Origin of the sequence: Desulfomonile tiedjei (genome assembly GCA_016212925.1) — a bacterium.
Taxonomy (GTDB): Bacteria; Desulfobacterota; Desulfomonilia; order Desulfomonilales; family Desulfomonilaceae; genus JACRDF01.
In genome coordinates, this window is sequence record JACRDF010000003.1 from 1 (window position 1) to 230,686 (window position 230,686).

194 protein-coding genes are annotated in these 230,686 nt (G+C 54.1%); 99 read left to right on the forward strand and 95 right to left on the reverse strand.

Annotation, left to right across the window (positions count from 1 at the left end; genetic code table 11):
* Window positions 1-64 precede the first annotated feature (64 nt).
* Window positions 65-823: a hypothetical protein gene (locus HY913_00635; GenBank protein MBI4961757.1), complete on the reverse strand. Its 759-nt coding sequence runs from the start codon at window positions 821-823 to the stop codon at window positions 65-67.
* 12 nt (window positions 824-835) lie between these two features.
* Entirely contained in the window at window positions 836-1,669 is an 834-nt protein-coding gene (locus tag HY913_00640) for a hypothetical protein (GenBank protein ID MBI4961758.1), read from the reverse strand.
* An 875-nt stretch (window positions 1,670-2,544) separates the two neighbouring features.
* Here HY913_00640 and HY913_00645 point away from each other — a divergent pair.
* From HY913_00645 to pbpC, 23 genes are all read left to right on the forward strand, one after another.
* On the forward strand, window positions 2,545-3,195 hold the full coding sequence (locus tag HY913_00645) for a TetR/AcrR family transcriptional regulator (protein ID MBI4961759.1): 651 nt from the start codon (window positions 2,545-2,547) through the stop codon (window positions 3,193-3,195).
* A 23-nt stretch (window positions 3,196-3,218) separates the two neighbouring features.
* Window positions 3,219-4,673, forward strand: a complete 1,455-nt coding sequence (locus HY913_00650; protein MBI4961760.1) for a 4-hydroxybutyryl-CoA dehydratase — start codon at window positions 3,219-3,221, stop codon at window positions 4,671-4,673.
* 111 nt (window positions 4,674-4,784) lie between these two features.
* Window positions 4,785-6,179, forward strand: coding sequence for a sigma 54-interacting transcriptional regulator (locus HY913_00655; GenBank protein ID MBI4961761.1), 1,395 nt, complete (start codon window positions 4,785-4,787; stop codon window positions 6,177-6,179).
* A gap of 313 nt (window positions 6,180-6,492) precedes the next feature.
* Complete coding sequence (locus HY913_00660) at window positions 6,493-7,650, forward strand: acyl-CoA dehydrogenase family protein (GenBank protein MBI4961762.1); 1,158 nt, start codon at window positions 6,493-6,495, stop codon at window positions 7,648-7,650.
* Window positions 7,651-7,661: 11 nt separating this feature from the next.
* Window positions 7,662-8,543, forward strand: a complete 882-nt coding sequence (locus HY913_00665; GenBank protein ID MBI4961763.1) for a 3-hydroxyacyl-CoA dehydrogenase family protein — start codon at window positions 7,662-7,664, stop codon at window positions 8,541-8,543.
* Between the two features lie 630 nt (window positions 8,544-9,173).
* A complete protein-coding gene (locus HY913_00670) occupies window positions 9,174-9,965 on the forward strand; it encodes an ABC transporter ATP-binding protein (protein MBI4961764.1) in 792 nt (263 codons plus the stop codon).
* Window positions 9,958-10,662 carry an ABC transporter ATP-binding protein gene (locus HY913_00675; protein MBI4961765.1) on the forward strand — a complete coding sequence of 235 codons (705 nt, stop codon included), beginning with the start codon at window positions 9,958-9,960 and terminating at the stop codon, window positions 10,660-10,662. Before HY913_00670 ends, HY913_00675 begins: the two co-directional genes overlap by 8 nt.
* Window positions 10,663-10,720: 58 nt before the next feature.
* Window positions 10,721-11,926 carry an ABC transporter substrate-binding protein gene (locus HY913_00680; protein ID MBI4961766.1) on the forward strand — a complete coding sequence of 402 codons (1,206 nt, stop codon included), beginning with the start codon at window positions 10,721-10,723 and terminating at the stop codon, window positions 11,924-11,926.
* On the forward strand, window positions 11,923-12,795 hold the full coding sequence (locus tag HY913_00685; GenBank protein MBI4961767.1) for a branched-chain amino acid ABC transporter permease: 873 nt from the start codon (window positions 11,923-11,925) through the stop codon (window positions 12,793-12,795). The genes HY913_00680 and HY913_00685 overlap by 4 nt, the downstream gene beginning before the upstream one ends.
* On the forward strand, window positions 12,796-13,785 hold the full coding sequence (locus HY913_00690; GenBank protein MBI4961768.1) for a branched-chain amino acid ABC transporter permease: 990 nt from the start codon (window positions 12,796-12,798) through the stop codon (window positions 13,783-13,785).
* Window positions 13,782-15,353 carry an AMP-binding protein gene (locus HY913_00695; GenBank protein ID MBI4961769.1) on the forward strand — a complete coding sequence of 524 codons (1,572 nt, stop codon included), beginning with the start codon at window positions 13,782-13,784 and terminating at the stop codon, window positions 15,351-15,353. Before HY913_00690 ends, HY913_00695 begins: the two co-directional genes overlap by 4 nt.
* Before the next feature lie 11 nt (window positions 15,354-15,364).
* Window positions 15,365-16,618 (forward strand): acetyl-CoA C-acyltransferase, encoded by a 1,254-nt coding sequence (locus HY913_00700; protein ID MBI4961770.1) that lies wholly within the window; start codon window positions 15,365-15,367, stop codon window positions 16,616-16,618.
* Window positions 16,619-16,624: 6 nt separating this feature from the next.
* Entirely contained in the window at window positions 16,625-17,815 is a 1,191-nt protein-coding gene (locus HY913_00705) for a thiolase family protein (GenBank protein MBI4961771.1), read from the forward strand.
* Window positions 17,816-17,994: 179 nt separating this feature from the next.
* Entirely contained in the window at window positions 17,995-19,779 is a 1,785-nt protein-coding gene (locus tag HY913_00710) for an acyl-CoA dehydrogenase (protein ID MBI4961772.1), read from the forward strand.
* 223 nt (window positions 19,780-20,002) lie between these two features.
* Entirely contained in the window at window positions 20,003-21,283 is a 1,281-nt protein-coding gene (locus tag HY913_00715; protein ID MBI4961773.1) for an ABC transporter substrate-binding protein, read from the forward strand.
* Window positions 21,284-21,412: 129 nt separating this feature from the next.
* Entirely contained in the window at window positions 21,413-22,282 is an 870-nt protein-coding gene (locus HY913_00720) for a branched-chain amino acid ABC transporter permease (protein ID MBI4961774.1), read from the forward strand.
* A gap of 1 nt (window position 22,283) precedes the next feature.
* A complete protein-coding gene (locus tag HY913_00725; GenBank protein MBI4961775.1) occupies window positions 22,284-23,324 on the forward strand; it encodes a branched-chain amino acid ABC transporter permease in 1,041 nt (346 codons plus the stop codon).
* Window positions 23,325-23,369: 45 nt separating this feature from the next.
* Entirely contained in the window at window positions 23,370-25,076 is a 1,707-nt protein-coding gene (locus HY913_00730) for a long-chain fatty acid--CoA ligase (protein MBI4961776.1), read from the forward strand.
* A 1-nt stretch (window position 25,077) separates the two neighbouring features.
* On the forward strand, window positions 25,078-25,845 hold the full coding sequence (locus HY913_00735) for an ABC transporter ATP-binding protein (protein ID MBI4961777.1): 768 nt from the start codon (window positions 25,078-25,080) through the stop codon (window positions 25,843-25,845).
* A 46-nt stretch (window positions 25,846-25,891) separates the two neighbouring features.
* Window positions 25,892-26,596, forward strand: a complete 705-nt coding sequence (locus HY913_00740) for an ABC transporter ATP-binding protein (GenBank protein MBI4961778.1) — start codon at window positions 25,892-25,894, stop codon at window positions 26,594-26,596.
* Window positions 26,597-26,653: 57 nt separating this feature from the next.
* The gene (locus HY913_00745; protein ID MBI4961779.1) at window positions 26,654-27,835 is read left to right on the forward strand and encodes an ABC transporter substrate-binding protein; all 1,182 of its coding nucleotides are present in this window, start codon (window positions 26,654-26,656) and stop codon (window positions 27,833-27,835) included.
* Between the two features lie 317 nt (window positions 27,836-28,152).
* Window positions 28,153-28,443: a hypothetical protein gene (locus HY913_00750; GenBank protein MBI4961780.1), complete on the forward strand. Its 291-nt coding sequence runs from the start codon at window positions 28,153-28,155 to the stop codon at window positions 28,441-28,443.
* A gap of 216 nt (window positions 28,444-28,659) precedes the next feature.
* On the forward strand, window positions 28,660-30,993 hold the full coding sequence (gene pbpC / locus HY913_00755; GenBank protein MBI4961781.1) for a penicillin-binding protein 1C: 2,334 nt from the start codon (window positions 28,660-28,662) through the stop codon (window positions 30,991-30,993).
* A gap of 421 nt (window positions 30,994-31,414) precedes the next feature.
* On the opposite strand, the gene HY913_00760 is transcribed toward pbpC, so the two are convergent.
* Both HY913_00760 and HY913_00765 read right to left on the reverse strand, forming a co-directional pair.
* Complete coding sequence (locus HY913_00760) at window positions 31,415-31,690, reverse strand: hypothetical protein (GenBank protein MBI4961782.1); 276 nt, start codon at window positions 31,688-31,690, stop codon at window positions 31,415-31,417.
* Between the two features lie 31 nt (window positions 31,691-31,721).
* Window positions 31,722-32,048, reverse strand: a complete 327-nt coding sequence (locus tag HY913_00765) for a hypothetical protein (protein MBI4961783.1) — start codon at window positions 32,046-32,048, stop codon at window positions 31,722-31,724.
* 234 nt (window positions 32,049-32,282) lie between these two features.
* Here HY913_00765 and HY913_00770 point away from each other — a divergent pair, with 234 nt between their 5' ends.
* Entirely contained in the window at window positions 32,283-34,214 is a 1,932-nt protein-coding gene (locus HY913_00770; GenBank protein MBI4961784.1) for a PAS domain S-box protein, read from the forward strand.
* A gap of 286 nt (window positions 34,215-34,500) precedes the next feature.
* Here HY913_00770 and cydB read toward each other — a convergent pair whose 3' ends face one another.
* The 4 genes from cydB to HY913_00790 all read right to left on the reverse strand — a co-directional run bounded on the left by cydB (window position 34,501) and on the right by HY913_00790 (window position 37,969).
* Window positions 34,501-35,526 (reverse strand): cytochrome d ubiquinol oxidase subunit II, encoded by a 1,026-nt coding sequence (gene cydB / locus HY913_00775; protein ID MBI4961785.1) that lies wholly within the window; start codon window positions 35,524-35,526, stop codon window positions 34,501-34,503.
* A gap of 18 nt (window positions 35,527-35,544) precedes the next feature.
* A complete protein-coding gene (locus tag HY913_00780; protein MBI4961786.1) occupies window positions 35,545-36,864 on the reverse strand; it encodes a cytochrome ubiquinol oxidase subunit I in 1,320 nt (439 codons plus the stop codon).
* A gap of 138 nt (window positions 36,865-37,002) precedes the next feature.
* Window positions 37,003-37,500, reverse strand: coding sequence for a rubrerythrin family protein (locus tag HY913_00785; GenBank protein MBI4961787.1), 498 nt, complete (start codon window positions 37,498-37,500; stop codon window positions 37,003-37,005).
* Window positions 37,501-37,570: 70 nt separating this feature from the next.
* Entirely contained in the window at window positions 37,571-37,969 is a 399-nt protein-coding gene (locus HY913_00790) for a transcriptional repressor (protein MBI4961788.1), read from the reverse strand.
* Between the two features lie 808 nt (window positions 37,970-38,777).
* Between HY913_00790 and HY913_00795 the strand changes: the two genes are divergently transcribed.
* The 7 genes from HY913_00795 (at window position 38,778) to HY913_00825 (ending at window position 48,145) form a co-directional block, all read left to right on the forward strand.
* Window positions 38,778-40,364, forward strand: a complete 1,587-nt coding sequence (locus tag HY913_00795) for an efflux RND transporter periplasmic adaptor subunit (GenBank protein MBI4961789.1) — start codon at window positions 38,778-38,780, stop codon at window positions 40,362-40,364.
* Window positions 40,365-40,397: 33 nt separating this feature from the next.
* A complete protein-coding gene (locus tag HY913_00800) occupies window positions 40,398-41,108 on the forward strand; it encodes an ABC transporter ATP-binding protein (protein MBI4961790.1) in 711 nt (236 codons plus the stop codon).
* 11 nt (window positions 41,109-41,119) lie between these two features.
* A complete protein-coding gene (locus HY913_00805) occupies window positions 41,120-42,271 on the forward strand; it encodes an FtsX-like permease family protein (GenBank protein MBI4961791.1) in 1,152 nt (383 codons plus the stop codon).
* 22 nt (window positions 42,272-42,293) lie between these two features.
* Window positions 42,294-43,460 (forward strand): ABC transporter permease, encoded by a 1,167-nt coding sequence (locus HY913_00810; protein MBI4961792.1) that lies wholly within the window; start codon window positions 42,294-42,296, stop codon window positions 43,458-43,460.
* A gap of 45 nt (window positions 43,461-43,505) precedes the next feature.
* Entirely contained in the window at window positions 43,506-44,042 is a 537-nt protein-coding gene (locus HY913_00815; protein ID MBI4961793.1) for a hypothetical protein, read from the forward strand.
* A 548-nt stretch (window positions 44,043-44,590) separates the two neighbouring features.
* Window positions 44,591-47,449 (forward strand): response regulator, encoded by a 2,859-nt coding sequence (locus HY913_00820; protein ID MBI4961794.1) that lies wholly within the window; start codon window positions 44,591-44,593, stop codon window positions 47,447-47,449.
* 105 nt (window positions 47,450-47,554) lie between these two features.
* Window positions 47,555-48,145 (forward strand): response regulator transcription factor, encoded by a 591-nt coding sequence (locus tag HY913_00825; GenBank protein MBI4961795.1) that lies wholly within the window; start codon window positions 47,555-47,557, stop codon window positions 48,143-48,145.
* Between the two features lie 305 nt (window positions 48,146-48,450).
* On the opposite strand, the gene HY913_00830 is transcribed toward HY913_00825, so the two are convergent.
* Both HY913_00830 and HY913_00835 read right to left on the reverse strand, forming a co-directional pair.
* Window positions 48,451-48,711, reverse strand: coding sequence for a hypothetical protein (locus HY913_00830; GenBank protein ID MBI4961796.1), 261 nt, complete (start codon window positions 48,709-48,711; stop codon window positions 48,451-48,453).
* An 803-nt stretch (window positions 48,712-49,514) separates the two neighbouring features.
* Window positions 49,515-49,889, reverse strand: a complete 375-nt coding sequence (locus HY913_00835) for a response regulator (protein ID MBI4961797.1) — start codon at window positions 49,887-49,889, stop codon at window positions 49,515-49,517.
* A gap of 284 nt (window positions 49,890-50,173) precedes the next feature.
* Between HY913_00835 and HY913_00840 the strand changes: the two genes are divergently transcribed.
* Together HY913_00840 and HY913_00845 are read left to right on the forward strand one after the other, a co-directional pair.
* Window positions 50,174-50,701 carry a 4-vinyl reductase gene (locus HY913_00840; GenBank protein MBI4961798.1) on the forward strand — a complete coding sequence of 176 codons (528 nt, stop codon included), beginning with the start codon at window positions 50,174-50,176 and terminating at the stop codon, window positions 50,699-50,701.
* 9 nt (window positions 50,702-50,710) lie between these two features.
* Complete coding sequence (locus HY913_00845) at window positions 50,711-51,925, forward strand: GHKL domain-containing protein (protein ID MBI4961799.1); 1,215 nt, start codon at window positions 50,711-50,713, stop codon at window positions 51,923-51,925.
* A gap of 102 nt (window positions 51,926-52,027) precedes the next feature.
* On the opposite strand, the gene HY913_00850 is transcribed toward HY913_00845, so the two are convergent.
* Both HY913_00850 and HY913_00855 read right to left on the reverse strand, forming a co-directional pair.
* Complete coding sequence (locus HY913_00850; GenBank protein MBI4961800.1) at window positions 52,028-53,911, reverse strand: hypothetical protein; 1,884 nt, start codon at window positions 53,909-53,911, stop codon at window positions 52,028-52,030.
* Between the two features lie 128 nt (window positions 53,912-54,039).
* Window positions 54,040-54,954 carry a hypothetical protein gene (locus HY913_00855; protein MBI4961801.1) on the reverse strand — a complete coding sequence of 305 codons (915 nt, stop codon included), beginning with the start codon at window positions 54,952-54,954 and terminating at the stop codon, window positions 54,040-54,042.
* A gap of 515 nt (window positions 54,955-55,469) precedes the next feature.
* Here HY913_00855 and HY913_00860 point away from each other — a divergent pair.
* The 5 genes from HY913_00860 to HY913_00880 all read left to right on the forward strand — a co-directional run bounded on the left by HY913_00860 (window position 55,470) and on the right by HY913_00880 (window position 60,919).
* Window positions 55,470-55,835, forward strand: a complete 366-nt coding sequence (locus tag HY913_00860) for a VanZ family protein (GenBank protein ID MBI4961802.1) — start codon at window positions 55,470-55,472, stop codon at window positions 55,833-55,835.
* Window positions 55,836-55,932: 97 nt separating this feature from the next.
* Window positions 55,933-56,481, forward strand: a complete 549-nt coding sequence (locus HY913_00865) for a methyltransferase domain-containing protein (GenBank protein ID MBI4961803.1) — start codon at window positions 55,933-55,935, stop codon at window positions 56,479-56,481.
* Window positions 56,482-56,686: 205 nt separating this feature from the next.
* Window positions 56,687-56,920 (forward strand): ribbon-helix-helix protein, CopG family, encoded by a 234-nt coding sequence (locus HY913_00870; protein ID MBI4961804.1) that lies wholly within the window; start codon window positions 56,687-56,689, stop codon window positions 56,918-56,920.
* A gap of 256 nt (window positions 56,921-57,176) precedes the next feature.
* The gene (gene mutS, locus HY913_00875) at window positions 57,177-59,783 is read left to right on the forward strand and encodes a DNA mismatch repair protein MutS (protein ID MBI4961805.1); all 2,607 of its coding nucleotides are present in this window, start codon (window positions 57,177-57,179) and stop codon (window positions 59,781-59,783) included.
* A gap of 161 nt (window positions 59,784-59,944) precedes the next feature.
* Window positions 59,945-60,919, forward strand: a complete 975-nt coding sequence (locus HY913_00880; protein MBI4961806.1) for a hypothetical protein — start codon at window positions 59,945-59,947, stop codon at window positions 60,917-60,919.
* A gap of 20 nt (window positions 60,920-60,939) precedes the next feature.
* On the opposite strand, the gene HY913_00885 is transcribed toward HY913_00880, so the two are convergent.
* The 7 genes from HY913_00885 to ftsY all read right to left on the reverse strand — a co-directional run bounded on the left by HY913_00885 (window position 60,940) and on the right by ftsY (window position 67,489).
* Entirely contained in the window at window positions 60,940-61,485 is a 546-nt protein-coding gene (locus tag HY913_00885; protein ID MBI4961807.1) for a DsbA family protein, read from the reverse strand.
* Between the two features lie 71 nt (window positions 61,486-61,556).
* Window positions 61,557-61,766, reverse strand: a complete 210-nt coding sequence (locus HY913_00890) for a hypothetical protein (GenBank protein MBI4961808.1) — start codon at window positions 61,764-61,766, stop codon at window positions 61,557-61,559.
* Window positions 61,767-62,248: 482 nt separating this feature from the next.
* Complete coding sequence (locus HY913_00895) at window positions 62,249-63,103, reverse strand: AMIN domain-containing protein (GenBank protein MBI4961809.1); 855 nt, start codon at window positions 63,101-63,103, stop codon at window positions 62,249-62,251.
* Window positions 63,104-63,407: 304 nt separating this feature from the next.
* A complete protein-coding gene (locus HY913_00900; protein ID MBI4961810.1) occupies window positions 63,408-65,090 on the reverse strand; it encodes a long-chain fatty acid--CoA ligase in 1,683 nt (560 codons plus the stop codon).
* 364 nt (window positions 65,091-65,454) lie between these two features.
* The gene (rnhA, locus tag HY913_00905) at window positions 65,455-65,892 is read right to left on the reverse strand and encodes a ribonuclease HI (GenBank protein MBI4961811.1); all 438 of its coding nucleotides are present in this window, start codon (window positions 65,890-65,892) and stop codon (window positions 65,455-65,457) included.
* A gap of 20 nt (window positions 65,893-65,912) precedes the next feature.
* The gene (locus tag HY913_00910; GenBank protein ID MBI4961812.1) at window positions 65,913-66,308 is read right to left on the reverse strand and encodes a YjbQ family protein; all 396 of its coding nucleotides are present in this window, start codon (window positions 66,306-66,308) and stop codon (window positions 65,913-65,915) included.
* Window positions 66,309-66,358: 50 nt separating this feature from the next.
* Window positions 66,359-67,489 carry a signal recognition particle-docking protein FtsY gene (gene ftsY / locus HY913_00915; protein ID MBI4961813.1) on the reverse strand — a complete coding sequence of 377 codons (1,131 nt, stop codon included), beginning with the start codon at window positions 67,487-67,489 and terminating at the stop codon, window positions 66,359-66,361.
* A 496-nt stretch (window positions 67,490-67,985) separates the two neighbouring features.
* Here ftsY and HY913_00920 point away from each other — a divergent pair, with 496 nt between their 5' ends.
* The 5 genes from HY913_00920 to HY913_00940 all read left to right on the forward strand — a co-directional run bounded on the left by HY913_00920 (window position 67,986) and on the right by HY913_00940 (window position 75,254).
* Window positions 67,986-69,530 carry an N-acetylmuramoyl-L-alanine amidase gene (locus tag HY913_00920; GenBank protein ID MBI4961814.1) on the forward strand — a complete coding sequence of 515 codons (1,545 nt, stop codon included), beginning with the start codon at window positions 67,986-67,988 and terminating at the stop codon, window positions 69,528-69,530.
* Between the two features lie 119 nt (window positions 69,531-69,649).
* The gene (gene glnD, locus HY913_00925; protein ID MBI4961815.1) at window positions 69,650-72,319 is read left to right on the forward strand and encodes a [protein-PII] uridylyltransferase; all 2,670 of its coding nucleotides are present in this window, start codon (window positions 69,650-69,652) and stop codon (window positions 72,317-72,319) included.
* Between the two features lie 220 nt (window positions 72,320-72,539).
* Window positions 72,540-73,466 (forward strand): site-specific tyrosine recombinase XerD, encoded by a 927-nt coding sequence (gene xerD, locus HY913_00930; GenBank protein MBI4961816.1) that lies wholly within the window; start codon window positions 72,540-72,542, stop codon window positions 73,464-73,466.
* A 118-nt stretch (window positions 73,467-73,584) separates the two neighbouring features.
* Window positions 73,585-74,451 (forward strand): DUF488 domain-containing protein, encoded by an 867-nt coding sequence (locus HY913_00935; GenBank protein MBI4961817.1) that lies wholly within the window; start codon window positions 73,585-73,587, stop codon window positions 74,449-74,451.
* Window positions 74,451-75,254: a hypothetical protein gene (locus HY913_00940; GenBank protein MBI4961818.1), complete on the forward strand. Its 804-nt coding sequence runs from the start codon at window positions 74,451-74,453 to the stop codon at window positions 75,252-75,254. The genes HY913_00935 and HY913_00940 overlap by 1 nt, the downstream gene beginning before the upstream one ends.
* A 179-nt stretch (window positions 75,255-75,433) precedes the next feature.
* On the opposite strand, the gene HY913_00945 is transcribed toward HY913_00940, so the two are convergent.
* From HY913_00945 to HY913_00965, 5 genes are all read right to left on the reverse strand, one after another.
* Window positions 75,434-75,667, reverse strand: a complete 234-nt coding sequence (locus HY913_00945; GenBank protein MBI4961819.1) for a prevent-host-death family protein — start codon at window positions 75,665-75,667, stop codon at window positions 75,434-75,436.
* Window positions 75,668-75,820: 153 nt separating this feature from the next.
* On the reverse strand, window positions 75,821-76,069 hold the full coding sequence (locus tag HY913_00950; protein MBI4961820.1) for a hypothetical protein: 249 nt from the start codon (window positions 76,067-76,069) through the stop codon (window positions 75,821-75,823).
* A 154-nt stretch (window positions 76,070-76,223) separates the two neighbouring features.
* On the reverse strand, window positions 76,224-76,565 hold the full coding sequence (locus HY913_00955) for a 4Fe-4S binding protein (protein MBI4961821.1): 342 nt from the start codon (window positions 76,563-76,565) through the stop codon (window positions 76,224-76,226).
* An 11-nt stretch (window positions 76,566-76,576) separates the two neighbouring features.
* The gene (locus HY913_00960; GenBank protein ID MBI4961822.1) at window positions 76,577-77,638 is read right to left on the reverse strand and encodes an acetyl-CoA synthase subunit gamma; all 1,062 of its coding nucleotides are present in this window, start codon (window positions 77,636-77,638) and stop codon (window positions 76,577-76,579) included.
* Window positions 77,639-77,759: 121 nt separating this feature from the next.
* Window positions 77,760-78,251: a helix-turn-helix transcriptional regulator gene (locus tag HY913_00965; protein ID MBI4961823.1), complete on the reverse strand. Its 492-nt coding sequence runs from the start codon at window positions 78,249-78,251 to the stop codon at window positions 77,760-77,762.
* 180 nt (window positions 78,252-78,431) lie between these two features.
* On the opposite strand from HY913_00965, the gene HY913_00970 reads away from it, so the two are divergent.
* Window positions 78,432-78,758, forward strand: coding sequence for an SCP2 sterol-binding domain-containing protein (locus HY913_00970; protein ID MBI4961824.1), 327 nt, complete (start codon window positions 78,432-78,434; stop codon window positions 78,756-78,758).
* Here the strand turns inward: HY913_00970 and HY913_00975 are convergent.
* The 3 genes from HY913_00975 to HY913_00985 form a co-directional block, all read right to left on the reverse strand.
* Window positions 78,755-79,837 carry a beta-lactamase family protein gene (locus HY913_00975; protein ID MBI4961825.1) on the reverse strand — a complete coding sequence of 361 codons (1,083 nt, stop codon included), beginning with the start codon at window positions 79,835-79,837 and terminating at the stop codon, window positions 78,755-78,757. The genes HY913_00970 and HY913_00975 overlap by 4 nt on opposite strands.
* A gap of 192 nt (window positions 79,838-80,029) precedes the next feature.
* On the reverse strand, window positions 80,030-81,103 hold the full coding sequence (locus HY913_00980; GenBank protein ID MBI4961826.1) for a hypothetical protein: 1,074 nt from the start codon (window positions 81,101-81,103) through the stop codon (window positions 80,030-80,032).
* Between the two features lie 453 nt (window positions 81,104-81,556).
* On the reverse strand, window positions 81,557-82,732 hold the full coding sequence (locus HY913_00985; protein MBI4961827.1) for a guanylate cyclase: 1,176 nt from the start codon (window positions 82,730-82,732) through the stop codon (window positions 81,557-81,559).
* A 175-nt stretch (window positions 82,733-82,907) separates the two neighbouring features.
* Here HY913_00985 and HY913_00990 point away from each other — a divergent pair, with 175 nt between their 5' ends.
* The 11 genes from HY913_00990 to HY913_01040 all read left to right on the forward strand — a co-directional run bounded on the left by HY913_00990 (window position 82,908) and on the right by HY913_01040 (window position 94,554).
* A complete protein-coding gene (locus tag HY913_00990; GenBank protein ID MBI4961828.1) occupies window positions 82,908-84,419 on the forward strand; it encodes a sigma 54-interacting transcriptional regulator in 1,512 nt (503 codons plus the stop codon).
* Complete coding sequence (locus tag HY913_00995; protein MBI4961829.1) at window positions 84,416-84,814, forward strand: dinitrogenase iron-molybdenum cofactor biosynthesis protein; 399 nt, start codon at window positions 84,416-84,418, stop codon at window positions 84,812-84,814. Before HY913_00990 ends, HY913_00995 begins: the two co-directional genes overlap by 4 nt.
* A gap of 870 nt (window positions 84,815-85,684) precedes the next feature.
* Complete coding sequence (locus HY913_01000; protein MBI4961830.1) at window positions 85,685-86,113, forward strand: response regulator; 429 nt, start codon at window positions 85,685-85,687, stop codon at window positions 86,111-86,113.
* 239 nt (window positions 86,114-86,352) lie between these two features.
* Complete coding sequence (locus HY913_01005; GenBank protein ID MBI4961831.1) at window positions 86,353-86,907, forward strand: CBS domain-containing protein; 555 nt, start codon at window positions 86,353-86,355, stop codon at window positions 86,905-86,907.
* A gap of 33 nt (window positions 86,908-86,940) precedes the next feature.
* The gene (locus HY913_01010; GenBank protein ID MBI4961832.1) at window positions 86,941-88,416 is read left to right on the forward strand and encodes an SLC13/DASS family transporter; all 1,476 of its coding nucleotides are present in this window, start codon (window positions 86,941-86,943) and stop codon (window positions 88,414-88,416) included.
* A 40-nt stretch (window positions 88,417-88,456) separates the two neighbouring features.
* Window positions 88,457-90,196: an ArsB/NhaD family transporter gene (locus HY913_01015; protein ID MBI4961833.1), complete on the forward strand. Its 1,740-nt coding sequence runs from the start codon at window positions 88,457-88,459 to the stop codon at window positions 90,194-90,196.
* 78 nt (window positions 90,197-90,274) lie between these two features.
* On the forward strand, window positions 90,275-90,706 hold the full coding sequence (locus HY913_01020; GenBank protein MBI4961834.1) for a response regulator: 432 nt from the start codon (window positions 90,275-90,277) through the stop codon (window positions 90,704-90,706).
* Window positions 90,707-91,124: 418 nt separating this feature from the next.
* Window positions 91,125-91,625, forward strand: coding sequence for a CBS domain-containing protein (locus HY913_01025; protein ID MBI4961835.1), 501 nt, complete (start codon window positions 91,125-91,127; stop codon window positions 91,623-91,625).
* Between the two features lie 64 nt (window positions 91,626-91,689).
* On the forward strand, window positions 91,690-92,124 hold the full coding sequence (locus tag HY913_01030) for a response regulator (GenBank protein MBI4961836.1): 435 nt from the start codon (window positions 91,690-91,692) through the stop codon (window positions 92,122-92,124).
* A gap of 274 nt (window positions 92,125-92,398) precedes the next feature.
* The gene (locus HY913_01035; GenBank protein ID MBI4961837.1) at window positions 92,399-94,081 is read left to right on the forward strand and encodes a two-component sensor histidine kinase; all 1,683 of its coding nucleotides are present in this window, start codon (window positions 92,399-92,401) and stop codon (window positions 94,079-94,081) included.
* Between the two features lie 68 nt (window positions 94,082-94,149).
* Window positions 94,150-94,554: a response regulator gene (locus HY913_01040; GenBank protein ID MBI4961838.1), complete on the forward strand. Its 405-nt coding sequence runs from the start codon at window positions 94,150-94,152 to the stop codon at window positions 94,552-94,554.
* A gap of 65 nt (window positions 94,555-94,619) precedes the next feature.
* On the opposite strand, the gene HY913_01045 is transcribed toward HY913_01040, so the two are convergent.
* Window positions 94,620-96,092, reverse strand: coding sequence for a pentapeptide repeat-containing protein (locus HY913_01045; GenBank protein MBI4961839.1), 1,473 nt, complete (start codon window positions 96,090-96,092; stop codon window positions 94,620-94,622).
* 367 nt (window positions 96,093-96,459) lie between these two features.
* Between HY913_01045 and HY913_01050 the strand changes: the two genes are divergently transcribed.
* The gene (locus HY913_01050) at window positions 96,460-97,653 is read left to right on the forward strand and encodes an ABC transporter permease (GenBank protein MBI4961840.1); all 1,194 of its coding nucleotides are present in this window, start codon (window positions 96,460-96,462) and stop codon (window positions 97,651-97,653) included.
* Between the two features lie 184 nt (window positions 97,654-97,837).
* On the opposite strand, the gene HY913_01055 is transcribed toward HY913_01050, so the two are convergent.
* Window positions 97,838-98,944, reverse strand: a complete 1,107-nt coding sequence (locus HY913_01055; protein ID MBI4961841.1) for a glycosyltransferase — start codon at window positions 98,942-98,944, stop codon at window positions 97,838-97,840.
* The gene (locus HY913_01060) at window positions 98,941-99,429 is read right to left on the reverse strand and encodes a response regulator (protein MBI4961842.1); all 489 of its coding nucleotides are present in this window, start codon (window positions 99,427-99,429) and stop codon (window positions 98,941-98,943) included. The genes HY913_01055 and HY913_01060 overlap by 4 nt, the downstream gene beginning before the upstream one ends.
* Before the next feature lie 94 nt (window positions 99,430-99,523).
* Here HY913_01060 and HY913_01065 point away from each other — a divergent pair, with 94 nt between their 5' ends.
* Together HY913_01065 and HY913_01070 are read left to right on the forward strand one after the other, a co-directional pair.
* Window positions 99,524-100,042, forward strand: a complete 519-nt coding sequence (locus HY913_01065) for a response regulator (protein ID MBI4961843.1) — start codon at window positions 99,524-99,526, stop codon at window positions 100,040-100,042.
* A 42-nt stretch (window positions 100,043-100,084) separates the two neighbouring features.
* Complete coding sequence (locus HY913_01070; protein ID MBI4961844.1) at window positions 100,085-100,840, forward strand: HAMP domain-containing histidine kinase; 756 nt, start codon at window positions 100,085-100,087, stop codon at window positions 100,838-100,840.
* 161 nt (window positions 100,841-101,001) lie between these two features.
* Here HY913_01070 and HY913_01075 read toward each other — a convergent pair whose 3' ends face one another.
* The 6 genes from HY913_01075 to HY913_01100 all read right to left on the reverse strand — a co-directional run bounded on the left by HY913_01075 (window position 101,002) and on the right by HY913_01100 (window position 107,255).
* On the reverse strand, window positions 101,002-101,223 hold the full coding sequence (locus tag HY913_01075; GenBank protein MBI4961845.1) for a type II toxin-antitoxin system HicB family antitoxin: 222 nt from the start codon (window positions 101,221-101,223) through the stop codon (window positions 101,002-101,004).
* Window positions 101,224-101,320: 97 nt separating this feature from the next.
* Entirely contained in the window at window positions 101,321-102,073 is a 753-nt protein-coding gene (locus HY913_01080; protein MBI4961846.1) for a Bax inhibitor-1/YccA family protein, read from the reverse strand.
* A gap of 149 nt (window positions 102,074-102,222) precedes the next feature.
* Window positions 102,223-103,500 (reverse strand): PAS domain S-box protein, encoded by a 1,278-nt coding sequence (locus tag HY913_01085; GenBank protein ID MBI4961847.1) that lies wholly within the window; start codon window positions 103,498-103,500, stop codon window positions 102,223-102,225.
* Window positions 103,501-104,453: 953 nt separating this feature from the next.
* Window positions 104,454-105,701 (reverse strand): O-antigen ligase family protein, encoded by a 1,248-nt coding sequence (locus HY913_01090; protein MBI4961848.1) that lies wholly within the window; start codon window positions 105,699-105,701, stop codon window positions 104,454-104,456.
* A gap of 346 nt (window positions 105,702-106,047) precedes the next feature.
* Window positions 106,048-106,449 (reverse strand): hypothetical protein, encoded by a 402-nt coding sequence (locus HY913_01095; protein ID MBI4961849.1) that lies wholly within the window; start codon window positions 106,447-106,449, stop codon window positions 106,048-106,050.
* Window positions 106,450-106,766: 317 nt separating this feature from the next.
* A complete protein-coding gene (locus HY913_01100) occupies window positions 106,767-107,255 on the reverse strand; it encodes a DUF202 domain-containing protein (protein MBI4961850.1) in 489 nt (162 codons plus the stop codon).
* A gap of 268 nt (window positions 107,256-107,523) precedes the next feature.
* Here HY913_01100 and HY913_01105 point away from each other — a divergent pair, with 268 nt between their 5' ends.
* From HY913_01105 to HY913_01140, 8 genes are all read left to right on the forward strand, one after another.
* Window positions 107,524-108,576 (forward strand): inorganic phosphate transporter, encoded by a 1,053-nt coding sequence (locus tag HY913_01105; GenBank protein ID MBI4961851.1) that lies wholly within the window; start codon window positions 107,524-107,526, stop codon window positions 108,574-108,576.
* An 11-nt stretch (window positions 108,577-108,587) separates the two neighbouring features.
* Window positions 108,588-109,199: a DUF47 family protein gene (locus HY913_01110; protein MBI4961852.1), complete on the forward strand. Its 612-nt coding sequence runs from the start codon at window positions 108,588-108,590 to the stop codon at window positions 109,197-109,199.
* Between the two features lie 663 nt (window positions 109,200-109,862).
* Window positions 109,863-110,558, forward strand: coding sequence for a hypothetical protein (locus tag HY913_01115; protein MBI4961853.1), 696 nt, complete (start codon window positions 109,863-109,865; stop codon window positions 110,556-110,558).
* Between the two features lie 44 nt (window positions 110,559-110,602).
* Window positions 110,603-111,988: a (Fe-S)-binding protein gene (locus tag HY913_01120; protein ID MBI4961854.1), complete on the forward strand. Its 1,386-nt coding sequence runs from the start codon at window positions 110,603-110,605 to the stop codon at window positions 111,986-111,988.
* A 69-nt stretch (window positions 111,989-112,057) separates the two neighbouring features.
* On the forward strand, window positions 112,058-112,447 hold the full coding sequence (locus HY913_01125) for a response regulator (protein ID MBI4961855.1): 390 nt from the start codon (window positions 112,058-112,060) through the stop codon (window positions 112,445-112,447).
* Between the two features lie 74 nt (window positions 112,448-112,521).
* The gene (locus tag HY913_01130) at window positions 112,522-114,783 is read left to right on the forward strand and encodes a PAS domain-containing protein (GenBank protein ID MBI4961856.1); all 2,262 of its coding nucleotides are present in this window, start codon (window positions 112,522-112,524) and stop codon (window positions 114,781-114,783) included.
* A gap of 68 nt (window positions 114,784-114,851) precedes the next feature.
* The gene (locus HY913_01135) at window positions 114,852-115,382 is read left to right on the forward strand and encodes a universal stress protein (GenBank protein ID MBI4961857.1); all 531 of its coding nucleotides are present in this window, start codon (window positions 114,852-114,854) and stop codon (window positions 115,380-115,382) included.
* Between the two features lie 144 nt (window positions 115,383-115,526).
* Window positions 115,527-115,826 (forward strand): hypothetical protein, encoded by a 300-nt coding sequence (locus HY913_01140; protein ID MBI4961858.1) that lies wholly within the window; start codon window positions 115,527-115,529, stop codon window positions 115,824-115,826.
* A gap of 62 nt (window positions 115,827-115,888) precedes the next feature.
* Here HY913_01140 and HY913_01145 read toward each other — a convergent pair whose 3' ends face one another.
* Entirely contained in the window at window positions 115,889-117,805 is a 1,917-nt protein-coding gene (locus tag HY913_01145; protein MBI4961859.1) for a B12-binding domain-containing radical SAM protein, read from the reverse strand.
* A gap of 211 nt (window positions 117,806-118,016) precedes the next feature.
* Here HY913_01145 and HY913_01150 point away from each other — a divergent pair, with 211 nt between their 5' ends.
* The 4 genes from HY913_01150 (at window position 118,017) to HY913_01165 (ending at window position 123,944) form a co-directional block, all read left to right on the forward strand.
* The gene (locus tag HY913_01150; GenBank protein MBI4961860.1) at window positions 118,017-119,504 is read left to right on the forward strand and encodes a DUF2029 domain-containing protein; all 1,488 of its coding nucleotides are present in this window, start codon (window positions 118,017-118,019) and stop codon (window positions 119,502-119,504) included.
* Complete coding sequence (locus tag HY913_01155) at window positions 119,479-120,990, forward strand: GNAT family N-acetyltransferase (protein ID MBI4961861.1); 1,512 nt, start codon at window positions 119,479-119,481, stop codon at window positions 120,988-120,990. Before HY913_01150 ends, HY913_01155 begins: the two co-directional genes overlap by 26 nt.
* A gap of 294 nt (window positions 120,991-121,284) precedes the next feature.
* Complete coding sequence (gene rtcA / locus HY913_01160; protein MBI4961862.1) at window positions 121,285-122,328, forward strand: RNA 3'-phosphate cyclase; 1,044 nt, start codon at window positions 121,285-121,287, stop codon at window positions 122,326-122,328.
* Window positions 122,329-122,720: 392 nt separating this feature from the next.
* Window positions 122,721-123,944, forward strand: a complete 1,224-nt coding sequence (locus tag HY913_01165; protein ID MBI4961863.1) for an MFS transporter — start codon at window positions 122,721-122,723, stop codon at window positions 123,942-123,944.
* A gap of 326 nt (window positions 123,945-124,270) precedes the next feature.
* On the opposite strand, the gene HY913_01170 is transcribed toward HY913_01165, so the two are convergent.
* Window positions 124,271-126,115 carry a hypothetical protein gene (locus HY913_01170; protein ID MBI4961864.1) on the reverse strand — a complete coding sequence of 615 codons (1,845 nt, stop codon included), beginning with the start codon at window positions 126,113-126,115 and terminating at the stop codon, window positions 124,271-124,273.
* Window positions 126,116-126,514: 399 nt separating this feature from the next.
* On the opposite strand from HY913_01170, the gene HY913_01175 reads away from it, so the two are divergent.
* The 5 genes from HY913_01175 to HY913_01195 all read left to right on the forward strand — a co-directional run bounded on the left by HY913_01175 (window position 126,515) and on the right by HY913_01195 (window position 133,855).
* Window positions 126,515-127,276 (forward strand): MBL fold metallo-hydrolase, encoded by a 762-nt coding sequence (locus tag HY913_01175; protein ID MBI4961865.1) that lies wholly within the window; start codon window positions 126,515-126,517, stop codon window positions 127,274-127,276.
* Window positions 127,277-127,399: 123 nt separating this feature from the next.
* Window positions 127,400-130,342 carry a PBP1A family penicillin-binding protein gene (locus tag HY913_01180; GenBank protein ID MBI4961866.1) on the forward strand — a complete coding sequence of 981 codons (2,943 nt, stop codon included), beginning with the start codon at window positions 127,400-127,402 and terminating at the stop codon, window positions 130,340-130,342.
* A 91-nt stretch (window positions 130,343-130,433) separates the two neighbouring features.
* Window positions 130,434-131,456: a tRNA 2-thiouridine(34) synthase MnmA gene (gene mnmA, locus HY913_01185; GenBank protein MBI4961867.1), complete on the forward strand. Its 1,023-nt coding sequence runs from the start codon at window positions 130,434-130,436 to the stop codon at window positions 131,454-131,456.
* Window positions 131,457-131,784: 328 nt separating this feature from the next.
* Complete coding sequence (locus HY913_01190; protein ID MBI4961868.1) at window positions 131,785-132,669, forward strand: PAC2 family protein; 885 nt, start codon at window positions 131,785-131,787, stop codon at window positions 132,667-132,669.
* 181 nt (window positions 132,670-132,850) lie between these two features.
* A complete protein-coding gene (locus HY913_01195; protein ID MBI4961869.1) occupies window positions 132,851-133,855 on the forward strand; it encodes a hypothetical protein in 1,005 nt (334 codons plus the stop codon).
* Between the two features lie 13 nt (window positions 133,856-133,868).
* Here HY913_01195 and HY913_01200 read toward each other — a convergent pair whose 3' ends face one another.
* Both HY913_01200 and HY913_01205 read right to left on the reverse strand, forming a co-directional pair.
* On the reverse strand, window positions 133,869-134,582 hold the full coding sequence (locus tag HY913_01200; protein MBI4961870.1) for an ABC transporter ATP-binding protein: 714 nt from the start codon (window positions 134,580-134,582) through the stop codon (window positions 133,869-133,871).
* A 57-nt stretch (window positions 134,583-134,639) separates the two neighbouring features.
* On the reverse strand, window positions 134,640-135,860 hold the full coding sequence (locus HY913_01205) for an efflux RND transporter periplasmic adaptor subunit (protein ID MBI4961871.1): 1,221 nt from the start codon (window positions 135,858-135,860) through the stop codon (window positions 134,640-134,642).
* A 420-nt stretch (window positions 135,861-136,280) separates the two neighbouring features.
* Here HY913_01205 and HY913_01210 point away from each other — a divergent pair, with 420 nt between their 5' ends.
* Window positions 136,281-137,093 carry a 1-acyl-sn-glycerol-3-phosphate acyltransferase gene (locus HY913_01210; GenBank protein ID MBI4961872.1) on the forward strand — a complete coding sequence of 271 codons (813 nt, stop codon included), beginning with the start codon at window positions 136,281-136,283 and terminating at the stop codon, window positions 137,091-137,093.
* Window positions 137,094-137,425: 332 nt separating this feature from the next.
* Here HY913_01210 and HY913_01215 read toward each other — a convergent pair whose 3' ends face one another.
* The 5 genes from HY913_01215 to HY913_01235 form a co-directional block, all read right to left on the reverse strand.
* On the reverse strand, window positions 137,426-138,196 hold the full coding sequence (locus HY913_01215; GenBank protein MBI4961873.1) for a 3-oxoacid CoA-transferase: 771 nt from the start codon (window positions 138,194-138,196) through the stop codon (window positions 137,426-137,428).
* A 47-nt stretch (window positions 138,197-138,243) separates the two neighbouring features.
* Entirely contained in the window at window positions 138,244-139,230 is a 987-nt protein-coding gene (locus HY913_01220; GenBank protein ID MBI4961874.1) for a CoA transferase subunit A, read from the reverse strand.
* A gap of 76 nt (window positions 139,231-139,306) precedes the next feature.
* Window positions 139,307-139,855 carry a GNAT family N-acetyltransferase gene (locus HY913_01225; protein ID MBI4961875.1) on the reverse strand — a complete coding sequence of 183 codons (549 nt, stop codon included), beginning with the start codon at window positions 139,853-139,855 and terminating at the stop codon, window positions 139,307-139,309.
* Window positions 139,856-140,317: 462 nt separating this feature from the next.
* Window positions 140,318-140,536: a hypothetical protein gene (locus HY913_01230; GenBank protein MBI4961876.1), complete on the reverse strand. Its 219-nt coding sequence runs from the start codon at window positions 140,534-140,536 to the stop codon at window positions 140,318-140,320.
* 1,450 nt (window positions 140,537-141,986) lie between these two features.
* Complete coding sequence (locus HY913_01235; protein ID MBI4961877.1) at window positions 141,987-142,463, reverse strand: cache domain-containing protein; 477 nt, start codon at window positions 142,461-142,463, stop codon at window positions 141,987-141,989.
* A gap of 1,277 nt (window positions 142,464-143,740) precedes the next feature.
* On the opposite strand from HY913_01235, the gene HY913_01240 reads away from it, so the two are divergent.
* The 3 genes from HY913_01240 to HY913_01250 are packed head-to-tail and all read left to right on the forward strand — an operon-like array spanning window position 143,741 to window position 145,919.
* On the forward strand, window positions 143,741-144,391 hold the full coding sequence (locus tag HY913_01240; GenBank protein MBI4961878.1) for a TetR/AcrR family transcriptional regulator: 651 nt from the start codon (window positions 143,741-143,743) through the stop codon (window positions 144,389-144,391).
* Window positions 144,391-145,086: a futalosine hydrolase gene (gene mqnB, locus HY913_01245; GenBank protein ID MBI4961879.1), complete on the forward strand. Its 696-nt coding sequence runs from the start codon at window positions 144,391-144,393 to the stop codon at window positions 145,084-145,086. The genes HY913_01240 and mqnB overlap by 1 nt, the downstream gene beginning before the upstream one ends.
* On the forward strand, window positions 145,083-145,919 hold the full coding sequence (locus tag HY913_01250) for a 1,4-dihydroxy-6-naphthoate synthase (GenBank protein ID MBI4961880.1): 837 nt from the start codon (window positions 145,083-145,085) through the stop codon (window positions 145,917-145,919). The genes mqnB and HY913_01250 overlap by 4 nt, the downstream gene beginning before the upstream one ends.
* A 5-nt stretch (window positions 145,920-145,924) precedes the next feature.
* Here the strand turns inward: HY913_01250 and HY913_01255 are convergent, their stop codons facing one another.
* Genes HY913_01255 through mqnE form a run of 7 tightly spaced genes read right to left on the reverse strand, consistent with a single transcriptional unit; the run spans window position 145,925 to window position 153,165 of the window.
* A complete protein-coding gene (locus tag HY913_01255) occupies window positions 145,925-146,791 on the reverse strand; it encodes a UbiA family prenyltransferase (protein ID MBI4961881.1) in 867 nt (288 codons plus the stop codon).
* 30 nt (window positions 146,792-146,821) lie between these two features.
* Window positions 146,822-148,255, reverse strand: a complete 1,434-nt coding sequence (locus HY913_01260; GenBank protein MBI4961882.1) for a menaquinone biosynthesis decarboxylase — start codon at window positions 148,253-148,255, stop codon at window positions 146,822-146,824.
* The gene (locus HY913_01265; protein ID MBI4961883.1) at window positions 148,256-149,053 is read right to left on the reverse strand and encodes a fructose-bisphosphate aldolase; all 798 of its coding nucleotides are present in this window, start codon (window positions 149,051-149,053) and stop codon (window positions 148,256-148,258) included.
* Window positions 149,017-149,850, reverse strand: a complete 834-nt coding sequence (locus tag HY913_01270; protein ID MBI4961884.1) for a menaquinone biosynthesis protein — start codon at window positions 149,848-149,850, stop codon at window positions 149,017-149,019. Before HY913_01270 ends, HY913_01265 begins: the two co-directional genes overlap by 37 nt.
* Complete coding sequence (locus HY913_01275) at window positions 149,847-151,004, reverse strand: amidohydrolase family protein (protein MBI4961885.1); 1,158 nt, start codon at window positions 151,002-151,004, stop codon at window positions 149,847-149,849. The genes HY913_01270 and HY913_01275 overlap by 4 nt, the downstream gene beginning before the upstream one ends.
* Window positions 151,001-152,065, reverse strand: a complete 1,065-nt coding sequence (gene mqnC / locus HY913_01280; GenBank protein ID MBI4961886.1) for a dehypoxanthine futalosine cyclase — start codon at window positions 152,063-152,065, stop codon at window positions 151,001-151,003. Before mqnC ends, HY913_01275 begins: the two co-directional genes overlap by 4 nt.
* On the reverse strand, window positions 152,062-153,165 hold the full coding sequence (gene mqnE / locus HY913_01285; GenBank protein ID MBI4961887.1) for an aminofutalosine synthase MqnE: 1,104 nt from the start codon (window positions 153,163-153,165) through the stop codon (window positions 152,062-152,064). Before mqnE ends, mqnC begins: the two co-directional genes overlap by 4 nt.
* A 146-nt stretch (window positions 153,166-153,311) precedes the next feature.
* Between mqnE and HY913_01290 the strand changes: the two genes are divergently transcribed.
* The 3 genes from HY913_01290 to HY913_01300 all read left to right on the forward strand — a co-directional run bounded on the left by HY913_01290 (window position 153,312) and on the right by HY913_01300 (window position 155,435).
* On the forward strand, window positions 153,312-154,295 hold the full coding sequence (locus HY913_01290) for a 3-dehydroquinate synthase II (GenBank protein ID MBI4961888.1): 984 nt from the start codon (window positions 153,312-153,314) through the stop codon (window positions 154,293-154,295).
* Window positions 154,296-154,470: 175 nt separating this feature from the next.
* Window positions 154,471-155,187 (forward strand): hypothetical protein, encoded by a 717-nt coding sequence (locus HY913_01295; protein ID MBI4961889.1) that lies wholly within the window; start codon window positions 154,471-154,473, stop codon window positions 155,185-155,187.
* A gap of 29 nt (window positions 155,188-155,216) precedes the next feature.
* Window positions 155,217-155,435 carry a hypothetical protein gene (locus HY913_01300; protein MBI4961890.1) on the forward strand — a complete coding sequence of 73 codons (219 nt, stop codon included), beginning with the start codon at window positions 155,217-155,219 and terminating at the stop codon, window positions 155,433-155,435.
* 110 nt (window positions 155,436-155,545) lie between these two features.
* Here the strand turns inward: HY913_01300 and HY913_01305 are convergent, their stop codons facing one another.
* Window positions 155,546-155,869, reverse strand: coding sequence for an RNA-binding protein (locus HY913_01305; GenBank protein MBI4961891.1), 324 nt, complete (start codon window positions 155,867-155,869; stop codon window positions 155,546-155,548).
* A 543-nt stretch (window positions 155,870-156,412) separates the two neighbouring features.
* On the opposite strand from HY913_01305, the gene HY913_01310 reads away from it, so the two are divergent.
* Window positions 156,413-156,562, forward strand: coding sequence for a hypothetical protein (locus tag HY913_01310; protein ID MBI4961892.1), 150 nt, complete (start codon window positions 156,413-156,415; stop codon window positions 156,560-156,562).
* 357 nt (window positions 156,563-156,919) lie between these two features.
* Here the strand turns inward: HY913_01310 and HY913_01315 are convergent, their stop codons facing one another.
* From HY913_01315 to HY913_01335, 5 genes are all read right to left on the reverse strand, one after another.
* Window positions 156,920-157,363, reverse strand: a complete 444-nt coding sequence (locus HY913_01315; protein MBI4961893.1) for a 4Fe-4S binding protein — start codon at window positions 157,361-157,363, stop codon at window positions 156,920-156,922.
* A 102-nt stretch (window positions 157,364-157,465) separates the two neighbouring features.
* Window positions 157,466-158,203: a UPF0280 family protein gene (locus HY913_01320; GenBank protein ID MBI4961894.1), complete on the reverse strand. Its 738-nt coding sequence runs from the start codon at window positions 158,201-158,203 to the stop codon at window positions 157,466-157,468.
* Window positions 158,204-158,206: 3 nt separating this feature from the next.
* Window positions 158,207-159,397 (reverse strand): homocysteine biosynthesis protein, encoded by a 1,191-nt coding sequence (locus HY913_01325; protein MBI4961895.1) that lies wholly within the window; start codon window positions 159,395-159,397, stop codon window positions 158,207-158,209.
* Between the two features lie 174 nt (window positions 159,398-159,571).
* Window positions 159,572-160,996, reverse strand: coding sequence for a CapA family protein (locus tag HY913_01330; GenBank protein MBI4961896.1), 1,425 nt, complete (start codon window positions 160,994-160,996; stop codon window positions 159,572-159,574).
* Window positions 160,997-161,019: 23 nt separating this feature from the next.
* The gene (locus tag HY913_01335; protein ID MBI4961897.1) at window positions 161,020-163,854 is read right to left on the reverse strand and encodes a DUF3160 domain-containing protein; all 2,835 of its coding nucleotides are present in this window, start codon (window positions 163,852-163,854) and stop codon (window positions 161,020-161,022) included.
* A 216-nt stretch (window positions 163,855-164,070) separates the two neighbouring features.
* On the opposite strand from HY913_01335, the gene HY913_01340 reads away from it, so the two are divergent.
* Window positions 164,071-164,433 (forward strand): hypothetical protein, encoded by a 363-nt coding sequence (locus HY913_01340; protein ID MBI4961898.1) that lies wholly within the window; start codon window positions 164,071-164,073, stop codon window positions 164,431-164,433.
* A 15-nt stretch (window positions 164,434-164,448) separates the two neighbouring features.
* Here the strand turns inward: HY913_01340 and HY913_01345 are convergent, their stop codons facing one another.
* From HY913_01345 to HY913_01360, 4 genes are all read right to left on the reverse strand, one after another.
* Window positions 164,449-164,913, reverse strand: coding sequence for a hypothetical protein (locus HY913_01345; GenBank protein ID MBI4961899.1), 465 nt, complete (start codon window positions 164,911-164,913; stop codon window positions 164,449-164,451).
* A 304-nt stretch (window positions 164,914-165,217) separates the two neighbouring features.
* Window positions 165,218-166,219 (reverse strand): trypsin-like peptidase domain-containing protein, encoded by a 1,002-nt coding sequence (locus tag HY913_01350; protein MBI4961900.1) that lies wholly within the window; start codon window positions 166,217-166,219, stop codon window positions 165,218-165,220.
* Between the two features lie 69 nt (window positions 166,220-166,288).
* Window positions 166,289-169,522, reverse strand: a complete 3,234-nt coding sequence (locus tag HY913_01355; GenBank protein MBI4961901.1) for an AAA family ATPase — start codon at window positions 169,520-169,522, stop codon at window positions 166,289-166,291.
* Between the two features lie 25 nt (window positions 169,523-169,547).
* Entirely contained in the window at window positions 169,548-170,831 is a 1,284-nt protein-coding gene (locus tag HY913_01360; GenBank protein ID MBI4961902.1) for a DNA repair exonuclease, read from the reverse strand.
* A 234-nt stretch (window positions 170,832-171,065) separates the two neighbouring features.
* Between HY913_01360 and HY913_01365 the strand changes: the two genes are divergently transcribed.
* Window positions 171,066-172,160: a carotenoid 1,2-hydratase gene (locus HY913_01365; protein MBI4961903.1), complete on the forward strand. Its 1,095-nt coding sequence runs from the start codon at window positions 171,066-171,068 to the stop codon at window positions 172,158-172,160.
* A gap of 261 nt (window positions 172,161-172,421) precedes the next feature.
* Here HY913_01365 and HY913_01370 read toward each other — a convergent pair whose 3' ends face one another.
* On the reverse strand, window positions 172,422-173,183 hold the full coding sequence (locus HY913_01370; GenBank protein MBI4961904.1) for a dihydropteroate synthase: 762 nt from the start codon (window positions 173,181-173,183) through the stop codon (window positions 172,422-172,424).
* 1,471 nt (window positions 173,184-174,654) lie between these two features.
* Between HY913_01370 and HY913_01375 the strand changes: the two genes are divergently transcribed.
* From HY913_01375 to HY913_01395, 5 genes are all read left to right on the forward strand, one after another.
* Window positions 174,655-175,467, forward strand: a complete 813-nt coding sequence (locus HY913_01375; GenBank protein MBI4961905.1) for a hypothetical protein — start codon at window positions 174,655-174,657, stop codon at window positions 175,465-175,467.
* A gap of 18 nt (window positions 175,468-175,485) precedes the next feature.
* The gene (locus HY913_01380; GenBank protein MBI4961906.1) at window positions 175,486-175,941 is read left to right on the forward strand and encodes a hypothetical protein; all 456 of its coding nucleotides are present in this window, start codon (window positions 175,486-175,488) and stop codon (window positions 175,939-175,941) included.
* Window positions 175,942-176,326: 385 nt separating this feature from the next.
* Window positions 176,327-177,064: an MBL fold metallo-hydrolase gene (locus tag HY913_01385; GenBank protein ID MBI4961907.1), complete on the forward strand. Its 738-nt coding sequence runs from the start codon at window positions 176,327-176,329 to the stop codon at window positions 177,062-177,064.
* Window positions 177,065-177,107: 43 nt separating this feature from the next.
* The gene (locus HY913_01390; GenBank protein ID MBI4961908.1) at window positions 177,108-177,578 is read left to right on the forward strand and encodes a (2Fe-2S)-binding protein; all 471 of its coding nucleotides are present in this window, start codon (window positions 177,108-177,110) and stop codon (window positions 177,576-177,578) included.
* A gap of 4 nt (window positions 177,579-177,582) precedes the next feature.
* The gene (locus tag HY913_01395; GenBank protein ID MBI4961909.1) at window positions 177,583-179,733 is read left to right on the forward strand and encodes a xanthine dehydrogenase family protein molybdopterin-binding subunit; all 2,151 of its coding nucleotides are present in this window, start codon (window positions 177,583-177,585) and stop codon (window positions 179,731-179,733) included.
* A gap of 958 nt (window positions 179,734-180,691) precedes the next feature.
* Here HY913_01395 and HY913_01400 read toward each other — a convergent pair.
* From HY913_01400 to HY913_01430, 7 genes are all read right to left on the reverse strand, one after another.
* Window positions 180,692-181,543, reverse strand: a complete 852-nt coding sequence (locus HY913_01400) for a PstS family phosphate ABC transporter substrate-binding protein (GenBank protein MBI4961910.1) — start codon at window positions 181,541-181,543, stop codon at window positions 180,692-180,694.
* Between the two features lie 86 nt (window positions 181,544-181,629).
* Window positions 181,630-182,481, reverse strand: a complete 852-nt coding sequence (locus tag HY913_01405) for a PstS family phosphate ABC transporter substrate-binding protein (protein MBI4961911.1) — start codon at window positions 182,479-182,481, stop codon at window positions 181,630-181,632.
* A gap of 1,139 nt (window positions 182,482-183,620) precedes the next feature.
* Window positions 183,621-184,568, reverse strand: coding sequence for an ankyrin repeat domain-containing protein (locus tag HY913_01410; GenBank protein MBI4961912.1), 948 nt, complete (start codon window positions 184,566-184,568; stop codon window positions 183,621-183,623).
* 254 nt (window positions 184,569-184,822) lie between these two features.
* On the reverse strand, window positions 184,823-185,896 hold the full coding sequence (gene ispG, locus HY913_01415; GenBank protein MBI4961913.1) for a flavodoxin-dependent (E)-4-hydroxy-3-methylbut-2-enyl-diphosphate synthase: 1,074 nt from the start codon (window positions 185,894-185,896) through the stop codon (window positions 184,823-184,825).
* Between the two features lie 231 nt (window positions 185,897-186,127).
* A complete protein-coding gene (gene rfbB, locus HY913_01420) occupies window positions 186,128-187,141 on the reverse strand; it encodes a dTDP-glucose 4,6-dehydratase (GenBank protein MBI4961914.1) in 1,014 nt (337 codons plus the stop codon).
* A gap of 87 nt (window positions 187,142-187,228) precedes the next feature.
* Window positions 187,229-187,684 (reverse strand): dTDP-4-dehydrorhamnose 3,5-epimerase family protein, encoded by a 456-nt coding sequence (locus HY913_01425; protein ID MBI4961915.1) that lies wholly within the window; start codon window positions 187,682-187,684, stop codon window positions 187,229-187,231.
* A gap of 44 nt (window positions 187,685-187,728) precedes the next feature.
* Window positions 187,729-188,457: an NTP transferase domain-containing protein gene (locus HY913_01430; GenBank protein MBI4961916.1), complete on the reverse strand. Its 729-nt coding sequence runs from the start codon at window positions 188,455-188,457 to the stop codon at window positions 187,729-187,731.
* Between the two features lie 368 nt (window positions 188,458-188,825).
* On the opposite strand from HY913_01430, the gene HY913_01435 reads away from it, so the two are divergent.
* Complete coding sequence (locus tag HY913_01435) at window positions 188,826-190,694, forward strand: PAS domain S-box protein (GenBank protein ID MBI4961917.1); 1,869 nt, start codon at window positions 188,826-188,828, stop codon at window positions 190,692-190,694.
* 47 nt (window positions 190,695-190,741) lie between these two features.
* Here the strand turns inward: HY913_01435 and HY913_01440 are convergent, their stop codons facing one another.
* From HY913_01440 to HY913_01475, 8 genes are all read right to left on the reverse strand, one after another.
* Entirely contained in the window at window positions 190,742-191,773 is a 1,032-nt protein-coding gene (locus HY913_01440) for a D-alanyl-D-alanine carboxypeptidase (protein ID MBI4961918.1), read from the reverse strand.
* Between the two features lie 646 nt (window positions 191,774-192,419).
* On the reverse strand, window positions 192,420-193,547 hold the full coding sequence (locus HY913_01445; protein ID MBI4961919.1) for a hypothetical protein: 1,128 nt from the start codon (window positions 193,545-193,547) through the stop codon (window positions 192,420-192,422).
* An 82-nt stretch (window positions 193,548-193,629) separates the two neighbouring features.
* Window positions 193,630-195,462, reverse strand: coding sequence for a hypothetical protein (locus HY913_01450; protein MBI4961920.1), 1,833 nt, complete (start codon window positions 195,460-195,462; stop codon window positions 193,630-193,632).
* Window positions 195,463-195,710: 248 nt separating this feature from the next.
* Window positions 195,711-196,259, reverse strand: coding sequence for a hypothetical protein (locus tag HY913_01455; protein MBI4961921.1), 549 nt, complete (start codon window positions 196,257-196,259; stop codon window positions 195,711-195,713).
* A 46-nt stretch (window positions 196,260-196,305) separates the two neighbouring features.
* Window positions 196,306-196,872 (reverse strand): hypothetical protein, encoded by a 567-nt coding sequence (locus HY913_01460; GenBank protein MBI4961922.1) that lies wholly within the window; start codon window positions 196,870-196,872, stop codon window positions 196,306-196,308.
* Entirely contained in the window at window positions 196,872-197,327 is a 456-nt protein-coding gene (locus tag HY913_01465; GenBank protein ID MBI4961923.1) for an N-acetyltransferase, read from the reverse strand. Before HY913_01465 ends, HY913_01460 begins: the two co-directional genes overlap by 1 nt.
* Entirely contained in the window at window positions 197,324-199,003 is a 1,680-nt protein-coding gene (gene recN, locus HY913_01470) for a DNA repair protein RecN (protein MBI4961924.1), read from the reverse strand. The genes HY913_01465 and recN overlap by 4 nt, the downstream gene beginning before the upstream one ends.
* Before the next feature lie 199 nt (window positions 199,004-199,202).
* Window positions 199,203-200,036, reverse strand: a complete 834-nt coding sequence (locus HY913_01475) for an NAD(+)/NADH kinase (GenBank protein MBI4961925.1) — start codon at window positions 200,034-200,036, stop codon at window positions 199,203-199,205.
* Between the two features lie 540 nt (window positions 200,037-200,576).
* Here HY913_01475 and HY913_01480 point away from each other — a divergent pair.
* Together HY913_01480 and HY913_01485 are read left to right on the forward strand one after the other, a co-directional pair.
* Window positions 200,577-201,890, forward strand: coding sequence for a replication-associated recombination protein A (locus HY913_01480; protein ID MBI4961926.1), 1,314 nt, complete (start codon window positions 200,577-200,579; stop codon window positions 201,888-201,890).
* A 545-nt stretch (window positions 201,891-202,435) separates the two neighbouring features.
* A complete protein-coding gene (locus HY913_01485; GenBank protein ID MBI4961927.1) occupies window positions 202,436-202,738 on the forward strand; it encodes a hypothetical protein in 303 nt (100 codons plus the stop codon).
* Window positions 202,739-202,912: 174 nt separating this feature from the next.
* Here HY913_01485 and HY913_01490 read toward each other — a convergent pair whose 3' ends face one another.
* From HY913_01490 to HY913_01535, 10 genes are all read right to left on the reverse strand, one after another.
* A complete protein-coding gene (locus tag HY913_01490; protein ID MBI4961928.1) occupies window positions 202,913-204,361 on the reverse strand; it encodes an RtcB family protein in 1,449 nt (482 codons plus the stop codon).
* Window positions 204,362-204,468: 107 nt separating this feature from the next.
* A complete protein-coding gene (locus tag HY913_01495) occupies window positions 204,469-205,275 on the reverse strand; it encodes a phosphatase PAP2 family protein (protein ID MBI4961929.1) in 807 nt (268 codons plus the stop codon).
* The gene (locus HY913_01500) at window positions 205,259-205,705 is read right to left on the reverse strand and encodes an archease (GenBank protein ID MBI4961930.1); all 447 of its coding nucleotides are present in this window, start codon (window positions 205,703-205,705) and stop codon (window positions 205,259-205,261) included. The genes HY913_01495 and HY913_01500 overlap by 17 nt, the downstream gene beginning before the upstream one ends.
* A complete protein-coding gene (gene gyrA / locus HY913_01505; GenBank protein ID MBI4961931.1) occupies window positions 205,671-208,187 on the reverse strand; it encodes a DNA gyrase subunit A in 2,517 nt (838 codons plus the stop codon). The genes HY913_01500 and gyrA overlap by 35 nt, the downstream gene beginning before the upstream one ends.
* A 1,511-nt stretch (window positions 208,188-209,698) precedes the next feature.
* Window positions 209,699-211,417: an AMP-binding protein gene (locus tag HY913_01510; GenBank protein MBI4961932.1), complete on the reverse strand. Its 1,719-nt coding sequence runs from the start codon at window positions 211,415-211,417 to the stop codon at window positions 209,699-209,701.
* A gap of 26 nt (window positions 211,418-211,443) precedes the next feature.
* Window positions 211,444-212,484 carry a histone deacetylase gene (locus tag HY913_01515; GenBank protein ID MBI4961933.1) on the reverse strand — a complete coding sequence of 347 codons (1,041 nt, stop codon included), beginning with the start codon at window positions 212,482-212,484 and terminating at the stop codon, window positions 211,444-211,446.
* Between the two features lie 8 nt (window positions 212,485-212,492).
* Complete coding sequence (locus HY913_01520; protein MBI4961934.1) at window positions 212,493-212,981, reverse strand: GNAT family N-acetyltransferase; 489 nt, start codon at window positions 212,979-212,981, stop codon at window positions 212,493-212,495.
* A 141-nt stretch (window positions 212,982-213,122) separates the two neighbouring features.
* Window positions 213,123-213,815 carry an SPOR domain-containing protein gene (locus HY913_01525; GenBank protein MBI4961935.1) on the reverse strand — a complete coding sequence of 231 codons (693 nt, stop codon included), beginning with the start codon at window positions 213,813-213,815 and terminating at the stop codon, window positions 213,123-213,125.
* Window positions 213,816-213,909: 94 nt separating this feature from the next.
* Entirely contained in the window at window positions 213,910-215,580 is a 1,671-nt protein-coding gene (locus HY913_01530) for an arginine--tRNA ligase (GenBank protein ID MBI4961936.1), read from the reverse strand.
* Between the two features lie 124 nt (window positions 215,581-215,704).
* Window positions 215,705-215,866 carry a hypothetical protein gene (locus HY913_01535; protein ID MBI4961937.1) on the reverse strand — a complete coding sequence of 54 codons (162 nt, stop codon included), beginning with the start codon at window positions 215,864-215,866 and terminating at the stop codon, window positions 215,705-215,707.
* 642 nt (window positions 215,867-216,508) lie between these two features.
* On the opposite strand from HY913_01535, the gene HY913_01540 reads away from it, so the two are divergent.
* On the forward strand, window positions 216,509-217,321 hold the full coding sequence (locus HY913_01540; GenBank protein ID MBI4961938.1) for a hypothetical protein: 813 nt from the start codon (window positions 216,509-216,511) through the stop codon (window positions 217,319-217,321).
* 37 nt (window positions 217,322-217,358) lie between these two features.
* A complete protein-coding gene (locus tag HY913_01545) occupies window positions 217,359-217,529 on the forward strand; it encodes a type II toxin-antitoxin system HicB family antitoxin (protein MBI4961939.1) in 171 nt (56 codons plus the stop codon).
* A 36-nt stretch (window positions 217,530-217,565) separates the two neighbouring features.
* On the opposite strand, the gene HY913_01550 is transcribed toward HY913_01545, so the two are convergent.
* The 3 genes from HY913_01550 to HY913_01560 all read right to left on the reverse strand — a co-directional run bounded on the left by HY913_01550 (window position 217,566) and on the right by HY913_01560 (window position 219,439).
* Window positions 217,566-217,766, reverse strand: a complete 201-nt coding sequence (locus HY913_01550) for a type II toxin-antitoxin system HicB family antitoxin (protein ID MBI4961940.1) — start codon at window positions 217,764-217,766, stop codon at window positions 217,566-217,568.
* A gap of 288 nt (window positions 217,767-218,054) precedes the next feature.
* Entirely contained in the window at window positions 218,055-218,489 is a 435-nt protein-coding gene (locus HY913_01555) for a hypothetical protein (GenBank protein MBI4961941.1), read from the reverse strand.
* A gap of 203 nt (window positions 218,490-218,692) precedes the next feature.
* A complete protein-coding gene (locus tag HY913_01560) occupies window positions 218,693-219,439 on the reverse strand; it encodes an acyloxyacyl hydrolase (protein ID MBI4961942.1) in 747 nt (248 codons plus the stop codon).
* Window positions 219,440-219,655: 216 nt separating this feature from the next.
* Between HY913_01560 and HY913_01565 the strand changes: the two genes are divergently transcribed.
* The 3 genes from HY913_01565 to lnt all read left to right on the forward strand — a co-directional run bounded on the left by HY913_01565 (window position 219,656) and on the right by lnt (window position 223,791).
* Window positions 219,656-220,219, forward strand: coding sequence for a flavodoxin family protein (locus HY913_01565; protein MBI4961943.1), 564 nt, complete (start codon window positions 219,656-219,658; stop codon window positions 220,217-220,219).
* A 1,128-nt stretch (window positions 220,220-221,347) separates the two neighbouring features.
* On the forward strand, window positions 221,348-222,220 hold the full coding sequence (locus HY913_01570) for an HlyC/CorC family transporter (GenBank protein ID MBI4961944.1): 873 nt from the start codon (window positions 221,348-221,350) through the stop codon (window positions 222,218-222,220).
* Window positions 222,217-223,791: an apolipoprotein N-acyltransferase gene (lnt, locus tag HY913_01575; GenBank protein MBI4961945.1), complete on the forward strand. Its 1,575-nt coding sequence runs from the start codon at window positions 222,217-222,219 to the stop codon at window positions 223,789-223,791. The genes HY913_01570 and lnt overlap by 4 nt, the downstream gene beginning before the upstream one ends.
* A 446-nt stretch (window positions 223,792-224,237) precedes the next feature.
* On the opposite strand, the gene HY913_01580 is transcribed toward lnt, so the two are convergent.
* Both HY913_01580 and HY913_01585 read right to left on the reverse strand, forming a co-directional pair.
* A complete protein-coding gene (locus tag HY913_01580) occupies window positions 224,238-225,044 on the reverse strand; it encodes a cytidylate kinase family protein (GenBank protein ID MBI4961946.1) in 807 nt (268 codons plus the stop codon).
* Between the two features lie 9 nt (window positions 225,045-225,053).
* On the reverse strand, window positions 225,054-225,824 hold the full coding sequence (locus HY913_01585) for a TerC family protein (GenBank protein MBI4961947.1): 771 nt from the start codon (window positions 225,822-225,824) through the stop codon (window positions 225,054-225,056).
* A gap of 867 nt (window positions 225,825-226,691) precedes the next feature.
* Between HY913_01585 and cfa the strand changes: the two genes are divergently transcribed.
* A complete protein-coding gene (gene cfa / locus HY913_01590) occupies window positions 226,692-227,804 on the forward strand; it encodes a cyclopropane fatty acyl phospholipid synthase (protein ID MBI4961948.1) in 1,113 nt (370 codons plus the stop codon).
* A gap of 291 nt (window positions 227,805-228,095) precedes the next feature.
* Here the strand turns inward: cfa and HY913_01595 are convergent, their stop codons facing one another.
* A complete protein-coding gene (locus tag HY913_01595) occupies window positions 228,096-229,685 on the reverse strand; it encodes a hypothetical protein (protein ID MBI4961949.1) in 1,590 nt (529 codons plus the stop codon).
* 251 nt (window positions 229,686-229,936) lie between these two features.
* On the reverse strand, window positions 229,937-230,674 hold the full coding sequence (locus HY913_01600) for a tetratricopeptide repeat protein (GenBank protein MBI4961950.1): 738 nt from the start codon (window positions 230,672-230,674) through the stop codon (window positions 229,937-229,939).
* Between the last annotated feature and the right edge of the window lie 12 nt (window positions 230,675-230,686).

Genomic DNA, 230,686 nt, shown 5'->3' on the forward strand with positions numbered 1-230,686 from the left:
GAGAAATACCGGCAAAGGTGAAGAGCAGGCACTGACGGAGGCTGTACGCAACACGGCCGTACCCTCAGCAAGGAAACGATCCTTTCCTTGCAACAGGAGAGTTTTTTCCCTTGACAGAGGGCCTTTTAATGGGTGACCCCAATCCCACATTGACCGCGACGTAGCGGATAAGATACCAAGTTTCCGCTCGTACCTCCTTGGCGTTCGCCAATTTCAGCGCTGCCTCTAGGTGAGCTTTTCTTCTAGCATGCGTCCCCTGATAGACCATAGAAAAGAAAGCAATGCGTTCGTCGCAGTTTCCTGGTACAAGCTGGCCAAAACAATCGACAATAGTTCTATCGTACTCAGGCTTGATCAGATTGAATGTGTCGACAATTTGTTGGGCGCTGCTATACCCAAAAGCTGTCGCGGGGTTACCGATCAGGGCTCGGTCGGCGTCATCGTAATAGCCTTTAGATTTGGATTCGATATCTTCTTTACGCTCGTCCAACACGTCTGCGAGCTTTTTTTGGAGATCATTGGTAGATTTGCCCTTCCAACTGGAGTAAAGGGCTTGTTTCAATTGTTGCTCCCAGTGCTCTTCACGGCCCTTTGCGGTCGGAGACAAGTCGAGACCTGGCCTGTTGACTCCAAGAACCGTATTCAAAACATGGCTTAATGCCTTAGGTTGCCCGCGCTTATTTAGTGCAAAACCCCAACCGATTGTTGGAACCTTGGCAGTACACAGGTAGGCTGCAAACGCCTCTCCTTCCACTGCCTTCATGAAGGCTTTGAGACGGGTATCATACGTTCCTGCCGATAGTGGCACTACGTTAAGACTCATGATGTGTTCCCCTCATTTTGCTGACTTGTCGGATGAGCCCGATTTCTTGAATTGAAAAACACACACGGCGACGGCAGCCGCTATGTCGGTATTCACTTCATCCAGCTCTATCGTGGCATCTGAGTCGATGTTTTCGACAAATAAGCGATTATCGATCATTATGAGGTGCTGCCCTTCGTAAGATGGAATCCCCAACTTGACCGACATCGGTATCGTGAACTCATGTTTCGCTTGCGATACTATGTAGAGTTCCAGATTGGAATACCCGCCACCTCCTAGTCCTCCACGCGTCGGTTTGCATCGCCGTGCGTCATCTGGATTATTTGGAGAAATAACATTGGGACCATACTGTACAATCCAATATGGCTCAGCCGTGCCGTATTCCCCGTACCGAATGTGACCAACAAGTGACAACTTAGCCCGTCGAAAGACCCAAACTTTGTTTGGAATACCGGCACGAATGAATTTAAGGTCTCGCTGAATGATTTCTTCACTCGTGCCGGAGAGGAAGGCGCCAAAGGTAGCAATAGCAAGAAAGAGATCAGGATAACGATCGGGGTCGAGGTCTTCCCATTCCACTTCCCTGATCCTGTCCTTAAGATGAGGAGCTATTGGTCGCTCGCACGACATCGGCGTATTGCGCTTTGCGAAATAGCGAAGATTTTCTTCATAGAGCTCACAAATTTCTGGATCAGGCTCATATTTTTGACGGTCACCTTCCGGAAACGGCGCCTCGTCCCAGCGGTAATCATCAGCCGTGGTAAGCGCCGGGAAAAACATAAACACCAGAGCGCATATGCCTGCCACGACAATTGTCTTGGCGCTCTTCGTGAGAAAAAGGCTCATAACCATGCCCTCAATTCTATTGTTTACTTGCTGTGCGCACCTCATACCATGCTGCTACATCTCTCCGCGTGCTCCGCGGCCTCGGAGCCTGCCCCGGACTTTGATACAGGGTGGCTCTGCGGTGAACAGACTTTTCTCCCGCTCTGTTCCCTATCTTGGTTTGTTCTGAAAAGGTCCCTAACCCCATAACGACAACAACTCCTCCCGGAGGGATGCCAAGTTGAAAAGCAGTTGTGAAACAGCCCAGGTCGTGGATACTTTCGGAGACCAGTTATAGGCTCTTCCGCCCCCCGGTAAGATCGTGCGTGGACAAAAAATGAGTGCTGTAAGCGCAACTCATGGCGCTTTGGCACCATTATGGATAGCACTAAGGACTTGTCAACCAAGAAATTCACAGGAGGGAACGAAGCAAGTCGCTATTGAACAGGTGATAATCGCCGAAATTACTGCCTTACTTGAACAACGGTAGGCAGAAAGCCCCCATGGCGCCCTTGTCATACCGATTCGCCATAAGCAATGCAACATTGCCGAAACTTGTCATTGCGAGGGCGTCAAGCCCGAAGCAATCTCAGAGATGAGAGATTGCTTCGTCGCTTCGCTCCTCGCAATGACAGCTCACATCTCGTGTATTACGACAATAATAGCGAACCGGTATCAAATCTTGCCCGGCATTTTCTTTTTTACCAACAAACACGAGACCTGTCACCGCCGAGTCCGCGGAGACCGCCGGCTCGTATGACTTTAGGCACGCAACTGATCTTGAGCGAAAGAACTTGACGCAGGATCGTTCGGGCTTCTAATATGAATGAACGTTCATGAACAACATTCATGGCAACCCACAAAAAACCTGCTCCACGAAGAGAGCCAATTGTCCAATGACCAAACAGGACAGTGCCAAAGAAAATAACAGCGACAAAAAGAAGAGACTGTTGGCTCTGGCGCGTAATCTGTTTTGGCAAAAGGGCTATAATTCGGTCAGCATGAAGGACCTGGCTCGCGCATTTGGATGTCAACCGGCCAATCTCTACAATTACTTCGACACCAAAGAATCTATTCTCTTCGAAGTGCTCCGGGAAGAAATGGAGCAGATAATCCAACCTATTTCGCACCTTGAAGAACAGGAAGACGGTGATCCGGTCGAACAACTGAGCTTTATCATCGCCTGTCATCTCAAGGTTACTCTGAGTCATCGCAGGTCCGGGAAGACGCTGTTTGACGTGGCCTTGGACAGTTTGTCATCGGCTAACCGAGCGGTAATAGTGTCCATGCGCGACACATACGACCGCGTAATTAGAAGAGTAGTCAAGAGGGGACAGGAGAAGGGTGTTTTCCTGCCATGCGATGAGAAGTTGGTGGGTTTTATGGTTTCGTCCATGATTACTCGTACCCGGATATGGTTCCAGCCTGACAGGGGAGCCACAATGGACGAACTGGCTGACTTCATTTTTCGATTTGTCATGACGGGAATTCAGGCCACGAATGGAGCGGAAAAAGGCGCTCTGTGGCACTCCCCGAGAAACGTTTGACATGCCCCAACTGAGGAAGTGCAATGGCTCTTAAAACCGGTAGGCAGTACATCGAATCCGTAGAATCACTCGAGCTTGATGCCAACGTGCTGGGAGAAAAGACCGACAAGTTGGGCGAGCATGGGCTTGTAGGGCCTTCCAGGGAGGCCGTAGCTTTCACCTACGATGCGGCCCATGACAAGCAGAGCCGGGAACTGCTGCGGTCATATTCGCATTTGTGCCGGGAGGAAGTGAACCGATTCACGCACTTGCACACAAGCGTGGAGGACCTCGTTGCCAAAGTCAAAATGCAGCGCTACTGCGGGTCCATGACCGGCTGCTGCTTCCAGCGGTGCGTAGGGTTGGACGCGGCCAACGCGGTGTACAGCACGACTTTCGAGTGCGACCGCAAGCACGGCACCCGCTTTCATGACCGGTTTAGTAATTATTGGACGTGGGTACAGCAGGAAGACCTCGTGGTGGACGGCGCCATGACCGATCCCAAGGGCGACCGGAGCCGACGGCCAAAGGACCAAGTAGATCCGGACCTTTTCCTGAGGGTCAAAGAGCGACGGAGCGGCGGGGTGGTCATTAGTGGGGCCAAGCTGCATCAAACGGGAATGCTCAACTCACACGAGATTCTCGTCATGCCTACCATGAGCCTTCGCTCTGGTGAAGAGCCCTGGGCCATTTGTTGCGCTGTGCCCACCAACGCCCAGGGAGTGCGCTACATCTACGGCCGCCAGGCCAGCGACACCCGGAAGTTGGAACAACACAAGCTTGACGTTGGCAATCCCACCTTCGGCGGACAGGAAGTGATGACCGTTTTCGAGGACGTATTCGTCCCTGAAGATCGCGTATTCCTGGACGGCCAGGTGGATTTCGCTGGTACTCTCGTGGAGCGTTTCGCCTCATATCATCGCCAGAGCTACGGAGGCTGCAAGGTCGGCGTGGGAGATGTGCTCATTGGAGCCACGGCCTTAATCGCACGCATGAATGGCGTGGACAGTGCCGGCCACATCCGTGAAAAGCTTGTGGAGATGGTTCACCTGAACGAAACTCTTTACTCTTGTGGCCTGGCCTGCTCCACTCAGGGCCAAGCCACTCCAGCGGGCAATTTCCAGGTCGATCTGCTGCTCGCAAATGTTTGCAAGCTGAACGTCACCCGTTTCCCCTACGAGATAGCTCGTTTGGCAACCGACGTTGCCGGCGGTCTGCTCGGCACCATGCCGTCGGCCGCGGACTTTAACGATCCCGAGGTTGGACCGTATATCAAGAAGTACCTGGCGGCCAACCCCGAGTACCAGGTAGTGGACCGCATGAAGGTGCTGCGATTAATTGAGAACCTTACTGCCGGAGCCGGTGCGGTGGGTTACCTTATCGAGTCGATGCATGGGGCAGGCCCACCTGCCGCGCAGAGAATCATGATCGCTAGGCAGGCCGGGCTGGACGAAAAGGCGCGGCAAGTGATGAAGCTCCTATCCATACCGGAGCAATGAGTTAGGCTGCTGCTGTTCTCTTTGTAAGTGCCGAGAACAGCTTTGGACAAATTACCGTCTGTAGATCGGAAAACCTGCGATTACATCCGGCTGCCAAGACGGAGAGGTTACATGTCAGAGTTGCCACACCGAAACGCACCACCGGAACTCCTCGAAGCATTGTTGGATAATCCTCACGAATCCCAAATCCTTATCGATGCCCAGGGCATTGTCCGGTACATAAGCACCACGGATGAAGCCTTTTACCAAATATCCCGTAAAGAAGCCGTTGGTCGCCACATCCTGGAACTCAATCCAAACAGTGAGCTTCCGCGAGTTCTCAAAACAGGTAGGGCCGAGATTGGCCGATTGTTCCGATTGGGGGATAAGGAGCGCATCGTTGCACGCATACCTCTTCGAGATCAGAAGGGGAATGTTGTTGGCGCTGTCGGCAAACTCATGTTTTGGAACCCGGAGAAAGTCAAGGAATTGGTGCGGCAGGTGGAGGTGCTGCAGAGCCGCTTGGACTATTATGAAAAGGAGCTTCAGCAGGTCTATCGGAGTCGCTATTCCCTGGAGTGGGTGGTGGGTGAATCCGCTCCAATGCAAGAGGCCAAACAGATCGCTACTCAGGCTGCGGCTTCCGACCTGCCGGTTTTGATAACCGGAGAGACCGGGACCGGCAAAGAGATCTTTGCACATGCCATACACCAGGTTAGCGCTCGGCGTGACCGGCCGTTGGTACGTGTGAACTGCGCGGCAATCCCCAGCGAACTCTTTGAATCCGAGCTATTCGGCTATGAGGCCGGCGCGTTTACGGGAGCAAGCCCAAAAGGCAAACCGGGCAAGTTCGAACTGGCTGACAAGAGCACGATATTCCTCGATGAGGTGGGAGAGCTTCCTATGCCCTTGCAGGTCAAGCTCCTGCGGGTCCTTCAGGAGCGCGAGGTGGAACGCATAGGTGGCACCCGGTCTCTCAAGTTGGATTTCCGGGTTATTGCCGCGACCAACCGAGATCTCAAAGCTATGTTGGCTCGAGGCGAATTCCGGCAAGACCTTTACTACCGATTGAATATTTTTCTCCTCAAGACCCCGCCACTTCGACAGATTAAATCGGATATCCCACGGCTCGCCTACCATCTTCTTTCCCGCGTGCTCAACCAGGTCACACTTCCCCGTCGCATCGAACCGGAGGCAATGCGCAGGTTGGTAGCATACGATTGGCCGGGGAACGTGCGCGAGCTGAGAAATGTATTGGAGCGGGCGGCATCAGTGGCTCAGGAGGGGGTCATTTTGGAGGAACACCTGCCCATGGAAATACGCGATGATCAGGGGATGACCCTTATCGACGCGGCTCTTCCCACCTTGAAGGATGAAATAGCTCAGGCAGAATGCCGGGCCATTCGTCGCGCCCTGAGCATGACAGGGGGTAACCGCACCGAGGCCGCGCGCCAACTGGGCATACACCGGACGGGCTTGTATCAGAAGATGCGGCATTACGGTCTTGACGGCAAACCGAAGCGCTGACGGGTCAGGACGGTGAGGCCGGCATGTTGTATAAAAATATCTACACGTGTAGAATTATCTACACTTTTGTCCGAGGACAGTTTCCTGAACGATCTCACTAATATCGCTACTCAGGATCTTGTGGGTGTATATTCGTCTCTACAAACCGCCCCGAGAGACCCGGACTCGGCGAACTCAAGTATTTCCTAGAAATTTGGGGTGAAAAAGCACTGTTACCTTTGAAGCAGGTCTGTTGGCACGCTAGTTGCTCCACCTCGATGCTATCATTCTTATGAAGGTGGACAACTTTCCACCCCGTGCAAAGGTGAACTCAATGGACTTTGAGATACCGGAAAATCTGCGCATGATGGTAGACACGGTCCGGCGCTTCGTGAAGCAGGATTTAGAGCCGATTAGCAGGCAAGTAGAAGAAGAAGATCGCATCCCGGACGATGTGATCCAAACGATGCGTGAACTAGGCCTCTTCGGCTTGGCTATACCTGAAGAATACGACGGACTGGGACTGGGGTGCCTGGGCGAATGTTTGGTTTATGAGGAGTTGGGCAAAGTCAATGCCTGCTTTCGAACCCGCGTGGGCACCAACAATGGTATTGGCTCCCAGGGCATCATTTTGGACGGCACACCCGATCAGAAACAAAAATATCTGCCCAAGCTTGCGTCGGGGGAATGGATCGGATGCTTCGCGTTGACCGAACCTGAAGCCGGTTCCGATGCAGCCAACATAAAAACTACAGCGGAACTCGATGGTGACCACTGGGTGCTCAATGGTCGAAAACACTTTATAACGAACGGCAATATCGCTGATGTGGCCACTGTTTTCGCACTCACGGACCGAGCCAAGAGAGCTAAAGGCGGCATTACGGCATTCATTGTAGAAAAGACGTTCCCCGGTTTCTATGTAGGCACCATCGAGAGAAAGATGGGCATGAGAGGTTCGCATACGTGCGAACTCATTTTCGACAACTGTCAGGTTCCCAAAGAAAACGTCATTGGCGGAGAGGCAAAAATAGGCCAAGGTTTCAAGACCGCCATGAAGACCTTGGACAAGGGAAGGCTCACTATGGGGGCCTCGTCTCTGGGATCCGCTCAAAGACTTTTGGAACTGTCGATTGATTACGCGAAGCAGCGTGTACAATTCGGACAGCCCATTGCCAACTTTCAATCCATCCAAACGATGCTGGCCGATATGGCGACTGAGATATATGCAGCTCGCCAGATGGTTTACCACGCGGCCTGGCTTAGAGACAAGACCGGCGTGGCCGTGGTAAAGGAAGCAGCCATGGTCAAGCTTTTCGGCACTGAAATGGCCAACAGGGTTGCTGACATGGCTGTTCAGATTCACGGCGGCATGGGTTACATGAAGGATTACCCGGTGGAGCGCTTCTACCGCGACCTTAGGCTGACTCGTATCTATGAAGGAACGAGCGAGATCCAACGTCTTGTAATTGCCCGCGAACTTCTCAAGGATTAAAGGGGCCCTATATGGTCATCAGAAAAGTTTGTGTCATCGGTGCCGGCTTAATGGGTTCCGGAATTGCCCAGGTCTGTGCCAGCGCCGGACTGGAAGTGATTCTGTGTGACGTGTCCCGCGAAGCAGTGGAGCGGGCGCTCAAGAATATTGCCTGGTCAGCGGGAAAGTTTGTGGAAAAGCAGAAGATCGAGGGTCCGCTGGATGCCATAATGGCCCGCATTACCCCGAGTGATGACTTAGCAATGGCCGCGCAAGCGGACCTTTGCATTGAAGCGGTTTTTGAGAAGATCGATCTGAAGCAGGAAGTTTTTGGGAAACTGGCTGCCGTGGTGAAGCCGGAGACCATACTGGCCAGCAACACCAGCGCCATTCCCATCAGCAGCATCGCTGCCGGGGTCCCAAATCCGGAAAGAGTTTTGGGGATTCATTTCTTCAGCCCCGTTCCCATGATGGAGGCCGTGGAGGTGGTGAAAAGCCAATTCACCAGCGATGAAGTCTTCGCTCAAGGCAAATCCTTTGTTGAGTCAATCGGCAAAGAGCCGATCCTTGTTCACAAAGATGTGCCGGGTTTTCTCATCAACCGGATCAATTTTCCCGCGATTGTCGAGGCCATGCGACTGGTAGAGGCGGGAGTGGGAACAGTCGAGGATATTGACAAAGGACTGCGATTGGCTTCGGGACGAAGGATGGGGATTTTCGAGACCGGTGACATGGTGGGCCTGGATGTGACCTGTGGGGCTCTAACTGCGATCTATGAAGAAACCAAGGACCCCCGATGGTTCCCGCCGGCGATACTCCGGCGCAAGGTAATGGCGGGACAACTCGGCCGAAAGACCGGTAAAGGGTGGTACGAGTATAACGCCGACGGCTCTCGAAAAGGGCCGGCCAAGTAAAGTTGACGGCCCGACACGAATTTGCTTTCAAACGCATGACTTGTGGGGGAAACTTTTGCGTAAAGAGTTTCCCCCGGCAATGTGCCGGTTTGAACGCACATTCCCGTAAAAACGACCTACCCTCGAAAGACAGGAAGTTGCCACATGGTGTCACGAATATGCAAAGCTCGTCCGAGGCGCCAATTCTGCGGGAGCTTTTTCACTGGCGGTTGCCGTGATTTCCGGCTGGAAGCCGGTCGACCTACGGTCCTTGTCGCGGACGAGTAGCTAGGCAGGCCTTCCCTGGCAAGTTATCGGTGATGCCGACAAGTGCGGCCGGATCAGTGTGGCCATTGAGGAAGGGCTGGCTCTGGCGTACGTTGTGTGATACGACCTATGACAGTTGCCAACTCAATGTCCGATTCCAAAGGTTGATTTTAGATATTAGTAGCCATCGGCCTCCATACCGGTGGAATGTGCTCAAATGAATCAACCGCGCCGTAAGCCTGCTACGGCAGGGAGTCAGCGCCCCACCGATTCTTCGGAATTTGGCCGTGCGACAAGGTCAAGACCTTCGAGAACCAGCATAAAGACACTGCCAAGAGAGGCAAAGCCTGTTAGACAGGCATACCTAGACCGAGGACTGATTAGATGACAGGAATTCTAGAGGCCGTTTCCACCACAAGGGCTGCCACGAGCGACAGCGCTGTTCCCGTCATAGAGGTTCGCGGGCTTTCCAAAAACTTTGGCGGACTCCGAGCCCTGTCTTCGGTTTCATTCAAAGTGCGGGCGGGAGAAATCGCCGCTGTCATAGGGCCCAACGGGGCCGGTAAGACGACCCTTTTCGCGGTACTCAGCGGTTTCCTTCCACCGTCCGGCGGAGAGATCTGTTTTGAGGGAAATTCGGTTACAGGTCTCCGTCCGCGGCGACTCTGTCACGCAGGCATTGCCCGAACGTTCCAGGTGGTGAGGCCGTTCCACGAAATGACCGTGTTTGAGAACGTTAAAGCCGCCTCGGTATTCGGGGACAGTACGAAACGTTCGAACAGCGTCATCCAGCGGGAGGTTAACGACATTTTGAAGAATACCGGGCTCGCCGCGTTGGCGGATCTGTACCCTCCATCTCTAAGTTTGCCACACCGTAAGAGGCTGGAGGTGGCTCGAGCTATGGCTACACGGCCGAAGCTCCTGCTCCTCGATGAGGTTTTGGCAGGGCTGAATCCTATGGAAGTCAAGGAGTCCATGCCGTTAATAAAGTCACTAAACGTAGACCACAGGATCACGATCTTGATGATCGAGCACAACCTGCGGGCAATAATGGGGGTGTGCAGTAGAATTTTGGTGCTGAACTTCGGCCGACTGATATTTGACGGGCCCTCCGAGGATGCAGTCCGGGATGACGGGGTGATCCAAGCCTACCTTGGGAGGCCCAAGGATGCTTAAGGTAAAAGATCTCACTGTAAAGTACGGGGATGCCCAGGTCCTGTCCGGGATAAGCTTTGAAGCGGCCCGGGGCAAGATTACATGCGTACTCGGCCCCAACGGCGCGGGAAAGACTACGCTCCTGAGATCTATAACGGGCCTTGTGCCGGCAGTTTCAGGCCGAATCTTTTTCGAGGGAAACGAAATAAGAGGCAGGCTGACCCACGATCTTGTCCGAAAAGGCCTGATCATGGTCCCGGAAGGCAGAAGACTGTGGCCTTCGCTCACTGTTGCAGAAACCCTTCACATGGGCGCTTACTTGATCAACGATCCGGTAATGGTGGAAGACAGGATGTCATTTGTCTTCCAACTGTTTCCCCACCTGGACTCTCGAAAATCTCAGCTTTGTGGGACCCTTTCCGGAGGTGAACAGCAGATGGTGGCCATTGGTAGAGGGCTGATGGGGTCTCCGAAGCTCCTCTTGCTTGACGAGCCCTCGCTGGGGTTGGCACCGTTAATTGTGAACGAAGTGTTTGAAGCAATTGAAAAAATCGTCGAAACAGGCACGACCATTCTTCTCGTTGAACAGAACGTCCAGGTGGCGCTAACAGCGGCGGCACGCGGCTATGTGTTGGAAACAGGCGCTATCGTCCTGGAGGGCGACGCAGCGGCTCTCCGGGAAAACCCCCACGTCAAGGAGGCCTACCTCGGTTTATGAGAGCCGACTGGCAGTAAAGTGCGGCTTTCCCGAGAAAGAAAAAAAGGAGTGACCGGCGATGAACGTGAAAACAGCTACCGTCCTCTCTCTGTGTTCTTTCTGTTTGCTCATCTGGCTGGGCACAGCTCCGGCAGCGGAGCCCATCAAATTGGGAGCGCACGCTCCACAAACGGGAAGCCTGGCCAAACATGGGATCGAGCAGATCAAGGGCATCCGCGTTGGAGTCGAGCAATTCGAGAAGAAATCCGGCCTCAAAGTTGACCTCAAGGTTTACGATGACGAGAGCGACCCTCAGAAGGCAATCTCGGCAGTGGAAAAACTGGCCGGCGTGGATAAGGTCGATGCGATTACCGGAGGATACGGATCGAATTTAGTGGGACCGGCTTCAGAGGCGGCGGAACGATATGATACACCGTACCTTACGATCGGAGCGGTGGACTCGAAGCTCACAGCCAAGAAATTCAAGAATTTCTTTCGCGTGAATAATATGCCCGGGTATGCCGCGGCACAGTCCGGCGCGATTAAGGACCTCCTGGGCGCCAAGAAAGTCGGCATTCTGTACAACAGCCAGTCCGCCACCACGGAAATCGCGGAGTCGGTCAAAGAACAACTGATCGCGGCGGGGGTAGCTGTGCCGGTGTTCGAAAAATTTGAAAAGGGCACGACCAATTTCAAGCCTCTCCTCCTCAAGCTAAGAGACACCGGATGCGAGGTGCTTCTCGTAGAAGGCTACTTCCCCGACTACTTTGGCACCCTTAAGGACGCCAAGATACTGAAACTGCCGGTAAAGGCCTACATCGGCGCATGGGGCATAGGCACTCCGGAGTTTATCCGGGAGCTTGGTCCCATGAGCGAATACGTTTACGGCACATCAGTGTGGGAAATGGGCACGGCTCCACAGGAGGCCAAGGAAGAAGAGGCTGCCGCGGTGGCGGCGTACAAGGCCAAGTACAATGAGGAACCATCGTATATCGGCATGCTGGGTTATCTTTCGGCCAAATACATCCTGGAGGCCGTTCAAAAAGGCGGGGGGGAGTCCGGGGCCTACAGCCATGAGAAGACCAGGAATGCCCTGCGAGCTTTGGACGTAGTTAGTCCCATGGGTCGTGTGGCCTTTGATGACAAGGGTGATCCAAAGCATTTCGTGGCCATCCTTTTTCAGACCCAGAAAGGAAAACAGGTCGTGATTTATCCCAAAGACCGATCCACAGGCAAGGTGCAATATCCTGCCGTGCCGTGGAGTCCGCCGGGGGTGGCACGTTGATCTCTCTGGCTTCAATCGCCCAATCCGTGCTTTCCGGGCTGCTTGAAGGCGTCAACTACGCGCTCTATTGCCTTGGGCTTGCCTTCGTGTTCGGGATTATGCGGATCATCAATCTGGCCCACGGGGAATTCCTGGTGCTGGGCGGATACATAGGCTATTGGCTCCTGGTGCTATGGGGAGTAAATCCGCTGCTTGCGATGCCCGTCGCGGCCGCGGCCTCGGGAGCCGTAGCTTTCCTGAGCTACCGTATATTCCTGCAGAGGATTCGCACGACCTCAGAACTTAACACCCTGATCTTAACGTTTGGGCTCGGCATTTTTCTGGCCAACCTCTTCCTCGAGTTATGGACCGCTGACATCCGCCACCTCGGGGTGGATTGGCTGGAAGAGGCTCTGGTATTCCTGGGCGTGTACGTGAGTGTAGGTGAGATTTTCACTTCCGTCATCGCTCTGGTGGCCATCTTTGGCCTGCATTTTTTCCTGACTCGGAGCAAAACCGGCCTGGCCATCCGAGTCACGGCCATCGATCGCGATGCCGCGGCTTTGGCCGGAATAAATGTGGGACGAGTCGATTTGATTGCCTTCAGCATCGGAGGGCTCTTGGCCGGTTTGAGCGGACCTCTTCTGGGACTGCTCACGCACATTAGTCCTGGAGCGGGAGTGGCCGTGACAATAAAGGCTTTCATCTTGACCGTCTTGGCCGGAGTCGGCTCGGTGCTGGGACTTCTCGTGGCGGGAATCATTTTGGGGGTCGGCGAGGCCATGACCGTTACTTTTACGAATGCTTCTTATCGAGAACTCTTCGGTTTCGTCCTCTTTCTTGTAATTTTGCTGATCCGTCCGTCAGGTCTCTTTGGCAAGAGGTTGTAAGTGAGACGCTTAGGCAAGGGCATGTTAACGGAGAAACAGGCAGGCGCCTTGGTGATGGGAATCGTGCTGGTGATCCCTTTCGCCCTGTCTTTCAATCCTTACTACCTCAGCATCTTTATCCCCGCGGTTGTTTTGGGGGCCGTGGCCATAGCCTGGAACCTCTTGGCAGGAGTTTGCGGCCAGGTGTCGTTCGGGCACGCAGCCTTTTTCGGAATCGGCGCCTACGCCTCTGCAATTCTGGTGACCAAAGCCGGGTGGAACCCGTTTGCCGCCATGGTCGCGGCCGGGCTCTGCGGCTCGCTGAGTTCGCTGATTATCGGGCTCCCTGCCTTCCGGTTGCGAGGACCTTATTTCGCCTTGGCGATCCTAGGCTTCGCCGAGGTCATGAAATTGATTGCGCTGAATTCAACGTGGCTGACTGAAGGATCTCAGGGGATTTTCAATATCCCGCCGTTGCCGGCAATTCAGCTGTGGGGCTTGAACCTCGAATTCTTTGTTTCTCGCACCGCCAACTATTACGTGGCAGCGTTATTAATGTTTGCCATTTATCTGGCCGTGTATTTTCTGCGCCGATCCAACATTGGGTTGGCCATGGCGGCTGTTCATGGCGACGAAGAGACGGCAGCGGGGATTGGAGTGCCGGTGGTACGAACCAAAGCCATTGCCCTGGCTGTCTCCGCTTTGTGTACATCGGTGATGGGAGCTTTTTACGCTCATTACATCCGCTTTCTCGCACCGGATTCAGCATTTGACGGATACTGGTCCATCATGCCCATCGTCGGTTCGTTGTTCGGGGGTATGACTACACTAATAGGCCCCATGGCCGGGGCCTTGGTTATAACGGGTCTGGATGAGTTCGTATTCAAGAGACTGTTTGAAACCGGCCATAAGCTGTTTTTCGGCCTCCTGTTGGTCCTAGTGATTGTCTGGGCTCCGTCAGGTCTCTTTGGTAATCGCATTCGAAAGAGCACTCATGGAGCTAAAACATGAAATCACGACGACCTCCGGTCAACGTTCCTTCTGAGCCATTGACTTATGCCCTCCGGCAAGCGGCCCAGCGTTTTCCGGAAAAGGTGGCTGTGGTAGCTCCTGAATCGGGAGAGAGAGAATGGACCTTTGCCGAATTGGAAGACTTGTCTTCGGTTGTGGCCGGGTCGTTGGCCGCCCACGGTGTCGCCGTAGGTAACAGGGTGGCTCTCTGGACGAAAAACAGTGTGGAGTACATTCTCTCTTATTATGGAATTCTCAAGGCCGGCGCTGTTGTTTGTCCGGTGAGTACCCATTTCGGCGAACGCGAACTGACTCACCAGCTCCAGGTAACCGGGGCAAAGGCCCTTATCGCGGCAGAAGACCGTTTGGCCGCCACTGGTGGAGTGAAAGACCGCTTGTCTCTCCGGGTTGTTATTCCGGAAAAAAGTGGGGAAATCAGTTCCCCAGGATGGGTTTCCTTTCATTCCCTTTTGCAGGGAAAAGAGCGCCTCGATCGATCCATTGGAATTGACCCGAATGAGACCCTTGCAGTTCTGCCATTCTCCAGTGGCACTACAGGGCTGCCCAAGGGCGTAATGCTCAGCCACGCCAATCTCTTATCCAATCTTCACCAGGTAATACAGGCACACGAGGCGGGACCCGATGACATCATGCTCAACCAACTCCCGTTCTTCCACATCTACGGCATGACCGTCCTTTTTGGGGCAGCGATCCTGGCGTGCGCCAAGCAGGTTGTGGCCAGCCGCTTCAGGCCGGTAGACGAGTTCCTGTCACTATTCGAAAAATACCGCCCCACTTTGTTTTTTACCGTCCCGTTGATTCTTCAGGAGTTCTGTCATCACCCCAGGGTGCCGGGAATGGACTGGAGCGCACTCCGGTACGTTAACACCGGAGGCGCCCCTCTTGCCCCGGAGTTGCAGGAACGCTTCACGAGTATAACCGGGGTACCTGTCATTCAGGGTTACGGCCTCACGGAAACCTCTCCCACTACTCACACTGTTCCTTTGAACAAGCTTAAGGTCGGCACCATAGGAACTCCCCTGTCATTGACCGAGCACAAGATCGTGGACCCCATGACCGCCGAAGAAGTCCCTCAGGGAGAAACGGGTGAGCTGTGGGTCCGAGGCCCCCAAGTGATGAAAGGATACTATCGAGACCCCGAGGCCACTGCCCATGCGCTTGTGGATGGATGGTTGCGCACCGGAGACCTCGCCCGGGAGGACGAAGACGGGTACGTTTATATCGTAGACAGGCTCAAAGAACTGATCAAATGCAAAGGGTTTCAGGTGGCTCCTGCCGAAATAGAGCACGTGCTCCATGGCCATCCTGACATCCTGGATGCTGCGGTGATCGGGGAACCGCATCCGGAACTGGGTGAAGTCCCTGTGGCCTACGTTGTCATTCGCGAGGGGTCCGCACTTTCCCCTGAAATGATCATTGAATACGCAGCCACAGGAATGGCCAAGTACAAACGACTTGCGCGGGTGGTGCTTAGTGAGTCTATTCCGCGCAGCCCTTCGGGAAAAATTCTGCGACGCGTCTTGAAGCAGACGCATGTGGCGCCCTAACGGAGAAGTGGATGAAGGAAGTAGTCATCGCGGCCGGAGTAAGAACGCCTGTGGGCAAATATATGGGCTTGCTCAAAGACGTCCCGGCATACGATCTTGCGGCCCTTGTACTTGACGAAGCCGTCCGACGTGCCGGACTCGATCCGAGCATGGTGGATCAGGTGGTTTTGGGACAGGCCTATCAGAATGGCGAGTATGTGAACACCGCCCGTATGGCCCTACTGAAAGCCGGTTGGCCTGAACGGGTCCCTGGGGTGACCTTGGATGTCCGTTGCTGCACCGGTCTCGAAGTGGTCCGCTATGCTGCTGCTTTGATTTCATCAGGACAGGCCGACATCGTTGTGGCCGGCGGGGTTGAGAGCATGAGCAACGCCGAATTCTACCTCCCCGGCAGTGTCAAATGGGGCATCGGCGGAAGCAGGGGCATGCCGAAAGGCCACGGCGACCTCTCGATCTGGGGGCTTCCTCTGTACGATCGCATACAAAGAGCGAGAGTGATGTCTCAGCCGGAGGAACGATATGGCATCCTACCGGCAATGATGACCTGGGCGGAGACTGGAGCGCAAGAGCATTCCATAACACGAGAACAATGCGATCAGTGGTCTCTGGAAAGCCACCAGAAAGCCTGTGCGGCTATTGAGGCCCACAAGTTCGCGGAAGAGATGATCCCGGTAAAAATCCCCCAGCGCAAAGGGGACCCGCTAGTCGTGGATCGGGACGAAAATCCGCGTGCCGATACAACACTGGAGGCATTGGCTCGTCTCAAGCCGGTGCTTGGTGGGGTGTGCACTGCGGGCAATTCTTCCACCGAGAATGACGGCGCGGCTGCGGTCGTGGTGACGTCAGCCCCCAAGGCTCTGGAACTTGGCCTGAAACCTCTTGCCGTGTTCAAATCCAGCGCGTTGGTCGGGGACGATCCGCGAAGAACCTATCGGACAGTGCCTCGTGCGGCGGACAAAGCATTGCAAGCCGCGGGTCTCTCCTTGAAAGACATTGAGTTGATCGAGATACAGGAGGCTTTTGCCGCACAGGTCTTGGCTGACCTGGTAGAAATGGGCATTGGACCCGAGGATTACGCAAGAGTGAACGTCAACGGCTCGGGCATCTCCCTTGGACACCCGATAGCCTGCACGGGAACGCGGGTGCTGGTTACCTTGCTGCACGAAATGAAAAGACGCGGCGCGAGGTATGCGCTCGAATGCATCTGCGGCGGTGGTGGACTAGGCATTGCCGCTGTTCTGGAAAGAAATAGCTCTCAGGAGTGAGGAACATTGAGCACTGAATTAAGTGATGTGGTGGTTATCGACGCGGTCCGGACCGCATTCGGGCGAGCTGGAGAAAAAGGGATCTTCTGGAATACAAGGGCCGAGGACCTGTGCGTTCCGCTGGTGAAGGCCCTTTTGACTCGCAATCCTGCCGTCAAACCGGAGATGGTTGAAGACAGCATTTGGGGTGTCACCAACCAAGTCAAGGAGCAGGGAGGCACGCTCGGGAGAATGGTCCCGATGCTCGCCGACCTGGGCTGGGAAATCCCTGGGTGTTCCGTGGATCGTATGTGCGCAAGCGGTCTGACCGGAATCGGGTTCGGAGTGACATACATAGCGAGCGGCATGGCTGACTGCCTCATCTGCGGCGGTGTGGAGCACATGGGGCATTTGCCCATGGGATTCATGCGAGATCCGCACCCCAGGGCCGAGGAAGTGATGGGGGACGCGTCCGCATTCAATATGGGCATGACAGCGGAAAATATTCATGACAGGTTTCCTGAATTCACGAAAGAAATGGCCGACGTATATGCGCTCGCATGCCAGCAAAAAGCGGACAGAGCGATCAAAGCGGGCAAGATGAAGGACATGCTCGTCCCCATAGAGGTTGAACAGGAAGACGGCACCAGGAAATGGATTGATAAGGACCAACAACCAAGGCCCGAAACCACCATGGAGGGGCTGTCCACGCTGAAAACCCCATTCAGGGAAAACGGAAGGGTTACCGCGGGGAATGCGTCAGGACTAAATGACGGTGCGTCCGCGGTCCTTTTGATGTCCCGAGAAAAGGCCCGGGAATTGGGCCTTACGCCCAAAATGAAGTGGGTTTCAGCAGGAGTGGCTTCAGTTGACCCGAGGATTATGGGTACTGCGCCGGTCCCGGCCACGCAAAAGGCCCTGGCAAAGGCGGGGCTGACCGTGGAAGAACTGGATCTTATAGAGATGAACGAAGCCTTTGCGGTGCAGGCCCTCTATTGCCTTGACAGGTGGGGACTGGCATGGGATGACCCGCGAGTCAATCCATGGGGCGGGTCTCTCGCGTATGGACATCCGCTGGCCGCGTCCGGACCTCGTCTAGTGGCTTTTCTTGCAGGGCTTTTCAAAGAAAATCCCAATTCCCGATACGGATTGACCACCATGTGTGTGGGCAGAGGACAGGGCTATTCGATGATTTGGGAGAATCTAATCGCCGTCTAGTCATGTCCTGTCGAGGACGAGTCCGAAGGGCATCGAGGACGGCTGTGGATCCTTGGTGCAAATTCGTAAGCCGCAAAAAACCGATCAAAATCGGGGAGAAACGAGAAGTGTAATCACCGGATGGAATGCCGTGACAAACATCCGGACGCTGCTGCGGCCCAAGAAGGAGGCACTCATTTATGAGTCATTTTAGGCTAAATGAACGAGATATTTATTTCATACTGAAGGAACAACTGAATTACGCGAACCTGTGCAAATGTGACAGATACCGAGATCTCGATGTGGACACACTGGACATGCTCGTTGCCGAGGCGGCCAAGTTCGCCAACGGCGTCGTGGCGCCACTTCAGGAGGTGGGCGACAAACAAGGCGTGACCTATGCGGATGGCACGGTGAAATGTGCTGAAGGATTTCGCGAAACGTTTCATCTTTTTGGAGAAAATGGATGGATTGCGGCCACCAGCGATACGGAATACGGCGGGCAAGGCTTCCCCAGCATGATGGGCATTGTCGTCAACGATCTCATGTATGGTGCGTGCATCTCCTTTCACATGGCTCCAAGTCTGACTCATGGGGCCGCTCGCCTCATCGAGAGCTTCGGCGCCAAAGAGCTGAAGGAACGGTTCATTGCCAACATGTTCTCGGGCCGGTGGTCAGGTACCATGTGTCTCACTGAACCCCAGGCCGGCTCAAATTTGGCCGCTATTAGGACAAAGGCCATTCCGGAAGGGGATCATTTCAAGATCAAGGGGACGAAGATTTTTATCACGTGGGGAGACCACGACCTTACCGACAACGTTATCCATCTTGTTCTGGCCCGAATAGAGAACGCACCGCCAGGGGTGAAGGGTATCTCGCTATTTGTGGTCCCCAAGGTAAGAGTGCTCGACGACGGCTCCCCGGGAGAACCCAACGATGTGCTTTGTGCAGGCGTAGAACACAAGCTGGGACTACACGGGTCGCCCACCTGTGTTCTAAATTTCGGAGACAATGATAACTGCATAGGATACCTGTGTGGCGAAGAGAACAAAGGTCTCCCACACATGTTCCAGATGATGAATAGTGCCCGCATCAACATCGGAGTGGCCGGAATAGGCATAGCGAGCACCGCGTACCAAAATGCGCTGGCGTACACGAAAGAACGCATTCAAGGAGCCGACGTGGCCCGAAGGAAGTCCGGAGAAGTCCCCATCATAGACCATCCGGACGTGCGCCGCATGCTCCTCTGGATGAAGGCCACGGTGGACGGCATGCGATCAATGGCCTACACGGTGGGCTACTGGTTGGATCTGTCGGTCCATTCGGACGATGAAGAGGAGAAGCGCCGCTGTCAAGCGCTCGTGGAGTTCATGACGCCAATCGTTAAAGCGTATTGCTCGGATATGTGTTTCAGGGTCTGTGAGTCAGCCATCCAATGCCTCGGCGGGTACGGCTTCACCAGGGAGTACCCTTTTGAACAATACTTGAGAGACTCCAAGATACTGTCTCTTTACGAAGGGACAAACGGGATCCAATCAATGGATCTCATGGGGCGGAAGTTGATGATGAACGGGGGCGAACCTTTCAAGGTATTCATGGGGGAACTCCAGTCTTTCTGCACCGCGAATGCCGACCACGCCACCCTTGGCTCATGCGTCAAGTCCTTATCGAAAGTTGTGGCAGGCCTTAACGAGATGGCAAGCAAGATGCGCAAAACGATGGAGAGCGATCTGCCTCAATGGGCCGCGGCCACTTATCCTGCACTCATGTGTTTTGGAGAAGCCATCATGGTGTGGCGACTCCTCGACATGGCCGCGATAGCACAGAAGAAGATCGACGAAGGGGACACGAACGATTTCTATACGGGCAAAGTCATGCAGGCAACGTATTTTGCGGAAACCACAATACGTACGCTGCTGGCTCGCTTGCAGATAATCGGCACGCCGGCGCGGGAAGTTGTCGAGATGCCGGAAGACGCTTTCTGAAAGCCCCGCGGACAGGGAGTTACCGGAATGAAGAGTGATTATAAGACCATCAACGTAGATCTGAGAGACGGCGTAGCGGTTCTTGCAATGAACAAACCGCCGGTAAGCCGGCTACTCACGCACCGACAAGGCCTCGGATGAAACGGGGTCAGACGATCAATTCCTAACGGCAAAAGTGGAACGTCCAACCAACTGTATTTTCCCCGAGAAAGGAGAGCGTCACATGAAAAGGTCGAGTGTTTTTGGTGTTGTCTTATTGTTCCTCACGCTGGTATTATGTTCGGGTTTTCACGCCTGGGCAGCGGACCCTATCAAGATCGCGATCGTCGGACCAATGCAGTTTACCCAGGGAGAGGGGCACTGGAACGGGGCCACCATGGCTGCCGAAGAAATCAATAAGGCCGGCGGAATCTCTGTAAAAGGAACCAAACGCACCATTGAACTCATTAAGGTGGACTCTAATGAGTTCTTGAGTATTCCTGACGCCACCAATGCCATGGAACTGGCCATCAGCAAGCATAAAGCAGACTTTGTGATGGGCGGTTTTCGAACCGAGGCTGTGCTGGTGATGCAGGACATCGCCATGGACAATAAGAAGATCTTTTTGGGATGCGGCGCAGCCCATCCCGAACTCTGCGAACGGGTGACAAAGGATTATGACCGGTACAAATACTGGTTCCGAATTACCCCTATTAATTCCAAACACCTTGTTGCGGTGGACTTCATTCTTCTTGACATGGTGGCTAAAGCCATTACCAAGGAGTTGGACATCCCGAAGCTTAAAGTTGCCATTGTTGCCGAAAAAGCTGCCTGGGCAGACCCGATGGTGAAGATCGCAGAGGGCAAACTCCCCCAGATGGGCATGGAGGTTGTTGGCGTCTGGCGCCCTTCCCCCACTGCTACGGACACTACGGCGGAGCTTTCAGCGATTCAGCGTGCCGGCGCGCATATCATTTTCACCACCTTCTCGTCCTCAGTGGGCATTCCGCTTGCCAAGCAGGCAGGGGAGCTTAAGATCCCTGCGGCGGTCGCGGGAATTAACGTTGAATCTCAAAAGGACGGCTTCTGGAAAGCTACAGGCGGAAAAGGGGACTACGGTCTCACCGTGAACACTTATGCACGCGTAAAGATCACCGACAAGACAATCCCATTTTTCGACAAATATCTTGAGAGGTACAAAGAAGCTCCGAATTATAATGCCGGGACTTACGATGGCCTTTACCTTCTGAAGACTGCAGTAGAGAAGGCCGAGACCCTGGAAGCGGACAAGCTGGTGCCGGTGTTGGAGAAGACCGAGGTCACTGAGACTGCGGGAAAATTGGTATTCACCAAGGATCACGACGTCACGTGGGGACCGGGTTTCGTGACCGCGATAGGGACCCAATGGCAGGATGGGAAAAACTTGTGCGTATGGCCCAACGGATGGCAGGGAGTCAAGTACGAAGGTACTGTGGAATATAAGGTCCCGCCGGTGATGGTGGAACACTATAAGAAAAAGAAGTGAGGCCGCCTTGCCCCGAAGGTTCAGTTGGAAGGCCTGGGCTGCGGAATCGGCACAACGGCCTGAGTTTCAATTTTCATAATCAGATCCGTCTCAATGTGCTTTTTTTGAGTCGATCCGTGGAGTCTATTTATGATCCAGGAGATCATCATTAATGGGCTGATCAACGGCAGCATATATGCTCTGTTGGCCATAGGTTTTTCGCTGATCTTCGGGGTGGCGCGTCTTGTCAACATCGCGCACACCGCACTATACATGACCGCAGCATACTTCATCCTCATCGGTCTTGATTATTGGGGGATGTCGGCTCCCTTAGCCGCTTTGCTCGCAATCGTCATAACCACTATGTTGGGGCTCATTTGCTACCAGTTGGTCATCAAGCCAATTCGTGAGCACGAAGGCGCTGTGCTAATAGCCACAATCGCTTTGGCAATGGCTATCCAGGAGATCTTTTTGATCGGTTTTGGAGGCCATTACCTTGGCGTACCTCCCGCGGCAACAGGATACCTATTCCTGGCAGGGGTCAAAGTGGCAAAGCAGCACCTGCTGGCCCTGGGAGTGTCTGTGCTCGCCTTGGTGGGAACTTGGGCCCTTTTGCTAAAGACCAGGATTGGCCTTGGAATCAGATGTACCGCCCAGGACCGGGAGGTGGCCAATCTGATGGGCATAAACGTTAACAGGGAGATCATGATGGCGCTGGGTATTTCAGTGGCTATGGCCGCGGTAGCCGGCGTCATCGTAGCTCCGCTTCGCGTCATTGATCCGCACATGTGGATGGAACCGCTGATCATGATGCTGGCCATCGTGGTTCTCGGAGGGCTGGGCAGCATCAAAGGGAGTTTCATTGCGAGCTACATTCTTGGTTTTACCGAGGCATTGGTGGTCTTTGCCCTTCCCATGGGGGCGTTCCTCAAAGTCACGGTAGCCCTCTCCATCATGATTCTAGCTTTATTAATCCGCCCGGAAGGTTTATTCGGCGTGGTGTTTGAGGAAGAGAGATAGCATGGGAATCATCTGGTTTCATATTAGAAAAGCCTTCACTTTATTCAGGAGTGAGGTGTTGGTGCTTCCGAGTCGAGTGGCCGTCCTGGTGTTTGTGGTAGCGCTGCTTGTTCTGCCTGTTTTCACCCAGGATCCTTACCTGCTCCGGGTCCTGATTTTCACCAGCGTTTTCGCGATTTTCGCTGCCAGTTGGGACCTGCTGTCGGGCTTCACCGGCCAGATGAATTTCGGGCATGCGCTGTTTTTTGGAGTGGCTGCTTACACGAGCGGCCTCATAAATGTGCACTTCAAGGTGCCTTATTTTCTGAGCATTCCGGTAGGTGCCTTTGCCGGAGTTCTGACCGGTTTAATCGTGGGGATTCCGTGTCTCAGGCTGAGGGGCACTTATCTGGCCCTGACCACGCTGGCTTTTCCCATCATTCTCATGGGCTTGGTATTTTCTTTTCCGGATGTGACAGGGGGCGAGTTGGGGGTTATGGGGTTGGAGACCCTGGCCCGCTCGCGAATTCATGTTTACTACGCCTCCGTGATCTCGATGCTCGTGTTGACTTCCATCATGTGGAAGATCACCGATTCCAATACAGGGATATTATTTCATGCTATCCGTGAGGATGAGCTTGCGGTCAGAGCGGGCGGCATCAACACGACTCGCTATAAGCTTCTGGCCTTCTGCCTGAGCGGTTTTTTCGCAGGAATCGCCGGAGGGTTATATGCTCACATCATGCGGACCGTCGGCCCCTCCACCTTGGAAGTTTCGCTCTCTTTCCAGGTGATTATCTGGTCTATCTTCGGCGGTATCGCTTCCATTTATGGCCCTGTGGCCGGCGTATTCATCCTGTTTCCGCTGGCGGAAGTCCTGAGAGCATTTCCCAAGTACCGTATGTTGATATTCGCCATACTGGTTCTGCTGACCCTGATTTTCATGCCGCAAGGGCTCATTCCCTGGATTCGAGACAAGATCGAAAAAGAATGTCCGAGGTGCAAGGTGAGAAGCATTGCCACTCGCAAAACCTGCAGAATATGCGCCGCTTCTCTGGATTAATGGGACTCTGTCCTGACAAAGACTATTTGCGTGGAGTAGAAACTGATGGATGCAAAAGAAACCTACATGTCCAAACCCTGGCTTAACCATTACCCCAAAGGGGTGCCCGCTACGGTGGAGGTCCCGGAAAAATCCGTCCCGGTACTCTTTGACGATGCCTCGGAAACCTATTCCGGGAAAGACGCCCTCATATTCTACGGCAAGAAGATTACGTACGGAGAGTTGCGACAGCTTGTGGATAAGTTTGCCACCGCGCTGGCAGATTTGGGAGTTAAAAAAGGGGAAACCGTCGCTCTCCATCTTTTGAACTGTCCCCAGTACATAATCGCGTATTTCGCCGCTCTCAAACTGGGCGCGGTGGTAACGCCGATAAGTCCGGTGTACACAAGCCAGGAAGTCAGACATCAGCTGATGGACAGCGGTGCAAATACCGTTGTCTGTCAGGATATTTTGTACGAGAACATAGAAAAAAGCGGCGTGAGAATAAAGAATTTGATCCTGACTAACATAAGTGAATACCTGCCCTGGATGAAGAAGCTGCTCGGGAAGAGCGCAATCGGAAAGGCATACAAACACAAGCAGGTTCCGATTGCCAAGAATCAGGAAGGACTGTATGAGTTTCAGGATCTCATCAAGAAATACCCGGCCCAACCTCCCAAGATAGAAATCGATCCCGACAAGGACGTGGCTGCGCTCCCATATACGGGTGGCACAACCGGGCTTCCCAAAGCGGCAGTTTTGACCCACAGGAATATGGTGGCATTGCAGGCTCAGGCCCAGGCATTCTGGCAGGATGTGTTGACTGTCGGCGATGATGTGATCATAGCTTTTCTGCCTTTTTTTCACATTTATGGGCAAGTAGTTATCATGCTGTCTTCGCTCGTCAGAGGCGCGAGCCTTGTCTTGCTTACCACTCCCGATTTGGACGACATCCTTCAGTCAACTGAAATGTACAAGGCGTCGATCTTCTTCTCTGTGCCCACGATGTTCGAGTATCTCAAAGAATACGAGAAGACCGACCGAGTGGATTGGAAAAGAATTAAGATGATCGGATGCGGGGCTGATACCCTTCATGCATCTACTATGAAGGATTGGGAACGCAGGACTGGCAGCAAGATCACGGAAGGGTACGGCATGACCGAAACGACCGCGCTCAGCCATGGGAATCCTCTGCACAGAGTCAAAGCCGGCTCTTTTGGCGTACCCATTCCAAATGTTACTGCTGCGATCATCGATCATGACGGCCTTGACTTTATGCCCGTCGGTGAAGTCGGCGAACTCATCGTTAATGGGCCGAATATCATGCAAGGATATTGGAATCGGCCCGAAGAGACCGCAGATTCCTTAATAGAAATCGATGGCAAAAAGTGGCTCAGAACAGGCGACTTGGCAAGCATGGATGAAGAGGGGTACTTCCATTTCTTTGATAGAAAACGTGATTTGATCAAGCACAAAGGTTATGCGGTGTTTGCACGGCATGTGGAAGAAGTTTTGTACCATCATCCACAAATCAAGGCTGCAGGAGTCGTCGGGGTGCCGGACCCGAAAGTGGGGGCAATAATAAAAGCGTACGTCGTGTTGCAGTCAGAGGCCAGAGGCAAGGTTTCAGAGGAAGAGGTCATCGCCTACTGCAAGGAAAACCTGGCTCATTACAAGGTCCCCAAAATCATTGAATTTAGAGGTGAGCTGCCCAAGACGGACGTGGGCAAGGTATCTCGCCGAGAACTCCGAGAAGAAGCCGAGGAGAGCTGATATGGCCGAGTCCCTGCTCGAAATCAGAAAACTCAATAAGAACTTCGGTGGGCTTTTGGCAACCAACAGTGTCGACTTCGTCATGAACCGCGACGAGGTTGTTGGTCTCATCGGTCCTAACGGAGCGGGCAAGACCACCTTGCTGCGGTTAATCATGGGCATTCTTAGACCCGATTCGGGAAACATCCGTTACAAGGGCACGGATATCGGGGGTCGTAAGACATGGGACATTGTAAACATGGGGATTGCCTCTACGTTTCAGAACATGAGGCCGTTTAGACGATTACCGATCATTGCGAATGTGATGGTTTCGTGTTTGTGCCCGCGCGCCATGAAAAAGGGTGAATGGGTGAAGAGGATCGAATCCAAGGCGATGGATGCCCTGGAATTTGCAGGCATCTCTGACATGGCGCTTGAAAAGGCTTCCACACTCTCCCAGGGAGATCTGAAGCGCCTGGAAGTTGCACGGGCAATAGCTACCGAACCTGAACTGCTCCTCCTGGATGAACCGTTCGGCGGCCTCAGTCCGGCAGAAACGGACCTCATGGCAAAATCCATCAAGAGGCTTCACAAAGGGGGACGGTTCGGCCGGCTCCATAGTGAAGGCCCGGCGATGATCATTGTGGAACACAAACTGCAGCAACTCATGAAGATCGTGGACCGCATTGTGGTACTCAGTTTCGGCACCGTCATTGCCGATGGGAAGCCGGAAGAGGTTGTGCGGAACCGGGAAGTAATAGAAGCGTATTTCGGGGAAGGAGGCATTTGAGGTGCTCCTCACAATTACCAATCTGACTGTCATTTATGACAGAGCAATGATTATCAACGATCTCTCCATGAATGTGGCTCAGGGCGAACTCGTTAGCCTTGTCGGTCCCAATGGCGCCGGGAAAACCACTGTCCTCAGGGCCATGACCGGACTGGTGGCATGGGAAAAGGAGAGCCTTCGAGGCACCGTGGGAGGGGAAGTCACCCTGAAAGGTGAGGTGGCTTTCGATGGCGAGCGAATAGACACCCTTCCTGCACATGAGATTGTGAAGAAAGGTCTGATCCATTGCCCTGAAAGACGCAGACCGTTCAGGGAAATGACCGTGCTGGAGAATCTCATGGCCGGCGGCTATCTGGTGAAGGATAAGGCTGAGATTCGGAGCAATCTGGAAAAAGTCTATGAGTTATTTCCCATTCTTCATGGCCGCGCGGGTCAAGTCGCCGGTACCTTATCCGGCGGGGAACAGCAAATGCTGGCCATAGGCCGCGCTTTGATGTTTCATCCTAAGCTTCTGTGCATCGATGAACCTTCCACCGGACTGGCGCCCATTATGCGAGCAGAGGTCTTTAAGAAAATTGAAGAGATCTGCAAGCTGGGAATAACCGTGCTCTTGGTGGAACAGGAGGTGAGCACAGTCTTTAAGATGGCTTCCCGCAACTATGTGCTATCATCGGGAAAAATCATCGCCGAAGGATCTGGAGCCGACTTGCTCCAGGATGAAGTCATTCGTAAAACTTACCTGGGGCTTTAACAACCTCTATTGGCACGGATTCTGCCAAATCCTGCCGTCATCACATGGGGGGGTATCATGTACAAGACGCGAACTGTGATTCTTTTAATCCTTGCGACGCTTTTGTTGCTTCCTCCGGCCACAGTGGTATCCGCGGAGGAAGATTTAACAATCGCGTCGGTGCTGCCCTTGACCGGACCCTACGGCCCCGCGGGCGTACAGGGCGCAGCCGCGCAAAAGGATTGCGTGGCCATCATTAACGACGAGGGGGGAATCAACGGCAAGAAGCTCAAATATGTGATTGAGGACGGCCAGTACAAGATTGACGTGGCGATGGCCGCGTTTCGGAAGATCATGGCCAACGACAATCCCATGGTATTTTTCGGTGAAAGCACCGAACAGGCCAAAACGATCGCTCCGGAGATGAAGAACACCTACAAGATGCTCTTCGGCACCGCGGGCTCTTCCAGCGAGCTTGCCGACACGGCCATGAATCCTTATTCGTTCGTTACCGGTCCCACCTACGGTGACCAATTCGGAATACTTCTGAAGTATATTGCCAAAGAAAAGCCGGGAGCGAAGGTCGCTTTTTTCTACAGCGACACCGAATTCGGGAAGGACCCCATCAAGTTCGGCCGGCTTATGTGCGGCAGGCTGCGACTCAAGCTGGTGTCGGAAGGGGTGGTTCCGCCGGGCTCGAAGGATCTGTCCGCACAGATCGGCGATTTGAAAAAAACCGATCCCGATTATGTGATTTTCCAGGGATTCCTGTACGAACCAGTGCCTCAAGTGATTAAGGCTTGTAGGGACCTGGGCATGAAATGCAAATTCATGGGCACATTCTATGGGTCATCCAAGTGGATCCTGGACAAGCTCGGTCCCTTGGCCGAGGGTTACTACGGCATCAGCCCTTACATGTGGTGGTGGGACGATGACGTGCCCACGATCAAAAAGATCAAGGACTACACGGCGAAAAACTACCCGGACGTGAAGTTCAGGGACCTTAATTACACGCGCGGCTTTATGTCCGTACTCATCGCCGCCGAGTGTATGCGACGCGCGGACAAAGCCGGAGAGTTGAACCGTGAAGGCGTGGCAAAAGCCTTGCAGACCATCAAGAATTTCGATTCCGGAGGCCTTTCCGCACCTTGGACTGTCCGTAACAATAGGTTTCCCGTGGCTAAAGTGTGGTCCGCCAACCCGGAGAAAGGTATCTACGAACCCGCGTCCGAATGGATCAGACTCGACAAGTATGATTGATGGTCCCTGCGACCTTTTTGAAATGGCCGTCTATATTCTGCGTGGAATCCTATGTCCGGGAAACCTGCCCGGTCCGGCCGCTACTGTACCAAGGTAGCGGCCAGAGCCTGCCCTGGACCGCGATCCGGGGTCCCTGCCGGCCATTGTAAAGTCACTTCTTTGAAGGCTCAGCGGTATCACGAGTAATTGGGTTTGATTCCGAGGGTAAGGCCGCGGTATGCTCAACAAACCACGGATGTCCGTGGAGCGGAATTGATGCTGCCTACTGGTGGTACTGTCCACCTGAATTGGCGTGCCGAAAGAAAGGAGTCACAATAATGAGCCTGAAAAGAATGATGCTGGTTGTGGCGGTTTTGAATGCAATGTGCTTGGCCGCTGTCATCACGGCCACGGCGGCCGAAGGGGAGGGAGCGGATCGCATTGAACTGGAAGAACTCAAGGCCATGCTCGGGAGCCCCGATCTGGTGGTCGTGGACGTCCGCCGGGGCGAGGACTGGGAAAAGAGCGATATCAAGATCAAAGGCGCAATTCGAGAAGACCCCAAGCTGATCAGTGAGTGGTTTTCCAAGTATCCAAAGGACAAAACCCTTGTCTTCTACTGCGCTTGACCCAGCGAAGGCACGAGTGCCCGTGTGGCACAGGGATTCGCTAAGAAGGGTTACCCCGCGGTCTTCGCTCTCAAAGGTGGCTGGGTGGCGTGGGAAAAGGCCGGGTATCCCACTGAGAAGAAATAGGTTGGACCGGCTGCAAAACCGCGCAAGGTTTTGGGGCCATTTCTGCTCTTCGTTCCACAGACAGGCTCAATTCTGGTAATATATTGGGTCATGGAACCCCATAGAGACCGTACCTTTGCCCGCTGGCTCGCCGTCGTTGCGTGCGCAGGGATTGCTGCGGTGGCGGCGCTGGTGATTTACCAGACCCTTCCCGACTATCGAAATGCGGTCAAAGAGCAGCGGAACCGCTTCGGAACCGCGATCCTGGATCGCAACGGCTCCATTCTAAGACTGTTTCCCGATGGGAAAGGGCGGATGGGCCTGTGGTGTGACGGGAGTGCCTTTCCGGCCCATCTCAAGGCCGCGGTCATTGCGGCCGAAGATCAGCGCTTCCGTTACCACGCGGGTTTCGATCCCATCGCAATCGTTCGCGCTCTGTATATCAACCTTCAACACAGAAAGACGATTTCGGGTGCTTCCACCATAACCCAGCAGGTGGTACGGCTGATTCGGCCTCGCCCAAGAACATACAGCGCCAAGATCGTGGAGCTGCTGGCCAGTGTAAAGATGGAGTGGCAGCTCACCAAAGAACAAATCCTCGAATTGCACCTCAACCTGTCGCCCATGGGTGGAAACATTCGTGGGGCAGGGCTTGCGGCCCGGACCTATTTCGGCAAGGACGTGGAGAACATCACCGTGGCTGAAGCGGCTGTCCTTGCCGCACTGCCGCGATCGCCCTCCCGGCTGGACCCGCGGCGGCCCGCAGGTCGCAAGCTGGTCCTGGGTGACAAGGATCGCATTCTGAAACGCATGGCCGCACTGGGATGGATCAGTGATGATCAGATGAAAGTAAGTCTCGGGTCCACTGTGGTGTTCAAGAACCGACCGATCCCGATTCAAGCGCCCCACTTTGTGGATCTGGCGTTGGCCACCAGCGGAGAGACGGGCCCCACGGTCAAGACGACTCTCGACGCGACCTTACAGCAAGGCCTCGATCAGGTCCTCAAATCCCATCGGGACCGTCTCCGAAGGCTGGGAATCAATCAGGCGGCCGCACTCGTTGCCTCGTGTCGGAACTCGGAGGTGCTGGCTCTGGCGGGGTCGTTCGGGTACAGCGAGCGCGATCAGGGCTTCAACAACGGTGCGCTTGCTCAGCGCTCTGCCGGTTCCACGCTGAAGCCGTTCCTGTACGCTCTGGCGCTCGAAAAAGGCTACGGAAGCACCTCGGAGATCTCGGACACCGACCGTGTCTATCAGACCCCCCACGGCGACTACATGCCCATGAACGCGGATCGTCGGGAGTACGGGCCGGTGAATGTGCGGTCTGCGCTTGGCAACTCGCTCAACGTCTCCACGGTGAAGGTGGCTCGATGGGTAGGTCTCGAGGATTTCTATCGCCTGTTGGATCGCGTGGAAGTTGTCACGCCGAACTCCGCGCCGCCTGAGCACTACGGCCTGGGTTTGGCGGTGGGCAATGTGGAGGTCAGCCTGTACCGTCTGGTCCAGGCGTACCTGACTCTCGCTAATGGGGGTGAATTCCGGCCGTTGCGCGTGGCTCCCGGGCCCGCAGAGTCCACTTCGCGCGTGTTGTCTCGCGAAGTTTCTTACGTCATTACCCACATTCTCGCTGATCCGTCGGCTCGACTGCTGAGTTTCGGAAACCCTGGATACTTTGACTTCGGGTTCCCTGTCGCGGTGAAAACCGGCACCAGCAGCAACTATAGAGATGCGTGGATTATTGGTTACACCTCCCGGCACGTGATCGGCATATGGGCTGGGAACTTCGACGGCCGCCCAAGTCCGGGCAGGATGGGCGCGGGGGTTTGCGGCCCGATACTGTCGGACGTGGTCCGACTTCTGTACGCCACGAATCCTCCTGAGGTCTTCGCCAGGCCCGCGACCGTACGAGAGGAGACGGTCTGCTCCATGTCCGGAAGGCGAGCTTCCCCCCGATGCCGCTACGCAACCACGGATCTCGTAACCGGCAAGCACCAGCTTGCCATGTGCGACCTGCCGCATGAAGGCGAACACCATCTTCTAGGGGCCGGCTATGCCAAGTGGCTCCACCGCCGTGAGGCGCGGCATGGAGTGAGCCGATTTAGGCTCATGAAGCCCGAGGCCGCGATGCCGTCCAGTGATGGAGGGATCAGTGGCCGTGAAGGCTCCAGACGACCAAGTCCCGGATCTCATGCTTCCAGGATTGAAATCGTCAGCCCGCACAACCGGGACCGTTTCATCTTCTCGCGGCATCGTCCCACCCGGATCGTGTTCAGGGCCTTGCCTGAGAAAGTGGTCGAGCACGTGGTCTGGTATCTGAACGGGACGGAACTGGCCAGGACAGGCCCGCCGTACGAGTTCTTCTGGGACGCGAGCCGCGGCCGGCATGAACTTCTCGCTGTCACGCCGGACCGGACCGCCGCAAAAGCAACTTTCTTTGTGGAGTGATGCAGGGAAAAGGAAAATTGCGGGGAGGACCTCTCTTGAAGACTCAGTTATGCACTTGGCAAAGAAGAGACTGATAACCTTGTCATCATCTCGGACCTGCATCTCCTGTAGGGGCGCATGGCGTGCGCCCGCATTGGGGCGACCGCAGGTCGCCCCTACAGGAGCAGGATATGAGACCACAATTCCGGGGAAAACCTTTTTGTAAACAGATTATGCTCCGAGCTGAACATAATCAGGGAGAATACCATGAACGTGTCATTGCCAGAGCGCAGCCCGAAGCAATTTGCTCTATTGGTGGGACAGGCGTCCCGCCTGTCAGTTTTTGGCTGGGTGGCCCGGACGCCACTCCTTTGATCACTGCCAAAATGCGCGCGTGTTTTGTGGACACGGCATCCCTCCCTTTAATGCCGGCACCGGCCTTTCACTTCTCCAGCGGCAGGATCTTCACCATCTCGCCTGATGTCCTGCCGAACACATCGGGATCGTACATGAGCGAGACCCTCGATCCTCGCATCCAGAAGTCGCCTTCAGCCACAGCACGAGCCAAGTACGAGTATTGGAACGTCCCTGACCACGCGCGATCCTTGAAGACTCGGACGCCGTCGTCACGGAATTCAGAGAAGTCCGGTGAAAATCTCGGCCTTCCTGCACCTGTACCCTTTGCGGCTCCGGATCGTCCGTAACAAATGAATTTCATTGTTCGATTTTGGCGCGTATGGAGGGAGCCCTTATTGTGGCCCTCTTTCCTGTTCCTTGCGGGTGATCAGTCGCCCATAAACGAGCAAAGCGGCGGCGTTGATGAGGGATGCGGCTTCTTCAGGGCTGGTTCCTTCCATACCTATGCAGTGGTGTGGCTCCCCATCGGGGAAATATGAACGTATAAGCGCTCCCTTGCCGGTCACCTCGTCAATCTTTACGACGTAAGCTACGGATTTTTCCACCGGTATTTTGACCACGAATCCGTGAAGGCTTTGTGTTGCCGAGGGCTCAAGGCCTCTATCCTTTGACCATTCGAGCCTTCTTAAGATTTCGTTGAATAAGTCTTTAATCAGCATTGTTGTCTCACTTATGATTTATCTGCCGGGTCGGCTAGCCATTGTAGCTATATTCCGGACCACAGCAAAGAAATCTTTGGGGTTAGATGTCGGTAAGATTGCCCGGTGTTGGTGCAGGGGCTGACGGTGGCCCTTTTGACTTGGTTCCGGGGCTGACTTATTCTTAAAAAAATGGATTTACACGTGGTCCGAGGTCATCGCAACTCGGAATCGCCCCACGCCGGAGCCCCTCACATGGAAGCCCAAGAAGAGATGGAACCCAAACCTTGCACTCAAACAGCGGACCCACCGAAACGTTTTCTTAAGAATGAAATCTCCGCGTCTGAGAGCCACGGTCCGGACCAGTTGCGGCAGCATGAGGGGCCGCCTTTCCACAATCAACCCTCGGAAAGTCTTGGGGAAGGAAATCCCAGCCCGGAGCAGCCCAACAGAGGATTTGCATCGGGGATTGACCAGGCCGCCGAGGCCGAGAAGGCTTTGCTGGAAAGTCACGAACGACTTCTCTCGGTCGTGGAAACCGCTAACGATCCCATTATCGGTGCTGACAGCCTCGGTAACATCATCATGTGGAATTCGGCTGCTACCAGCACCTTTGGCTATTCAGCCGAAGAGGTCGTGCATCGACCTGTAACCGTCCTAATGCCCGAGCGGCTCCAGATATTGCATGAACACGCGATGCAAAGAGCGATTTCAGCAGGCAGCTTGTATTACCACAAACGAGTCCGTGAGGTGTTCGGTCGCAAGAAGGACGGCACGGAATTTCCGGTAGAGGTATCTATTTCAGCGTGGCGTACGCGGCAAGGGATGTTCTTCACGGCCATCGTCAGAGACATTACCGAACGCAAGCAGAAAGATGAAGAGTTGAGGAAGGCCTATGAAGACATGGAGTCACGTGTGGTTCAGCGGACTGCGGAGCTTGTTGAACTGAATGAAAGCCTGAAACAAGAAATTAATGAGCGGAAGCGGATAGAGGAAATGCTGCGGAATTCGGAGCAACTCTATCACACGCTCGTTGAAGAAGTTCCGGATGTGATTTTTGTTCTCTCCAATGAGGGAAGATTTACCTACCTTAACGCTCAGGCGGAGCGACTCCTGAAACGACCTCTCCCGGAGCTGCTCGAAACTCCTCTCGTCTCTCACGTGGTGCCTGAAGAGAGAGAAAAAATTGAGTCGATCCATCAACTGGACCGGGATTCCATATGGGATGAAGAGATAAGGCTACTGGACGCAGACGGAGAGGAGAAATTTGCTCGAATTCGCTGCAAGAAGCTGGAACGTACCGGGAAAGGCAGAATGCATTACGAAGGCGTGATGCGAGATATCACTCGGAGGCGAAGGTTGGAAGAACAGTTGAAGGAATCCCGGAAACAGTTGATGCAAAAGATCCGTATTATCGACGAGCTTTACGCGCATATTGTTGAATCGGGGAAAGCCAGAGCCATTGCCGAGCACACAGCCGAGGTGGCCCATGAACTGAGGCAGCCTCTAACCATTATAGGAGGCTTCGCGCGGCGAATAGCCAGGCAGTTTGATTCGGTCAACCTAACAAACGCCGCAGGGCAAGCGGAAGCCGTTCGAATCATAAGCTCCGAAATTCAAAGGCTCGAAAAGATACTCAACACCCTAATTGACTTTACGAGGCTGGAAAGTGTCGTCCAGCAAATGACAAATCCCAATGCCATCATTCAAAATGTCCTCAACCTATATGAGGAAGCCCTCGGTGAGAAGGGCCTTAAACTCGATGTTAACCTTCGCGACGGGATCGGAGAGATTCTTTTGGACCCTGACCGGTTCGAGCAAGTGGTACGCAATCTGGTTTCCAATGCCATGGAGGCTTCGCCATCCGGAGGAACCATACACGTAGAAACAGGGCTTTCTACTCCCAGCGACAAGGCCCTGGAGACGGCGGCTCTGGAATCGGCAAGCTATTTTGAAATGAAGATCCGGAATCACGGTCCGATGATCAAACAAGAGGACCTCCAGAGGCTGTTCAGTCCGTTCTTCACCACGAAGAGTTATGGCACTGGAATAGGGCTGACCGTGTCCAAAAAAATTGTTGAGGCACATAAAGGATCGATTTCCGTTCGCTCGGACGACCGCGGAACTACGTTTGTCGTCTGGCTTCCCCTGGATCGGCAGGAGCCTGCTGCACGGCAAACGGCATAGTGAACCGATCCTCTAAGTTAATGTCCGAATGACTAATGGGTGCCACTGCTGGCTTGCCCAGCAGTGTTTTCGCACTCCGGGTAGGATGTGGTGAGCGCAACGAACCGCATCGCTTACTTTAAGGACACGAATGATGCGGCTCCCTTGAGACAAAACCTCTCGCAACCCATATGCCGTCAAAAGGGCGAGGGTCCCGCGACGGATCTGCTTTATCTTGATCCATCGCGGGTCGCAGGGCGTGTTGACAATTCGGCACACTATTCCCGGAATCACAAGACATCTTCACTCAGTACGCCTCTTCGGCGGACAAATCCTCCTGCGTCACTTTGTCCTTGAACAAGTGGTAGCACCAGATCTGGTAGATGAGCACAATGGGCACAAAAGTTAATGCCACACCCAACATGATTTTCAGGGTAAGGGGGCTGGACGATGAATTGAAAATCGTGAGACTGTATGCCGGGTTCATGCTGGACGGAAAAAGATTGGGGTACAACCCGACCACACCGAATAACGTTGCCCCGACAATTGTTAGAGAGGATGCAAACCAGGCCTTCCACCACGCCCTTTTTGCGATGAATACGCGTGTGGCCAGCAGTGCTGCTACAGTTATTAAAGGTATCAGCAAGAGCACCGGGTAGGTCAAGTAATTCCCGTATAGATTTGTGGCAAACCAGGTGGCTCCGAGGAATATCACGGCCACAACCAGCAGGACCCACCAGATCCCTCCGGCTGCTTTTCCCGCTCGATCCTCCAGAGGCGCCTCAGCCTTGATCGCCAGCCACAACGAGCCGTGAACGAGGAATAGGAGCACGAACAGGATGCCCCCCAAAAGTCCGTACGGGTTGAGCAACGTGAGCAAATTGCCGTGGAAATCGCCTTCCGCGTCGATAGGTATGCCCCGGAAGATGTTAGCGAACGCTACACCCAACAAAAGGGCAGGTAAAAAGCTCCCGAGGAAGAGGCACACGTCCCACAGCTTCTGCCATGCGGGATTGTCTGACTTGCCCCTGAATTCCAGAGCTACCGCCCGCAGTATCAAGGCAAACAGCAGCAGCAACAGAGGAGTGTACAAGGCGCTGAACATTACGGCATAGGTGGTGGGAAACGCTGCAAAGGTGACTCCACCCGCGGTAATCAGCCATACCTCGTTTCCGTCCCACACAGGTCCCATGGCATTATAGGCTATTCGCTTTTCGGTATCATTGCTCGATATGAACGGTACAAGGGTCCCCAGCCCGAGATCGAAGCCGTCAAGCATGAAATAAACGGCCCACAGCACGCCCCATAGCAAAAACCAGATTGTCTCCAGCATGATTTCTTCCCCCCCTTCCTAAGCTTTGGTCGCGGAAATTGGTTCAGGACCCTTCCGAGCGTATTTAAAAACCAGATAGAAACAGGCTATACCCAACAGGGTATAGACAACAATAAAAGCCGCGAGCGATAGCCCCACTTGAGACCCGGCTATTTTGGAAGCCGCGTCGGTGGTTTTCATCATTCCATAAACTATCCAAGGCTGTCGCCCGATCTCAGTGACTGTCCAGCCGAGTTCGGCCGCCAGGTAAGGGAGGGGAATACAATAAATGAGTAGCCGAAGCAGCCCCGGGCTGCTCTCCGGCGTGTTTCTTTTGAACCAGGCAATAATGCTTACCAAAGCCAAGAAGAAACCGAGCGCAACCATCAGCCTGAAGGACCAGAAAGTAGCGGTTACGGGAGGTCTCTGATCTTTCGGCCACTCTTTGAGCCCTTTGTAAACTCCTTCCCGGTCGCCCAGAGCCACCCAGCTCAGCAGTTTCGGTATACCAAGGAATTCGACCTTGTTGCGCTCGTTTGCCTCATCCGGGATGACGAACAGATACATCGGCGCGCCCTTGGTCGTTTCCCAGACCGATTCGGCCGCTGCCGCCTTGGTGGGCTGGGCTTTCATCATTTCTCTTCCGTGGAAGTCACCGATGACGATTTCCGCAATGGCAAAGATGACGGCAAAAGTAGCCGCGATCCTGAAAGATCGCTTAAAAAGAGAGACTTCCTGATTTCTGAGCAAGTGGTAACCACTGATCCCCATGACAAAAAAACCGGCCAGGATATAGGCCCCGCTGATGACGTGCAGGAACATCCAGACAGCGTACGGCTGAGTCACGATAGCCCAGAAATCGTCCAGTTCTGCTCTTCCGTTGCGAATCACGTACCCTACGGGGTGCTGCATCCAGGAGTTGGCCACCAGAATCCAGTACGCTGAAATGTTCGAGGCTGCGGCGACGAGCCAGATGCAAGCCGCGTGGGCTTTCGGGGAAAGCTTCTTCCACCCGAATATCCATACTCCGATAAATGTTGATTCAAGGAAGAAAGCAAGTGTGGCTTCTATTGCCAGGAGAGAACCGAAGATATCCCCCACGTACTTGGAATACCTGGACCAGTTGGTCCCGAACTGGAATTCCAGCGTTATTCCCGTTACCACCCCCAGGGCAAAATTGATGACAAACAATTTGCCCCAGAACTTGGCCATTCTCTTGTACTCTTCGGTGCCTGTCCTGACATACTGGGTCTCCATTATTGCCACCAGAACGGAGAGACCCAATGTCAAAGGCACGAAGAGAAAATGGAAGTAAGTCGCTACCGCAAATTGCACCCGGGAAAGCCAGACAGCGTCCATATCAATTTACCCCCTTTTTGTGTCGTACCATGTGCCGAACTAAAACCCAACTTTGTATGGTCCGGCGGCATGCTCGTTGGCGATGAGGAGACACGCCGCCTTCTTACCTGATGGATCGCAAACCGGTACTAATCCCGGTCAATCAATTTTCCTGAACATCTCGCCTTTGACCCGGCAGACAGGGCATACGTCCGGAGCACTGCCTTCCGCTGTGAAGCCACAGGTAGGACACACATAATACGGATAGGTCTCCTGCGACGAGCTGAGGGTTTGCAGAAGCTTTTGGTAAAGCTGCGCATGCACCTTTTCAACTTCATTGGCGTAGTTGAAAGATCTCTCCGCCTCCTTGTTCCCTTCCGCCTTTGCCGCTTCAATCATCTCGGGGTACATCTGCTTGAACTCGAACGTTTCACCGGCAATGGCAGCCTCCAAATTCTGAGCGGTGGTGCCGATCCCTTTGAGTGCTCTCAGGTGATTATGCGCGTGAACGGTTTCAGCTTCTGCCGCTGCCCGGAACAGTCGAGCAACTTGAGGATATCCTTCTTTGTCCGCCTTGACCGCGAACGCGAGGTACTTGCGATTCGCCTGCGACTCTCCTGCAAAAGCACCCTTTAGAAATTCTTCCGCTTTTGGCATTTCTTCATTTCCTCCTGTCGAAATTGGCTGAATTAAATTGATGGGGATGGATTTCGCCCCACAAAAGGCATCAATTGTTGCCGTTACAATCGGGGCAAATTCCGGTGAACTCGACTCTGTGTGTCAATACTTTGTAACCGCTGAATTCCTTGGCCGTGTCTTCGATGCTTGCAACGGGCTCCATGTGGACATCGTCCACTCGGCCGCACGCATCGCACCTGATGTGGTAATGGTTGGCGGTGTTGGCATCGAAACGCCTCTGTGTGCCGGCAACGTCCAGTTTCCAAATCGAACCTTCATCCGACAAGATCTCAAGATTGCGATACACAGTCGCTATGCTGATCGTGGGAAGCTTGTGCCGCACCAGCCGATAGAGTTCCTCGGCGGTAGGGTGGCAGGTCAGCTTTCCCAATTCTTCTAGAATGACCCGGCGCTGCTCGGTCATTCTTCGCGGGGGGGTGGGTTTCATGCTGTGGCACGGTCTCCTTATCGCTAATGCGAATCAATAGCAACAGAATAAACGACCCTCTCCGCTAGTGTCAAGAATTTTTTTTGCTTCATGGGTTTTTTTTGAGGACGCACTGAAAATTCCAGGCGCGTTGGATTTGCTTCCTTGCTCAGCGCGGGATTTCGGTCCTGTCGACGACAGAGACTCCACAACTCGCCCGGAAGGTTAAGGGGTGCCCGGAGCAGCCCGGCGGTTCTTGACAATCTTAGTAAAGCTTGGTACAAAGAATTTGAGGATGGATTATGAAGAGGGCGAGTTCCTACACGCTGATTGTTCTTCTGTTTTGCGCTTGCACAGTTTTCACTCAAGCCGATGGCGTACTGAGGTCGCTGTCTTGTCCATGGTGGAAGACCGGTTCGCCGTATGCCGTGTGCGACCATGATCGAAATTGCCGCTGTGGCAGCTATGCAGTGGAGATCGCGGGATTCCCCGAAGATGCTTACCACGAATCCGATCAACGGTCCGAGAGTCCGGCCGAGGACGGATGCTGCGCAAACGGCTGCTGCAAATCTTTTCAACCAGTGACTTTCCTGGCCACTGGTGCTCTTTATTCAATCCGACCCGTCGATTTCCCGCCTGTTTTCGAGAAGATCCATTCCTTGCCCTGTTCCGACTATTCCAAGGCGCTTTTTCACCCCCCACAGGTATAAGCCGGCTATTTGGTGACCGGACCGTTCCTCGGTGAATCCCGTACCGAATTGCTTCGCTGTCGTACGCAATTTGCATAGGCGATTCCTATCGGAAACCGCGATGCCGCGGGATGCACCACATGATTGCAAAATCGATCGGGAAAGCAGCAGGTGAGGCTTTGGAAAAGAACCGGTTAGCGGACTTAAGAAGTCTGTCACGAAAAGCGCCAGAACCCGCCAGGGAGGCGAAAGTCCCCAGGCCGCGCTTCAACTGGAAGACTCGGGTTTTGGTCCCCTCTCTGATTTTTGGTGGATTTCTCGTCCTGTTCGGAATCACCCTGTCCCACGAGGTCCTTCCGACGCCACTGGTTCAGGCCGCGCCCGTGGTGGCGAAAAGCGTGCAAGGCGCCGTGACCGGCACAGTGACGGTTCAGGCGGCTGGTTGGCTGGAGGCGGACCCGTACAAATCATACGTCACGGCCCTCACCGACGGAATTGTGCGTGAGGTTCTGGTGCTGGAAGGGGAGCGTGTGCAACGGGATCAGGTCGTGGCAAGGCTGGTTGATGAAGACGCTCGCCTTGCCGTGGAACGGCTGGCAGCCCAAGTTCGGGAACGTGACGCCACCCTGGCGGCAGCGCGTGCCGATCTCTTAGCGGCACAGACCGAATGGGAGAATCCGGTGGAGCGCCATAAGGCCGTCCAGATGGGAACGGCCCAGCTGGCTGAAAGTAAAGCCACTTTGGAACAGCTCTCTGCGGAAATTGTCTTGGAAGAGGCTCAGTTGGTTCATGCCAAGAGCGACCATGACCGACGCGTGGGTCTGTATAGCTCGAATTCCATCTCAGACGCCGAAATGGTTCGCTTCCGCTCTCAGTTCCTGGCGCAGGAAGCCAAGCTTGGGGCCACTCGCATGAAGCATGCCGCGGTGAAGGAAACAGTAGCCAAATGCGAGGCTGATCTTAAGGCCGCTAAAGATCACATGGTCCTACGATCTGAAGAACGTCGCAAACTCGACCGGGCGCAAGCCGCGGTTGCACAGGAAGAAGCTCTGTTGGCACAGGCCGGGACTGCTCTTGCGGAGGCCGGACTGCGGCTGAAGCGCATGGAGATACGTTCGCCCATGGACGGTGTGGTCATGGGAAGACTCACCGAGCCGGGGTCCAAAGTCGTTATCATGTCCGACAATCCGGGATCGGCGCGAATATTAAGCCTCTACGATCCCGGTAAGCTTCAAGTTCGAGTGGACGTTCCATTGGCTGAGGCTGCAAAGATCGGCGTGGGCCAGGCTGCGGAGATCATGGCCGAGGTCCTGCCTGATCGCACCTTTTCCGGCGCAGTGACCCGGGTGTTGCACGAGGCCAATATTCAAAAGAACACCCTGGAAGTGAAAGTGGCGTTAACCGACCCCGATCCCCATCTGCGGCCTGAAATGCTGGCACGCGTGCGGTTTCTCGCGAAGACCGATTCGACGGATTCGGCAGAGAGGCAGCGGGTGTTCGCGCCGGAAGGGGCAGTCCGCAACCAAGGAGGGAGCGCGGCGGCTTGGGTGGTAGAGAAACTGGAAAACGGCCGGGGAGTCGTCGGTTCCAGGTCCGTAAAATTGGGACACACCCGGACCGCAGGGTGGATCGAGGTCCAGGAGGGCCTCAACCCTGGGGACTTAGTAATCACTCGGACGCCCGTTGAACTTGTTCACGGCAGCCGCATCAGGGTGCAAATGGATTAAGCCAATTTCAGGCCCAAATGAGAGGACTTATACATGGCCTATATTGAATGCCGAAAACTCACACGATCGTACAAAAAAGGGAACACCACCATAACGCCGTTGGAGGAACTCGACCTGGATATCGAGGAAGGGACGTTCGCTGCTTTGATGGGCCCGTCGGGCAGCGGCAAGACCACGCTGCTTAATCTTATCGCCGGAATTGACACCGCCACCTCAGGGTCGCTTGTCGTCGCAGGCGTCAGCCTCGCGGATCTGTCTCGGTCGCAGCTTGCCCATTGGCGGGCTGACATGATCGGTTACATCTTTCAGCTTTACAATCTCGTCCCTGTGCTTACCGCGTACGAGAATATCGAACTGCCACTACTTCTCCATGATCTCTCAGCCAAAGAGCGGTACATAAAGGTCTCTGCGGCCCTTGAACTTGTGGGTATCGCTGACCGGCACGACCATTTCCCAAATCAATTGAGCGGCGGGCAGGAGCAGCGCGTCGCCATCGCCAGAGCGATTGTTTCAGACCCCAAGATCATCGTTGCGGACGAACCCACGGGCGACCTGGATCGTGTGTCTGCCGCGGAAATCTTGTCCTTACTCCGCATGATCAACCGCGATCTCGGCCGTACCGTAGTGATGGTGACCCATGACCCTAAAACAACAGAGTATGCCCAGAGGACTCTTCATCTGGACAAGGGCAAGTTGTTGGAAAGGCCGGCCGGCGCGGACCGTGCTTCAGGGCTCCGGTCATGAGGAGGGCCATAATGTCGGCACTAAGGTTCGCTCCGCTGGTGGTCAAGTACGTGATGCGGTATCGAGGCAGAAGCCTACTGACGATTGGCGGGGTGGCAACGGCGATGTTCCTGTTTTATTCGGTTCAGGCCATGCATCATGGCGTCCGGGAGGCTACGGAGGCCAGTTCAAAAGACACGAAGCTGGTAGTGTACAGACAAGACCGATACTGCCCGTTTTCGAGCAACCTCCCACAGGATTACGAGGGCCGCATTGCTTCGATTGGAGGCGTCAAGAGCGTCCTCCCGGTTAAGATAGCCGTGAACAACTGCCGAACGGGATTGGACGTGGTGACATTCCGGGGTATTCCTCTAGGGGCTGTTGACAATGGGGCATTGGGTCATGTTCGCGTTTCCGAGGGCTCGATACAGAATTGGAAGCAGCGGAGCGACGCGGCTCTCATCGGCCGCAGGCTCGCCGCCAAGCGCGGCCTCAAAGTGGGAGACCGGGTCGATTTCGGCGGAATAACCGTCCATGTGGCAGGCATTATCGACTCCCCCGAGCCTCAGGAACAGAGCGTTGCGTACAGTCATCTCGAGTTTGTCCAGCGTGCTTCGGACAATAGAGTAGGGGTGGTGACTCAGTTCAACGTCGCAGTCGAAGACCCCACCCGAATGGATCAGGTGGCAAAGGCCATTGACGCTGAGTTCCGTACTGCGCAAGAGCCCACGTCCACGTGGTCGGAGAAGGCATTCGTCGCGCGCGCGGCAGCCGACATCGTGGAGATCGTGGGATTTGCTCGTTGGCTCGGTTGGGGATGTGTAATAGGGGTATTTGCATTGGTCTTCAATGCCATTGTGCTGTCTGTCCAGGATCGCATTCGCGATCATGCCGTCATGCAAACCGTGGGCTACCCCCAGCGGCTTATCGCGAAGTTGATTGTCGGCGAGAGTCTGATCTTGAGCCTTACCGGGGGCCTGCTGGGGCTTGCCGCGACTTTGGCTTTTACCTCATGGGGGAACTTGAGCCTGTCTGTCGAAGGCCTCAGCATACACGTCCAGACTGACGCGCTGTCCATCTTCAGCGGACTGATGTTGTCGGCTTTGACAGGAGTGTTGGCGGGGCTGGTTCCCGCCTGGCAAGCGTCGCATAGAGAAATATCGGCCTGCTTCAGGGCCGTGTAGTCCACGGAGGCGAAAAGCGTCCATGCGAATCCTTCCTTTTGATTACAGTGTGCGAAACCTCGGCAGGTCTCCCAAGCGCCTCGTCCTGACCATCCTGGCGGGTGCGCTGGTGGTTGGCCTGGTGCTGGTTGCTGCGGCATTTATCCGCGGAATGGAGCACTCTCTGGTGGTTGCCACTGATCGCTCGAATGTGATCCTTTTGGCCTCGGGCAGTGAAGAGAGCCTTGAACGCAGCCAGGTCCCGAACAGTACCGCAGGTCTTGTGGCCGGTGGGATCTCAGGCATAAAAAGCCGTCTGGGCGTTTCTTACGTTTCACCCGAAGTCCATGTTGCCCTGTTTGCCAGGCCTGATGAGAATGCCCAAGCCGAATGGCGTACCATGCTCCGCGGGGTTACCCAGGAAGCGCTTCTGGTGTATCCGCGAGTTCGCATCGTAGAGGGCCGAATGCCCGTGGCGGGCAACGATGAGATCATGGTCGGCGGTTTGGCCGCGGAAATGATGGGTGTGCCGCAAGAACGACTCACCGTCGGCAACAGCCTGTGGTTCACGAATCGCTCTTGGCGTATTGTTGGACGCTTCAGCGCTCGCGGGACCGTCATGGATGCCGAGGTTTGGGTCCCGCTTACCGATCTCCAAGTCGCCACTAAAAGGGACACCCTTTCGTGTGTCGTGGTGAGTCTCGGGGAAGCTGACTTCGGGGACATCGACCTGTTCACCAAGCAACGGCTGGATCTGGCATTGACGGCAATTCCGGAAGCCGAGTATTACGCATCGGTTATGAAGTTTTACCGCCCGGTGCAGGCCATGGTTTGGACTACCGCTTTATTGGTCGCTCTTGCAGGACTGCTGGGCGGATTGAATACTATGTACGCGGCCTTTGCCGCCCGCATACGAGAATTCGGAATGCTTCGGTCCTTGGGATACTCTCGCCCGGCCATTATGCTCAGCCTGGTTCAGGAGTCGCTGTTGACCTCCGCTGCCGGGACGCTCCTTGCGTCTTTGCTCGGGATGGTTGCGATCAACGGCCAGGCTGTGCGTTTTTCCATGGGAGTGTTCGAGTTGGTCGTTGACCACAGAGTACTTATTTTCGGCGTGTTTGCCGGACTGCTGATGGCGCTCGTCGGTGTCGTCCCGCCCGCGTGGAGATGCTTGCGCCTGGCAATACCGGAGGCTTTGAAAGCCGCATAACCTGAAAGGAAATGAAACATGAAATTAATGAGGAGAAAGACGGGAATGACCCGTTTGATTTCCGGAGCGATCTCGCTGGCGATAATGTTTTCGGCCCTTATGGCCACCTCATTGGCTGACAAGGCCGCGGCAGCCGGACCGGTTAAGGCTGGACTGCCTGCGGAACTGTTCATAGCCGCAGCTCCGCCGAACGCGATCGACGTCGGAGACGCGCGTAAATCTGCAGTGGAAGGCAAGCCGATTGTCGTCCGCGGCCAGGTGGGTGGTTTAGCGAAGCCCTTTGCCGACAAGTACGCCATGTTCGTGGTGTGCGACAAGCGGCTGGCTGTTTGTCCCAGCGGATGCGCGAACCCCACGGACTTCTGTTCGGTCCCTCGTGAGCAGTTGATGGCCAACCTTGCGACCATTCAGGTGGTTGACCAGAAGGGACTCCCGTTGAAGCTTCCCTTGCAGGGTCTAAATGGCCTCAGGCCGCTTAGTGAAGTAGTTATCCAGGGAACCGTCGCGAAAACCGACAACAACGTACTCATTGTGAATGCCCATAATATCTATGTGAACAACAAGATATCTTTGAATCCCTGACTTCCAAGCAGGGCCGGACCGCCCGGACGGCATTACGGTTGGAACTTGCTGCGGCAAACCTAATGTTGCATTTTTTCACGATCGGAGTCCGTTCTTCCCGGTGGCCCGGTTTTCAACCGGGTGAACAGCAGCAGGCAAGATGATGGTTGACTGGCAGGCCAGTCGCGAGGTATGCTCAAGCTTAGTCCACGAGCGGACTATCGGGATGCTCGACCATAATTGCTGAAAGTGTTTTTGCGTCATTCCAGCGAAGCCTATCCCAGTGAAAAAGAGGGAGCCGGAAACCAGGCGAAACCGAACCCCGGCGCTTGCGCGGCCTTCGGTATGCGCGTTGCCGGGATGACAGGAATGTGCCAATCGGAAAAATTTTGAAAGAAATGCTATGATGTGGTCGCCAAGCAAGGGTGTCGCAAAGTAGTGGTGAAAGGGGTTTGTGAGATCGCAGCCTCACGCTCCCATTCCCAAAAACACTAGGACCCACGACTTTCGACCCGACTCCCGTAAGGTATTGCTCGACCCCCGTGTTGGCCTTCTTTTGAGGTAGAATTTTGGCTCGGATAATAACCACACTGGTCTTTTTGACCTGTTCCTGGGCATTCACTTTTGCGTATGGAAGCCAGGGCTCCCTCGATCCTGATAGGACAGCGAACAACTTGGCGCCGAAGGTAATTCTGGCTATTTATGAAGACAAGAGCGGCTCAGAAACCATTGACAGCGTTCAGTCCAAGACCTTCCACCCCTCCAAGCAAACTTCGCTAAACTTCGGTTTCACTCGATCAGTTTATTGGATCAAGCTATCCGCAAGCAATCCTTCCCCAGAGGCCCAGACCCTGTATCTCAGGATTGCCAACCACTTTCTTGATTTCATAGATTTTTTTGTCGGGCTTGACCGAAGTCAAGGATTTGAACATTTTCGAGCCGGGGCCTGTGTGCCCTGGGACGAAAGGGTGCCCGGCAGGCGTGGTCCTGTCCTTAAGCTTCATTTTACTCCCGATGAAACAAGGACGATTTTCATCCGCGTCCAGTCGCAAACCCCTCTCAGGATCCCTGTTCTCCTTCTGGACCAAGAAGCCTACCATCGGTCCGAAATGGAAGACTTGTTTGTAGAGGGCATTTTCTGCGGCATTCTGGGCTTTCTCATCATTTACAACTTGTTCGCATGGTCGATATTAAAACAGAGCGCCTACCTTTATTATATTCTGCTTCTAGTTTGTATTTTCGTACATCAATTGGCCTGGGATGATCTGTTTCCCCATGTTCCAATTTTCTCCCGTCCCGAAACGACATTGCATCTCTTCGTGTCATTTTTGGCACCGATCTTTATTTTCAACGCCCTTTTTGCGGGCTCCTTTATGGACGCGAGGCGCAAGTACCCGATCAGCTACCGGATCTTCGACATTATAGTTGTCGGTTCAGTGGCCCTTGCCGTCATCTATAGCGTTAACTGGTACCTGGGCAATTACCTGGTATTCATATTCGTGCAAATTGTGGCGTGGTCTCTTGCCCTCACACTTGGATTTATGTGGTACAGAGGAGAAACCCATGCTCGGTATATGTTTCTGGCTCATGTACAGTTCCCCGTGGTAGCGGCTCTAGCCGTTGGCTTTTCCCTGGGCATCGTGCCCTTTAATCCCCTTAGCGCCCAGGTAATTAAAGTTGGATATCTATTCCAGGGAGTCTTCTTCTCGTTGGCGCTGGCTGACAAATTTGCCGTAATGCAGCGAAATTTCCAACATATCCTTGAAGGCACGGTCGCGGAACGTTCAGCGGAGTTGGTAACGGCGAACCAGGAGCTTCAAGGCGAGATTCGCGAGCGACAGCGCACCGAGGAAGCACTCAGGGAAGCCAAGGACGCGGCCGAATCGGCAACGCGAGCGAAGAGCGAGTTCTTAGCCAATATGAGCCACGAAATCAGGACCCCGCTTAACGCGGTACTGGGCATGATCGATTTGCTGTTGGATTCAGACCTGACCATGCCGCAGCGGGAACGAGCCAAGATCGCGAAATCCGCGGCGGAGACTTTGTTGATCTTGCTGAACGATGTCCTGGACTTGTCCAAGATCGAGGCCGGTAAATTGGAGTTGGAGCAGGTTGACTTCGAAGTCAGATCGCTATTATCGGCCACCAAAACAATATTGAGCGGCCGAGCATTGGACGGAGGGTTAGATCTCAGATGTTCGGTTGCTGATTCCGTCCCCGCGTGGGTCCGCGGAGATCCGAACAGACTGAGGCAGATATTGCTCAACCTGGGCAACAACGCGATCAAGTTCACCGACAAGGGCGAAATAATTATTCTAGTGGACCTAGAGGACCAAGTGAATAATGAAGTTGCACTGCATTTTGCGGTATCCGACACCGGAATAGGCATCTCTCCCGAAAAGTTGGAAGTGGTATTCGACCGTTTTTCGCAAGCGGATGCCTCCACCACCAGGAAATACGGAGGCACAGGGCTGGGATTGGCTATTTCCTATGAACTCTCGAAAGCTATGGGCGGCCGAATGTGGGTGGAGAGTGAGGATGGAAAAGGAAGCACGTTTCACTTCACGACTCGTTTCGAGCTGGGACGGCCGGTTACCGAAGCAGTTGAGTGCGCCCCGGACCGGATGGCTCAACCCGATCTAATCGGGATCAGAATCCTCCTGGCCGAAGACAATGTTCTCAATCAGGCCGTGGCCGTACAGGTCTTAACCAAGTTTGGATGTGAAGTTGTGATAGCGTCCAATGGGAGAGAGGCTGTACAGGCTTTTGACTCGCACCAATTTGACGTGATCCTCATGGACCTGCAAATGCCCGACATGGACGGATTTGAGGCAACAAGCATTATCAGGGCGAAACAGACCACCAGCAGAATTCCCATAATTGCCCAGACCGCGCATGCTTTCGCTGAAGACCGACAACGGTGCCTGGAAGCCGGGATGGACGAGCACATCTCTAAACCCATCAACATGCGGGAATTGCAGGAAGTCTTGGCCCGTTTCTGTGTTTCGGCCGGCCAGGGAGGGGTTCCCGGACATGAGGTCTGTGACAAAATCTACGATGTTGAGGCCCTTGATGCGAACAAGGAAGTCTTCGACCTGGAACCCCTTCGCGATCGTCTGGGCGGGGATGAGAATAGCGCCAGACAGATCGTCGCCCTTTTCCTATCGGAAACTCCCGAGTTGGTGGCCAAGTTGCGATCCGCCGCGCTGGCTGAAAACTGGAAGTTGATGGCCAAGCTCGCGCACAGTTTGAGAGGCTCTTCGGCCACCCTCGGCGCGGACGTTTTGGCTGATGTGGCTGGAAAAGTGGAGCGAGTCGCACAAAATCCCGACGACTCCACGCTTTCTACCCTTCTGTCTCAACTGGACGCGGCAGTTTGTGCGCTGGAAGCCTCGATTCAGCGGCTCAACCCTCAATCAGAGGGATAGAGGCGGCCAGTGAAACGCGGATACCTCAAAGCCAGGTGAGTCCGGGGACAAACGTGGCAGTGCGGAATTAAACATCAGCGCGGATTTTCGAGAGGTGCGCGGGTCATGAAGATCCTGATTGCAGAGGACGAGGCAGTCACCAGGGAAGTGCTGAAGAAGGTCCTCACAAATTGGGGACATGAGGTCGTCGAAGCCTCTGACGGATTAGAAGCCTGGGAAGCCTTGCAGTCCGATCCCGGACCTCGGCTCGCTCTTTTGGACTGGCTTATGCCGCAAATGGACGGCATCGATGTAGTCCGCAAGGTAAGGAGTGCCGTGTCGGAGCAGGATCGTTACATCTACATCATTCTCCTTACTCAGAAAGGCTCAAAGGACGATGTCGTTCAGGGGCTTGCAGCCGGCGCCGACGATTACATGGTCAAGCCCTTCGACCACAATGAACTTCAAGTGCGAATTCGGAGTGGGCAGAGAATTGTTGAGTTGCAGTCCGCATTGGCAGCGGTCAATCAGGATCTCCGGGAAGCCCTGGCTCGAGTGAAAGAACTTTCAGGGTTGTTGCCCATTTGCGCATCGTGCAAGAAGATCCGCGACGACCAGGGTTATTGGCGGCAAATCGAGGCTTACATCCGTGATCACTCGGAGGCCGAATTCTCTCACAGCCTCTGCCCGGAATGCGCCGAGAGACTTTACCCCTGAACTCTAGGCTAAACAATAAGACCGCCGTGGCTGGTAATAATTTACGGAATTGTTCTCTTGACAAACCCATCCACGGGGTGCGGCTCCCTACCCACAAAAAATATCTAAGTTCTTCTTACTTTTATGGAAGAAAAATCAACGTGAGATAAGTGTTCTATCCTCCGACACTTACCCAATAAGGCTCAGGTACGATGATTCCTCACGTCCACCATCTGGAAGGACTCTAGCTGCTATCTCTGCAAATCCAATTTCAGCGGGCCGGATTCGCCTTGGTTTTGGGGTCTTACCGTCGATAGATGTTGCCCCTAATGGATGTTGCTCCCAGGGGGATTCAAATTGATGGGCTTGGTTTTGGGGTCTTGCGCTCGTTCGCTCGCATTGCTCTTAGAACTCTTAACACTGCTCCGAGAGGAATCGTCAGTGTCGCTTGGAGAGGAGCCAACCATATTGTCCGCATTGCTCTTAGAGCCTTTAACCGTGGTTGTTGCCTGAGCCCCACCAATTGAGACTACTCCAAGGAACACTACCGATACCAGAATGATAAATCCTCGTTTTAATATGTTCATGATCTTTCCTCATTAATGCCATGTTAATGGATTTCAACGTTTTCGCCTTTCGGCCTGCTCTCTACTTTATATTGATGCAACGACGGAAGATAGGATTCGCGACCGCCGTTTCTTTGTGGGAAAGGTGCAATAGGGGGGGCAGCATGGGTTTGTCAAGAGAACAATTCCGAAATTCTTTAGTCCCGGTAGGGACGACCGATCGGTAAGATTCTTCAATAACTTCTTCGGCCGTCCCTCTGGGACTACGGACCTCTTTGACCGCTTTCCCGGCGATGAAGAAACTGTCTCAGAATTCATCGGTGCTCGGGAATCGTGCTACGCTGGGTGGCCCGGAGGCCACTGCCTCCGGGTTCCGAAGGAACAAGAGGGGCTGTTGCGAGGACACTACCCTGTCCAAAGACTGTCGGGGCTACTCGCAGGCTGAAAATCACCTCCTGTCGCTTCGCGACCCGGACGCGTGGCGTCCGGGCCACCCGGCAGAGACAATCGCCATCGTGGTAACACGATTGCGACCTGAGCACGAGTTTTGAGACAGTTTCTGAATCGCCGGGAAACTCTCGTCTCGTCCGTCTGGGACGAAAGAGATTAGAACCTAAAGTTAACGCCTATGGGGCTGTGCCCGCCGATGGCCGCCGGTAATAGGCTCGACCTCGATCATGTTATCGGACATTTCTGTTGGCAACTGTTACCGGTGTGTAGTGCAGGCGACCGGTTTAGTCAAAATCCGTGGCCCCCTTCGGGCAACTTGCACGATTGTTGTAGCCATCCCGAAAGCCCTCTACTGATTCGTACGTATTTTTACTTCATGCGGTTTCCAATACTTTTTGCACCGCATCCAGCAATTCCTGTCTACTGAAAGGCTTAGCCAGAGTAATATTAGCTCCGAGGCCCTTTGCAAACTGAAGGCACGTGTCACGGGGCAAAGCTTGTCCGCCTCCTGAAATTGCGATGATTTTGACATTGGGGAAATCTTGCCGCAGTTCCCTTATGGTCTCGATGCCTTCCTTTTCCGGCATTATGATGTCTGTGATGAGAAGCTCGGGGAGATGCTTCCTGTAAAGGCTCGTTCCCACATTCCCGTCAGGAGCCTCAAGGACTTGGTGCCCTGCCTGCTTTAAAATCCTTGAAACGAGATCACGAATGTCCTCTTCATCATCGATAACTAGAATTAAGGCCACTTCCACACCTGCCTTTGCACGTTTCCCCTTTTTTTGCCATTATACCAAGGTGTCGACAAACTAGAAACGGAATAGTCCGCGGGGCGCACCACGCCGAGGCGTGGAAGCGCAGTGAACCTTTGCGACAGCCCATAAGGAGTGATCGTTTTTTATCCAACAAGGGATCGAACATATCTCTTGATCATCAGAAACAAGGGGCAGATAATCCGGAAGGAAATTCGCTCGAACCTGCGAATTCTACAGCCGGGAAAGACAAGATTCCGGATACTTGGCGAGGTGAAAGGATGTTCAATGAGGAACGGACAGCCTATCGTTTCAGATGGGAGGACTTGGGAAACATCGAGGAGGGCAGACCCAATCTAGGTCCCGAAACCAGTGTGGCTGCCTACAGATTGATGCAGTACACCTTGAGGGATGTCCTAATTACCAGGTTCGATGTTCAAACGGCCAATGATCTTCTGAAAGAAGCGGGGAAATTGGCAGGCATGGAATTCTGCAAAAACGTGCTGACCACCGGGCTTGGTCCTGATGAGTTTCTCGCTGACTTACAACATAGACTTAAATCGTTTAATATTGGTATCTTGAGAGTAGAACAGGCCGACTTGGACAAAATGAGTTTTGTGCTGACGGTTTCCGAGGACTTGGATTGTTCGGGGCTGCCTGTGACGGACGAGACCATCTGTGATTATGACGAAGGGTTTATCGCCGGAATCCTAAAAGCGTATTCCGGGAAGGAATTCGATGTCACGGAAATTGATTGCTGGGCATCGGGTGGCAGAATCTGCCGGTTTGCCGTTAATTTGAAGGAATAGGGGCGCCTGGTGACGGAGGAGGAGCTTCGAATAATACGCGACCTGACTGAGCGCATTTCGAGCCTGCTCAAGGGCGAGGTGCCGGAAACGCTCCCTTTATCGGCGCCCGTGCACGCAGATGTCGACCTGCTCCGGCAAGCAACCAACAATCTGATCAAGACTTTCAGCGAGGCACACGGTTTTATAAGCGCTCTAGCCCACGGAGACCTTGACGTCGATCCTCCTGGCCGCAATTTCTTGTTTTCACCCTACAAGCAACTACACGCGAACTTGCGTCATCTGGTTTGGCAGACACAACAGGTGGCCAAGGGAGATCTTAGCCAGCAAGTTGATTTCCTCGGCGGATTTGCCCAAGCGTTCAACTCGATGATCCTGTCCCTAAGAGAAAAGCGCTTGCTGGAAGAGGCCTTGAAAAGGTCTCACGAGGCGCTTGAAATCAAGGTCCAAGAGCGGACAGCGGAACTCACTGCCACGAACGAGAAATTGAGGCAGGAAATCACTGAGCGTAAAAAAGCCGAGCGAGACGCGGAGAGCGCCCTGGCCGACCTGATACGGATCAATAATGAGCTGCGCCAATTTGCCTACGTGTCTTCCCACGACCTCAAAGAGCCGTTGCGAAATGTTGCAATTTCCGTTCAGAAGCTTCAAAAGCTTTTGAAAGTTGAAACCGGGTCCGACGAAGAGAGGTGGATAACTTGGGCCGTGGAGTCGGCGTCCAGGATGGCTTCCCTCATCGATGACATTTTGGCGTTTTCGAGGCTGGATTCCGGCCGGCCGTTTCATTTGGTCAAGTCTGAAAAGGCCTGTCAACAAGCGATTTCCAACCTGCGCTCAATTATAGAAGAAAGCGGCGCTACGGTGACCCACGATGGACTTCCCCGAGTGAGAGCCGACATGGAGCAATTGACTCAAGTGTTTCAAAACATAATTGGCAACGCCATAAAGTATCGACGAGATGAGCCACCTCGGATTCATGTGTCGGCCCAAATCAAGGATGAGGAATGCCTCTTCTGTGCCCGCGATAACGGAATAGGCATCAGACAGGAATACGTGGACAGGATCTTTCTCATTTTCAAGCAACTCCACCAGAAAGACGAATACCCGGGCACGGGCATCGGCCTTGCAATCGCTAAGAAGGTCGTCGAAGGTTATGGCGGACGCATGTGGGTTGAATCGGAATACGGGAAAGGATCTCAATTCTATTTCACTATCCCGACGCAGTAGGAACGACACAAAAGCTTCTTGGCTCATAGGGATCGAAGGAAAGACAGGTAGGACGGTGCAGTTCGGATGATCTTCGACTTGGCAGCCTTGTTCAGGCCCGGTTCATGGAGATTCTTGGAGGAGGGCGCCGTACACCCTTCCCCTTTGCGGTCCGCGGGTCCACTTGTTAATGACTCCGGCCGCTAATGTAGCCCTGGAGAGGCGGAGAGTAGAAATCAACCCGGTGGTCCAGGAATTATGAGCCATTCTGCGTGGATCCCCGGAGACTTCCCCCCATGCCACGATTCGGCTCGAATTTGACCGCAGAGCCTCCGCATCTTTCCACACCAATCCTGTGGGCGTCAGGCCGTCTTCGTGGGTGATTCCGTCAAGCAATGCCAGCTTCTCGCCTTCTCGCTTGAAAATCAGCAGGCTGTCGTGGGCCGCCGGGCTGTCCAATTTAATTCCCCTACTGACAAAGCCGCGAGACGATACCACTCCCTGCTGATATATCCTGTTAGGCCACGTCCAGGCGTACGGATAGAGATACCAAGCTCCGAGGGTCCGATCGTCGTACAGCATCTGAATCAACGCCTTCAAACCCATCCAACCCCGGAATACCGCTGCGCGTTTGTGACGGCTTTCAAGATTCAGGAACACGAAATTGGAATTCGGCTCCACTTCCGGCGCTTGACTGACGAGGCTTCTTGTCACCTTGTTTCGGATCTCCGCGGCCTCTTTCCAGTCTGTGCTCAGTCCGGAGTGAAAGACCGCCAGGAGTACGATGGCTACGACCCCCAGCGTTATGGCCGCCAATCGCACTGCCTTCCTTCTCCACACGGTGATCAATGCCGCCAATAGTATTGCCAGACCAAAACTGCTGGAGGAATAGATCCGGCTGGACCAATTAAAGTTGAACCATGCCGCTTCTCCGTGGGGCATAAACCCCCATTTGACGAGCACCGATTCCACCAATTTTGGCGACACGGAGCCGTATCCTGCAAGCTGATACGGCAACATGCCCAAGAAGACGATTGCAGTCCCCAGAAGCGCGACATAGAGGCCGGTCCGCTTCATTATGGCCTCGTCTTCCGACAGGGACAGGCTCTGAGAGTCGCGCCCTCTATAAACGGCCATTGCGGCCCAAATCGCGACCATTACTCCAAGCGCCCAAGACCAGCGTTCCGGTGAAAGGGAGGTAAAAGGGGCCACCAGATAAAAAGGGAGCAAGGCCACATAAGACCACAAGAGTTCCAGGGGGGGCAACACATGGCTGTGACTGACCGCGCCGCCACTCAGGACCATGAACCTGATCAACAAAACCAGCGCGAAGGTACTGGCTAGGCCTGTCCCAAGTCGAACGGCAAAACTTGAATCCGCGATCCTGTACGGGTTTCGGCAATGCACCGGCCAAACCAGGAGCGGAACGACAAGGATTAAGAGAGTAGAGGCCTCATACGTCAGAAATGCCAGAACGTAAATCAGTATCGGTAGTGCCAATCCCGTCCAGGACTCCGAGCGTCGAGCCCAACCTTGAAAGCCCATGCAAGAAGCCCAGAACAGCAGGAGACTTAATCTAGAATTGTCCGTGGTGACAACATAAGTCAGGCACGATACGGTAGGCATAAAAAACGCAAAAAGGACCGCAAGTACCACAAAAACACGTCGCTTCGGGAAAGCCCTGTCCAGGCATACGCCCATCAGGAGAGAAGCCCCGGCTAAAAGCAACTGGGAAAAGAGGTGAAACAGCGGTTTGTTGAACCCGAACAGTTCGTACAAGGTGATCCAGTAAACACCCTCCACAGGACGCAAAGATTCGCGAGCGTAGATCCACAGCGAACTCGGAAACCGGTTCCAAAAAGGCCAACTGAATATCCACCAGTCGTCCCCCTCGAATCCGATGTCGCCTGTAAGGACGGTGACCGCCAAGCAGTAAAGACTTAACCCCGCACCAACATACCAGAGAGGATGCGTCGTCTCTTCATTTTCAGGCACAGCGCAATTCAACGATAGGGCCTCACTGCAAATTGCCGAGTCAGTACACAAACCTTCTTTTACTCCATAACTCTCATTTCAGGCAAAACATTTTTGAGTACGGAGCCAGGAAACATGAAGCGCGATCCAGTTGGGGCGCCTCATTTTGCGCCATTTGCAGCGCACCCACATGACCCAAAATAGTAGCCTGCGATACGGTTTTCTTTCTCTACAACCTCGATGGTATCGGTAAGGCGTCCTCTCACGATGCATTTGAAGCAATATGTCGTCAGTGTCTCGCTTTCGCAGGTGCGCAGGGGCTCCCCGATACGTTCCCTTAGAAGGGCAAGCTTATCCGGTTCGTTGTTGCCGATCAGGTCCTTGACATCTTTGAGCAAAAGATCGCATTTCTGGATACTTCTCGCTGAGGGCGGCTCGACAGGCTTGTGCGCAGGCTCCGCTTTACTAATCTGGGAAGGTTCTCTGCCGGTTGTCACGTCTGTGGTTGCGGGCGGACCACTGGGTTGCGTCGGATGTTCCGCGACTGGTTCCCGGTCCTTCTCGGTGGGCTGTGGGCTCTCAGGACCGGGAATCGAGGACACGACTGTCTTGGGTGGGGTCACACTTGCTAAATTGGTTTTGGCCACGACATTGTTCGGATCGCGTTCAAGGACCGCTTTATAGTGTATTAACGCTTCTTCCTTCAAACCGGCCTTCTGCGCCGAGAGGGCAGCGTTCAAGAAATTAGAAACCGAGCCGTGTAACTCAGCTGCTTTGGCGAAGGATGCCGAAGCCTCCCGGTGGGCTTCCTGACTTGTGTACAGGTTACCCAAGGCCTCGAAGGCCTCGTGATTACGCGGGTCCACCTTCGTCAATTTGACATAGGCTTTTGCCGCCATGTCGGGCTGCTTCAACTTGACATAGATCTTGGCCCTTATTTCCAGATCCAGCGGGGAATCTACCACAAATATTGACACAGCCACCGCGACCGCAATCAAGAAAGACATACTGAACAGCAGTAAGAGGAACCTTTCCAACACCTCCTTCCATGCTATTTTTGTTTCGGGATCAGCCATCCGGCCCCTTACCGCAAGTTGAACTGTCACTTCATCCGGGCGCCTCCAAACCGTACTAGCGGCTTGGGAGGCCCTTAAGAGCGCAGTCACTGCTGTGATGAAAATCGCTGTCGGGAAATGCAGCCTTCGTATGCCCAGGAACTCTTTTCATGGGAGGAGGTCTACCGATTTATAGTAAGGTCGTCAAGATCTTTTGGCAAGAAGCCCGGAACGGAATCGTGAACCATTTTTTCTAGTTATCTTTTTGCGGGGCGTTCCGGGTCCGGTAACCAATTGTGAAACCGGGGCCAAGACCGGAAATCTGTGATGCCAAGTCGTGTGTTCACGCATCTGTATTTAACAAATTGATGTGCGTGGCGAGATCAGGGAACAACAAATTGATAGCCGGCCAATTACTAATTTGCCGCCTCTTGGCGGGGCGGAGGCTGGCGCGAGGAGGGGAAATGAAATGCCGAGGTGACGATCCGAGCATATTGACCTTGCCCCTGGTGCTGGGCTATTCCGGTTTGCTCGTAATGTTGTCGGCGTTGGTAAAGCATCAATCCGATGCTAACTGGCCCGTGGAAGCGGTCGGCCATTTTATTATTTTTGCCGGCCTTGGAGTCTCAGTCGGCCGTTATTTCAGCAAAGAATTCGCGGCGAGCCCCGTCCTCGGCCTTGCTTTAACGCTCCTATCATGCGCCTTCTTCGGCTTGTGCGACGAAGTGTACCAATCTCTTGTGCCGGGACGAACCGCTCAGCTGGGGGATCTCTTCGTCGATTGCTTGGGCGCGCTTGCCGGAGGCCTAGCTTATCTGATACTCCTGAGGAAAGTCTGTGGCACTGTGCGGGAAGAGACCACGCCTCTGCGGAGGATTTGGCCGTTTGGGAGGCAGATTTGATTCCCTCGGGAGGCACGCGATGCCTTCCTCCTGAGGTTCCTCGGAATCGATTGATTAGGGCTGAAGATTAATAACTCAGGGCCAGAGGAAGCATGGCATGGCAAAGCGTGTTTGTCCGTGGTGGGTCGGCTATTTATTGGTATGTCCAATTCGGCGCTGGCTCCAGGATCCGGAAAAGATCCTTTCCCCGTATATAAGTGAAGGTATGACGGTGCTCGATATAGGCCCTGGAATGGGCTTCTTCACGATTCCCGCAGCGCGTATGGTGGGCAAGAGCGGTAAAGTGATAGCTGTTGATGTTCAAGAGAAAATGCTAACAGCCCTGGCCAAACGTGCAGAAAAGGCCGGTGTAGCCTACCGCATCGTGACCAAGCTGTGTGAACCGGACAGCATCGGGATTTCCGAGCCGATTGACCTGTGTTTGGCAATCAACGTAGTCCATGAGGTCCCCGATGCCGGCGCTCTTTTTTCTCAGATTAGAGGCGTTTTGAAGCCCACCGGCAGATTGCTCCTCTGCGAGCCTTTTGGCCATGTGTCTGAAAAAGCGTTTCAAGACACGCTGGCCTTGGCTTCAGCCTCGGGCCTGAAACTCATTGGGGAACCCAAGATAAGCCGGAGTCGGTCAGCACTTCTAATGCCAGACTAGAGATGGTTTCAAAACCTGCGAGTTCCTGGAAGAGTTTCCGGGGAGGCCCTTTTTGCAAAAAGGGCCTCCCCGGACCCCTCCCCAAAAACTCCCATGATTTTGAACTATTGTCGCCGGCGGCGACAATGGCGCGGTGTGAGCAACCCCGATGTCGATTCCATCCTAAGATGTTGACGTCCAGGCGTTTAGGCGTTGAGATGTTAATATGAAAACATTATCAAAGAGAGCCACAATTTATTTGGACCCCGACCTTCACCGAGCGTTGCGGCATAAAGCCGTAGAAACAGATCGGACCATCTCCGAACTGGTCAACGAGGCCGTGAGATTGAGGCTTGCCGAAGACGCTGAAGACCTGGCGGCATTTGGAGAGCGGGCACAAGAGCCCAATCTACCCTTCGATGCGGTCCTGAAAGATCTCAAGCAGCGTGGCAAACTGTAGGCGGTTTTCATTAAGCATCACGCCTTCGAATCAAGTCATCCCTCCGCAAACTGCACCTCTGCCCCAACCATGACTTCGTCACTGAACCTGCGCTCCATTCTAGTATAGATTCGCCTTGCAACACTCAATGAGGCCTGAAGGGTTTTTCATCGGAACGGCCAATAGGTGTGGACACAAATCGGTCGAGTGGGTATCCTTTTCGTCAGCAACTTGCTTAGGATGTGAACGGCAATTGGAGCAGAAGACCCTTACCCCCATGATGCGGCAGTATCGGGAGCACAAAGAGCGCCATCCCGACGCGATATTGCTTTTCAGAATGGGTGATTTCTACGAAATGTTCTTTGACGACGCGACCAAGGCGTCAGGAATCCTGGAAATAGCCCTCACCACTCGAGACAAAAACAAAGAAGAAAGCGTCCCCATGTGCGGCTTTCCCCATCATGCCGCGTCCGCTTACATATCGCGGCTTTTGGCAGCAGGTGAGCGGGTGGCTGTATGCGATCAAATGGAGGACCCGCGGCAGGCAAAGGGTATTGTTCGCCGTGAGGTCACCCGAGTTCTCACACCCGGCCTTACCGAAGACCCTGAAACCATCAAGTCCAATGAGAACCATTTCACCGTAGCGCTCTTTCGGCAGCGCAACGAGGTGGCAATGGCCTCGTTCGACCTGTCAACCGGAGACCTCCTGGTCACCCAGACCGATCAGCCGTCCATTGCCGCGCAGGAACTGCGCCGCATCGACCCCAAGGAAGTACTGGTCCCGGAAAAGGAATCCGAGGAAGACCTTTTCCGGGGTATGCTCGACGGACCTCTGTACGTGCATCCTGTAGATGAATGGATGTCCGACCCGCGTGGATGCGCGGACGCCCTGCGAGATCAATACGGCGTTCGGAACCTGGAAGGGTTCGGGTTGACCGACGGCTCCAGCCTTGCAATTGCCGCGGGCATGATTATCAACTACGTAAGACAGAACCGATCCGACGCTCCCACACATATAAAGCCTCCCCGCGTCTATCAGCTCGGCAATTTCATGGTCCTCGACCATTCCACGCTCAGGAACCTGGAAATCTTCAAGAACCTCCGGGACGGAACAACAACCGGAACGCTATTAAAACTCCTGGACCGTACCGCCACGGCCATGGGCGCGCGCCTGATCCGGCAGTGGATCTCCTACCCGCTGCTGGATACGCAGGAGATTCGCCTGAGAAGTGAAACCGTGGAAGCCCTGGTCGAAAACACCATTCTCAGGACGGAGCTGCGGGATATCCTCAAAGGAATTGGCGACATAGAAAGGATAGCCGGGAAGATATCCCTCAAGAGCGCGACGCCCCGCGATCTGGTACAGCTCCGGGTTTCCTCGGAAAAAATTCCTGCCATCATCAAATTGCTCGACGGATTGGACACAGCTCTCGTCGAGAAGCTCAGACAAGCGGACGACCTCTCCTACGTCGCACATGCAATTGCTGCTGTTCTGGTGGATTCGCCTCCGCCAACGATCAGGGACGGTGGCGTCATCCGTGACGGTTACAATAAGGAACTCGATGAGCTTCGAAGCATAAGCTATCGCGGCAAGGAGTGGATTGCCGGAATTGAAGCCAGAGAACGGGAGCAGACGGGCATACCCAACCTGCGGGTAGGATACAATCGGGTTTTCGGATACTTCATTGAGGTCACCAAGAGCCACCAGACCAAGATTCCGGCTCATTACGTGCGAAAACAGACACTGGTGAACGCCGAACGCTACATTACGGATGACCTGAAGGAATACGAACTCAAGGTCCTCAACGCACAAGAAAAGATCTTGGAATTGGAAGAGCAGATATTCGATCTGCTCAGAACCAAACTTCTTGAGGTCATAAACCGCATTCAGGCCACCGCGGGCCACATAGCGGCTCTGGACACCCTGGTGGCACTGGCTGAAGTAGCTGCGGCAAGAGGTTACTGCCGCCCTGAAGTGCATGACGGTGACGAGATACTGATTGCAGAGGGCCGCCATCCTGTAGTGGAAACGTTTGATCAGAGAGAGACCTATGTGCCCAACGACGTGCAGCTCAATCGGGCCTCCGAGCAAATCCTTATTATAACTGGGCCGAACATGGCCGGTAAATCCACGTATATGCGCCAGACGGCCCTGGTGGTGCTGATGGCCCAGATGGGCAGCTTCGTCCCGGCCGGCCAAGCCTCAGTCGGCATAGTGGACCGCATTTTCACTCGTATTGGAGCTGCCGACTACCTGGCGTTCGGGCAATCTACATTCATGGTGGAGATGAACGAAACCGCGGAGATTTTGCATAACGCGACGCCGCGATCTCTCGTGTTACTCGACGAAGTGGGCCGTGGGACCAGTACATTCGATGGTCTGTCGATCGCGTGGGCGGTCACCGAGTATCTCCACGACAGGCCCGATGGAGGCCCCAGGACCCTCTTTGCCACGCACTATCACGAACTCGTGGACATCGCTTTGATAAAGCCAAGAGTTCGCAACTACAACATTGCCGTGCGCGAATGGGGAGATAAAGTAGTTTTCCTGCGAAAAATAGTCCCTGGAGGATGCAGCCGCTCCTACGGAATACAAGTTGCCCGACTGGCCGGGATTCCTGATACCGTAATTGGCCGGGCTAGAGAAATACTGTCAAACCTCGAAAAAGAGGAGATCGATCCGGGTGGACGTCCCAGATTGTCTCAGCGACGAAACACCAGGAAGAAAGTTGAGGAGCAAGCATTCCAAACAGACCTGTTCGGGTACCAGAGCGGCGAACTGGTCAAAGAGATGGAACAGGCGGACCTTAATATCCTCAGTCCCTTGGAGGCCCTGAATCTGCTCGCGGAATGGAAGAAGAAATATTGCGGAGGCAAAGACTGATTCCGCGAAATTATTGGGAAGTCAGGGACTGGTATAATCCATTATATTATATAATCACACCATTATATTGAAATTATATTTGATTTAACCATACAAATGTGGTATCCTCCATCGTGTGGGAGATCCCTCTGTCAGATCTCCGTTATCGAGGAGGACACTCCATGACCCGAAGGTTCTTACTGCTGTTCGTAGCCTGTGCGCTCATCGTCGCTGTGGCTCTGCCTGCTCAGGGCTACGTTGCCTACCATACACACGTGAGCTTCGTGGAAAGCCTGACGAAAGACATCCTCAAGCTCATGCCGCGTTCTATGGGTTCCTACATATTTCAGAATCGCTGGGATTACGAGCGTGGCATGACGTTCATGACCAGAGACATCAGGTCCAGCCCGGGGAAGATGAAGGACCTGGAAGAGATCCGTAGAGAGGCGTACGCACGATTGATGCGCGACATCCCGTACTGCGTGCAGGCCCTAAAGGGCGGTGATATTAAGCTCGACACGTCTTCTGCAAATTTATCCGGCCGACTGGGCATGATAGCGTATTCCATTATCCTGCTGAAAATGCCGGAGTTTCCTGATTTGGAGTACCTGGAGCGGTTCAGCATGCTCCTGGACGAGCTTATCGCGGACTCTCAGGTCGATGTTTTTGTTTATTACGACGGCTACGGGGACTTCAATTCTCTCGGGGAGCTGATGGAAAGGTTCAAGCCGTTCGATGTGCCGGCGTTCAGGCACGTCAAGAACGACCTTTACGCAGCGACCATGAAGGAAGACGTGTTCGCGATTTTCCGGGCGCCGAACAAGTTTAACCGTCAGATAGTGCTTACGGATCAAGATGTGAACGACATTTACAGCAATATCGTGAACGATATTGTCGACACTTACACTTATATCTGGAAGTGCTCCGGCATGGACTTGCAGCATCCTTCCTATTCGGCCCCTCCGGGAACCGTAATCGCCAGGCCCAGCAGGCGCAAAATTATATCGGGAGGGGTTCTTTCCAGGCCCCCGTTGCCCGCGCCTCCTGTGGCCGAGACCTTTGAAGAGCCGCTCCCGCTGGAAGAAACTGCACCGACTCCAGGCGAGGTTCCTTCACCCGAGGGTCCAGCTCCCGAGGCAGGGGCGCCGGGTAGATAACAGACTCAGGGGAGACACCCTTAGACAGGGGTTCTCCCCGCAATTCCCGCCTTCTTGAATTGCTCCCTGAAGAATTCCACAGATTGAGCGCCGACTATTTTCTGATGTCCGTTGACGATAAAGGTCGGCACTGCATTCACAGCGTACCGTTGAGCTTTCTGCCCTGCCTGCGCAAGCCTGGGGGCATAGCGTCTTTCTTTCAGGGCCGCCTGCAATTCGTCGCGATCGAGCCCATCCTCCTGCGCGATCTGAAAAAGCACTTCTAAGTCCCCGATATCACGCAATTCCGTAAAATACGCGTGGAATACTCTGTTGTGAAATGAGTGGTGATGCCCCAAGTCTTTGGCAAATTCTCCTGATTCCAGGGCGAGGCGAGAATTGGAGACATATGATCGTTCTGCGAAAAACAGATCGAATGAGGCTGCCGCTTGATTAAGTTTCTCGTACCGGTCCTTCAGATCGATGCCCGGAAACAACTTGGCGAGCGGCACCCCTTCGGCAGGGGTGCCGGGGCGCAATTCGAATCCCAGCCAGTAATCCTCGATCTCAAATTCCTTTTTTAGCACTTCGACAATCCCGTTGCCGATGTAGCAGTACGGTCAAACATAGTCGGAAAAAATCTCTACTCTGATTGGCATCAGGAATCAGCCTTTCGAAATTCGCTCTTGATAATGGCGAAGACCTCTTCATCGCTGAACGGCTCTTCGAGCGAGTCCAAGCATTTCTTAAGCTCTTCTTCGGTGAATTCGCCGGGATCTCTCAATGCATCCCTGGGGCAAATATACTCTTTCCCGCTACGGTCTTTTACTACCACGTAGCTCGACGGTTTTTTTTCAGGGTCCTTCATGCCTTGCTCCTTGTCCATCAGATTAGTGCATGGCGGATCGGTTGTGAAGGTTCACAAAAAAAGGCTGTCCTCAGTGGCCTTATCATGAATGAAATTCGACCATACGGTGTCGGCTAACCCCTCGCGAGCATAGCAGACCGGTTAATTATTATCCCATTTCTGCGGAACCTGAAAGAGAAGACACGCGAGCCTCGGGTCGCGCGGAAAAAAAAAGCAATCCTTGAGGAGGATTGCTAGAGGATATGGTTAGGTTTCGTTGTTGTTCGAATATTAGAGCAAGTCGCGTACCAACTGCTGTTATCATCTAATATTATTATGCAAAACTGTTAAATCCCTGCCGACGGTCAGGACCGATGCGGTCAATTGTTTCGCACATCCGTCACCTTCCTCAACGTCGCTGCGAAATTGTTTCCCAGTGCCGCGTTCAAGGGCTGTACGAAACGTGCGTGGGAAGCAATCAGAGCCGCGTCTGGGGAAGATGGTCACCACGGTCGGCTGGACAGTTTAACGGTCTGTTCCAGCTTAGGCGCTCTTTCTTGGACGGTGGCGGAAGGAGGCGGCGATTTTCTGGGGCCTATTCTGACCTGAGTCTCTTCCATCCAGAAGGGGGATCTTCTCGCCGAGATCTTGATCGGTTCGGAACGAGTACCGGGGTTTGTTGCGGAGATCTTTGCCGTGCTGAATCCCAGCTTCTCAAAGTCCACCCCGAGATCTATGCGGTAAATCATTCCCGGTCTCTCGCGGTTTGCCAGGGTGAGTATTATCAAACCATCCGACACCTCGGCGGATTTGATCGAGAGATCCGAACTGGATTTTATGGGGAGATTCGAAGTCGAGCTTACGAGAGGCTTCTCGATCCTCCGGCGAACCACGGCCGGTGTCGGTTCGGCGACCGGGACCTTATCGGGCGTGATGCGGCCCGAAGCCGCGGGCGTCGGTTCCCATTCCTGGAGAAAAACAAGAAGATAATTGCCAAGGCGACGGATTTTATGCACGGGAAGAGGGCTCGCTCCAAAATCCATGACCACGCGCGCGCCCGATTGATTCTTCACTGCCTTAACGGCCAACCCCGAAGCTTTTGAAACTGCATGGGCCGGAGGTGGCGTGGCAACGCTCGCGCCCTCGACATCAATTATCAGACGCGAAGGATTCGACGCTGTGGAGACAGTGTGAGGCCCGATTATGCCGTCAGATTTTATCGTAACTCTTTTCAAATCCGGGCTCACACTCACTTCAGTGATCTTGCCGGTGGGCATGGCATAAGAAGCCCCACTGACGATGGCGACCAGCGCGGCGCTCCATACCAGGCTTGCACAAATCCTTCGCTTCAAAGACATGGAAGATCTCCCAGACCGATTCGGATCGGGATCAGGACATAATTATTTAATGTGTCACATCTATTTTAGTAGATAATATCATAATATCATAATTGAAGTCAATACATAATAAATCCGGCGCAAACACGCGGGGGAAGATCAGAAAAGGGTTTCCGCACCTCCTCTCAGAAAAGAAGGGCGTGAAACCTTCGGAAAAGCGTTTTCCAAGAATCAAACCGGCCCCTGAAGGGGTCCAGTGATGAAGAAGGGCAATTGGGCTGTGGAGGTGATCCTGAGGCTTAACACTCCATTCAGCACATGCGCGCTATTTTCCGGCGCCGCCAGATCTTCTCACAAGGTGTCTTCGGCGCAGTTCTTTGCGGAGGATCTTTCCCACCGGGCTGCGAGGCAGTTCGTTGATGAACTCCACCTGTTTGGGGACCTGGTGGCTATCAAGTTTCGTTGTACAGTAGCTTATGATTTCCTCTGCACCGGCGGTCTGACCTGCCTTTAGCACGACAAAGGCCTTCACAATTTCACCCGCCATAGGGTCGGGAACGCCTAGTGCGCATCCTTCAAGAACCTTGGGGTGCGAAAACAGTACCTCGTCCACATCTCTCGGATACACAGTTGAACCCTCAGCGACGATAAGGTCCTTTTTTCTGTCCACGATCGTGAAATACCCCTCGGGGTCTACAGTTGCAATGTCGCCTGTCAAAAGCCATCCGTCGAGAAGAGTAGCTGAAGTCTGGTCAGGTAGCCCGACATACCCTCTCATCACCTGGGGACCCTTGATGCAAAGTTCCCCCGGTTGTCCCGGGGTGTCGATTTCTATCCTTGGATCGGTCAAGTCCACCAGCTTGGCTTCGGTATTGGGAATAGGCAGACCGATGGTTCCAACTTTAGTTTTTCCACCGAACGGGTTTACGTGTGACACGGGGGAGGACTCCGTGAGGCCGTAACCCTCGCAGATTTGAGCCCCTGTAAGAGTTTCGAAGGATCGTATTGTTTCAAGGGGCAGAGGGGCCCCACCGGAAAAACAGCCTTTCAGGGACTTGAGGTCGAACTTTCTAAGGGAAGGGTCGTTGATTACCGCGGCGTAAACTCCGGGTAGGGCAGGTATATAGGTAGCCTTACAGGTCTGGAGCGCTTCCAGAATGTTTTTCGGTTCAGGCAGCGGAACCAAAGCGTTACCATATCCGTAAAAAATACCGATATTCAGGGCGCAGGTCAGGCCGAAAACATGGAAGAACGGCAAGCAACCCACCACTATCTCTTGCCCATCTCTGAAGGTCGGAAACCAGGCCTTCAATTGTTGCACGTTCCTGGAGAGGTTAGCGTGGGTAAGTTCCACTCCCTTGGGTTTACCTGTGGTTGCGCTTGTGAAAAGGATAAACGCCGTGTCGTCCATCGCCGGCTGGTGCAAACGCGTTGAAGCTTCGCTGCTCTCGATGAGTTCCGTATACTCGAGCACTCCCGCATCGCCGGAGGTATTGAGATGCAAACCCTTCTTGACCAGTGGGAAAAGCGCCTTGGACAGAAAAGGGAGATAGTCCCGAATGTGGCAAGAAACGATTTTCCCTATCTGCGTGCGGCGTCTAACGTTTATCATCCGGGGAACCAACACGTCCAAGCAAATAAGTGCCTTGCTCCCCGCTGTGTTGAACTGGTACTGGAACTGCATGTCGTCCAGGCGCGGGTTGTGCATGACCACTTTGGCGCCCACGCTTAATACTCCGTAAATGCCGACCACGGTTTGGATCAGGTTGGGTAATACGATAGATACTGGGTCGCCCGGTTTTACACCCATGTGCCGGAGGGCCGCAGCGAACTTCGAGACGAGCCTGTCCAACTCTCGATAGTTTACAGCGGTTCCCTGGAAGAAGAGAGCCGGGTGGTCGGGATACTTGGAGACGGTCCGCTTAAAGGCTGCCGGAAGCGATATGTCGTCGAATTCAACCGCCGCGGGCACACCTCGATGGTAGCTTTTCTGCCATATCTTTTCCACGATACCCTCCTCGGAATCAATGAGCGTTTAGGAACGCTCATGAGAACGTGCCCCCAAGCAAGGAATCCGCTAGGAATCCCGCTTTTCGCGGCGTTTGTCTTTTCCCGCACGGGACGCGGAGCCTGCACAAATCTCCGGTTGGAAAGCAACTCGATGTGGCAGGTCGGCTCGCCCGCTTTGACGCGCCTCGTCAGCCACGTGTCCCTTTGGCCAAGAAAATTCGCCGGAATAAGGCTTCTATCAAGGTTCGAGATCGTACGGTTAAACTACACGGTTGTTGTCGTATGGATGCTTTGCCGAGAGTCTTTATTCTAACTCTGTTCGATCTCCGGCAAAAGATAAATGTGGCGCTCTCCCAAAGATGTTAGAGGAATTTTTGCATCGCTTCCTTGGCCAGGCTGTCCACCATTTCATTTTCTTCATGAAGGTTGTGTCCTCGCACCCACTGCCACTCCACTTCATGGCGAGATGCGGCCGTGTCGAGCCGTTGCCACAGGTCGACGTTTTTCACAGGTGAATTACTGGAGGTTCGCCAACCTTTTTTCTTCCAACCCTTGAGCCACTGGGTGATGCCTAGCATCAAGTACTGAGAATCAGTGGTGATCTTGACCTTGCAAGGACGCTTCAGGGCTTCCAGCGCCATGATCGCAGCGGTCATCTCCATGCGGTTATTTGTAGTTTGCCGTTCTCCCCCGCTGATGACTTTGGACACGGATTTGTTGCGCAAAATGGCTGCCCATCCTCCAGGGCCGGGATTGCCTTTGCACGCTCCGTCCGTAAAAACTTCAACTATGTCTCCCACGTTACTGTCTCCTGAGGATTTTAGCCCGGCACCACTTTTATGTGGATATTGCGCGTTCGAGGCCCATCAAATTCGCAAAAGAAGATCCCTTGCCAAGTGCCCAAAACCGGTGACCCTCCGGATATTATGAGGTGTACCGAACTTCCCATCATCGAAGTTTTTATGTGCGCGTCGGAATTGCCTTCCATGTGACGGTACGCGTCCTTATATGGCACCAGTTGCGAGAGCTTTTGCTGGATGTCTTCCACTACCGAAGGGTCCGCTGCTTCGTTGATGGTGATGGCTGCCGTCGTGTGAGCAACATAGACAACGGCTATGCCTTCGCTCACACCGCTCTTGGCAATGGCTTCCTTCACCCTGGAAGTGACGTCCATGAATTGGGTTCTGGACCCCGTTTTCACCTGCAAAGTTTCCATATTCTTACCCCTGTAGACTTGACTCCGCGTCCGGCATCAATACAGTTCCATCATTGGCTTTCGGAAACGTCAACGCCGGCAAAAAGCGCTTCGGTAAAGTCACGCGCGTTGAAATCCCTGAGGTCGTCCATCTTCTCCCCTATGCCGATGTACCGCACAGGCATTTTCAACTCATTTGAGATTCCTACCAAAACTCCGCCTTTTGAGGTCCCGTCGAGCTTGGTAAGCGCTATGCCGGTCACAGGTATTGCTTCGTTGAATGTCCGTGCCTGCAGGATGGCATTCTGACCCATGGACGCGTCAATCACCAGGAGAGTTTCGTGGGGGGCCTGTGGCAACTTCTTCATAATTGTCCGCCGCACCTTCTTCAGCTCTTCCATGAGGGGTATTCGAGTGTGAAGGCGACCCGCGGTATCTATCAGTACCATTTCCGCGTTTTCTTCTAAGGCCCTCTCCATGGCCTCGAACACCACCGACGAAGGATCGGCTTTATCCTTTCCTTTTATGACCGTAGAACCTACGCGCTGACCCCAGATCTCGAGCTGTTCCACCGCGGCGGCCCGGAAAGTGTCGCCTGCCACCATAAAAACCTTTCGTCCCGCGGCAGTGTGCCTGGCGGCAATTTTGGCTATGGTTGTGGTTTTTCCGGACCCGTTCACTCCCACCATCATGACGACAAAAGGCTCGGAACCGTAACCGACGCGCAAAGGGGCCTCCACTTCCGATAACATCTCAGTTATCAAGTGCTTCAGGTGGTTGACCACCATTTGGGGGTCGTTGAGTTCCCTGCGCTTGATTCTGTCTGTGACGCTATCCAACAGCTCGTAAGCGGTCTTTACCCCGATGTCGGCCCGAACGAGCACCTCCTCCAGCCCAGCTACCATTTGGTCGTCCAACTGCTTTTTGCCGCCAAACACCTGGCCCAGACTCTTTATGAAGCTTTCTCGGGTTTTCTTGAGCCCCGTTCTCAGTTGGACCCGACCCGCCACCCCTTCCGTCGGTTCGCCGAAATTGGCCGCCGCTGGAGGAGACGCGTCCGACGGAACCTCCGCAGTCAGAACATCCGGTCCCCGGGCCTCCGGCGTTTCGGACGGTTGTTGGGGGTTTTCCTCTTCGATCCGCTTGTCCCTCTTGAACATGCGGCTGAAGAATCCACTTTTCTTGCCCGCTTCGTCACTCATCTATTTGCACTTTCTTTTCCGGATTGGGCCGCCTGTAGTCAAGCGCGGGAACGAATCTATCAGGGGGAGCGGCGGGGGTCAAACGAAATTGGTTAAAGTAATTTCTAGAAAAACTATTGAATATACCGTTTTTATTGTGTTATGATCCTAACATAAAGTCAGGGAGGTGCCCCGTGCTCTGGAAATCTCGAAAATCAACCCTAATTATCCCGGCAGAACTTCACGAGAAACTTTCCCGTTCATGCCGGCCAATTGACCAGGTTCCCAGTGAGGTCCTACGCGTGAGGATAGTCTCGGAACACAGCCGGAAGGGGGCCAAGAACCAGTCAGATCCTCACCGAGATTTTTGCTCCGGAACATAGGGGCTGCGAATCCAAGGAGTCCTCCCGGCCGGCAAAATACGCACAGCGTTTGACGATTCTAGGGAAAGCCCTTCCAACGAAAGAATTTTATAACCACCCCTCTTAATCCCGGTCGCCATGAGAGTTTACCCTGGATGAAAAAAGCTCCCCTCAGAGTGGGCGTCATACAGGCCATGGTCCTTTGTCTCGGCCTTATGGCGGCCTCTTTTTCATATGCAGGTCAGCCTGTCCGACCCTCCTTCGCGAAAGCTTGCCAGACACTGGAGCAGCTTTCCAGCCAACCTCAAGCCACCCGGGACCAGTGGACCAAACTAGTCCATTCCTTTCTGGAAATCCATCGCACTGAAAAGGACCGGCGTGCGGCAAGGCAGAGCCTGTTCCTTGCAGGTCGGGCGTCGCTGAGTCTCTATCGCCGCGGAGGCAAAGCCGAGGATTTGGACCGGGCCATCCAGTACCTTTATGAATTCAGCAGGATCGTCCCGGACAAGCGCCACCGCATAGCCGGACTCAAAGAACTGAAGGAAGCCCACCTCCTGAAAAGAAGGCTCGGCAACATACATGGAAATAGGCCGGCTCCAGCCTCGGCAACAAAGAGGATCACCCGCAACAATCCACCACTACCTCCGCTCGGAAACCATCAGAATTCAGCAGGGGCCGGTCGAATCGAAACGCGGCCCTCGAAATGGACCACCGCGGCCAAAGGCTCTCCAGAGGTTTCCGAATACAAGTACACCGGTAATCCTTTCTGTCCCGCGGATGGCGCATGGCCGACAGCAAAGACGCAGCCAGGTGATATTGTTCCTGATGACCGTGTCTTTCGCCCGGAGGGACCTCACCGGCAGCCCGTAGCCAAAGAGAGTATTCCTTGTCCACCGAAGCCGTCATTGCCTCCGGCCCCCAGCGATTCGCCAGCGTATGCGAAGACCGCTTCACTTCAGCCTCGGCCTGCCGGCGACTTGATGCCCCCGCCGCGACCGATCGAAAACGCTGCAAAGGACTTCCTCGTCGTCATAGATCCGGGTCATGGCGGGAAAGATCCTGGAGCGGTAAGCAAGGACGGCGGGATAAAGGAAAAAAATGTAACGCTCGAAGTGGCCTATCTGGTGAAAAAAAGGCTCTTGTCCGATGTCCGGGGGATCAAAGTCGAGATGACCCGTACGGACGATAGGTTTCTCACGCTTCAAGAGCGCACCGCTCTGGCCAATTCCCTGAACGCGGATCTCTTCATTTCGCTTCACTGCAACGCGGACTCGCATTCCAGCTCCAGAGGGGTCGAAACCTTTTATTTGAGCAAGGCCAGCTCCCCGCGAGCCATGAGACTGGCAGCCAGAGAAAACGGCATCCCTCTTGCGGAAATGAGCGACCTTCAGGCCACTTTACTGGACCTGATGCTGGCCTCCAAGAAGAGTGAATCGGACAGATTGGCCAACACTGTACATCATGCTCTCGTGCAGGACCTGGCCAAGGCCGCCCCTAAGATTCGGAACCGGGGGGTGAAGCGAGCGCCGTTTTATGTTTTGCTAGGCGCAAAAATGCCTGCGATACTTGTGGAATGCGCCTTTATCAGCAACGGCCGGGACGAACAAAAACTGACAAGCGCGCAATACCTGGACGCTGTCGCGACGGGAATCGCCGCGGGCGCGGGCAAATACCTGCGTGAACTGGGAAGCAAGAGCTGATCGCGGCCGCCGCTTGGTTGACCGTACGGACTTTAGGAATTACTATCCGAGTTGGCTTGACGAAAGTCGACCGCCCGGATGCCGTATGAAACCTAATTAGTAGTTGGGAATGTAGTGCAATGAGATTCATATTCGCGGACCACGATCGGGCTGCTCAAATAGCCAGGATAAAAGAGGGCGTCGCGGAATACCGTAGCCAGGGTGAACTTGACCCCGCAAACTTCGAAATGCACCCTGTTTTCGACAATCTTCTCAGACAACTTGCCGAACATTTTTTGGGCTATTGGAAAGACCGGATAGCGCTTGTGGGGCTGGGCGGGTACGGCCGCAAGGAGATGAGCCCGTACTCGGATATAGACATCCTGTTCTTGAGGCCCGAAGACACTCCGGAAGGGGTGTACAGAGGAATTCGCAGCATACTCTATCTGCTGTGGGACGCCAGGGTGGAATTGGGCCATTCTGTGCGCACCGTGGAGGAGTGCAGGCTGGAGGCCGACAAAGACCTCGCCGTGCTGACCTCCTTAATGGACACCCGGCATGTATGGGGTAATGAAGAGATCTTTCGGGACCTCTTGATCCAGCGAGAACGACTGCTCCAGGAGACGGACCCTCTGGAATTCTATCTCAGGATAGAAGGGGAAATCCGCAAATCATCCGAAAAATTCGGGCACACGATTTATCTGTTGGAGCCTCATCTGAAAGAGGGCCCGGGCTCATTGCGTTACATTCAGCTCATAGCCTGGCTTGCAAAGATTCTTTTTGGCTGCTCCAGCTTGGAAGAATTACCCCTTGCAGAAATTTGCGGGGAACGTGCCGTGGCCGAAGCGATAGACGCAAGAAGTTTCCTCGCGGAAATTCGGGCAAGGCTGCATTTCATGGTCGGCCGAAGGGATGACAGGCTCACATTCGATGGCCAGCGAATCCTCGCCGAACAGATGGGGTTCAAGAACCACACGGAACGACAAGGCGTGGAAAGCTTTATGCGGGAATACTATCGCCACGCGTCCAACATGGATTTTTTTGGTCGTCGCGTCCTGGCGAGAGCCCGTCTGTTTTTGAGGCCGAAGATCGCATCTGAAGTAAAACGATTGAGACTGGACGAGCCCTTCTATATAGGGGCCGGTGGAATCAATCGCTACAGGTTGGCGGATTTCGGCAAAGACCCGCTGGAAATCCTACTCGCTTTTCGGCAGGTCGCTGAAACAGGGTGCGAGCTGGATATCCGCCTGGTGGACATGTTGCGCGTCCGACTGCGGTCCATGGATGAAAAGATAGTCACAGATCCGGAAGCCAATCGAATGTTCCTCGGGATTTTTCGGATGGCAGGGTCTGTTGCTCATGCCCTGAACGCCATGATGAAAATCGGATTTCTGGAGATTTTTGTCCCTGATTTTGCTTGGATACGCTTCCTGCCCCAGCACGATATATACCACGAATACACTGTCGATCTTCACACCATGGCGGTCCTGGAGAACATCGACTCTTTCGCCGCGCATGACGGCAGAAAAGAGGATGCGCTCCTTCGTACAATCTTTTCCAGACTTGACAAACCGGAGATCCTCTATCTTGCGGGTCTTTTCCACGATATAGCGAAGGGCAGAGGCCCGGGGCACGAAGTCCACGGTGAAGAAATAGCCCGGCCTCTTCTTGAACGTTTCGGGCTGCCTCCGGAGGACATTGACGAGGTCTGTTTCCTGATACGTAATCATTTGGCCATGACTCATCTCGCGTTCAAAAAAGACCTCCACGACGAAGCTCTGCTGAGTCGATTTTCAGAAAACATCATGCACCGGCGGCGGTTGGATCTACTCATGCTGCTGACTCACGCGGACCTGAGGGCTGTCGGACACACGGCCTCCAATTCGTGGCGAGACATGCTCCTCGAAGAACTCTATTACAGGACCCTCGACATAATAGAAGGCGAAGGGGCCGAAGGTGAGGACCTGGCCGAATGGGTCAGACAAATAAAGGCCGTGGTGAGGGACCTTGTTCCTGCCGAGATGCGTGGCCCCAAGCTGGATGAGTATTTGGAGATGGCCCCATCCCGTTACTTCCTGGATTTCTATCCTGGGGTCATCGCGGAACACTACGGTGACCTCAGATCTTATCTGGCGAGCCACGGGAAAGACGTGTTTGATTGGTCCGATCTGATCGCGCAAAAAACCGATCACCGTAAGCCCGGGTATAGTGCCGTCACCCTTATCGTCAAGGACAAGCGTGGTTTGTTTTTCAGGATCGCAGGCACGCTCTTTGCCAACCGGATCAACATCCTCAGCGCGTGGAGCCATTCCATCGGAGACATCGCGGTCGCCACTTTCCATGTGAACGATATCCCGGAAGGACCTCTCGACGATCCGGAACGCTGGGAACATTTCCGTCAGGACTTCGCGCTGGTTATTCGCGGGGACGCGGATGTGGATGAACTCGTGGCCGCGCGGAGAGCCATCCGCAGATCCTTTACCGCGGCGTCACGACCGCGCTTCCCTCTGAAAGTGGAAATAGACAACGCAGCTTCCGACAGGGCCACCATAGTTGAGGTGTACGCTCACGACAGGCCCGGGCTCCTTTACGACATTACCCGAGGCCTGTCCTCGCTCGGTCTCAACATCATCCTCACCAAGATTACGACCGAGATAGACCAGGCTGCGGATATTTTCTACGTCAAGGACGAGAGCGGTAACAAAATCATAGACTTCGAGCGCCTGGACCAGATCAAGGACAGCCTCTACGATCATCTGGCCGCGATGGAGGAAGAACACTTCGCTAGCCAAAAAGAAATGGCGGTGTAATAGGAAAAGTGGAAATGCGGGGAGAACCTTTTTGTAAAAAGGTTCCTCCCCGCACCCCTCTCCAAAAACTTTCATATCATGTCCGCTGGGCAGATTCCGCCAGTGGCGGAAGCTGCCCAGCGTGCAAGATATGCCGTTTCTTGAACGGGCACGAGAGAAGCTTCCTTACACAACAAGGCTTCCCGGCAATTCCAAAATCACGGACTGACCAGAGTTCGACATGCCTCATTCGCAGACCGAACAAAGCAAGCTTTCTGAGATAGACCTGGCCATCGCCGGGTTTCTCGATCATCTCATCGTCGATCGAGGGCTTGCCGCATTGACCGTGGAGTCCTACGGCTCCGACCTCAAGGGTTTTGCCCGGTTTCTAACCCGGAGACGCGTGGATCAGTTGAATCAAGTCAGCCGAGAGGACTTGCTCGTATTCCTGGCCTTGCTCGATCGGGCCGGACATGCTCCGAGAACCAGAGCACGAAAGATTTCGTGTATCAAGAGCTTCTTCCGCTTTCTTGCCGAGAGGGGCCAGGTGCGGGAAGACCCATCTGAGCAGGTCGATTCACCTCGGTTGCCTAAAAGCATTCCCAAGTACCTCGAACCCAACGAAGTGGAAGCTCTATTGTCCGCTGCTGATTCCTCAACCCTGGAAGGAAGAAGAGACAAGACTATGCTGGAGTTGCTTTATGCAACAGGGTTGAGGGTGTCCGAGCTTGTTGGATTGGAATTGTATTCCGTAGACCTGGAAATGGGATGCGTCACTGTCATGGGAAAGGGCTCGAAGGAAAGGGTCGTCCCTATGGGTATTCCGGCTGTCAAGGCGGTCATGCAGTATCTGGAAGAAGTGCGCCCCCTGATCATAGGCCGAGTGCGTTCCAATGCGCTGTTTGTGACCCGCCGCGGCCGAGGCATGACTCGGCAAGCCTTTTGGAAGATAATAAAAAAAGCGGCTCGTGCCTCCGCGATAGACAAAACCATCTCACCCCACACGCTGCGCCACTCCTTCGCGACTCACCTTGTGCAGAACAACGCCGACCTGAGGGCCGTCCAGATCATGTTGGGGCACTCCGACATTTCAACCACGGAAATCTACACTCACGTCGCACAGACCCGCCTCAAACAACTTCACGCAGCTTATCATCCGCGAGGGTGACCAAGCGCCCCTTACAGAGGCCAAATCCAAATTTGCACTCTCTTGGACCATCTGGTCTAATTTGTTGACGAATTATTTTGTGGAAGTATAATCGGCCAACGTTGGTGGAGGTGGTTTCGTGCTAAATCGGCAGCGAATTTTACTTTACATGTTGAAACAGGCAGGTGGATCACTCTCCAGAATAAAGCTTATGAAATGGGCCTTCCTGCTATCGCAGGAGACTTGTTCTCGCGGAGGACCGGCCTTCTATGCTTTCGTCCCATACAAGTACGGACCGTACTCCTTTCTTTTGCAGCAGGACATCCTGGCCCTGAAAAAGATAGGGCTGGTGGAAGAAATTGATTCCAGAGGATGGGGCCTGCCACCGTCTAATCAGGCCGCCATAGAATTGCCTCGGGAATGCCAGGACGTAGCCAGAATCATCATGAGATATAAGGGATTGACGACAAACGATTTGATCGATACGGTTTACTCCCGATATCCCTGGTTCACAACCAATTGTGAAAACGCCAGCAGACGCGCACGGGTGAAGCAGCATGCAGAGATAGCGGTCTATACGATTGGTTACCAAGGGCTGTCGATTGACGCCTTTCTCAACAAGTTATTGAAGTGTGGAGTAACCACACTTGCTGATGTTCGTAATAATCCTTCTTCGCGCAATTTTGGCTTTCACAAGAGTACTCTCTCACGTCTATGTGAGAGTTTGGGTATTAAATACCGTGGATTCCCGGACTTGGGCATCCCAGCATCAGATAGAATGGATCTGAAATCACCTGACGATTACGAAATGGTCTTCAGCCGTTATCGTTCGGGAGTATTAACGAAACGGTTGGAGTCGCTGGATTCGCTCGGAAGGCTCGTAAGTGAAAAACCTACAGCCTTGGTATGCATGGAATCGGATCCAACCCTATGTCACAGATCGCACCTGGCTATGCTCATCTCTGAAAGGACTAACATGCCTGTGATCCATTTTAGGAGCAACTAATGGATGACAAGTATGAAGAATCCAAAATTTTCGTTACCGTTATGACCTATCCACGTCCTTCTCAGAAATACGTCGAGGTCATTTGCACGGCGGGAATAACTGAAGCAGGCGAATGGGTTAGACTTTACCCCATTGATTATCGGTATCTCCCTCTTGGTCACCAATTTGCCAAATACCAATGGATCAAAGTTGGATTGTACCCCCACGGGGCCTCAAATGATATGAGAAAAGAGAGTCGTAAGCCGGACCTGAAATCAATCCGTATTGTAGGCCCTCGCGTCGGTACGGAGCACGGGTGGCGGGAAAGAAAGATGATACTCGGCAAGGTGCCAGTTCACTCGTTGAATGAACTCAGGCAATTGCATGATACTGAGCGAACATCTTTGGGAATCGTGCGTCCGTCTCGCGTCTTGGATCTCCAAATACAGCCCGAGGACGAAGAATGGGATGATAAGTGGCTGCAGATATTCAAACAAATCCCGCTTTTCGGGGAGCCCCCGAAACCCTTACGAAAAATTCCATTCAAGTTTGTGTACGTTTTTGAGTGCGAAGACAGCGTAACTCAGCATACTGCAAGTCTGATAGACTGGGAAATGGGCGCATTATGGTTGAAGGAGGCAGAAAGATTGGGGGACGATGAAGCCGCTGCGCTCAGTGTCAAACGTAAATTCTTTGATGAAATATGTGGCCCCGACAAGGACACTCATTTTTTCATGGGCACCCGCCATCCTTACAACAGTTGGATGGTATTGGGTGTCTTTTGGCCTCCTAAAGTGAATCAGACAAAACTTTTTGAGATTTGAGATAATTAAGACAGGCTGCGTTAGCAGGTGGGCCAAACTCAGTAAAAGGCGACCCGACCCATGGTACTACCATGTGTCAGCCGAAGGTCCAGAGCAAGAAAATCACGATGTAGTGCGTTCGGCAGGATGAGAATTCGGTATTCCATGGAATGCTAGGCGAGGTCTAATTGCTTCTTGAATTATTGCCAAGGGATAGTACCGCCTTCCCGCTTCGCTTCCGCAATCGCATCGAGTGCCTCGATCAAATCCGACCGGTCTTCCAGTTCCTCGAGCAATTCCAAATCTTCGAGGGGGACGACAGCCGCGATCTCCTGCCCGTCGCAAACAACCCTTACCCGTTCCTTGTTATTGGCCGCTAGGTCCACGGCTGCCTGAATATCATCCCGTGCACAAGTCTCAGAAGAATCGTTCATTGCCGCTGACCTCCTTGCAGGCTCTGAACAGAGTTTACCATGAAGTGGGCAGTCGCGATATCGTCTATATTTCGCTCTGTTCAAATGGGTTAATCAGACCGAGTCCTTCGATTTTGTCAAAGTCTTGGGTGTTGCGAGTAACAAGGGGAAGGCTCACTTGTCCCATTCCCTTTCCCATTCATCACGCATCTGCCGAATGTCGGCATCAATTTCTTCAACAGACTTCCCCGGCTTCACGCAGCCTTTGGTACGTTCGAGGATAGCTTTTCTGGCAGCGGAATGCTGAGTGTCCATTTCTTCTTCCAACACCGTTACAATCACTTTCATCCTCTTTGCGGGAGGCTGTTCTCGAACCCACCGCAACGTCCCTTCCTCGTAGACCGCCTCGTAACTCTTCAACATTGCGGACCTCCGTCGGGGCAAGTACTGCCGTCAATTCCCAAAATATAGGCCAGGATAGCAATTTGTCAAAACTAAAACAATGAGCAGCAGAACGGCCGGGGCGTTTGCATCGTCACGCGCACCGGCAATAAAGGTCTCTCGTAATTTCGCACTTTTAGCAGCAGCCGGAACCCTTGCTTCTCTCTGGTGTTACTCCGCAGCCGGGTTCATCGGGCTCGACCACGCAGCAGCAGGAAGAGCTGCTTCGGCCCAATGCAGCGTTGATTACAGCCGCGGCGCAACCTACTCCGGCCTTTACCGTGACCGCGCCCGCGGGGCAATTCCGCGCACACGCGCCGCATTCCATACAGGCATCCCGGTCTTCAATGCGAACCTTGCCGTTGTCCTTCACTAACACGGCGTGGGGACACACTTCCAGACACGTGCCGCAGCCTGTGCATTTCTCGGGATTGAGCCCCAAGGTGACGACATCTTTCAAGTAAACCAGGCGGTTCATACTAATGCTCCTTAAGCCAGAAAAAGAGTGCCGAGCCACAGACAGAGCCCTATAGCCGCGGCAGCTATCTCAAGAGGGACTGCCAGGCGCATTTCTCGCCGCACTCCGGAAAGAGACGTGTAGGTCGACGCGCCGGTAAAATTCATAGCCAGATATGCCGTCAAGGCTGTCGCAATGAGCAACCACGCGACCAGCTCAAGTCCGGTGGACCAATTGAGCCCTCCGGCGGCGTACGCTCCTGCGAGCAAAAGGTACACAACCGCTCCCAGAAGAGCCCCTTTTAGAGCGAAAGCCCTGCCAGGCAGCCAGGGTAGAAGTATCTGAGTCAAAATAGTCCCTGTGAACACCGCGCTGATCATGGCAGCCACAGCGAAAAGACCGTGATCCATCGCACTTGCCCAGAAGCTTCCGGAACCGAGGAGTCCCCCGAGCAAAAATACAACGGGTAAAATAATGGCCAGAGGCTTCAAAGCAGCAACCAGCTCAATTGGGATCAGCTCCACCCTTTCCCGAAGCGTGAACGTTTTTCGCCGCATCTCCGGGGTGGCCTTGAAACCCGCGTCCACAAAGGCCGGCAAGTCACGGGCCGTGATCGGACCGTATATGACCCGGAAGCCGGATCGTCTCTTCACTTCATGGGCTGCGACACCCGGGGCCGCAAGCTGCGGCAGGATAAGTCGCTTGTGGGACACTACTTCCGTCAGCTCGCTAGATGCTATCCGGCTCAAAAGCTCCTCTGTTCCGAATGTGCCTTTGCCCGCCGCACACCAAACATTGATACCGTCGGTGTCGAGCGCCAAGATCCACGCGTTTCGGTTTGGCACAGCGCTGCGCAAGGCGTCGAAACTCATCTTATAATTGGCCGTTACGAAAACCGGCGCCGCGTGGTCAGGGTTCCCGAGAGCATAAAGTCCGGGATCTACGGTGTAATTCATTCGTCCAACGCCCCAACGGGCCTTGAAGGTGCCGCAGTGATCCGAAGCCTCGAGGACTCCTGAAACCTGGGGCAATTCCCCCGCGGGCGTGGATATCGATCCTTTCACAAACGGTTGGTCGAGTCTGGGGCGGCTCACCTGAGCCTGCGATGCCGGACATCAGGTGGAACCGGAGCCATTGGCCGGCCTTGACTGCACAGGGCCGCAATCCACCATAGGTTGCTTTTCCTGCTTAAAATCCAAGGTGCTGTCGGGTTGGTTACTCATGTGCGATGTTCCCTTTCTGTTGAATGGACTCGTCTCCCACCTGTGACGATCCGTTCCCGGCATGGTCGAATGAAACAGGCAGCGAATCGCCCGGCCCCATTAAGGGTAGAGTTTGTTCGCGTCTGGTGTCTTCCATCAAGCACAGGCCACGGTCGAGGAGGATTTGGACGCAGGGGTCCACAAACTTGTAGAAGATGTTGCTCCCCTGGCGCCGCGCAGAGACTATGCGCCGATCCACCAGCCGCTGAAGCTGGTTGGACACTGCTTGAGCCTTCATGCCGAGCCGCTCCGCCAAATCGTTAACGCAAATTTCCTGGCAGCAAACCATTGTATGAAGCATCCTCAAACGCGTCCGGTTTGCGAGGACCTTGAACAGCCCTTCCAGTTCGGCCGCGAGTCGCTCGGACAGCAGGGAGCTTCCATCGTCTTGGCTTTTTGCGGGGCAGCAAACGTTTCGGACCTTAGCGATGAGATTTTCGGTCATAGTCAGGCTCTCCAGTAGATAGTAATTACAGCATATAGTGTAATGCTGTAATGTCAAGGATTTTTTGAGCACAACTCCCTGAAATACTCGGAGCCACAACAGGGTTGTCTTGCAACCACGTTTCCGGTAACATCATCCACGTATCGAGGGAGTTTTAGCGAAACAGGAAGGAGTCGTCACATGCCGCCAACGGTAGGAGAAATTGTGGAAGCCATGCCCGGACGATTTAACCCTGACGCTGCGGCTGGGCTGGACGCGGTCTTCCAATTCGACATCTCAGGAGATCAGGCTGGTCAATGGCACCTGCTAGTCAAGGATCAAAGCTGCCGGATTCTGGAGGGAAGCCACGCGAGCCCCAATGTGACTTTTTCCATGGCGAGCAGTGATTTTGTAGAGATGATGACCGGCAAGCTGTCAGGGCAGGCGGCGTTCTTTTCAGGTAAATTACGAGTTTCCGGCGATCTCATGATGGCTCAGAGGCTGGAAAGCCTATTTAAGAAAGGCTAGTCCCCGATCTCGCCCCTGATTGTGTCGTGTACCAGCGGCCGGAAGGCTTTGATTCGCTGGTCTGATTCGCCCATAAAAACCCTGTTGGTGAGAAGGACTACAATAAGTTCCTTTTCAGGGTCTATCCAGAGCGACGTGCCTGTGAATCCTGTGTGTCCCAGACTGTCAGGGGCAAAGAAGCGGCCACTCGACGAATCCTTTTCGGATGGGGTATCGAACCCCAGGGCTCTGGTGCATCCTTCCACGAATCCTGCGCGCGCGCAGAAAGAGCGAACAGATGCGGGATCGAAATGACTCTTCCTAGATTTCAAACCCGCGAGAATCTCCTCCGCAAGATGGCTAACACCTTTGGCAGTCCCGAATAGTCCCGCGTGGCCCGAGACTCCGCCCATGGCTCGGCAGTTCAGGTCGTGGACGAGCCCCGGCTGGTCCCCGCGGTGTGTCAGGGCTATCCTGTTTTGGTCCTGCTGAGGCTTGAACATCAGTTGATCACTGAGTTTCAGCGGCGCGTAGATTTCTTCTTCGGCAAACTGATTTATGCTGCGGCCGGTTTCACGTTCGATGATCGCGGCCAGCAGCATGAAGCCCAGATCTGAATACAGACAGCCCTTGCCCGGCTCATATTCAAGAGATTCAGCCATTATTCTTTCGTAGCACCGAATCGGTGGGCCGGGTACGTACGAAAACAGATAGTAGGGTCTCCACGCAGGAAGGCCGGAGCCGTGGGCCAGGAGTTGTCTCGGCGTAATCCCTCTTTTGTCCGGAGGGGGCTCAGGAAACCAATGGGACAGCGGCCGGTCCAGAATGCCGGGGTTGGTCGCACTTACCAGCATCCAGCAAGGGGTTGTGGTGAGAACTTTGGTGAGCGACGCCAGATCGAACAGAGTATCTCCCTGAACCGCTGCGGTCCCGGGGTCCCCGATTGTCCCGTACGATTTCCGGAACAAAATCCGGCCTTGTTGAACCACTCTCAGTGCTGCCGCGGTGAATAACCGCTCTGCGAGGGCTTGGTTCATCAGTTTGTCAGTGAGTTGGAATGCACTTGTTGGCACAGTCTCACCCCGCAGCTCTGAATTCATCCCGACTCCCATGATACAGAATGCCACAGCGAAGCATGAAAATGCCCGGTGTCGCCACGAGGCCGTCACAATTCTCGCACCACTCGCCCGTACCCGCAGGAACCTTTGGTAAATCCGCCGCGCCGCTTTTGCCGGGCATTCACTGATAGGACCGGCATTTTCATGAGAAAAGCACATCGGCAGCGGTCAATTTCATCTAATGGGTCCGGCTTTGGCTGGCTTCAGGGCTTCGTTGTGAAATACAAGTAAGGCCAGCGAGCCTGGACCCTGGTTGAAAATGTAATCGTGGGGGCCGGTAAGAACATGGTACCTATGCGCTATTCCGTTTGACATCAACAGCTTGTGCATCTTCTCTACCGACGGAGCCAGAGGATCTTTGTCACTGGTAACGAGCTGGATGGACCGTTTCTTCAACAGATCGGCCTTTGCCCGTACCAGGTCCCGATACACGTCCAGAAAAGGCCCGAACGCGCCCTGCACCGAACCGATGCTTGCGAAGACCTCAGGATACTTCAGCCCATAATACATGGACCTCGCGCCGCCCATAGACACGCCATCCACTCCAATTCTGTCCGGATCGACCCGGTAGCGTTTTTTCAACTCCGGAATCAGCTCATCCATTATGTACGCTTCGTATTCAGGGAACTCCAGCGCGCTTCCGAGGGCCAGAGGCGGCGAGTACGGGCAAGCCAGGATAAGGCCGTCATAGGGCCGCCGCTTCAGCCTCGCGTTAAACGACTTCAAATGCGCTTCTGAAACCAGGCCTCTGAAGTCTTTGGCATCCAGGTGATTATTCTGAAGGGCCCGTACCGCCTCGTCAGTCTTATAATAGTGCATCCACGCGAGAGCGCCCTGTTTAGGGGGTTTGACGCATTCCCCCGCGCCGCCGAAAGCTATAACAAGCGGGTACCTTTTATTGGGATGTTTTTCGTACCCTAGAGGAAGCGTCACGGCAACTACCGCATCAGGGAAGCTTGCCGATTTGATGGTCACAGAGTCCCCCTGGGTCTTGTACCCGGTCAGCTTTTCAACCGACACGCCACCAGCCGCAGGAGGTCGAGGCAGAGAAGTGATGCCGTCCTTTTCCGGTCCTGTCTTGTCGGATTGAATCTTCAGCCCCGCCCGGGTCAGCCCTTTTTCTTCATGATAAGGCCCCGCGGGCGGCGTTTCGCGGGAAACAGAGGGCGTCAAGACCGGTTTGGAAGAATCATCTCCGGAGCTGGAGCATCCAAACGCCACAGCCGCGACCAGAATTGCAGCGATCATGGTTATGTGCAGATGCCTTGCAGACAGAAGTACCTCCTGGCTTGAACCGAAACTTCCAGGCCCAGTTTATGAAACAATGCCGAAGAAGCAAAGGTCTTTTGCGAGAAGTACATCGAGGGGCCGAATTTTTTTCCGAATCGGGAAGGCCCATCCCGTCATTCCGCTGCGCGGGCAAACAACGAATAATCAGTTGAATCGGACACGGACCTGCCAAAGCCCAGATCCGTGGCACCCCTGGGCCGATATTGATGGGCTGTTGGGTGCCACTGACCTGGGCACCAGGTCAGTGCTGCTTGCGCTTCGAAGTCATCTTCACGGTTTGAAAGCGAGGCGGCATCGTTCCTGCGGAAGCAGGAATCCAGCCCTGCGTCTCGCCGGATTCCCTGGGTTCCCGCTTTCGCGGGAACGACGGAAGAGCAAGTTGGAAGGATCAAGAAGCCTTGGCTGTTGGGTTTAGTTCGCAGCAGGGACCAGGCTGAACACGTGAACCTTCTTGCTGATGTTCTTGAAGCTCATTGATCCTCGGTCGAAGACGGTCATTTTGTCCTGAACTCGGCTTGCCGTTTCAGGACCGAGCAGTATATCCCCTTCCGCTGCCGCGTTAGCGATGCGGGATGCCAGATTCGTTGCCGAGCCTGAAGCTGTAAAGGTTGTCCTCGTGCCGGAAGAACCTTTAAATCTGTTCATCCCCACAGACGCTTTTCCCGAATTGATCCCCATGTTCACCACAATCGGATAAAAAAGGCCTTCCAGCTCCCGATTAATGTCTTGAACGCGTCGCCGGATTTGCAGGGCCGCGCTTGCGGCATTTAACGCGTTGGTCTGTTCCTCTCCCTGAAAGATCGCCATCAGGCCATCTCCCGCGGTTTCGTTGACATCTCCGTCAAACGAGTAAATCACATCGAGAAAGCTGGAGAAGTATTTTTCGATGACAAAATTGACCTTGTCCTGGGTAAGCGATTCGCTAATGCGAGTGTAGTCCGCGACGTCCAAGAAGAGCACTGATACGTCTATTTCCCGTCGATTCAATGCAGGAGCGTCGGGGTTCTTTTCAACTATGCGCCGTACCGTCTCGGGCACGAAAGTCCTGATGTGCTGGAGGATGCGCTCCAGGGTCAGCTTCTCCTTGGCCATCTTGGAGTATTTTTTCGCGTTGATGATCGTGTTCGTGGCAAGGTCGGCCAGATCGGTGAGCATGACAATGTGCTTATCTTCAATAACATGCCCTTTCTCGGTGACCACGTTCAGCACCGCTAGAGGTTCAGTCCCGTCGTAGATGGGCATGGCGATTTCGCAAATTTCCTCCCCGGAGCCTCTGTGGACTACCGCACCGGGAACTTCCGGGTGAATTGCGCATTGAAAAGCCATTGGTTCACCCAGGGCCTGTTGGACTATGTCCTTGCCGCGTTTGCACATGTGGCAGTTGATATTCTCCTTTTCCATGGTGCAGTGCAGGGGGCGCGTGTAATTGGGGGCATCAGGGTCCACCAGTATAAGACAGGCTTCTTTGGCGTAAGGGACGGTGATTTTGGCTTCATCGCGGATAATCTCGAGAATGTCCCCTATGTGGAGGCACGAGGTGATCTTCTTGGCCACGCGAAATAGGTTCTCAAAGCGTTCTTTGTACATGACCGGTCCTCAAGCGACTGCTTGCGTAGATCGTCGGTTGATTTATCAGTACAGCCATTGCAGCCTTTTTTCAAGGCCAAGACCACGATCCCACGTTCTGTGACACCTCCAGATCTTAACCTCCTTCTATTACATAGTTCACTTCGCGGAAGAATGACTTGACCTAAGTCAAAACATGCGAATTTTGTTTGCTTCGCTGCGCAAATCCCTTGGATTGACCGGTGGACAAGGATATTGTAAGCTGTTGAAACCTGACGCAGAAAAGAGGAGAGGTCTTTTGTCCCCTTTCCGCGGCCTTCACATCAACGGGCTTTGCGAATCCTCAGTAGGTTTGCTCCGATTCCTGGATGAAATTCCGGTGGGCATCGTAGTTTTCAATCGAGATCGTAAAGTGCTGATCATCAATCGAGCGCTGGAAGCTCTGACGGGTTTCCTGCCCCAGGAGGCCTACGGTATACCGTGCCATTATCTCCTCCGGAGCAACGTGTGCCTTCAAGGGTGCCAGAACAACCCGGTGGGGAAAGGCTCCGAGCCTGTCTGCACCGAAGCCAACATAATTAATAAGAGTCGCCAGAAAATCCCCGTTCGTCTAACCATGGGACCCCTTCTCGATGTAAAAGGCAAGCTTGTGGGGTTTATCGAATCCGTGGAAGACATCCGGTCCCTGGAGGAGCCCACGGACGAATCGGGCAAATCCTTTCTATTTGAAAAAATGGTTGGCAGAAGCCATGAGATTCAGCGCATTTTTCGCGTGATTCCCGTGATCGCTCAGACCGACTCTTCTGTGTTGATTACCGGCCAAACCGGCACAGGCAAGGATTTTGTGGCTGAGGCGATACACTCTGCTTCGAGCCGAGCCAAAGGCCCTTTTATAAAGGTCAACTGCGGGGCTTTGCCCGAAACCCTCCTCGAATCAGAACTGTTCGGCCATCAGAAAGGGGCTTTCACGGGAGCGGTGGAAAACAAACCGGGCAGGTTCCGCCTGGCTCACAACGGGAGTCTGTACCTCACCGAAATAGGTGACCTGCCCCTGGGGCTTCAGGTAAAGCTGCTTTCTTTTCTCGATGACAAGGTGCTCCATCCCTTGGGAAGCACAAAGGGTATTCATGTGGATGTGAGGGTGATTGCCGCGACTCACCGCAACCTGGAGCAGATGGTCCGCGAAGGCAAATTCAGAGAAGATCTGCTGTTCAGACTCAATGTGGTCCGAATGCATTTACCGCCGCTGATGAAACGCGGGGATGACATAAGGATGTTAATGGATCACTTCGTTCAAACCTTCAGCCCGAGATTCAAGAAAAAAGTCACCGGGTTCAGTGACGAAGCCAAGGAAATCCTTCTCAAATATCCCTATCCCGGCAACGTGAGGGAATTGAGGAACATAGTCGAGTACGCGGTCAATATATGCGAAGGCCACAGCATACAACCCGTGCACCTGCCGGCTTACGTCGTGGAATACGATCCAGAAAAGATCGAAGATAGCGGTTTGCCGGAAATCGGTCCAGCTCCGTTGCAGTCCGGTTCGGCCGACCGCTTCTCAGGAGTAAGCTGGGGCGAGGCTGAGCGCAAGCTCATAATCGACGCCATGGTGAGGGCAAAGGGAAGGCGGGCTGAAGCGGCTAAAATCCTCGGTTGGGGAAGAAGTACGCTATGGCGCAAAATGAAGCGCCACGGGCTGATGCCATGAAAAAACCCCAGAGATCCCATCGCAGCGACCCGGCCGTGAACGTGACCAAGCTCCTTATTCCTTTGTTGGGGGATGATGTGGCCCCGCGGTTCGACTTGGCTCCGGAGGCCCTTATAGCTGTGATCCACTCGGAAAGCGGACTGATCGAAGACAGAACCATCATCCTGCCTGAAGCCTCGGCCGAATCGCTTTGCCATCTGATCCTGGCGGAAAAGGTCGACACGGTGGTCTGCTGCGGAATAGAGGACGAGTATTATCAGTACCTTATTTGGAAAAAGCTGAAGGTGATCGATTCCGTGATGGGTCCCTACGTCCGTGTCCTTGATAAAGCAATGAAGGGGACCTTGAGCAGCGGAGACAATTTGCTCGGTTCCAGGACGTCATCCAAGAAATGAGCAGGAAACTTGGGGGGCATCTATCGGGAAAAACTCTTTTGTGGACTCGAATGTTCCCGGCAAGGTCTCCGGCCCGATTCACCAAAATTTGGCGGGCATGGCCCGCCCTACGATCAGACGCGCATCCTCCTCGTAGGGCGGGCGGTGCCCGCCTTCTCTCACAGGTATAGATTGGAGACTCGTTCCCAGGTTCTTCCTGGGAATGCTTTCCCGCAGGCGCCGCTTCCAAAAGTCACACCTTGGACATGCACATGATTCAGCCGCCGTCACCGCACTATGGTAGCGGCCGGGCGTCCCTGCCGGCCATTCCTGATGTCACTTCTTTGAACGCGCATTGGTCTTAGTGAGCCCGACTCAGCATTGTCCCGACGGATCCCGGAAACCAGTCGGGGAAATCCTCCGATCACTAATTCTGAGACCGTTTCGAAAAGCCCGCCTAACCGATGGGAGTTCCCATCACATTGGAACGCGTTGGGAATTTGTACTCAAGGCCGCGGGATTTTTGGGACGGACAATCCACATACCGGTTGCATGCCAATTCGTTTCACTATGTTCCATGCCATGTATCATATTGTGTCATATTGACGCGCACGGTAACTGACCCATAATCTAATACCCAAATATGATTAAATAAAGTACGATTGGCACAGCGCTTGCTCTCCCATAAAAGCGTCCACAGTTCGAGTTCTTAACGGACAGGATCTCTGTCCGCTAATCGTAAAAGACATTCTTTAAGATTCGAGGGTGATTAACATTTGAAAAAGCGCGCTCCAGCGCGACCCTCCTCTCAGCAGGGCGAGTTTCACTCGGAATCTCAATGGCGCAGTTTGGCAGAGAGAAACGGCACAAGAGAATTGAGGAGTTTGGTACATGGTTACTAAAGTGCTTGTGGTGGATGATGAAGAGCAGTTTGTCGACGTTCTGGCCGAGCGTCTGCAAGGCAAAGGTTTCAAGGTGGACACCGCATTCAACGGCGATGACGCAATCGAATTCGTCAACAGCCATGACGTGGATGTGGTGATTCTGGATGTCATGATGCCCGGCCGCGACGGCATCGAGACCCTGCGTGAACTCAAGCGCATCAAGCCTCTTGCCGAAGTGATCATGCTTACCGGCCATGCCACCGTGGACACCGCGATTCAGGGCATGAAGCTGGCCGCATATGATTACCTCATGAAACCGACTGACACCGCTGAGCTGGTGGACAAGATAAACAAGGCGTATCAGCGGAAAAAAGAGCATGAAGACCGCATCCGGCAAGCGGAAGTGGATAGCCTGGTAAAGAGGCGGGGTTGGTAGACAATTTTGTCAAATCCCCCCAACCCCCCTTTAAAAAAGGGGGGTAATGGAAGGATTTGCCCTCCTGCCTAAGGAGGGGTGACAGCAGGATTCCCCCCTTTCTTGAAAGAGGGGTCAGGGAGGATTTGGATAGCCGCTCTTGCCTATGTGTAGATCATTCCTGAGCGGTCAAGCATCGGAACAAGTAACCTGGAGTTTTTCCATTCACTCCAGCAGAGGTACCACCTGGAGGTAGGTTCATGGAAGCCATTAAGGTGAAAGATTTAATGGTCCCGCTCGACCAATACGTCTGCGTGTCTGAAGACGCGACGCTTTTTGAAGCTGTTGTCGCGCTTGAAGAGGCCCAGGCAAAGGGATCGGTGAAAGGTTATCCTCACAGAGCGGTTCTCATTTGCGACAAAAACGACAAGGTAATCGGTAAGCTGAGTCACCTGGACGTTTTGAGAAGCCTGGAGCCTCGATACTCGGAGATGATCGATTTGAAAAAGGTTTCCGGGTTTGGTCTGAGCGCGGAGTTCATGAAGTCCATGATGGACAAGTACGAGCTGTGGAAAGCCCCCCTGGACGACCTGTGTAGAAAGGCCGCTCAGGTAAAGCTGTCGAGTTTGGTAGATGCTCCTTTGGAAGGGGAATTCGTGGACCAGGACGCGACCCTCAATCGAGCTGTCCATCAACTGATCATGGGACATCATCAATCCTTGCTGGTGACTTCGGGCGGTCGCATTGTCGGTGTCTTGAGGCTCACCGATGTGTTCAGAGAAGTCAGCGACAAGATTAAAGCTTGCAAGATTTAGCTTCTATACGATGATTCAAGGAGGACTCCTTCTATGACTGCTGATGCCGTCGCCTCATCCGAAGGGATAAAAATAGATTGGACAAGGCTAATAGCCTTGCTCACCGGTTTTGGCCTATTTCTGGTGATTTACTATTCACCACCCTGGCCCGACGCTGTTGATCCGCTGGGCAAGCACTTTGTCTTGTCCATCCAGGGCAAGGGTGCCGTCGCGGTTTTCGCGTTGGCTGGAATATGGTGGGTTTTCGAAGTGGTTCCGATCGGGGTTACCAGTCTGGTCATCGGCGTGACACAGGCGTTGTTCATGATTCGTCCGGCAAAGGAAGCCTTCAACGATTTCATGGACCCTGCGGTGTTGTTCATCTTTGCCTCTCTTGTGATCGGCCTGGTATTCAACAAGACGGGGCTCACGAGGCGCATGGCGTACAAGATGCTGGGTCTCGTGGGAGAAAAGACCACGACCATTTACCTCGGTGTCTTTGTTTTGATCGCACTTCTCACGCATATTATGGCACACACCGGAGTGGCCGCCACGGTATATCCGTTGCTCCTGGCCATCTACAGCTTGTACGGAGAGGGCGACAAACCTACAAAATTCGGGAAAGGCCTCTTCATAGGAATGGCCTATGTTTGCGGAGCAGGAAGCATCATCACTCTGCTCGGCGCGGCCCGTGGTATAGTAGCACTGGGGTTCTTCAAGGAGATGGCGGGCACCGAGGTGAGCTTTTTCCAGCTCACCTACTACATGGCTCCCCTCGGATGGACGATGGTTTTCCTCCTCTGGGTCTACATTTCCATCGTGTTCAAGCCCGAGAAATCCGTGATAGAAGGTTTGCGAGAGCGTGTGAGCGAACTGAGCAAGGATCTTGGCCCCATAACTAAAAATGAGATCATTTCACTGGTGATCGTCGGCGCTGCAATCGTCATCATGTCTTTGCAAGTAATGATTCCACCGCTGAGGGCTTTGGACAAGTCGGCGATCTTTCTCGTGTCCACGGTTCTGTTCTTTGTCCTGCGCATACTTGATATCGACGACTTGGAACTGATACCTTGGAACATTGTGCTTCTTTTTGCCGGAGCGATGAGCATCGGGTACTGTCTCTGGCAAACCGGAGCAGCCGAATGGCTGGCCATCAACTGGCTGGCCCTGTTTAAGACTGCCCACTGGTTGGTCTTTGTGCTGGGGGTGGCCTTCTTTGTGCTGGTCCTAACCAATTTCATCATGAACGTCGCAGCCATTGCTATTTCGCTGCCGGTTGCTCTGGTTATTGCCAAGTACCTGTCGGTCGCTCCTGACGTGGTAATGTTCGCATCGCTAGCCACCGCGGGCATGCCGTTCCTCTTGTTGGTTGGAGCGGCGCCCAATGCTATTGCTTACGATTCCAAGCAGTTCACCAGCGGCGAATTTGTCATGTACGGGATTCCTCCGAGTATCATTCTGATGGCAGCCCTGGCCTTGATGTGTTTTGTAGTCTGGCCGCTTATGGGGATGCCCGTGCTTGCCAAGTGACCGGTGAGGATATTCTGACCACATAAGAGGGGATTCTATGATGAAACGTTACGGTATAGCATTGGCCTGCGCATTGGTTGCAGTCCTGCTCGCGACGGGGGCCTGCTGGAGCCAAAAGCCGCAGCCTGAAAGTGCTGTCCTGATACTTCAGGGTAAGGTCCTTGATTCAGCGGGCATGCCGCTGTCAGATGCAACTGTGCTGCCTTATTTGAACGGAAAACCTTTCCTGCCGGGCGCTCATGGGGCTGAAACGCCGAAAGAATATTCGACCGGGCGAAACGGCTTGTTCATGATTGAGGTCCCGGCTCCTATCGAGAAGATCAAGGACGGGAAATGGTCTCTCAAGATTACAAGACCGAGCTTCAAACCAACCCAGATGATCGCTGTGAAAGCTCTGGACGAGGGGATTGACGAAAAAGGTGTTCATCGGTTTGTCTCCGGCACCACGGTATCTCTTGCCCGGTTCCAGGGAAGTGCTTTCTGGATAGCCCTGGTGGTTTTTTTGGCGGTGTACGCGCTCATAGCTTTCGAGATCGTACACCGGACCTTGGCTGCGTTTCTCGGAGCTGCGGTGCTGCTCGTGATCACGCATACCTTCGGACATTTCAACGAGGCTTTCACCATCATTACTTATGAACAAGCCCTCCATGCGGTGGACTGGAATGTGATCTTTCTCTTGATGGGGATGATGATCATAGTGGGTGTGTTGAAGGTCTCCGGAGTGTTCCAGTGGCTGGCGTACAAATCCTTTCAGGTGGCCAGGGGCCAAATATTTGTCCTTTCGTCAGCTCTGTGCATCGTCACTGCGGTTACGAGCGCTTTCCTGGACAACGTCACCACCATGCTGCTGTTAACACCGGTTACGCTGGAGATTGCCGTAGTCCTGGGTGTATCTCCGTTCGTTTTCCTTATCCCGGAGATTTTGGCCTCGAACTTCGGAGGCACTGCCACGCTGATCGGCGACCCGCCCAACATCATGATCGGCTCATTTGCAGGTATCACCTTCAATGAATTCGTCCTTAATCTGACTCCTGTGGTGGTAATCGTCATGGTGGCTCAGATCGTTTACAACAAGTTCCTGTACGGCAAAGCATATGAAAAGGCCAAGGTCGAAGACGTGCCGAAGATGATCGCTTTCCTGAAAGAAAAGTACAGGATCACTGACGCTAAAGTCTTGACCCTCGGCGGCGCGGTGTTGTTGGGAGTCATTCTCCTGTTTATCCTCCACGGCCTGTTCCACATGGAGGTCAGCGTAGCAGCGTTGTTTGGGGCTGCACTGATCATCCTGGTAACCAAGATGGATATTGTGGAACTCCTCGAAAAAGAGATTGAATGGCCCTCTCTGGTGTTTTTCATCATGCTCTTTATTGTTGTGGGCGGGGCTGAGCAGACCGGCATTCTTCAGATTATCGCGGATTGGATAAAGGAGGTCTGCCAAGGAAAGCTCTGGGTCGCTGTACTCCTGATCTTGTGGGTGTCGGGAATCACTTCCGCGATCGTGGACAACATTCCGTACACTGCTACCATGCTTCCCATAGTCCTCTTTCTAAATAAATCGATTCCCGGCGCGGAGAGCGGCGTATTGTGGTGGGCTCTGGCGCTCGGTGCTTGTTTCGGCGGCAATGGCACTATCATCGGAGCTTCGGCCAATGTGGTGACCACAGGTATAGCGGAAAAGGCAGGATACAAGGTAACTTTTTACGATTTCATGAAGCAGGCCGCTCCCATAACGATCGTCAGCTTGATCATTTCCTCGGTTTTCTTGTTGCTGCGGTACTAACCGCTGGGACTGGAAAGAGCGGTTATAGGGAAACACAGTAAAGTCTTTGGCGACTATAAATATAGAGGAGAATTCAGCATGCATGCGAAAGTGCTCTTGGTGGACGATGAGGCGCCTTTTGTCGAAGCCTTATCCAAGCGATTGTCCAAGAGGGAGCTGACGGTCGTGACGGCTTTCAGCGGTGCGGAGGCCCTGGAAAAGCTCGAACAAGATTCTCGTATCGACGTTGTCGTCCTCGATGTGAAAATGCCGGGCATGGACGGCATCGAGACACTCCAGGCAATCAAGGTCAAATATCCCTTGGTGGAAGTCGTGATGCTCACAGGCCATGCCACTGTCGAGTCCGCGATCGAGGGCATGAAAATGGGCGCACTGGATTATTTGATGAAGCCGTGTGACATGGAGATCCTTATGGCCAAAGTTGGAGAGGCCAAGAACAAGAAGAGCAAACAGGAAGAAAAGATCGCGGAAGCCCGAGCCTTGCAGATCGCTTTGCGCCGCGGGGACTAGAAATGGGTGATCGTAGAGGCAGCAGTGCAGGTCGCGTTGACAGACTCTGCCTCATCAAATCCCCCCTAACCCCCCTTTAGAAAAGGGGGGTTAGGGCATGGCCGATGAAATAACGAGTCTCTCCGAATTTATGAGCCCCGGAGGGGCTCAATGATAGTAGCCCGGCAATTCATTGCCGGGTGACCGATGAGCAATGATTCAGTTTTTCGTCCCCGAGGGGCGCCCGAAGGATTTATACTTGGGGCGCCCCTCGGGGACGAAAAAAGGCTCTCTTGGCCGTTCATTCCCGGCGATAAATCGCCGGGCTACTATCTTAATGTCCCTCCGGGACACCAGCTTATTTTAACGCCTGTGGGGGCAAGGCAATTTGGATCTCGTTGCTCGCCCCGTCTTCGAAAATGCGAAAAGAGGTGCTGATATGCCGCATTCAATGCCAGTTTCAAAACTTATGACCCGCCTTAATGAATGGCCTCAGTTGAAGCACGATACGGATGTAAGTACTGCCATAAAGATCCTCAGAATCGTGTCTGAGGACAAGAAGCTGGAACACGGTCATTCGACTCCGCTGGTCTTTGACGATAATTACAAGCTCCTGGGCTTTGTCCATTTGACCGATCTGTTGAAAAACATCAGGCACCTTTGCGACAAGGCGGATGAACCTTGTGAGCTTGGAAAGGCTACTACGCCACTGTCCAAGTTGGTGGTGCCCTTCGCAGATTCCGTGGGGCCGGAAGACAGTATTCTCAAGGCACTTGATATCATGATGGATTACAACGTTGCGCTGGTCCCGGTGATGAAGGGAGATAGGGTCGAGGGGCTGGTCAAGCTATCGGATATTTTCAACACCGTGGCAGCCCTGTTGTTCGACGAACAAGACCCTCAAGAGCGACATAGGCTTCTGCGGAACTTTCACATCTAGCTTTCTTTCGGGCGGGAGCTTCTGACCCTCTTGCGCTGATCGCGGCTTTAGAGGAGAATACGCCATGATAGAGACCAAAATCCTTTTGGTGGACGACGAGGAAGCTTTCGTGACAGCCTTGGGCAAAAGGCTGTCCGCAAGGGACATGACAGTGTTGTCGGCCTTTACGGGCGAGGCCGGCCTTGCCAAACTGGATGAGGCCCCCGATGTGGATGTGGTGCTCTTGGACGTTAAAATGCCCGGTATGGACGGCATTGCGGCCCTGAGAGAGATCAAGAAGGCTCACCCGATCACCGAAGTGATCATGCTCACGGGGCATGCCACGGTGGAATCAGCCATCGAGGGGATGAAACTTGGCGCGTTCGATTACTTGATGAAGCCTTGCGATCTGGACGAGCTTGTGGCAAAAGTCGAAGCGGCAGGCGCGAAAAAGCGCGCTCATCGAGCAAAGATCCTTGAGGCCGCGGGCCGGGAGCTTCGAGAGAGGCGGGGAGTGTGAGGTAATCCCGTTGCCAAAAACCCTGCTGCTTATCCTTTGGCATTAGTTAGCTGAGGTTTTTGCTTGGGTGCCACTGCTGGCTTGCCCAGCAGTGCGTTCTCAGGCGACACTGCTGGGCAAGCCAGCAGTGGCACCCGACACGGAAAATTAACGTAGGGTTGGCAGGTTGGCCGGGCTTTCTTTCCCATCTGGGTAGCTTCATGGCCTCCCTTTGGCGAGGCCTCTGTTGTTGCTTCGGTGAAGGAGTGAACCAAGGCGCTCAAGAGGCTCAAGAATGAACGATAAGGACGGTCAGACCGACAACTATTACAGATCGCTGACCTGGCGAATCGTATTGATAATAGTTGTGGTGTCCATAATACCGTTAGGTCTTATAACGGGCACCATTCGCTACTATTTCCAGGTGTCGTATCAAGAAAAGGTCCTGGATCACCTCAAGGTCCTAATAAAAAAGCACCGCCAAAATATAGATACCTTCTTGACCGAGAAGCTGGCTGAATTAAAAGTCCAGGCTGAGTCATATACGGTCGAGCAGCTAAGCGACGAAGCGTTTCTGAAGGAGCGGTTCAGAATTTTGCAGGATGCGTACGGCCGATCATTTGTGGACCTTGGAGTGGTAGACGAACGAGGAATACAAATTGCCTACGCAGGCCCGTACAAATTGAAGGAAGCCGACTATTCGCCGGCACAGTGGTTCAAGGAGGCGATTAAGGGGAGCACCTACATAAGTGACGTGTTCCCCGGTTTGCGTGGGTCGCCGCATTTCATCGTCGCGGTTCGACAGGAGAGAAACGGTGTCAAATGGATTTTGAGGGCCACCGTTGATTTCGACGCGTTCAATTCCCTTGTAGAGAGCATACGAATAGGCTCAACCGGATTCGCGTTTATCCTCAACAGAAAAGGCGAGTTCCAGACCAAACCTCGCTCCGAAATTGCCGGCTCCCGGGAAACGTACCTCAACTTCTTGGCGTCTCCCCACAAGGGGGATGAGGTGAGCGTTGTCGAGAAGGAGAGTGCTTCGGGAGAAGACGTCCTCTACGTGATGTCCAGCCTGAAAGACGGCGACTGGGTATTGGGATTCCAGCAAAGCGCCAGTGATGCCTATTCAGCCCTGTACTCGGCCCGAAGGGTCGCAACTATAATATTTTCCTTGGGTGTCATAGGTATAGTCGTATTCGCCGTTGTGCTCTCCAAACTGGTCGTCAAACGAATTTCCAGGGCTGATCTCGAAAAACAGATGATGAACGAACGCGTTATAGAAGCGGGAAAACTGGCGTCCTTGGGCGAACTGGCTGCGGGGATAGCGCACGAGATTAACAACCCCGTCGCGGTCATGGTAGAGGAAGCCGGCTGGATTCAGGACCTTCTTGAAGAGGACGATCTCAAGCAGACCAAGAACCTGGAAGAGTTCAAGCAATCTCTGGCCCAAATCAGAACCCAGGGCATCCGATGCAAGCAGATAACACATAAACTTCTGAGCTTTGCCCGGAAAACGGATCCCAGGCCGCAGGACGTTCAAGTGAACGATCTTGTGGAGGAAGTGGTCAGCCTCTGTCAGCAGCGAGCCCGATACGCGACGATCAAAATCGCCCTGGACCTCGATCCTGATCTTCCGCGAGTGAAGGTCTCACCCTCCGAGGTGCAGCAGGTACTGATGAATCTGATCAACAACAGTCTGGACGCCATCGACGGCAGGGGGGGAAGCGTCGAGGTCAAGACCAGATATAAAGACGATTATGTGATTATTGACGTGGCTGATAACGGGCCCGGCATCCCGGAGGCTTATTTGAGTAGAATCTTCGATCCTTTCTTTACTACCAAGCCCCCGGGGAAGGGAACGGGTTTGGGCTTGTCCATCTGTTACGGCCTCATCACCAAGATGGGTGGAAGGATCAGTGTAAACAGCGCCGTAGAAATTGGGACAACGTTTCATGTCCAGATCCCGCTCAAAAGCTGAACGGTCCGGAGTTCAGCAGCCTTAGGGTAAGAAGACCCGGTCAAAAAGAATCCGATTGAGGATACAAGATGATCGTGAATGAATCCACGAAGGGCGATCGCATAAAGCTTCTGCTGGTGGATGACGAGGTAGCATATGTGAACATCCTTTCAAAACGACTTGCTAAAAGGGATTTCGACGTAAAAACAGCCCTTAGCGGCATTCAGGCGATTCAAGCCCTTCGGGAACACGAGTTCGATGTGGCGGTTCTGGACCTGAAGATGGAGGACATGGACGGTATCGAGGTGCTCAAGATTTTTAAAAAGATGTCGCCTAATCTGTCCGTAATAATGCTGACCGGGCATGGATCGGAGCAAGCCGCGCGGGAAGGGGTCCAGTTCGGGGCTTTTGATTATTTGACCAAGCCGTGTGAGCTTGAGGAATTGATCGAAAAAATCAGACTGGCCGCGCGGGCAACCAAGACCCCCACGTGAATCTTCGCGAACAGTCCGCCCTCAAACAGGTTCTCAAGAGTAACACCCGATTGTCCGCCTGGGCTCTAAGCCGGCTTCTTTTTCAGTTTCACGCCCTTAACGTCGGTGAGTTTCGCGCCCCTCATACTTGTTCCACCGAGCTTGACGTGTGTGAAATCGGCTTTATCAATAAAAGCCCATGAAAAGTCCGCGCCGGTCAGGTCAGCACCAACCAGTGAACTGCCGGACATTTTGACCCCGGTCAGGTTGGCGCTGTTAAGGTTGGCATGGGACAAATCCGCACCGTCCAGGACCACGTTGTGAAGGCTCGCCCCTGAGAAGTTGGCACCTGTCGCCCTCACCCCTGTCATGTCCGCGTCCGCGAACGAAACGCCGGAGAAGTTGGCCTCGACCATTTCCGCGCCTGTCATCTTGGATTTTTGAAAATTGGCATCTGCAAAGTCGCCACCGCCCAGATTCGCTCCGGACAGATCAGCTTTGTCAATTACCGCCATGCGACCGTCAACGTTTTGCATCTTGGCTTCGGTCAAGATCGCTTCCGAAAGGTTGGTCTTATGTAGAATTGCGTTTTGCATTTCCGCTTTGGTCAAGGTAACCCCATTCATGGTCGCCTTTGAGAAAACGGTCTTGGGAAAACGGCCGAGCGAAAGGTTTGCGCCTGAAATATCCGCCTCCGTCACGTCCGCGGCGGTCAGATCGCAGCCGGTGAGATCGGCACGCATCAGCTTTGCTCCGTCGAGCTTGGCGTTCACGAGCCTGGTGTTGGCCAATTTTGCTCCTGTGAGGTTTGCGCTTGAAAGGTTTGCGCCGTCCAGTTTTGCCCCCGACAAATCACAGCCTTCGAGGTTCGCCTGCGTCAGATTTGCCCCTGAAAGATCAACTCCCACCAAGGTTGCCCCTGAAAGGTCGGCCCTTTCCAGGTTTGCCTCCGAAAGCTTGGACTGCGCCAGATTGGCTCTGGCCAGAATTGCCCACGACAGATCCGCCTTCTCAAGATGAAGGGCAATTAGCTGACCCCTTGAAATATCCGACGACGTGAGTCGGGCTCCCGAAAGTTTCGTCTTGGCAAAAGTCGCCCTGCTCAATTTGAGTCCGGCCAGATCCGCGCCGGACAGATCAGCCGCGGTGAAGTTGGCCGTATCCACGATGGCCTTGCTGAACCCGGCCCCTGACAGATCGGCTTCGCTGAAGTTGGCTTCCGTAAGGACAGCTCGACTCAGGTCTGCGCCTTTCAATTCTGTACGGTTGAGGGTGGCGCCATTCAGGCTTGAGCCTGTCAAATTGGATTGTGACAAGTCCGCGCCCGAAAAATCCGCGTCGCTAAGGTCAATTTCAGACAGGTCCGCACCGCTTAAATCGGCCCCGTACAACTTCACCTTGGTCGGTTTCTTAAGACCGATCTTGGCGACGACGATTCTGGAAATGGACGTGTCCAGACCGGTCCGTATCGCTGATTGCACAAGTTCCTTTAAGGATCCGGCCCTGCCCTGGAAAATGACCTCGCCTGTTTTTCTGTGTGTGATTTCAAATCGTGGCAAGTTACTGTCTCTCCTGGGGTTTGAGTGCGGAATTATACCACGGAGATCGCCCAATCGGTAGGATTTGTTGCTCGGTCCGAGCAACAAATCAGGAATGAGGGGCAAGACAAGCCTTTATTCCGCCACAAGTTTGTCAGTAGGGGCAGAGCCGCGTGTCTGCACGGTCTTTGGGCACATGCGCAGGCGCGCGGCGTACCAGGGCCGGCTTTTTTCGTGAACGCGAAACGGAATCAGACGCTTGTGAGATCTTACAACCGCCGGTGGTGTCAGAGTCGTCAGAAGTCACTCCTCTTGAAGGCTGAAGCAAAGAACGGTAGACTTGGCCCGTAAGATTTCAGTCCCATTTGGCTTTCCAGGGTCTTTTCGCATGCTTGCTTCCGACTTAATTGAAATTTCATTGCGGCAGCTATCCCGCAACAGACGGCGCTACAGGGGAGTGATCATAGGCATTGCCCTGGGCATAGCCGGATTGGTTACGGTGTTGACTATGGGGGATTCCGTCGAGACCGACCTCGGGAATAATCTTGAAATGCTGGGCAGCGCAACTGTTCTGAAAGCTACCTGGGACTACGATAGAAGCACCAGATGGCATCACGGGCAGTACTACCTCAAAGATGTTGATGACCTGTCAAAATTGCCCGGCGTGAGATCCGCTTCCCCCGTGGTTTGGATGTCAGGTCGGACCATCGGGCGTAACGAGAGGAAAATGATCGGGAGGGTTATGGGAGTGGAACCGAATTTCTTCCCTACCATCCATATCCCTGTTCCGACAGGTCGAACAATTACCCATGCGGACGTAGAGAACAGAACCAGCGTCTGTGTCGTGGGCCCCACCATAACCAAAACTCTATTCCCGAATGGAGAAGACCCGATCGGCAAGGAATTGTTGGTGGCAGGCCATGTTTTTAGGATAGTGGGAGAAATAGGAGGTGTAGAGGACAAAGGCTTCCTCGAGACTGTCTTGGTGCCTTTGTCGGTGGCCAGGGCAAGGTACCCGAATCTCTATGAGATAAAGGACATCTATGTGCGAGCGATAAACTGGGACGTTGTTCCGGGCCTTCAACGAGACCTGTTGGACCTGTTGAGGAAGAACCACTCGGGATACGTCGACGCCTTAGAAGTGAAGTACTTTCCTGAACGGGTGCAAACCATACAGAACGCCATTAAGCTCGTTAAGCTCTTTATTTATGCATCGCTTCTGGTGACGCTGCTCTTGGGGGGACTCGGTATCACTAACGTCATGTTGGGGGCCGTGAGAGAGAGAACCAAGGAAATTGGCCTGCGAAAGGCTGTGGGGGCTACCGAACCGATGATAATGAAACAGTTCATCATCGAGTCGGTCACTATCAGCGTGATGGGCGCAGGCCTCGGGATGTTGACGGGTTTTATTTCAGTGGAAGTCCTGAAGAGGGTCTTTGAAACGGTCCCCGCGTACAGCGTCTTTGTTGCCAGTCTCGTGGGTGGTGTGATCTTCGGGGTTCTCCTCGGCATTATTTCGGGATACCTGCCTGCGCGAAAGGCCAGCAGACTTGATGCCTCCGAAGCCATGAGATTTGAATAGTGATTCCGGCTAGATTTGTGCCAAGTCGCATACGATATGGTTGACCTGTTCCCGGCCCGTCACCGATTTGCCGAGACCTCCTCAAAGGCTTCAGCTATCGTAGGGCGGGCCGTGCCCGCCGGTACCAACCCTCACCGGACACACCAATCGGACATTTCTTTCGGAACCAATGTAGTATCAGCCCTCACGATTTTGCCGAGACCTCCTCAAAGGCCTCACTGAAGACTCGCTCAGTTTGACGCACCATGTTTTCCAGCGAGTGGTTTGCCAGAACCCTCTCTCTGGCCGCTCTCCCCATCGCATGCCTGCCTGGCTCATCGGTTAGAACCTTTACCAGGGCGGACGCAAGGTCCTCAGGGTCCCCCGGCCTTACCAGAAGTCCCGTTTTTCCGTCTTGGACCAGTTCCGGAATTCCGCCCACGCTCGTGGCAACCACTGGCAACTCCATGGCCATGGCCTCCAGTATAACGTTTGGGGAGGCCTCCATCGCGGAAGCGAGGACAAATACCCAGGAACGAGCCAGATGAGGTACGAGGTCCGGGGTCCCTGGTAACAATTCGACTCTGGAGTCCAGCGACAGAGCTTTAATGCGAGCCTGCACTTCCTGTTTGAGCGGCCCGTTCCCTATGATCCTGAACAGCGCATTGGGTATCTTGTCCGACACGATTCGGAAGCCTTCCAAGAGATTCAGGGGGTCCTTCTCCTTGACGAGCCTGCCGACGCACAAAACAGTTGGTTCAGCTGCCTTGAAGCTCTGCGTGCTTTGAAACAGCGCTGTGTCAACCGCATTGGGTATTACGGCAATGCGGTCCGGATCCACGGAAAAACGTCGGATCATCACCCCCTTGAGCGCCTCTGCATTGCATATGATGCGATTGGCCAAGCGCCACAGCCAACGTTCGTGCTGTTTGGGGAACAGGCTCCGATAGCCTGAAATGATGACAGGCACGCCCGCTATGCGGCCTAATATCCGCCCCCAGATGTTCGGAACAACAGTCAATGTGTACAGGCCGTCAGGACGCATGCGTATCAATCGCCAAGCAAGGTTGGAAATCGCCCGAGGGCCCACACGCGAGGATCGGGACAAATGGATGATTCTCACCCCGGTTTTTGCGGCAATGGGAACCATGTCTTCGCCTTGGCGCAAAACCCACAATTCCGGCGAGAAAACCTCTTTGTCCATGTATTTCAGTAAATGGATAGCGTAACGCTGGGTACCGCCGAATTCCAGATCCTGCAGTAACACCGCTATTCGTATGGGAACGCGTGGAACGCTTGCATCATTTTTCATACTAGTTTAGGCGATTTTTCGTCCAGGCTGTCCCACAGTGCCCTGTACTGTTGGCGCCAATCCGAAGGAAATCGCTCGTCCAGGAGAGGCTCCAGTCGAGTGAGCGTGTGGCGCCAGGGCGAATTGCCTTGGGAGATAATATCGAGGAGTTCGACCAGCAATGAATCAAGATTGGCCAAATCCTCCTTAGGAATGTAAGAGATTGCGCCGCGATCCATAGCTCTCAGAATGTAATCGGGGCTGAGAGCCGGAGCAGTCAACATTACGGCAGGGAACTTCCGCTGCACTGCTATATCGAGCAGGTGCAGGCCTCTCACTCCCATAACGTCCAGGATTACGACATCGTAATCCCTGGTTTGGAGCAACTTTTCGGCCTGGTTGAAACTGCCTGCGGTATCGACGCGGCATAGATAAAGAACTTCCACGATGGTTTCAAGCACATCGGGTTCGTCGTCCACCGCGAGAACTGCCTTACCCTCCAGCACCTTAAATCTCCTGGCCGTTGATTGGCCCAATCGCCCTAAACCAGCTTGACATGGACCTTCAGCATATACTATAAAGAAGATTGGAGATCAAGTTATGGCACGGAGCCTGTTGCAAGGCAAGACCATCCTCGCGGTTGACGATGAACCGGATGTGCTTGACATTCTCGCGGAAGAACTTGAGGACTGCGGCGCAGAATTCGAACGGTCAGCCACTTACGAGGATGCCATAGAAAAGATCTCGTCATTTACTTATGACCTGGTAGTGCTGGACATCATGGGGGTGCGAGGCTTCGAGCTGCTGGAATACGCCACAGCGAAAAAGACTCCCGTGGTCATGCTTACGGCACACGCGCTTAGTCCCCAGTCTTTGAAGAAGTCCATTGAACTCGGCGCCAGAGCCTACTTGCCCAAGGATCAACTTGGGCAGATAGCTCCCTTCCTGGAAGACGTGTTGACGCTGAGCTACCAGTCGGCATGGAAGTCGTTGTTCGAGCGGTTAGGCGGCTATTTCGGGAAAAGATTCGGACCAGAATGGCGAAAGTCGGAAAAAGAGTTTTGGGAGAAGTTCGAGAAAGATCTGGAGGTGCATGAATCTACCATCATTCAGTCCTGATCCCACCACTTTTTTCCGGCTGAGACATCCGGGGGTTATTCGGTGACCATCAAGAACATCCAGACAGCGCATCTTGTCCACGATCTCAAAAATCCGGTCAACATAATAGAGACCGGAGCCAAATCTCTGCTGGACAATCAGGATCGGTACGGAGACCTGACTCCGAGGCAAGAGAAGGTTATAAGGCGGGTTTTGAGAAACGCTCTCAAAATCAGGCACCTCGCCAACTCCATGCTCGAAGTGGACATGGCCGCGACGGGTGTAATGAGAGTCAGCGAGTGCACCTTGGCCGGAATACTCCGGCACGCCTTGGTCGAGGTCTTCGACCTGGTCGATCCCGATGTTGCGGACGATCTTGAAAAAGCCGCTGATTTGGACGCCTTCCGAAATGTCCTGGCGGAAAACGAAATCTTCCTTGAGGCCGAGGACTCACAACTGACCCGAACAATAAGGATCGATGAGACCAAAATGTGCCTCATCGTCACAAATCTTCTTTCCAATGCCTTCAAGTACCGGACGCGGAGGGTCTACCTCAAATGCGCCGCCGACGGGGATTCGATAAACGTTTCCGTGCGGGACGACGGCCCTGGAATCCCGGAATGTTACCACCAACAGATTTTTGACCAGTATTTCCAGTGCATCAAAGTGGAGGGCTTCCCGGTCCGCGGCCATGGGCTGGGGCTCGCAGGAGCACAGGCCCTGACCGAGGCCTTGGGCGGCAGGTTGTCCCTGTGCAAAAGTCCGGACGGAGCTGAGTTCCTGGTTCAGATCAAATGTTCCGCGCCGGGGACAGCCTGAAAGCGACCGAAGCCGGAATCGGTGCTTTCAGTTGATCTCGCGGTGCCGAGAGACAGATGAGGACTTCATTGCTGCTCTGTTAACGTAAATAGTATGATTGCCGCCTTCGCGTAATAATTCGCAACCATGCCTTTCAAGATGTCTGATGAGGTCGATTCTTTTCATGCAGTAAGTCGGAAGGTTTCTTTGATCACATCAGCGCCTCTGAGTTGTTCTTCACTCAGCTCGCGATTTGCCTCCAGTACCATGCGTACTGCTTCCTCCAGGTTGGCTCTCACTTCTTCCAGAGTCTCCCCTCGGGTGTTCGCGCCTGGAAGCTCTTGAACAAATCCAATATAGCCCTCGGGAACCTTCATAAAGACTGCCGTAAGCTGTGCTTGCATCACAAGACCTCCGAGGCAACTATAGTGCAGAAAGGAACTTATTGCACCTGCCAAACACCCTTGATCGGCCGGCAAGCGGGCAGAATTTCAGCCGGTTCTAGTTTCGGCCGCGCAGCTTCATCAGCAGTCGTAGTATTTCAATATAGAGCCATATCAAGGTCACCATCAAAGCGAAGGCAGCGTACCATTCCATGTACTTGGGCGCCCCTTGGCGAGCCCCTTGGTCAATGAGATCAAAATCCAGAACCAGGTTTAGCGCGGCCACTGTCACCACGAAAATGCTAAATCCTATTCCGATCCATCCGGCGTCGTGAATGAACGGTACTCGAACACCGAACAGGCTCAACAAAAAGGAGGCTAGATACACGAGAAAGATGCCGCCCGTTGCAGCGAAAACCCCAAGCTTGAAGTTCTCTGTGACTTTGATCAGGCCGGAGGTGTAGACCAACAGCATCGCCAGACAGGTCCCAAAGGTCAGCCCCACCGCCTGAATCACAATGCCCGGGTATTGAGATTCAGCCACCGATGAGATGCCCCCCAGGAACAGACCCTCCAGCAGCGCATAAATCGGCGCGGTCACCGGCGCCCATTGTTGTTTGAATACCGTAATGAGTGCCACCACAAGCCCGCCCAGGGCCCCCACTATCAACCACGGGGCAACGGTTGCGGGGTTGGGTTCCGGAGTTCGGAAATACAGATGCCAGGTCCACCCCGCGGTCAACAAAACGCAGAGCAGTAGAAGCCCCGCCCTATTCACCGCGCCCTGAGCGGTCATCGCCTCCTCGCCTGACGCATAATCCCTAACGCCGGCGAAGGTATCTTCAGTAAGAGTAGGATTCGCTGTCCTCATGTTTTTGGGCTCCCCCTTTTGATTTCGTACTACGATAGATAAGCACGCGGGTAGAACTAGTCAATCTATACAATATATAAAGGCAATGGATTCAGACTCAACGGGTCTGCTTGAAAGGGATACAGATCTTAAAGGGAGGGTTTCCGTCGTCAGGAGCCGCCATCATAGAGCCCAGGGTAGAGCTTGGCAGCACATTCCGGGCAAATACTGTGTGTAAAGTCCGCCTCGGAATGCTGCCGAACATAGACTTCCACTTGAGTCCAGTACCCCCGGTCGTCTCTGATCTTCTTGCAAGACGCGCAAATAGGGAGCAAACCGCTCAAAGTCTTTACTTTGGACAGGGCTTCCTGCAATTCAATTACCAGTTTGGCAAGCTCCGTTTCCGCACGCTTACGCTCAATAATCTGCATGCGCAATTGTTCATTCGTTTCGGTCAGCTCTGCCGTCCTTTCTTTCACGCGCTCTTCCAGTTTATCCCTGGCGGTCCTCAAGGCCTGTTCTGATTCCTTGCGCTGCGTGATGTCCTGTCTCATACCCCACAAACCAAATAAATGTCCTACTTTCACGTTGCCGACGAGGGTGTTCTCGAAATAGCGGGCGGACCCCGAGCAGTTTGGTTCCTCGGTTTCAAAACTGATGACCGGGAACCGCTTTGCTATCCACGAGCGGTAGTAATCTGAATGAGCCTCACCAAAAGGAAACAACTCACAAAGCGGCTTGCCCTTCATGCTGTCCACACCCGTGTGGCCGCACAGGCGAGCAAATTCGTGGTTTCCTCCCAGGAGCCTTGCTCGGGATATGGCGGACAACATGGCGCTTGGCGCACTATCTATTGCAAGAGGCTTCTCAATAGTAAATTCAGCGATTGCGATGGGAAATACTTGTACCAGCTGCTGGTATTTTTCATTAAGAATAAGCTGCCGCTTCTCGGCCGACAGGTCCTCTACGAGAGCGAGCACGGATCTGTAACCTTTCAGTCTGACCGATCGGAACAGAATTCGGCACCAGGACAGTCTGCTCTGGATCTTAAGCATTCCCTCATGAGAAGTGGTGACCCGGTCTTCAAAAATCCTTTTGAGATTGGACTCCATCTTCTCGCTTTCTCCAGGGCTTGGAAAGAGCGAGAAGAACTTCTTTCCAACGATCTTTGCACAGTCCTCAGCTATCTTGCCTGAGGCCTCGTTGACGAAAACGATGGATAGTGAAGAGTCAATCAGGAACGCGGGCATAGGTAAGGCTTCAAGCAATTTGCCGAAGGAAGCTTCTTTCACGCGACTGAAGTCAAAGCTCCCTGAGTCGGACAAATCCTTGCTGAAAAGACTGTCGAGTATAATGCTTTGAGTCGAAATTGGGGGCTGTCTGAGTAGCTCCGGTTCCACATGAAGGTCTGGACTCACGTTAGGCTTGGATTCGATGTGCTCTGCCATGCCCACTCTCCGCTAAATTACCCTGTTGAGACCTCTTCAGCCACAAATCACTTGCTGAAATCACACATTTACAGAGTCCGGATTCCCCCGTGTCACGTTTTATTATAGCTCACAGTGTCTGCTGGAACCAGAGTCCCGGAACTGTAGGGCTGAACAGAGGGGCATTAATTGTCGTGGTGAATTTGTAGCAGTTCTCGAAAGTAATGGCCGATTGACTCATGGGTGCCACTGCTGGCTTGTCCAGCAGTGCGACTCCATTCGGAAAAGACTTTTGAGAATCACTATGTTCAGCGCAATATACACTGAAGTGTCACACGGTCAAGAGAATTTTGATCCGGTCCAGTGGCGATCTAGAGCGCATAATTCACCTGGAAAGCGGGCGAAAATTTTGAATTTTGCAGATATTTGTACCAACGCGCGATCAAAGAAGAGACATCGGGTGAAGCCGACCCTGGCGGGTCTCCCAACGAATTTGCTTTGAGCCTCTGGACAAATGCGGGGGGGTTGTGGTAGGACAATTACGGCTGCTCATCCCCTTGAAATGATGAGCCGTTGAGGGAGGTGTTAAGGAAATGAAAAAGTTGATGCTTATCGTTGCATTGTTGGTTTCACTGGGTCTAGTCGGGGGCGTTTTCGCAGAGCCCGCGTCCGCTTTCTTCTTCAAAGCGGGGGGTCCCTTCGGTTTTTTTGGCGCCAAGTCGACATGCGCACCGGCGTATGCGGTACCCTGTGGCCCTTATTTTTGTGCTCCTTATTATTATGGTTGCGCCCCTTACGCTTGCAAGCCACGCAAAGCGAAAGGCAAGGGCAAAGCAATGGCCCCTGCCCAAAAACCGCCCAAACCAGAAAAAAAGATGAAGTAGGCGCAAATCGCGCCGAAAAGGACTTCAAACCGTTTCTTGAACTGACCATTTCAAGGGGATGAAATATAGCCGGCTCAGTTCGAATTACAGCTATTTGACGTTACCCGTCCGTGATGGGATCATCCCTAACAAGATATGAAAGAACCAACTGATTTGGGGATGCAGGAGTCCATCCAGAACTTGAAAATGAAGTAGTGCCGCCGTCACAGGTAACAAGATGGCAAGAGCCGGCAAAAAAGTCGTCTGTTGGCCAGTTCTCACCACACGCACGAGTCTCACGAACAAGATCAATACGCACCCGGCGTACAGTATTGCCAACGGGAAGCCCAACTCAGACATAAACGTGAGAAATATATTCTCCGACGTAACCACCTGTTGAACCGATTCGGTGAACTTTTCCTTTGTCACGTAAGGATACTTGATCTGGTAATCCTCGAGGAATTGCTCACGAGGCGCACGGAGGCCTATTCCCAGGAAGGGGTGTTTGGCTGCAATATGCAAAGAAAAAGGATAGTTCTCCGCCCTGTAATAGGCAGGTTCGTACTCCGGTCCTATCTTTGCCACCGGCAACTTATAAAAAAAACAAGCTAATATTACGACCAAGGGCACGAGAACAGCGGCAAAATACCTGAGGCGCAAGGCCCCAAACAGAACGGCCAACACGCCAAGAACCAGAGGTATCAGCATGGCCGATCTTAAGTCACTCAGGTAGAACACAAAGTAGGAAAGCAACAGCATGATCACCGCCGCCACCGCTACAGGTCCTTTCCGCCAGAAGATAAAGGTAAGAGGAGCGAAGGAAAGGAGCATCATCCTGTCGGCCAACGGATGGGGGTTCACGTCCAAGAAGTATTCAATTCGTCCTGAAACGACGTAGCCAATGATAGACAAAACGATTATCACTGCCAGCATCCCCAGGCCCAGCCACGCGAACAGTACTTGCCGAGCCTCGGAATCCAGCAAAATCCTGGCACACCAGAATCCACCCAGCCCTGAAGCCAAGACAACGAAGCCTCTTAGGGAAGAGGACCAAGGCGTCAAACTGAAAATGCCGCTGAGGGCCACCAGGATCAGCAGAGCTAGCGATATGAATAATTCTGGAGACTTGAGAAAGCGCGAACTCTTCTTGATCAGCAACCATGCCAGCACTCCACTGAGCGCACATAGCACCCCCGAAAATACGTTCGCCCTTTCCCCCGGGATCAGCACTACGTAGGGATGCAAGAAAGCCAGTTGGACGCAGGTCAGACAAAAGACCAGCCAAGCAATGCGCTCTGGAAAAGCTGTTGCCTCACTGTCTTGTTTCAACGCAGTCCCCAGGTTTAGATCTGACGGCACTTGTTTGAACTCTATTGGGCTGTCACCGGCCTGATGCCGATGCGCGGTCAACGGAGGGACATTTAACGAAGCCGGTCGAGGCAGGTCTCCGAAGCGAAGTCAGCCACTCCCGTGCATAGGGTGGAAGCGGAAGAGATCGGCCTGGGCCGGCAATGAACGAGCTTCCCAAGGGTTCCTCAAATGAAACCGCATTGGCACGACATGGCTCATTAGCGAAACGTCGTCCGATGATGGTATTACACGCGGGTGGTCATGTCCATCGCGGAATACAGGCTCGGATGACGCTGGGCCGTGCCCCCTTCATGTGTGTTGAGTAACCTTTAAAGCCGTGCGGGACAGAAACCTGTCAGTTGCCGATGCCTCCCGAGGCCTCATGCTTGCTGGACGGCTGAGTTTGCTGAGCGGTCCGCTTCTTGTACCGGGTGGCCTTGTGCTGGGGTTTGGAATTTAGATAAGAGGCTTTGTGGGGGGATCTGGTGTTAACGCTGACTGTTTTCTTCGAAGTGCCAGTCTTATGGGTTGATTTTACGCTGGATGTTTTCTTCTTTGAATTCAACTTGGCGGTTTTTAAGCTTTTTTTCTGGGTCGCCTTGAGAGCTTTTGCAAGGCCCGAATAGGGCTTCAGTTCAGCCTGTTTCTTGGTTTTTGCCGTGCTTTTAGAACTCGCACTGGCGGCCCACAGATTACCTGCCAAAAAAGCCATAGAACAAAATAGGACGATTATCCCCAATAATAAACGTCTTGTCATGAGTACATTCTCCCATATCTTAAGATTGTGATTATCTTATCGAATTAAGACCAATTTGTCAACATAATCCTGTGCCAAAAGCGGATTATTCCCTGACAGTGCGGGCGAGCAACACGCGTGACAATGCAAAAAGGTCGCAGGGCAAGCCTCCCAGCCATCCGGTCCCGAAATGCCAATGAAGACAGGCTGGAAGAGACAGCCTCAATACTCGGAAGGAAATCCAAATAGTGCCGCGATCACAGTTGACAGTGTTTAGTTGCCCTCACCCCAACCCTGTCCCGGAGGGAGAAGGAGCCGTCTGCCGCTTTTTCGACATCTCACGGCAGCGTTGAGGACAGCCCTTCACTTAATTCAAATAGTCTCGGCACAGACAAAGCAGTGGCCATAATTATTATTACGATCACCGAGATTATCACAAGCACGTCCGGCAATATGGAGAATACAGCTTCTCCGCTGTTAATGTGCCGTCTAACTCTGAGGAAACGAACGCCGGAGATTAGCATGGCAAAACCGGCCAGAAAGAACGAGACCAGACTGAGATAGATAGCCAGCCCCGATCCCGCCAAGTGAGCGGGTTGACCGGAAAGCTGGAGCAAATGTTTCAGGAAAATATCAAATCTTTCAATAACAAACCCGAAGGCCAGAAGGGATATGCTGGTTCTCGACCACGCGAGAAAGGTCCTCTCATTTGCCATATGGCTTCGTTGCCATGCTAGAAAAACCCTGTCGTCCGCTGTTATGTCCGGTGGCCTCGGACATTCGCTTCGATCGCTGATTCCCTGAACCGTTTCCTCGGCGGAGTCCATTTTGCCTCCATGCGGTTGGACTTGACTTTCCTTGGACGGGTTGGACTTATCTTCCGAGCCTTCTTCGTGTCAACCAAAAATGCACGGCCGTACGGGATTTCCGACAGGATGGGCCGATGTTATTGTTTCTTTTCCAAATTATAGGATTCACATTCTAAATTGTGGTATGGTCCTCGCTCAAGCCCCCCGGACGTTGGCCCCCGGGGACAGGGGGCCGTCCGGCTTTACAGGGAAGTGTTCCTATCTGTTCGTTTTTCAGGGGTGACCGTTGGAAAATCTGCTCCTGTGCATTTCTGTCGGGCTGACATTGTCTTTCGCGTTCATAAACGGGTTTCATGACGGAGGCAACGTCATCGCTACAGCGGTCTGCTCCAGGTCCATCAGTCCTCACAAGGCGCTTTTTCTAGCCAGCATATCGGAATTTGTAGGCCCCCTGGTTCTCGGGACGGCCGTGGCCCACACCATGGCCGCTAACATTTTTAACCTGGAGCTTCTTGAAAAGCTGCCCTCTGTTCATCTTTTCACCATGATAATCGCGGCCATTAGCGGAGCAACCATCTGGAATCTTCTCACCTGGTTTTTGAGTTTGCCTTCGAGTAGCTCGCACGCCCTCATCGGCGGGCTTATCGGCGCCGGGCTGGTGGCGATGGGACGTTTCGGCATAGCTGCGGAAAGCATCATCAAGGGCGTGTTGGCGCCACTTCTCGTCGCTCCGCTCATTGGGGGCCTGGTGGGTATTTTCGTCTTTTCGGCCATCAGGGCTTTGTTTGCAAAGGCGCACCGGGGGGTCAGGCACCTCTTCGAGACGCTGCAAAAGCCTTGTATAATTGTTTTGGCAGGCGGCCACGCGTCCAATGATGCGCAAAAAGCCATGGGGATAATTGCTTTGCTGTTGGCGGGCGGCAGTGGTGAGCTTCGCGGCGAGCTGCACATTCCGCTGTGGGTGGTAATCAGTTGCGCTGCGGCTTTGGCCCTGGGGCTATCGACCGGCGGCTGGCGAATGGTAAAGACTGTGGGATACAATATTTGCCGCATGGAACCGGTCCACTCTTTCGCGTCTCAATTCACGGCCATGTCGGTTATTGGGATGGCTTCGGTACTCGGCGGGCCGGTCAGCACCACTCAGGTCGTGGCATCGTCGGTCATGGGTGTCGGCGCGTCCCGGCGACTTGGGACCGTACGCTGGTCTGAAGCGCGTAACATAGCTTACGCGTGGTTTCTCACAGTGCCGGCTTCAGCCTTTGCAGGAGCCGTTATGCTCGTGCTTCTCAGTCGAATTGTCGAAGGGAAGTGGGGGCTCCTGCATCCATTGGCAGACTAGAGGTAGGTATCGTGGCGTTTTGGAAAATATTCGGGGCCAAGAGAAACGTGGACTTCTTTGACCTCCTGCTGGCTCAGGCGGAGAAGACCCTTAGCGGATGCCAAGCCCTGGTCAAATTCCTGGAAGGGGAAGGCATGCCGGAAGAGGTCCGCCGGTTGGAACAGGAAGCGGACGATATCCGGCGGATTCTCATTGACGAACTCAACCAGACTTTTATCACGCCGATTGACCGCGAGGACATCTTCGCCTTGTCGCGCGCCGTCGATGACGTGATTGACCATGCTCAAAATACGGTGAAAGAGATGGAAGTCTTTGAGGTGGAGAGCAACGAGTTCCTCTGCCAAATGGCCGAACTACTGCAAAAAGGAGCGGAACATCTGGTCGCGGCGATTCGCCACCTCAAACAAAATCCAAACGTCGCGGTTGAACATGCGGTAAGGGCAAAGCGCATTGAGAACGAAATGAACGACACGTTTCTTGCTGCTTTGAAGCAATTGTTTTCCGGGGGCAATCCCCGCCTGATGTTCATTCTTCGAGAGATATACAGGCATTTCAATCGGAGTGCGGACCGGGTGGACGAAGCCGCGAACATAATCACCAACATTGTAGTTAAGATAGTCTAACATTCTTGATGATGGATTTCCTACCCTCCAATGTGCTCGGTCTCTCACCATTGCCTCTTTACGATGTGTAAATAAACCTGACACACTTCTGGTTCAATTCCGCTGGCGCCACGAATGGGATGTGCTTGGAACAGGTTTTGATTTCAATTTCATACCTATTTACAGTGGAATCTTTATTGATGGCATTATTTTTGCTTCTCAACGACTGGGCACCGGCAGTTGGCTGCCTGGAGGGCGCGAAGATTTTCCGGACGCTCCAGGAATAAAAGATTGATTCCAACTCCCATGGCGGCGAGCGCCACAACGAATTATGAAAACGCCTGTAGCGCCGGCATCTAGCCGGTTGCCTTCGAAGCGTTTTCACAGGGAATGCGTCATCAAGCGGGCAACGTTCCGAGAACAGGAATGGTGAGACAGATGTCTCGTCGGTCGAAGGAGGACGGACAATCCCGCGTTCCGCACGGGACTGTGACCATTGAGGGATCCTCGGTATCGGAAATGGCATTTGGCAACCAATATGGACGTGGACGCAGACCCGCGCATCCATGAGGAATCCTGCCATAGCGCCGGATTTGATTGCCCCGATGTTTTGTCTTAGCCAAACCGCATCACATTGCCCGGAAAGGGCGAAAGATAACCGCGACGAAGGGAGAGGAAAGAGTTATGCCGAACGAAGTGAGCCACGCGCTGTTGATATTGGAGGAACCTGTTCAATACGTGTGCTTGGCCTTTATGGCCTTGATGTACACTATTAAGATCTATCAGCTGCTGAAAAAACCCTTTCCAGCAGAAAGGGCGGAGCTTAAAGGTGATCGGGTCGCAGGAGCACTGCATTCTCTTACCAACGTGCTTCGCCCCTGGGACATGGAGAGCACCGAGAAGAACCTTTACTTTTATACAGAGTTCTTGATTTTTCACATCGCAGTCGCCCTCACCATCGGGTCGACCTTTCTTATTCCTTTGGTGCCATTTCTCATGACTCCTACTGTCACCGCGGTCTTCATGGTTTTCATGGGGCTTGCCTTCCTGATTGGGCTTCGCCGCATCTACAGGCGGCTCACAGTGCCGGAGATCAAGATTATCAGCAGCCCTGACGACTACTTCGCCATCATCCTCATGACGGTGTTCTTTGGGGTGGGAGTTGTGACCATGTGGTTGTGGATTCAGGGCAAACCTGAGACGGGCTGGATGTGGCTCTTCTTCCTGATGACCACATTTTTCCTCATTTATGTGCCCTTCAGCAAGATATCCCATTACGTGCTCTATCCCTTCGGCCGGGTCAATTTCGGCATGGTTTTCGGCGGGCGGGGGATTTTGAACAAGGGCAACGTGAATGCCACATGGAACCCCAAAGTCTGAAGCCGGTAATCAGGATTACGACAATATACGATGGAGGAAGATAGATGGCTGAAATACAAGAGAAACAGGCTGACCAACTGAAACCCGAGGCCCCTGAAAAGCTCGGCTCGCCCGAAGAGAGAGAGTGGCCCTTGAAACCCGAATTCACGCCGGAAATGCTGGCCGAGATGGAGAAGCTACTTCCCGCCAAGCTCAATCGCGTGGTGGCCGCGTCTCTTGCCGGGTGCATTCATTGCGGCATGTGCAGCGACGCTTGCCACTACAGTGTTTCCATCCCTGAAGACAAGACCCTGGTACCCGCGTACAAGGCGGACAGGTTTCGCAAATGGTACAAAAGCCGATACGACTGGATGGGGCGGATTTTCCCTTCTTTTGTGGGAGCTAAACCTCTGACCAAAGACCTGGCTGAGGATATGTTCGATAAGCTCTTCGGCGGTTGTACCATGTGTCGGCGCTGTACCTATAATTGCCCCATGGGTGTTGATTATGGAATGATGGTGCGGGCTGCTCGTGGTATAATGCAGCAAGTTGGGCGCTGTCCCGCGAACCTGCAGGAAACGGTGGACACCCATTACAATCACGGCAACAACATGGCCGTGCCGCAGGATGAGTTCATCGAGACCATAGAATGGATCGAAGAAGAACTGCAGGATGAGGACGGATGCCAGAATTTCACCATTCCTGTAGACAAGAAGGGAGCGCAATATTTCCTTACGCTTAATCCGCGTGAGCCGAAATATTATCCGCTCACCATTCAGGCCAGCGCCAAAGTACTGAATGCCGCAGGCGTGGATTTCACGATTTCTTCCCGTTACTGGGATCTTACAAATTATGCTCTGTTCAACGGCAACGACGCGGACGCCAAGCTGTTCGCCATGTGGCAGGCCGAGGATGTCAAAAGACTCGGTTGTGAATACCTGCTTTCCGGCGAATGCGGTCACGGGTACCGCGCACTTCGATGGGAATTGCCCACCTGGGTCGGCGGCGTTCCGTTTAAGATCACGAGCATGATGGAACTGATGGCCCAGTTGATTCTCGAGGGCAAGATCAAATGTGACAAATCCGTGTGGGAGGGGAAACGTTTCACCTACCATGACTCCTGTAATATCGCCCGATCCGGGGGGGTGTTGGAAGAGCCCAGGATCGTCATCAGGGCAGCAGTGGACGATTTCGTGGAAATGGAACATAATAAGGAGAGGAGCTTCTGCTGTGGTGGTGGGGGAGGAGCCCTGGCCATGTCCGAGTTCTCTCCGCGGCGAATCGCGGCCGGCAAGATCAAGGCCGACGAGATACGCGCTACCGGCGCCAATGTGGTGCTGCAGTCCTGCCATAATTGCACGGACCAACTTAAGGAAATCATCGACCATTGGCACATCGGCGCAAAGGTGATGAACCTTGCGGAACTTCTCGCGCCGGCGCTTGTTCTTTAGGGGAGTCATAAGGGTCGAGGTACGCTATAGTGTAGTTGGACGGTCAACAACAGCACAAGGAGGTTTACGATGCCCAAGAAGATTCTGGTGATTGATGACGAACCTGATATGGTCACCTTCCTTTGCACTCTGCTGGAGGACAATGGATACGAGACCGCAACGGCGATGGACGGGGAGGAAGGGCTTGCCAAGGTGAAATCCGACAGGCCTGACCTGGTTTCCCTCGATCTGCTCATGCCCAACAAGACAGGGATCAAGATGTTCCGCGAGATGAGGAAGGATGACGATACCAAAGACATCCCCGTCGTAATGGTCACCGGATTCGGCAAGGACGACGTTCCGAGTATGGACTTCAAGGAATGGATACAGAAGCGCGCGATCAGACCTCCTGAAGCATACATAGAAAAACCGGTCAATAAGGACGTTCTCCTTGCAGCTATCAAGAAAGCCATAGGATAAGAGCGCTCCTTGAGAAGACCCCCGAGCCTTGGGGGAGTCAATCACTCCCCCAAGACCCGACAGCGAAGCCCGACATGTTCCATGCCGCTATACGACTTTTCAGAAACTTCATTGGTAGCCTGAGATTCAAACTCAGTTTCTACGTGGGACTCGTCCTGTTTCTCACAGTCGTGGCCTTTACTTATCACAACATTGCCACTCAAGAAGAAAGCCTGGTCAATGCCAGGATCAAGAGCGCCCTGAAGGATTCCGAGGTGATAAAGGCCGCGATCTGGAACGGGATGATGACCAAAGACCGGGAAGTCATCAGGGAGATCGTAAAGGCTATCGGCAGGCAGGAAGGCTTCAAGGAAATCAACATTTACGACCGAAACGGCGTGCTCCATTATACCAGCAGGAACGATGCGGATTCTTCGGTGGGTCAGCCTTCAAAGGGGAATGAAGCGGCGAATCTCTTGCGCGAGTTGGAGACCGACGCGCAGGTGAGATACCAATTTCTCGACGAGGGCAGGCTTCTAACCGTGGTGAACCCGCTGTCCAACACAATGAGCTGCTCCACTGCGTCGTGCCATGCGCATCCGGAATCCCATAAGGTGCTCGGCGCTTTGGAAGTCAAGCTGCCTCTGGGAGGACTCCGCGCCCAGATTCTGGAAAATGCGCACAACACAGTCGTATTCGGCTTTCTCCTGTTCGTTTTTATTTCATCCATCATCGGGCTAGGAGTGATATTCCTGGTCAGTCATCCATTGCGACGACTGCAGAACAAAGCCAAGAAAATGGCCCGAGGGGAATACGTCCCGGATGCAACACCGAGGGGCCGGGATTCTATAGCCGAGCTTTCCCGATCATTTGACGAAATGAGCCGGCAAATTAACGAGCGCACCAGACAAGTCGAACAAAGCCGCCGCATGTATAAGGAGCTTTTTGAGAAAGTTCCGTGTTACTTGACGGTGGTAAGCCGTGATTACCGCATTGTGCGGGCTAATCAGGCCTTTCATGATGAGTTCGGAGATCAGGTGGGCAAGAACTGCTTTACGGGCTACAAGGGTTTTGATTCCAAGTGCGAGAACTGCCTGGTGGAGAAGACCTACCAAGACGGCCTGTCACATAGGTCCGAAGAGATATGGAACCTGGCCGGCAATGGAAAGAAGAAAATCTATGTGATTGTCAATACGGTTCCCATCATGGATGACGAAGGCAAAGTCGCCGAGGTGCTTGAAATGTCCGTGGATGTCACACGGCTTGAGAGGCTCCAGATCGAACTCAAGAAGAAAGAAGAACAGTTCAAAAACCTCTTCGACAACGTGCCCTGTTATCTGACAGTGGTTGACCGTAATTTCAGAGTGGCATTCTACAATAAAATGTTTGCTCAAGATTTCGGCGATAGTTGGGGCAAACACTGCTACGAGACATACAAACGACGAGACTCAAAATGCGAGAACTGCCCGGTGGAAAGGACCTTTGCAGACGGGGAGAGCCACAGCTCGGAAGAACTCTGGAATCTCGATGGTAAAGACGTCCACATTATCCTCCAGACTTCGCCCATTACCGACGAAACCGGAGAAACAGTAGCGGTAATGGAGATGTGTACAAACGTCACAGAATTAAAGCTCCTTCAAAATGAACTTACCATCCTAGGCGAGACAATCGCAGGGATGTCCCACGCGGTGAAAAATATACTTTCAGGCCTCGAAGGAGGAGTGTACGTTGTAGATTCGGGCATAAGGACTGGTAAAGAGGAGCGAATCCGTGTAGGATGGGATATGGTGAAGAAGAACGTGGCCAAGGTCTCGGAACTGGTCAAGGACATACTGTACGCGTCCAAAGAACGAGAGCCCGAGTACAAGGAATGTGATCCGGCCCAGGTTCTTTCCGAGGTGTTCGACCTCTATGAAGGGCAAGCACTCGCCAAGGGAATCGAACTCGTGAAAGACTTTGAACCGGAAATGGGTCTCGCCAGACTTGACCCCAACGGATTACACACCGTGTTGTCCAACCTGATCTCTAACGCAATTTGCGCATGCTCCGTGAGCCCGGTACAGGACACCCATCACATTATACTAAGTGGAAGAGTCGAAGCCCCGTGGCTGCATTTGCAGATTACCGACGACGGCTGCGGAATGTCGGACGAAATCAAGGACAATCTTTTCAAAAAGTTTTATTCCACGAAAGGTTCCAAAGGCACCGGCCTGGGACTCGTGGTGACAAGGAAAATCATCGAAGAGCACGGCGGCAAGATGAGAGTGGCCTCCAGGGTGGGTGAGGGGACCACTTTCTCAGTTGAAATTCCGCTAATGCCGACGCACCCCCAAAATGCATTGAAGAAAGCGATGTAACCATGCCCCAAGACGCTGCACAAGTAATCAGGCTTTCGGACTATCAGAAACGAAAAGCAGGAGGTATCATGAATGGAATAGGGCTGTGTGCCATATTTTCTCGCCAGGGAGATTGGGCCTTTGACTACGCTTTGTCCCTGGCACGACATTATCAAACGAAATTGAACGTTTTTCATTTCCTGGAGTCACCGTATACCCTTCGACGAGATGTGGTTTTCGTGGATGCGGATAAAAAGGAGACAGCGAAGGTCACTCCGGATCTCATCGCCAAAAAAGATAAAGAGATGCGCGAAATGTTCGACGAGCGCCTGGGCGATTACGTTGAAGTGGGATTCCGCCTCTGCGAAGGCAATGATGAGTGGGAATTGAGAAAGTGCTTCAAAAAGGGCGATTATGAAGTCCTTGTCATTGGATACAAGGCCAAAGGAGCGGATTTCGGAGGGACAACCACCATTGAAGCCTTTGCCGACAAATTTAAGGGCCCTGTGGTTTTGGTCGGTCCCGACGCACCCGACACCTTCTTCGTTAACGACCATGCCGAACAGCGAATAAACGACCTCATGATCCCGGAAGGGAAATGGAAGCGTATCGGCACATAGATTCGTCCGTAGCACGCGGTTGACCGCGGGGTGGCTCCTCACCGAGGGGCCCTCCGCCCCATCACTGTGTCAGGCTCACGCGGCCGCTTCCACACCCAATTCTGAGGGCTCGACAAGAAGCTCGCACCGAAAGGAACCAAGACTGTGGATTTTTCAACAAGGGAAGAGTTTGAACTTCACGTTCACAAATGCTTCGGCAAAATTTTCGACAACCTGATGAAGGTGGACGCTCTGGTCAAAGAGGGAGCGGAAAAGGAAGAAGCGGAAGGACAATTCGGTGTAATGAATGAACTGAGGGATTACATCGAGGATGTAATTCTGCACTGCCATTTGGCCTGGCAGTACCATCGTCTCTCCAGGATGGTACCTGGGCCTGTGAGTACCTGGGACAAGGTCGAGAATGACGGAGGAGAATCGGTATCGGCTTCTGTAGAAAAAAGCTAACGACGAAGTCCCACAACATCTGTTGACTCAAATGCCCGCCTGAGACCAAACATCTTGGACCTTCATTGGACCCTCCAGATTTTATTGAGAATCCTTTCCGGCCAGCCCGCGGCCGGGTCGAGTTTCCGGAACCGGTAGTCCCATATCTGCTGCAAAAGAGGATCTCTGAACAGAACTTCCTCCGGGTGATCCTCATGCGCCCCCTGGAGGACATTCAGCAGCCCTTCAACATCGCCGGCCAGGTCCGCCATTGGAGGTGAGACCAACAAGGGCGCGTCGGAACGCATCAGCCGAGCGTCATCCAGGGTTTTCCAGTCCCACACAACCGACGCCATGGAGCCTAGCCCGTTGGAGATCGAAGAACGTCGGCGATGATCACCAGGGTCCGGCAAAACCACGGTGAAATTCAGAGATACCACTTCGTCTTCGCCGTACAGGGGCGCATAAGACCGATTCACGAAGAGGCCCGGGTCGGCCGAAACTTCGAGCGCTTTTCGGAAAAAAGGCAAGTCAGGCGGTTCCGAGAACTCCAGTACAAGATGTAGGCACGCATGAGGATTCGCAAGAGCGAAGTCCCTGAGGAACTGGAGCATGGCTTTTTCCGTGCCTGTCGTTCGAACACCTCTGAACCAGAGCACGAAAGGGTCCGTAGCCTTTGAAATAACCTCTGGCGCAACGCGTGGCCAATCAGGCTCATTCTGGAGATCAACTATCCATTTGCTCACGTACGTTGTCTGATCCGGCCTGGAAATTAAGCCCGTTCCCCGATCCACCAAGGAAGGCGGGGGAATGTAGTCCAGTTCCATATCGAAAGTCTTCTCGCATTCCAGAAGCGCGGTCCGAAGCCGATGTTCGGGAAAAGTAGGAGTGGAACGAACGTAGTACGGGGGCCGGTGATCATACCTGATCCCAAGGCTGGAAGCCCGTGACTTGAAATCAGTTCCGGGTAGCATTGACAGGACAAAAGGATGGACCACGGAATATGCCCCCGTTTGTTTGAGCCACTTCAAAGTGGCGGAAAAGCCTTCGGGAGTATCTTTGGGAAGTCCGAGTATGATTCCCGTCGTGACCTCGATTCCCGCTTCCTTCAACAGCGTTACACCCCGCGCGACCTTTGCCGGTTCCTGCCTGCGGCCCGCCTCTCGGAGAGCTTCAAGATTAGTGGTCTGGAGGCCTATCTCGGCTGAAACCAGTCCTGCGTCCTTCAACAATCCCACGTCATCAGCAGTCAGTGAGTCTGCGCGCAGCTCCGTGTGAAGGGCCAGGTCCTTTTGACGCCTTCGCCCGGCCATGGATCTTAGCAATGTCCTGAATCCTTTTCTTGCGTTGAAAGTGGGGTCCATCAGGTAGATTTCGCGAACCGCTGAATCGCGGGAGTAGGCAAAGTCCAGCACATTCTCCACTGCCGGCCGCGGATGAAAACGCGTTTGCTGAAAAGCCTTATGGTAGTAGCAATAACGGCATTGAAACGGACAACCCCTGACTGTCTCGAGAAAAAGCGTACCATCTCTGGACGGCAAGATCCGACCGTCCAGGTAGGGGTACGGGCAGGATGAGAGGTCCCACGCGGGGGCCGGCCCAAGGTTGGCGCACACTTCACCTTGGTCTTTGAAAAAGACGCCCGGGATATGTTCCAGGGATTTCCCTTTGAGAAGCGCGTCCATCACCGCCGCGATTCTGGATTCGCCTTCTCCGAAAACTCCGACATCCACAGCGGGATGTCGCAGCACCCAGAGGTTGTCAGGGGTAACTTCGGGCCCACCGGCCAGAATGGTGGTTCCGGGGAAGCGCCTCTTGATGTCCGAGGCCAGAAACAGGCTCCTTTCCACATTCCAGACGTAGAGAGTCATAGCGATAACAAAAGGACGCCTTCGAGCAATCTCAAGGGCCAGCCCTCGATCACCGAGCACATCCGAGATCTGGGGTGACAGGACCTCGAAGTCCAGGTTCTTGAGGCCTGAGCTTGCCAGCGTGGACATGAGAAAGCCTGCTGCAAGCGGTATATTCGTGGTTGCCGTAGAAAAGGAAAATCGGGGTGGTGGCAGTTGTACAAACAGAAGTGTCTTCATTTTGTTAATTTATAACAACGTGACCCGGATCTGAATAGTTCAGTGGCGTCATCGAAATCACTTTCGGATCTGTCCCACAATTGATAAGAATGTACCCTCCAACAGGGAAGCGGGTCGTTACATGGTCAGTCTCAGATGGCTAAGCTCAGGCTTCTTCAGACAAGCCTCCTACGCGTCCTTCACGGCATGGGTTATGACCGGCTTGGCTTTGCTGGGTCTTCATGCGGCACTGGCCTGGTTATCCGGTGAATTTGAATACACGCGGCCACTAGCGGAAAAGCCGGTCCTGACCCTGGTCGCTCTCCAGCTCGCGGCAGGCCTGGTATTTCTCCTTGCAATATTCCGAAACAAGTTCACGCATCCTGAAGGGAAGAGGATCTTCACATGGATGATCGGGGTAGGAATTGCCCTTCGGGCCTTAACCATCTTCTCCACTCCCATGCTGGAAACCGATTTCTATCGGTACATGTGGGACGGGGCCGTGTTGGCCAATGGCATGAACCCTTATCAGTACTCGCCGAATCAGGCGGAACAAGCTGCGGACTCGGTTCCGGCTCCACTTGCCACACTGGCCGGGGAGTCTGACGAGGTCGTTCGCAGGATCAATCACGCGGACTTACGCACGATTTATCCGCCTGTCGCCCAGATATTTTTTTCAGTGGCCTACTTTGTCAAACCTTGGAGCTTATTTGCGTGGCGCTTCGTGTTGGCATTTTTCGACGCAGCTAATCTGATTCTTGTGCTGCTGGTTCTCAGGGACCTGAAGCTGTCCTGCGGTCTGGCTGCCATCTATTGGTGGAATCCTCTGGTGATAAGAGAGGTCTTCAACGCCGCTCACATGGACGTGATGGCTCTCCCATTGGTCATGCTCGCGGTGATGTTGGGAGCGAGAAACAGATACAACGCGGCTGGGCTTATCCTCGCTGGGGCTGTGGGCATAAAGCTTTGGCCGGTCGTGCTCCTTCCCGTGGTTTTATCACCTTTGCGGAACAATCCTCGTCGATTGGTTCCTGCTGTCTGCCTGTTTGCCGCCACTTGCTCGCTACTGCTCTTGCCCGTCTATTTTTCCGGTCTTGACCAAGGCTCGGGCTTCATAGCGTACGGTCAAACGTGGGAGATGAATGACGCCCTCTTCATGCTCTTGCTGTGGACCACCGAATTGTTCGGGCGAGTCTTGGCCTGGGACGAGGCTGTGATACAGTTAGTTGCCCGAGTGATTGCGGCAGCAGCAATTGTTTCATGGGCCGCATGGCTCTCCATCGGTACGCCAAGGGACCAGAGTGACTTGTGGGAGCTATCGCTACTCGCAGTAGCCGGTGTTTTCCTGCTAAGCCCGACCCAATTCCCCTGGTACTATCTGTGGATGGCTCCCCTGGTGGCAATACGGCCACGGGTTTCCCTGCTGCTTTTGAGCGCCCTTCTATCACTGTATTACTTGCGGTTCCACTTTAAGGCCACGGACAGCGTCGCGGTTTTTGATTATTACATTGTATGGTTAGAGTATATCCCGGTATGGTTAATGCTGTTGAGGGAAGGGCTGAAACCCCGAATCGCATGCCCCCTGCCGGGCCAGGAGAAGAGCGGTGGAAACAAGATGCGAATATTCTGAACTATCAATCCCCAATGATCCATCCTTTGTTTCGATTGCCGCCGCTTATGTTCGCTCTGTGGCTAAAAAGCTCGGATTCGACGAGACCGATCAACAGAAGATAGATGCGGCAGTGACCGAAGCCGTGAAAAACGTGATCCAGCATGCCTTCGAACCCAATGAGCGTCAGGCTTTCGAGATCTCCTGCGAAAGGGTCCCTGTGGGCCTCAAAGTCATCGTCAAAGAAAAAGGACTGCCCTTCGATCCTAAGGGCATAATGGAACCTGGCACCGCAACCGGCTCGGCCAAAGATCGCGGGAGCGGTATTGCGCTCATGAAGGACTTGATGGATGAAGTCTCGTTGCGCTATCTGGGGCCTGACGGCAAGGAAACCCACTTGGTGAAGTTCCTCAAGGGAAAGAACATCACGGACTATTTCGAGGCGTGCGAACTCGAACGGTTCAAGCCCCCGGTAATCGGCAAACAGCGAAGCAAGAAAAGGATGGCTTTCAATTTGCGATTGATGGAGCCGTCAGATGCGGTAGAGGTCTCCCGGGCGGCTTACAAAGCCTATGGATACTCGTATTTCTATCCCCACATGTACTTTCCTGAAAGGATGGTCGAGTTAAATCGGAGCGGCCGGATAGTATCGGCGGTGGCCGTGACCGAAGCCGGCGACCTGGCGGGACATTGCGCGATTTTCTGCGCTCCTGACAGTCCTTCCATAGCGGAAATGGGCCAGGCGGTCGTCAAACCTGAATTTCGCGGACAGGGGTGCCTGCGTAAGCTCGCAGAGTTTCTCGTTGAGCAGGCGAAGCACAGGGGACTGACCGGGCTATACGTACGCGCGGTGACCAGTCATACCTTTTCGCAGCGGGTTTCTTACCGATTGGGATTCCGCAACTGCGGGATTATGCTGGCTTACGCGCCTTCAAACGTATCCTTCAAGCAGATTGATGAAAAACTTACCCAGCGTGAAACGTTCACGGTGGAATATCAGTACCTGCGGACCCCTCCTCGTCCCACCCTGTACGTCCCACAGCGCCACAGGGCCTTTGTGGAGAAACTGTACCGCAACCTGGGGGCGGTTCCCGAAATGCTTGAGCCCAACTCGCAACAACGAGGCGCTTTGAAAACAAACCACGTCCTGGTCGAAAAATCCACCCTGTACGAGCCCAGTGGTTTTGCCGCGCTGCAAGTGCAAGAATATGGGAAGGATGTCGTCTCGGAGGTGAGGTCCCGTCTGAGAGAGTTATGCAGGAGACAATTCGACGTAATCACGCTTCACCTGAATCTGGGCGATCCGCTCACCTACGATATGGCTTCGCAATTTGAGGAGTTGGGATTCTTCTTTTCGTCTATTCTCCCGGGAGAGTCGGACTCCGATGCCCTTGTCCTGCAATACCTGAACAACGTGCCGCTCGACTATGATAGGATAAAATTGTACTCGAGAACGGGCCGCTCGGTCCTAGCCTACGTTAAGAAGCACGACCCCAACCGACTGTGACGTGAGACGGGAAATGCCCGAGGGAATTATACCATTTCGCTATTATTTTCGTAACATACGTGGTGTGAGTTGTCATTGCGAGGAGTGAAACGACGAAGCAATCTCAGCAGTGAGAGATTGCTTCGGGCTTAACGCCCTCGCAATGACAACTTTCGGCAATGTTATATCTTTTTTGGCGAAGTGGTATTACACAATGGATCATTGCCGTAGTTCCGCAGACCTTTTCGGATGTGGCGACGCGGAGCTAAGACACGGACCCTTTACACAAAAAGGTTCGCACGTATATCGGACATCATGATCGAGATCGACGGTGCGACACATTCAGGAAGCGGCACTATACTTCGATATTCGATGGCATTGGCCACGCTGAGGCGGGAGCCCCTCCACATCGTTCGAATCCGGGCGAAGCGTCCCAAACCCGGATTGAGGGCTCAGCATCTCAGCGCGGCCCGTGCTTGTGCGTCAGTTTCCGCGGGAAGCCTGGAGGGCGCAGAAGTCGGCTCTCAAGAGATCGTTTATCGACCCGGAAATGTCCTGAAGGGCGGCGAGTTTCATTTCGATATAGGCACCGCCGGTTCCACAACGATGCTGGCGTTCACTTTGATCCCGCCGGCGCTATTTGCCGAAAGCCCTTCCCGCTTCATCATCACCGGAGGCCTGTTTCAGGACTTCGCGCCCAGCTTCTTCCACATGAAAAAAGTGCTGGTACCCATCCTGCGTGAAATGGGAGCTGACGTGCGCCTTGAGATGATCAGGCCCGGCTATGTTCCAAGGGGAGCCGGCAGGCTGAAACTCGAACTCACCCCTTTGGCCGGTCCGTTGGGAGCGTTCCGCAGGGTGGAGCAGGGCAGGGTAAAAGCTCTTCGCGGCATTTCTCTTGCCTCCCATCTCTCCGAACAACAGGTGTGCCGGCGGATGGCGGATCGGTGTGTCGAAAGGCTGAGAAAAAGGGCCTTTGCTCCCGAAATCGAACTCGTGGAAGATTCGACGGCTGCGCAAAAGGGAGCAGCTTTGCTCGTTTGGGCCGAGACCGACAGTGGTTGTCTAATCGGAGCGGATCAGGCCGGCGCACCAGGTCGCAGGTCCGAGGCCATCGGCGATTTTGTGGCAAGAACATTACTGGAAGATCTTGACTCAGGCGCTGTCACTGACCGACATGTTGCAGATCAGTTGATCCTTTTCGCCGCACTGGCCCGAGGCACAACCGAATACACCGTCCCATTTGTCACTGACCATGTTAAGGCCAACTTGTGGCTCGTACAGGAAATCCTGGGCGTGCAGACCCATCTCCGGGATAATCACGTTCGAGTAGAAGGAATCGGGTTCCGAAGTCACTGAGACGAGTTGAGCAGACATATGGGGCAGTCCCGTGAGGCGCGGGATTCCAGCCTGCTTATCCTATAGCGATGCTCGAAAGTAATGTCCGATTGACTGACGGGTGCCACTGCTGAAACTGTCTCAGAATCGAGGATTCTGCGATGGCACCGGTAGGGGCGGTTTGTGAACCGCCCGAAATCAGGGCGCTTCTCGAAGCGCCCCTACCCGGGAACTCCTCTGTTCCAGGGTTTTGAGACAGTTTCTAAATCGCCGGGCTACTATCATGTGTTCCTACGGAACCCTGAACTGCACCTGGTGCCACGGATATGCAAAGCTCATCCGTGGTTTTCAACTCGTTGGAATACAGGACGGGCAAGAGTCCTACTGCCCGCATGATATCCAGGAGAGACCGGATGACGCATACAAGAAGAGGCATTTTAGCCATAATCGGGGCCTCGATGGCCATCTTTTGGTCTGGCGGCTTCATCTTTGGATTTCCCGGCGTCATGGCTTCTTATTGGCAGGACCTTTTCCACGTGGGGAAGGGAGCCATAGGAAACATTCTGTTCTTTGTTCTAGCAGCCGTGGGAATCTTCATGTTCTTCGTCGGGCGATGGCAGGAGACGTACGGCACTCGAGCGATGATCACCATCGGCGCCATCTTGACCGGCCTGGATATGTTCCTGATCGCGCATGCTTCAAACCTTTTCTGGCTTTATTTGTGGGCTTTTATTATGGGGGCCGCTTCCTGTTTTGTTTACATTCCGGGCCTTACCATGGCTCAGCGTTGGTTCCCGGCCAGACGAGGCCTTGTGTCGGGCATCGTGAACCTAATGTTCGGCGTGGCTGCAGCCGTGATGGCGCCCCTGTTCGGGATTCTCCTGGCTTCTCTCGGCTATGTTTTGATGAACTATGTCATGGCAATAGTTGCTCTGGTGATCGGGGTTGTCGCCGCTCAGTTTACGGACGCGCCTCGAACGGCTTTGCCTCAGGAAGGAGCCGCGGCGTCTGGGTCGGCCGCTGCTCAGGGTTTGGGACGTTCTCTGACTGTCAGCGAAAGCCTCAGGACGAGCAGTTTCTGGTTTCTCTGGATTACCTGGGCATTGCAGGGGGCAGCCGGAATAGCCATGGTCACGTTGTCAACGGCATTCGGCCTGTCACGCGGGTTTAGTCTGGAATCTGCCGTGATTCTCCTGACAGCCTTCAGTGCGGCGAACGGGGCAAGCAGACTGGTCACCGGCTTCCTGTCGGACATTGTGGGGCGGAACTTTACCATGAGCGTCACTTTCCTCGCCGCGGCAGTGGCTTATTTTATTCTCCCGCACTCCCACAGCCTGGTTGTTATGGCGGCTCTGGCCGCGGTCATCGGATTTGCTTTCGGGACGCTTTTCGGCGTATCGGCACCGCTTGCCACCGACTGCTTCGGCTTGCAGCATTTCGGTGCGATTTTCGGGCTAGTATTCACGGCCTATGGATTTATCTCAGGGGCAATAGGCCCCTCCCTGGCGGGATATATATTGGACGCCACGAACGGCAACTTCTTTGCGGTTTTTGCCTACCTGGGGGTCTTCTGTCTGCTGTCCGGGGTCTTCATTCGGTTTGTCGTGCCTCCGCATGCCAGCCACCCAGGGACGTGAAGCAGGTATGCGGGGCACCCAGCCTGCCTGTCCTAATACCAGTTCGCTATTATTCTCGTAACATCGAGGATAGCAGCTGTCATTGCGAGGAGCGAAGCGACGAAGCAATCTCTCGCCACTGAGATTGCTTCGGGCTCGACGCCCTCGCAATGACAACTTTCGGCAATGTTATATTTTTTATGGCGAATCGGTATAAGAGTAAGTGTTGGCATGCTTTCCAGCCTGCCCCACAACCACAAGTCCCCCCATCATGGCAAGATTGCACAAAAAAACGGAGGGCCTGTAAGCCCTCCGTTGGTTTCGTCGATTGATCGTTTGATTAGGCTTTAGAACTCGGCCGTGAACTTCAGTTCCAAAGCAAATATGCCGTCTATGGTTCTGTTCGGGTTTATGCCCCAGAAGTTGCTGGCCCTTCCCACGTTCCAGTTCACCTGGGCACTCTTGTCGACGCACGCATAGTTCCACCACCTACCGGGTTTCCAGTAGGCGAAGGTGGTATTGAGCAGCAAGCCTTCCAGAAGCTTCCAGTCAACGCCCCAGTCGATCTCCCATCCCAAATTGGTGTCGGGGATATTAGGCGCTGAACTCCGGGAGTTAAGGTTCAGGACAACAGCACTGTTTGAGGCCTGCGCGCCCGCCAAGGTGCCGCCGATGTCAACGTTGGGCCTGATAAAGCCCCAGCCCCAGCCGCTCTTGGACGCGCGGTCGGCCCACATAAAGCTCGTGTAAAAGTTCAGGTTCGCTGCCACGGCATAGTCGACCCTTGCTGCGAAGATTGACGCGTCATCGGCATAGCCGTTGCCTGTGTCGGCATTTATAAACGCGCCGAGACCATAAGTGTAAACCATGAGGTAGCTATAAGGCCGGAACAGCCCTGTGTTTGAAAAATTGGTCGCCGCAGCACGATATACGGTGGTGGTATCTGTGCTGGTCGCAGGAGTGGTAATCAGACCTGTCCTGTCTATCTGAATGCCGTTCCGCCTGTCAGGGCCTGACAACCAGGCATAAAGGCCCGCAACTTTGGCAGGTCCGCAAAGGACACCAGATTCCATAACGAACCGCAGGGCTTCAACGTACTCATCCCTGGTTTGGGGCGCTGATCCAAGCCCGGCGGTGCCGGTCTGAAGGGCAGCCAAGGTCCTTACTTGAGGCACGCCCGCGTCGTTTCCCTGCCTGAATCTTGCCGTTATGTAGTCAAAAGCACCCTCTGCATTGAAGAAGAAACGCCCGTTGTTATACTTGATATACAGCGAGCCAAACTGATCGAGAAAATCTTGGCGGTATCGCGTGGCATTCCTGGACGTTACACCGCCCTGCGTGGCACCGGGAGCTGCAATGACACTTTCACCGCCACGATGTTGGTCTGAACCATAGTTGTAGCGAATACCGATGTCCACGGGCCCGCTTCTGTAAACGGCAGTTGCCGAGGCGTCGACAATTCTGCCGTTGTTCTTGTCAAAGTCGGTATTGAAAAATCCGGTGCCTGCCGATCGTCTTGCCGGGTGAAACCCCAACACCATCGTTAGGGGTCCGTAAGGAACAGACATCGAAAAGGATTCTGATGTGCGGTGTTCTATACCATTGTAGAAGAGGCCTGTGCCGAAAATGTTAGGTCTCTTGCCCAAAGTCAATATACCCCAGGGAGTCTGCGCGGTCATCCACAGAGTGTTCCAGTATCCAGGGGAGAAAGAGCGCTGAACGCCAGGAAACCTGTTGTTCAAATACTCGGACGCTACGAGGTCCCCGAGGCCGCGGTCGGTGGCGCCGAAAAACGGGGCTGCCGTCCCGAATGGGTTCCACTCGCCGATCCAGTAACTGCCCCTGACGCGAACAGCAGGATTGATCCTCAGTTCCATGTTGTTGATCATGTATTGGGTCTGCCATGCGGCGTCGGAGCCTGAAACCAAGTCAAAGGCCTGAATACCCAACCATGCATTGTATGGCGCAAACGTTCCGGCGGCTACCGCTATCGGTGCTGTTGCATTCGCTATCGCGGGCTGCGAAACGTCGTACCGGCCGAAAAAGCCGTTCTTACCGCCCTGCGACCTGATGTCATACTCCCAGGTCCAGGCGCCGGTCATCGTGAATTCCCATGCCGATGCCGGAGCCGCGAACATGCCAATGCTCAGGCTCAGCACGACTGCTAACAACCAAACCCTATTATGACGCATTTGGATTTCCTCCTTAACACGAAGGACGATCCCGCTTTCTACGCGAGATGTCGCCCCAATTCAAACGAACACAAATGCTCCCCCGCCTGAAAGTTCATGGCAGAAACTTCCCAGCGGTTTCGAGCAGTTAACTTTTGCAGACAAATATTGGGAATGATTCTACGTGTGCCATGCAGCGATGTCAAGCGAAAAGCGCCTTAGCGAAATCCTAACAAAGACGGTGAATGGCCATTGCAAGCGAAAGATTGCTCACCGCCGAGATCACAGAGGCCGCCGCGAGAACACGAAGGGTCCGGAGTGATGTTACAGTAACCGTCCTGCGGCGATCTCCGCGGTGAAAGATTACCATTTCGCGGTCGGCATCGGTATAATGTCAGTGGAAGCGAGGGAGGAAGCTTCATGGAAATCACGATACTGGGCAGCGGAACCGCGACACCGAGCCTGGAACGCAACGCTTCGGGCCTGTGCGTGCGAGGCTCCGGATCGTGGACGCTTGTGGACATGGGTCCTGGAACTGTGCGCCGAATGTGTGAGGCCGGCATAGATTCAAAGTGGATCGATGCGATTCTCATAACGCATTTTCATCCGGACCATGTCTCCGACCTGGTTCCTTTCCTGTTTGCCTCAAACTACGAGTACGGAGTGGTCCGCAGCGACCCCTTCCACTTGATAGGCCCGACGGGTCTGGAACAATTTTACCGAGCTTTGGTCGGAGTGTACGGGGATTGGATAGTTCCCAAGGGTGATCGGCTGGTTCTTCGGGAGATGGACGCGCGTGCACCTGGAAGTTTGGAGCTGGATGGATTTATAATACGTTCGAGCCCCGCTGTTCACTCCTTTCCCAGCCTCCACTACAGGATCGAAGCGGATGGCGTGTCTGTCACGGTTTCCGGTGACACGGATTTTTCGGAAGGTTTGATTGATTTGGCGCGGGGCACGGAAATCCTGATATGTGAGTGCTCCATGCCGGATGAATTGAAGCAACCGGGGCACTTGGTCCCGTCGGAGGCAGGGCTTATCGCGGAGCAGGCACCTGCCAAGAAGCTGGTCTTGACGCACTTCTATCCACCCTGTGACGACGTGGACGTGGTCAAACAGGCTGCCAGGGTCTATTCGGGTGAAATCGTGAAAGCCCGAGATCTTATGGTTCTTTCCCCTTGAATAAGAAAGCGACCCAAGATATGGTAACCATTCATAGAATCGTGGGGCAGGCTTTCCCGGCCGCCTGTCCGGAATCTCAGTGATGACAGGCTGAAGAGCCTGTTCCACAAGAAGTGATCCATTGTGAACAAAGCACTTCAAAAAATCGTCGGCAAAAGCCTTCTCACAATCTTTGTCCTGATCCCTCTTATCCTCCTCCTGGAAATTCCCATTTTCCTGGGTGGCGCTGTGCTGGGAACCTATTTGGTTTTTTCCAGACAACTCCCTCAAATTCCGGGATTAGAGACCTACCAGCCACGCACGGTTTCGACATTTTACTCGGACGACGGCACGGTGATCGGGATTTTCTACAAAGAGAGGCGCTTTGTGGTTGAGCTGTCTCAGATTCCGCCTCATGTTATCAAGGCATTTCTAGGAGCGGAGGATTCCAGATTTTACGAGCATTCCGGTGTAGACTGGCGGGGCTTTGGCCGGGCGGTGTTGGCCAATCTCAAAGCCGGCAGGATAGTGCAGGGCGGCAGCACCATAACGATGCAACAAACCCGTAACTACCTGTTAACCAGGGACAGGACCGCGTCCCGCAAGATCAAAGAAATCCTCCTGGCTTCTCGTATCGAAAAGTTGTGGGGCAAGGAAAAGATCCTCTACATCTACCTGAACGAGATCTATCTTGGTGAAGGCTCTTACGGGGTGGAGGCGGCTGCCAGAAGCTATTTCGACAAACCCGTGGAGCACTTGACGGTTGCTGAGGCCGCGCTCATTGCCGGTCTGGTGGCGAGCCCCGCACGTTTCAATCCCTTCAAGAGCGAGGAGCTTGCACGGCAAAGGCAGTTGACGGTGCTGGGACGAATGCTCCGTGCGGGCTTCATCACCGAAGAAGAATATGAAAAGGCCAAGCAGCAGAAATTGTTCATCAAGAAGGACGTGACGAAACCTTTTGACCTGGTGCCGGATTTTGCCGAAGAAGTCCGCCGTTACATCATTAAAAAGTACGGCGAGCAGAAGCTTTATCACGAAGGGCTCAAGGTCTTCACCACCTGCCGGATCGACTATCAGCGGCATGCCCAGGAGGCGGTGGAGAAGGGCCTCGCGGAGATAAAGGCGCGGCAGAAGCATTTCGCTATAGTCAACACCATACCCCCCGGTCAGATCGACGAACTGCTTCAGGGCCGGGTCAATCCGAATTTGGCTGAAGGCCGTGTATACCAGGGGATAGTGACAAAAGTTAACCGCAAGAAGGCCGAAACCGACCTGGATGTTGCTTTCACCAAGCGAATCAGGGGGCGAGTGAAGCTTGAGGGACCTGCACCCATATACAAAGTGGGCCACGTGCTGGCCCTCCGTTTCGAGAAATTTGTCGGTGAAACACCGATGTTCGTCCTGGATGACAATCCCCAGCTTCAAGGCGCCCTGGTGTGTATAGAAAACCGGACGGGATACGTGCGGGCTCTGATCGGCGGCGTTTCCGGAGAGCGTTTTCAGTTCAACCGCGCGGTTCAGGCGAGACGCCAGCCGGGCAGCGCTTTCAAGCCCTTGATCTATGCTGTGGCAATTGAAGAGAAGAGCTACAGCCCTGCCACAATAATCATAGACGAACCCACAAGATTTCCGGTCGATTTCGACAAAGAAGAACTGGACTGGCAGCCCAGGAACGCGGGAGGAGACTACCTGGGGCCTCTGAGTTTGCGCCGAGCGCTCGAACTGTCCCGCAACATCTGCACCGCGAAAATTCTATATGACGTGGATTTTGGCCCGGTAATCCGTATGGCAAAAGCGATGGGGATTCGGTCTCCGCTGGGCAGCAACCTCTCGCTTAGCCTCGGGACCTCGGAAGTGACCCCGATGGAGCTAACCTCGGCTTACACAGTTTTCCCCAATAGTGGTGTTCATGTCCAGCCCATCCTGGTCAAACGGATTGAGGATCGTTTTGGAAACGTCCTGGAAGACAATTCGGCCGTGCCATTATTGGACGCGTCGGAAATACCCCACCCGGTTCCGCGAGAGGAGATCAGGTCCGACCAAAACATAAATTTCGGGGCCACTGACACAGATTACGACGAGGAACAGGAAACCACGGATTCGGAGACCGAGTTTGCCGAAACCCCGCGGCCTGTAGCTCGGGACACCGGCGATGCGCCAAAAGCCGGTGGCCCGACGCGCAGCGCCTCGTCCCACAAGAGGGCAAGGGCGGCCATGTCTCCGCAGACGGCCTATATCATGACGGACCTGCTCCACGGAGGCGTAACCCACGGGACCGGTGCGCGCATGAGTAAGTACTTGAAGCGCAAAGACTTAGCCGGAAAGACGGGCACCACCAATAAGGCGGCTGATGCGTGGTTCATAGGGTTCAATCCTGATTTCACGACCGGTGTGTGGGTGGGCTTCGACGAATTGAGACCCCTTGGGCCCCGTGAGGAAGGCGCCCGCGCCGCATTGCCGATCTGGGGCTACTTCATGAAGGAGGTCCTGGACAAACGGCCTGAAAAGGAATTCCCGGTCCCTCCGGACATAACCTTCAAAGACATGCTGACCATTGACGGCAGTTCCAAGGAGGGGTTTGCTCCAAAAACGGTTCGGGAACCGGTATACACCCCTTTCATGAACCGAACCCTGGTCCTCTCTCCAACGGATGAGCCCGAAGTGCTGGCCACCTACACCAGGGGGGTGAGTTTGTTGCCGGCCCCCTATGATCAGGCCACACGAGCATATCAGGCCCCAGGGGCTCAATATCCGCCCGGGCAGCCTTCCGGAGTCGTTCCGCCGGGACCGGGTAGGGGCGTCCCCCTGAACCCCCTGGATGGAAGGAACCTTTTTCCTGAAGAAGCTCGGGGAGTACAGCCGCCCTATGCCGCGCCAGGGGCAAGCACGGCGCCCCCTTTGACTCCGGGCCAACGTCTTCCCTCTCCGCCACCACGGGAAATGCTTCCGCCGGTCACGTCTCCGTCCCCCCAAGCACAAGGACTTCCTCCGAGAGAAGTCGCTGTGCCGGATCAGGAAATGGAGCGGCCGAGATCTCGCACCAAATACGAGCCGCTTTTTTATCAGCAGCGGCACAGGAACCGCTGAAAACAGTTGGTATCCGAAGAAGTGATCCGGCCTAATTGCCAGGGACTTTGGATCCTAACTCTGCGATCGCGCATCGGTATCGGGAGTTGCTATGCGAGTGGCTGTGGCCATGAGTGGAGGCTTGGACAGTACCGCGTCCGCGCTAATCCTGAAGCGAGACGGGCACGACGTAATTGGATTTCACGCTCTGCTGCATTCCGGGTCCGACAAATCCTGGGAAATGGCCCAGGCCGCGGCTGAACAGATCGGGGTCCCGATTCACCAAGTCGATCTGTCTGAGGAGTTCCAGGCTCTTGTAATAAGATACTTTGTTGCTGAATATTCCGGAGGCCGGACGCCGTCGCCGTGCCCTATGTGCAATCGCTTCATCAAAATGACACTTCTGTTCGACCAGGCTCGTGCGTTCGGCTGCGAAAAAATGGCTACGGGCCACTATGCCAGAATCGGCCTCTCCCCGGAGGGGCCTGTTTTGCTCCGAGGTAAAGATAGAGCGAAAGACCAATCGTATTTTCTGTTCATGTTGACCCCTGAGATTCTCGGCAGCACGATCTTTCCGCTGGGAGGTTTCACCAAAACTCAGGTAAGAGACTTGTTGCGAAGTGAAGGCATTTCAGTTTGGGAATCCGACGAATCGCAGGAACTGTGCTTTATTGCCGAGGGGAACTACAGGGACTTTCTGAGCATTCACGGAACAAAGGATCGCCCTGGTCGAATAGTCGATCGTCTTGGAAATACATTAGGTACACACCGAGGTATAACGAATTATACCGTGGGCCAACGCCGAGGGCTGGGTATTTCTCGGCCAAAACCTCTCTATGTAATCCGAGTAGATCCTGAAACCAACACGGTGGTTGTCGGCACCAAGGAAGAGACCCTGAAGTCAGGCTTCACCATTAACAAAGTAAACCTACTGGCTGTTAAGGCACCCTTACCGGGAGATCGGCTCCACGTGAAGATCAGGTCCACGTCACCGTCCGTGCCCTGTGCAATAAAGGATTTCCAGGGCGATGCAATGGAGATAAGGTTTGACACACCGCAGTCGGGTGTTGCTCCGGGACAAGCCGCCGTGCTTTATTCGGGCGAGCAGGTCGTTGGAGGAGGCTGGATCGCGTGATACCAGGGAATAAATGTTGCAAGGAGGCCCTTTTCCGGCGCAATAGATTGTTTACGTAGCTCCGCGGGTTTTGTCAATGCTGTGGAAGCATGGTTCAGCGGATTTGCCTCAGGAAGGGGCTCACTATTTTCATTGCTGTAAGTGTCAAATAATTCGTGGACAAGAGTGAGACAAAAGGCATAATCCATTAAACAAAATACGTTCCCGCCGTAAGTTATCTCGGACCCTCGCCCATTCCACCTGCCTTGGGGCCTGGGTCCTGTTCCGTGCTTGATCTGACCGGTGGAGGTAGATTAGAATAGGTGTGCCTTGTGAGGGGCGAGCGAAAATGACGGAATCTGTGCCGCGGTCGTACATTGAATGGGACCATGTGCCCAACCTCCGAACACCCGTCCTGGTTGCGGGGTTCCACGGGTGGTCCGACGCCGGTGGTGTGTCTACGGACACCATTCAATACCTGGTCGAAGTCTTGCAGCCCGTTGAGATAGCCGCCCTCAGTAACGAGCCGTTTGTGAATTACACGCTGGATCGGCCTGTGGCTCAGATCGAAGACGGCATCATCCATGAGCTGGAACCGATGTCTTCTCAACTGTATTGTTGGAAGAATCCTTCGGGCAACCGCGATGTTGCCTTGCTTCTCGGGAAGGAGCCGCACCACGGATGGTTAACCTATTCGTCAGTGATTATTGATATAATCAGAAAGCTGAGTGTGCAACAGCTTTACACTGTCGGAGGGGTGCAGGATACTATTTCTCATTCAGCTCCCGCTGTCGTGACAGTCGTGGGCTCGTCCACTTCCGTTGTGGAGAGTGCACTTAAATCGGATGCTCAGGTACGAGCCGCTGATTACTATGGACCTATCAGCATTCATTCGTGCTTGGTAAAGGCATGCATGGACGCGGGTATTGACGCGCTCAGCCTGTGGGGCCATGTTCCTGCCTATCTGCAGAAAAATCCGCGGGTTGTCAACAAGCTGGTGTCCATTCTTAGTAAGGGCGTGGGCATGGAGTGTCCTGTGGACATTCTGGTGCAGAAGTCAATTGAACTTGACCGAAAAATAAATGAGGCCCTTGCTAAGGACCCGAACCTAAAGGACCTTGTGGAGCGAATCGAAGAAAGAGAAGATTTCAGGTCGCCTGCCTCTGCTGATGACAAAGTGATACGACTCAACGATTTTCTCAGGAGAGACCCCCACAAGGACCCTGGCCAATGACATACCGGAGACGCATTGCAATTGAGGCCGACACGTCGCGAAGGTCCCCGGGTAAGGCGTCGGTCCCGCGATGTCGTGGGACGAACTTGCTCCGGCGCGAGGCCCGACGGTGACGCGCCGTTTTCAATGCGTATCAATATGAGTAAACTGCCGCCGAGTATTTAGGGATCTGTTGCAACCCATGAACTCAAGCCAACTAGCAATCGAGATCATCCCGGATGTCACAATTGACGACAAGTATGCAGCGATAATTGCCCAAGCGTTGGCCAGAATAACCTCCTTTACCAACAACGCTCTTCGAGACAACCGCCTGCCTGAACTATTTATGCTCGACAAAACCAATATGACCATCGGCGCCGCTGCCAAGATCCTGGTGGCCAAAGGTCGCTTTCTTGCAGGTTTTCAATTTGAAACTCGCTCGGAGGAGTTGGATGATAATTTTCGTGTGTTTGTCCGAAAGCAACTGGAGGACGGCACGACTTTCAAATTCTACCTTACCCCCACTGTTCAGGAGATCATGCTCCAGTTGATCTCTTTGGAAGATCGTCGGACTGTAGCGATCTTTTCTATGCTTAACAGCTCCATGGAAGTGGGGTACCGCGTGCTCACGAAGCTCTACGCCAATCAACTGAGAAGGCTTGTGATACGCGCACCGATTTTTGTCAAAGACGGCATTTCGACGAAAATCGAAAAGATTGCCGTTTCAAAATCTCAGGACGATCCTGAATTGTGGAAAGTCCAATATGAACCGGCCACATCGCCTTCCGGCGGTCGAGCCGGCAACCGCCCCGGATCTCAGGACAACATTCTGCAGGTAATGATGGACGACAGCGTGTTTGCCGAATTGAATCAATACGTGGAAAACGTCATATCCCGGAGCGAGCGAATTAAGGCAAAACGGCAGCTAATAGAAGAAAACCCCGACATGCCCAGAGAAGAGATGTATGAACAGATGGTCCGCGAGGACCTGGATCAACTCGAAAACTGCTACGCACGGATTCATATTTACCTTAAAGCCTTCTATAAGAATAAGGACAGGAGAGTGGTCGGACAAAATCGCGTATTGAGACAGTTTTTTGGTAGCCAAATTGAAAAGATCACAGGCGAAACCTCACTTTTGGAGGATCTGCTGTCTCTTAATGAGGAAGAATATTTTACCAATATCTCGCGGCATAAAGAATTGTAGAGGCATCGCCTGATCACGGTTCATCCTTGAGCGAATCAGCGAGCACACCTTTGTCCAGGTAAAGGACCCGCTTGGATTTATGCGCTGCGCGAGGATCGTGAGTCACCATTATTATGGTCTTTTCAAACGACTCATTAAGGTCTCCCAGCAGATTCAACACATCGTTCGCGGAGTTCTTGTCCAGGTCGCCGGTAGGTTCGTCCGCGACCACAATGACAGGGTCGGTGACCAGCGCCCTGGCAATTGCCACCCTCTGTTGTTGGCCTCCGGAAAGTTGAGAGGGGTAATGATCCATCCTGTCGATCAGGCCGACCGCTTCCAGCGCGGCTATGGCATGTTCCCGTCGACTTCGATAGTCCAGAGAAGTGAGTAACAAGGGAAGCTGGACGTTTTCCAACGCGCTGAGCACCGGGATGAGATTGTAAAACTGAAATATGAATCCCACGTGAGTGGACCGCCAGCGGCTCATTTCGGATTCGCTGAGCTGTGTGATATCTACGCCCGCGATTTCCAGAACCCCCTCGTCAGCTGTGTCAATTCCGGCTATCAGGTTCAACAGAGTGGTTTTGCCGGACCCGGACGGTCCCATTAACGCGAGGAATTCTCCGTGGTCCACTTCCAAGAAGATGTGACTCAGCACCGAGATAGCCTGGTCGCCTCTGGTGTACGCCTTGCTGAGATCCCTTATCATTACAAGCGGTGGCGCTTCGGACCTGGTGCTTTTCATGTCAGATGACCGCTGACCCTGTAAGACGGGCGGTGCGCCTATTCTCGCGATGATGCGTCATTCCTTGGCCTTGACCCTGCTGCCATCCTTCAGCCGGTTATCAGGTTTGAGTATTATTGTATCGCCCTCTTTTAGCCCGGCCAGAACTTCCAGATCATCTCCCCATTGTCGTGCGGTTGTCACGGGAACACCGTGGGCCTTGCCGTCATTGATTCGATAAACAATCTCATTGTTTCCGATCTTGGCGATCGAGGATGCCGGAACCGTGAGGAGTGGTTTGTCCTCGCCGGTCTTTAGCGGGCGAGACAGGAATGCGACCTTGGCGCTCATCTCCGGCAATACTCTGGGATCGATACGGTCGAATTTTATCTTGGTCAGGACCGTAGCTTTGGTACGGTCCGCGGTGGGGACGATCATATGGACCCGGCCCGGAAACCGGTCGTTGGGAAGCGCGTCCAGCCGAATTTCCGTAGGACCGCCGGGTTTCACTTTTTCCAGGCTCGACTCGGAAACGTCCACCTCGACCATAAGAGAGCCCATATCGGCCATGGTAACCACCGCGGCCTTGGCGTTCACAGAGGCCCCGAAGGGCGCCACGACCTCTCCCACGTCAGCGTTCTTGGTGAGGATCACCCCGTCAAAGGGGGCTCGTATAAACGAATACTCCAGGTTTACCTCTGATGAGTTCACCGAGGCCTGTGCCCGATGCACCCCGAAATTGGCGGAAGCCTCCATAGCGACGGCTTTTTTGTACCGAGCCTCTGCCGCGTCAAGCGCCTGCTCGGAGACCGCTCCCGATCCCCGCAGAGATTTTTGTCGGTTGTAATTGAGCGTTGCATCGTGTAGTTCAGCCTCGGCGTTTTTGAGAGCGGCATTGGCAACCTTCAAGGCCGCGCGGGCTTCTTCAAGGTTGGCCATAAGGTCTTTGTTCTCCAGCATGCCAAGGACTTCATTTTCTTTGACCTGTTTTCCCTCTTCAACGTAGAGCACCTGTAACCGGCCGGTAGCCTTGGACGCAACAGCGGCCTTTCTCTGGGCAACCACGTAGCCGCTGGCGTTTAACACGGCCAGCGCTCTTGACGGCAGGGTGAACGCGACCTTGGCGGTTTGAACTTCAACAGACCCGATCCAGTTTCCCGACCAGGCCAGGAATCCTATCGCAAGCGCCGCAAGTGCGAACGGTATGGCCCACAAAATCCAGCGTCTGCCTGCCAAGCGCGTTGCCGGCCGTCGGCGGTCATGTTCTATTTTTAATTTTGATAGGTCTTGTGTTTCCATGGGTACCGTTCGAATCACAGTTCGAGTAAGGTAGTGGGAAATCGGTTCTAAGTCAATTCAGTGAATTCGACATCTCACCTCGCCGTTGCACAGGGCGAAAAGACTTAGCGATCTCCACTCTCCGGTGGGACGGGCATCTTGCCGGTCATTCCAATGGAAAGGCGATATACCAACACGGGACTTTCCCGCCCCTGGAGATTGCTTCGGGCTTGTGCCCTCGCAATGGTAGTTGTAGCAGTAATGCGGGACGCGACGGACCTGGGCGCCCGGTCGCGAGGTGTTCGCGTGTAAAGGCCTTCCTTCTTTGCGCGAGCATCCGTACAGCGACGCGTGCGCGCTTCCATATAAATTGGACCGTTAGGATTTCTCTGAGTTGCCGGTTCCATGATATATAAATGACAAGGACGTCTGCACGGGTCGATGCTCGATGGCTCGGGTAAGCCAAAGGAGTTGAAAGTGCTGCTCTCTTTACACAGAGTTCTCAGGATTGCTCTCACAGCATTGGGTCTGGTAGTCATCACCGGAGTTTTAGCGCCGCCGTTAATGCTCATCGGTCTGATAACATCTTCCGGAAGGCTCACGTATCGGATGATGCGCTGGTGGGCCTGGGGCGTATCCAAGTGTATGGGGATCACTTTTTCTTTAATTGGTGCGGAAAAGGTCGTTCCGGGCCAGTCCTATATTGTGACTCCCAATCATCAGAGTTACGCAGACGTATTGGCCCTGGTTTCCGTTTTGCCTGTTTCGTTCCGGTGGGTGATAAAAAAAGAACTCCTGAAGGTGCCTCTTTTTGGGGGCGCACTGGCCGCCACTGGAGCGATCTCGCTCGACAGGTCCAACCGCACTCAATCGGTACAAAGACTACGTGCCGGCGCCGAAAAGCTCAAAGGTGGGTGGTCGGTGCTGATATACCCCGAAGGAACCAGGACCCCTGACGGACACCTACAGTCATTCAAAAAGGGAGCCTTCATGATGGCTGTACAAACCGGCATGCCGATCCTACCGGTGACCAGCAATGGCGCGCATAAGGTCCTGCCTAGGAAGACTCTATGGTTCCGGCCCGGCCATATAACCGTCACGATCGGTGATTCGATAAATACCGAAGGCCTGACGGAAAACGATGTGCCTGAACTCATGGAAAAAACACGACAAGCCGTTGCTAAGAATTTGGACGTTGACTACGATCCTTTTGCTGCAAGCCGGGCCCCCGGAATTAGACAGGAGAACTGCTAGAACGCTAATCTGACCTGCCTGCAATGTGCGGCATGGCAGGTAGAGCAGCTTAAAGAAAGGGCGATCTGCCGGAGGCGATCGTCACGTTCGAGCCTATGAATTATAGCGGTTGCAACAAATTCTAGTCCTTTGCACGGCCCGCGTTCAAAGAAAACCCGTAGGGCCCGGAGCCTGCCCCGGACCGCGATCCGGGGTCCCTGTCACGCCAGGGGCGTGATTGACGTGTATACGAAAAATGTACCGGCACGGAGGCCGCGACGTACCAATTTCCAAGAAGCGCTTTTCGCAATCAGACGCTTTTCTGGACACTTGCTATACTTCATGGAGTTTTATCATCGCCCTATCACTAATCTCAATGGGTCCACCTCTCCACGGAGGATTTTGAGTTCCGCGTGTGAAGGCGGGGAGGTTGTCTGCACAAAATCCGGTATGATCAGATCAAAGCCGGTTTCTTCTTTCACCTTGTTTATTTCCACGCGGGGGTGCATTGATTCCAGCTTCATGATCTTGGATTCGTCGTCAAATCCCAGCACTGCCAGATCGGTGATTATCTTGTACGGGCCGGTATTTGGCGGCAGGCCCGCCGCTTCCCTCGCGCCCGGCCCCGTGAGGTAGCCCGGGCTGGTCAAGAAGCTTACTTTCTCCACAAAACGCGATTTTGTGTGTACCGTCATAATCAAAGTGCGCCAGCACATGGAAGCAAAGTCATTCGCTCCGCCACTTCCCGGAAACCGTACCTTTGGTTTGTGATAGTCGCCTATCACCGTAGAATTTATGTTGCCGTATTTGTCAATCTCAGCGCCGCCAAGGAATGCATAGTCGACCAGGCCTCTGGAACACGTGGTCATCATTTCGCACATGCCCGCAGCCATGATGCCACGGAAGAAGGTCCTGGAGTCACCGACGGAAATCGGCATCTGCGGCATGGTAGGCGCGACTCCGCCTGCCTCGAAGAGGATGACCAGGCTGGGGGAGTTCATCTTTTGGGCCAACATCGCGGCGGCACATGGGGCCCCTGTGCCCACTGCCACGGTCTTTCCGTCCTCCAGATACCTTGAAGCCGCGCAAATCATCATTTCCATCATATTGTATTGAAGAGCCATCTCCACATCCTCCTTGGCGGCCTTTCCGGCCCGCGATGCCGCGGCTGTCACAAACGATCGACCAGCCCTTCGAGATTTCTCAGGTCCTTCATCCGTGCTATGCCTCCGCAAAGCTCCAGATACTCCTCAAAATGAGTCACATTGAAAATGTGTTTGTCGAGGAATTTGGCAAACTCATCCGGGTCTTTTTCCACTTTTAGCCACAGCCCGAGATGCTGCTCGTCGGAGAAGTATTCATACGGCATGTTGCCCGGGTAGCTCCCGTACGGAACTTCGATCACTGCGTCGACAAGATAAAACGGGATTACCGTGCGTGTCGGATTCAGCCGGATGGCATGATTACCGACGAATCGTTCGGTTGTGACAACAAGGTGTTTGGCAGCCCGCGCCAGCTCCAGGTCGGCTATGGAAATCCCCCGGATATGACAGTTGCCGTATATATCCGCCTCGTGGACATGGATGATCGCTATATCAGGCCAGATCGCGGGCAGAGCCACTAATTTCTTTCCGGTGAAGGGGCATTCTATGACCTTTGCCGCAGACATCTTGAACGTGTCCGTTCCCATCATACAGCGTGCGATGCCGAAGGAAACGCCTTCGGCCGCGGCTCGCAAGCGCACGGCCAGAGCGTAATTGGTCCATTCCGTCACCTCGACTTCGCCGGATTCCATGACACGCCGAGCGTTGGGCGACAACCCGCGTGCTTCGAGGCCCACTATGTACGCCGCGTCAACGCGATTGATACACCGGCCTGCGCAAAGTATTTGAAAGTCATGGGTGGAGGTGTGCCCAAAGAAGCCTAGATTCTTGCGCTTCTGGCGAACGATCTCGTGCAATGCTGCGGTGGGAATCCTGTTGGCACCGAACCCCCCCACTGCGAGGAAGCAACCGTCCGGAACAAATTTATCCACCGCTTCCTTGACGGTCATTCTCTTGTCGGTCATGGCGCGAGATTTCTTTGAAAAGAACTCGCGTGCGTTGTCCGGATCAGGGTCCATAAAGAGCACATTGCTGCCTTGTTCGACAACTTGCATGGTACCACCTCCAAAAGTTCAGGCAAATCCGGCTGGGAACCCGGTGAAATAGATTTCGGCTGTCAGCGACAGCGATCTATAGCTTCATCTCAATCTCGTAAAGGTCTGCTTGGGGGTCTTTTCGCACTGAGAAGCCTAGTTTTCCCGCCATAGCCAGCATTGTCGTGTTCTCGGGAGAGATAATCCCCCATAGCTCCGTCATGCCCAGGTCCCTGGCTACTTGAACGGAGATTTCGACCAGTTTTGCGCCTACCCCTTTCCCTTGCCACGGATCGCAGACCACCACCGCAAGTTCCCCTTTAGTGGACTGTGGGTGCCTTAAAATGCCGCACAGCCCGAGCATCCGCTCTCGAGAATGCGACTGCTCCAATGCGACCATCGCTACATTCTGTCGGCAATCGATTTGCGTGAAGCAGGCTACCATCTCGGGCGGGACGCTCTTCCAGTTTCTAAGGAACCTGAAAAAGATGCTCTTCGGCGACAACGAATTGAACAATCCCACCAATAGATCGGCATCCGTGCTCCTGATCGGTCTGATATAAATAGGATTGCCGTCCTTGGTGAAGGCCTTCGCTTCGTATCGCCCTGAATCTGGCTCTGGTGGCGTGGGTAGCGGTGTCGCCATAATGTCAGCCGCCTTAAACATGCCTGAACAGCTCAAAACCGACAGAGTAAATGCGCACCGACAACCGTGTGCGCTCCTCTTTAAGACGGAATAGTGAGCAACGGCTATGCCAACCCTGAAATTTGTCCACTGGCCACGTAACTATCGGAATTGACAGGAAACTACTTGAACGGGTGAGGCAGTCGGCGGTTAGGGGATGGAAAACATGTCAGGGTTTTTTGCAACTTGTAAAGGCATCGGAGTGAAAAGGACGTATGACTCGCGAATCGGGCAGGTGCGACGTTCCCATGATGGGAATGTCGCGGCCCCATATGCGACGGAGGACTCCTTTGCACGGCCGCGCTTCGTAATGATCGCGGATGAGGGGGTTGGGGAATCTGTGAGCTTTGTCAAGGCCACTACGCGCAAAAGAACTCCAGGAACAAGGTTCGGCTGACAACCCCGTGACCCTAAGGCCCGGAATCATTCTTCCAGGGCTATCTCTTCCAAGGGCTCTCTGCCGTGTTTCCTAACAAAACTCTCGAAAGCAGTCTGGTAAGCTGTTTCCGGAGGAGTTGCGGTCCGTTTGGACGCGATCTCGTCTTCCAGGGCCTGCTTAGCCTTGGCCAAGCGAAGCTCATTTCCGTCTCTAGCCGCCTGATCGACCCATTCCAGGGCTCTCAGAATCTCGGATCTGTTCATCACAAGGCCTCCTCGTTGAAGTCGCTGGATCAGATCGAATTGACATCACGAATGTGGGCCGCCGAAGTCACGCACGGCCGTAACGGACTGCCAGGCCGGCGCACCAATTCTCCATCGACCACTTTCAACTATATTACGTTAGTCCATTTACCCTGACGGATCAAGGACGACAAACCTGAATTACTTTTCACAACAGAGCATAAGAGGTTTTCGCCCTAAAAATTGGTGGAACGCTTCCGGATCACCGAAAGAAAAATTGAGGGCCGCATCCTTGTGGATAAACAGGTACGCAGGGACCGGGATGCCTGCCTTTTCGCGGTTGCGGTTCCTTTCCGGGCTTCTCGGTGCTGGGAACGGGAGACGGCTCCAAAGTGCGAGGAGTTTCCGGCGGCCGTGGCACAGCAGGAAACGCTTCCTTGGGGGCCCCCGGAACGATCTCCCCGGGCCTTCCCGGAGCGGCTTTCCCAGGAACCGTCGGACTGGTCAGCTTCTCGGGAGTAATTGTGCGCTGCTCTTCCGGCCGTGCCGGACGCAGGGGAATGGCAGGTGGCAGGACAGATTCTCTCGGAACCGGCGTTCCCGCGGAAGGCGGGGGAACGGGTTTTCTCTGCGGCGGCGGCTTCTCTTCGGTTATCACAGGAGGAGAGGGGGCCTGAACGCGTGGCGGTCGCGCAGGCGGTCCTTCGGGCGGTCCGGGTAGAGTCGGAACAATCACGGCTGGTGGGAGGCGGCTCCCCGGATACTTTTTCACAGGCGTGGGCTTACAGGGAGGACGCCGCGGCGTAGTCGGCGGAAAGCACGTCAATCTCGGCTTCGGTGGCGGCGTACAGGTTGTTCCGTCCCAACCGAGACAAACGGCCAGAAGGCTGCACGGAGCCGTGACAATATCGAGGACAAAGTCCGCCAAACCCCCCGTGGCCTCCCGGACCACGGGTTGACATGCCCAACTGTATTGAAAAACCACGAGAACACATGTCAAACTGATAACAATTACTCGCTTCATAGCACACCCTCCTCGCTGGCGTAGGAGGCATCGCTCTCAGATTCGCTTAGCCGGCGATCACTCCACAATAGCATGTTCAGCCATCCGCCATGTTGTGCGGTCGAATCACGCTCAGGACGGCCGCGGAAAATTCAATGCGTAAGGGAAAGCAAACATCGTCCTTCATCGCATCGCAAACGGCGATCGCTTAAGCATGCCTTACGGCGGCTCTATTAGTCAAACAGAATCTCCTCTCGGACGTTACTGTTCAGCCTTGCCGGGGAGTCAACTCGAGCGAAACGTGTCATTGCGAGCGCAGCGAAGCAATCTCTGGCTTTAGGGGCTGAGATTGCTTCGTCGCTTCACTCCTCGCAATGACATGGAACCGACAATTCCCATGTATAAGTTAAGAGGTTGCGCCCGGAAGCCGTTTGGCGCAAGGGGCTTCTTTCCTCGACTTCCTGACCTTTATCGACCGGCAGGTTTTGTGTCCAAATAGTAACCAGCCCCCACGTACAGGTCCTCTCCAGGAACCTTCTTGATAAAGGACTTTTTCGGTGACGGATCTTTTGAGCCAGGTTTGGCCCACTGGTATTCAACCCATCCTGAGCCTTGCGCTTCGACAACTTCCTTGAAGCGCTGGAACAAAGGGGTTTCAGCAGCATCTTTGACAAAGTTCAGGTTGACCCCTCGCAACGAATGCTCATGCGGATGGCCCACCATGACATTGTCCATTCTCATAGCAAACACATACAAATCCCCTTTGACAAAAGGGCCTTGCCTGTCGTTGACGGCTTTCAGCGTCGCTTCTTTGCCGCGATCTTTGACCATGGCAACCGCGCGCTCGACCAGGTTTTGCACCTCCTCGGCATCATCCGCCTTGGTCGGTCCGGACGCCGCAAACATAAACAACAGAACTCCCACCAAAAAAAGAACGGCTTTCATAACCTCCTCCTCACGTTAAATCAACATTGTAAAGATAGCCCAAACCCAGGGAGTATGGGGGTGCTCGCATCGCCAAGTCAAGATTGCTCGGCACCCGCAATCCCGCGCAGGTGCTAGTGCAATGCTAATGCCACGTGGCTCAAAAAGGGAGATCGGGGCGCCATCTACTATGAATTGTAGCAGAATGTTTTCTTACATCGACACCGGTGAAAGCCATTTTCGGTTCGCGAAAAAGTACACTGGCGTAGGAAGGAATGTGGGACTTACATTTTGGTATGCATGACAGGGGCGGGCAAGTGAGCTTGGTTTGGAGCAAATCATCAGGGCCACTATGGTTGGCCCAAGACGCGCGACACCAAGAAACTGAGGGAAGCAAATGCCGTGGACAACAAATTCCTGGGCAGCGTAAGCTCTGAATGAATTTGTTGGGGGATGTTATTTGACGTAACCGTAGTTGCAAGGAAGAATGATCGTACGGCCTCCATCGTGTGATTATCGAAGCGGCCGCCCAGGCCTCGGATTTCGTCTGAAAGCGATTTTGCTATCGCGCATGGAAAACTTACGACAGGTCCTCTGGACCATCCCCAATAGGTGATTTGTGAACGCCACCCGGTTTCGCTCATAATATGCAAATATCGGTGAAGAGCCGCACTGATTTGGTTGGGTCGCGGTCCCCCGGCTGCCTTGAGTCTGAAGAAATCTTCCTCGGTAACTGTGACAGTTACCAACTCGCGCCTGTTGGACCGCGCGCTAGGCTGCTCTTGAACCGTGATCTTCATTTTGTCTATGTTACTGCTTCGAAGGTGAACATCAGGGGGAACGAAATTGCGACTCAGGGGAGTCGTGCGCATGAAATCACCACTTGTATCAGTCTACATAGGTAGGCATTTAAGAGTCAAGAAAAATCGCGCGATGGGCGGCTCTTGGAGCCGGTCAACATCATATGGAGGCTCAAATAGGCCGCCATATAATTTTTGGCGTGCCAACCACCATAAGGCCGCTGGGACACCCTCGTCTGCGTCCAGCGGTACGGATGGCTAAATAATGAAGGCCTGAATTAGTGTCTGTATAGGGTAAACAATTATGATTGTGATGAACATAACATGCGAAAATTTTTGTGACGCTCTAGGAAGAAATGAATCGGCGGATTTTAGGACACGAGGGTCGGTATCTTAAATGGTGCCGGTATGATCGCACATTCGTAGAGAAGACTCAGATCGGTTGACAGCCTACCGGGCAAAACGTAAGATTGAGTCTAACTCACCGAGGAGGGGTCATTGGGAGTCTCAGCGACGTTTCGAGGGCTCGACGGCCGTAAGCAACAGCGGATCCTTTCCGCTGCCTTAACTGAATTCGCGGAAGAAGGGTATTCAGGCGCTTCCGTGAACGCGATAGTTAAGAGAGTCGGTATCTCCAAGGGGTCTCTTTTCAATTATTTTTACGATAAACGAGGCCTGTTCCATTTCGTCTTCGAAAAGGCCTTGGAAGCGGTTAAGGACTATCTTAAGGAGGTCAGAGACGAGACCTCTTCTGATGACCTTTTCACCCGGCTTGAGAAATCACTCCTGGCCGGGGTGGCGTTCATTAAATCTCACCCCCGTGTATTCAAGATCTACCTGAGAGTCCTTTTCGAAAATGGCCTGCCCGATAGGAATTCCCTCATCAAATCCATCCGGCGATTATCCATTCAATACTTGATTGAGTTTGTAGAAACGGCCAAATCCAGAGGAGAAGTTCAAAGCGATGTTGATGCCAAGGAAGCCGCATTCGTGATAGAGGCCGTTTTGGAGCGCTTTCTCCAGGTATATGGCGTCCAGTCTCTGGATGCGGGCCTCGGGCTGTACAAGGCTTCGGACGATGAGGTCAAGCGCTGGGCCAAGAGGGTTGTCAGCCTGCTGAGAACGGGCCTCGCCGGCTCCGGTGCCTAATGGTTACGTGTATCGTCGCAGCCCTCGACTCGGAGTTGGACCAGGCAAAAAAGGAACTCAACGCTCGTTTAAGCAGAACGGCTTCCGGGTTTATCTACTACATCGGAGTTCTGCGCCAAAACCCGATATATCTTGCTCCGGTGGGAGCAGGCATCGTCTCGGCCGCAGTGACTTTGGGACATCTCTTGACCCACATGAAGCCTGATCAAGTGATCATGGCAGGGTCAGCCGGGGCCCTACCCGGCTCGGGCTTGGAGATCGGTGACGTCGCAGTGGCCTCGTCGGAAATTCTGGCTGAATTGGGGATCTGCTCGGGGGAAGGTGTGGGTGAGGCCGATTCACTGAACTTGCTGGGGTTCAGGCAGACCATAGAGTTGGACGAGCATCTGGGTTGCTCTATCGTGGAGAAGGCTGAAAAAACATTCAAGGTGTATCGAGGCGTTTTCTTGAGCGTCGCAGGAGTGTCGAATCAACCGTCTCACGCTTTGACGAGAGCCGGTCGTTTCGGCGCACTGGTGGAAAATATGGAAGGGTATGCTCTGGCTCTGGCAGGAATGAGGTTCGGAATAAAAGTTGCCGAGGTGCGAGGAGTAAGCAACATTGCCGGCATTCGCGACAAATCGGCCTGGAATCTGGACCTTGCCAACGAGCGGGCCCAATCGCTAGTCCTGAATTATTTGCGGAGGGAATATTGATTTCGCTCAAGATCGGTTATTCACCGTGCCCAAATGATACGTTCATCATGGCCGCTCTGGCGGAGAATCGCCTGGCCACTCCCTTGATGTTCGAGCCGGTGGTGGCTGACGTGGAAACCCTCAATCAGTGGGCTGTCGAAGAAAGGCTGGAAGTGACCAAACTGAGCTTCATGGCTCTAGGGCAGGTCAGGAATTCCTATGGCCTGCTATCCGCCGGTGGCGCTTTGGGTTGGGGATGCGGTCCTCTCCTAGTGGCCCGACCCGGCCGGACGGTTGCCGACTTGGGGCACGGAGTTGTGGCAGCCCCTGGGGCCATGACAACTGCTGCACTCCTATTGAGCCTATTCCACGGCAAGCAGCCAAATTTCAGACATATGGTCTTTTCAGATGTCATGCCTGCCGTGGCAAGTGGAGAGGCCGACTTCGGACTGGTTATTCACGAAGGCCGCTTCACATTGGGGTCCTATGGACTGGAGTCATTGGTGGATCTGGGCTCCTGGTGGGAACAGGAAACCGGCCGTCCCATTCCCCTCGGTGGAATTGCAGTTCGTCGCGACCTGGGTTATGAACTGGCGCAAATGGTGGATCAGGCCATTCGGGGATCTGTCCTGGATGCGTTGGGTTCCCCGGATCAAACCATGAGTTATGTTCAGTCACACTCCCAGGAGATGGACCGGGATGTGATGGCTCAGCACATTAAGCTTTATGTCAATTCTTTCAGTGTTGACCTCTCCGAGGAAGGCCGGGAAGCAGTGGCTTTGCTCTTCGCAAAGGCCGAGGAAGCCGGTCTCCTACCTCGTTCGGCCATGCCTTTGATGGCCTTCCCTGTTTGACAAAATCACACCAGTCCTGAAGAAACCGCCGCGATCAAACTCAGAGAAACCATCGAATTTACCTTAAAGAAGGCCAAATCCAGCCGGGTCAAGTCGTCCGGCCTGACTATTCGATGCTCCCAGAGCAGCAAGCCCGCGGTTATCAGGCTCAGAATGTAGAATGACCAATTCAGGTTGGCCAGCGCGCCCGCTGAGAGGAAAAACGCGAATGCAAGCAGATGTGCCGCCCCGGCCAAACGCAAGGCCGCGCGGGTCCCCAACTTTGCGGGCAAGGAATGAAGCCCGCTTGTCCGATCGAAATCCACGTCTTGGCACGCGTATATCATGTCGAACCCTGCTACCCAGAAAACCACACCCAGGGCAAAAACCACCGGAATCCAAGACCATTGAGGTGTTACAGCCAGCCAACCGGCAATGGGAGCTAAACCAAGGCATAGTCCCAGAAAGATGTGGCACAACCAGGTAAAGCGCTTGGTATAGGAGTATCCGATCAATATGGCCAAGACCAGGGGAGAGAAGAAAAGGCATACTTCGTTCAGGCCCCATGCGGCCAGAAAGAAGACCGCGCAGGCCACCACAACCAAACCCCAGGCCTGAGCGGGCCTAACAAGGCCTGAGGGGATTTCTCGTGCGGCGGTCCGGGGATTGGCCGCGTCCGAATGCCGGTCCACCACACGGTTGAAGGCCATGGCCGCGGCTCTGGCGCTCGCGAACGCGACGATGATAAGTGCCAGAACTTTGACCTCCGGGAGACCCCGCGCGGCTAGGATCGCGCCGGTCAGCGCCAAGGGGAAGCCGAACAACGTATGTTCGATCTTCACCAACGCCAGGAGTCTGCGGGTCGTTTCAACGAAACCGGCGGGAATGAGCATCGTGCAGCGCATATTCATTCAAATGTGCTCTTATAGCTTCAACTTGTCCCAGATCGCGTCGACTCTGGCGACGACCTCGCCATCCATCCGGATCAGTTCGGGCCAGTCGCGGCTATAGCCTTCCTCAGGCCATTTGCGGGTGCAGTCAAACCCCATTTTGGAACCCAGGTGCGGCAATGACGAAGCGTGGTCAAGAGCGTCCACCGGACCTTTTGCCAGACACAGGTCCCGGGCCGGATCGACGTTTGCGCCTAAATGAAACAGGACTTCGCCTGTGTCCTGAACATTGACCTCTCGGTCAAAGACCATGATGATCTTGGTGAACATCATTTGGCCTAGACCCCACAGGGCATGCATAACCTTATGAGCGTGGCCGGGATAGCGCTTGTCGATGGAAACGAAACAAAGATTGTGAAAAACACCTTCGATGGGCAGATTCATGTCCACGATCTCAGGCAGTTGGGTTCTGAGCAGAGGCAAGAACAGGCGCTCCGTAACTTTGCCCAGAAAAGCGTCCTCCATTGGGGGCCTTCCCACGATCGTGGCCGGATACATGGGCTTGCTCCGCCTGGTAATTGCCGTCAAGTGAAATACCGGATAATGATCCGCAGGCGAATAGAACCCTGTATGATCGCCGAAGGGTCCCTCCACCCGCGTCTCGCCCGGCAGGACATAGCCTTCGAGAACGAATTGCGACTCCGCAGGAACTTCCAGGTCGCATGTAATGCACTTGACTACTGGCACCCGCTTTTGTCTGAGGAACCCTGCCAGAAGGAGTTCATCCACGTCCTCCGGCATCGGGGCAATGGCCGCGTACGTGGTTATTGGATCCGGCCCCAGGGCCACGGCGACCGGCAGCTTGTCTTTGGCTCGGCGGAAATGCGTTGCCCCTCCTTTGTGTATATGCCAATGCATGCCGGCTGTCCGGTCGTCATATATCTGCATCCTATACATACCCACATTGCGCCTGCCGGTGTCGGGATCACGCGTTATCACCACGGGAAGAGTGATGAACGGTCCTCCATCTAGGGGCCAGCATGTCAATACCGGCAGCTCTCGCAGATTAGCCTCGGTGGTCTGGACAATCTCCTGGCACGCCGCGTCTTTGACCTGCTTGGGTAACGCGGAAGCCAATTCCTTCAGTTTGGGGAATAGCTTGATTTTTTCGACAAAGCTGCCCGGCGGCTTCATCTCGAGAAATTCTTTGAATCGCCCGCCTAAGCCATCCAGGCCCTCGGTATTGAATATCCACTTGATCCGTTCCAATGAGCCATACACATTGGTTAATACAGGAAAGTCATAGTTAGTGGGACGCTCGAAGAGAAGAGCCGGTCCGGCCTTTTTCACGACTCGATCGGTCACTTCCGTGATTTCCAGACACGGACTGACACTCTCTTTAATTCGAGCCAACTGGCCTCGGTCTTCGAGGAAGTTCACCAGATCTTGCAGACTGTCAAAAGGCATTTATGACCCCACACTCCTTGCCAAGGGCAGCGCCTTAGGGAAACCTGCGGAGGGGTGGACCAACCGCAATAGCCTTCTCAGGACAGCGGCCGGGTCAGAGTCCTGAAACACATTACGACCGGCAGCCACACCCGCGGCTCCTACGGCCAAAGCTGTTTCCACACGCCTCTCCAGGCTCTCCACGGAGGCATGGCGATCGCCGCCGGCGACGACCACTCCAACCGGGCATCCTGCCACAATTTCGGTGAAGGCTTCAACCGAACCCGGCCAGGGCAATTTCACCAGGTCGGCACCCAACTCTGCGCAGGCACGGGCGGCAACAGCCAGTCCCTTGGGATCGTTTTCCGCCAGCGTTCCTCCCCTCAGGTAAGCCATGACCAGCAACGGCATGCCCAGCGCCAGACAGCGATCAGCCACTTTGCCGAGATCGGCGAGCATTTCCGTTTCCTTTGGTCCGCTGAAGTTCACATGAACGGAGACGCCGTCAGCGCCGAGGGCCATCGCGTCGTCAACTCCGGTGACGAGCGCCTTGGCGCCCTGAGCGTAAAGGTTGGTGGCCGCGGACAGATGAATAATAAGCCCCATGCCCGAATCGGCGTCCCGCGGCAAATAGCGCACCAGGCCTTTGTGAATTATAACTGCATCAGGGCCTGCATGACAGATGCGCGCCAGCGCTGTCTTGGGGGATACCAGGCCTGGAATCGGCCCCACGGTTACTCCGTGATCGAGTGGCACAATCACGGTCCTCCCATCAAGGGGATTTACAATCCTCCTGAGACGCCAAGCCTTCCCGTCCATTGCCCTACCTCTCCAAAACGCCTGAGCGAACCGGGATCGTGGCCAAGCAATGCCAAGAAGTGCGTAAGTCCGCTCCAGAGTTCGTTATCAAGGTCAAAGACCAGTTTAGCAAAGTAACTTTCGATCTTTTGTGCATCCAAGCCGGTCACATTGGCGGCTTCGTCCATCACTTTCCGGTTCTCGGCCAGGCCTTGAGCACGCGAGGCGCGTAGAAGGTCGTAAAGCATCCTGGTTTCCCAGGGGTTTTCCTCGACGAATGCCCGTCGAACGCACCACAAACCGAAAACAAAACCTCTGCCCGTATAATCGCGCCATGCCCGCCCCAGGTCGTAGACAAAGCCGGCCGGATTGGACTGTGCGGTCTTGAGCGCGGGATCGCCAATGAGAAGCCGCGGAACGGTTCTTCCATTCTCGGTCACCAATTTCGCTTCCACCTTCCAGTGGTGCGACAACAGGATTTGTAGAAGCCGCACCGCTGTGGCAGACTCAGCTGTTACGGCTATGGATCGGCCTCCAAGTTGCTCCACCGGTACGTCGGACTGTAGTATGACGCTCCCCACATCGCCTCGGCATCCGATGCACAAATGGTCAAAGACCAGCCAGTCCGCGGCATGCTCCGCAGCGGCAACCGACGAGACCGGACTCGCGTCCAATTGTCCTTCTGCCAGCAGACGATTCAAGGTGGTTGGAGTTCCTCGCCTCAAGGTGACCAAGTCGCCGAAGCCCCCATTCACGAGCCCCCAGTCCACGGGGAGAGTGTTGATATACGCCATGCGCCCAAGTCTGATCGGATTCATAGCCATTCCACCCGGTCAGGTCTCCCCGCGACCAATTGAAGCGCAGCCTCTTGCCCGGAGCCGGCAGCAATGTCCACATAGATCAGGTAGGCCCTTTGCCCGGGCTCTACGGTCCCCATGTCAGGCTTGTCCAAGGCCTTCGCTGCATTGACCGTGGCGAAAGCCAGCAACCTGTCCGGGCTCAGACCAGGATATCTCTCGCTGACGAAAGCCATCTCGTCGAACAGACTCAACGACCACGCGCTTGCCGCCGAGTCCGTTCCCAGGGCCGGTGCTAGACCGGCTGCAAGCAAAGCCTGAATGTCCGGCAATTGGCCATGTAGCAGGAAATTAGACCTGGGGCACACACAAACGGCTGTCCGCGTATCGGCCAAAACGGCCATCTCCGCGTCATCGACTTGCAGCAGGTGGACCGCCAAGGTTCCCGGACCGAGCAGGCCGAGCCGGACAGCCCTATGCACAGGCCGCTCGCCTCCTATCCCCCAGTGCGCGAAATCTATCCCTCGTGAATCGAGAAGTTCAGCCCACGGCCCATTGCCGCATTCTAGGAACTCGGTCTCAGCGTCGGATTCGGCCAAATGGATTGAAAAAATACGGTTTTGCTCCAAGGTTGCCGACTTAAGAGACCTCAAAACATTCGGAGCCGTAGTGTGGAGACCGTGACCGGCAAACGAAAAGGTCAGCCCGTTTTCATCGCGGGGCAAAGCCCTCTGTTCGCAGGAATTGCCAAGGACCTCCTCGAAGACGATCCCTTCCAACCCATTGGCCCTCATTGCGGTTGCGCCCGGCTCCGCGGGCCCCACTTCCGCGACCAGCCCAGTGCCGGAATCTTTGATGCCCTGTGCAGCTCTTGCGGCTGCCGACGAAATCTCCTCCGCGGACAGCCCGGATCTGGCCGTTATCAATTCCTGCACCCAATTGACAAATCCTTTTCCGGTGTCCAGCCGCCCGTGGAGCGCGGACAAGCTCAAATGAGTGTGAGCATTTATCAAGGCAGGCATTATGACACCAGGCCCGTGGTCGATGATTTCCGCGCCGGCCCTGCTCTTGCCGATTTGTGCAATACCGCCGTCGACGACTTCAACCATGCCGTTCTCGATCCACACGCCAGGCTTCACTAAGATCCAGCCGGCCCTGTGAACCCTCTTTCTCATTGGGTCTCCTGCACTCGCTCGTGGACATTGTCCCGCTGCTCGGAAGCGAAGCCGGCTGTTTCGATGAGGCGAATCATCTCGGTTAGGCTTAAGCGGTGCCCCACTCCTGCGGCTGCAACAACGTTCTCTTCGATCATTGTAGATCCAAGGTCATCTGCGCCGAAAAACAGGGCCACTTGCCCGATCTTGGCTCCCTGCGTGACCCACGAAGCCTGCACATGCCGAAAGTTGTCCAAAACCAGTCTGGCAATCGCGAGCATGCGCAGATAGGCCGGTCCGCCGGTCCGCTTGACTTGAATAGTGTTTGCCCCGGGCTGGTAAGGCCACGTAATGAAGGACGTAAAGCCGCCGGTTTGATCTTGGAGGCGCCGCAATCTAAACAGGTGGATCAAGCGTTCATTCGCGGTCTCAATATGCCCGAACATCATGGTTGCGGTAGTCTTCAGACCCAGGCCATGAGCTACAGCCATGACATCGAGCCATTCTCTGCTGTTGGTTTTTCCGGGGGAGACCACGCGACGCACCCTGTCACTGAGGATCTCTCCGCCGCCTCCGGGCATGGAGTTCAGACCGGCTTTCACGAAGCGCTCCAGGACCCGAGCCGTCGTCAACCCGTTTCGTTGTGCCAGGAAATGAATTTCAGGGGGAGAATAACCGTGCAATTTTAGACCGAGTGAGCGGATGAGCCGGATTGCGGCTTCGTGCCACTCAAGGTCCAGGTCCGGGTTCAGGCCGCCCTGAAAGAGTATGTGCGTTCCTCCCAGCGCTTTGGTTTCTTCGACCTTGGCCGCCAACGCTGCCTGGTCAAGGATATAGGCTTGGTCATGGCCTTTTGCGCGCCAGAATGCACAGAACTGACAACCCGATGTGCAAACGTTGGTGTAATTGATGTTCCGGTCGATTGCGTACGTCACCACACGCCGAGGATTGTGGCGGAACCTGGCAAGTTCAGCCAGTTGCCCCAAAGTAAGAAGATCTGCCTGTTCGTACAGGGTCTTGGCTGCCTTGAATGACAGGCGCTGTCCTTGCTCCGCCGCGCAGATGGCCTGATCCGGATTCATGAAACCGCCACAGTCTGATGAAAAGAGTCTCTTTCGGCAGGGATGAACCCCGCGTCGACGATGAGTCCTTCCAGGTCTGCGCGTGTCAGGCCCGTAGAGGTGGTGGCTCCCGCCTCATGCGTAATGTTCTCGCTCACAACGGTTCCTTCCAAGTCGTCGGCGCCGAAATACAATGCTGTCTGCGCCATCTTGAGCCCGAGCATGACCCAATAAGCCTTAATGTGAGCGAAATTGTCGAGAATCAGCCTGGCAGCGGCAATGAGCTTAAGAATCTCCACCCCTGTGGGGCCGGGCAAATGGGCAAGCTCGGTGTTTTGCGAGTGAAAGGCAAGAGGAATGAAGGCCCTAAATCCTCCAGTGTCGTCCTGTTGGGCCCGCAGACGCAGGAGATGCTCGATCCGCTCAGTTGGGGTCTCGATATGTCCAAAGAGCATTGTTGCGTTAGTCCCGATCCCGAGTCTGTGAGCCGTCGCGTGAACGCCCAGCCACGTCTCCGCGGAGATTTTTGACGGGAAAAGAGCTTGCCTCACCCGCTCCGAAAACACCTCGGCTCCTCCTCCCGGCAGCGCGCTGAGACCCGCATCTTTCAACCTGGTCAGACAATCTTTCCATGACATTCCGGCCTTGCTCGCAATATGGTCGATCTCCACAGCAGTGAAAGCCTTGAGATGCGCGTGAGGCGCCGCGGATTTTACGGCTGCAAGCAGTTCGATATAGTACGAGAAATCCGGCTCCGGGTTAACGGCCCCTACGACGTGCACCTCTTTCAGTTCCGACGGGGACGACGCGGAAATCCTGGTCGCCGCTTCCTCGGGGCTCAACAGATATCCGTCGGGCGAGGCCGCGGCCCGGCGAAACGCACAAAATCTGCAGCCGTTGGAACAGATGTTGGTGTAGTTCAGATGATGGTTGATCACGTAGAAGGCTCGATCGCCGAATCTGGCTTGCCTCACTCCATAGGCGAGGGCCCCAAGCCCAAGCAGATCGGTTGTCTCCAGGCACGCGAGTCCGTCAGCCAGGTCAAGGCGCTCAGAGGCTGACAGTTTCCGAGCAACTTCGACAAGGGCCGGGTCAGCGATGCGGGGGTTGTTTTGGCGCATAACTCCATCAGTATATGACCGTTGGGTCATTGTATCCTGGCTCCAACACAGGGATATCTTACTTGACATAAATGACCACCTGGTCAATATTAAACGGCGAAAACACTGCTGGCAAGTCTTTTGTTGGAAAAGGAAAAGATCTTCAAATGGCAAAGCAGTTCTGGGTCAGATTGTCCCAATGGAATGAAGCCGCAGCGCAAGCAGCGCTAGAGGCTGATGCCGACGCGGTTTGGCCGCCTGAGGGATTTCATGTCGAGGCCCGAAAGATCGACGGCCTGCGGGTTGCCGGTAAACAAGGCGACCTTGATTTCGAGATCATCAGCTTGGGCTCTGCTGCTGATGTTGACCGGGCAGCGGAACTGGCCCGTTCGGGCCGGCTGGTGGTAGTGGATTGTCCTAATTGGCGGCTTATCCCCTGGGAGAACCTTGTGGGATCCGGCCAGGTTCTCGCCCTGGTAAAGACAAGGGTGGAAGCGGAGCAAGCTTTGACAGCCCTGGAATCAGGGCTTTCCGGAGTGGTGCTGGAGTCTGACGACCCACTGGAAATCGGGGCGGTGGGGGAGCTGATTCGCCGGATCGAATGGGACCTGGAGTTACTTCCTGCTCGGATCACGAGCGTGGAGCCGGTAGGGGTAGGCGAGCGCGCGTGCGTGGACGTAGCAGGCTTATTCACGCACGGTGAAGGTCTGTTGGTCGGCGACAAGGCAGCGGCTCTGTTCCTGGTCGCGGCAGAGACCGCGGAAAACCCTTTTGTGGCCAGCCGACCTTTCAGGGTTAATGCGGGCGGGCTCCATCATTACATTCTGTGCCCGGACGGAAAAACCGGTTATTTATCGGAATTACGTGGCGGGGTCTCTGTCCTGGCCGTAGACCCAACCGGCCGAGCCAGGACCGTGGTAGCCGGCCGAATAAAGATCGAGCGTCGGCCCCTGATACGAGTGGTAGCCGACCGCGCAGGTATTGAAGCCTCGGTCTTGCTTCAAAATGCCGAGACAGTGTGCCTGGTCCAGTCCAACGGTGAGCCGATCTCCGTGACCGCCCTGGAATCCGGCCATGAGGTGCTGGTCCATCCGGGGTCAACCGCTCGACATCTCGGCAAGGGAATCGAGGAATGGCTGCTGGAAAAGTAATTGGCTGCCTGTAGAATTCTTGCCTTAGCCGCCACCTGTTTCGTGCTATGCTGCCTCCGTCTGTCTTCGGACGAGTCGTCGCTGTCAGGGCCGTTCTTGGCCGGAAAGGCCCACTCAAGCTCAAAGACTCGAACCGCCGGCATAAGGCCCAATTACAATGGTTGTCGGAGGCAACGTGAAACAAGACGATAAATATTGCGCGATATCACAAGAGGTGTTCGATTTATTTCCCGGGTACGTACGAGGAGTTGTGGTAGCTCAGGGGCTCACCAACGGCGAATCCCCCGAAGAACTAGGATCATTGCTGCGTTCCGCGGAGGATTCCGTACGCCAGGCGCTGAATCTGGAAAAGCTGGCCGAACATCCTCGGATGGCATCCTGGCGGGAGGCTTATCGTGCGTTCGGCGCCAAGCCGAGCAAGTTCCGACCCTCAATTGAAGCCATGGTTCGGCGAGTCTTGAAAAATGACAAGATTCCGTCAATCAATGCACTGGTTGATATAGGAAACGTGGTTTCCTTGAACCATCTTGTCCCTGCCGGAGGCCATGCCATTGACGTCCTGACCCAGGATATGTCGCTCCGCGCGGCAACCGGTGATGAAGAATTTGTACCCCTGGACTCGGACCAGGCGGAAAACCCTTTGCCGGGGGAGATCATCTTTGTGGAAGGCAAGACCGTGCTGACTCGACGGTGGACGTGGCGCCAAGCCAAACATACTTTGGTGGTACCCTCGACCACGGCGATCGAGGTCAACGTCGACGGTCTGCCACCCGTTCCGATAGCCGAGGTCGAGGAAGCCTGCCAAGAGATCATGGAACTGATAAAAAGGTTTTGCGGCGGATCGGCCCGCTTTGGCATGCTCACAGCGGAAAGCCCTAAAATAAGGTTGTAAAGACATAACATGCGAGGCCGGTGACTGCCATGCCGGTAACGGTAGCAAAGGAAATCTTCCGAGCCATTACGCGCGTTCGGGATAACGGACGGTGCAACATGATGGACTGGCGGTGTGTGTATTCAGTGCTTTCGGAGTTGGGTGAAGACGAGGCGGCCGATTGGCTGGAGTCCAACGTGGGCGCATACATACGAGGACTCTCACAGGGCTTCGCAGTCAGTGAAGGCTACAAGGGCTTGCTTCACTGAAAAGGCCGGAGGGCCTGACAATAGCTAATTTTTGGTTTTCGGGAGGCGCAAGAACACCCTCCGGAGAGTGGTCTTGCGCCCTATATTTTACGGCTAGAGGCCGGGAGTGGCTACCAGCGAGATCTTCCTCTATCTCCTCTGTCTCCCCTGTCTCCTCCTCTGTCTCTGCGGCCCGCTCCACCAGTATTTCTTGGACGCGCTTCGTTAACCTTCAGGGTTCGGCCATTGAAATCTTTGGAATCCAGTTCCTCTATGGCGCGAAGTCCTTCCTCCCGGTTCGGCATTTGGACAAATCCGAATCCTCGCGAGCGGCCCGTGAATTGGTCGGTAATGATCTTGGCGGATTCCACCTCACCGTAGGTCTCAAATAGACTTTTTAATCCGCCCTCGTCGGCATTGAAAGAAAGATTCCCGACGTAAATACTGATACTCATTCTCTAGCTCCTTTGGATCAGGCGCCTCTACCATCTCGGGGACGCCTTTGAAGTGATGAACAAGGGCTCTTTGTGAACGGGGATAAACCGGCTGAAGCTTACAGGAGGGTAATCCACGACACGGGCGCCTATGTCCTGGCATCTTAATCCTTGTGTATAACGCCCGTCGTCCTTAAAAGAGGTCTACTGGAGAAACACAGGTTAAGCTTGCTACCACAGTATATGTCCGGCAAGGGGGCCGGTCAAGCGAATTTTGTGCTGTTTAGTGCCGCGGAAAGGCCGGGAATATAGCAGCATCCCATTTGACGTGAGGACGCGTAGAGAGAGCCGATATGCGAGCGAACGATCCGGCGAAAACGCGGGATGCCCTTACCGAACCTTCTCTCTCGTCTTCGCTGCAACCCGCCGCGGAGCGCGAAATTTCCTTCCCGGAAGAAGGTCGCCGTTCGAGCCGATGGTTTCGCATCACGACGAATAAGGTTGACAACCTGTCAAGCAGTCTGTAGTTGTCCTGACCATCAAGTTCATCCTGGTGATCAAGTGATGGAAACTTGGGAAAACCTCTCCACATGGTCGCTTGCACTTACTGTGGTAGTGGTTTTCCTTCTGGTAATTTGGGACCCCCTCCATCACAAATATCAAAGCTGGAAATTGAAGCGAGCGTTCAGGCTCAGAGACAAAGCAGATCGGTGACAACCTGCCCCCACACGATCATCCTTGGCATTAAGCATTATTGTTAGTCGTTACGAGAATTGGGCTACTGTCGGCAAGTCTTACCTTCAGGTATGTTTTTGAATTAGTTCATACCTTCGCGTACCCGAAGCGCGTCGGAACCTTTGCGATCCGATTCAAAGTGAGGGCTTCTACAGCCTTTTGTAGTAACATTTTGCCATCTTGGCATGTGCCTTGCTTCACACTAACCAGCAACGTTAGGGCCATCGTCAACTTTAATTTTCCTCTCGTAAACCGCCCCGGCTGAAAGAATGCCGGGGCACTCCCCCACCTTTCAGTTTCAGACCGTCTGACGTTGCGCTCACAGGGTCTGCAAAATCAGCCGGCGGTACGCCCTTCCGCAAATGGATCGAAAAGAGTTATGTCCTTCATGGCTCCAAATGGGCAAACCAAGCCGCACATGCCGCACGCGACGCATTTTTCGACGTCGAAGGCCACCTTCATTTCAGGCGGAAGAACCACCAAAGCGCCTGTAGGGCACAAGCCTGTGCACGCTCCGCAATGCACGCATAGTTCTTCTTCTCTCCACACCTTGTCTGAAAGACGCTCCACTACGACCTGTTGATCTTCGAGGAACTTGACGCCTTTTTCAATAAGGTCGGCGTCTCCGCGTAGTTCGAGAAGAATGCGACCTTCCCGTCGGGGCAGTATCTTTGCCTCGAGTATGTTGAACACAAGGTCAAAGTCCTTCGCAAGTCGGTAAATTACCGGCTTGTACATTATGTTTGACTTGAATATCAGTAGCACGTTTCTTGAAGCCATTATCACACCTCATCTTTCTGGTGTATTAAGTACGAATTCGTGTTTGATCGAGGACGTTGCCCGAAGGTTTTTCCAGGCAAAAGGTTTCCTTCGCCAATTCACCTACAGCGGCACCAACTCGATTTCTCCCAGGGCCGCCATTTTCTCTCCGATTATCGCCAGCGCTCCATCCACTCCGGGAACCTTCATCGCCCATTCAACCGCCCGTTGCAGATCGGACGGGCCTTGTATCCTATTTCCAAGCCCGCTTGCCACCGCATCGGCCAGGGAAACTTCCCTGGAGATTATGGTCGCACAGTCTGCTACGCCAAAGCTCATCGAAGGCCCGACAGTGCCGGAAGATGTGCATACGCCCAGCGGGATAGGTGTCGGTTCCAGCCTGAGTCCCACCCGATTGTTGAACGGGGAATTGCCCGCGAACAGCCCCACGACAACCGGCTGCGAAACCATCACAAATATGTCGCCTCCGTTCTCTACAATCACTTCAGGCGACCTTTGCAGAAGGCCTCTGCCGACAAAATCGGCCACCGCGCCGGCCACAGCGGCCATGGGCCCGGTGCCGGCCTTCTTGCCTGCCCTGATCATAAGCAGGGGCACGGCCGCGTCGCCCGGGTCTTCCTCGATAGGTTCGAGGTTCTTGAGGAATTCCGGCCTGCGAGCTATTGCAGCCTCAATCTGGCCTCGACAGCGCCGTATCAGATCCTCTGTTTCCTGTTTCAGCACCGAGTGCGCTTTGACGTAGAGGTCTGAGGTTTCCACCGCCGCGTGGAAAGTCTTGAACCGGCCGGCATCGCCGAAATCCCTGTAAGTGCGAGGCTCATATAGGGTTGGAGCCGCCATATCTCAGTCTTTAAATCCCTGGAAAGGCGCAGACGGAAGCGTCTCCTGAGGCTCCCCTAGCAGGAATAGTCCCGAACCAATCCACTCTTTGAGGGTCTTTGCGATTTCCAGCGCAGCCGAGTAGCTTGAAAGAGGCGCGGTGGGGATCTTCTTGCTGTCGAACGTTATCTCACCGCTCCTGAGCTGAGCGTAGGTAACGTAATCCATCGCCTGGCCGCCTCCTTCAGGATAGCTTGAGCCATAGTCCACCACCGGGACCATTATTTCGGCATCGGACACTGATGTGAATCTTGCCATTTCTTCGTTCAAGATGGGAATTGGAATGCCGATTCCCACGTTCAGCGAACAGCCGTACCCGGTTAGAGACGCGCCTCTAAGGAATTTTGACGACATGCCCTTGAGGTCTCCTCTCACCGAGATTGTGCCTGCTCCTCCCATAACCACGCCGTTTTCAGACCTCGGAACCGAGGGGTTGTGCTGGGTCCCGGCCCCAATGACGTAGCCGATGCCTCCGCCGAGGAAAATCCTCGTTCCGATGCCGATCGTCTTGTACAGCGGGTCATTGAGCAAAGGGCTGAGCTGACCGGAAGTGGAGAAATTCGCGTTCATGCACTCGGGCCTCAGGATACCCATGTAGGTGTATATGGTTTTCTTAGATAGATTAATGGCGCAATTATAATTCTGGTATGCATTCCTGGGGTCTAGGAGCACCGCGTCGGGGAAGTCGGACAGGGTCATGTCCCGCTCGAGAGTGCGGCGAGGATAGCAGTCCGTGCCGTAGGACTCGGCTTTTAGTCGCACGGTTCGGCCCGCGACCAGATCTTCGATCACGTGGCCACCGCCGTACCTGAAACGGCCCGGGAAGACCTTGTTCAGCGGGTCATCTTCCCGGGTTTGGGTCGCGCCGATGTAGCAGTCCACCGCCGCGATCCCGGCATAAGCCTCGACGCCGTTGAGCCACATTTTGCTGGCCCTGATCCTGGGCTTAGTGTGACCGAAATTGAGGAAAGCCCCTGACGAGCACATGATCCCGAATGTCCCCGTGGTAACAACGTCAACTTTCCGTGCCGCTTCAACCGGGCCGTTCTCCTTTGTTATTCCTATCATTTCTTCCGCGGTGACAACCACCGCCTTGCCTTGCTTAATCTTTTCATTAATTTCAGCGAAAGTTTTATTCACCTGGAACTGTGACATTGCAAAACCTCCCGGTACCTGCTTTGCTCAAAGGGATCATAAGGAAAAACCTTATCCTTTTTGAGTTAATTGGTCAAGAATCTTGCCCGATCCTGGAGCAGGTTAAATAGCTTGCACCAGAGTGACAGAATTGCTTTTCATTATCAATGTTCCTGAAAGATTCACGAAAGGGGCTCAATGAGCTTGGGGTGGCGGTCTTCTTTCATTGTTCCCAATTTCAAAGCACTTTCGGCATGTCTCGGTCGTCTCAGGATCGTCCACACCTGAAAAACCGAAGCCGTTCCAACGATAAGCCGCGACGCGTACCACCTTTGAGTCGGGCTTCAGATCAATGAATGAGTCTCCGCGGTGCAGGCCGCACAATATCCTCTCGTCATCAGGCAAAATCACAGCGTCCAGCAGAGGCCAAGCTAACGCTGAACCGCGCCATCGCGCAACGAGCCCTTGTGGGGTCACGCTGTACACATAGGGCCTGAGCCCTATTTCGCCGTCAATCGGTGAATAGTGCCATTCCAGGGTGAAAAGATATTCATTTTTTCCGTCCAGCCGGGCAGGGGTAATACTTGCAAGGCTATTTGAGCGGGTTTGCCACAGCTGCTTGCCATCCACGATTCCTTCCAAGCTTATCTCACCTTTTTCGCCGCCGCCACCAATTGCAGGGCGAAGCAGCACACCGGAAACATGAGTCGAAACCCGTAGCCGAATAGGTTGAAGGAGCTTGTGCTGTGCGCTATCCACGATCTGAGGAAAAAAAGAATTCTTAGCCGTTTGTGTAGCGATTCCGGTGCACCGGAGAATTCCTCCGTTTATTCTGCAGTCGGCGATCAGGCCTTCCTTAGTGGCCAGGTACTTCTGATCGAACAAATGATTACCCAGCGAAAAGAAGACCGGTTTTCCCGCTATCATTTCCGGAGGCTGCACTACGTGGGGATGATGCCCGATTATCAGATCCGCTCCTTGGGAAATTAGCCACTCGGCACCTTCGCGCTGATTCCTATTGGGCCAGTCCAGGAGTTCGCTCCCCCAGTGGACCGTTACCACTACAAGATTAGCCAAATTTTTCGCTAATCTTAATTTTTGCTGCAATTCAATGGAAGGAATGCTTTGATGGCCCCCATCCCGACCGGGAACCAGATTTACCGCGACTATGCCAATAGTTGCCCTATCAAAGTGGAAGAACCCGGGCGACGAATCATAACTCAGCGGGACCAGCCCAACTCCCTTCAGGGCCTCTATCGTGGCGGCTCGTCCGCTCTCTCCCAAATCGAGATTGTGGTTGTTTTCAATGGACAGTGCCTTGAAACCGCCTGATGCGAGCAACGACACGAAATGTTCCGGAATGCTGAAGCACGGAGGCGTTTTGGTTGAGGGCAGACAGTCCGCTGGTTCCCCTACCGCCCCTTCCAGATTGCCCACAACCAAGTCCGCCTGCCCAAAGACACCACTAAGATCAGTCCACGGCGAAGTCCCTCGCTGCTTGAGTTCCAGCTGCACATTTCGGGAAAGGAGAACATCTCCTGTGAAGAGAAGTCTGATTTCGCGCTGCTCAGCCGAGACACCATGTGACCACAACAGCCACGACAATAAGCTAACTAAGATTAGCGCGTACCGAGGGGCCATTATTAGTCTTTCCCTGGCTTTTCTTCTGCAAAGAAAGGCCTAAGCCACGCGGGCCTCGGCTGGGACTCCACCATGCTCCGCCACTCCTCATCATTGAGGAGGTTCGATGACTCAAATTCATAATATGAATAAACCGAGCCCTTTACAATCTGACGTCTGCCGAAATACGGAACCACGTGATCCCATTCCACCGGTTTTCCCACGGCAGCCATGAGGAACGGGGCAAATTTTCCGCCAGCCACGTCCGCAATCTTGGGAATGTCCTCAGGTGTCGAGAGAGCATAATCCTTGCTTCCCAGGCTCTTGAAAACAAGGAAGTGATGTTCCGCTACCTTCCCGACGTCCAAGATTTCCTGGCACTCCTCATAAGTCAGAGGCTCTCCACGGATTTCCTTTTCAGCCATGGACTGAAACCTTCGTGCCTTCCCGGCCGTTTGCTTGAATCTCCGTATTATGCCTTCTCGTAATGATTTTGAGCCGCCATCCTCTTGGTCCCCGCCCCGAGCAGTAATATCCTGAGCGTTTAGGATGTTTTGCGCGACGTGCCCGACGGCCGTGTCGAACAGCCCTGCTATGGCTGCAAAAGTTCGTGGGTCGGGTTCCACGTAACCTCTGGGAAATCGCATTACAATTGCTTCAAAACCGCCTTCGCCGCACTGTGCGTCAGTGCGCTCATTGACCAGTACTGTGGCATGACGCAGGGTGGCCCAGGAAGCCAGTCCGGTTTGCAACCGCTTGGCACGCCAAATACGCTCATCTTTTTCCCCATTAGGGGACTGCACGTCGTCGGCCCATTGGAGAGCCAGGGCGCTTATCCAGCGATCATACAGGTTCTCACTGTCCCGCATTGTCTTTGCGCTGGAAACGAAGTTCTTTCTGAGGTTCTCCAGAACACCTTTCAGGGGTGGGTATTTTCCGTATTCACTCTCCAACAGGGTATCAGCCAAGTGGCTTCCCAATGCCAAGGCCAAATCCAGCCCCGAAGGGGTCAAACGCTCCCCGGCTGGACCGGAGACCTGCTCGGCACGCGGCAAATGAGGATGAAAAACCGTCGAATACAATACTTCATTATCAAAGCCCCATGACAGCGGAAATATTGCAGGAACCGGATTGGAATGTCGAGTAGAAGCCGGTTGACCTGCCGCGCCTCCTTTCCAAACCAACGGTGAGCGGGATGGAGCAATAAAACCTTTGTAGCAGTTGATCCATGCAACTGCTTGGTTTTGCAGTTCCGGCGGAAGCGTTTCGAGTTCGCCCATGATTTTCGCGCGCTTGCCATCTACCGAATATACTGATGTCAGATAACGGAAAGCCTTGAAATAGCCCTTCATGGTGTCTGATGACGTGTAATGCCCTCGGGGCTTCAGCTCCGCATAATCGACTTCTACTCCGAGCGTTTCCGAGTGCTCTCGCTGTTTCGCTGCGCGGATTCTTGCTGTCTCAGGGTTTCTAGAGTCCTTGGAGCGCATGTCAGCCAGCGCCTTGAAAACCTGCTTCCATGGGGACTGTACAGTTGAATTGCCGTAAAATTGATCTGCGGCGGCAATGAATTTCCAGAATGCTGGTATGGCTTTCTCTCGCTCCTGAACAATCATGAGGCCTTCAAACGCGGCAGCAAACAGCTCCCAGAAAATGTCAGTGGTGACCAGATAGGGACGCGTTGACACAGTTTGCGTGAACTCACCGCAAGAGCCGTAGTTTTCGGAATGGTAGAGTTCGTAGAGTTGACTATCGTCCAACGCTCGGAACGAGCCGCCATGCTTTTCCAGCAAACTAAGATCCTGGTCGGATGGATGGAACAACCAGGCATTCACTACGTCAGCCAAGGGCACGGCGATTGGAACGTATGTCAGAGAATAGCCGTCACTGGATTTAGTCAATCCCACAATTCCGCGTCCATCCGGAACTGATGATGGTGTGGCTACAAACTGCATATCGACGGCCTGCCGATCCGCTTTCCCTGTAGAGACAACGACCAGGCCGATTCCGGGCAACGAAGGCTGCCAATGCAACAATCCCAAGCCGTTGGGCGTCGGAGTAACGCTCCCTCCCTTGAGCATCCCATCCATGAGAGGAGTGGTTGTTCCCCAACGGTTTGTGGCATATTCGGCCCAATAATAGTTGCGCGCTTCGTCCTCGCAGATCAACTTATGGCCGGCAGGATGAAAGGCCATAGGCAAGGCAGAAGCGGCCATCAGTTCGCTGGGGGTCTCTTCCTTCCCGGGATCTGTTACCGTATCGGCCGGGCCTATAACCTGGTAGGGCTTTTTTCCCTGTTCGGTTATCGAGACGATCCGATAGGTTTTTCCATCCTGATTCTTCATCCCCAGGAAAAGTCGGTAAGCTACAGGTTCCTGTTCTGATCCAACGGCAAACGGCCTTGGACCCATCACCAGCCGCCGGATTTCATTCGGTGACTCAAAGATACGGCGCGCGGTCCATCCGCTTGCAGTCTTGTCCAAGCGCACAATCTGATGGTGAGTCTTTTGAACTCCGGCCACGAAGAGGGCCTGCGCCTGGGGATGCCAGGCGACCGCGCGGAGCATAAAGCCCGCCGGAGCCTTCCAACCTTCCGATATCCCCTGGGTGCCGATCTGCCAGAACACAAGACCGTGGTCTCCGCCGGTTTTCTTCACAAGGACAGCTACCTCCGGACCGGCCGGCGAGACATCGTAGTCCACGACTTTTTCCACCCCTTCTAGGCGAATGGAACAGGCCTCCCCAGGCGACGGAGTTACCTGTAGCTCCGGGGGGTCAAATTTTTCTGCCATCACAGCGATTGGAAGTAGACACAGAACGGAAAAGCAAAACACTATTTCCTTAAGATACCTCACCATAGGGTTCCCCTCCACAGTTTGGTGCGTCTCCAGAATCCTACTTTTTCGCCGCCGGAGCAGCACTGCCGTCGCATTGTCCGTAAAACAGGCTTTCTTCCCTTTGTGAGCATGCCTTGTCAAACGGACCACAGTCAACCATAATCTTGGCCGTTGCCATGGTGCCGCGATACTCGACGCGAGTTACTTCAAAGAGAGGGTGCCCCGAAGGAGAGAGCCATGATCGGGCAAAGAATTCAATTTGATTCCCTGGCGGAAGCCGAGGCGGCCATAGACGGCCTGGGCGCCGGAAACAGCAAAATGATGGCCACAAGGGCGATCCATATAAACGTGGTTGTGAGAAAGGTCCCCGGTCCCGATGCCCGCTTCTTGAAAAGCGTATACAACGACATCGGAGCGGAAGCGGCTATCAGTCATCAAGCATACTTCGAAGAAAATGAGGCTATCACGGACATGATTGTCATGGGGACGGTTTACCAGCACCGTGAAGTGCGGCGGATTCTGACAGGTAACTCTCGGATTGAACCGCTGATCGATGTGATTTCCAAAGTAGTCGACAACACCCTAGAAACAGGTCCCTGAGCGCAACAAGCCGTATCAGTTGCCACCCTTGGCGGACCGGGTCTTCGCCTCACCGCCCTTTTTGAGCACCAAGCTGTTGTCTCGCACCTCAATGATTCGGTCCGAGTCCACCGCCGGCTCCATCGGCGACAATTTGACCCCATGCTGCGTTCCATACTGCTCCAGAACGCGGTCTTTGCCCAGAATCTCACGCATCTCCAGGCCGATCTCTATCAACATGCCGTCCGAGTTGAAGCGGTACGTGGCGTACCGGAACAAGTCGTCGTTACGAATTATTTCTCCGATTTCCGTTCCCAGATCGTCGTAAGAGAAGTGCCCAGAGCCTTTCTGAAGAATGTCCAAGACCTGGGCCTTTTTCATGCCGAGTTTGACATCCTTGAATCCATCCGGAATTGTAGCCCAGGCAGCGGTGCATAACGCGACAGCAATTAGAGAAGCGGGGACAAACCCCACCAAAAAGCGGATTAATCCGTTCTTCATTACATCCTCCTGTTTTCAGGTGTGATTCTATAATACTACTATATGCGTCATCTGAAAAGAGATTCTTGCAATCCGCGGTAAAACTTATAGCGATTGCCGGATTTTTTTGTCCGAGGTTCAGGAAGGCTATCCCGTCATTCCCAAATTGTCCGCCTTCCAGGCAGGCCGCCTCGCGTAAATCGGAATTTTTTTGCAAATAAGCAAAAATCATACACTGACCGGGCAACCCGGTCAGTGCGGATTTTGCTTCTGCCTGGTCCTCACTGTTTGAAAAGGAAATGGAACGGATTCCGAGTCCGCGGTATCAAATACCCCTGCCGCGCGACGCGCCTCGGGGGAATTCTCGATCAAAAAGTTCGTCGGGCGTTGGCGCCGGCCTCTGCTGCGGGGCCTTACCGGGAATGGCATTCTTGCGTTCCGTATATGTGGGCTGTTTGGTCATGGCCACATCAGCCACCTTCCTGATGATGTCGATAGGAATTGCGAAACCTATTCCCATATTCCCGCCGCTGCGAGAAAGAATCGCAGTGTTCATGCCGACAACTTCACCGTCGATGTTTACCAACGGTCCGCCCGAATTGCCGGGATTGATGGCCGCGTCGGTCTGGATGAAATCCTCATAGTCGAGAATCCCCATATCTGAACGGCCCTTGGCACTGACTATCCCGGCGGTGACGGTTTTCATCAATCCAAATGGGTTGCCAATGGCCAGCACCCAGTCACCCACGTCCAAGGTCCGCGTAGTGCCTAACTTTGCATATGGAAACGTCCCGCCGTCGATCTTCAAGACGGCCACGTCGGTCTTTGGATCGGCTGCGATTACGCGCGCTTTGTATTGCTTCTTAGCTTCGAGGGTCACAATGATTTCATCCGCGCCCCTTATCACATGTCTGCTGGTGAGTACGTACCCTCGGGGGTCGAAGATGAATCCAGATCCAATGCCCTGCTGCTTCTGACGCTCCATAGGGCCGGGCGCGCCGAAAAACTTTCGCAAAAAATCATCACCGAAGAATTCACGAAACGGATGGTTTTCGACGAAGGGTTCCAGTTGAGACATGTTGTTCCGAGAAGCGACCACTCTCACAGCCGATACATTGACCACAGCGGGTTTGACTTCTCTGGCGACGGAGCGGAATGCTTCCTGCAAATCCTTGGCTCCCCGCACCGCCGCGGGCTGGGCTAACGACTGCGATTGTTCCGAGATAGGCAAAAAGACTACCAACATTGCAACGAAGGCCAATTTGACCAGGTTTAGTCTCGCCCAGCCGAGACCGTTAGTTGAAAAGACGGCTTCCATCAACGCCATGATGCTCCTTTCGTCCTGTAAGGAAACGATGAACAGACAAAGGGATACTTCATCGTTCAGGTACTATATTTAGTCATTTTCACAAGACCTGGCCAGTCCCAGCTCACGAACCGCAATTTGCGGCGGGAATAGACCGGCCACATGGGGATGGCAAGTAAAGAACAGCAACTGCATCCCCGTTTCTGCGGAGAATTGAGCCAGGACTTGCGCAGTGCGGCTTGCCCGCTCGGGATCGAAATTCACCAGGATGTCATCCATCAGGATCGGCACTGCAAATCCGCCATTGCTGTGTGTTTCCAAATGGGCCAGTCTCAAAGACAAATAGACCTGTTCCAAAGTTCCACGACTCAACAAGTTTTCGTCAATGCGGCTCCCGTCGGCACGTTCCACCTGTATCACGCTGTCTTCATTCAGAGGCACCAATACTCTGCTCAGCGCGCCTCCCGTGATGGCCCTCAGCAATTCGGAAGTCTTCTCCAGGACCCGCGGCTGCCTTTCCGACTCATAAAACTTGAGGGTCTCGCTCAGCATGGAGAAGGCTATCTTAAGGTCGGTCCATTCCGTTGCCGCTGCATTCAAGCGCGCCACCCATTCTTCTTTTTTCGCCAACAACAGTTCGGACTCTTCTTCAGCCTCCAATGTTTCAATCTCCTTTTCCAGTCTTCCCTTGCGGCCGGCCAATTCCTGGGACGCTTGCCCTAATTCATTGAGTTCCGCGTGTAGTTGCGCCACCAGGATTCGATCGCCATCCCAGTCCCGAGTATCCAGCAGGCTTCGCATTTCGGCTTCTGCGTGGGATTTCAGGCCCGACAACAGGTTGTTGGTGAGCACACGTTGTTCTTGAGCCATCACCCTGTATTGGTCATGAAGTTCGGCTCGTTCACGAAACGCTTCCTCATCCGTAACGCTCGCGGCCTCCATGAGCGCTGCCACCCGGTCTTGGGATTCTTCCGCCTTCTTGCTTAAGACACCTAAACGGACTTCGTGCTCGCGTCTTTTTTCCGAAAGGGTCTGTTTTTCTGCAAGGATTTCTCTGGATTCCTTCTCGGCTCCGGCCCATGTTTCCACCTGGTCCATCGGTGAAACGTCGCTCGGCATGGGGCGGTTTAATTGAGACGCCAACAACTCGACCTGGCGGGCGAAGTTGTTCCATTCTTCTGTCATTTCAACCAGAATTGCTTGTTCTTGAGCTATCCTTTGTAAGTTGTTTTTTATGTCTCTAAGTCGTTGAATCAATTCTATTGCGGTTTCAGGTTCCAACGCCGGGTCGAATCCCTTACCGGAGAGGTCGTTGGTCCACCGGGCTTTCAAAGTCGCCATTGCTTGCTCCGCGGAGCGCAGAGATTCTTCGATGTCTTTTCTTCTGCTCTCTTCGATCTCAGCGTCCGCCAGGTTTAGCCGAATAGCGTCGTCGAGCGCTCGCCTCCGCCTGAACGGCTCCTCCGCGGCGGCAGACCGCTTTTCAGCCATCAGGATTTCCGCGAGGCCCGCGTCCGGGTCACCCAAAACCTGGCCTGCGATGTCCGCTGCTTCGCTTTTGAGGCTCTCTATTTCTTGAATAATGACGCGGCGCTGTTTTTCGATCCCGGCAATGTCACTCGTGTTTTGGGCCAACTTCTTGGCCAAAGTATCCTTCTCCCTTACGAGGACTGAGCGGCGGCGACGGTCTCCATGCACTTTCCATTTTATGATTACCGGAACTGCGGCCGTCAGGATCACTCCGAGTGGGATCAAAACGCTTGAAGCCTCCAACACGTGTCTTGAAGCAAGCAGCAACCCTATGCCCGAGCAAATCAATAAAGCGACCAACGCCCAGAACGGGAACGCGGGAACGATGGTGCCGGGTTGGGAATTCAACTCTTCCAGTCTTTCGTTCAGTTCCTCATTGTGGGCGATGGCTCTTTTCACGCTTTGAGATTTCTCCCCGAGTCTTTCCCGCAGGTCGGCAACGCGGGCGGAGATTTCTTTCCATTGGTGAAGCCTGCGCTGAGACTCCCGGGGAAGGTGGCCCCGGCAATTTGGCTCAAGCGCTTTAAGGTCTCTTTGCATTTGGTGCAGCTTTTCAGCCTCGCGACGGCGCCTTTCCAGAGCTTCAGCCATACGTGATTTCAGGCCAAGAATATTCTCCGAGCATTGGCGCCAGGAAGTCATGAAAGAACGAATAGACTGTTCCAATACAATTGATGTTTCGGTCGAGGAGGCGTTTTCTCGGGTCCATCCGACTCCGAGGTCAAGAATAGCCCTGTCCACCGCATCATTGGATCGCTTACACGCGGCCTGGGCCTTCTCTAATTCCCTCGGTAACCCGCCTAATCGCTGCGCTTCCCGTCCCAGAAAACGGATGGCGCTTTGATGCTCCGTCAAGATTGTATCCGGGTTCAGCGACTCATATCGGCCCTGAATGTGATCCAGGGTCTTCTGCTCTTCCAGTATCCCTTCTCGGGCCTCCCTCAGCCTTTCCAAGGCCTGTTCCAGCCTGAGGACCCCGTCCGCCGGAAAATTGCGCACCCCTTCCAGCCGCGCAATCTCATGGTCCAAGGAAAGCAGCTTTTTCCATTCCTCTTCGAAGCGGAGGTTTTCCTCCAATCCGTGCAGCAATGATTGCTTGGATTGAATCTGGGCCTTGCAGTGGACGAGTCCTTTGTTCACGGTATCGAGTTCTATTTTGAGCGCGTCATACCTCTTTGGCTTTTCGCCGAGTACTTTCAGGCGCTTGTCGATTTCCTTGATCCGTGATTGTATCCCTTCGAGCGAGCCCTCATCCCGACTGGATCGCCTTCCCAGCTCCTTGAGGCGCTCATCGACCTTTTTCATGACATCCAGAGGATTTATTTGAAACGATCCCAGGGCCGTGGCTACTATTTTTCCCCTGAGAGCGTCCTGGTCCAATTGCCTCATGCTGTCCAGGTCAAACGCGAAGAAGCTTTGGAACAGACGCCGTTCGGCTCCGTCGCGCAACACCGGCATTGACGCGACATCGACACGATTACCCTGCTCGTCAACAATTCCAAGTAGCCCTTCTCTTAAGCCGGATTTCTCTGTACGTTCCACGCGCAATCTGCCGTGGAGCGGGGTTCGAATGGTAACCCATCCACTTCGAGCGTTACCGGAACGCGACTCGTAGATGTTGTTCCTGGGGCTTTTCTTCCTGAAGCCGAAAAAGACGGAACGCACGAATTCCAGTATGGTGGTCTTTCCTGCTTCGTTGGGCCCTATCAAGACCGTGAGTTCCGGCCCGAGTCCTTTGACGCAACCGTTGCTAAAGGCCCCGAAGGAGTTGATAGAGATTTCTTCAATCCACATGGACGAGCGTCCTTTGGCGCTACCGCTATGAGATCTTGGATCGAATGAACATTTGAGCCACCTGCCGAGCCACACGATTCATGGTTCCGGCGAGAGTCTCGGGATCTGTCGCCAGGCGCGACGGATCAATCTGCTCTCCAACGTACCGGGAGGGGACTTTTCGTGAAAGGTCTGCGCAAATTTCTCCGGCCATTTTTTCAATCGCTGCCGCATCTGACTGAACTTTGCGGCACATTCGAATAAATTCCCCGAGAAACCCTTCCTCATTGTGCAGCGCCTCAATATCAAAAGAATCTGTAGTCCAGTCGCAAACTCCGTCGAGTACAACAGGAACCGGCAGATCAGCCAGTCTTTCCGCGAGCAATTCCTGCGCTTCTCGTGTGATCAGTTCCGAGACGCTTGTCGACGGGCTCCCCTGAAGACCTATCCTCAGCACCGCGGCCTCTAAACCCGGGTCGGTTCCCGTGGCCTGCGAGCACGCCTCTTCCGCGATGCCCAGAAAATCGTCAGCTCCGGTAACGTCGGAAACATCTATCTCGACCGTGTCCCATAGGACAGACCCAAGGGGAACGAACTCGGCTTGAGGCGCAGCGCGGCCCTTCACTGCGACAAGGTAGCCTCCCTTGCGGCCGGATTCGTTGATGTTTGATCCTTGGGCCGCGCCGGAATAGAGGATCAGGGGATCATCGCGGAGAATCCCTCCTGCATGGATGTGTCCGAGGCACCAAGCGTCCATACCGGAAACCACCAAGTCATCTACGGAACACGGCGCATAGTTTTTGTGCCCGCCAACACCGCCCACATTGGCATGTATAACCCCGATCGCTATTTCAATGCCGGGGTCTCTCCGGAAGGTGCGCACCAGATTGTCGCTGACTTCAGGCTTGGCGAAACTGGCCCCGAAGATCACCGCGCCCTGCGTGAACTCCGCGCGACCGATGCTTTTGCCCTGGACTTTCTCCTGAAAGATGTGGAGCCCCGCCAATGCGGTAAGTGTTTCGGGGAAGCCGGCCAGTGGGTCGTGATTGCCGAGAGCCATAAAAACGGGAATCCCGGCCGAATGGAGGCGCTCTATTCCATCTTTGAATGCGACCCGAGCGCGTATCGTAGGATACCATACGTCGAAAGTGTCCCCGCCCAATGTGACGAAATCAACTTCTCGATCTATCGCGGCCGCGACAAGTCTCTCCCAAGCCCGGTAACCCGCTGACACGAATAAACTCGCGAGTTCGGGGTCGGATTTCCGCAAACCTGAAAAGGGCCGCCCCAGATGAACATCCGCGGCATGTATGAATGTTAATTCTCCCATAAGCCGAAACGCCTCAACTCAAGACCAACGCTCCAATACCGAATAAAGACCGGTTGGTCTATATCAGGTTGTGCGGCCTGAGGGAACTGTTTGTCAGAAAACGGGTAACCATTCGGTTGCGGGTGGAGCAAAAAGGTCTGTCGCGGACTCCCGGCACGCGGTCACAGTTGGGCTTTCCGGGCAATCACTGATATATGTGGAGACAACGCGGTCACATTAAACAGAGGGACAAATTTGAAACAGATTCTTGCGGTCCTGTCATTGGTGATTTCACTGACTGCCCCGGTGATTTTGGCAGCCGAATCGTCGTTCAAGGACGCTGCCCCAGGGAGGGCCTTCGCGTTCCCGAAGGATCACGGTAAGCATCCGGAATTTCAAACCGAATGGTGGTACTTCACCGGCAACTTACGATCGGATAAGCAAGAATACGGATTTCAGTTGACCTTTTTCAGGCGCAGCTTAGTAAAGGAATCTGTCCGAAAGGGTTCTTCATGGTCTGTTCGCGATGTGTACCCTGCCCATTTCGCGCTCACTGATGTCAAGAATCGTCGTTTCTTTCAAACTGATCTCATCTCACGAGAAGGGCCGGGCCTGGCAGGCGCGTCAACGGAAGATTTGCATGTCCACGTCCGAAATTGGGAAGCCCGAAGGGACGGCGGGAAAATTCGCATCACGGCAAAGGAACGAGAATACGCACTCGATCTGGAACTTGTGCCGGAGAAACCCGTCACCTTGCATGGGAACGCGGGATACAGCCCCAAGGGAGGAGCCGAAAATCAGGCCTCGTACTATTATTCGCTGACCAGGCTCGAGGCCCGAGGCCATTTGATATTCCAAGGGATCAAGCACCATGTAACCGGATTGGCCTGGATGGACCATGAGTTCGGGTCCTCCATATTGCTCAAAGACCAGGTGGGATGGGACTGGTTCAGCCTCCAACTGGACGACGGAACGGACCTAATGGTCTTTCGCCTGCGGAGAAAAGACGGGACATTTGACCCGCCTTTCGGCTCATTCGTCAGAGCGGACCGCGGATCCTCCGACTTGGCTGACCGTGGCATCAGCATTGAAGCCAAATCCACGTGGACCAGTCCGCGTACCGGAGCGTCTTACCCCTCCGGATGGACAATCGAAGTTCCGTCGGAAAGGCTTAATCTTGACGTTTCCCCGCTCGTCGAAGATCAGGAGCTTGTAACGGGCCGGTCAACAGGAATAGCCTATTGGGAAGGGGCCGTGGAAGTACACGGGTCGAGGGATGGGAAACGGATTCGCGGCAAAGGGTACGTTGAACTTACAGGCTACGCGCACTCCATGGCCGGACGCCTTTAAGGGGAAGATTGTGGGGAGGCCGAACAAAAAGGGCCTCCCCACACCCCTCCCCAAAAACTCCCGTATCCTGTTTGCTGGGCGGCTCCCGCCGACGGCGGGAGCCGCCCAGCAAACCAGAAACAACGTTTTTTCAAGGATGCGTCGGGGGTCTGGAGTCCGATCGGATTACAGAGAAGAAATTGCCCCCCGTATCGCTCGAAAGGGCATTCATCTTATTCTTTGCGAGTTGATGGGGCTCGTTCTCATCCTCAATTCCATGTTTCAAAGCATCCTCCCTAGGGCTTCGAAAGCTTCAGAAAAATGCGGCTGCAAAACGTCCGCGAGCATCAAGTGGAGTCCCGCACCGGCCAACAAGGCCATACAGGTCTTTTCCAGAGCGAAAGGATAACGGTTCCTGTTCCCGCTGCGTAGATTCGAAAGGCCGACCATGGTGGGCGCCGGGTCCTGAAAGACCGCCCCACTCGACAGCAATCGAATAGCCTTCACGTCTTCGGATATTCTCGGAAATGCGTCTTCCCAACTCAGATTTGGGAGGATGGGGTCGAAAATCAGGTCGTCCAATCCGAGCCCGGCGGCAAGGGCTTTCTCCGCGAGTTCCACGGCCAGCGCGATCTTTTCCTCTAGCCCTGGAGGAGTGAAGGAGCGCTCGTCCATCAACAGCACGACCAGTTCTGCCCCGTTTTCCGCGGCCAGAGGTAGGATTTCTCCCAATTTTCGCTCCTCCAGAGATATCCCGGTGACTATCGGTTTTTCCTTGCACGCGGCAAGGCCCCTTTGAATAACCCTTGGATTTGGACTGTCCAGGATAAGGCGGGCAGAGGTCACCTCTTGAACCGCTTCCACAAGAAAAACCATCCTATCCTCATTCCGACGCGACAGATAACCCGGATTAATGTCTATCAGCTTGGCTCCGCCTAGCTCACATCGGCGGACCAATTCTTGAATGGGTTTGGGGTCGAGCCTGTTCATCGCGTCGGCTACAACAGGATTTAGACCATGAAGATTGTCTGCTGCCAGGAGCACGAGGAGTCCTTCCTTGAATGCAGATTACGGCCGCTTGTTTGCCATCCGCATCGACTCGATTCAGCGATTTCCGAATTGTGACAGATCGGGCCTGACGATGAAACGAAAAAACGCCTTGTCGCATGTTCATGCGCTTAGACGTGGAACCTCATTCAGGAAACTCCCCCTGCTGCTTCAGCGGTGAGACATCGCCTGCCTTGTTGGGTTGAGCGCCTCCAGACAGGTGAACGGTTACTCAAAGGCCTAACTCCCCAGTTACCGGCAGCAAGAGATTTTCATTGCGAGCGAGGCTACACAATCTCCGGTGGGACGGGCGTTCCGTCCATCGTCATTCCCGCGCAGGCGGGAATCCAGACTGGACCCCGGATCGGAGTCTGGGGTGACGACTGACCGGCAATCCCGCGTTTCGCGCGGGACGGTCCTACTGTCAATATTGCTTTCCAGCGTTCCACGGGATTTTCACTCCTCGCAGTTGCAGGACCCGAAGATGCCCACCTAACTGAGGAGTTGCCTCCGAGCCTGAAAATACTATTGACAGAGTGTCGGTAGCTAATGTAGGGAGGAAGATCGTGGAGGTGAGGGAAATGGAGATACTTTTCATAGTATCAGTAACTGCTGCGCTGCTATGGCTCGCTTTTGGCAATAAGAAGGATTGGACAGGGATGTAGATTTCGGATCCAAGATTTTGGGACAACCTGACCGGGAGGGCCTCGTTTGAACAGATTGTGAGGCCCTTCCGGTTGTTTTTTTGAATGGGCCCGCGGACGCGCAGGCCCCGGCCCGCAACCTACTGATTACCAGGGCGCGCTCAAAGAGCGATACCTGATCACGCCGGACTTGGCGAGGCCTCCCGGGGAAGCCGGGTCGTGCCGTTCGTAGCGAAGGCGCTCGGCCAGGTCCGGGAAGTATCCGGCTTCTCAGTGTCGCTGATATGAAAGCGCTTTAGTATCAGACCGTTCTGCACGACGTGTAAGCCCGGTTCGCCATTCCCGGACCGTGTCATGGGCAAAACCGCTTCAGAGGGGACATCCAAGGCAAGGTGGCTTCAAGAGTGGGCTTTTCGCGTCGTGATCCAACCGACTGGTCATATCCCGGCCCCGGCGGCTCGGCAGAGGTTATATCACCAAAGATATAGTTATATTAATACGATAATTATAGTTAATAATAATATGGATGATGTATTCATTGATGCTCGGCCATAAGAGCCAAATTTCCACTACCGACAACGGCACATTTGTATGTATGCTAAATTGTCTCGTCAAAATAAACAGTTAAAGTGTCATCGGCCAAGGAGTATCGAAATTTCATAAACTTATGGTTTAATAAAATAGTACAGATTATTGACATAATGGCTTATTTGTGATATAAATCACCTCGGCTGAAATAATCTCGGCCGGGCAACTCCCTGAACCCTTTCCTGAAGAATGGGTTGACAGTTGGCTCACCGTCCAATTCCCCAGGAGACTTGGCGATGAAAAAAACTCTGATCCTTTTCGGCATTCTGCTGATGGCCTTGGTGCCATGCGCGGCCATTGGGCAGGGTGTGCAACCCTTGTATCCCATGGCCCCGCCCCAGGTTGGTCCAGGCCCTGGAATGCCCGGGATGGCCCCTCCGGGACCCGGAATGCCCGGAATGACCGGCATGGCACCGTGGGCCCCTTTTCCGGGTGGCATAGGCCAGCCAAACCGGCAAGTATTCCCTGACGAAAGATGGGTCATTTCCCCTTGGGCCCGAGCCGGTTACCAGTGGAGGGAATTTCACGCGAATTTCCCTAACAATATCCAGACAATCAATTCCGCGCGTATTTTTGACAGCATGGACCTCGATCTGGTTGATAACAACTTCTGGGTTGGTTTTACCGGCGTGGAACTTCAGCCGATCCAGGACATCGTCCTATACGGACAAATCGGCGCCAACATCCCGACCAATGTAAGGATGAATATGTTTGCGTCGGGCAAAGGGACCGCTGCCGCCGTACCGTTTACCGTGATTGTTAATAACGATGGCCCGCTCCTAGCCGGACCGTTTTTTGCCGGTGAAAATCTGGACGCCAATCTCGTGCCCCCGTGGCAATGGACAGCCCAGAACTTCACGTGGTGGATCGCCGAAGCTGGAGCGGCATGGTGGGTGAACAGCTTGTACGCGTTGGAAGCAGGCTTCCGGACCGAGCATGTGGACTTTCATCTCAAGGACCCGAGAAACAATGCTCGACGTATCGATATCGAGCAGAACGATCCGATTCCTGTTTATCCTGGGACTGAGATCATCTGTACACGTATATGACCGGGAGGTGTCGGTCAGGTGACCGGCGACCCCTTGAGCAAAGTCTGGATCCCCTATTTCGGTATGCGTGGCAAAGGCAGATGCTGTGACATCCTCAACTACAAATGGCGCGTGGTAGGCAGTCCGTTCGGGTTCAACAAGTTCACTGACCCTATTCTGTTCCATTGCCAGAGCGCGACCCAGACGGAGATTCATGAATCCAGGTTCACGTTGGAAGCACAAGACGGCCGGTACATACAAGGTGATTTCGAGGCCCTATTCAACGTGAATCAGACCTTGGCCTTCAACGCGTGGGTGACAGGGAGTTGGATGAGGTTTACCGGCGAGGGAAAATCGGAGTTGAACGTCATCGGCTCCACGGTTATCAGCAACACTGGAACTCCTGCGCTTCAACCGGGCAATGAGATCATTAATCACGCAACATTGACCGATTCGTGGTACGGTGCCGGGTTGTCTGTTGACCTTCGCTTCTGAGTGAGCCACAATTTGTAGCCATTGCCAGGTGCCCCGGAGGCTTAAGCCTCCGGGCCCCTGGGGAACCCATTCCTTTCGACCTCTTCGCTGCCAGGCCGTTCAACAATTCTATGACTCTACAGCCTATTCCCGCACCAACATTGCCATCACCGAGGATTGTCTGATTTACGCTGTAAGTCCTCAAATAGTCCACTATCTGATTTGGAAGCCGTATAAGAAGCCTTCAAAGCCACCTATAGGGTCATTCCTAGGCCGCGGGATTTGTATAGACACACGGTTCTGCATTGCTGTAACCTTTTGTTTGAACCCATCGGCGAACCGAGGAAAACGCCCCGTTTGGCTTAGGAAGTCGTAGGTTCCAATATTCTTACCGCGGAGGTGTCCTATGGCTCTATCATTGGCTCTATTGGCCGCGCTGGTCTTGTGCCTCCCGTTCGGAGTGCTGGCTCAAGGTTCTCTTGAAACCGACACCATCAAGACATCACAGGGGGACCTGAAGATAACCTTCATTGGTCACGGCACGCTCATGTTCGGCTTTGGCGGCAAGGTTATCCACGTTGACCCGTGGGGAAAACTTGCCGACTACTCCAAGCTGCCCAAAGCAGACCTGATTCTCATCACCCACGAGCATCAGGACCATCTGGACCTGGACGCAATCAAAAAAATCAAGACGGACAAGACAGCGATAATCCTAACCAAGAATTGTGCGGGCAAAGCCAAGATCGGAGAGGTCATGGCCAACGGCGATGCGAAGACGGTGGGGGGCCTCAAGATTGAGGCGGTGCCGGCGTACAATCTTGTCCACATGCGAGAACCCGGCAAACCGTTTCATCCCAAAGGGGAGGGCAACGGATACGTGATCACCTTCGGGGACAAGAGGGTGTACGTGGCCGGGGATACGGAAAACACTCCGGAAATGAAGGGTCTCCAGCAGGTGGATATAGCCTTTCTGCCCATGAACTTGCCGTACACCATGACCCCTGAAATGGTGGCCGACGCGGCCAAAGCATTCAAACCGAAGGTCCTCTACCCTTATCATACGGGCGAAACGGACATTTCCAAGCTTACCGCGTTGATGAAAGGGGCTGAAGGGATCGAAGTACGTGTTCGGAAAATGAAATGAGGGTCCGCCACAGGTCCAAATCGTAAGCCCAAAGGGGGCTGAAATGATTGAAACGCTGGAGTTCAGGCTAAATGATAGGCAGACTCGGCTAACGATAGATACAGGGCGCCCGCTCCTGTGGGTACTGAGGTCTAATTTGGGCCTGACAGGAACGAAATACGGCTGCGGAATAGGCACGTGTGGAGCCTGCACCATTCTCTTGAATAAAGAAGCTGTTCGATCGTGCCAGGTCCCGGTGAACGACATCAAGGGCAAAGAGGTGCTGACGATAGAAGGCCTCGCCAAGAACGGCCGGCTTCATCCTCTTCAGAAAGCCTTCGTGGAACACGACGCCCTCCAATGCGGCTTTTGTACCCCCGGCATGATTCTCAATGCGTATAGCTTGATACTGAGGAAGCCGGCCCCGACAGAGGCCGACATCATCGGGAGCATGGATGACAACCTGTGCCGGTGCGGCGCACATCAGAGAATCATCCGAGCCATACAAACCGCGGCCAAGCAAATGAGGGAGTGAAGCCATGAAGCACGAGAAGCTGAGTGAAGATTATCCCGCGCCTGCCAGCTCACTCACCATTGATCGCCGCCAATTTCTCAAGGTTTTGGGCGGAGGGATCATCGTCTGTTTTACGCCGATCCTTCCGTTGCAAGCTCCGGAAGCGCTGTCCGCGGTAACACGCGGCTTGCCGGAGGACTTCAACGCGTTCTTGAGAATTAATGAAGATGGCAAAGTGTCCTGCTTCACCGGAAAAATCGAGATGGGACAGGGAATAATTACTTCCTTGGCCCAAATGCTCGCCGATGAGCTTGACGTGCCTTTGAACTCGGTGGACATGGTTATGGGTGACACGGACCGCTGCCCCTGGGACGCGGGGACCTATGGCTCGATGAGTACAAAGTATTTTGGTCCCCCTTTGCGAGCCGCGGCCGCGGAAGCCCGCGCGATCTTGATCCAGTTGGCTGCGGAGAGTCTCGGCGTTCCGCCGGATCGGCTGGAAACCAAGACAGGCGCCGTGTTGGACAAGCTAGCGCCCGCCAGGAAATTATCTTATGGGGAGTTGACCAAAGGCAGGCGAATTGAGAGGCGCCTGGGTGAAAAGCCCCGGCTAAAGGCGCTGGTGGATTTCACCGTTTCCGGCAAACCGGCGATACGAACCGACGCTCTGGATAAGGTTACCGGCAAGGCGAAGTTTGCCGGTGACATTTCTCTACCGGGAATGCTTCACGCCAGAATATTACGCGCCCCGGCCCATGGGGCCAAGTTGATGGCTGTGGATACCGCCGCGGCAACCAAAGTGGCGGGAGCCTTGATAGTTCAAGACGGGGACATGATTGCCGCGCTTCACGCTGCGCCTGACGAAGCGGAAAAGGCACTAAACCTGGTACAGGCGAAATTCGACCGACCGCACACGAACCTGAATGATTCGAACATCTTTGAACATCTCTTATCTGTGGCGCCTTCCGGAACCATTGTGGCCGAAACAGGCGATCTAGCGCACGGGAAAGGGCTGGCCTCCACGGTAGTTGAAGCTACCTATCGACAGGGCTACGTTGCTCACGCCCCGATCGAAACCCACACGGCTGTCGCCAGTATAGAGGGCGACAAAGTGACAGTCTGGGCGTCCACTCAACGGCCTTTCGCCGCACAGGAGGATGTAGCCCAGGCGATTGGTTTTCCTCTGCAAAATGTTCGTGTCATCACGCCATTAGTTGGCGGCGCTTTTGGCGGGAAGGAACGCAACAGGCACGCGGTGGAAGCCGCCCGGTTGGCCAAATTAACAGGCAAGCCGGTGCAAGTGGTCCGGAGCCGGGCCGAGGAGTTTTTCTACGACAGCTTTCAGCCAGCGGCCATTGTCAAGGTGGCCTCAGGCCTGGACGCATCCAACCGAATCGTTTTCTGGGATTACCACGTTTACTTTGCCGGTGGCGACAAGGCCCCGACGTTCTATGAGGTCCCACACAAACGAACCGCTGCTTACGGGGGTTGGCGTGAGACCCGGAGTTCACACCCGTTTGACACCGGGCCGTGGAGAGGACCAAACGGCAATACCAACACATTTGCCCGCGAGTCTCACATGGACGCGCTTGCGGCATCAGCGGGTGTGGACCCGCTTGCATTTCGGTTGACTCATTTGAATGACAAACGCATGCTTCGAGTATTGGAAACCGCGGCAGGAGCCTTCGGGTGGTCTCCTGCCGTGCCGCCGAGCGGCAAGGGCCAGGGCTTGGCTTGCGTAATTTACAAGGGAACATATGTAGCCGCAATGGCGCAAGTAGAGGTGGACAAAGGCAGCGGCCGTTGCGGGGTCAAGCGGGTTGTGCTTGCGCAGGACATGGGACAGGTCGTCAATCCTGAAGGGGCGAAGATGCAGATGGAAGGGTGTGCCATGATGGGGCTGGGTTACGCCTTGAGCGAGACAGTCCGTTTCCGAGATGGTGAAATTCTGGACCTTAGTTTTGACACGTATCACATACCCAGATTCTCATGGTTGCCTGAAATCGAGGCCATCCTGGTTGACAATCCGGATGTTCCACCGCAAGAGGGCGGCGAGCCTGCTATTACCTGCATGGGCGCTGTCGTTGCCAACGCAATCTTCGACGCGATCGGAGTGCGTTTTCACGAGCTTCCGATAACGGAGAAGCGCATTCAAGAAGCTCTGAAAGGGAGTTAGGGAACCGACGCGTCGGAATCAATTATAGCAAGTTTCAAGAATAATGTCCGATTGCGCAAAGCGGTTCCGGGAAAGTAGTAGGTGCCGGCCTCTGGAAACTGTCTCAAAACCCTGAAATGGACGGATTTCCGGGTAGGGGCGCTTCGAGAAGCGCCCTGATTTCTGGCGGTTCACGGACCGCGCCGTACCGACCGTGTGGTGAAATGATCAGGTTTGAGACAGTTTCTCCGTGCCGGCACATTTTGCCAATATAAATCAATTATACCTGTTCTCGAAATTAATCACGAATTTGCTAGCGGATGCCTCTGCCGGCTTCATCTTGACTCACCCCGTAATTTGCGGCGGCCAATAGGCCGCCCTACATTGGTAGTCCCAGGCTTGGTGTCATCTCCCGTAGGGCGGCCTATTGGCCGCCGTTGACCTAGGCGCCGCTGTGGCTTCATTCCGCGAAAACTTTTGAGAATCACTATAGTTTGGACCAGCAGGGACGCTGGTCCCTACTGGTTTTTTAGGAGCTCAGGTTGTACATACGGTCAAAAATTGTGGCAAGTGGTATACCATTCCTGCTGGCACGCATGGCGCGCAAAGCCAGGCCTGCGATCCGGCGGAACCGAGCGTGCCCGCCCAACGAGGGACGATCTCATTCGGGGAGAGCTTTGGGGAATGCCTGGAGTAGCCCATTCTGTCCAGCGATGCCTTCCGTGTTGGGTGCCACGGACCTGGACCTATCCAGGTCCGTGCTTCCTGCCGGTTTGTCGCCACAATAACCGAGAAGATTCCCATCTTTACCGTACCATCGGCTCGCTTTTCGATTTGGTGTTCGATGCGGGGGACAACCTTGCCGTTTTCCAAAAACGCCGGCACGGACCTGACGGAGCCCAGGTCCGTGGCGCCCGGGAGTCAATCCCTGGTAACTTGCGAGAACCGCCATAGCATGCAAATAGTTAGCACCGCGGCCCTAAAGTTTTTGCGCTCCCCAACCTTTCCCGACGATAAAGTCCACGAATGCTTTGACTTCGGGTTTGGCCTTTGTGTCGAGATAAAGGAAAAACGGCCGCTTGAGCGGGTAGCTACCGTCAGCAATGGCATCTCGAGACGGAAAAATCGCCGGTGAACCCGGGGTCTCTTTAAGTTTGAGGATCTTGAACTGGACCTGCTGTGATGCAGGGGACTCAAAAGCGTCTCGTATCCTCGTGAAGCCCACAGATCCTTTGGTCTCAGCAACTTTTCTTATCAAGGTTTCGAAACCGGAAACGATCTCCGCCTTTTTGGTGATAGGCGCCTTGCCCAAAAAGTCGTTTTCCAAAAAGTGAATTGTACCTTGATGGATTTCTCCCACGCTGAACACGGTAATCGGGGTGGCAGAGCCGTTGACCTGATCCCATCGGTTGAACTCTCCTTTTAGAATCTTCTGAACCTGCTCGATGGTAAGTTCGTTGATGGGGTTTTCCTGATCTACGATGATAGTCAGCCCGCCGTATCCGATGAGTCGCTCAACAAGCTCGATCCCGTGGTCGTTGGCTTCTCGTCTTTCCAGGTCCGTCGCCTTTCTGGCCGCCATGGCCACTTCGCCGGATTTGTCTATCAGCGCGGGCAAACCTATGGTTTTAGCCCCGCCGAGCACGACCACATTGACCTCCGGATGATCCTTCATATAAAGCTTGGCCAGTTGGTCCACTCTTCCTGCCACGCTATCGGAACCCCTGACTCGTATCAACGTTTTGTTATCCTGTGCCCATGAGTCAAGCGTGGAAGAGAGCGCCAGACCCAAGGCAAGCAACCCCAATCCTACAATCAGGCATCGTCTCATCTGAATGTTCCTCCTGTTTCGCGCCCCGTGCGCCAACACCGCCGCATTTTGCGCCGCCGACCGTACGTATTAGTGGCGCAGTGGTTCTAAAGTTTTTGCGAGCCCCAGCCTTTTCCGATGATGAAGTCCACGAACCCTTTGACTTCAGGTTTTGCATTTGCATCGAGATATAGGAAAAACGGCCGCTTAAGGGGGTAGCTGCCGTTAGCTACGGCTTCTCTGGTGAGAAGGATCGCCGGTGCATCCACATTCTGCTTAAGTTTGATGATCTTGAACTGGACCTGCTGTGAAACGGGAGATTCAAGAGCGTCTCGAATCCTTGTGAATCCTATGGATCCCTTGGTTTCGGCAACTCTTCTCATGACCGTGTCGAAGGTGGATACCACCTCAGCCTTTTTTGTGATAGACGCCTTGCCCAGAAGGTCGTTTTCCAGAAAGTGGACGGTTCCTTGATGCATTTCCCCCACGCTGAACACCGTAATCGGTTCAGGTAGCCCGCCGACTTGATCCCAACGATCGTAGTCTCCTTTCAGTATCTTCTGCACCTGCTCGATCGTAAGTTCGCCGACCGGGTTATCCTGATGCAGGACTATGGCAATTCCTCCATGTCCAATAAGCCGTTCAACAAGTTCAATCCCCTTGTCGCTGGCTTCTCGCCTTTCGGTGTCTGTCGCCTTTCTGGGGGCCATAGCCACCTCGCCGGACTTGTCCAGCAGCGAGGGCAGGCCTATGGTTTTAGCTCCGCCGAGCACGACCACATTGACATCCGGATGGTCTTTCATATAAACCCTGGCCAATTGATCCACCCTTCCTGCCACGCTGTCGGCTCCCCTGACCCTGATCATCGCTTTGCCATCTTGAGCGAGTGAATCGAGAGCACAAATAAGCACCACGCCCAGAGCCGCCAGAATCAATTCCACAACCGGGAATCGCCTCATTTCCAAGTTCCTCCTGTTTATATTTCACAACGCCATGTTTCGGCAGTTGGTCCAGTCTTGCATCCTATGGCCTTCGAATTTCATGCAGCCGCTTCCGGATCTAAATGAGTTTCTGACTATGCCGTCCACCGCCGAACCTATCGGTGGGCTTCAGGAGATGAACGGCTGCGGTAAAGCCCACCCGCTTTGCGTCGCCCCCAAATTAGGAATCGTTTATGCACCGTGTGTGCCAAAAGAGAAAACGGATCCCACCAGACTCTTTCAATCCTGATTTGGAGCAGTTGATTGTGTAGGGAGACTTCCCTGACTGCGATTCAGATCAGGGTCCATGTCAAGGGTCTTTACAGACTGTAAAGGCGCGGTTTGCTGCTCAAGAACCGCGCAAACAGGAATGTCTACCCTCCTGATGCAACAATCCTTGAGAAAATGATTTGACAGGGCCGCAGGGATTGGAGCCGAGGGTGGGAGAGAGAGCGGGGTGGCGTTCAGTTTCGATGTTCAAAAGTAATTTGCGATTGCCTACGGGAACCGGTAGGCCACCCGATTCGCTAAAATTAATTGGTTTCCCCCGCGAAGCGTGTCACCGCCGAAATTGCTCAGAATTCGGGAGCACTTTCAAATCGTGGCACGACTGATGGTGGCATGGGGTTCACCACCCTCACCCCAACCCTCTCCCCGCGGGAGAGGGACAGGGTGAGGGCCATTCGCGCTACGATTTCCGCTCAAATTTGAATTCTGAAACAGTTTCTGCTGGCTTGTCCAGCAGTGACACGATCAAACAGGCAATATTACCATGGGCCGGCAGAGAGAAAATGTCTCAAAACCCTGGAATGGACATATTTCCGGGTAGGGGCGCTTCGAGAAGCGCCCTGATTTAGGGCGGTTCACGAACCGCCCCTACCGCCCATGTGTCGAAATTGTCAGTTTTGAGACAGTTTCGAGACCCCGGCCCCTACCATGATATGGTAGCGTTCCCGCGGGACGCCCGCCATGCTTACTCGCATGAAAGAGCATTGGTGCCTGATTATTCGGCGGGCAAACAAAGAAATGCATGTTCTTCCCCTGACAGTGTTATTAGGTCCATGAGCGGCCCCGTAACACTTCCCCCAATTGCTCACTTTCATTTGTACCATCCCGGATCACTTTGCACCATGAGCCTTCAAGCACTGAACAATCTCATCAGAAGCACCGCTCAGAGCCGTTTCGCCACCCTCGTCCTTGATATTCAGGTCGGCCCCGTTATCGATGAGGAATTTCACCACTTCGAGATTTTCCAACAATGCAGCGATCATGAGTGCCGTTTCGCCGTGTTCGCCCTTGGCATTCACGTCGGCCCCGTTGGTGACGAGGAATTTCACGACTTCGAAGCTTTTCGCCTTGGCACCCGCATCCTCTTGGGTTTCGTGCTCGCCACGTCTGCCATGACACAGATTGAGTTGAGCTGTCCAATGCGCAGCGAGCAAAAGGGCCGTTTCGCCGCTTTTGGTCCTGGCATTCACGTCGAGACCCTTATCGACGAAGAGTTTTGCCACTTCTAGATTTCCAGAGTTGACAGCGTCCATGAGAACCGTTCGCCCTTTTTCGTCCTTGGCGTTCAAGTCGGCTCCCTTGTCAATGAGGAATTGCACGACTTCGGGATATCTCCACCAGATAGCGTCCATGAGGGCAGTTCGTCCTTTTTCGTCCTTGGCGTTAATGTCGCAGCCTTTATCAATGAGGAGTTTTATGATTTGGAGATTTTCCCAAGCGGGGTTTCCCCATTCGGCAGTTGCCATAAGGACTGTCTTGCCATAGTTGTTCTTGGCATTCACATCAGCTCCGTTATCGATGAGGAATTTCACGACTTCGAGGTTTTTCCCCCAAGCAGCGGCCATAAGGGCCGTTTTGCCGTTTGTGTGCTTGGCATTCACGTCCCCACCCTTTGCCAGCAAGGCCTTGACTTGCTCCAGAGAACCGTTCCAGGCTACCCGCAGGAGTTCTTTATTCACTGAGGGATCGGCCGCGATTCCGGATACAGGCAACAGAATGCAAGCCAAGATTGCGGCTGCCGTGAGCATCCTGGTCATCCGATTACGATTTGCTCTCATTGGTAATCCTCCTCGTCACAGGAATGCCGACGTGTCAGATCGCGTAGGGTGCTGGTGACCACGCCTGGGGCGTGGGAACCGCACCGGTCGCTGTTTGAGTCGCACAAGTTCTCACAGGGAATAATACCTCTAATCCCTCGAATGATGCGGTTCGCTTCACTCACCGCATCCTACGAAACCTGTGAGCGCGCCGCTGGAAGAGCCAGACCTTACCGGCCCCTCAATCATGCGTGGCAGATGGGCAAATGCTGCGGTCAAATCGAGCTATCGCCGGTCATTTTTCGAATCTCATCGAGGAATGCGGGGAGTAGATCTTGCTCGTCATATGTTCCGATGCTCTTTCCCTCCTTGAAGATTATCCCGCGACCTTTGCCCCCCGCGATGCCTATGTCCGCCTCACGGGCCTCGCCAGGGCCGTTGACCACGCAGCCCATCACCGCGACTTTCAACGGGGTCCGGATTCGATCCAAAGCCTTTTCCACTTTGCGGGCCAGCCCGATGAGGTCAATCTCGGTCCTGGAACACGTGGGACAGGACACAAGGTCAACACCTCGGTGCCGGAGCCCCAGCGATCTCAGGATAGCGAATGCCGCTCGGATTTCCTCTTCAGGCCGCGCGGTCAAAGACACACGAATGGTGTCGCCGATGCCTTCAGCCAATAAGAGACCGATTCCAAGAGCCGATTTCACCGCACCGGGCAGAAGAGTTCCCGCTTCCGTGATGCCCACGTGAAGGGGGTAATCAACGCGGTGTGCCAGAGTCCTGTAAGCCTCGACAGTTCGCATTACATCAGAGGCCTTGAGCGATATTTTTATCTGATGAAAGCTTTCTTTTTCCAGAAGGGCCACGTGGCCCAAAGCACTCTCGACCATGGCTGCCGGCGTTGCACCCGAATATTTCTGCAACAGCCTCTTTTCGAGTGAACCTGAATTTACGCCGATGCGAATGGGAACACCTCTCTCCGAGGCAGCCTTTGTCACTTCGCGAACCTTTTCAGAGGATCCGATGTTCCCCGGATTGAGCCTCAGGCCGTCAACCCCTTGCTTGATGGCTTCCAGTGCCAGCCGATGATCGAAGTGTATGTCAGCGACCAGAGGCAGCTTTATCCTTTTCTTGATGGAACCGAGAGCGAGAGCTGCCTGTTGGTCTGGAACCCCGACGCGAATGATTTCACATCCCACTCTTTCCAGCCGCCGGATCTGGCGAACAGTCGCGGCCACATCCCTCGTGTCCGTGCTGGTCATTGATTGAACGGAGACAGGGGCGCCGTCGCCTATCGGCACGTCACCGATATGTATTCTGCGTGTCTTTTGGCGCGGGATGTTCATGGGATTGTTGAAGCCGTTGCCAAGACATTTGGCCCAAGCATGGCCGGCTTACCGGCAAAGGATTTCGATGTTCGACTGCCTTGTTGTTGGTCGTCACAATGCGGCGGGCACGGCCCGCCCTACGATTGGCCGCAATCGTTCTCGTAGGGCGGGCCGTGCCCGCCAAGAGCGATGATTGTTCGTGGCACTGACGATCGAATTGCTGGTTTTTCGAGTGTCCGCGAACAGTCCTCAGCGGTTGCCGTACCAGGTTTCGTAATATGTCAGGTATTCGCCTGTTCGTATACGTCGCCACCAGGCTTCGTGTTCGATGTACCAACTGATGGTCTGGTTCATTCCGTCTTCAAAGGTGATGGACGGCTCCCAGTTCAGTTCTCGCTTCAGTTTGGACGCGTCCATGGCGTATCTGCGGTCATGGCCCGGCCTGTCCTTGACGAAACGGACCAGGGACTCCGGTTTGTCGAGCCTGGTACAAATGTACCGGACAATTTCGATGTTAGGGAATTCACTGTTTCCGCCAATGTTGTAAACCTCGCCCGCGCGGCCCTCGCGTAGGACCCGGTCCACCGCGCGGCAATGATCTACCACGTGAATCCAGTCCCGCACGTTCCTTCCGTCGCCATAAACCGGCAATTCCCGGTCCTGTACGGCATTTGTGATCATAAGCGGGATGAGCTTCTCCGGGAATTGGTAAGGCCCGTAATTATTGGAGCACCGAGTAATCACCGTGTCTATTCCATGAGTCTTGTGATACGCGCGGACCAAAAGATCTGCGGCAGCCTTGGATGCCGCGTACGGACTGTTTGGGGCCAGGTGATGTGTTTCAGTAAAGGGGCCGTCTGAGCTATCCAGCGATCCGTAGACCTCATCCGTGGAAATCTGCACGAAACGCCCCACCCCGTGTTCGCGACAAGCATCAAGCAAAACCTGGGTGCCGACCACGTTGGTGCTCACAAATCGGGCGCAGTCCAATATGGAGCGATCCACGTGCGATTCTGCGGCGAAATTGATTACCGCGTCCGGCTTCTCTGACGTTAAAGAGAGGACAAGATCACAATCGGTTATGTCCCCGCGAACTAATCGGTGTCGGTCACCGTAAACTTCCGCGTCTTGAAGGTTCTCCAGGTTTCCCGCATACGTCAGCAGATCCAGGTTGACTATTCGCACGTCCGGATACGACTCGAGCATGTAAAGAATGAAATTCGAACCTATGAATCCACAGCCACCTGTGACCAAAAGCTCCATCAGAACCTCGGGGTCGCTTTTTGCGGGAAGGACCATCCCGCAAAAAGAGGGTCTCCCATCAATTCCCTTGCCGGCTCGCTTACCCGCTTAGCCGTCTTTTCTCGTCCAGTCGTAAGGTATTCCCCCGGTGTGAGGGTCAAGCCGATATTCGTCGGGGTCCGTGCGATTGTACGGTTCCGACGGCACGTTGATGACGTAGGCCTCATATTCGCTGATGCACTTCCAGCCGTGGTGCACACCAGGCGGTATGATGATGAGGCGAGGGTTGTGCTCTCCCACGAAGATCTCGTTGAGTACTCCGCGAGTAGGGGAATTCTCTCTATCATCGTACAGGACCGCCTTGACCATTCCTCGCACGCAGGTGAATCGATCCTCCTGTACGCGATGGAAGTGCCAGGCCTTGACCACTCCAGGAAACACCGTGGTAAGGTAAACCTGTCCAAACCCGCTGAAAAAGGGATCGTCCCGTCTCATGATTTCCATCAATCGGCCCCGCTCATCAGGGATGACCCTTAGAGGATGGACTAACACACCGTCTATCAACCTGGAATCCGGTTGCTTGAACTTTTGCTTGTCTAGCGCTGGCTTCAAAGCTTATTGGCCCCTCCTTTGGCCACTAGGTTAGAGGCCTTCAAGAGGGAGTCAAAGGTCCCCGCGTCGGTCCACCAACCATCGAGTATCGACCACGTCATATCACCTTGTTCGATGTAGAGGTTGTTTACATCCGTGATTTCCAACTCATTCCGTTCGGAGGGGGTCAGGGTCTTGATAAACTCAAAGACTTGGAAATCATACATGTAAATTCCGGTGACTGCATAAGAAGAGGGCGGATTCGTCGGTTTCTCTTCGATGCGGACCACTCGATCCCCTTCCAAAACAGGAACACCGAAGCGCCGCGGGTCATCTACTTCCTTGAGCAGGATTCTGGCTCCAGACGGTTGTTCTTTGTACGCTTCTGCCGCCTCTGCAATGTTTTTTTCGATAATATTGTCGCCAAGGACCACACAAATTCGCCCGCCGGCCGCGTGGGCTTCGGCCAGCGACAGAGCATCGGCTATGCCTCCTTCGCCCTCCTGGTAGGCATAGTTTATTTGCTGTACGCCGTATTCCTTGCCGTTCCCGAGGAGGCGGAGAAAGTCTCCGGGATTGTTTCCTCCAGTGACCACGAGAATATCATTGACGCCGGCATTGACAAGGCACTCTATGGGATATGTAACCATAGGCCTATCGTACACGGGTAACAGGTGCTTGTTGGTGATTTTGGTAAGCGGGTACAACCGAGTGCCAAGTCCACCGGCCAAGACTACGCCCTTCATTTGAACCCCTCCGGGGAGACACAAGATAGCGCATGATCCTACCATTCCTGCTTTGGGGAGTCAAACCTGGAGGCGCCACTCTTGTTTCATGGACCTCCAGACCTTAACCGGAGACCGAGGAAGCGGAACGACCAGCCATTGACTTCCCCCTGAAACTGGGATAATGAGGAATTGTGTCAAAACCCATCTGTTCCTCGTTGGCATAGAGGTCTGTTTCCGGTAATTACCCCTTAATTGAACAGGGCCGGCGTGCCGCACGCCCCAATGTTATCGCCGAGTCCTTTGTTGGCTGAATTAGGGGTCTTTTCTCCAAGTTAATTATCATGAAGCGATCACACAATATTAAGGTGTCACGCGGCAAAGGAGAAATGATTCAGATCAGCTCAGATGAGTTTCTGGAAAGTTTTCCCGACTCCGCGGCACTGATTGCTCCTAACGCAACAATCCTAAGGATGAACTCGCGATTGGCGGGAGTTGCAGGAAGTGTTGACGCGCGTCCCTGCTATGAGGTCCTCGCGGGGCTGTCTTCGTACTGTCCTTTCTGTCCTTTCGAGGACCTTATAAGAGGAGCCGCGGGGCCAATAGAAGGCGGCCTTCGAGAAAGGCAGGGAACAACACGCTCTGTTGACGTACGCTTTTTGCCTCGAGTAGGCGAAAGCGGGATGATACTGGAGCTTGAAAGAGATCTGAAGGACCCGGTCCGGGTAATCAATTGGTCGAAGGCCGGCGACTCCCATTCCTACACTCTGAAGAAGCTGACAGACCTCTTGGCGGTCAGTAGAGACTTGATGGGAAACGCCCCGTTCGATGAAAAAATGAATAGTGTCTTGAAGCACGTTGTTAGCTCGCTGGATGTGGCTCTGGGAGCTACAGTATGGGCCAAAGTCGACGACAAGACCTATGGAGCCGCTCCGAGGAAGCCGACCGCAAAAACGGAAGGAAAAGTGATCAAGGTCGGAGGACTACCCCGCGGACACCTCTACGCCGCGTGTCCCGCGCGAGAATGCCTTGCGCCGGAAGACGAGTATGTTCTGGAGGAGACCGCGGACCTGATCGGACGCCAGGTCGAAATATACGACCTCGAAGCCCAGCTAAGGCATTCCGAACAAAGGTACAAGAAACTGGCCGCAAATTTGGCCAAAGAGATTTGGACCCGAACCGAGGCTTTGGCCAAGGAGACCGGTTACCTGGAGGGCATTCTCAGGTGCTGTGACGACATGATCATTACCACCGATCTGGAGCAACGGATCGTCGAATTCAACCCGGCTGCCGAGAGAATTCTCGGCTATACGTCCGAAGACATTCAGGGAAAAAAGATAACGGATATATGGATAAATGCCAGCGAGCGGGACAAGATTCTGGAAGAGATAACGGTTTCGGGCGGAATTCGCAATTACGAGACCCGTCTGAAGACAAAATCAGGGGAAATCCGCGAGATTTCATTAACCCTGTCGCTTCTCAGGGATGAGGAGGATAGGATTCTCGGCACCGTCGGCGTCAGCAAAGACATCGGCAGAGAATTGGCCATCAAGCGGGAATTGGAACAGCTCAATCAGAATTACCGCGAGACCATACATTTCATCAGCCACGAAACCAAGAATTCCCTCATAGTAATAGGGGGTTTTGTCAGGAGGCTCCTGGAAAGTGAGACCGAACAGGAGCGGGTCGAGCAGTTGAAAATCGTTTATCACCACGCTCAGTTCCTGGAGGCCATGAGCCGCGATTTTCTCATGATGGCGGAACTGGAACACGGCGAATTCCAAGTTCGCAAGCGGCCGATAAAGAACTTTTACGAGGAAGTAATCCTTCCCGCGATGGTGGGGCTCAAGGAACGCTATCCGGACTCTTTCAGGAGTTACGACTCAAGCATGGGTGGCGTCGGGTCCATTCAACTCTCAGGTGACCCCGCGCTCTTGGAAGTGGTGTACAGAAATCTTTTCGGCAACGCTTTGAAGTATCGCTATCCCGACGGTAAGATAGCGTACGGAGTTGTGGACAACGGAGATTCGTACATCCTCAATGTATGGAATGAAGGGCCAGGGGTTAAGCGGAGCGAAGTAATCAAAATCTTCGACAAGTTTTATCGGGTGCGTGACGAGACGACTCGCGACAAGCGTGGAACAGGGCTCGGCCTTTTTAACATCCGCAGAATCGTCGAAGCCCATGGGGGGCGCATCTGGTGCGAAACTGAGCCCGGGAGGTGGGTCAACTTCCTCTTTTACCTTCCCAAGGAATGATCCCCATTCGATAAGACTCGATCCCGATCAGGTGTGATTGCTTGACGCTACTTCTGATTCGCCGCAATCTGTTTAGGGTTCTTGGTCACCACAGGAGGAATTCTAACCCTGGTTGCCTCCTTGAGCGCTTTACGATACACCAATCGAGTATCTCGGAAGTGATCCGGGCTCCCCAGAACCACGATGAGAAAAACGTTTCGTCCGGGTACGAATTCCGTAGCCAGACAGTGTCCCGCCTTGGAAGTGTAGCCCGTTTTTCCCCCTATGAGCGGAAGATTGTCGCGAAGAAGTTTGTTGGTGGTCCTGACTGAATAGCCGGACTTTTCCATGCTGCTGGCAAGCACATGGCTCCTCTTGAGGCATATCTCGCGGACTGTCGGATGCGCAAAGGCCACTTGGGCTATTCGAGCGATCTCGCGAGCTGTGGATAAATTGGACTCCACATCCTCAGAGTCCTTGGCGTCTTTGGATTCCTTAAGGTCTTTGCCGTTGTCGGCCTTCTTGTCCAGGCCGCTGGCGGTATAAAAGATCGTCTGCTTGGTTCCCAAGGAGCGGACTTTTTTGTTCATTGCCTTGATGAAGGCTCCGCTTCCGCCTGGGAGGCCGCACGCCAGGGTTTCAGCGCAATCGTTTCCCGAACCTATCAGCAATCCGTGCAACAGGTCCCCCACTGAGACAGTGTCACCCGGCTTCAGTCCGACTACCGACTTGGGGATTTTCTTGATGTGTTCCGGGACGGTGAGCTTTTGGGACATGGGCATATGTTCGAGGGCCACCAGAGCTGTAACCAGCTTTGTCAGGCTGGCAATGGGTACCTGTTGGTCGGCATTTCTGGCCCAGAGGGTCTGGTTGCCGGCCAGATCCACACAGTAACCGGCCTTTGCCTCCACCCCTCGGGAGGCAGGCTTGCTCTTTTTTTTCTCAGCCTTTTTCTTCAGGATCTTCTTCTTGGTAAGTTTGTGGTGAGCGGCCTGAGCCGACCTGGCTTCTGCGAAAGCCGGCAGCATGGCCCACGAAAAGATGAGCAAAAAGAAAATGCCCAGAACTATGGACGACCTGGAGCGTATCAACGATGACAATGATAGATTCCTCACTTACAGCTAGATATGGTACATTGCAACAGTTTTATCTTGTTAAATTCATCTCTTACTGGGCCAATCTATAGCATACTTCCATCATTTTGGGAAGTTATTTTTCTTGGCCGTCGAAATACATGCAGAAATATTGCCTCTATAGTTACAGAATTTCTCTAAAGCTCTTCCTCAATGGCAACCTCGCGTCGTCCCGGAAAATCTTGGATTGAAGTCCAGGGCAGGCGCCGGGACCTGCTTCATACCAGTTGCCAAAAAAGTAATGTCCGTTTGGCCGCGAGATGATCAGTCTGGTTTTCAGACCTTATCGACGGGGCCTATTTTGCCAAAGCGTTACAATGTCCTGGGTTCCCGCGAAAGCGGGAACCCAGGAAAGACCTCTGGATTCCTGCTTCCGCAGGAATGACGGAATGGGGGGCCTGCAACTCGGACAAAAATTGTGGCAACGGCCATATTCCCGATTTGGGCTTCCGCCGGAACGACGCGAACACGTGATCGCTAATTAGTCAGGTTAATTACCGTACGCTGTCAGGACCGCAACGAATTCCTTCCTGAACACAAACTCGCAGCTTGCTTTTTGAGCGGCAAAAGAGCGGTGAGTCAAGATAGGCAGGTCCAAAAGTTGAGTATGAGTCTACCAAAGACCCCGAAGAGAACCCTCTCCGGTCTGCGGCTTTGAGTCTGCCTTGCGTCTTTGGGGTTCCGGACCTCCGACAGGAGGAGTCGAAGCCATACGCTCCCGTGGCTGGTCGGTGTTTATTCCAAGTGCCCGAGCGTTCCTCTTGAACTGTTTGGCGAACCAGTACAGCGCCTGATGACCGTTGGGATAGCGGTATGCGCAATAACCATGGCCGCAACTTTGAAACACATTTACGTCGACGGGAAACCCGGCGGCTTTCATATCTTGAACCAGGTCATACAGCCTCCCCCGATTGCTATACGAATTGCAGCCGTCTTTCTCGTTGGTGTTTATGTTGTAAGTTATGCCACCGGCCTTGCGTATCCTGGCTACATTGCTCCTCCAGACGTCACCGGTCATGGGATAACTGCCCAGGTCGGTCTGCTGGCCGCCTGCGTAAGCAAAGATGTCAGGTCTGCGAGCAGATATAATGATAGCCTGGGCCGCACCCGCGCACGCCCCGTCAATCCCTCTGAAGCGCCGATCCGGGACAGTCCGGTAGTGAGTGTCGATGAAGGGGATTACTTCTCCGATCAGGTATTTTTCGTAATGGGCCGTGTTTCCACCGCCGGGGTTCCAGAGGGAGACAACAATGACATCTTCGTATGGCTCTTCCTGCAGCCAGCGATTGAAAACACGAAGCTCTTCATTATTCACATTGTCCTGAAAACTCGCGGCGGAAAGATTGCCCGACTTCAGGTTGTCCATTGTCAGAGGGGTTTTGCACCACACCGACCAATAGGTGGCTCCGCCCAATTCAGGGCCATTGTCCCATCCGGATTTTCCACCCAGCAAATAGACTACCCCATATCGCCGGTCCAGGTTTGTCTCATAGTCTTCAGGCAAGACGACGTGAACAGGGAAGGGGCCCGGCACTTCTACGCCGCCCTTGGCCTTGGCGCTGGGATAAACGTCTGAATGTACTCGTACCACCTCTATGTAATGCTTGGTCCGGAGGAACTTTGTGCGTGCCTCGATTTCAGCCCAAGGCTCTTCCTTTGGGGCGGCAAACCCGACCCAGGTCAAAACCGGCAGCAAAAACAGAGCCATTGCCAGCGATAGGATTTTAGGTGAAATCTTCATAACGCCTCCAGATACACAAACCAGGGTTGCATAAATCCCTTTCCTAGGACACAAGCCTCCATACCCCTTTGCCATTAGTGAATCATCGAACCGTCACGTTATAGGTCCGCACCGGGAACCCTTGCTGATCTATCGCGTCCGACGAAGCTGGCTCCATACGGATCACGCTGCTCTTCACGTTCACCCCTCTCAGAGCGCACCGCACGTACAGCGGATAGGTTCCGGGCCTGCCTGCCTGAAGCTGGATGGTCAGATCGTACCTTTTGTTTTCTCCCCACAGCTCGATCCAGCGTTCAGCCATGGGCACCTTTGTCCGAATTTTGTCGGTTGTTACGGAAAGCACCGTGCTGCCAGGCCCGTAAATCCGCCCCGGTTTTGCCGAAACCAGTTTCAGTCCGGAGGGATCAGGCGAAGAGACCGTTATGCCGCCGTAATCTGACTCGGCCCCTTTGTTCTCGGCCTCCACTGTGACCGAGAATGTTTGGCCCGATTGGACCGCCGAAGGAACTTTCACAGCCAAAATCTTTGGATTGGCTTCTCGGGGTTTGGCCACTTCGAACACATTGGCGCACCATTGCGCGCCGTCTATGCGAACTTCCTCGAGGTACTTCCCCTCACGGACGAGTGCCGCAGCCGCTTTGCCGAAATCCGCCGGATACACTGCGGTCAACTCGCCGTTAGCCGGGGGGATGCTGCCTTTGTACTGGACAGGACCTTCAGGGCCCTGGAGTAGGATCTGGACTTCGCGAGGCGCATTCCCTCTGTTGCAAAACCAGAATCTTACGCCACTCTTGGTTTCGTCCGCAAAGCGGGGAATGCTGGTAACTAAATCCGGCATGGCCTTGAATACCTTGCCGGACAGATGATTCAGCGCGAGGTTGGGGCCTTCCTGAGCGCCGGCGGAAGGGGCTGTTGGGCTCGATTGCGGGGTGCGGCTCCCGGTGGAAGCCAGTCCGCCGGATTCGGGTTTCGGCGAAACACTCTCCGGTGCAACAGGCTTCGGTCCGGACGCGGCCGATGGGTCTGCCGCAGGTTTCGAATCCTGATCCGCTCTTTGCGAAGTCGTCGGGGGTTGGGTCTGAGGTTCCGCCTGGGCCTCGACCGGCGCGGTCAAGTCCGGGAGTACGGCTTCCACGACGAGGATCTTCTTGCTATCGTCCCGGTCTCCTCTGAACTGCGACATGAGCCGATTCATGCCCTGAGGCGAGTTGAGGTTCATGCGGTGGACATTGCTTCTGTGAGTCGCATGGTAAAGCCAAACTCCGCCTTTCCCGTCCGGGAGCATAAGCACCACGTGGTAGTGAAGCAGCTTATAGCCTTTTTTCTTAGTAGGCTTGCTGATGCTGCCCAGATAGGCTCGGCCGGGTTTCATCTGGGCCATGACCCTCTGCCAGGCCTGCATGTCGTTGAGATCAAATCCGACAAGAGTCGTGCCGTCGAAATTCTCCACGGAGTAGGCTCTACCATCGGGCATGATTACCTTGCGGGAGCGGCCCTCGGTGAGGTTCATGACCAGGTCCCATCCGAAATCCCAATCTTTTCCCAGAGCAGACCCCGGGCCACTGTTTCCCTGCCGGTCGCGAGTGACTTGTTCCAGCGTCCAATTCTTGTCCAAGAGGAACCGGCAGGCCGATACGACCAGACCGCTGCAATTCAAGCCTGGAGTCTCGAAGAATTTGTCCGGGTCTGCAAAGGTGGTGAAGTGCCCTTCGCCGTCGAGCGCGCCATCGTCCCGATAAGGAATTCCCAAATGGGTGTTCGCAATTTCAATAGGGTCGGTCTTTTCCGCGATATTCTTTTCCCAGAGGCATTCCGGGGCGAAGATCTGGTCGCCCGACACCAAACCCGCGGCCATTAACAATAGGCCGACTGATGCCAACGTGAGGATGTTGATCTTATTTCGGGTAATATTCACCAAGCCTCCGAACTATATAGCGTTTTTGCTATAATACCAATAACTGAGGGCTTTTGCAAGTCCACCGTCGAGGCATAATTTATTCTGACGCAGCAGTTACCGGCATATTTGCGGTGATGGCCCAAAAAATACGGGCAATAGGGCCGAGGCTGTTGGCCATTGCCACATTCGGGCGGGCACGGCCCGCCCTACGGGAAGGGCCAGTCTCTTTCGTAGGGCGGGCCGTGCCCGCCGATTTGCTAGTGACCTCACCGAACGGTAAAATCCAGTTTCCTGACCAACTCATTGTCCAGCTTCAAAGCCGCCTTCCACAAGCCAGGCTTGTGCTCATAGAGTTCCTTCGTAGGCATGGAGTGAACCCGAGTGGTGCCCGATTTATCCCTCTCGTCCCCTTTGGCCGATTCCCGCTGCCTGTCATAAGTTGCTCTAATGGTCCGATACTCCAGGCCTGCCGGGTCGTACCAAATAGTTTCAGCAACATAAGTATTCGTCTCGTTCCTCGGGATAAAGAAGAGGTTCACGCTTTCATGCAAGTTGTGATCAAAAGCGTCCCGTTGATTGGCAGCAGAGCCCGCCGAAAGAAAAACGTCCTTGGCCAACCAATACGCTTCACCGCTATCCGTTCGTACCATCGGTTGCCATTTGCCGACATTGATGGCATCGCAACCGGCCAGCCACAGGAATGCTACCGACATCAACGCCCACAACACGATTACCGCCCTGTGCGTTCCGATGAAGTACGCCCTATCACTTAGCCGATCCGGCCGTCTCCGGATCTTTGCGGCCTCTCCCTTCATAGGGGGCTCCTACAACTGGCAATTTACACCGCAGCACGCCGCGGCTTCATCGAACTGTGAAGTCCATCCTCCTGACTAACTTATTGTCCAGATATAAAGCCACCTTCCACGATCCCGGCTTGTGAGTATAAAGTTCCTTGGTGGACATAGAGTGAACCCGAGTGGTACCGGCTTTCTCCCTTTCGTCTCCTTTGGCCGTTTCCCGCTGCCGGTCATAGGTTTTTCTTATGGCGCGATACTCCACGCCTGCCGGATCGTACCAAATGGTTTCGGCAACATAGGTGTTTGTCTCATTCCTCGGGATGAAGAAAAGGTTCACGCTTTCGTGCATATTGTGGTCAAACGCGTTCCTTTGGCTGGCAGCAGAGCCTGCTGTCAGAAAAATGTCCTTGGCCAGGTAATATTCTTCGTCGCTTCCCGCTCGCTCGACACCTTTCCATTTGCCCACGTTAATCGCGCTGCTGAGGGTGCTGCATCCTGACAGCCACAAGAACATCGCCATTGCCGCGGCAAAGATTAAGACAACCCTGAGTGGCCTGCGCTTTCTGACAGAGCAAGCGGTCCCACCTGATCGACTCAAACGCCTGCCGACTATTGACGAATCCTCCTTCATCAGGGCCTCCTCACGAGGGCAATTTCATCGCATTCCGGAAACTTGGTGCAATGGATGCAATCAGCCCAAATCTTGTGGGGAAGCCGACTCTTATCCATGATCCGAAACCCGAGCCTCTCAAAAAGCGCTGTCCGGTAGGTCAGGACAAAGACCTGGTTGATCCCCAGGCCGCGGGCTTCCTCCAGCAGAACTTCAATGAGCTTGCTCCCGACTCCCTGCCTCTGATGGGCGGTCCTGACGGCCAGGGACCGAATTTCGGCCAAATCTTCCCAAACGATGTGGAGAGCCCCACATCCTATTATTTCTCGCGATCCATCGTCCACCGTTACAAGGAAGTCTCGAACCTGAGCGTACAGCTCGGTCACGGCACGCGCCAGGAGGTGGCCGGATTGTGCCTGTTCCGCGACCAGCCGATGAATTGTCTTTATGTCACTTAGCGTTGCTTTACGGATCACCCGGCAACCTCCGCGATGCGGTGATCCATGAGTTTCTTCACATGTTCTTTCACCGATTCGGAATGAGGAGAAGCTCCAAGCATTCGGGCCAACTCCTCCACGCGTTCGTCTCTGTTCAGGGCGGTCACCGTTATATGAGTCCGGCCGTCCCGGACTGATTTGCGAACCGACAGATGGTTTTCGGCAAGCGCTGCTATCTGGTGCAAGTGAGTGACGCAGAGCACCTGTTGTCGTTGAGCCACACGGTCCAATCTCGTGCCGACTGCGAATGCTGTGTGGCCACCGATGCCGGCGTCCACCTCGTCAAAGATCACGGTGGATATGCGGCGAGAATCTACCTGAAGTGCCTTCAAAGCGAGCATGATCCTCGAAAGCTCCCCTCCCGACGCAATGCGAGCCAGGGGTCTCGGTGCTTCTCCGGGATTGGGCGCGAGAAAGAATTCCACCTTTTCCAAACCTTGCGCGGAGGCCTTGTCGCCGCCAATCTCCTGAAAGGATGCGCTAAACCTGGCTGTCGGCATGGCCAACTCTTTCAATTCATGATTCATCGCAGTCTCGAGTTTCCGTGAGGTCTTTCGCCGAGCCTCCGACAGATCGTTGGCCGCTGCAAGAAACAGTTCGCGAGCTTCCGATTCCTTTGCGGCCATGTTTCTTGCCGCGGACCTTGCATCCAGGATGTCCCCGGCCTCCTCGGCCAGTGCATCGAGGTGCGAAATCAGCCCCTCGATGTCTTTGCCGTATTTCTTTTTCAGGCGTCGGATCAGGTTAAGCCGCTCTTCTATTCGGTCAAGCCGAGCCGGATCGCTTTGAGAGGTCTCGACAACGCCCCTCAACTCCAGGGCCACATCCTCGATTTTGTATACCGCCTCGTTGAAGTTGTCTCGCATTTTAGAGAGCCTCGGGTTGGCCGATGCAAGATATTCGATTGCCTTTCTGACTTCCGAGAGCCCGCCCGTGAGGCTGCCGGACCTGGAATAGAGCGTTTGGTAAGCTTCGAATGCTCGTTCCCGAATTTGCACCGCTTTCTTGAGCACTTCCTTTTCCTGGACAAGCTCCTCTTCTTCATTCGGCTTTAAGGCAGCATGGGCAAGTTCCTCGGCAGCAGCGGCGTTTTCTTGTCCGAGTCGTTCCAGTTCGCGAAGTTTGTCTTCTGCTCCTGAAAGATCTCTCTTGGCCTTAGTCCATGCCGCAAAGCCCCTTGATACTCTGCCTCGCTGCTCCAACAGCCCGCCAAATCTGTCGAGAATTTCCACGTGCTCGTCAGGGTCCAGCAGGGCGTGGTGCTCGTGTTGCCCGAAGATGCTGACCAGCCATTCGCCCAGATTCTGGAGCATGGCCAATGTCGCGGTGTTCCCGTTTATGGAACAGCGAGAGCGACCTGCTCTAAAGACCCTCCGGGAAAGAACAAGTTCGTTGCCGCAATCCGCCAGGCATTCCAGAGCGACAGGCGGAGCCGCGCCCTCGGGCAACTCAAAAAGGCCCTCCACGTAAGCCTCTTCTTCTCCAGTCCTGATAAGATCCGGTGACGAACGCGACCCGAGCAGAAGCTCGAGCGCTCCGATCAGGATTGACTTCCCCGCGCCTGTTTCACCGGTCAGGACGTTGAATCCCTCGCGGAATTCCACCTCGACTTTGTCAATTATGGCCAGGTTGGATATTTTCAGATACCGTAACATGCGGGCATAAGACCGTGGTGTCCGTGACAGGATATTCCGCTGCACTCGCCGCCGAACATATGACGTGATTCGCAAATTTTCAAGTGGCTCTTTAGCTTGGAACAAAAAATGTTCGCGGCGGGGAGCCCACGCCGGCATGAACTTCAGCTATCAACGATGGTATATTGTGTTGGTAAAAAGATCAATAAGCGAGCCCCTGCTACAAAAGCCCCAGCTTTTCCTTGAGCACGTCAAAGTAGTCTCTGGCTCGAGATTTCACCATCACAAACGGAATAGACGCGCGGACTATTCGCAAGGACTGACCCTGCTCCATGCTGACGGTGGAACGGCCGTCAAAGGTCAGTGTCAGATCTTCACCCCTTTTCAGCATGAGTTCCGTTTCAACGTGGGCGGGGATGATCAGAGGTCTCTTGAGCCCAGCGTAGGGGCAGATCGGCGTCAAGAGAATCCCTTCGATTTCAGGGTGAACCAAAGGACCGTTCGCCGCGTAGGAATAAGCGCTGGAGCCGATAGGAGTGGAAACGATGAGCCCGTCGGCTCTGCACTCGATCTCTCGAGCGTTCCCCATCCTTATCCCCATGTCGATCAGCCGGGCAATCCCGCCCCAGTGGATTACCACATCGTTAAGTGTGCGAACCCGTTTGCCGTTGGGGAGAGTTATTTCGAGCATCATCCGCTTCACATAGTCTGCCGTGCCTTCCAGAGCGGATTTCAGCTCAGTAATAGCCTCTTCGGGCGAAATTTCGGCCATGAAGCCCACGCGGCCCAAGTTGACGCCCAGCACCGGGATCGGCTTGTCATTAAGCAGAGAGGCGGCCCTCAGAATCGTTCCGTCGCCCCCGAGAACGACCAAAAGATCCGCCTCATCGCACAGACGATCTGTGGCCGCGGCGGCCCAGGTCTTCGCCAGGCCTGCCAGGGAAGCCTCCAGCAGAACATGCTTCCCGGAATCTTTCAGGAAGGAGTTGATTTTTTCGGCTAACGCTACCGCGCGCTCTTCGCCGCGCTTCAATACCAGACCGATGCGCTCCATGCAAGCCTCGGTAATTATTTAGATTAAACTTGTCAGGCTGAATCGCTGGGCCTTCACAAGAGTACCAACCCGAGAACGGCCGGCTGACAGCTTCCCTCACTGGGGGAAAAGGGCTGGCCAACACTATATGGGACTCTCCACTGAATCGAAGAGTCGGATCATGCTCGTCCGGTCAGTCAGTGGACTACTAGGTCCGGATGGATCTCGGCGTCACTTCTATGAAGCCAAACTAGATAAGTACCACGATAGTCCTTGGAAATCCAGCAAATACCGGGAATGCGCGTAAGCATCAAGTTACGGGGGGAGAATGAGCGTCATTGCGAGCGTAGCGAGGCAATCTTTCTCTTTAGGCGCTGAGATTCCTTCGTTGCGTTCGCAATGACACGTTTCGCTCCAGTTGCGTCCCCCGCAAGACAGAGCCGTTACCATAAACTGCGGTTACTTATTGTGATAAGTGGAGGAGTAAGATTATACTGATTAAGATCAGCGGCCACAGAACCGAATGAGAACTATCGATTCGCAGAACAAACGGAACCGCTCATGGACTTGTTCGACAATTCAGTACTGACCCGCCCGGACAGGCCTCTGGCCGACAGGATGCGGCCGCAAGACCTGGAGGAGTTTGTGGGTCAGGAAGCCCTTCTTGGCCCGCGGGCGATTCTGCGCCGCGCAATCGAAGAGGACCGTGTCTTTGCCATGCTGTTTTGGGGACCGCCCGGAACAGGCAAAACAACGCTGGCCCAAATAATTGCGAGGCGATCCAGATCCAAGTTCGTGCCATATTCGGCTGTAACGGTGGGCGTCAAGGAGATCAAGGAGCTGGCTGCCAAAGCGCGTGAGGACCTGAAATATTCCGGAATGAAAACCATTCTTTTTCTGGACGAGATTCACCGCTTTAACAAGACGCAGCAAGACTACCTGCTGCCTCACGTCGAACACGGAACGATTATATTGATCGGGGCCACCACCGAGAATCCCAGCTTTGAAGTCAACTCGGCGCTTCTGTCGAGGCTGAGGGTATTTGTTCTGGAGCCCTTGCCTCCGGAGGCCGTAGAACAAATCCTGCTTCGCGCAATTTCAGACCGGGAACGAGGCCTCGGCCGGTTGGAAGTGGAATTTGTCGGACAAGCCGCGGAATTAATTGTGTCGCTCTCTGGAGGGGATGCTCGGACCGCTCTCAATATTCTGGAAGTCTCCGCATACGAGGCTTACCATCATCGAGAAGGCAAAATCGACGAGGACGTGGTCAAGGAGGCTGTCCAGAAGCGGAATCTGCTCTATGACAAAGCGGGGGAAGAGCACTTCAACCTTATCAGCGCGTTGCACAAATCTTTGCGAGACAGCGATCCGCAAGCGGGTTTGTATTGGATGGGACGCATGATCGAATCCGGTGAAGATCCGCTGTATGTAGCCCGGCGTCTGGTTAGATTTGCCAGTGAAGATGTCGGGTTGGCATCTCCTCGGGCCCTCGAACAGGCACTGGCCGCGTTTCAGGCGTGTCGATTTATCGGGCTGCCTGAATGCGTCCTTGCCCTTGCCCAGGCCGTGGTCTTTCTCGCGACCGCACCAAAGTCAAACGCGCTGTACGTGGCCTATGATTCGGTGAAAGACGAAATAGCCCGTTCAGGCCACCTTCCGGTGCCGCTCCATATACGCAACGCTCCTACTGGCCTTATGAAGAAACTGGGGTACGGAAAAGGGTACCGGTACGCCCATGATTTTCCGGACGCACAGGTGGAACAGGAACACCTGCCGGAAGAGATAAAAGGAAGCCGCTTCTACTCTCCGTCTGACAGAGGATTCGAGAAGACCATCAAGGAAAGAATGGAAAACGAAGACCCTGAAGGGTCATGACATGAAGACTTTCGGGAAGATCCTTTTTGCACAACATCGCGTGATCACCTCCTTTGGGTTTGGAACAAAAGCGGGTACCGAGGGTCTAACATTCCAAAGCCGCAAAACGGGTGAAATTTGTTTCGAGCAAGGGGAACAAAGGTTCCCTGTAAATTAAGACCAGTGAAAATGCTCGACGGCTCAAAATTCAAAACGGTTCTTCAGGATGGTCTCTGCGGGGCGTAGCCACGCATGATTAGACCCTACAATCTTCAGTCAGTTATGGTTTGGGGTGTTGGTCTCATTTTTTAGCCGGCTGGTCTGGAAACACCGCCGGGAAAGGGGGAGTTCTTCCGAGGCCTAGGGGAATAGCCATATGAGGGCCGAATTTTGATGCCTTGTGCCCGAAATCAGGTGAGGAAGGGGGGATTCTTGTTAGATCAGCACAAAGACTGTGTCTTCTGCTGGTCACCGAAAAAGCAAAGCTGATTTCCGAGTGGGAACGATGGTTTTCGGAATTCATCCGGACGTGCGCATTAACATCGAAGCCATGGGGAGGAACAATTATGGAACTGGAAACCTACTGCGAGAACCTCGCGGCTGAACTAAACGCATGGAAGTCCAAAGTGAATGACGTCGTGAGGAAATTGGATGAGACATCAAGCGGTGACAAGGAAAGAGTAGTTCCCGAGATCAATGAGTTGCACATGATCATAGAGGAACTTGATGACCGGGTTAACAAGCTCAAAACCGAGTGCCCCACAGCGTGGGAACTTCAACGGAGTGAAGTCGAGGGCAAAATGGCCCACCTGAAACACACTTGGGAGGATGTCTGGGAAAACGTGTCCCCCGCTGACGCTGGTGGCTGAGAACCAGGTTCAAAATACGAGTGAATTTCGTTGGGAGCGGACTTGTCGCTCCTTTTTTGTTTCCCACGAATTCTAATCCAAATCGTCGCATGCGTCTCTACTTCGACAGTAACATTTGCGGAGCCAAGCGCATGATCCATTACACAAAGAAGTTCCCGGCTGCCTCTTTCCCTATCACCCCTTCACCACACCCATGGGTCTGATTTTTGCCACTTTGCGGGCCAGGCCGGCCCTCTGGACCACATCCACCACCAGGCTGACATCCTTGTACGCCTCGGGGAATTCTTCGCGCAGGGTTTTGCGTCCTACCCATCTGGGATAGATCTGGTCATCTTGTAGTTCGCGCTCTATCGACCTTCCTTTGGTTCGCCTCAGCGCCTCATGCCGTGATAAGAGCCGCCCCGCGCCGTGGCACGCCGAGCCGAAAGTCTCTTCCATGGCCCCCAATGAGCCCGCGAGGACATAGGAAGCTCGTCCCATGTCCCCTGGAATCAGCACAGGCTGGCCGGTGGCACGGTACATAGGCGGAAGCTCCGGATGGCCTGCGGGAAAAGCCCTTGTCGCCCCTTTACGGTGCACGCAGACCTTTTGCTGACGACCGTTGACCATGTGAGTCTCGAATTTTGCGATGTTGTGGCAAACATCGTAAAGCAGCCTGAATTGCAATTCCCTCGGGGAAAGTCCAAGGGTTTTCTCCCATGTGGTACGGGTCAGGTGCATCAGTATCTGCCGATTTGCAAACGCAAAATTCGCGGCAGAGGCCATTGCCCCCATATATTCCTTGGCCAAGGGGGTGTTCAGATGAGTGCAGGCAAGCTGCCTGTCAGGTAGTTCGATCCCTTCCTTAGCCGCGCTTCTGACCATTCGAGCCAGGAAGTCATCACAAACCTGGTACCCGAACCCTCTAGAGCCGGTGTGAATCATCACGGTCACCTGGCCTGGCCAGAGACCCCATTGCGCCGCGGTCTTTTCATCGAATATTTGCTCGATGAAGCCGATTTCAAGAAAGTGGTTCCCGGAGCCTAACGTCCCCAGTTGATTTTTTCCTCGTTCGTATGCCCGTTCGCTGATCACGCTGGGGTCCGCGCCTTCCAGCCTGCCGTATTCTTCTATCCTTTCGAGGTCCGATGACTCTCCCATCCCTTGCTTTACGGCCCATTCCGCTCCGGACCTGAGCACCACAGCCAGCTCTTGCTTGTTCAGGTGTATCCCGCCCTTGGAACCCACACCGGCAGGAATGGACGAAAAGAGAGCGTCTATAAGCGCATGGATACTTTTCATGGCAGCCTGCCGTTCCAGACCGGTGACCGCCAGCCGCACCCCGCAATTAATATCGTACCCGACTCCGCCCGGCGATATGACCCCCTCGTCAATGTCGAAAGCAGCCACACCGCCGATAGGGAACCCATAGCCCCAGTGCACGTCCGGCATGGCCATTGAACGGCCGACAATGCCGGGCAGATGGGCCACGTTGTACACCTGGTCCGCGGCCTGGTCCTTTTCAATATCCGGCAAGATACGAGAGTCGGTGTAAATCAGTCCGGGGACTCTCATCCCTCCAGTCTTGGGGATTTCCCAGCGAACCTCGTCGATCTGCACCAATTTGTAGGGTTTTTCACGCATTTGCAAAACGCCTCCGCATCACAAACCCACCGAGCTTATATTACGATAATTCGCCTCAGCCATCTTGATAAGCTCCCCCGCTGGATTTAGGCTCTATGAATACGCTTTCAGACTTGGCCGGCAGCCTCTAGTTTTCGATAACGAATCCACAGGAAAGCAAGGACAGCCACCGCCACAGTCGCGGCAACAGGGGGGAGTTCCGCGGAAAACCAGGCATAGACGATCAGAGCCATCACCGCGGCCAAGACCTCCGCGTAAAGAGCCACGCGGAACAGTTTGGCTGAGAACACCGGACGGCTGGGGACCAAAGGTTCGACCCCCGGCCACACAAGCAGCAACACAAGGACGTAAACGACCAGCGAACAAATAATTCCGCCCAGCACGTCCAACGGAAAGTGAGCGCCAACGAACACCCTGGACAACGACACGAGCATGGCCAGAGCCACGATGCCGACAGCGGCCATCCTCGATGAACAAAAATGGGCCAAGGCCAGCCCGACGGAGAAGCTTGCCACTGTATGGCCTGACGGAAACGTCCCTGCCCGCAGCAAAGGGCCGACCACGTGAACGCTCTCCAAAACCCCCGCGGGCCGCGGCAGAGGGAAGCCCCATTTGATCGCATGCATGACAAGACTGGATAAGATCAGCAGGCAAAGACCGAGGCATGTTACCCGCGGATTGACCAAAAGAAAGGCGCCCAAAATAATTGCCAGCAAATAACCGTCACCCAGGGTGGTGAACCCGAGCCAGGCAATATCCGAATAGGGTGAGTGCATCCCGTTCAGCCACAGAAACAGGCTTATGTTGAAAGCTTTGACAGGGAAGAAAGCGAGACAAAGAACAACCGTGGCTACAGTCGGAACGAGAACAGAGGAATAACCGGTTTTGACTCGAGGGTCAGATGTCGAAGACAATTCTTGCCACATATCCCTGGTCGTTCTTTGTTATGGACAGGCCGTGATAAGTGACCGCTTTAATTTCTGCGACCGCCTCTTCTTCGGAAAGTCTGACACCGCCGACAAGCTTAGCCCTTAAGAGCTTGTCGGAAAGTTCCACGACTTCAGTCTGAACAGGGATAAAGTCTCGAGTCTGATTGTAGAAAAGGATCTCACGGAGCCAATCTACGAGCAAGTTTTCAGCATTGTCGGAATCCAGCACCACATCGAGTTCGGTGTCCGTCTCCGCCCTGGGATCCGGCGCCAGAAGGTTCACGAGACCGTCGGCCGCGTTAAGAAAAAGCCCTTCCAATGTCTTCCCGCGAACTTCCATTCGAATGTCCGCGGTATGGTCCAGTAGCTTCCAACCGGGATCAGCTTTCTTCTTGGCTTTCGTCATCTTCTTCAACAGACGCGTCCGTCGCGTCGCCGTCGTCCATGTCCTCGGATTCTTTTTCGTCTTCCTCAGAGGATTCCGCTCGGGCAACGTCCACAGCTTCTTCGCCCGCGTCCATTCGGACCAGCGTCCTGCCCATGGTGTTCCGTCCTATGACGGAAATCTCCTCCATTCGCAGCCTTATGATCCTGCCCCCCGAAGTTAGTATCAGCAGGTGGTCGCTGTCTTCAACCATCTGGATGGCAACTACGTCGCCGAGCCTGGCGGTATTCTTGATGGTGATGACCCCTTGTCCACCTCTGTGTTTGACAGGGTATTCAGTCAATGAGGTCCGTTTCCCGAAGCCACTCCGGGTAATGGTCAACAGGGTGCCTTCAGAACCGGGGGAAATCACTTCCATCCCAATGACCCTGTCATCAGGCTTCATTCTGATCCCGGTCACTCCGCGGGCCTGCCTGCCCATCGGCCGCACCTGGCTTTCGTTAAAGCGGATGGCCTTGCCCTTGGCCGTGGCAAGGAGTACGTCGTTGTCCCCGGTGGTAAGGTTTACGCCTATGAGTTCATCATCCGGGTCAATGGTCAACGCAATGAGCCCTGACGACCGCGGCCTGGAAAACTCGCTTACGGCGGTCTTCTTGATCTTGCCCTTGGCGGAGACCATCACCACATAGCCTTCCGCACTCAACGCCTGAAGCGGGAGTATCTTTCTTACCCTTTCGCCCGGATCGAGCTTGAGCAGGTTGATGATCGCCTTGCCTTTGCCGTAAGGACCCTCCTCCGGCAATTGAAACACCCGGATCCAGTGAACCCTGCCGCGATTGGAAAAACAGAGCAGAGTATCGTGAGACGAAGCGTACAGAATCTGGCTGACCACGTCTTCGCTTGCCACTTTGGTAGCTATCCGGCCTTTTCCTCCCGGTCTCTGGGATTTGTACTGGCTCGCGGGGACTCGCTTGACGTAGCCTTTGCGGGAGAAGGTCACGACCATGTCTTCGCGAGGAATCAGGTCCTCGTCCAGCATTTCTCCTTCTGCTTCCACGATCTCGGTTCGCCGGGCATCGCCGAACCGCTCCTTAACGTCATTGAGTTCAGCGACAATGATATCCAGCACCTTTGTTTCCGACGCGAGGATGCCCTCCAACTCTTCTATTCGAGCGAGTACCTCTTTGAGTTCCTCCAGGATCTTGTCCCGCTCCAGCGCGGTGAGCCGCTGCAAGCGCATATCCAGAATCGCCTGGGCCTGCACCTGTGTGAGGCGAAAGTTCTCCATCAGCGCGTCCCGAGCCGCGGTGGGGTTTTCGGCCGCGCGAATGGTCTTTATCACTTCATCGAGGTTGTCCAGCGCAATTTTGAGGCCTTCCAGAAGGTGAGCGCGCTCACGGGCTCTTGCAAGCTCGAAGCGGGTCCGGCGTATGACGACCTCTTTGCGGAAGTCGATGAACAGTTGAAGGATCTCCCGAAGGTTCATCTGCCGCGGGCGGCCGTTATGCACGCAGAGGAGCTGGATGTTGAAATTGGTCTGAAGCTGCGTGTGCCTGAAAAGCTGATTGAGCACCACATCGGCGTTTTCGTCCCTTTTCAGCTCAAAGACCACTCGCATCCCTTGCCGGTCCGACTCGTCTCGGAGGTCCCTGATTCCGGTAATCCTCTTGTCCTTGACCAGCTCCGCGACGTTTTCCAGCATTCGAGCCTTGTTGACCATGTACGGTATCTCGGTGACCACGATTCGCTGGTAACCTTTGCCTGCATCCTCAACTTCGGCTTTCGCTTTCATTCGCACGGCCCCGCGGCCTGAAGTGTAAGCATCCAGGATTCCCTGCCGACCCTGGATGAATCCCGCGGTCGGGAAGTCCGGTCCCGGCACGAACTTTATCAGGTCGGGTATTGTGGCATCGGGGTTGGAAATAAGGTGTATTGTAGCGTCAACTATTTCGCCAAGATTGTGAGGCGGAATGCTGGTCGCCATGCCTACGGCTATGCCTTGGGACCCTATTACAAGAAGGACCGGGAACCGCGCGGGCAGAACCACGGGCTCTTCCTGAGTATTGTCGTAGTTTGGGATGAAGTCGACCGTATCTTTGTCCAGGTCTTCCAAAAGGGCCTGGCAAACGCGGTCCAGCCGAACCTCGGTGTACCGCATTGCCGCAGGTGAATCGCCGTCCACGCTGCCGAAGTTGCCCTGTCCGTCGATGAAGGGGTAACGCATGGAAAACGTTTGCGCCATGCGCACCACAGTGTCGTACACCGCGGTGTCACCGTGGGGGTGATACTGGCCGATAACATCACCGACCACGCGGGCTGATTTGCGGTAACCTCGGTTCCAGAAGTTTCCGGCCCGCTGCATTGCAAAAAGAATCCGCCGATGCACGGGCTTCAGGCCGTCCCGCAATTCAGGGAGGGCCCTCCCGACAATGACACTCATCGCGTAATCCAGATACGACTTCTGGATCTCTTCTTCTATTCCTACGGTCGTCTTATCGTGAAGCAGAGCCAAATGCGTTTCCCTTTCATGAAGAGGAGGAGGATTTCGGGGGGAACTTTTTTGTGTATACCGATTGCCAAAATTAATGTCCGTTCGGCCATGAGACTTTCCGTCCGGTTTTCAGAACGTATCGAAAGAGCCTACTTTGCCGGACCTCTATGAAGCCCGTCGTTCCCGCGAAGGCGGGAACCCAGGAAATCCAGCGAGACGCGGGACTGGATTCCTGCTTTCGCAGGAATGACGGAATGGAAGGCCTGCAAATCGGACAAGAAATATGGCAACTTCTATAATCCCGCTTTCCGCGGGACGCCCGTGCCTGCCCGGACAATGGCGAATGAACCACGCAAGGGCGGACACGGGGGTCCGCGCCGTACAATCACCTTTCACCGGTTGGCCTCCGGTTCCCGGGCTCTGCCTGGGAACCCATTGCCTTCCGGGCTCTGCCCGGAAACCTTCCGGGTGGCCCGGACGCCACCGCGTCCGGGTCGCGAAGCGACAAGAGGTGGTCCCAAAAAGAACCAAGACCTCATTCCCCTACGTGATCCGACCTATAACATCAGGGCCGCCCCGCGGAAATAGTACTGTAGGGGCACGGCATGCCGTGCCCTTACGTGGACCAGGCACGCTCCCTAGGCATCACCAGTTTCCATGTGCATCGGTTCAATGAATCCAGCGACCCCCGGCGGGCTCTATCCCCTTGGAATCACTAACAGGATTCGAGCACATCCAAACGCGGATACTAGCATTTTTGCGCCACTGATTCAAGGAACGGAAGGAGATTGGAGGTTTGCTTATACCAATGCGCGTTCGTACGAGTAACATTGAGGGACCGGCTTCACCCGTGTCGAATCTTTGAACGCCCGTTGGTTAAATTATTTGGGATCTTCGGCACTTCGTCCGGTCTCGTAGCGCCGGCGTCCCGCCGGTATCTTTCTTCCGGCGTCGACATGCTGTCCGTATTTCGTGCATTTCCTTACCCAATCGGCAACATGAATTCCAAATGACCCTCGGCCTCCGACCATGAAGCCATCTGACCTCACAATTTCCCGGTTCAGGCTCGTGCCTTCTCGCCAAGAAGGCATTGTTACCGGCGAGACGCCGGCGCTACAGGAATAACACCCCTGCGCTTTCGTACCAGTGAACATGGTGGGCACAAAGGCCGGCCATTGCTAAAGTCACTTCTTTGAAGCCGCGTCGGTATTAGGTGCAGGCGAACAACAATTCTCAAAAATGTCAAAGTGAGTCTGATACCAAGGCGATTTCTAACCGGTGATACAAATCCTTGTCCAACCGGCAAGATCAGGAATCTTTGTAGGGGCAGACCTGCGTGTCTGCCCGCTCTTTGAGCACATACGCCGGTGCGCCGTACCTATCCCATGTTACTTTGTTGAACGCAAATTGGTACCAACTCCGCTGCTGGGACAACGCGCATGAAATACACCTCTTGTCGCTTCGCGACCCGGACGCGTGGCGTCCGGGCCACCCAGGAGGGGCCATTGCTGTATCCGTAAAACGGTTTCCGCCTATTCTCTCAGCTTGGAGGTATCGCCCACGGGGAGGCCAAGTTCGCGGGCTCGGAGGACCCTTCGGAGCAGTTTACCCGAGCGGGTCTTGGGAAGCTCTTCGACAAAGGCTATTTCAGTCAGTGGTACTAGATAATGGACGTTTGTTTTGACGTATGCCTTGATTTCATAGTTCAAGCGAGCCGACGGCGTGAATCCCTTGTTAATCGTCACAAAGGCTTTCAGGGTCGGTTTTCCCGCATCCACCATTTTGGAGATGACGGCAGCCTCTGCAACAGCCGGATGCTGGCTTAGCACCTGCTCGATCTCATAAGGGCCTATGAACTCCTGGCCGGCCTTAATGAGGTCATCGTTCCGGCCCTGATGATAGAAGTACCCGTCTTCATCCTTGATGACCATGTCTCCGGTAAGGAACCACCCATTCCGGAAGTACGCGGAATACCTTTCCTCGTCGCGCCAGATAGCCCGCATCATGGAAGGCCATCCCACTTTGAGCGCCAATTCCCCAAGACTTAGTAGGGACAGCGGGTTGCCATCACGGTCTATAACTGCGGCCTCAATACCCGGCACAGGCCTTCCCATCGATCCCGGCTTGATCTGTTGCGAGGGAAAGTTCGCAATACAAATCATTCCCGTTTCAGTCATCCACCAGTTGTCATGGGGCGAGTGTTTCAGGTTCTGCCTTGCCCAGTAGAAGAGATCGGGCGGCAAATTTTCACCGACCGTCGCGATGTGCCGAAGATAGGAAAAATCGTACCTGCCGGGAAGGTCGTCTCCAGCCTCCATGAGTCTGCGTAAAATCGAGGGCGTGGTGTACCAGACGGAAACCTGGTGCCTTTCCAGGGTCCGATACCAACTCGAGGCGGAGAAAGGGTCTCGCTGAACCACCGAGGTCGCGCAGCAGAGCCAAGGAGCAAATGCGCCGTACACCGTGCCTAAAACCCAGGCAGGGTCGCCGTCGGTCCAGAGCACCGATCCTTCGTTCAGGTCCAGGACATATTTGCCGGTGATCAGATGGCCGACCATGTCCTGATGCGCGTGAACCACTCCTTTTGGCGGGCCTGTGGAACCTGACGTATAGAGGAGGTACAGCGGTGTCTCCGGTGGAAGCCATCTGTTGGTGAAGTCCTTGGGCATGGCTTCCAAAAGGGGTTCCACTGCAACTTCTCCGGGATTTGGACCGGGCGAGGCAGTCTCCACCAGGAAAAGATACTTTACTCCTTCCATGGCTTCCGGAGAGAGTCTCTCCGTCAGGTCGGGATGCGCGACAATGCCGCGCGGTTCCGCGTTCCGGATTCGCCATTGCAGCTCTTCAAAATTGAGGGTGGTATACAGAGTCGAAAAGATCACGCCCAGCCGAGCGCAAGCCACCATGATAAAATAAATTTCCGGACAGGGAGGCAGCAACAGCAACAGGCGGTCTCCGGGGTTGAAGCCGTGAACGGAAAGTAAGCCGGCCCATCGGCAAGATTTTTCCTTCAGTTCCAGATAACTGAAGGACTGAATCTTCCCCGCTTTCTCGAACACCAGAGCGCGAACAGACTGTTTGGCAGGGTCATCCGCCCAACGATCCACGGCTTCGGCCGCGATGTTAATTTTGCCGCCCTCCCGCGGAGAAAATTCCTTCTCGGCTTCAGACCACGAAAAACCGGAACAGGTCTCAAAGTACAATTTCAAATTGGCTTGCGGATTCTCCGCTTTCACTCGAGCCTTGATCATGGGGTTCTCGTGACCGGCGTTGCGGTCTAGGGAGTCCAGACGTTGAATTTGGTATGAATTTTTCCGGCTCTCTCTAGAACCGCGGCTCCTCTGGCAGTTCGCACGTTAGGGATTCGATCCAGCCGCTCTTCAAATGTCAATACTCGCAGGACTTCCCGGACGGAAGCAGCCAGTGCCCAATTGTCGTATCCACCTTCAAGCGCAAAGAGAATCGGAGCGCTTCTAACCGAGTCGCTCAGTTGGAGTATTATTTGCGTCAACCACGCGAAAGCCTTCTCGGTCAAGCGGGTCCGGCCCAACGGGTCCCTTTGGTGCGCGTCGAAGCCCGCGGCCACCAGGATAAGCTGGGGCCTGAACCGCTTCACTATGGAGTGCAGTATATCACGATAGATGTGGATAATATCATTATCTTCCAATTCTTTTGGGACGGGGAGATTTACCGTGTACCCTGCGCCCTGGCCCACACCCGTCTCTTCCCAGTCGCCGGTGTGAGGGTACCACCCCATATAATGCGATGAAAGGTACAGGACTCTTTTGTCGGCATAAAACAGATCTTGAAGCGCGTTACCGTGATGCACGTCCCAATCGACGATGAGTATTCTTTCAAAGCCGTGTTCTTCGATGGCATAACGCGCGGTGATACCCAGGTTATTGAATATGCAGAAGCCGCCCGCTCGATCCGGCAGAGCATGATGGCCGGGCGGCCTCACGAGAGAAAAACAGACCCTGCAACGGCCGCTGAGGAGGGCCTTTAGTCCGTCGATGCACCCACCCACGGCCAGCCATGCCGCCAAGTAGCTCTTGGCGCTGGCCGGAGTATCAGGGGCCAGGCTGGTGAAGTCCCGGTCCGCTGTCGCGAGAATCTGTTTGATGTACGCCGGGGGATGCACCAATTCCAGGTGTTCGAGCATCGCTAATTCAGGCTGTATAATTTCGAGGCGGTCCGGAAAATCCTTGTCCAACATCCTATATATCGCCCTGAGACGATTAGGACTCTCGGGATGAACAAGACCCGGCTTGTGTTCCAGGAATCTGAGATCACGGACGACCCCGACCTTGATGGACAAACCTCACCTCACAGCTCAAGAACCATAGTTCTTTCCCGTTCGACTTCGTCACAAAATTGAAAGCCCACTTTGCGATACACGCGGACAGCCCTGAAGTTAAACGCCTCCACTGTAAGCCAAAGGCGTTTCAATCCAATTTCCCGGGCCTTTTGAACCGCCGCGGCTGTCAGCTCGGTTCCCAATCCTCTGTTCCGATACGGCTGATCCACGAATATTATGTACTCGCCGTCCTCTCTCTGTCGGTCAAGGATTAAAGCACAGTGACCGACCGCCTTGCCTTCCTTCCAGGCTATGAAGTTCTCGCCGCCTTCGATCAGTTTTTTGACCCACTTGCGGCGTTGCTCTTCCGAGGAAGGGGGCAGCCCCTGGCTTATCGCCTTGGGTGAGAACGCGTCATACATCGCGGTCAGCTCGGGCAAATTTTCCATGCCGCAGCAGCCCACCTCGAACGGGCACCCCATCTTGTCGATGTGCTCGAAGCGCCTGCTACAAGCCATAGCTGTTCACCCATCCAGATAGCAGAGGCTCAATCCTAAAGATTGATGCTTCACGAATTCGTCGACCGTGAGCCGAAGGCAAAGGTATTTTCGACGATGGGCAGAGCGGCGGTCAACATATTTCGAGGTCAACGGCTCGGATCAATTGCGAACCACGAGACGCAATGCGCTGATCCCTTCTTTGGATTTCAAGTGTCGGACCAGGTCGTCCGCCTGGTTTTCCGATGAAAAGTTCCCCAGGTGCAGTCGATATATGACCCCCATCGGTCTTGCTACAGGCTTCAAAGAGACGTCATAGCCTCGGGCCTTCCATTTTGCCGCCCATTGTTGCGCAATTCCAGGGTGGCTGAAAGCGCCGACCTGCACCGTATAGTGCTTCGCTCCGGCCTCTCCGCCAGAGGGCACTAACTGAGGAGGCCCTGAGCCCGGCAGTTTGCTCGGCAGCGCAACGGGTTTCCTTCGGTCCGCTTCCTCAGGTTTGACCGCGGTTTTGGGCTCTTCCGAACCCTTCACCTCTTGTCGCGGAGCAGCAACATCCTGCTCCGTGATTGCTGCCGCGGGTATTTCACCTGGGGGGCGACTTTTGTCCTCAGGAGCCATCAGCTTGCTGTAGAAAGTCACCTGGGGGCGTCCCGCCTCGAACCGATTTTCACAAATCGCGGCGGTCGGGCCGCTCCGTAGCTGGCCCGCGCCTTCTCGTGGTGGGCATGATGCATTGGCAGCCGATTTGCCCGGAGCGGAATCGTCCCGAATCAGCCTGAGGTTGAGTAGGACGAGCGCAGCCATTACTAAAAGGGCGCCAATTACTGCGAGGCCCAGCCAGCCATTTTTCAACGGTGGATTCTCAGTATCACACGGCTGCGGGTCCGGCTTCCTCATGATCAGTTTAGGCTTTTTTTGAAAGATTCGGCGGAGGCCCATGTTTCTTTCACATCCGGTCCGGAGCTGTTACTCCGAGAATTCCCAAACCGTTTGCCACCACTTGACGCACTGCCTCGGAAAGGAAGAGACGCGCTTTCTTCAGGCGAGGGTCGTCCGTGAGAACTCTGTTGTCATGATAGTACGCGTGGAAAAGTTCAGCGAGATCCATGAGATAGAAGGTCACCCGGTGCGGCTCCAGTGTTTCGGCCGCTTCTGACAGCATGTCCGGGAAGTCCGCCAGGTGCTTCATGATTTTTTGCTCTTCCGGCAACGACAGCGTGGTCAGATCCGGGTCGGTAAGATCGGTGTCAATGCCTCTTTCCGAAGCTATCCGAAAGATGCTTGCAACCCGCGCATGAACATACTGCACATAGTAAACGGGATTGTCGCGGGACTGTTTTTTGGCCAGATCGAGGTCAAAGTCAAGATGGCTGTCGCAGCGTTTGGTCAGGAAAAAGAAGCGCGCCGCGTCGGGGCCGACTTCTTCCAGCACTTCCCGGAGGGTGACGAATTCACCGGAGCGTGTGGACATCGAGATCTTCTGTCCCTCTCTGACCAAGGTCACAAACTGAACCAGCAGCACCTTGAGGACATCGGGGCTATGGCCGAGGGCTTCTATTGCCGCACGTACCCGAGGTACGTACCCATGGTGGTCCGATCCCCATATGTCCACCAACAATTCGTAGCCGCGTTTCAGCTTGTCCTCATGATAGGCTGCGTCCGCCGCGAAATATGTCGGCTCGCCGGTGGCCCTCACAAGGACCCGGTCTTTCTCATCCGCGCGGTCATCCATGACAAACCACAGAGCGCCGTCCTTTTCTTCCGTCTTTCCCCGACTGCCCAGGTCCTTCAGAGTGGCCGCGATGGCCCCGCTTTCATGGAGGGTCCCTTCCTTGAAGTAGCTGTCGTAGCTCACGCCGAAGTAATCCAGATCTTCCTGTATGCCCTTCAGTATCCGGTCGCAAGCATAGGCAGCGCAGAGTTGAACAGCCTCAGTCTCGGGAAGCGTCCGAATTTTCTCCGCCAAAGGGGTCTGCTTGAAATCTGCTGCCAGCTCCTTGATGTAATCACCCCGATAGTGATTCTCGGGGAATTCGATCTGGTCCCCGATGAGTTCCTTGTAACGAACAAGCAGCGACCGTCCGAGGATCTTCATCTGGTTGCCTGAATCGTTGACATAGTACTCGGTTTGCAAATCGTATCCGGAGGCTCGCATCAAGCGCGCGAGAGTATCGCCGACAGCCGCGCCTCGGCCGTGACCCACGTGCAAAGGCCCGGTAGGATTGGCACTGACGAATTCCAGGAGAACTCTGGGGCCGTTACTGGTTACCCGGCGGCCGTAATCACCTTTTTCGCTGTGGATTTGACGCACGACCTCATGCCACACCTGAGGCGCCAGGAAGAAATTAATGAACCCCGGCCCTGCAATTTCCGACTTTTCAATTAGTTCGGATTCTCTCGCCAGATGCTCGTTTATGATCGAGGCCACTTCTCTGGGCTTCATTTCGAGTTTGGCCGCGAGTACCAGCGCCGCGTTTGTCGCGTAATCACCGAACCGCGGATCTTTGGTCCTGGACACCTCTATATTCGGAGGTTCACCTTCCGGCAACGACAATTCGCTCTTGCTAACGGCATCTCCAATTGCTTGTCGGATAACACCTCTTATCAATTCCTTCATTCAACCTTTACCTCAAGATCTGGACTATCTGTTTCCTGCATAAAAATATGGCGGACTAGACCACCTCGACCTTCTCTAAGCCGCTTTAGTATTCGAATCCGGCCTCTTTGGCCTGTCGTTCGGTCTACTTGGATTCTTCTTCTTTCTCGACTTGTCTTTCAAGCGGCAGCGTGACGTCTCTCGTAAACTCCGGGCATTTGGTTGAGGTGGCACCATCCATCGAGAATTTCTTGTTGCAGGTTTGTCGCCATGCGCAGACGACGCATATGGTTCGATTGCTTTCCATGGGCGGCCTCGCCGATATTTTGCTCCGAATCGTTTAATATGCTCTTTGTCGGGCTTGAAATCAAGGGACCACCATGGTGGGTAATGGGCCGGTTTGAGTTTTTCCATCTCCGGCGAAAACAACTCAATTTGTCGCCCAGTTGAAAAACCGGGTCCATCCCGCGTTCCTCGCGGGACTGGATTCCGGCCCCGGTTTGCACAGGGGTAAACTTGGGGATCGCTGGACTGACAATAGGGCTGCGCCCAACGAATCCGAAGTTTCGAGCTGACCCACTACCGTGGATTTCCCTCTGCAACGATCGATCACGGAACCACGAGAGGGTTGGCACGGTCTAACACTAGGAACCGCGATCAGTTCCCGGACGGACTATCGCGTCCGTGAACGAGTTGGCTCCATGTCAACATAAGCCGGTTGGGAAAAGACGCGGTCCACTCGCGGCTTTGTGACTAGAATTGCTTTATCAATTCTAAGGCTTAGCGTCAAGAGCTTTCAGTATACTTTAAGGAACTGAGGCCTATTATTCGAGCGAGAACAAGCTCTTTAACGATCGGGATTCACTCCCGACCTCGGGAAGCAGGCCTTGATAATTGCACTGGACCCTTCCTGGACTTTTTGATAAAACTTCATGAAGAGGAGCGCTTTATGGATTTGATCAATCCTGACAACCTTCAACTAGTCCCGGGAGAGAGCATAGGCGCCATGTTTTCAACCGGCCCGGAGAGTCCTGAACAGGTCGGGTTGTTCCTGCGATCCGCGTTCGGCATTCCGCGCGGAAACGGCGATCTTGGCATTATGCAGAGAGCGGGCCTCATCCAATTCAATGATGTTTTGCTCGTGCTCACTATGGTGAAGCTCGACGGGCCTGCGGATGAACTCTTCGACATCTGGTGGAACTACCATTCGAGACGCGGTGACGAACAATTCAAGCGCATGGCCGAACAGGATAGGCTTACGGTACACTTCTACAGCGAGACGGGAAAAGACTTCACCATTGATGCGGAAAACGGTTTCCAGCGATTCTTCAGTAACTTACATAAACATTTTGAGAGAGTTCCGAGTTGGACTGAGGTGGAATTCGATCGCGCGGTTCGTGGTTTCTGTGCACAGGCGTATCCCAAAGAAAATCTCTGGGATATGATTGAGTTCAGTGCTGAGACAGATCAGTCCGCAGAGAAAGACGAAACCGTCGATCCCGAGGCCTATGTTCAAACCCTACCGGAGGAATTGCGACCTTTCTATGTATACCTCGCGGACAAAGGGCACTGCATTCGTATAGTGCCTTCGACGTTCGAACAGGAGGCTTCCGACGGCAACCCCGAAGACTACCTGCACCCTGCGCCGGTCAAGACGGTCTTGCGCTGCGGGATCAGGTGGACAAAGGGATACCCTGTCGCGCCCATCCCCTTCATACCCGGCCACGGGCTGGCCGTTCCCCCCGACGATCAGGAATTCTGAAGTATATTGCGGGGCAACTACTGCCAGTGAGGCGACCATGAGAGCCTTTACAGCCGTGATTGAGCGATGCCCTGATACCGGCCTTTACGTTGGATATATCCCGGGTTTTCCAGGGGCGCATTCTCAAGGCGAGACTATCGACGAACTCAATCGCAATCTGCGCGAGGTCATAGAGATGCTCCTCGAGGACGGGGAACATCGAGCTTAGGTAGATTTAGAAAGAACATGACATGTCACGGTAGTCTCACTGGGAGCGCAGCTCCTGTTTTGGCCGCTGTTCAATTTCTTCCGGCGAAGCTGTTTCAAAGAATAATTCCAGGGCCTCTTTAAGATTGTTGCGCGCCTGCTCAACCGTCTCGCCCTGGCTGGCGATATCAAGCTCGGGACACAAGGACACGTAACCATCGCCCTCTTTTTCGATAATTGCGGTCAGTTTGCGTACCATGCTACCTCCGTGATCACAAGTAATCTGTCCCCGGTGAAACATGCTACTGCGGTGCATCCGTAATTGGTTCATATCAGTAGGGCGGCCCATGGCCGCCGAATCTAAGAATTGGCGGGCACGGCCCGCCCTACATCCTGCATCAAGTTGGTCCGGCTCCAGCATATTTTAAGGGCATGTACGCAAAGTTGGCCCGGTCACGCGGCTTGTTCATTCATGTTTTGAACAGGCTGTTTGAAGACAGGACCATTGAGGCACCGACGCGTCGCGGGACCGGCCAGGGACTATCAACTATTTGTCGCTCTTCTTCAGTTGTTCCAGTTCGCGGTTGCACTTGGAAAGATCCCTGTAGAGCGAATCGACCTTTTCGGCGTCGGCTTCTTGTGATTCCTCCAACTTTATAATATCATTCATGATCTTCCGGCATTGGAGGTTTTTTACCACGTCGGGTCGGCAGGCCTTTTTACACTCATCTTCATCGCCTTTGAAGTCGAGCAATTTCTTTCTCAGGGCAGTCACTTCCTGGCGGACTTGGGTCACTTTTTGGAATTGTCTCTTTTCAAAAGCAGCGGTTAATTCCTTGTCCTTTTGAGTGAGTTGTTGTTGAACAAGGCTCTTCTTTTTATCCAATTCTTGGCATTCTTCGCAGGTTATTGCGGCCGCGCTTTGAACGTAAAATAGACACAAAGCGCCAATAACCATCCAAATGGTCCTTCGGTAGGTCAACTATTTGATTCCTTTCCAGCCGTCCATTAAGGAACCTCGGCCCAGCCCCACCTTATCTTATATCAGTTAGCTGTGAACCATGCAAAAAAACCGGGAATGGCAGGCAGAAACACCGGCCCAACACTGTTGATCTAAGAAGCCACCCTTAAACTGTTGTTGTGGGGCAGTCCCGCGAGGCGCGGGACTGCCCCACATGTTCGCTTTCAGAACTGGTGAAGAAATGTTGCCAGACCTTGAATCATGTCCGTGCCGGAATTTGAATTGTGCAATTCATCTCCCTGGCCCCACATATTTCCGTTGGAAAGATGGCGCCACTGGACGCCGAGAGAAAGCACTCCCCCACCGGGCACACATTTCTCGATGCCGCATCCCCCTAGCAGTGACCAGTTCCAGCGAGAACCCGAGTTTCGGTACGTCTCTGAAACGTAACTCAGCCCTGCGCCGCTTTCCAGGTAAGGGGCAAGGCCCATCAATGTGTGCGGGAATGTGAATCGGCCTTTCGGGACCCATGCCAACTCGTACCCATCGCGAAAATTCAGGTTTTTGATCCGCTCTATAGTCCCCTCGTTGTAGAACACGTAAGAGGCCATCAAGGCCACTTGAACCTCGGCCAGGGCCGGCCCGAAAACCGTCAATGCAGGATACTTCGTTACTCGCCTGCTGAATTCCAGCGTGGCGTAGTCCAGTTCGGTGGAAGTGCCGAACGTTTTGCCGTATGCCAGCTTTATGAGGTACTCGTGACTTGGTTTAAACACCTGAGGAGTCAGACATGTAGGTGCAATCGGCCCCCTGCCAAGATCAGGATCCCCGGCAAAGTCCCCCGCGACGAAATACGGGTTTTGATTTTGGGGCAAACCATAGTCCCAGGCTGTAGCGTTTGGGGGAAGGAAAAATGCGACAAGGAGCGCCGACAATACGACAGGGCTATTCAGGCGACAAATAAAACCCACGAGTTCCTCCTTGAAATGAAACCAAAAAACAAACAAAAAATAATGGTCCGCTCGCTACCACGGACCGTTCGCGCTGTCAAGAAAGAAAAGCTGCTAAAATCTCAGTACATAGCCTAACTTGCTTCTGATTTTCCCAGGGTCGCGGTGGGCCGGACTTGATTTAAGGTCAGGAATGCGGTAACCGGTACACGATAGGCTAAGAAGGAGGATCACCTTATGAAGATCGCGTCTATCCTGGGAAGTCCACGGTCCAAAAGCAATAGCAGCACCCTTGCTCGAATTGTCACGGAAAAGGCAAAGGAACTCGGGGCCCAGACTGAGGAATTCGTGCTCAACAAGCTCCAATTCAAAGGATGTCAGGGTTGCGAGACCTGCAAAACAAAGCTGGATCACTGTGTGCTAAAGGACGATTTAACAGCGGTGCTTGAAGCCGTAAGGGAAGCCGATGTGGTGGTTCTGGCCACTCCGAATTATTTCGGAGAAGTTTCGGGTCAGTTCAAGCTGTTTTTCGACCGTACTTATTCCTTTGTTAACCCGGATTTCACCAGCCGCCTCAGCCCGGGCAAGCTCTCGGTCTTCATTATGTCCCAGGGGCAACCGGACCTGAACGCGTACGCGGATGTGCACCCACGCTACGAAAGGTGGTTGAAACATTACGGATTCGTCACCAATCACGTCTTGCGGATGAATGGCCCGCGAAATGCCGACTCGGTGGCAAAGCGGCCCGATCTAACCAGCCAGGCGGAAGAGATTGCTAAAAGCCTCATGGTCAACCCCTAGCGGTCCCGCGAGTATGGGGAAATTGAGAAACCAAAAAAACGGATGCCGATCCGTGGGTAGGAGGTTTACGGACCGGCATCCAGGCAAAATGTTTTAATTGTCAAGCCCCGACCGGGGCCGCTAAAAGCCTCAGGCCCTCCCGGGAGGGCACGCCTGACCGGATGAGCCCCACCCGTTATAAGAAGACCCCTGATAGTAGTTTGGAGCACTAGAGTATCGGGGCTGGTAAGGATTCCCGTAGTAGCTCGCGGCCGGCGCCTGCTGAACCATAGGACGCGGCTGAGCAGGAAAGTTTTGCTGATATGACCGTGGAGCGGGTCCCGGTTTCGGTTGATTGGACATTTGCGTTCCGGCTGAGGGAAGACTTCTACGCGCAGCAGCACTCTGGACGGCCTTCTTTGTAGACGCTGCTTTGACCGTCGGTCGTCCTGGAGGGGTTGATCGGTTTTGCGTGGGAGGTTGCTGATAGGCTGCTCGCGCTGGGACCGGTTGCGGGCCGACAACCGCCTGGTGCGGTGTGGAAGGCACCGCGGTGTAGGCCGGGGGCTGGTACTGAACCGCGCCTGGATATTGAGGCTGCCCCGAATTTGTCGCGTTATAGGTATAGTCCTGGTTGATTTCCGGGTGATATCCCATGAGATAATCGAGAAAACTTGCATGAACATTGGATTCTGAAAATAGCAAGCACATGATGGAAGCGGTAATGAAACATAAGATTTTAGTAATCACACCAATCCTCCTTTGCGTGGCGGGCAATTCATTACTGAGGATATATGGATATACCAATGTTAATATGATGTCAAGAGTTAAGTGCGATCGAAAAAGAGACGTTCCTCCAAACACTTTTCCACAGATGCTGAACGGTTAGGTTGGGCGCTGCTAATACCTTGACAGCGGGTTCCGGGGTTGCTATCAGAATAGCAGGGGTTATCGTGAAACCCAGGCAATATAGGTGTACGGATTGTACCCGACTGAGAAATCACCGTGGTTCTCGAGGGTTGTGTCGTTGATTGTTCCTGTTTTCTCCTCGGTCTCGGGCTACACTGCCGAGGATGGTTTCCCCGTAGCGCCGGTCGATTGCTTAAGGCTTGCGTCGCGGCCCCAACAAAGAAAGGAGTGTTCGTTTTATTGGACGAACCTAGTTCAGAGAAACCGGGCAATCTCGTTCGCTGGCTAAAGAGTAAGATAGGCCTGGAACGCACCCCCCTGGAAATCCAGCAGGTCCTTGACGAGAGCGAGGAGCGCGGTCTTATCGACGAGGACGAAGGCGAAATGATTGAGGGGATTGTGGAACTCAAGCAAACCTTCGCCCGAGAGATCATGATTCCTCGAATTAATATAGTAGCCGCGCCCAAGAACTCGACCAGAGAAGAAATCCTCAACACAATTATTGAATCAGGCCATTCTCGTATACCTGTGTACGAAGAAAACTTGGATCACATTGTGGGGATACTCTATGCCAAGGACCTGCTCCCATTGTGGTTGAACGGCGAAAAAGAGTTCACCATCGAAGAAATTCTGAAAGAACCGTACTTTGTTCCGGAAACAAAACGCATCAATGATCTGCTCAATGAATTGCGAACCAAGAAATCCCACCTGGCAGTAATCGTTGACGAGTACGGCGGAACTGCGGGCATTGTCACCATCGAGGACATCATCGAAGAAATCATCGGCGAGATCCGCGATGAACACGACTTCGAGGAAGAGCCTTTCGTCGCGCAGGAAGACGGGTCTGTTCTGGTGGACGCGAAGGTGAACATTTACGATTTCGAGGAGAAATTTGGAGTGACCATTCCCAAAGAAGGTTACGACACACTTGGAGGCTTCATAATTCACTTTCTCGGCCGGGTGCCGAAAAAGGGCGAAGAGATGGATTATGAAGGACTTGTGATGCGTATTCACTCCGGTGACCAGAAGAGAATTACTCGCATTTTGGTGACCCCGCCATCCGAAGAACCCAAGTCCGCGACCCTGCTGGGCCATCCCGAAACCCTACCATGATCAAGTCTCTACTGGCGGCGGCGGCGGGCGGCTTTCTGCTGTCACTTTCCTTTTCCCCCACTAATTTGTACCTTTTGGCCTGGATATCCTTCATTCCTTTGTTTTGGGCCCTGCGCAGGCAACCGAGCTTTCCGCATGCCGCCATGTGCGGCTTTGCTTTCGGCGCTGCGTTCTTCCTGGTGGATGTCAGCTGGGTTTATCGCACTCTGGTGCTTCACGGCCACTTCGAGACCCTTCCCGCGCTTGCCGTATTCTTCGGGATGGTACTCTCGCTGGCATTCATACCGGCCGTGTTCGCACTAGGGCTAAGTTTCCTGGCAAGAGCCGGCTTCAGACAAGCTCTGGTTGCTCCGTTTCTCTGGGTGGCTCTGGAGTACGTTCGTACAGTGATCTTCACCGGTTTTCCGTGGGATCTCACAGGATATTCCCAGGCGGGGCAACTTCGCCTGATTCAAATCGCCGATTTGACGGGTGTGTACGGAATTTCTTTCCTGGTAGTTTTTGTAAATGGGGCACTGTGGGAAGTGTTGACGAGAATTCCGCGGGGGACCCCTTTCACAAAGGGGTTTTCGCCGCAACCGTCTGCCTGGAGGTTGCTCGAAGTTGCCGCGCTCATCGTGGTCGCCACATTGGTATATGGCCAAATGCGGCTCAAAGATTTTCCCGCGGCCGTAGACGATCCCGGAAGCTGTGGGATAGGCGTCCTCCAGGGCAACATACCGCAGGAGATAAAGTGGGAACAAACAGCCAGGGAACACACTTTTCGCACGTACGAAAAGCTGGCTGAACAAGCCGTGGCCCATGACGCCCGCCTGCTTGTCTGGCCGGAGACAGCGATTCCTGTCCTGTTCGGAAGGCCTGATGAGGAGTCAAAGAGGGCAGGGGAGATTTCAGAGCGGGTGGGGGCGCCCATGCTGGTGGGAGCGCCTTTCAGTAAGGATGTGGCCGGGAAAACCCGGTATTTCAATAGCGCTTTCCTGGTTGACGGCAAAATGCTCAGGTACCGCTACGACAAAATGCACCTGGTCCCTTTCGGGGAATATATGCCGCTGACCTGGCTTCTTCCGCTCGGCCCCGGGCTGGCCGCGCGTGAAGAGGATTATTCGCCGGGTAATACCATGACAGTCATGCACTCGAAGGGATGCCCTGCGTTCAGCGTGTTAATTTGTTACGAGGCAATCTTCCCGAACCTCGCGCGTCTGGCTGTTCGCAACGGCGCGGGTATGCTGGTGAACATTACCAACGACGGCTGGTTCGGAGCCACGGCTGCTCCGTATCAGCATTTGGTCATGGCCGGGTTGCGAAGCATAGAGAACCGGATCTGGCTCATCAGGTGCGCAAACACCGGTATAAGCACCGCGTTCGACCCGGCAGGCAGAAAGGCCGCAACGATTGCCCTTGAGCAGGAAGGGTTCTTTACGGTGCGCGTTCCTTCTTCGCTGAATCCGGGCTCCTTTTACAGTAGATTCGGCGACGTGTTCGCATGGGGTTGTATTGTCTGCGTGGCCGTTCTGGGGCTGTGGGCGATCATCGCCCGGCGCCACAAGGCCACCATCGGTGACCGCCCATGATTCAAAAAAAGGGAGGATCTCCTTTTTTCAAAGAAAATCCTTTCCCGCTCGCATATGGAACCCCGGTGTTGATTTGTTTAGTTACGATCCGCCAGCACGCATGCCCGCGCTACCAATTCCCATGGTTCGGCTTCGCAGTCGGACATTATACCGGTTGCCAAAAGTAATGTCCGTTTAACCGGAAGATAATCAGTCTGGCCTTCAGTCGGTATCGACAGGTCCTCCTTTGCCAGAACGTTATAACGCCCGTCGTTCCCGCGAAGGCGGGAACCCAGGAAATCCCGCGAGACGCGGGACTGGATTCCTGCTTCCGCAGGAATGACGGAATGGGCGCTTGCAAATCGGACAAGAATTATGGCAACTGCTAAAATTTCGGCAATGGCTATAGATCAGTGGCCGCGAACCTATTACCGATCAATTGCGGGTAGGCAAATTCCCTGAAGGGCTTACTCGATTCTGTAGTGCAGGTTGAATTTGATGGGGGTATCACCCGCGAACTGCCTTGCAAGTTCCTCTACGCGTTTTCTCTGCTTTGGATCACGGACGATTCCCCGCAGCAGAAGTGTTCCCTCTTCAACACATACCTCGAGGGTGTTCACAAAAAGATTTGGGTCCGTAAGCAATCGGGCTTCGAGCTTGGCTGCCTGTGCATGGCGACGCAATTCTTCTTGTGCCGCGTCGGTCTTCAGTTTGTCCAGATCGTGAAGCGCTTCACATACGATGTGGACAACTTCATCAATGGGCTGAATTCCTGTATTAAATATAGCGCCGAATTGTTCGGGATCGTCCCACCGTTTACCGTAAAGAGCCATAATAAATCGGGATCTTTCATGATCCGTGCGTGAGATGAGCCATCGTGCGGTATCGTAGTCCACGGACTCTCTGATCATGACCCGCTCCATCCTTGTTCCAAACGGGGCTATTATTCGTACTCTGAACGCATGAGGCACTCCTTTGAGGAGAAAATTGCCTCCACGTTCCATAATGACTGCATTATCCCTTTCCGCGTATTCCAAGATAATGCTTCGGGTGAGTGCGGCGAAACCTCTGAACGACCAGTCGTACTTTTCCCAAACGGACGGGGAGTGTTCGTCAAAGCCTTTGGCCCATTGCTCCCATTTGTTGCCCTGAGCCCGTACCTCTTGGAAAAATCTGTCCCTTTTCAGGTACTCGTATCCAAGCGCGTCCGCTACTCCTCCGGCTATTTCCCTGCCGCCGCTCCCAAATTCTCTGGAGATAGTTAGAATGGCCATTCTCTTTGCCTATTTCTTCTCTGGAGGATCTGCCGGCTCTGATCCGGACGCGATTGCCGGAAGGGGCACCTCGGTGTTGGGTTCCTCGGATCTGAGTCTCCACTTGATCCACAGTTTTCCCGCAACAAGCACTCCAATGGCGAATGCGGCTTCCACCGAGTACTGAAGAACTTTGCTTGGTTCCCAGTAGGTCACGACCACCGGATCGGTGATGATCATCTCCCCGCCGACCTTGCCCAGTATTGCAGCGGCAATATAAATGATTACCGGATACCGATCCATGAGCGTCGACAGAAGGCTGCTGGTGAATATGAGAAACGGAATACTCAATGCCAGCCCAAACAGCAACAAGAACAAGCTTCCGCCGGAAGCGCCCCCGACCGCGAGCATGTTGTCCAGGGACATGCTTATATCTGCGATTACTATGAGCTTGACTGCTTCCCAAATGGTCGCGGGCTCATCGGAAACACCCTGTTCAGGCGCGACCTGAATAAAAAGCTTAACCGCGATCCAGAGGATTAAAGCACCGCCTATGAGCTTGATAAAGCTTATAAGCAGCAACTGGGACACAAAAAAGGTCATCGCCACCCGGAGAAGGATCGCGGCGCCGGCGCCGACAATAATGCCCAGTCGCCGCTGTTCGCGAGGCAGCGATCGGACGGCCATAGCGATCAGGACGGCATTGTCGCCTGCCAAAATCAGATCTATTATTACAATGCTGACAAGACGGGACAGAAAATCTAGATCAATTCCCATATTGCTGAGGAACCCAAGTTCCATGCAAATTACCTCGGTCGCCTTGCCATTCTTGCCCCGAACGAACCGACGGGACTGAGGGGCCAAAGCGGCTTTTTGCTGGGGCTTATCAATTAAGCAGGCGGCTCGGCTCAGTTCTTATACGATGAAACGAACGCGACCTATGCCAAAGTCACCAATCCCATGCCTAAACAGCGGGTTTCTCCAATATTTGAGCATACCTCGCCGCAGCCTCCCCGGTCAACTCTAATCCTGCACCGGTGTAACGGAACAACCTATAGCAGTTGCCAAAAATATAGTGGTTCTCGAAATCACGGATTGACTTGTGGGTGTCCCGCCAAGGCGGGACTGGCTTGTCCAGCAGTGCGACTCCATTCGGAAAAGACTTTTGAGAATCACTAAAATGTCCGTTTCTCTCCGGCGCCTCGTCTACCATTGCTGCTTTGTCTACCCGTCGTTCCCGCGCAAGCGGGAACCCAGGGAATCCCGCGAGACGCGGGACTGGATTCCTGCCTCCGCAGGAATGACGGAATTCGGTTCTTCCGAATCGGATAAAAATATTGGCAACTACTACATAGTAGCCAGTCGCCTGCGCGGTGGAAATCTGGAGTGACGCGTGTCACAGTAGCGACCGGCATTTTGCCGGTCCTAGTGGTTCTCGGCATCATTTGGCGGGCCACATTCTCCTGAGCCACTGAGCGGTTAATGGGAACGTGCCGCCCAACTCTCGCAAAAGCCTATCAGTTGCGCCTATGATCAGGTTCCTGTTGACCCGAGCCCCATGGCTTGTTACTTGTAAAGTTCAATTAACGCTGTTCGGAATCGAATTCAAGCGCAACGTCGCCAGACTGGAGCACGCACAATTCAATAGAGGAAATCGCGGGGGTGAAGATGTCCGGACCCAAGAAAGTCGTCCAAGAGCTGTTAGGCCTTTGTGGCGTAACCGTCAACGGGGCTGCCTTTTGTGACATAAAGGTCAACGACGATCGAATGTATTCCCGAATGCTCCGTTACAAGAATTTGGGTCTGGGCGAATCCTACATGGATGGATGGTGGGATTGTCAGAGACTGGATGAATTCATATTCCGAATCCTCAGCGCAAGGCTCGATCAAAAGGTGCGGGGCAGCCTCAAGTTTCTTTTGCCCGTGGCGAAAGCGCTGTTGTTCAACCGCCAGTCAAAAATCCGGTCACGAGAGGTTGCAGAGCGGCACTATGATCTTGGCAATGAACTTTTTTTCTCGTTCCTGGACCCGTACAATCAATATAGCTGCGCATATTTCAATGGAACCGACAACCTCGATCAGGCGCAACTTAACAAAATGGACCTCATTTGCAGAAAACTCGGACTGAGTTCGGGCGATCGCGTTCTGGACATCGGCTTCGGGTGGGGAGGATTGGCAAAGTACGCTGCGCGGAATTATGGCTGTTCCGTCAAAGGCGTGAACATATCGCAAGAGCAAATCGCTTTCGCGCGAGAATTCTGCAAGGGCTTACCGATCGAGGTCGTTCATTGTGACTACCGGGACGTGCAGGGAGAATTTGACAAGGTAGTCTCGGTCGGCATGTTCGAACATGTGGGACGAAAGAATTACGGGAAATTCATGCAAACGGCCGGCCAATGCCTGAAAGAAGGGGGTGTGTTCCTTCTACACACCATCGGCAGCAACGAATCGCAGGTCAAGTCCGATCCATGGATCAGCAAATACATTTTCCCGAACGGTGAGCTTCCGAGTATCGAGCAGATCAGCAAAGCTGCCGAAGGCTTGTTCGTGGTTGAGGATCTGCACAACCTTGGCCCGCACTACGACAAAACCCTTCTGGCATGGAACGAAAGATTCCAACAGGCCTGGCCGCGCCTGGAAAGTAAGTACGATCAGAGATTCAAGAGGATGTGGGAGTACTATCTCTTATCCTGCGCGGGAGCGTTCCGAGCCCGTGACATACAGGTGTGGCAGATCGTCATGACCAAAACCTGTACGCCACAGCCTGCATGCAGGTTTTGAGGAAGGATTTATGCTAATCGGCTTTCAGGAAAGTGAAGCCAGTCAGCCCTTTGTCAAAGAAAGTGGCAGGCTCTCGCGGGGCCGTCAGCCCATCACGGTGGGGGCCGATGTCCCTGCCGGCCCGAATCGGCACTAAATGGCGGCCACGGGCCGCCCTACCATTGGCCGCGATCCTTTGCGTAGGGCGGGCCGTGGCTGCAGAAAAACCAGGGTCCATGTCTACCAAGGCTTGAAGATTACTTCGGACTAGTCACCTCACAATGACTCAGAGCGGGTAACCTACGGTACCTTCTACGAAATCCATACCGTCTCCAGATATGATCCGGAGAATTCCACTACTATTCTTGGCTGGTTCGCTGACAGATTCCACGAAGTGAAGAACGTGAACAGATCGACCGTCTGATCTTCTTGATCGCCTATCTTGTCATTGAGCCATTGGGATACTTGACGAACCGTGGAGAGTATTATCCGGTCCGCTGACGTCCCTTTGTTGAAAGCTTGCAGGGATGGGGCTGTCTGAAGCTGCTCGACTGCCTCCTCCCAGTGGATGCCTTCAACTTTTCGACGCAGAACATAGGCGTTGCCTCGATCTCGAATCAACAGCAAGGGGGGGTTGGCCCGAACCCGAGCATTCTTGATTCGGACGCCTTCCAATTCCGGCATGATCTGTTCAATGAGTTCCTTCTTTCGCTCCACCTGACCGACCATGCGTGCCTGGAGACGCTCGAAGATATAATCCTGCCCACCCAGTGAAATCTCCTTGAGTCGAGTAGGATCAAACCCCAGATCCATCAAATCGCCGATGGTAAGGGTATCCTTGGACGATCTCCCGTGTGACTCCATCCAAGCCACCAGACTAGGCCGTCGGTAGTTCGGAAGCGATTCGATCACCCGCGCGGGATTCTGTTTAAGCGTTTCAGGCAATTCAAGCCACAATTCCCTATCACCGGAGAGGAGGTGCGGTTTATCCACGAGTTCTCGAGGCGCATAAGACTGCACGGGCATGGCCCTGACCTCAGGAGTGAGGATTATTTGTTCCAACGACTCGCCGCCCGTGTACCCGAGAAGTCGCCCGATCCGGCGCCTGAATCCCAGCAGCTTGGTGACGAAACGGGTGAACATGAATCTGACCACCGAGGACTGTTCCGTTCCGTGAATTTCTTTCTCAAAATAGGTCAGGAGCGCCGCGTAAAGGTCCTTGAACTCCTCAATAGTCCTCTGGACCATGAGTTCGTTGTCCCTCATGTCGATGGTTGCCCGCTTCCTCTTGAGGTGATAGACCAATTTGGATATTGCATCTCTCAAATCTCTATCAGCCAGTCCGGGCGGGACGAAAACCATGTAGAGCGCGTTCCCGTCAGGATTCAAGACGCCGGTAACAGCTTCCACCGGCCGCCAGTCCAGTTTGAGATAGATGTCGTAGGTGGGGTCTTCCTCGGGAATGATGTTGTCCAGTATCCCTACAGCGGACTTTTCGATCAAGAAATCGCGAAAGGCCGAAAGGATCCGGTTGCCCAATCCTCTGTTCCTGAAAGGGGATGCCACTTCCACGTATACGAGATAGTAGCAAGGGATGGGTTTCTTCAGGTACAGCATGTTGAGCCGGCCAAGGTTTTCACCGGTCTCGGCAGTTATCTCTAAGGTCTTGAACCCATTGACATTGTCTGACCGAAGCCGGTCGATCTTGGCGCCTGAGACCGTTGCATGCACCAGATCGCCCAGCTCTGTGAACAGGTCGGTTATTATTGCAGAATTAGAGGCCCCGCCCTTGATCCCTTCTTCTATCAGGCTTATGAGAGCCAATCTCTCATTAAGACTAAGCCGGCCCGCGCTCGGGGATGGGGAGGAGGGGGAAGCCTTTCGTGTTGAAACTTTGGTCATGGGTCTGTGTCCTTTTGATTCTCTTGGCCCCTGGGTCATGAGAAATCCCAAAAAAAAAGCGGAGTCGCTGCTCCGCTTTGTATTCCGTTATGTTGAACCGTTACACTCAGCCGAGCAGGCAGGTACTCCTTCCGCTAAAATAAAAATAAAAATATGCCTGAGTGGTGGCGGTCACGTGTTTCTCCGTTAAATTCTATTCTTATCCCGGCCCGCGGTCTTTGTCAACATCCTTTTGTGAAACTCCCCGGCGATCACCACATGGGTTTCGGTGACCCGACAGGCCCGCGACGTGGTGTATCTTTGCCGGGCTTGCTCACTTTTGATTCCTGTAAGAGCTGCGCTATCCACCTTTCAATCTGTTCTTTCCACTTGGGATCGGTCTCCTTCTTAAGTGCGCGCTCAAAATAATTCATTGCTTCAAGACTTCTACCCGCCAACATGCAAGCCACGCCGAGGTTAGCTAGGACCTCGGTGCTGTCGGGGTTGATTCTCAAGGCCTGCTGATAGTCTTTTACGGCTTCCCCGTACTTCCCGAGCCCTGCGTACGCGAGGCCGCGTCCCACGTAAGCCGATGCAGAGGACTTTGCAAGCCTTATTGCATGGCTGTAATCCTCGATTGCGGCCTGATGCTCAAGGTTGAAGTTGTGCGCGTCGGCACGATAAATATAGCCTTTCGGATCTGACGGCCTAAGCCGAATGTACTGGGTAAAATCATGCACGGCTTTTTGGGGCAGGCCCATTTGGTCAAAAGCCTCACCTCGCAACCGATAGGCCTCCGCCAGGTTGTTGTCTCTCCGGATGGCCGTGGATAAAGTCCGCACAGCAATGGCAAAGCGTTTTTGTTCAAACTGTTTCCTGCCCTGATCGAGGTAAAACTGCGCTGTGTGGGCGGCAACAGGCTTCTTGGTGCTGCTGATTGGTTGCGCTGGAAGCTCTTCGGTCAAGACATGGGTCATGAGCGCGGCCAGAAGCAACCAACGCAGTGACAAGCGGGGATTCGG

Excerpts from the sequence above, each read along its gene's own strand:
- HY913_00635 (MBI4961757.1), bottom strand. The coding sequence starts at position 823 with ATGAGTCTTAACGTAGTGCCACTATCGGCAGGAACGTATGATACCCGT.
- HY913_00640 (MBI4961758.1), bottom strand. The coding sequence starts at position 1,669 with ATGAGCCTTTTTCTCACGAAGAGCGCCAAGACAATTGTCGTGGCAGGC.
- HY913_00645 (MBI4961759.1), top strand. The coding sequence starts at position 2,545 with ATGACCAAACAGGACAGTGCCAAAGAAAATAACAGCGACAAAAAGAAG.
- HY913_00650 (MBI4961760.1), top strand. The coding sequence starts at position 3,219 with ATGGCTCTTAAAACCGGTAGGCAGTACATCGAATCCGTAGAATCACTC.
- HY913_00655 (MBI4961761.1), top strand. The coding sequence starts at position 4,785 with ATGTCAGAGTTGCCACACCGAAACGCACCACCGGAACTCCTCGAAGCA.
- HY913_00660 (MBI4961762.1), top strand. The coding sequence starts at position 6,493 with ATGGACTTTGAGATACCGGAAAATCTGCGCATGATGGTAGACACGGTC.
- HY913_00665 (MBI4961763.1), top strand. The coding sequence starts at position 7,662 with ATGGTCATCAGAAAAGTTTGTGTCATCGGTGCCGGCTTAATGGGTTCC.
- HY913_00670 (MBI4961764.1), top strand. The coding sequence starts at position 9,174 with ATGACAGGAATTCTAGAGGCCGTTTCCACCACAAGGGCTGCCACGAGC.
- HY913_00675 (MBI4961765.1), top strand. The coding sequence starts at position 9,958 with ATGCTTAAGGTAAAAGATCTCACTGTAAAGTACGGGGATGCCCAGGTC.
- HY913_00680 (MBI4961766.1), top strand. The coding sequence starts at position 10,721 with ATGAACGTGAAAACAGCTACCGTCCTCTCTCTGTGTTCTTTCTGTTTG.
- HY913_00695 (MBI4961769.1), top strand. The coding sequence starts at position 13,782 with ATGAAATCACGACGACCTCCGGTCAACGTTCCTTCTGAGCCATTGACT.
- HY913_00700 (MBI4961770.1), top strand. The coding sequence starts at position 15,365 with ATGAAGGAAGTAGTCATCGCGGCCGGAGTAAGAACGCCTGTGGGCAAA.
- HY913_00710 (MBI4961772.1), top strand. The coding sequence starts at position 17,995 with ATGAGTCATTTTAGGCTAAATGAACGAGATATTTATTTCATACTGAAG.
- HY913_00715 (MBI4961773.1), top strand. The coding sequence starts at position 20,003 with ATGAAAAGGTCGAGTGTTTTTGGTGTTGTCTTATTGTTCCTCACGCTG.
- HY913_00720 (MBI4961774.1), top strand. The coding sequence starts at position 21,413 with ATGATCCAGGAGATCATCATTAATGGGCTGATCAACGGCAGCATATAT.
- HY913_00725 (MBI4961775.1), top strand. The coding sequence starts at position 22,284 with ATGGGAATCATCTGGTTTCATATTAGAAAAGCCTTCACTTTATTCAGG.
- HY913_00730 (MBI4961776.1), top strand. The coding sequence starts at position 23,370 with ATGGATGCAAAAGAAACCTACATGTCCAAACCCTGGCTTAACCATTAC.
- HY913_00735 (MBI4961777.1), top strand. The coding sequence starts at position 25,078 with ATGGCCGAGTCCCTGCTCGAAATCAGAAAACTCAATAAGAACTTCGGT.
- HY913_00740 (MBI4961778.1), top strand. The coding sequence starts at position 25,892 with ATGATTATCAACGATCTCTCCATGAATGTGGCTCAGGGCGAACTCGTT.
- HY913_00745 (MBI4961779.1), top strand. The coding sequence starts at position 26,654 with ATGTACAAGACGCGAACTGTGATTCTTTTAATCCTTGCGACGCTTTTG.
- HY913_00750 (MBI4961780.1), top strand. The coding sequence starts at position 28,153 with ATGAGCCTGAAAAGAATGATGCTGGTTGTGGCGGTTTTGAATGCAATG.
- pbpC (MBI4961781.1), top strand. The coding sequence starts at position 28,660 with ATGGAACCCCATAGAGACCGTACCTTTGCCCGCTGGCTCGCCGTCGTT.
- HY913_00760 (MBI4961782.1), bottom strand. The coding sequence starts at position 31,690 with ATGAAATTCATTTGTTACGGACGATCCGGAGCCGCAAAGGGTACAGGT.
- HY913_00765 (MBI4961783.1), bottom strand. The coding sequence starts at position 32,048 with ATGCTGATTAAAGACTTATTCAACGAAATCTTAAGAAGGCTCGAATGG.
- HY913_00770 (MBI4961784.1), top strand. The coding sequence starts at position 32,283 with ATGGAAGCCCAAGAAGAGATGGAACCCAAACCTTGCACTCAAACAGCG.
- cydB (MBI4961785.1), bottom strand. The coding sequence starts at position 35,526 with ATGCTGGAGACAATCTGGTTTTTGCTATGGGGCGTGCTGTGGGCCGTT.
- HY913_00780 (MBI4961786.1), bottom strand. The coding sequence starts at position 36,864 with ATGGACGCTGTCTGGCTTTCCCGGGTGCAATTTGCGGTAGCGACTTAC.
- HY913_00785 (MBI4961787.1), bottom strand. The coding sequence starts at position 37,500 with ATGCCAAAAGCGGAAGAATTTCTAAAGGGTGCTTTTGCAGGAGAGTCG.
- HY913_00790 (MBI4961788.1), bottom strand. The coding sequence starts at position 37,969 with ATGAAACCCACCCCCCCGCGAAGAATGACCGAGCAGCGCCGGGTCATT.
- HY913_00795 (MBI4961789.1), top strand. The coding sequence starts at position 38,778 with ATGATTGCAAAATCGATCGGGAAAGCAGCAGGTGAGGCTTTGGAAAAG.
- HY913_00800 (MBI4961790.1), top strand. The coding sequence starts at position 40,398 with ATGGCCTATATTGAATGCCGAAAACTCACACGATCGTACAAAAAAGGG.
- HY913_00805 (MBI4961791.1), top strand. The coding sequence starts at position 41,120 with ATGTCGGCACTAAGGTTCGCTCCGCTGGTGGTCAAGTACGTGATGCGG.
- HY913_00810 (MBI4961792.1), top strand. The coding sequence starts at position 42,294 with ATGCGAATCCTTCCTTTTGATTACAGTGTGCGAAACCTCGGCAGGTCT.
- HY913_00815 (MBI4961793.1), top strand. The coding sequence starts at position 43,506 with ATGACCCGTTTGATTTCCGGAGCGATCTCGCTGGCGATAATGTTTTCG.
- HY913_00825 (MBI4961795.1), top strand. The coding sequence starts at position 47,555 with ATGAAGATCCTGATTGCAGAGGACGAGGCAGTCACCAGGGAAGTGCTG.
- HY913_00830 (MBI4961796.1), bottom strand. The coding sequence starts at position 48,711 with ATGAACATATTAAAACGAGGATTTATCATTCTGGTATCGGTAGTGTTC.
- HY913_00840 (MBI4961798.1), top strand. The coding sequence starts at position 50,174 with ATGTTCAATGAGGAACGGACAGCCTATCGTTTCAGATGGGAGGACTTG.
- HY913_00855 (MBI4961801.1), bottom strand. The coding sequence starts at position 54,954 with ATGGCTGATCCCGAAACAAAAATAGCATGGAAGGAGGTGTTGGAAAGG.
- HY913_00860 (MBI4961802.1), top strand. The coding sequence starts at position 55,470 with ATGTTGTCGGCGTTGGTAAAGCATCAATCCGATGCTAACTGGCCCGTG.
- HY913_00865 (MBI4961803.1), top strand. The coding sequence starts at position 55,933 with ATGGCAAAGCGTGTTTGTCCGTGGTGGGTCGGCTATTTATTGGTATGT.
- HY913_00870 (MBI4961804.1), top strand. The coding sequence starts at position 56,687 with ATGAAAACATTATCAAAGAGAGCCACAATTTATTTGGACCCCGACCTT.
- mutS (MBI4961805.1), top strand. The coding sequence starts at position 57,177 with ATGATGCGGCAGTATCGGGAGCACAAAGAGCGCCATCCCGACGCGATA.
- HY913_00880 (MBI4961806.1), top strand. The coding sequence starts at position 59,945 with ATGACCCGAAGGTTCTTACTGCTGTTCGTAGCCTGTGCGCTCATCGTC.
- HY913_00890 (MBI4961808.1), bottom strand. The coding sequence starts at position 61,766 with ATGAAGGACCCTGAAAAAAAACCGTCGAGCTACGTGGTAGTAAAAGAC.
- HY913_00895 (MBI4961809.1), bottom strand. The coding sequence starts at position 63,103 with ATGTCTTTGAAGCGAAGGATTTGTGCAAGCCTGGTATGGAGCGCCGCG.
- HY913_00910 (MBI4961812.1), bottom strand. The coding sequence starts at position 66,308 with ATGGAAACTTTGCAGGTGAAAACGGGGTCCAGAACCCAATTCATGGAC.
- ftsY (MBI4961813.1), bottom strand. The coding sequence starts at position 67,489 with ATGAGTGACGAAGCGGGCAAGAAAAGTGGATTCTTCAGCCGCATGTTC.
- HY913_00920 (MBI4961814.1), top strand. The coding sequence starts at position 67,986 with ATGAAAAAAGCTCCCCTCAGAGTGGGCGTCATACAGGCCATGGTCCTT.
- glnD (MBI4961815.1), top strand. The coding sequence starts at position 69,650 with ATGAGATTCATATTCGCGGACCACGATCGGGCTGCTCAAATAGCCAGG.
- xerD (MBI4961816.1), top strand. The coding sequence starts at position 72,540 with ATGCCTCATTCGCAGACCGAACAAAGCAAGCTTTCTGAGATAGACCTG.
- HY913_00940 (MBI4961818.1), top strand. The coding sequence starts at position 74,451 with ATGGATGACAAGTATGAAGAATCCAAAATTTTCGTTACCGTTATGACC.
- HY913_00945 (MBI4961819.1), bottom strand. The coding sequence starts at position 75,667 with ATGAACGATTCTTCTGAGACTTGTGCACGGGATGATATTCAGGCAGCC.
- HY913_00950 (MBI4961820.1), bottom strand. The coding sequence starts at position 76,069 with ATGTTGAAGAGTTACGAGGCGGTCTACGAGGAAGGGACGTTGCGGTGG.
- HY913_00955 (MBI4961821.1), bottom strand. The coding sequence starts at position 76,565 with ATGAACCGCCTGGTTTACTTGAAAGATGTCGTCACCTTGGGGCTCAAT.
- HY913_00965 (MBI4961823.1), bottom strand. The coding sequence starts at position 78,251 with ATGACCGAAAATCTCATCGCTAAGGTCCGAAACGTTTGCTGCCCCGCA.
- HY913_00970 (MBI4961824.1), top strand. The coding sequence starts at position 78,432 with ATGCCGCCAACGGTAGGAGAAATTGTGGAAGCCATGCCCGGACGATTT.
- HY913_00975 (MBI4961825.1), bottom strand. The coding sequence starts at position 79,837 with ATGAATTCAGAGCTGCGGGGTGAGACTGTGCCAACAAGTGCATTCCAA.
- HY913_00980 (MBI4961826.1), bottom strand. The coding sequence starts at position 81,103 with ATGATCGCTGCAATTCTGGTCGCGGCTGTGGCGTTTGGATGCTCCAGC.
- HY913_00985 (MBI4961827.1), bottom strand. The coding sequence starts at position 82,732 with ATGTACAAAGAACGCTTTGAGAACCTATTTCGCGTGGCCAAGAAGATC.
- HY913_00990 (MBI4961828.1), top strand. The coding sequence starts at position 82,908 with ATGCGAATTTTGTTTGCTTCGCTGCGCAAATCCCTTGGATTGACCGGT.
- HY913_00995 (MBI4961829.1), top strand. The coding sequence starts at position 84,416 with ATGAAAAAACCCCAGAGATCCCATCGCAGCGACCCGGCCGTGAACGTG.
- HY913_01000 (MBI4961830.1), top strand. The coding sequence starts at position 85,685 with ATGGTTACTAAAGTGCTTGTGGTGGATGATGAAGAGCAGTTTGTCGAC.
- HY913_01005 (MBI4961831.1), top strand. The coding sequence starts at position 86,353 with ATGGAAGCCATTAAGGTGAAAGATTTAATGGTCCCGCTCGACCAATAC.
- HY913_01010 (MBI4961832.1), top strand. The coding sequence starts at position 86,941 with ATGACTGCTGATGCCGTCGCCTCATCCGAAGGGATAAAAATAGATTGG.
- HY913_01015 (MBI4961833.1), top strand. The coding sequence starts at position 88,457 with ATGAAACGTTACGGTATAGCATTGGCCTGCGCATTGGTTGCAGTCCTG.
- HY913_01020 (MBI4961834.1), top strand. The coding sequence starts at position 90,275 with ATGCATGCGAAAGTGCTCTTGGTGGACGATGAGGCGCCTTTTGTCGAA.
- HY913_01025 (MBI4961835.1), top strand. The coding sequence starts at position 91,125 with ATGCCGCATTCAATGCCAGTTTCAAAACTTATGACCCGCCTTAATGAA.
- HY913_01030 (MBI4961836.1), top strand. The coding sequence starts at position 91,690 with ATGATAGAGACCAAAATCCTTTTGGTGGACGACGAGGAAGCTTTCGTG.
- HY913_01035 (MBI4961837.1), top strand. The coding sequence starts at position 92,399 with ATGAACGATAAGGACGGTCAGACCGACAACTATTACAGATCGCTGACC.
- HY913_01040 (MBI4961838.1), top strand. The coding sequence starts at position 94,150 with ATGATCGTGAATGAATCCACGAAGGGCGATCGCATAAAGCTTCTGCTG.
- HY913_01050 (MBI4961840.1), top strand. The coding sequence starts at position 96,460 with ATGCTTGCTTCCGACTTAATTGAAATTTCATTGCGGCAGCTATCCCGC.
- HY913_01055 (MBI4961841.1), bottom strand. The coding sequence starts at position 98,944 with ATGAAAAATGATGCAAGCGTTCCACGCGTTCCCATACGAATAGCGGTG.
- HY913_01065 (MBI4961843.1), top strand. The coding sequence starts at position 99,524 with ATGGCACGGAGCCTGTTGCAAGGCAAGACCATCCTCGCGGTTGACGAT.
- HY913_01075 (MBI4961845.1), bottom strand. The coding sequence starts at position 101,223 with ATGCAAGCACAGCTTACGGCAGTCTTTATGAAGGTTCCCGAGGGCTAT.
- HY913_01080 (MBI4961846.1), bottom strand. The coding sequence starts at position 102,073 with ATGAGGACAGCGAATCCTACTCTTACTGAAGATACCTTCGCCGGCGTT.
- HY913_01085 (MBI4961847.1), bottom strand. The coding sequence starts at position 103,500 with ATGGCAGAGCACATCGAATCCAAGCCTAACGTGAGTCCAGACCTTCAT.
- HY913_01095 (MBI4961849.1), bottom strand. The coding sequence starts at position 106,449 with ATGACAAGACGTTTATTATTGGGGATAATCGTCCTATTTTGTTCTATG.
- HY913_01100 (MBI4961850.1), bottom strand. The coding sequence starts at position 107,255 with ATGGACTCCGCCGAGGAAACGGTTCAGGGAATCAGCGATCGAAGCGAA.
- HY913_01115 (MBI4961853.1), top strand. The coding sequence starts at position 109,863 with ATGCCGAACGAAGTGAGCCACGCGCTGTTGATATTGGAGGAACCTGTT.
- HY913_01120 (MBI4961854.1), top strand. The coding sequence starts at position 110,603 with ATGGCTGAAATACAAGAGAAACAGGCTGACCAACTGAAACCCGAGGCC.
- HY913_01125 (MBI4961855.1), top strand. The coding sequence starts at position 112,058 with ATGCCCAAGAAGATTCTGGTGATTGATGACGAACCTGATATGGTCACC.
- HY913_01130 (MBI4961856.1), top strand. The coding sequence starts at position 112,522 with ATGTTCCATGCCGCTATACGACTTTTCAGAAACTTCATTGGTAGCCTG.
- HY913_01135 (MBI4961857.1), top strand. The coding sequence starts at position 114,852 with ATGAATGGAATAGGGCTGTGTGCCATATTTTCTCGCCAGGGAGATTGG.
- HY913_01145 (MBI4961859.1), bottom strand. The coding sequence starts at position 117,805 with ATGTCCACGCTGGCAAGCTCAGGCCTCAAGAACCTGGACTTCGAGGTC.
- HY913_01150 (MBI4961860.1), top strand. The coding sequence starts at position 118,017 with ATGGTCAGTCTCAGATGGCTAAGCTCAGGCTTCTTCAGACAAGCCTCC.
- rtcA (MBI4961862.1), top strand. The coding sequence starts at position 121,285 with ATGATCGAGATCGACGGTGCGACACATTCAGGAAGCGGCACTATACTT.
- HY913_01165 (MBI4961863.1), top strand. The coding sequence starts at position 122,721 with ATGACGCATACAAGAAGAGGCATTTTAGCCATAATCGGGGCCTCGATG.
- HY913_01170 (MBI4961864.1), bottom strand. The coding sequence starts at position 126,115 with ATGCGTCATAATAGGGTTTGGTTGTTAGCAGTCGTGCTGAGCCTGAGC.
- HY913_01175 (MBI4961865.1), top strand. The coding sequence starts at position 126,515 with ATGGAAATCACGATACTGGGCAGCGGAACCGCGACACCGAGCCTGGAA.
- mnmA (MBI4961867.1), top strand. The coding sequence starts at position 130,434 with ATGCGAGTGGCTGTGGCCATGAGTGGAGGCTTGGACAGTACCGCGTCC.
- HY913_01190 (MBI4961868.1), top strand. The coding sequence starts at position 131,785 with ATGACGGAATCTGTGCCGCGGTCGTACATTGAATGGGACCATGTGCCC.
- HY913_01195 (MBI4961869.1), top strand. The coding sequence starts at position 132,851 with ATGAACTCAAGCCAACTAGCAATCGAGATCATCCCGGATGTCACAATT.
- HY913_01200 (MBI4961870.1), bottom strand. The coding sequence starts at position 134,582 with ATGAAAAGCACCAGGTCCGAAGCGCCACCGCTTGTAATGATAAGGGAT.
- HY913_01205 (MBI4961871.1), bottom strand. The coding sequence starts at position 135,860 with ATGGAAACACAAGACCTATCAAAATTAAAAATAGAACATGACCGCCGA.
- HY913_01210 (MBI4961872.1), top strand. The coding sequence starts at position 136,281 with ATGCTCGATGGCTCGGGTAAGCCAAAGGAGTTGAAAGTGCTGCTCTCT.
- HY913_01215 (MBI4961873.1), bottom strand. The coding sequence starts at position 138,196 with ATGGCTCTTCAATACAATATGATGGAAATGATGATTTGCGCGGCTTCA.
- HY913_01220 (MBI4961874.1), bottom strand. The coding sequence starts at position 139,230 with ATGCAAGTTGTCGAACAAGGCAGCAATGTGCTCTTTATGGACCCTGAT.
- HY913_01225 (MBI4961875.1), bottom strand. The coding sequence starts at position 139,855 with ATGGCGACACCGCTACCCACGCCACCAGAGCCAGATTCAGGGCGATAC.
- HY913_01230 (MBI4961876.1), bottom strand. The coding sequence starts at position 140,536 with ATGAACAGATCCGAGATTCTGAGAGCCCTGGAATGGGTCGATCAGGCG.
- HY913_01235 (MBI4961877.1), bottom strand. The coding sequence starts at position 142,463 with ATGAAAGCCGTTCTTTTTTTGGTGGGAGTTCTGTTGTTTATGTTTGCG.
- mqnB (MBI4961879.1), top strand. The coding sequence starts at position 144,391 with ATGGTTACGTGTATCGTCGCAGCCCTCGACTCGGAGTTGGACCAGGCA.
- HY913_01255 (MBI4961881.1), bottom strand. The coding sequence starts at position 146,791 with ATGCTCATTCCCGCCGGTTTCGTTGAAACGACCCGCAGACTCCTGGCG.
- HY913_01260 (MBI4961882.1), bottom strand. The coding sequence starts at position 148,255 with ATGCCTTTTGACAGTCTGCAAGATCTGGTGAACTTCCTCGAAGACCGA.
- HY913_01265 (MBI4961883.1), bottom strand. The coding sequence starts at position 149,053 with ATGGACGGGAAGGCTTGGCGTCTCAGGAGGATTGTAAATCCCCTTGAT.
- HY913_01270 (MBI4961884.1), bottom strand. The coding sequence starts at position 149,850 with ATGAATCCGATCAGACTTGGGCGCATGGCGTATATCAACACTCTCCCC.
- HY913_01275 (MBI4961885.1), bottom strand. The coding sequence starts at position 151,004 with ATGAGAAAGAGGGTTCACAGGGCCGGCTGGATCTTAGTGAAGCCTGGC.
- mqnC (MBI4961886.1), bottom strand. The coding sequence starts at position 152,065 with ATGAATCCGGATCAGGCCATCTGCGCGGCGGAGCAAGGACAGCGCCTG.
- mqnE (MBI4961887.1), bottom strand. The coding sequence starts at position 153,165 with ATGCGCCAAAACAACCCCCGCATCGCTGACCCGGCCCTTGTCGAAGTT.
- HY913_01290 (MBI4961888.1), top strand. The coding sequence starts at position 153,312 with ATGGCAAAGCAGTTCTGGGTCAGATTGTCCCAATGGAATGAAGCCGCA.
- HY913_01300 (MBI4961890.1), top strand. The coding sequence starts at position 155,217 with ATGCCGGTAACGGTAGCAAAGGAAATCTTCCGAGCCATTACGCGCGTT.
- HY913_01305 (MBI4961891.1), bottom strand. The coding sequence starts at position 155,869 with ATGAGTATCAGTATTTACGTCGGGAATCTTTCTTTCAATGCCGACGAG.
- HY913_01310 (MBI4961892.1), top strand. The coding sequence starts at position 156,413 with ATGGAAACTTGGGAAAACCTCTCCACATGGTCGCTTGCACTTACTGTG.
- HY913_01315 (MBI4961893.1), bottom strand. The coding sequence starts at position 157,363 with ATGGCTTCAAGAAACGTGCTACTGATATTCAAGTCAAACATAATGTAC.
- HY913_01320 (MBI4961894.1), bottom strand. The coding sequence starts at position 158,203 with ATGGCGGCTCCAACCCTATATGAGCCTCGCACTTACAGGGATTTCGGC.
- HY913_01325 (MBI4961895.1), bottom strand. The coding sequence starts at position 159,397 with ATGTCACAGTTCCAGGTGAATAAAACTTTCGCTGAAATTAATGAAAAG.
- HY913_01335 (MBI4961897.1), bottom strand. The coding sequence starts at position 163,854 with ATGGTGAGGTATCTTAAGGAAATAGTGTTTTGCTTTTCCGTTCTGTGT.
- HY913_01340 (MBI4961898.1), top strand. The coding sequence starts at position 164,071 with ATGATCGGGCAAAGAATTCAATTTGATTCCCTGGCGGAAGCCGAGGCG.
- HY913_01345 (MBI4961899.1), bottom strand. The coding sequence starts at position 164,913 with ATGAAGAACGGATTAATCCGCTTTTTGGTGGGGTTTGTCCCCGCTTCT.
- HY913_01350 (MBI4961900.1), bottom strand. The coding sequence starts at position 166,219 with ATGGCGTTGATGGAAGCCGTCTTTTCAACTAACGGTCTCGGCTGGGCG.
- HY913_01355 (MBI4961901.1), bottom strand. The coding sequence starts at position 169,522 with ATGTGGATTGAAGAAATCTCTATCAACTCCTTCGGGGCCTTTAGCAAC.
- HY913_01360 (MBI4961902.1), bottom strand. The coding sequence starts at position 170,831 with ATGGGAGAATTAACATTCATACATGCCGCGGATGTTCATCTGGGGCGG.
- HY913_01375 (MBI4961905.1), top strand. The coding sequence starts at position 174,655 with ATGAAAAAAACTCTGATCCTTTTCGGCATTCTGCTGATGGCCTTGGTG.
- HY913_01385 (MBI4961907.1), top strand. The coding sequence starts at position 176,327 with ATGGCTCTATCATTGGCTCTATTGGCCGCGCTGGTCTTGTGCCTCCCG.
- HY913_01390 (MBI4961908.1), top strand. The coding sequence starts at position 177,108 with ATGATTGAAACGCTGGAGTTCAGGCTAAATGATAGGCAGACTCGGCTA.
- HY913_01395 (MBI4961909.1), top strand. The coding sequence starts at position 177,583 with ATGAAGCACGAGAAGCTGAGTGAAGATTATCCCGCGCCTGCCAGCTCA.
- HY913_01400 (MBI4961910.1), bottom strand. The coding sequence starts at position 181,543 with ATGAGACGATGCCTGATTGTAGGATTGGGGTTGCTTGCCTTGGGTCTG.
- HY913_01405 (MBI4961911.1), bottom strand. The coding sequence starts at position 182,481 with ATGAGGCGATTCCCGGTTGTGGAATTGATTCTGGCGGCTCTGGGCGTG.
- HY913_01410 (MBI4961912.1), bottom strand. The coding sequence starts at position 184,568 with ATGAGAGCAAATCGTAATCGGATGACCAGGATGCTCACGGCAGCCGCA.
- ispG (MBI4961913.1), bottom strand. The coding sequence starts at position 185,896 with ATGAACATCCCGCGCCAAAAGACACGCAGAATACATATCGGTGACGTG.
- rfbB (MBI4961914.1), bottom strand. The coding sequence starts at position 187,141 with ATGGAGCTTTTGGTCACAGGTGGCTGTGGATTCATAGGTTCGAATTTC.
- HY913_01430 (MBI4961916.1), bottom strand. The coding sequence starts at position 188,457 with ATGAAGGGCGTAGTCTTGGCCGGTGGACTTGGCACTCGGTTGTACCCG.
- HY913_01435 (MBI4961917.1), top strand. The coding sequence starts at position 188,826 with ATGATTCAGATCAGCTCAGATGAGTTTCTGGAAAGTTTTCCCGACTCC.
- HY913_01445 (MBI4961919.1), bottom strand. The coding sequence starts at position 193,547 with ATGAAGATTTCACCTAAAATCCTATCGCTGGCAATGGCTCTGTTTTTG.
- HY913_01455 (MBI4961921.1), bottom strand. The coding sequence starts at position 196,259 with ATGAAGGGAGAGGCCGCAAAGATCCGGAGACGGCCGGATCGGCTAAGT.
- HY913_01460 (MBI4961922.1), bottom strand. The coding sequence starts at position 196,872 with ATGAAGGAGGATTCGTCAATAGTCGGCAGGCGTTTGAGTCGATCAGGT.
- recN (MBI4961924.1), bottom strand. The coding sequence starts at position 199,003 with ATGTTACGGTATCTGAAAATATCCAACCTGGCCATAATTGACAAAGTC.
- HY913_01475 (MBI4961925.1), bottom strand. The coding sequence starts at position 200,036 with ATGGAGCGCATCGGTCTGGTATTGAAGCGCGGCGAAGAGCGCGCGGTA.
- HY913_01480 (MBI4961926.1), top strand. The coding sequence starts at position 200,577 with ATGGACTTGTTCGACAATTCAGTACTGACCCGCCCGGACAGGCCTCTG.
- HY913_01485 (MBI4961927.1), top strand. The coding sequence starts at position 202,436 with ATGGAACTGGAAACCTACTGCGAGAACCTCGCGGCTGAACTAAACGCA.
- HY913_01490 (MBI4961928.1), bottom strand. The coding sequence starts at position 204,361 with ATGCGTGAAAAACCCTACAAATTGGTGCAGATCGACGAGGTTCGCTGG.
- HY913_01510 (MBI4961932.1), bottom strand. The coding sequence starts at position 211,417 with ATGATCAAGGCTCGAGTGAAAGCGGAGAATCCGCAAGCCAATTTGAAA.
- HY913_01520 (MBI4961934.1), bottom strand. The coding sequence starts at position 212,981 with ATGGCTTGTAGCAGGCGCTTCGAGCACATCGACAAGATGGGGTGCCCG.
- HY913_01530 (MBI4961936.1), bottom strand. The coding sequence starts at position 215,580 with ATGAAGGAATTGATAAGAGGTGTTATCCGACAAGCAATTGGAGATGCC.
- HY913_01535 (MBI4961937.1), bottom strand. The coding sequence starts at position 215,866 with ATGGAAAGCAATCGAACCATATGCGTCGTCTGCGCATGGCGACAAACC.
- HY913_01540 (MBI4961938.1), top strand. The coding sequence starts at position 216,509 with ATGGATTTGATCAATCCTGACAACCTTCAACTAGTCCCGGGAGAGAGC.
- HY913_01545 (MBI4961939.1), top strand. The coding sequence starts at position 217,359 with ATGAGAGCCTTTACAGCCGTGATTGAGCGATGCCCTGATACCGGCCTT.
- HY913_01550 (MBI4961940.1), bottom strand. The coding sequence starts at position 217,766 with ATGGTACGCAAACTGACCGCAATTATCGAAAAAGAGGGCGATGGTTAC.
- HY913_01565 (MBI4961943.1), top strand. The coding sequence starts at position 219,656 with ATGAAGATCGCGTCTATCCTGGGAAGTCCACGGTCCAAAAGCAATAGC.
- lnt (MBI4961945.1), top strand. The coding sequence starts at position 222,217 with ATGATCAAGTCTCTACTGGCGGCGGCGGCGGGCGGCTTTCTGCTGTCA.
- HY913_01580 (MBI4961946.1), bottom strand. The coding sequence starts at position 225,044 with ATGGCCATTCTAACTATCTCCAGAGAATTTGGGAGCGGCGGCAGGGAA.
- HY913_01585 (MBI4961947.1), bottom strand. The coding sequence starts at position 225,824 with ATGGAACTTGGGTTCCTCAGCAATATGGGAATTGATCTAGATTTTCTG.
- cfa (MBI4961948.1), top strand. The coding sequence starts at position 226,692 with ATGTCCGGACCCAAGAAAGTCGTCCAAGAGCTGTTAGGCCTTTGTGGC.
- HY913_01595 (MBI4961949.1), bottom strand. The coding sequence starts at position 229,685 with ATGACCAAAGTTTCAACACGAAAGGCTTCCCCCTCCTCCCCATCCCCG.